The sequence below is a fragment of the Shewanella sp. DAU305 genome (assembly GCF_026802235.1).
Taxonomy (GTDB): Bacteria; Pseudomonadota; Gammaproteobacteria; order Enterobacterales; family Shewanellaceae; genus Shewanella; species Shewanella baltica.
The window spans coordinates 4,496,095-4,726,780 of the sequence record NZ_CP113808.1 but is presented as its reverse complement, the minus strand read 5'-3'; the positions used below and the strand labels follow the sequence as shown (position 1 = coordinate 4,726,780).

Below are 230,686 nucleotides of genomic sequence, written 5' to 3'. Positions count from 1 at the left end.
TTACCCACACCAGATTGACCAGCAAATACGCTGACTTTATCTTTGAGTATGTCTTTGATGGTATCGATACCATCACCTAACTTGCTGCTGACTTTATAAACTGGATAGCCAATATCTTTATAGCGCTGCAGCGCTTCATCGATTGCCTGCGCTTCATCGGGATTGAGCAAGTCAATTTTATTCAAAATGATGATAGGCGGAATATCGGTATCTTCAGCGGCCACTAAATAACGGTCGATGATCTGGGTGGTAAAGCTGGGTAATACTGAGGACACAATTAAAATCTGGTCGATATTCGAGGCGATGATTTTCACGCCATCGTATAAATCTGGGCGTGTGAGTGATGAGCGACGTGGATGAACGGCTTCAACAATACCTGCGATGCCGCTATTGGCTTGGCTCTCAATGGCTAAGCGTACGATCACTTTATCGCCAGTCACTAAACTGGTGACGGCACGGCGAATATTACAGCGCACAACTTGGCCGCTTTCGGTTTCTATGTCGGCATGTTGGCCAAAACGAGAAATCACAGTACCGGGCTGTTCTTGCCCCAGTGAACTATCCTGTAACTCTGGCGTATTTTTTTCGCCACTGTCACGATTGAGTCGCTTCTCGTGATTAGCACGCATACGGCGTAATTGACCTTGGCTTAGGGGTTTCTTTTTACTCACTGATTCGTCTTCGTCAATTAGGTGATTTTTTGTGTCGGAAAAAAGCAGTATGATACACGCTCTTGAATAAAAAAGCCTGAATTTAGGCTAACTGACATGATAAGGCTGATTTATGACGGCAGATGTAAATAATCTCATTTGGATCGATTTGGAAATGACAGGGTTAGAGCCCGACGTCGACAGGATCATTGAAATTGCCACTTTAGTGACAGATCAAGAACTCAATATTATCGGACAAGGTCCGGTTATCGCGATTCATCAATCGGATGACGTGCTAGCTGCTATGGATGATTGGAATCAAAAGCACCATGGTGAGTCAGGGTTGATTGACCGCGTTCGTGCTAGCCAAGAAACCGAAGCGCAAGCCGTGGCTAAGACGATTGCCTTCTTAGAACAGTATGTTCCTAAGGGCGCTTCTCCAATGTGTGGTAACAGTATTGGCCAAGATAGACGCTTCTTAAATCGTTATATGCGCGAGCTGGAAGATTATTTCCACTACCGCAATGTGGATGTCAGTACGATTAAAGAGCTAGTGAAGCGTTGGAGCCCAGAAACTATGGCGGGCTTTAAGAAGCAAAACACTCACCAAGCACTGCAGGATATCCAAGAGTCGATCGCTGAATTGCAGTATTATCGCAGCAAAGTATTTAAAATTTGACCGATCAGTAGATAAATATGCAAGAAGGGGTTGCAGCCGCATGAATTTTTCATATAATGCGGCCTCAACTTTTTGATGCGAACAGAGATGTGCGGTCATTTAGATTGAAGGCGACATTAGGTCAGTTGATAAAGGTTGATAGACGATACCTTCGTCAATGTTGAAGACAAATGTAGCAGCAATACGAAAGGCGACATTAGCTCAGTTGATAAAGGTTGATAGACGATACCTTTGTTAATGTTGAAGGCAAATGTAGCAGCGATACAAAAGGCGACATTAGCTCAGTTGGTAGAGCGATACCTTGCCAAGGTATAGGTCATCGGTTCGAACCCGATATGTCGCTCCAAATTAAAATTTAGTGATTTGCCAAATCATTAATACAGATTATGCGACATTAGCTCAGTTGGTAGAGCGATACCTTGCCAAGGTATAGGTCATCGGTTCGAACCCGATATGTCGCTCCAAATTAAAACTTAGTGATTTACCAAATCATCAATACAGATTATGCGACATTAGCTCAGTTGGTAGAGCGATACCTTGCCAAGGTATAGGTCATCGGTTCGAACCCGATATGTCGCTCCAAATTAAAACTTAGTGATTTACCAAATCATTAATACAGATTATGCGACATTAGCTCAGTTGGTAGAGCGATACCTTGCCAAGGTATAGGTCATCGGTTCGAACCCGATATGTCGCTCCAATTTCCTAAATATTCCACTATCACATTACTCAATTGACATTAGCTCAGTTGTGGTTTTGATATGGCGATACCTTTGTGATTGTTAAATTAGTCAAGGTATAGGTCATCGGTTCGAACCGCTCTTGATCAAAATCATGTCGCTCCAATTTTCTAAATATTCCACTATCACATTACTCAATTGACATTAGCTCAGTTGTGATTTTTGATATGGCGATATCTTTGTGATTGTTAAATTAGTCAAGGTATAGGTCATCGGTTCGAACCGCTCTTGAGCAAAATCATGTCGCTCCAATTTCCTAAATATTCCACTATCACATGACTCAATTGACATTAGCTCAGTTGTGATTCTGATATGGCGATACCTTTCTTTTTCAAGGTATAGCTCATCTATTCCTTTCTTGATTAACTACTATCCACTGCAAACCCTCTATCTTTGATTCATCATGCACAACCAAAGACTTACTCCAACCTTTTAGACTAAGTGTTTTGAGATCTCTTTTGGCTTTTCTCTCTTATACAAAACAGTGTGATAGGATTTAGATGCGTGATCTGTAGCGTGTTTCTTCAAGTTTTCCTAAATTAGATAGCTTCGCGAAAGTTAAATTATGACCTTGTTCAAATATTCGTAACGCTTTTACTCACATAATGAAGCTAGACAAAATTAATAGCGCCAAGTAGTTGGCCTGACAGTGGAGTGCATTATATGCGTATTCAACAATTACGTGATCTACTTGAGTATGTGGCAAATTGCCGCTTAGATATGGCGCAACTCTATGGCCGACTCAACAATCAAGCTGACTCGGCTCGTGTGAAAATGATGCTGGATTATTTTGAGTCACATCAAAAAACCATGGCAGAGAAACTGCGCGATTATATAGAAGAAGCGCCACATCGTATTCTCGATACTTGGTACAAAGACTTCACCTTTGAAGACTTTACCAAGCGTTGCCAAGATACTATGTTGCCCGCGAACATGAATGAAGACGATGTGCTCAACTTGCACTTAGACTTAGAAAATCGTCTGATTGGTTTGTTAGAAAAAACGGTTAACTCAACCACTGCCGAAGATGCGCGTAATGCGTTAGCCAACTTGATCCGAGTAGAAAAAACTCAGCAACAACGTTTGGTCCACAGCACGATTCGGATGGACGATATCTAAACCGTCATCGCTTCTCCATTCCCAAAGCCAGCCTAGTGCTGGCTTTTGTCTTTGTGTCATCTATTTATTGACGACTTTTGCGCTACTTTGCTCCATTTGGGCGGGTATCTGCGCCTGAACTGATTTACGTCATAATTTCCCGCTCCGATTCTTGCTACTTTCTTGATCTATTGGCTGATTTTTTTATCGGCCTTGCTCAATGCTGCCAAGACTCCTATGGTGAGGTAACTCATTGTGGAATGAAGTCGTTGGCGTCTAAGGAGATCCTTCATGGCACAAGATCTATCGCAATTTCCCAAGGCCTTATTTACCCAAGCACAAGTTCGCCAAGCTGAACTGAGTGCTGTGTCGCAGGGAGCCTCTAGCCTCTATGAATTGGTCGAGCGTGCTGGCGCGGCGGCTTTTGAATGTTTAACAAAACATAACCTCAATGCCTCTTCTGTATTTATCCTCGCTGGCAGCGGTAACAATGGTGCCGATGCCTTAGTGTGCGCCCGTCTAGCCCGTGCCAGTGGTATGGCCGTTTCAGTGATGATGACGTCAGCGGCAGGCACGCCTGAGTGTCAGCAAGCATTGGCCCATTATCTTAAAGACGGCGGAGAGTTACTGCCGAAAGCCGTTGCGCCCATTCTTGCGGCCAATATCATCGTCGATGGTTTACTCGGCACAGGTGTGCGAGATGCGGTGCGCGACGATATGGCTGAGTATATTTGCGCCATCAATGACAATGCTGCTTGGGTATTGAGCCTTGATTTACCGTCTGGAGTGATTGCCGATACCGGCGCTGTGGCGGGTGTTGCTGTGATGGCGGATGTCACCTTGTGTTTTGGTGGCTGGAAGCAAGGTTTGTTAACGGGTAAGGCGCGGCATTACAGCGGCGAACTTGAATTTGCCGCTTTAGGATTAACACCTTTCTTCGCTGAAGCGAGTGCACAAAGAGTCGGAAAAGAGACGCTTAAAGATTACTTTGCCGCCAGAGCGCGCGATAGCCATAAAGGCCAGTCGGGTAAGGTCACTGTTATCGGTGGTGATATGGGCATGGCTGGCGCCGTGCGACTGGCCAGTGAGGCATGTCTGCGTGCCGGTGCTGGGTTAGTCACAGTGATCAGTCGACCTGAGCATCAATTGACTGTGAATGTTTCCCGTCCTGAATTGATGTTCTGGGGTTGTGATTTAGTCGATATGGAAGTGTATCTGCGTCTTGGTTGGGCGCAGGTTATCGTGCTTGGCCCTGGTTTAGGTAAGCATGACTGGGGCTATAACTTGTTTAAAGCCGTGGGCTTAAGCGATAAACCCTGTGTTTTAGATGCCGATGCCTTAAATCTATTGAGCAATGAACCGCGCCAGCAAACCAATTGGGTGCTAACACCGCATCCGGGTGAGGCTGCGCGTTTACTCGGCTGCTCTGTGGCAGAAATTGAGCAGGATAGGTTTGCGGCTGTAAGGGCGATACAGCAAAAGTACAGCGGTGTTGTACTGCTAAAAGGCGCGGGAACGGTCATTTTTGATGGCAAACAAATGGTTGTTGCACCTGTCGGTAATCCTGGGCTTGCCAGTGGTGGGTGTGGCGATGTGTTATCTGGTATTATAGGCGCGCTCATGGCTCAAGGAATGGATAACATGCAGGCGACTGTGCTGGGTGTTGTTGTACATGGTTGCGCTGCCGATCTTGCGGCAATACAGGGAGAACGTGGCATGTTAGCGAGCGATTTAATGCCTTTTATTCGCCAATTAGTGAATAGTGATTTACTCTAGGCGGTATGTGAGACTCAAGCGGGGCTGGACTTTGTTCTGTGCCCTGTGCCTTTTTAGGGTTGAGTCGCTTCTCCATTAATAACAGCAGTGATATAAGCGGATATGACAGAGTTAACTTTTTTCTTAGACAACGAAGACGACACTATTGCGGTTGGGCAAAAATTAGCCCGCCATGTCCAAGCGCCTTTGACTCTGTATCTTACGGGTGATTTAGGCGCCGGTAAAACGACGCTGAGTCGCGGCTTAATTCAAGGTTTGGGCCATAAAGGGGCAGTTAAAAGCCCGACTTACACTTTAGTTGAACCATATGAGCTAGAGGGTGTCGAAGTTTATCATTTTGATTTGTATCGTTTAAACGATCCAGAAGAACTCGAGTTTATGGGTATTCGTGATTACTTCACGGATAAGAGTCTGTGCATTGTTGAATGGCCAGATAAGGGAGAGGGTTTATTGCCCGATGCCGATGTCCATATGCATTTAAGTTATCAAAATAGTGGGCGTGAAATACGCATAGAGGCCTTGTCAGAGCCAGGTGAAAAGTTATTAAAAGCGATAAAATAAAAACTAAAATGATAAAAAATAACCCTTATTTTCAAATTATTATTCTTTCGTTATGTTCTTTTTTATCTGTGGCGGCCCATGCGGCTAATCAGTTAGAAAGCGTACGCATTTGGGCTGCGCCTGAGTCGACTCGAATCGTGTTTGACTTAAGCGAAGCGCCTGATTACACCTATTTCTCTTTAGATGGCCCTAATCGCTTAGTGGTGGATTTAAAAAAGTCCGCCACTAAAGTTACGCTTAAAAATCTTGAAAACAACAGTAAGTTAGTCAAGGGCGTGCGAGTCAGTAAGTCGCCGACTAAGGGTGATTTGCGTTTAGTAATCGATTTGGTGAAACCACTGAATGCGAGCTTGTTCTCGTTACCTGTTACTGCGCCCTATGGCAATCGTCTCGTCGTTGATTTAGAAGATAAAACCTTAACAACCGCAACCGCAGTCGTCTCATCCACACCCGTTAAAACCGTTACCCAAGCGGCGCAATCATCCCGCGATATCGTCATTGCTATCGATGCGGGTCATGGCGGTGACGATCCCGGCTCCATTGGCCCTTCTGGCGTTTATGAAAAAAAGGTTGCCCTAGAAATCGCCAGACGTGTTTCGAGTAAAATTAATGATACGCCCGGCATGCGCGCTGTGATGATCCGCACCGGCGATTATTTTGTGAATTTGAATAAGCGCTCTGAGTTGGCCCGTAACAGTAAGGCCGATCTGCTGATTTCTATCCATGCCGATGCTTTTACTTCCCCGAACCCGCGCGGAGCCTCTGTGTGGGTATTATCCATGCGTCGCGCAAACAGTGAAATTGGCCGTTGGTTAGAGCAAAAAGAAAAGCATTCTGAGTTACTTGGCGGCGCGGGTGAGATTATCCAAAACACGGATAATGAACAGTATTTAGCCATGACGCTGCTGGATATGTCGATGAATAGTTCGATGGCCATTGGTCATTCAGTCGCTGGCGATATTCTTAAGGATTTAGGCGGCGTGACTGATTTACATAAGAGTCGCCCCGAGTCGGCGAGTTTAGCTGTGCTGAAATCACCGGATATTCCTTCAATCTTGGTGGAAACGGGATTTATCTCGAATCCTAAAGAAGAGCGTTTGCTGTCGAGTAGTCGTCATCAAGAAAACATCGCTAATGCTATCTACAAGGGTGTGAGTCGTTACTATCACAATAATCCGCCGGCGGATACCTTGCTTGCCCAGCGAGGCGGCGCAAGCTCTAGCAGTGCTAAATCGACTAAAGAGAGAACGCCAACCGCTTATGTGGGAAGTTCAACGGCATCGAACGTCAAACATAAAGTCAGTCGTGGCGAGTCTTTATCGGCCATCGCGCAGCGTTACCGTGTGCCTATGTCTAGCATCAAACAAGCGAATGGGATGAAGTCCGATGTGGTGCAGTTAGGGCAAACGTTAGTCATACCCCAGAGTTAAATAGGAAAGCATGATGGGCATTCAGATCCTGCCACCGCAATTAGCCAACCAAATTGCGGCGGGGGAAGTGGTTGAGAGACCCGCTTCCGTAGTCAAAGAATTGGTCGAGAATAGTCTCGACGCAGGAGCGAGCCGAGTCGATATTGAAATCGACAAAGGCGGTAGTAAGCTGATTAAAATTCGCGATAACGGCTCTGGCATACCCAAAGATGAACTCGCGCTGGCCTTATCGCGCCATGCGACCTCAAAGTTACACACCTTAGACGATCTTGAAGCGATCCTCAGTTTTGGTTTTCGCGGTGAAGCGCTAGCCAGTATCAGCTCTGTCTCACGCTTAACCTTAACCTCGCGCACTGCTGAGCAAACCGAAGCATGGCAAGCCCATGCCGAAGGTGCCGACATGGCGGTTAAAATCATGCCCGCCGCGCATCCTGTTGGTTCGACGATTGAGGTGGTGGATTTATTCTTCAATACGCCAGCTCGCAGACGCTTTTTAAAGAGCGATAAAACCGAATTTACCCATATCGATGAATGGTTAAAGCGCATTGCATTAGTGCGCGGTGATATCCATTTCACACTGACCCATAACGGCAAGATGGTACGCAATTATCGTCCCGCCATGAATGAAGCCCAGTATATACAGCGTTTGACTCAAGTAAGTGGCCGTCCCTTTGCCGAGCAAGCGCTTAAGATTGAATGCCAACACGATGATTTGCGCCTAAGTGGCTATTTGCAGTCACCTTGGTCGCCCGTTATCAGCGATACCCATTACTTTTATGTCAACGGACGCTTAATCCGTGACCGCTTAGTCAATCACGCGGTGCGCCAGGCTTTTGCCCAAAAAGCGGAACTGGAGCAACCCGGCTATGTGTTGATGTTGGATATCGATCCCCATCAAGTGGATGTTAACGTGCATCCTGCTAAGCATGAGGTGCGATTCCATCAGAGTCGCTATGTGCATGATTATATTCTGCAAGCATTGCAATCGGCGCTGGAAGAAGCAGGGGAACTCAACTTCGTTCACTCTAGTTCCTTGGATGAAGTTGAAGATGTGTTTGTGGATGCCCCGACAAACGCCACTGAAATCTCAGCCCCTTTTGTACTTGGTGCTGATTCAGCTCAAGTTAATGTGCCAGCTGATACACTTGAGTCTGCTCAACCGTTAGCTGCCTCTGCCGTTCAAGTAAAATCTGCCGGCGCAGGACGAGAAGGCGCCAGTTTTGGCACTCAAACGAATGCCTTTGGCAGCATGGCCACGCCAAGGGACAATAGTCGCGGCAGTTATTCTGCTGGTGAATCTCGGCAACGTACTGAATTACCGTCAAAGGCGGCAATTGCAAGTTATGGTGCTTTACTGCAAACACCTTCTTACAGTGTAAAAGATCAAGATTATCAGCCATCTCTGCCTATGCCTGCTATTTTAGATAGTCAATATTGGGTAATGGCGACGGCGGATAAACTGAGTCTATTGCCAATAAAATCAGTAGCATTGGCGACGCGCTGCCAAGAGATTGAGGCTAAGCTAGCGACCGGATTAATTGGCCAGCCTTTATTGATGCCAGTGTCTGTCGCGGCCGATGCAGATTGGCAGGCTGTGCTCGATGAACATGACACGCTGATCCGCCAGTTAGGTTTAGAACTAACAATTCGTTACCAGCAGTTGATTATTAAAAAAGTGCCCCCATATATCAGAGAGAGCCAGTTAGCAAAAGTGATCCCTGAGTGGTTACAATCGCTGCGTTTTGAAACACCTGCGCCAAGCGCATTGGCATTTTGGTTGGCAAAACACAGTTTAACGGGATTCGTTTCGGCAGCAGAAATCTGGGCAGCATTTTCGCAGTTAGCTGAAGAGAAAAAACAGCTTATTGCCAACAAAGCAATATTATTACCTTGGCAATCGTGGCTAGAAGAGCAAGCAAGTGAATAAAGAATTACAGCCTAAAGTGATATTTTTGATGGGGCCAACGGCCTCAGGCAAAACTGCTTTAGCATTAGAATTGGCCGAAAAGCATAACTGTGAAATCATTTCGGTCGATTCAGCATTAATTTATCGCGGTATGGACATTGGCAGTGCCAAGCCTTCAGCCGACGAACTGGCCCGTGGGCCACATCGATTGATCGACATTCGCGATCCTAGCGAAAGTTATTCGGCAGCCGACTTTAGAGCCGATGCGATAACCGAGATAGAACAGATTATCAGTATGGGCAAAACGCCAGTATTAGTTGGCGGAACCATGATGTATTTCAAAGCGTTACTCGAAGGTTTGTCACCTTTGCCTAGTGCGGACGAGGCCATTAGAGCCGAAATCCAAGCTGAGGCGGATGAAAAGGGATGGGAAGCACTGCATGACCAATTAAGGGAGATAGATCCCGTGTCGGCAGAAAGAATTCATCCTAATGATCCACAAAGACTTTCAAGAGCGCTGGAAGTCTATAGAATAAGCAGCAAGAGTATGACTGAGCTGACTCAGACCAAGTCTGCTCCCTTGCCCTATGACGTAGTGCAGTTTGCTATTGCACCGCGTGAGCGCAAAGTGTTACATGACTTAATTGCGCAACGTTTTGCGATTATGCTCAAACAGGGCTTTCTTGAGGAAGTCACAGAGCTGAAAGCCCGTGGAGACCTGCATTTAGACTTGCCTTCAATGCGTTGTGTGGGTTATCGACAGTGCTGGCAATATCTCGATGGTGAGTTTGACTATGATACTATGGTCGAAAAAGCGGTTGCTGCTACTAGGCAATTGGCTAAGCGTCAATTAACATGGTTGCGCAGTTGGCCAGAGTTGAATTGGCTCGAAAGTGGTGCTGAGGGGAATTTAGTTACACTTATGCGTCAATGCCGCTAGCTTATTAGCCCTTGCTGTATAATACTAAAACTAAACAAAAAACTATCACTGATATCGATTTATTTTATATAAATTAAAAAGGAAATAATAAAATGGCTAAGGGGCAATCTTTACAAGACCCATTTTTGAACGCATTGCGTCGCGAGCGCGTTCCTGTATCAATTTACTTGGTGAACGGCATTAAACTCCAAGGACAGGTAGAGTCGTTTGACCAATTTGTCATTCTGTTGAAAAACACAGTGAGCCAAATGGTTTATAAACACGCTATTTCTACTGTCGTGCCAGCACGCCCATTCAACGTCACTGGTCACCAAAATGCCCAAGGCGGATATGGTGCTCAAGATGATACGCCTAGTGGCGAATAAGCTATATCTAAGGAGTTTACTTCTTGTTTGATCGTTATGAGGCGGGAGAAACTGCGGTTCTTGTCCATATCGACTTTTCCGATGAGGAACGCCGAGAAGATTTAGTCGAGCTGCAGCTATTAGTGGAATCAGCTGGAGCCCGATCAGTCGGGGTGATTACTGGAAGTCGACGTTCGCCGGATCGCAAATTTTTTGTGGGTTCTGGTAAAGCTGAAGAGTTAGCTGCATTAGTGGCGGCGACCGAAGCCAATGTGGTGATTTTTAATCATGCATTGAGTCCAGCCCAAGAGCGTAATCTAGAACAAGTGTGTCATTGTCGAGTACTCGACCGTACGACGCTTATTCTCGATATTTTTGCCCAAAGAGCGCGTACTCACGAAGGTAAGTTGCAGGTGGAGCTAGCGCAATTGCGCCATATGTCGACTCGCCTGATCCGTGGTTGGACGCATCTTGAAAGGCAAAAGGGCGGTATTGGTTTACGTGGTCCAGGGGAAACCCAGCTCGAAACCGATAGACGTTTGCTCAGAGGACGGATTAAAAATATCAACAAGCGCTTAGAGCGAGTTGATAAACAACGTGAACAGAGTCGACGTGCACGTAAGCGCAGTGATTTGTCGACAGTGTCATTAGTCGGCTACACAAACGCGGGTAAATCAACGCTGTTTAATGCCCTAACATCATCCGATGTTTATGCTGCAGATCAGTTGTTTGCCACACTCGATCCCACGCTAAGAAAGTTAGATTTACCCGATGGTGCCGTGATATTAGCGGATACTGTAGGGTTTATTCGTCATTTGCCCCATGATCTCGTTGCTGCATTTAAGGCAACCTTACAAGAGACAAGGCAAGCTGAGTTACTACTGCATATCGTTGATTGTGCAGATGAAAACATGGCGGATAACTTTGATCAGGTTCAATCTGTACTGAAAGACATCGAAGCCGATGAAGTCATGCAACTCGTGGTGTGTAACAAAATCGATTTACTCGAGGATGTAACCCCAAGAATTGAATATAACGACATAGGCAAACCCGTTCGAGTTTGGGTTTCGGCACAGAAGCGTTTGGGATTTGATTTGCTGTTGAAAGCCATCACTGAGCTAATCGGTGAGGTGATTAAAGAGCTAACACTTAGAATTCCGGCAACTGCTGGACATTATCTTGGCCAGTTTTATCGACTGGATGCGATACAGCAGAAAGAGTACGACGATCTGGGGAACTGTATTTTGTCTGTTCGTTTATCGGACGCCGATTGGCGCCGATTAGCTAAACAGAGTCAGGGTGAGTTAGAAACCTTCATCTACGAAGATTCGATAGATGAGGCTGTTTGTTAATAATCTAATTTATTTCATCCACTTATGGAGTGCTAAATGGCTTGGAACGAGCCCGGTAACAAGGGTAATGATCCTTGGGGAAATAAAGGTGGTAACGACAAAGGACCACCGGACCTTGACGAGGTTTTTCGTAATCTTTCAAAGCGCTTTGGCGGCAAAGGAAACGGCTCAGGCCAATCTTTTAGCTCGTTTAGCCTAATCATCATTCTTTCTGTTGCTGTAGTTGTTTGGGGACTTTCGGGTTTTTATACAATTAAAGAAGCTGAGCGTGGTGTGGCACTGCGATTTGGTAAACACGCTGGCGAAATTGGCCCTGGACTTCATTGGAAAGCCACATTTATCGACCAAATTTATCCCGTCGACATTCAATCGGTTCGCTCTATTCCTGCGTCTGGTAGCATGCTGACATCCGATGAAAACGTCGTGAAAGTTGAGCTTGATGTTCAGTATCGTATTTTAGATGCTTACTCATATCTATTTAGTGCCGTCGATGCGAACGCCAGCTTGCGTGAAGCGACTGACAGTGCACTGCGTTATGTCATTGGACATAACAAGATGGATGATATTCTGACTACCGGCCGTGATGCTATTCGTCGCGATACGTGGAAAGAGTTAGAGCGCATTCTTGAACCGTACAAATTGGGTCTTGCTGTTGTTGACGTCAACTTCTTACCGGCGCGTCCGCCTGAAGAAGTGAAAGACGCCTTCGATGACGCGATTTCTGCCCAAGAAGATGAACAACGTTTTATTCGTGAAGCTGAAGCCTATGCCCGTGAAATTGAACCAAAAGCTCGTGGTGAAGTTGAACGTATGGCACAACAAGCGAATGCTTATAAAGAGCGTGAAGTCTTAGAAGCTCGCGGTAAAGTGGCTCGTTTTGAGCTGTTATTACCTGAGTACCAAGCCGCGCCTGACGTGACTCGCAAGCGTTTGTATCTCGATACAATGCAGCAAGTGATGACAGATACGAATAAAGTGCTGATTGATGCCAAGAACAACGGCAACTTAATGTACCTACCGCTAGATAAGTTAATTCAGCAGAAGCCTGCGACAACTGAGCTGGAAGCTAAGCCACAGCAAAATGTCAATTCTTCATCTGTATCAACGACTCGCGCGAATGAGCCTTTGAGTGGACGTCCATCCCGCGATGATCGTACTCGCCAAGGGAGGGAGTAATCCATGGGTAGATTAAGCGTTATTCTTATCGCCGTACTCTTAGGTATTGGTTTGTCATCTTTAATGGTGGTGAATGAAGGCGAACGCGCAATTGTGGCGCGTTTCGGGGAAATTTTAAAAGACAACGTTGACGGTAATCGAGTCACCCGCGTCTACGGTCCAGGTCTGCACATTAAAGTGCCTGTGATCGATAAAGTAAAATTACTCGATGCCCGTATTCAAACACTCGATGGTGCTGCTGATCGTTTTGTGACTTCAGAGAAGAAAGACCTTATGGTCGATTCCTATGTGAAGTGGCGTATTGCAGATTTCGAAAAATATTACCTGTCCACAAACGGTGGTATTAAGTCGAATGCTGAATCGCTATTACAACGTAAGATCAACAACGATTTACGTACTGAGTTTGGTCGTCGCACTATCAGAGAGATTGTCTCTGGTAAGCGTGATGAATTGCAAAATGACGCGTTAGAAAACGCCTCAGAAAGCGCCAAAGACTTAGGTATTGAAGTTGTCGATGTGCGTGTAAAGCAAATCAATTTACCTGCTAACGTCAGTAACAGTATTTACCAACGTATGCGTGCCGAGCGTCAAGCTGTGGCAAAAGAGCATAGAGCACAAGGTAAAGAGCAATCTGAAATCATTCGTGCAACGATTGATGCCAATGTAACAGTGAAGATTGCTGAAGCTGAGCGTAAAGCCTTAACCATACGTGGTGAAGGTGATGCATTAGCGGCGAAGATATATTCTGATGCTTACAGCAAAGATGCTGAGTTCTTCGGCTTTGTTCGTAGCTTAGAAGCCTATCGTGCCAGCTTCTCAGGCAAGTCCGATATCATGGTGTTAGAGCCTGATAGCGAGTTCTTCAAGTATATGAAGAGCACTGCACCTAAGAAGTAATACGTTAAAAGTATTGATCTAATAGGCCCTGTTACCCAGGGCCTATTTTTTTATCTAATGATTGCTAACTTAGGTAAAGAAAACGGCGGTCGTATTCATATTAGCGATGCATGCTTTATGCCGATGTCACAGACAAGATGCTCAAAATATGATCCAAATGGATTAAAACGGGTTAATAGTTGGGGATTTTTTAGACTTTTTTTAAAAAACACGCAATCTCCCTAACTTACTTGCGTGTTTTCACTATGATCTGCTTCTAATTTTTAGCTATAATGAGCCCCGCTTCAAACTTCGATTTTTGACCCTAGTGATGACTAAGGGCCGAAAGTCTTTGAAATATAAAAATTCCAACACCCTCTGGGAGATAAGTGGATGAGCAATGCGCCAGTCGATACCGGACGTCGCAGATTCCTGACAGCCGCAACCGCCGTAGTAGGTGGTGCTGGTGCCGTCGCTGTAGCGGTTCCTTTCATCAAGTCATGGAATCCGAGTGCCAAAGCGAAAGCTGCAGGTGCACCGGTCGAAGTAAATATCAGTAAAGTAGAGCCAGGTCAGCTGATCCGTGTTGAGTGGCGTGGAAAACCTGTATGGGTTGTCCGTCGCACAGATGCTGTGATCAATGAACTGCCAACACATGATGATAAGTTAAGAGATCCAGCTTCTGCCGAAATGCAGCAGCCTGATTATGCAACAAATCCTTTGCGCTCAATTAAGCCAGAGTATTTTATTGCTGTCGGTATTTGTACCCACCTCGGATGTTCACCTACTTATTTGCCAGATTCATTTGGTGAGCAAGTTGAAGGTGTCACTTCTGGTTTCTTCTGTCCATGTCATGGCTCTAAGTTCGATATGGCTGGTCGCGTGTTCCAAGGCGTACCTGCTCCATTGAACCTAGTTATCCCTCCACATCAATACGTTGATGATGGCACCGTGATTATCGGTGTAGATAAAGGAGTGGCGTAATGGTTAAGAATTTAATTAATTGGATTGATGCTCGTATCCCAATGACGGCGACTTATAACCGTCACGTGGGTCAGTATGCTACGCCAACTAACTTTAACTTTTGGTACTTTTTCGGTTCACTAGCGATGTTGGTATTGGTTAACCAATTACTGACGGGTATCTGGTTGACGATGAACTATGTACCAACAGCAGAAGGCGCATTCGCTTCTGTTGAGTACATCATGCGTGACGTTGAATACGGTTGGTTGCTGCGTTATATGCACTCTACCGGTGCTTCAGCGTTCTTCGTAGTGATCTATCTGCACATGTTCCGTGGTTTGATTTACGGTTCATATCAGAAGCCTAGAGAACTACTGTGGTTGTTCGGTATGTTGATATTCCTCGTGTTGATGGCTGAAGCCTTTATGGGCTACTTGCTACCATGGGGTCAAATGTCATACTGGGGCGCTCAGGTAATTATTTCTCTGTTTGGTGCTATTCCTGTTATTGGTGACGATTTAACCCTGTGGATCCGTGGCGATTACGTGATCTCTGGTGCAACATTGAACCGATTCTTCGCACTGCACGTGATCGCACTGCCGTTAGTATTAGTGGTACTCGTGTTCTTACACTTAATTGCGCTACACGAAGTGGGTTCAAACAACCCTGACGGTATCGAGATTAAGAAGAACAAAGACGAGAATGGCTGGCCAGTTGATGGTATTCCATTCCACCCATACTACACAGTTAAAGACATCATGGGCGTTGCAGGCTTCCTGATTGTGTTTTGTTATGTGTTGTTCTTCATTCCTGAAGGCGGTGGTTACTTCCTTGAGAAGCCAAACTTTGAAGCGGCTAACCCGATGAAGACACCTGAACACATTGCACCTGTATGGTACTTCACACCTTTCTACGCCATTTTACGTGCTATTCCTGATAAATTAGCAGGCGTAATAATGATGGGGCTATCGATTGCTGTACTGTTCGTATTGCCTTGGTTAGATCGTTGTAAAGTTAAATCAGTTCGCTACCGTAGCACGCTGCACAAGTTGAACATTGCTCAATTCGCAATTTCTTTCATAGTGTTAGGTTACTTAGGTGTAGTTCCTGCTACGCCGACGCTGACGATAGTTGCACAGGTGTTTACTTTTACTTACTTTGGTTTCTTTGTGGCGCTGTGGGTATACAGCAAGAATGAAAAAACTAAACCTGTTCCAGCGAGGTTGACACACTAATGAAAAAATTACTGATTGCATTAGTCACCTTGTTGCCGACGCTGGCTATGGCCGCAAGCGGGCATAAAATACATTTAGAAGACGCTAATGTTGACCTGCATGATAAAGCTTCTTTAGAGCGTGGTGTGGACCTGTTCCAACATTATTGTTCTGGTTGCCATAGCACTCAGTATCAGCGTTATGAACGTGTCGCTACTGATCTCGGTATCTCTATTGATGACATGCGTAACAAGTATATGTTCACCGATGCCAAAATTGGTGAGCTTATGCAAAACGCGATTCCGCATAAAGATGCTGCTAAATGGTTTGGTGCTACACCGCCTGATTTAACATTAGTTGCACGCGTTCGTGGCGAAGATTGGGTTTATTCCTATCTAAAAGGCTTCTATAAAGATCCTAGTCGCCCATTTGGTGTGAATAACACAGTGTTCCCATCTGTTGGTATGCCACATGTACTCGAAGAGTTGCAAGGCACACCAGTTAAACAAGAAGATGGCACTATTGTGGTGACTGGCGGTAAATTAAATGCGGAAGAATATGATCAAGCGGTTCGTGATCTCACGGGTTTCTTAGTCTATTCGGCTGAACCTGTTAAGCTAGAGCGTCAAGCTATGGGTTGGTGGGTACTCGGATTCCTGTTTATATTCTTTATTGTGGCCTACCTCTTGAAGAAAGAGTATTGGAAAGATGTACACTAGGCACCAATAACGGGTAAAATGTAATATCCGCATAGTGTAAACGGGGGGCTTAGCCCCTCGTTTACTTTTGTTTTATTTCGATTCTGGAGGGTATCAATGGCTGTTGCTGCCAACAAACGCTCTATCATGACACTGTTTTCAGGTGCTGATGATCTGTATAGCCATCAAGTACGTATCGTGTTAGCTGAGAAAGGGGTTACTGTTGATGTTTTACAGGTCGACCCTAACGAAATGCCTGAGGATTTGCTCGAAGTAAATCCATATAACTCAGTGCCAACTTTGGTAGACCGTGAACTCGTTTTATACGAATCACGCATTATCATGGAATATTTGGATGAGCGTTTTCCTCATCCGCCTTTGATGCCAGTTTATCCAGTGTCTCGCGGCCAAAGCCGTTTGATGATGCACCGCATAGATACAGACTGGTATTCGCTAGTTGACCGTATCCGTAAGGGTGATCGTGTTGAAGCCGCTCGTAAAGAGTTGACTGAAAGCCTGATTGCAATTGCGCCTATCTTCGGTGAAGTGCCTTACTTCATGAGCGAAGAATTTGGTCTAGCGGATTGCTACCTTGGCCCATTGTTATGGCGCTTACCTGTATTAGGTATTGAGCTAGATAGCCGTGTAGCTAAAGATATCAAAGCGTACATGACACGTATTTTTGAGCGTGAATCGTTTAAAGCTTCTTTGACTGAAGCTGAACGCGAAATGCGCATGGGTATGTAATGAAGCCTTTGACTCCAAATCGTCCTTATTTACTAAGGGCTTACTATGATTGGTTGATGGATAACCAATTGACTCCTCACGTTGTGGTTGATGCCTTTATCGAAGGTACTCAAGTACCGCAGCAATACGTGAAGGATGGCCAGATAGTGTTGAATATCGCTGCTGGCGCAGTGGGCAATTTGCAAATTAGCAATGAGTGTGTGGAGTTCAATGCGCGTTTTGGTGGTGTTCCTCAGCAGGTGATGTTGCCAATGGCGTCAATTGTCGCTATTTATGCCCGTGAAAATGGGGCTGGCACTGTCTTCGATATAGAAGATGCTTATTTGCTTGACGATGAAGTCGATTCATCTTTATCGGTTGTTGAAACAAACGATAAAGCGCCTGAACCGACGGATGAACCACCTAAGCGTCGCAGCCATTTAACCGTCGTAAAATAACGACCGCTAAATCGCTGTGGTGAAATGCCCAAGTTGTTTTAAAACTGAGCCAGTCCAATGACTGGCTTTTTTGTCGCTGTATTTTATCGCCGTAATTGGCTAAACCTTGAGGATAAGGTGTGGTAGCATTTGCGCCCGCATTCATCCGTCGGATATGCGTTCTACTCTTACCCATTTAGGCCAATGGATCTTGTATGTTGCTAATGATCGATAATTACGACTCTTTTACCTTTAACTTAGTGCAGTATTTTCAGCAGCTAGGGCAAGAGATAGTGGTTAAACGTAATGACGAAATTAGCATCGCCGAAATCGAGGCACTTGCGCCTACTCATCTGGTGATTTCACCCGGCCCTTGCACTCCCAACGAGGCGGGGATTTCCCTTGCGGCGATTGAACATTTTGCCACGCGCATGCCGATCCTAGGTGTGTGTTTAGGGCATCAGGCGATGGCGCAGGTTTTTGGTGCCAATGTGGTGCGTGCCGAGCGGGTAATGCACGGCAAGGTCAGCGCCATTGCGCATACTGGGCAGCGGTTATTTGAGGGATTAAATCAGCCCTTAACGGTCACACGCTATCATTCGTTATTGGTGGATGCTGTGCCTGAAGGTTTTGTTCTCGATGCTTGGTTTGATGATCCGATCCACGGCCGTGAAATCATGGCCATGAGTCATCAAGATTTACCCTTGTATGGGGTGCAATTTCATCCCGAATCGATTCTTACCGAGCAAGGTCTCGAACTATTAGCCAATTTTTTAGCGCAATCGACTATGCCAGTATAATTTCCTCGCCCTGAAAACTCCTCGTCCTAAAAACTCTCCGCACTATATTCGTACTATCAATTTCTGTTACAAGATTTATCCTTTTTTTAAGCAAGTTTAGCGATTAACTATGCTATAACTTCGGCAAAACTACGCGAATAGGCAAAACCAGCAGATCAACTAGATTGGGTCATGTAGCCATTGCGATAACAATAAAAGGAAGGACAAATGAGAAGCGTAATGCGAAATTTGGGTTTAAGTGCGTTAGCGGTTGCCGTGTTGGCAGGTTGCGCAGCGACATCGACTGAAACAGCACCTCCTGCATCATCCCCGCAAGCATTCCAAGTTCCCTTAGCCCAACCGCCACAGGTTTCACAGGCGCTTACGCTTAATCAAATTATGGCAAATCCCGATTGGATGGGGGTTTTCGCTAAGGAGGCTTACTGGAGCGACGATAGCCAAAGCGTGCTGTTTGCACGCCAAGCGAGTGCTTCACCTCTGCGCAGTTATTATCAGCAAGGCATCAATGACAGTCGCGCCGTCGAGCTAGCGCTTGATAAATTACACGCGGCAGATCAGCAGTTTGGCGTGTTTGATCGCACTAAGTCCCACAAGGCTTATCTGTATCAGGGCAACATTTTTGTTAAGCAATTAAGCACAGGTAAAATCAGCCAACTGACTCGTCAGCGCAGTGCCATCGATGGCGTGCGTTATCTCAATAATGGCGATATCGCCTATTGGCAGGGCGACAATGTTTTCCAAATTCATCAAGACTCAGGCTTAGTCGAGCAACTTGCTGAAATTAAAATGGCGAAAGCCCCAGAAGGTGTAAAAGAGCCAACGTCTTACCTTGCCAAGCAACAGCACAGATTGATTAAGTATGTGGCGCTGCAGCAAGAGAATGCTAAAGCCAAAGCACAGTACAAAGATGAATTGCAAAAAAGCGACCCGACGCTCGCCGCCAGCACTTGGTATTTAGGCGATAGCGAAGTGGTGTCAGAGCTTAGCCTGTCACCGGATGGCCGCTATATTTTACTCGCCTTGACCGACAAGAATTACACCGGTAGTAGCGAACACGACATCATGCCTAACTACTTAGGCAGCGACGGGTATATCGACCCTGTACCCGTACGTGCACGTGTGGCTGAAGATACGCCACCAGGACAGCGCTTTGTAGTGCTTGATTTAAACCAGCATAAACAAGTCGATATCACTATCGAGGGCCTGACTGGTTTTGATGAAGATGTGCTTGCCAAAGTGAAAGCTGAGAATGCTAAAGCGAAAGGCGAAACTTACCAAAGCACTAAAGCGCCACGCAAGATTCAGCTAATTCAGGATTGGGGCTGGACCCAGAGCGCGATTCAGTGGCATGAATCGGAAGATAAATTAGCCCTGATGCTAGAAGCCACCGATAACAAAGATCGCTGGATCGCCAGTGTCGATTTAACTAAGGGTAAATTAACCACCGAACATCGTTTGCATGACGACGCTTGGGTGAATTACGACTATAACCAATTCGGTTGGTTGCCGGGGACGGATTCTCTGTACTATTTGTCGGAAGAATCAGGTTATTCACAGCTCTATGTGAAAGGACTCGGTGAAAAGCCGCGCGCCTTAACCCAAGGTAAGTTTGTAGTGAGCGACATCCAGCTGTCACCGGACGCGAATTATATCTACTACAAAGCTAACCAAACTCACCCTGGCATTTATAACGTTCACCGGGTGAACTTAGCCACAGGCAAAAATGAGCAGTTAACGCAGTGGGATGGCAACTTAGATTACAGCCTAAGTCCTGATGGCACTCAGCTACTACTCAATGCTTCACGCCGTACTCAGCCAAATGAGCTTTATGTTCAACCTATTGGCGGTGAGTTAAAGCAACTGACGTCTTACACCAGCGATGCCTTTAAAAACTATCCATGGCAAGCGCCAGAAGTGGTCGCTGTACCTTCAAGCCATGGTGCCGGCAAGGTGTACGCCCGCGTCTATTTGCCACAAGGCTATGATAAATCCCGCGCCGAGAAATACCCTGCGGTGATTTTCAACCACGGCGCTGGTTATCTGCAAAATGCTGACTATGGCTTTAGCGGTTACTTCCGCGAGTTTATGTTCCACAACCTGCTGACTCAGCAAGGTTATGTGGTGATGGATATGGATTACCGTGGCTCTAAAGGTTATGGCCGAGATTGGCGCACCGCGATTTATCGCAATATGGGTCATCCAGAAGTGGAAGACTTAAAGGATGGCGTTAGCTGGATGGGAACCAATACGAATGTTGATACGGAGCGTGTCGGGACTTATGGTGGTTCCTACGGCGGATTCTTAACCTTTATGTCATTGTTCACTGCACCTGACCTGTTCCAAGCAGGAGCCGCACTGCGTCCTGTGGCGGACTGGGCACATTATAATGCGCCTTATACCTCCAACATCTTAAATACGCCTGATGTTGATCCTATCGCCTATGAGCGCAGCTCTCCGATTGAGTATGCCCAAGGATTAACGAAACCACTGCTTATTATGAGTGGCGTTATGGACGACAACGTTTTCTTCCAAGACAGCGTGCGTATGGTGCAGCATTTGATCGAACTGGAAAAACCGACCTTTGAAACGGCGATTTATCCTGTCGAGCCCCATGGTTTCCGTCAGCCATCAAGCTGGTTAGACGAATACCGCCGTATCTATAAGCTATTTGAACAAGAACTCAAATAACCCAGCTCTACTTCCTGAAAAGGCCTCTTTGTGAGGCCTTTTTATTGGGCGACTGAGTAGGAAATATCCGATATAACACTATGTTTGTGTTCTGCGACTTTGCGTTATTGCTAAGATTAAGTGTATGTGCTGAAATTGTAATGATTTTGAGAGTTTGATTGTTTTGACGTCACTCGGGCATTAGCGATATAGGAAAGATTTATAGTGGCGATTTCGGTTGCGGGCGGTGTAAGACCCGGCAAAATTATAGAGATAGAGCACAGACTCTATCAGCAATTGATCCTCGGAAAGCATAAAGCGAGCCCGACTCTTTTGGATGACCTCGACCTTGAATTAGAGGCCGATGCGAATAAGTTAGATGTTGAGCGCGAAGCGATTTTAGCGCGTTTAATGAAACAAATTAAAGCCAAAGAAGTGTTTGAAGCCGTGTCGAGCCAGCTGCATGAAACGGTCAATAACGCCATCGAGCATCAACTCGCGTCCCCCGAACTGGTTCTGGCTAAGTCAGAGATCAATGAATCGCAAATTCTGTTGCTGGAATTACTGCTGGCAAAAAATCTTGATGCGACGCGATTAAGACCGCTGATCAGTAACTTAAGTTGGCTATGCCGCGACTTAACCAATATGGTCAATAGCCCGTCTTTTCGTGCCCGCCGGCCTCAGAGCTCAGATGTGCGAGTCACTGATATCAAATTGGTGATGAATTACATCGGCATCGAAAACCTGCGAACGATTATCCCTTACTTTTGCCTGCGCAATTGGCTGCCGAGCGCCAATGCTAAGTTGTTGTGGACTACCCGTAAATTATGGCGCTACAGCATAGTCAGTGGCATAGCCGCCAATGCGTTGGCTCAGCTTCATAATACTGACTCAGCCTTAGTTTATAGTAGTGCCTTGCTCAATCAATTAGGCACCTCGGTTGTGCTGAGTTTGAGTGCCCGCTTATTCGATCAAACCTGGGGAGCGTGGATAAGGGAAGCCAGCAGCAGCCGTGATAAGGAAGTGTATGATGCGGTGATTGCCACTGAGTTTCCGGCCAAAGCGGTGTTTGAACAAGTGTTAAGCCATGGTCATAAACTGAACTGGCAGCTATTAGAGTTACTTAAGTTTGAAGCGAGCCCTTTGACTGGGTTATTGAAGGAGTTAGACCTGACCTTAAGCTATCGAGAATTGTCACCGCAGGCCGCATTAGTCGCGCGGGCAAACTGTTATGCTAAGGTGGTGTTGCTCGAAGAAATGCGTCAAATCGATCCCCAAGAAAAGCGTTTATTGTTCGATTATTACGAGTTAACTGAGCAAGAAGTGCTGCGCTTAAAAGCACAGAATTATAGGAAGTTAGATCTGCTGTAGTCCACGACCTGCGACTTGAGCGTCGGGATGGCGGCGTTTAAGTAGAGGAAGGGATATGCCAAGCTGGCAAGCATCTGTACTGAATACTATTTTATCTTATGTCGCTAGGCCATCCATCAGTCGCGGCAAGGCCAAAGTCCCCCTAGCGCAAGTGCGTAAAAAGTTGCTTGATCTCGATAAACGTTGGCTTCCTTGGCCGGATAAGTTAGTCAGTGCCACCATCCCTTTGCAACACTCTAGCTTGCTGCACTATGTGCTTCTCAATCAACAAACTCGCCTTGGCAATCTGTTTTATATCCGTGGCGGAGGCTTTTGTTTTAAAACGCCCCACGCCCACGCAAGATTGATCGCGGATATCAGCCAACGTTGTCAATTGGATGCCTATATTCCTGATTATCGTCTCGCACCTGAGCATCCTTTTCCTGCACCATTTGATGATGTGCTTGAAGCCTATAAGCAATTAATCGCGCTTAAGGGCGCTGAGAATGTGATCCTCATGGGCGACTCTGCTGGCGGCAATTTAGCCCTGAGTTTGTTGCTGGAATTAAAGCGTTTAGCCCTGCCATTACCGACGGCCTGTATCTTGTTATCGCCCGCGTTGGATTTAGCACTAACCGGAGATACTGAGCTGATACTCGCGGCTGACGATCCCTTCTTCACCATCGAAGCTTTGCTGCGTTTACGTGGCGCTTATCTTGGAGGGGCCGACCCCATGTCAGCAAAAGTATCACCCTTGCAGGGGGACTTGGCAGATCTGCCGCCTATCTTAGTGATTGCGGGTACGCGGGAGCTGTTATTGCAGGATTCTGAGCGCTTAGTCGCTCAAGTCAAAGCCAGCGGTGGCGATATAACGGGCTGTTTTTACCCTAACATGCCCCATGTGTTTCCCTTGTTCAATTTATTGCCTGAAGCCCTTGAAGTGAGGTCGAAAATTAGCCATTTTGTGCTTTCACACTTGATTCGTTAAAATGGTGTAGTTATTCACATTCAGTGAATAGCTAGCAAAATGAGGGGTAAATAACTTTTTTTCTGACTAATTATGCTGAAAGCCACGGGCATAACCGCTTGTATAGTTCTTAAACTGCAATCTTTATGCACTTTGGGTGGAAGTGCGAGGATTGATGTTTGTGAAAAACTGGTATTTTGATCACATTTTCGCTAATAATGGTTATTAATAGACACAAGCAATCCCAGTATCACTAACTCTAGATAAAGATACCTATGGGACTCTGACGGTGCAAGGCGCCGTTAAACAAACACAAAGGACGAAGAAGAATGAGTGTTGATATGAAGTTAGACCGTGCCCAGTTTGACGCAGTGATGGTGCCTAATTATGCGCCTGCTGCTGTGATCCCTGTTCGTGGCGAAGGAAGCCGAGTTTGGGACCAAGAGGGGAACGAGTTTATCGATTTTGCTGGCGGCATTGCGGTAAATTGCTTAGGTCACTGTCATCCTGCCCTTGTGAATGCCCTTAAAACACAAGGCGAAAAATTGTGGCATCTGTCTAACGTAATGACGAACGAGCCTGCCTTAGAATTAGCGACTAAATTAGTTAACAGCACGTTTGCCGACAAAGTGTATTTTGCCAACTCTGGCGCCGAAGCCAACGAAGCCGCATTGAAACTTGCCCGTCGTTACGCCTTAGAAAAGCACGGCGTTGAAAAAGACGAAATCATAGCATTCGATAAAGCCTTCCACGGCCGTACCTTCTTCACCGTGAGCGTCGGTGGACAAGCTGCCTATTCCGATGGTTTTGGTCCTAAGCCACAGAGCATTACTCACCTGCCATTTAACGATGTTGCTGCATTAGAAGCTGCAGTAACGGACAGAACCTGTGCCATCATGCTTGAGCCGCTGCAAGGCGAGGGCGGTATTATTGATGCCGATCCTGCATTCCTAAAAGCTGTGCGTGAATTGGCTAACAAGCACAATGCGCTAGTGATTTTTGATGAAGTGCAAACGGGTGTGGGTCGTACTGGCGAACTGTACGCTTACATGGGTACCGAAATCGTGCCTGACATTTTAACCACAGCTAAAGCACTCGGCGGTGGTTTCCCTATCGCAGCTATGCTGACAACGGCTGAGATTGCTGAACATCTAAAAGTGGGCACTCACGGTTCTACCTATGGCGGTAACCCATTAGCCTGCGCTATCGGTAATGCTGTGTTAGACGTAGTGAACACCCCTGAAGTGTTAGACGGCGTTAAACATCGCGAGCAGTTATTGCGCGATGGTTTGAACAAAATTAATGAAAAATATCATGTATTTTCAGAAGTACGCGGTAAAGGTTTGCTGTTAGGGGCAGTTCTTAATGAACAATACCAAGGCCGTTCACGCGACTTCTTGGTGGCCTCTGTCGCTGAAGGCTTAATGAGCCTGATGGCGGGTGCTAACGTGGTACGTTTTGCTCCTTCTCTGGTGATCCCTGAGGCAGATATTGCTGAAGGTCTAGCTCGTTTTGAACGTGCTGTGGCGAGCATTGCTGCCGCCTAAATGACCAAAGGAGTGCTGAATTTATTCGCACTCCTTTTTTGTCAGGGAATACTTACGTGCATCATTACCTGTCTTTTTGAAGAGAGGTGCCTTGATGCACGGCAAGCCAAAGTGAGGAGACACTAAGATGTTAATCATACGTCCTATTCAGGCTGGCGATTTTGAAGCCTTATATCAAATTGCCGAAGAGTCTGGTCATGGTTTTACGTCATTACCCGTGAATGCCGATTTGCTCAGACATAAAATTGCGCGAGCAGAAGCCTCATTCGTCAAAACCGTCGATGCGCCCTTCGATGAAGGTTATCTGATGGTGCTGGAAGATACCGACACCCGTGAAGTGGTGGGGACGTGCGCTATCGAAGCAGCCGTGGGAATGGAAGATGCTTTCTACCATTATCGACTCGGTACCGAAGTATATCATTCCGAACAAATTGACGTGCGTAACGAGGTCGAAACCCTCACCCTTTGCCATGATTACACTGGCGCCGCCGAAATGTGCACCCTGTTTTTGCGTGAAGCGTATCGCAAGGGCAACAATGGCCGCATGTTATCCCGCAGTCGCTTTCTATTTTTGGCTCAACATGCAAAGCGTTTTGGCGAAACTGTAATTGCCGAAATGCGCGGTGTGAGCGATGCCGATGGTCATTCACCTTTCTATGGCTGGCTGCAAAAACACTTTTTAGGCATTGATTTTATTCAGGCAGATTATCTTTCTGGTTTGGGTAAAAAGGCATTTATGGCCGAAATGATGCCACGAAATCCGGTATACGTTTGTCTATTGCCGGAAGAAGCGCAGAAAGTGATTGGCGAAGTGCATACCAATACCCGCCCCGCATTAAGTCTGCTGCAGGCCGAAGGCTTTCGATGCCGCGGTTATGTGGATATTTTTGATGGTGGTCCAACGGTTGAGTGTCGTTTATCGGACATTCGCGGCGTGCGTGAAAGCCGTTTATTAACCGTCGATATTGGTGACATGGTCGAAGCCGACACTCAATTTATTATCTCAAATACTCAATTAGCCAATTATCGAGCGACGTCTGCCGCACTGGCTGTGGACGACAAATCCGAACACATCATTATCAGCCCTGAGCTGGCAGCGGGTTTGTTACTCGCAAAAGGCGATCAAATCCGTATTTTGGCAATGTAGGAATAACAAATGACACATTATATTCAAGGTCAGTGGCATGCTGGCAAAGGTCATGACGTGGCCTCAATTAACCCAGCCAATGCTCAAACTATTTGGACAGGTAAAACGGCTACAGCAGAACAAGTTAACGCCGCCGTTGATGCCGCGCGCGCCGCGCAGTTTGATTGGTTTATGTTAGGTTTCGATGCACGCTTAGCCATAGTCGAAGCGTATCGCAGCCAACTTGAAGCCAACAAAGCGGAATTGGCTGAAACGATTGCCCAAGAAACGGGTAAACCTCAGTGGGAAACGGCGACCGAAGTTGGCGCCATGATAGGCAAAATTGCACTATCAGCCGCGGCTTACAATAATCGTACGGGCACTGAAGCTAACGATACACCAGCGGGACGCGCGGTTATCCGTCACAAACCCCACGGTGTTGTGGCGGTGTTCGGTCCTTACAATTTCCCCGGTCATTTGCCGAACGGTCACATAGTGCCTGCGCTGCTGGCGGGGAATACTGTGATTTTTAAACCTTCTGAATTGACGCCTAAAGTTGCCGAGTTGATGGTTAGCCTATGGGATAAAGCGGGTCTGCCTGCTGGCGTGCTCAACTTAGTCCAAGGTGAAGTGGATACGGGTAAAGCATTGGCTTCTCACCCGCAGCTCGATGGTCTGTTCTTTACTGGCAGCTCACGCACAGGTCATTTTTTACATCAACAATATGCCGGTCATCCGGGCAAGATCTTAGCACTTGAGATGGGGGGCAATAACCCACTGATCATTAAAGGTGTGCAGGATATCAAAGCTGCCGTGCACGATATTTTGCAGTCGGCTTATATCTCCTCTGGCCAACGTTGTACTTGTGCGCGCCGTCTATATGTAGAGCAAGGCGAGCAGGGCGATGCCTTGATTGCCATGTTAGCCGCTGCGGTCAAACAGATTAAAGTTGGCCCTTGGAACGCGCAGCCACAACCTTTTATGGGCTCAATGATTTCTGAAACAGCCGCCAAAGGTATGGTTGCGGCGCAGACGAATCTGCAGAACTTAGGCGGCGTATCGTTAGTCGAGTTAACCCATCTAGAAGCAGGTACAGGTTTGGTCTCTCCAGGCCTTATCGATGTGACGGCAATTGATGTCTTGCCGGATGAAGAATACTTCGGACCTCTGCTACAGCTGGTGCGTTATAGCGATTTCGATCAAGCGATTAAACTGGCTAACCAAACGCGTTATGGTTTGTCTGCGGGTTTACTGGCCGATAGCCGTGAAGATTATGACTATTTCCTCGCGCGCATTCGTGCTGGGATTGTTAACTGGAACAAACAAATCACTGGCGCATCGGGCGCGGCACCTTTTGGTGGCGTAGGTGCATCGGGTAATCACAGAGCGAGCGCTTTCTATGCCGCCGATTACTGTGCTTATCCTGTCGCTTCGGTCGAGGCCGATGCAGTGAGCTTACCTGCGACATTAAGCCCAGGTTTGAGCTTGTAAGCGGGTAGATATTTGACTTTTATCTGGTAAAGAGTACGTGGTAAAGAGGAGGAAGGACGAATGTTCTTCCTTTTTAATAACAAGCAGTAACGTAACTTGAGCTTCTACTGTGGGTATGTGTGACGCTGCAACAGTGGCATTTAGGTCGTTACATTTAGTGTTCGCGGCAAAATAACAGCAATAACCGCAGCACAATAAAAGGAGTTTTTATGCATACCGACATCAACGCGTTATTTGCCGCCCTGTGGCAAGACTATATTCAAATGACCCCTTCTGCGGCAAAAGTGCACGCGCTGCTGGGCCATGGTAAGCCAATCATCAACGATCATATTGCCTTGCGTACTTTCAACATCGCTAAGGTGAATTTGGATGTGCTCGCTAAGCATTTCACTTCGTTAGGTTATGTACCTTGCGGTGATTATAAGTTTGAACAGAAAAAACTGATCGCTAAGCATTTTGAACACCCAGATTCGACTCAGCCTAAAGTGTTTATCTCTGAGCTGTTAGTTGAAGAATTTAGCCCTGCGCTACAAGAGACCATTCAAGGCTTAATCGCCCAAGTGGATGTAGCGGCGACAACGGCGGACAACTTTATTTACTCGGGTCGCCATTGGTCTTTAGATTCTAAAACCTATCAGGATTTATTAACTGAGAGCGAATATGCGGCTTGGGTAGCGGCTTTTGGCTATCGCGCTAACCATTTCACTGTGTCTATCAATCACCTCGACGGTTTTGAAACTTTAGAGTCAGTGAATGATGCCCTGAAGCAAGCGGGTTTTGTGCTCAATGGTTCAGGTGGCGAGATCAAAGGTTCGCCAGAAGTGTTATTAGAGCAATCGTCGACTATGGCCGATAAGATTGGCCTTGAATTCACCGATGCGACAGTGGAAATCCCAAGTTGTTTCTATGAGTTTGCACTGCGTTATCCTATGGCCAATGGTGAGCTGTATACTGGTTTTGTGGCTGCGTCTGCCGACAAGATTTTTGAAAGTACGAACGTGAATAAGGCTTAACGTGAGTAAAGCCTAGCGTCATCAGACATTAAGCATAAAAAACGCCATCAATTCGATGGCGTTTTTTTATGAGTATTTTAAAGAGAGCATTTAACGCTGAGCATGTTAAGCGAGACTAACTGAAGGTCAGTTCGATCTTCAGTCCACCTAAGCGAGTGCTGTGGCTAAACTTAAGCTCAATCTCATACTGTTCGGCAATTTCCTTCACTATCGACAAGCCTAAGCCGTGACCCATGACAGACTCATCTAATCGAGTGCCTCTTTGAGTGAGTTTATCGAGTTCATCATCGGCAACCCCTGGACCATCATCATCGATACAAAGGCAGAGACGCTCCTGTTGGCGTGATAGCTGAATACTGACTCGGCTCTGGGCCCATTTAAAGGCGTTGTCCAGCAGATTGCCTAGGAGCTCCATGCCATCTTCCCTGTGGATCGGCAGCCTGAGAATATTAGGGTCGAGTTCGAAATCACATTCGATGGTTTTATTACGGTGAACCTTGTTTAAGGTGTTGGCTAGGCTGTGTAAATCCCTTGGGATCACCAATTGCGCCGCAGGAAGCATATCGCCTGTGATCCTTGCCGCCGCCAGTTTGCGCTCGACCATCTTGTGGATAGAATCCAGCTGTTGCTGCAAGGCAATGGCGGTTTCGGGATCTTTAAGACCAAGGGCTTCGACCTGTTGCTGCATCACGGCCAGCGGGGTTTTAAGCCCATGGCTTAAGTTACCTAAGTTATTGCGGCTACGCTCAATTTGCTTGGCGGTGTACTCAAGTAACTCGTTGTAAGTCTTAGCGAGTGGTTGTACTTCTGGGGGAATATTATTTAGCTCCAGCGCGTTAATCTCGCCTTCTCTTAGCCGAGAAAGCGCGTGCTGAATATGCTTAACTGGCTTAAAAGATTGGCGCAGGATCAGGAAGATCCCCGCGATCATCGCAACTAACATCGCCAGATTAATCCCAAGCTTAGTGCCATAGACTTCGCTAAATACGCGTCTACCGATACTTAAGTCTTGGGCGACGGTTAAGGTGGCGCTGACATTGGCACTACTCGAATTTAGCCCCAGTGATAACAGCTGCATATCGTTATTTTTTGGCCCTTTAGCTTGCCAGACACGGGTTTTATTTGGCGCGAGTGGCTCGATATCTAACTGCATATCCCACAGGGAGCGCGAGCGAATGACTTCATTGGGCAGGTTAAGCTGGAAATAGCGGCCTGAATAGGCGGGCTTATAGAAACTGGAAAGCTGGCTTTGATCTATGCTGATGTCCCCATCGTGGATATGGGTTGCCAACATAATATGTTCGAGATCTTCTTCTAAGCGATTGATAATAGAGTCATGGAAGGCCTGACGCAGCATGGACTCAAATAATATGAGCCCAATGACTGTGCCTATTACCAGTAAGCCCGTTAACCATAAACTGAGCTTAGTGCGGATCGAGATCATTCAATAATGCCGTGGAAGATATAGCCTTGGCCGCGACGGGTTTCGATAGCGGTTTTGCCTAATTTTTTACGTAAGTGGGTCACATAAACTTCGACCACATTACTCTCTTTTTCATCGTCAAACTGATACAGCTTATCGGTGAGCTGTGTCTTAGATAACAGCTTCTTAGGCGACATCAGGAAGATCTTCAATAATCTGAATTCCATCGCCGTCAGTTCAAACAATTGGTCTGCCACTTTCACCGTTTGCTCGGCTTCGTCTAAGATCACGCCGCCATAGCTCAATTGCTTGCTAGAAGTGTTTAAACGGCCATGGGCACGGTGGATAAGGGCTTGAATACGGGCCAATAATTCCTGTGCGTGGAAAGGTTTACCTAAGTAATCGTCGGCGCCAGCATTAAAGCCTTCGACTTTTTCATGCCATTGGCTGCGTGCGGTCAGCATGATGACTGGAGTGCTGATCCCTTGATTACGCCAGCCTTCGAGTAGTTCGAGGCCGTTGCCATCGGGCAAGCCGATATCTAAGATCACGCAATCGTATTGGGTTTCTTTGATCAGATAATCGGCTTCAAGCGCTTTGTCTGTAATATCGGTCACATAGCCAGCGAGTTTGAGTTGTTTCTCCAGCTCGGTGACTAGCATTGGGTTATCTTCAACGAGTAACAGTTTCATGTTTTCGACATTCGCTCGGTAATGCTATTGAGTGATCGGCTTGGCCATTGGTTGCATCAATACTGAGATTGACGATTTGGCCACGCTGAACTTTGATTTGCAAATCATAGCGCCATTTATGATCTTCTTGATAGAGATGAGCATCAATTAGTTCACCTTGGCAAAACTGATTAACTACGGCGAGTGTACCGTTTAAGGACAGTATTTGCCCAGAGTTGACGAGTGCCTTGGCTTGATAGTGTTCTAATTCAATAGGTTCGGCATTCAATTGCATTGGATGCGCCAGCGTGAACAGGCTGAAAAAACAGATTAAAAACAGCCGTTTCATTTGAGCTCTCCAATAAAAAATGGCCTAGAATTTATTCTAGGCCACTTTAATAAGGCAGGCTTAAATCAAGCTGAAGACTAACTTAACGGGTACCGTATACCACGATGGTCTTACCATGAGCTTGGATCAAATTCTGTTCTTCTAACATCTTCAAGATACGGCCCACAGTTTCCCGTGAACAGCCAACGATTTGGCCTATCTCTTGACGAGTGATCTTAATCTGCATGCCATCAGGATGCGTCATAGCATCAGGCTGTTTCGCCAGATGTAACAGCGTTTGGGCAATGCGGCCAGCCACGTCTAAGAATGCGAGGTTACCCACTTTCTGGCTGGTGCTTTGAAGGCGATAGGCCATTTGCGCAGACAGCTTCATCAGAATTTCAGGGTTAACTTGAATTAACTGTCTGAATTTCTTATATGAAATCTCAGCGATTTCACAAGCTTGCTTAGCGCGAACCCATGCAGTACGTTCGGCTTGTTCTTCAAACAAACCTAGTTCACCGATAAAGTCACCTTGATTCAGATAAGAAAGGATCATCTCCTTACCTTCTTCATCTTTAATCAATACCGCTACAGAACCTTTTACTATGTAATAAAGAGTATCTGAATCTTCACCAGCATGAATAAGAGTGCTCTTTGCAGGGTACTTATGAATGTGACAGTGTGATAAAAACCATTCCAAAGTTGGATCAGGTTTTGGCTTACCAATCAGAGCCATGTTGGTGTTCCTCGATTGATTAAAACGAAAGTAAGAGTATTCTAAATAAGCATTTTACGTCAATTAAACTAACAAAAACTTGATGGAAGTCTTACTTTAGAATAAGTGAATAAATGCAATTAACCATCTAAAATTAGAGCTTATTTTGCTACTTTAGTGATTTAAGTCAACTAAATCGGCGTGAAACTCGCTGGATTCACTTAACTCTGTCGAGTTAATCACATCTTACCAGTCTAATTAAGCCGTTTTATTATAGATTATGGATAAAACTGGCCCCTAAATTACAGTATAAGATGTTTCACTTTTTAAATTCGGCGCTTATTTGCTTCAACTTCCCCCCATTATCCTGAGGTTTGTGTGTATTTAGGCTCGACTTATGGGGTTAATTCTGGCTAACTTTGAGGGCAGTCGCTTTTAAGAGAGGTAAGCAAGTGAAATACAGATTATGGGTTTTAGGTGCAGGTTTAAGCTTAACGATTGGGCTGAGCTCTGCGGCGCACGCATTTTCTATCCCGCAGCCTGCTGCCGAACTCGCGGCCAGTAAGTTTGTGCACATTCAGGTGACGGCAGAGCAAGGCGACGCCGATGCCCAATTTTTGCTGGGATTAATGTACCTTTCTGGGCGTTTTGTGGTGCAAGAAGTGCCCTCTGGTTTGCACTGGATTTCACTTGCCGCCGAGCAGCAACATGAAAAAGCGCAGCAAACCTTAGCCGACCTGTCTTTTGAAGGCCAATTGATCAAGCGTGACTTATCCGTGGCCGAGCATTGGTATCGAGCCTTGAGTGAGCAGGGAAGTCGTTGGGCACAATTCCGTTTAGGCTTTATTTATGCCTCTGGCGGCGATGGCGTGCAACGCAACTGTGGTAAAGCGGTCGAGCAATTTTCCCAAGTGGGTGATGATGTTGCCTTAGGTAATGTGGCGTGGATTTTAGCGACTTGCCCAGAAGCTGAGTATCGCGATGGCAATAAAGCGGTCGAGTTATCCTTAAAGTTGCTCAAAGTGAATGAAAACGACCCGACAAATTTAGATAATCTGGCTGCGGCTTATGCCGAAGTCGGCGATTTTGGTGCGGCAATTTCGACGCAGCAAAAAGCAATTGAAGCGTTAAAGATGAGCGCCGAAATGACCAAGACAGATGAATTTATGCAGCGCTTACAAACCTACGAGCAAAAGCGTGCGTATCGCGAAACCTTACGTTTACTCGAATAAGGCATTGGTTATTGGATGGTTTAATTTAGCTCTATTGGTTTATTCACGTGTTAATTGATGCATAGATTTATAAGTTGAAAATAAAGCCTGAGTTAATACTCGGGCTTTTTTATTTTTAACTCACGCTAACCGAGCGTCCAAGAATGTAGGATGTGATATTCCACACCCGTGCTTGTGTTTTTTGAATGGTATAAATGCAAATGTTCGGGCGTTAACGTTAGCGTATTCATGTCCTTGAGTTGCAATAAAGCCGCTTCATCTAGCGTCCATTGTTTTGCTTTTCTAAATAAACTGATGTGCGGGCAAAAGTGGTGTTCACTGCTATGCAATTGCAGGCGGCCTGCGATTGCTTGCGTCTGCTTAGCTAATTGCGCTAATGGCGGCTCAACGTCATCGCCTTTCAAGCAACAAACTTGGGCATTGGGCCATAAGTCGAGCTGGTTAAGTTGAACGCTGAATCTAGGCTTAGCTAAGCAGTCAATCGCATCAAGGAGGGCGATGCGTTGCTCGTCGTCAACTTGCCCTAAAAAGCAGAGCGTTAAATGCATATTACTGACGCTAACCGCTTTCGCCTCAGGATTAAGGTGGCAGAACAGTCGCTGTTGTAAATCACTCAGCCTTGCCCTTTGTGCAGCGGTAGGCGCGAAGCCGAGAAATAGCCTTTGTTGCATCTGATTATTGTCCTTTGTGGCGTTCAACACGGATTATCTCTGGGAACACTTTGACGTTTAGCGTCTTTGAGCGTTAATCTAGTTGTTGAATTTATCGGCTAATTTGCGACTCAAGCAGACGTTTAATTTACTGTGAGCCTATACTCAATATACGTCGATAATACCTTAAATGGATTTTTAGGTAAGGAAGTCACTTTTCATGTTAGTAGGTTTAGCAAATCCACTCCAACAGGCCTTGGTGAGTATTTTTAGTGAGTCTCCGCTAGAAACCTTAGAGCAAAATGTTGACCGAGCACTTGAGACCATCACATTGCAGCTGCATTGTGACGGGGTATTTGTATTAACCGGCAGCCAGTCTCTGGATCGTTTACGCACGCGTAATTTGTATCTAAAACCCCAATTTGCCAAAGGCCAACAAACGCGAGTCTGGCCCTTGGCACGCATGCCATTTTTTCGCTCCCTTGTCCGCACCCCGCGACTATTAAATCTGCCCGATGTGAATACCTTGCCCGCCGATGCGCAGGCCGAGCGTGCCCTATTAAGGGACTGGGACGTGAAGAGTCTATTGGTATTGCCACCTGTGGTATTTGGCGAAACGCGTATTGCGCTGGGCGCAGTCAATTGCTCCGAGTGTTGCGAATGGAGCGAAGAGTTTATAAGTGAGTTTAACCATGCCGCTGTGATGATTGGCTCGGCGATGGAACTGACGCGTATCGCTCTGAGCATGCTCGCCAGTGAGCATAAATACTGTGAAGTCTTCAATCAGTTACCCTTAGCCTGCGCCTTGTTAGATAAATATAATCAATTGACTATGCTCAATAAAGTCGCCCTGCAAACGCTGCCAATCCAACATGGTTATGATTTATTCGACATGGTGCGTGAGGAAGAACACGCCATGTTAACTGATACCTTGCATGTGGTACGTGAAGGCGTGCTTGGTCAGGCTTGGTGTGAATTACCCTTAAAATCTATCCATCAACTGGCTTGGTTGAAACTCAGTTTTAGCCAGATCAGTGGCGATAAAGATACCTTAGTCATGATTGCCGAAGATGTCAGCGAGAAGTATCGCCTAGCCGATGAGCTGTCGTTCCATGCCAATTATGATGCGCTCACAGGATTGCCCAATCGGTTGCATTTCGAAGCCCTATTAGAAAACCTGCTGCACGCCCACGACGATATGCCTATTTGTGTGGCGTTTCTCGATTTAGACCAATTCCAAGTCATCAACAATATCAGTGGCCATCAGGCGGGCGATAAGCTGCTTTGCCAAGTGGCCTTACGCTTAAAACAGCTCGTGCGTAAGGGCGATATCGTCGCCCGTTTAGGGGGTGATGAGTTTGGTATCTTGATGCATTACTGCAATGTGGACTCGGCAAAACAAATAGCTAAACGTATCTGTACCCAATTGGCGAATCATGAATTTATTTGGGAAGGTCGCAGCCACAATGTCAGTGTCAGCATGGGGATTGCTAAACTCGATAAAAAAGCCGCCGACATTTATACCGTGATGAGTCAGGCCGATGCTGCTTGTCGCTTGGCGAAGGATCAAGGCCGTAATGGCTGGCATTTATACAGTGCGAGCGATCCTAAAATGAACCGTCTTTATACCGAGATGATGGCGTCGGTGGACATAGTCGGCGCACTGGCGTTAAACCAATTTGAGCTTTATTTTCAAAGCATAGTGCCATTAAACCGTGAGGAGTCAGGTCTGCATTTAGAGATCTTACTGCGCATGGTGCAGGCCAACGGCACTATCGTGTCTCCTGCCATCTTCTTGCCCGCCGCCGAGCGATATAACTTAGCTTCTAAGGTCGACTTGTGGGTGATCGATAACTTGCTCAAGTGGGGCGGTTGCCATTTAGATATCTGGCAGCAGTTGGACCTCGTGTCGGTGAATTTGTCGGCGACTTCTTTGGGTGACTTTGAGTTTATGAACTGGCTAGAAATGCGTTTGATGGCCGAACCTGAGCTGGTGGACAAGCTTTGCATCGAGATCACTGAAACCGCGGCCGTGAGTCAGCTCGAACAAGCGACAAAGTTACTCGATATACTGCGCCCTCTCAATTGCAAGTTAGCCCTCGATGACTTTGGGGCGGGTTTTTCTAGCTTCGCCTACCTTAAGCGCCTTAATGTGGACTTTGTGAAGGTGGATGGCCAGTTTGTGGTGAACATCTGCGAAGACAGTGCGGATCAGGCGATCGTTAAATCGATTTGCCAACTCGGCCAAGATATGGGTTTTGATGTGGTTGCCGAATTTGTCGAATCCCAAGATATTGGCCGGAAACTGCAAACCCTTGGCGTCGACTATGCCCAAGGTTACGCCATCAATAAACCGATACGGTTAGCTGAATTACAGTCTGGACTCAGTCAGCCTTGGCTCGAAAAACGTGAGACCTTTGCGGCCTATCCCCAACTCTAGTGTTTGGTACACTTATCTACTGAGCCGGATTATGTTGCAGTGAAATGGTACTCACCGTCGATTGTTAGTACACTGACGGCCTGTGTTGGCCGCTGATGTCTTTTTCTTGAACTCTCTACCTATTCATAGCTTATTAGCACCGCTGCGTGCGGCTTTTTCTCGTCACGCTCAAGTGATCCTCGAGGCACCGACTGGTGCGGGTAAATCTACCGCGTTACCTTTGGCTATGCTGGATTGGCCAGAAATCAGCGGACGCATTTTAATGCTCGAACCGCGGCGTGTCGCTGCGCGCAGTGTGGCGCACTATATTGCCCATTGTCGCCAGCAAAAGGTGGGGCAAGAAGTGGGCTATCGCGTGCGCGGTGAAGCTAAAGTCAGCGCCAATACCCGCTTAGAGATTGTCACCGAAGGCATACTCACGCGGATGATCCAGCAAGATCCCGAATTAACTGGGATTGGAATGATCATCTTCGATGAGATCCATGAACGCCACCTCACTACCGATTTAGGCCTTGCCTTAGCGCTCGAAGTGCAAGCCTCACTGCGGGACGATTTAAAGATATTGGCCATGTCGGCAACCTTATCTGGCCTTGCATTAGGCGAACTGATGCCAGAGGCCGTGACCTTGCACAGTGAAGGCCGCAGTTTTCCCGTTGAGGTTGAATATCGCCCTGTGCCGACGCAGCAGCATTGGATCGATCATCTTGGCCGCTGCGTACTCGATCTGGTCTCTGCCAGTAGTGCCAACGTTGATAAAACGGCTAGCAATAACGCCGTGCTCGTCTTCTTACCGGGAAAAGGCGAAATCTCACGACTGCAGCAGTTTCTGCGTGAGCGCTTAGCCCAAGATGCCTTTCTGATTTGCCCCCTTTATGGTGAGCTTTCAGGTGCAGAGCAAGATAGCGCGATTGCGGCAACTACGGACGGCAGGCGCAAAATCGTGCTAGCGACTAACGTGGCGGAATCGAGCTTAACTATTGAAGAAATAGGGTTTGTCATCGACAGCGGCTATAAACGTCAGGCCAGTTTCAACCCTAAAACTGGCGTCACTCGTTTAGGCTTAAAACGTATTAGCCAAGCCTCGGCGACTCAGCGCAGTGGCCGCGCCGGACGTTTATCTGCGGGTGTTTGTGTTCGCCTGTGGAGCCAAGAAGAACATGGCCGCATGCTCAGGGCCGATGAACCTGAGATCAGCCAAGCGGATCTGGTGGCTATGGCCCACGATTGTGCTTATTGGGGCGCAAAATCCTTCAGCGATTTGATGTTGTTAACGCCGCCACCGAGTGTGAATGAGACGCTGGCGTGGCAATTACTGCAGCGCTTAGGCATGGTCGATGGCCAAAATAAACTGACTCCCCACGGAAAAGCGGCCTATGAGCTAGGGTGTCACCCAAGGCTTGCCCATATGCTATTGGGCGCGAAAAGCTTAAGTGTGAAAAGCTTAGGCGCAAACAATGTTAATGAGCAAACTGGGCAATTGGGCAGTTTGGCCTGTTTGCTGTCGGGGATTTTAGAAGCGCGCGGTTTGCCTAAAAAGGGCGCCGATATCATGAATTACTTGCACTTTGCCTGTCAGGGGCAAGCGGGACAGCAGGCAAAACAGTGGCAGAAAAAGCTCGGTTTAACTGCTGACTTAGCGAAGGTCGCGACCCATGCTCACCACAGTGATGTGGGATTATTGTTGGCACTGGCGTATCCAGATCGCATCGCCAAAGCCCGAGGCGTTGAGGGTTATCAATTAGCCAATGGGACTGGCGTGGTGTTAGCAGCCGAAGATGCCTTGTCGCAAACGCCTTGGATGGTGGTGGCGGATTTCCAAGAAACTGAAGGCAGAAACGCTGGGCGGATTTACTTGGCGAGTCAGCTTCAGCCGAGCTTGTTCGATAGCGAGTTAAAAGACTTGCTGGAAATCCACGAGATCTGTGGCTGGGATGAAGGCAAAGGCCGAGTGATTGCCGAGCGCCAATACAAGGTCGGACAAATTTTAGTGAAAACCGAGACCATTGCTAAGCCTGAGCGCAAGCAAATTGTCGCGGCCTTACTAGCTTATATTCGCCAGCAAGGATTACAAATTCTCAATTGGAACGCTAACTTAGAGCAGTTTCAATACAGGCTTAAACTCGCGACTGAGTTCGATGCGGGCAGTGACTGGCCCAAGGTCGATGATGGGGCGTTATTAGCGAGCCTAGAAACTTGGCTGGCGCCTTACCTCGAAAATGTGAATAATCTGCCGCAATTAGTTAAGCTCGATTGCTTTGGTTTTGTGGCAAACTGTTTGAGCTGGCAGCAGAAACAGCGGCTGGAGGAGTTATTGCCAACCTCTTGGCCGTTAGTTACCGGTACCTCTGCGCCAATCGTATACGATGAATCTGGGCGTGCGCTGCTGCGGGTGCGTCTGCAAGAAACCTTTGGCATGGCGCAGAGCCCTATGCTGGCGCAGGGCAAGCTAAAGGTGACGATGGAATTACTTTCTCCCGCTCAACGTCCATTGGCTTTAACGGCGGATTTAGCCAGTTTCTGGCAGGGACCTTATGTGGAAGTGAAAAAGGAAATGCGTGGCCGATATCCAAAACATCTGTGGCCGGACGATCCTGTGAATACACTACCAACAAAATTTACCAAGAAGAAAACCTTGGGTTTAGCTCAGCCATAGCAGTGACACTGGTTTTTTAATCGGGTGAAAACACGCCTTGATTCGCACCACGCTTGCTATCGTGGCTGATGTCTTTAAATGCATGAATGATGAAGTAGATATGACGACTAAGACGACAAAAAAAACACCCGCTTCCCGTAGGGCCAACAATGGCCGCGGTTTCTTTCGACGAGTTTGGTCAATCACTTGGAAATTAGCCTTAGCCGGATTAGCGGTAGTGACTTTCTACAGTATTTATCTCGATCAAATTATTGCGCAAAAATTTGAAGGTCAAAAATGGCACTTGCCCGCGCAGGTGTTCAGCCGTTCTATGGCGCTGTATCCCGGCGCGGCGGTCAGCCATCCGCAAATGATGGCTGAGCTTAAGTTGCTCGGCTATCGCAAAGTCGCTAACCCACGCCAAGTGGGAGAGTTTTCGGCATCGAGCACTCGTATCGAATTGTGGCGTCGACCGTTCTTGCATCCTGAAGGCGATCAAGTCGAACAAAGAGTCATGATAAGCTTCGACGGTAATGGCGTTAGTTCAGTCACCCGAGTGTCGGACAAACGCCAGCTTGCCGTATTCCATCTTGAGCCTGTGTTGCTCGATCGCATTATTACTGGCGACGGCGAAGACAGGTTGTTTGTGCCGACCGAAGAAATGCCTAAGTCGATTGTGCAGGCGTTACTGCTGGTGGAAGACCGTAGCTTTTACGAACATCATGGAGTGAATCCTTTCGCGATTGCGCGCGCCGCGTTTGTGAACATCAGCGCCGGTCGCACTGTGCAAGGCGGCTCGACGTTAACCCAGCAGTTAGCGAAAAACTTTTTCCTATCCAGTGAGCGTTCATTACTCCGTAAAGTGCGCGAAGCCTTGATGGCAGTGATTATCGATTTTCGTTACAGCAAGGACGAAATCCTCGAAGCCTATCTTAACGAAGTGTATATGGGGCAGGATAAATCCCGCGCCGTTCATGGTATGGGTTTGGCCTCACGTTTCTATTTCGGCCGTCCTATCAGTGAGTTGACTATCGCTCAGCAGGCATTTTTAGTGGCGACGATTAAGGGGCCGTCTTACTACAATCCATGGCGATATCCGGAGCGCATTCAAGAGCGTCGCGATCTGGTACTGCGTTTACTCATGGATGCGGGCGATTTAACCACGGCCGAGTATAAGGCGGCGGTAGAGTCACCTCTGGCGATCCGTAATCTGAATAAACCCGCACATCAAAAACTGCCTTCTTTCTTCGCCCTAGTAAAACAGGAGGTGAACGAGCGTTATGGTGATGCGTTACTGAAGCAATCTGGGGTAAAAATTTATACCACGCTCGATCCTATGGCCCAAGAAGCGGCAGAAAAAGCGGTCACTCAAACCCTTAAGAGTTTAGATAAGAGTAATAAGTCATTACAGGTGGGCATGGTAGTGACCGACAAATACACGGGTGGTATCGCGGCTATGGTCGGTGATAAAACCCCAGGATTTGACGGCTTTAACCGCGCAGTTGAAATTCGTCGCCCGATTGGCTCGTTAATTAAGCCTTTTGTGTACGCCACGGCATTGGCACCTAATAGCCAATTTACCTTAGCTACTCCCCTTAAAGATCAGCCTATTACCTTAAAAAATGAACAAGGTAAGACATGGTCACCGCAAAATTTCGATAAGAAGTTCAGCGGTCAAGTGCCTTTGTTAACGGCGCTGAAAAAGTCGATGAACGTCCCGACTGTGAATCTTGGGATTGCGGTGGGCGTGGATGCGGTTGCGACAACCTTAGCTAAGTCGGGTTGGCAGGAACCGTTAAACGAGTATCCTTCTATGTTACTCGGTGCCGTCAATGGTTCGCCATTAATGGTGGCGCAGGTGTACCAAACCTTAGCCGATAGCGGGGTTTACCGTAAATTAACCACAGTGACGGCTGTGTTGGATGCTGATAAAAATCCATTGCCCGTGACGCGATTGCCTAAAGAGCAGGCCATCTCACCCGATACTGACTTTTTGATCCAGTACGCTATGCAGCAAGTGGTTAATACGGGCACAGCGACGCGCTTAGGCAATGCCTTCCCAGGCGTTGGGCTGGCGGGGAAAACAGGTACAAGTAACGATAGCCGCGACTCTTGGTTTGCGGGCTTTGATGAGCGTAACGTCGCCGCTATTTGGGTGGGGCGTGATGATAACGGCAAAACCAGCTTGTATGGCAGCAGTGGCGCCATGGCCGTGTATCTTGCCTTCTTGAAAGAACGTCCACCTATTAGTCTGCGCTCTATCCCAGTGAATGGCGTCGTGAAGGGCTTTTTTGACCGAGATACCGGAGTGGCCAAAGAATCGGATTGCAGCAATGTTGATGCGCTTCCGGCATTAACCGCAACTTATCGTCCGGTGAATAATTGCGGCGAGCCTTTGCAATGGTGGCAGAAAATACTCGGCCAATAGGCTCGAGAATCGACCAATCACGCATTTGTGCGTTGAATATAAAATCTTAAGTAGTAGAACCTATGCGAATGGAAATGGCGTTATCGAGAGTACACGCGTGACGCCATCTTCCCTTAGCCTAGGTCGTTAACCCAAAGTGAGAAATAACATGTTTAAAACCGCTGCCGCCGTGCATATTTTAGTGAAACACAAAGAGCAGGCTGAGGATATCGTTAAGCAGCTGAATAATGGCGCTAATTTTGCGGTACTCGCCAAGCGTTTTTCATCTTGCCCTTCGGCCAAAAAAGGCGGTGATTTAGGCGAGTTTAAAAAAGGCCAAATGGTGCCACAGTTTGATAAAGTGGCATTTTCGGGCGAGTTATTAGTGCCGCACATAGTCAAAACTAAGTTTGGCTGGCATGTGGTTAAGGTATTGTATCGGTTATGACCTAACTTTAGAATGCACTCCTTTTTTTACAGGGGGAGTGTTATGCGTCAGGCATACAGCTATGTGCGGCTGTCTTCAAAGAAGCAGATTCAAGGATATGGTCAAGAGCGTCAATGGGAAGCTATTCAGATGTCTGCGCTAGCCCATGGCTGGGATCTCAGTGACAAGACTTTTTCAGACCTTGGTGTCAGTGGCTGGAAAGGCGCGAATATTGAAACGGGTGCTCTCAGTCAATTTCTAAAATGCGTTGAAGACGGGTATGTTGAAAAGGGCAGTGTCCTTATTGTTGAAAACGTAGACCGTCTCTCGCGAGCAGGAGTTAATCGCGCTGTCACCCTCTTAATGCAGCTACTAGATAGTGGAATTAGCATTTTCACATTCACAGATAACAAGTTGTATGAACCCAATTCTCCCAATCCTCTTATGGATTTGATGGGATGGGCATTGAGCGCGCAACGTGCTTTTGAGGAGTCTGAGCGTAAGAGCCAAATGATTCTTAATGCAAAAGCAAAAGCAAGAGAGGAAGCTCGTACATCAGGTAAAATTATAACTAGGCGCTGCCCTAGCTGGATGCAAGTAAATGCAAATAAGACCGTGTTTGAGCTGCTTCCTGAGCGTGTAGATACAGTTAGAAAGATCTTTGCCTTATACATAAACGGCTATGGTACACCTCGTATTGGCCGTTTGTTGACGGAAGAAGGTCGAAAGCCTCTAGTTGGTAGGGCTTGGTATCCCAGAAGCTTGTCTAGAATCCTCCAATATCGTGCAGTGCTTGGTGAATATCAACCAACACTCAATGGTAAGGCTGAGGGGGAACCTATAAAGGATTATTACCCAGCAATCATAACTGAAGACCAATTTAATGAGGCTCAAGCCATCCTACATGAAGGTGGAGCTGGTCAAGGTCGCAGAGGGGAAGATATGCGTAATTATTACGCTGGCCTGCTACGTTGCTCCTGTGGTGAAGGGATGCACATTGTTAGCTCTAAGGTAAAGGGAAAGCGATATTATCAAATGCGTTGCCTGCAATATCGAATAAGCTGTTTTGGTGGTTCATGGAACTTCAATAAGTTTGCTTCATTTACTTTGTTCGCGCTTAGACGTTTGCCCCTACTTGAACTCATGGGCAGTAGAGATAACGGAAATATCAAACAACTTAATGACAAGGTTATTCAGCTTTCTAGCCGTCTTGAGGACTCTCGTAAGCAGTTGGAGAACACTATCAATGCAATCGCAGAGCTTGGTCTAAATGAACTACTGCAAAATAAATATAAACAACTCACAAGTTTAATTGCAGAAACTGATAGCCAATTACATGCCGCTAAATCTGCTCTTGAGTTGTCACATGGTCAGGTCGCTATTCAGAAAGAAGATACCCAGATGTTGACTGGACGGCTGCTTGAATTGCTGGCAAACACTAAAGATGTTGATAGCCGTATAAAGTTGAATCAGGTGCTTCGTCGTTATTTAAGCAAAATTGAGTTGGAAGCTGATAAAACAAATGAGCTTCGGTATATCCGTATCTATAGGAAAGACGGTGATCTGTTGGTTACTGCTGAGTGTAGTCATAGACTCAACAATGCTCTGTTTTATGGTTCTGATGGCACGACAGAAGCTATGGAGTTGGTACGTGAATAAATGTATGTTCGTGTTATCAAAACCCTAGTAGGGGGGAATGCTTGGGGTATTAAGATGATCTTACGATTGCTACGTGTGGTGACTTGTACTAAAAATGTGTGCTTGAAATGTTCGTTTTTTATACGCCACATGGTCATTCAAATAGTCCCTTAGTAACGTATCGCTGCATCGTTAAAGATAATAATGACCATTAAGTAAAGGTGTCTGAGCTAACAAAACAGGCCTTTTTTAGAAGTGTCACGATTAGGGAATACAGCCTTTTATCCTCTGCAGGCCTTGGTGTGCCTAAAAACCTTAATGTATAGAGACCACCTAGCGTCCCTGCTGGTCACCGCGACCACTTAAAGTCCTTAGGACTCACCTTAACGAATTAACCAGCACAAGTAATAACTAGGAAGGAATATTCCATTCGGAACGATAAGCCCACCAGCACATTTTCGCTAGGTAGGCTCTATGGGACTTCGTAATGGGGGATAACAATTACAGGAACAAATAAATAAGGTTCGTTAAGGTGTGCCCTTAAAGAGGCGATGTGATTGCTCCTTAAAACCCATCATCACTAACTCTTCGATATGTTTCGTTTTCATCCCAGACGGTTTTAACGGTTACCCCGAGGGCTAATTCTTTACTGACGGACTTCAATGCAGCCCTAAAGTCTTCAGCTCCGTGCGTATCAATCATATCCATGATCTGCTTTTTAATCATTGCCTTGCGAGCGGTCTCAGTCATTGGGGACTTTTCTTTAATGCCCTGAGAGGCAGCAGCTAGCTTCGTAATAATAGGGTAATTATCTTTATCGAAAGTATCGTCTAGTACATCTTGATAACGCTTCTTCAGTGCCCTTTTAAGCTTTTTAGCAGCCTTACTGAAGTCTTTCTCCCATTCAGCTCTTGAAGGCAGCCCAGCTTCAATACAGGCGTTTAAAGCTCGCTGTATACTTAGACCATGGGTATCGCTACAGCTATAAGCTTTAGCTATGTCCCTTTTGCTCTGTACTACAATGTTCTCGCCCTCAGCTAAATGACGCTTGAACTTGTTTTGATATTCCTCTGAAATATGTAGTCGTGTTCCATGCCCTACATTCATAGTTAATGAAGCCATGAAAGCATCAAACTCAGAGTAACCTCGGTGGACTTTCGCGGGTACAGTGATCTTTCTAGCCTTTGGATTAGCTAAATATTGCTGGCAAGCCATGGTGCGATGAAACCCATCTACTACATATAAGCTACCGTGTAGCTCAAAGACCTCTAAAGGGGTGTGCACATCTTCACCATGTTTCAGGCTCATCAAAACATTTTCAATCTGCATCTTTCTAAAAGACTCTGAGGCTTCTCGGTCAGAATCTTTGTGAACTAAGTTTGGCTGTCTATTTTGAAATCTATCGTCAAGAATTAATTGGCTAGGGTCAATCTGTTCGATGCTGGTGGTCTTGTTCAATTAATCAATCTCTTTCTCTAAGGCCGCTAAAGCCCTTTGCACGGTTGATAGTGATACACCCACTTCCTTGGCTATTTTCCTTAATGAAACACCTTGTGAGCGTAATTCAGCGATCTGCTGGTGGTTAGTTTCATTAGTAGGCCTACCTTTGTATTTACCAGCAGACTTAGCCTTCTCAATGCCTTCTTGACGCCTTTCCTGAATCATTGCTAACTCAAACTGAGCAACAGCCCCAAGCATGTTAAGCATTAACTCAGACATATGGTCACTGCCACCAGCATTGAAGCTAAGGCCTTCCTTATGGAACTTGACGCTAACACCATTCTCATTCCATTCATTGACCAATTGTTTCAAGTCAACCAAGTTACGAGCTAGACGGTCAATGCTATGGACATGGATAGTGTCACCATCACGAGCATAGTCTTTAAGCTGAGTTAGGGCAGGACGTATGGTAGAGCCACCACTGCATTTATCAGTGAAGGTTTTATTAAAAGGGATGCTCGCATTGGCAAGCTGACGGTCAGTGTTCTGGTCTACAGAAGAGACTCGAAGGTAAGCGATGTGTGCCACGAGGTGTATCCGTTTGGTTCTAAGAGGTCACGGAGAGTAGTATACCTATTATTGAAATTCAACCCTAATGGGTACTGTTCGATCACAGTTTGACCATACCTGTATGGGTATACCTAATGAGATCACCAAAGTTCTCTGTAATTTTGGGGTTTAAAATTATTTGGATTAATTATGTTTATAGGTACCTTGTATCACCCTAAAGGCAGACGCTTGATTTCATTTTAGCTTTTAACTATCCATTCAATTGTAGATTTTGCTCGTAATTTAATAGATGGATACATCAAGCTCGCGGCAATGGAAGAAAATACGCCAACAACAAAGCTGACCAGTAAACTAAGAAACTGAGTTGAAGCCTCTTCTGCAGTGACATCATCAAGGGCTTTTTTGAGGTTTTTAATTTCTTCACTTTGGAGCGTCTTAATGGTATCTAAATTGCCCTTCAGTTCTTTAAAGGATTCCCCGTCACTGTCCATCTTTGCCTTCAAGTCAATCCAAGCTTCGTATTGAGCATCAATTTCCCTAGTCGTCAAATTAATCAGAGCAACTGTTTCTGTGATTGCGGAACGTATATCTTTGAGGGGTAGTGATTCAATGTCATTAATCATTAAATTCATTTTTTCCGAGTGCTCTTGCAGCTTAATTAAACTGTGTGGCGTACGAGCAATTAACATTAGATTAGTATTGGTGACGTTCTCCATCCCCATTGTGGTAACCGCCGCTCGATAGCCTAGTAAACCAAAAATTACTATGATAGCTAAGACAAAAACCTTTACCCTTTTCTGAATAATTACTTTGCTTTCATAAGTGATTGTTAGATTGTCCATTACACGATCCTGATCGGTGGTTAACTTGTTATAATGCTGCTACTTTACCACAATAACGGCGATTTACTAATCTAATGGTTTTATGTAAGTCATTGTATCTTAGTTGATTATTTTGAACGGATGGCTAGGTGAGGCTTGTGGTGTCTCTCTTTGCATAGACTAATAGACGAGTAATTTAGCTTCGGGCTGGCCTACAAAGTAGGGATTTTAGTAATTAAGTTCTTATTGATAGTTAACTAAAGTGCTGTATCGCACTTAATACTGCAGGATGAAGCCCTTATGTAGTGCGTCTTAGTCGCACGTCATTTTCGGCTAATCAAATGGATTGGAATATTAAGGAGCGATGAGCATGACCTTTAGTTTTAATACCGAAGATGCGAGCCAAGTTTGCGTGGGGGCATTTGCGCTGGCGGTGCCCGTGGCGTTTTCAGAGGAAGCCTGGCATCTCGGCGAAACCTTGCCTGTGCTCAATCTCGCCATGCTCTTTAGTTTATCGTTGTTATTTCTAGGGGTTTTTACTTATCACAGTGTGTTCCAGCAAAATATTAGTGCCCGAGTCCCTGTGTTTATTTTCCGCATCGTGGTGGCGTATTTGCTCACCGCGCTGGTGGTTTTCCTCGTCTTGCTGTGCCTCGATAAAGTGCCATTTTTTGAAGATCCGCTGACCTCGATAAAACGGATTATCGTCATCACTATGCCAGCCTCTATGGGCGCCATTGTTGTGGATAGCTTCGATAAGGAATGATGCACCTTAGCCAAACCTCATGACTTTTGTCACTGGTGGATTAGGGTTATTTTGCGCATACTCATTCCCATACTCTGACTTTGATTGATGTCTAGAGTCGAAATAAGCCTGAGTTTTTAGCCTGATAACGATAACGCCAATAGATAAAGGAAATGACTATGAATACCGGAGCCCTCGCTTTACTTATCCCGATACTCGCCATTGTTGGCGGATATGTGGTGGCGATTATGAAAATCCGCGACAAGCAAGGTGTGTCGAGCCGTGAGCAAGAGGCCGAAAATCAAGCCTTGCGGTCCGAGTTAGCTACCTTGCGTCAGCGTGTCGAAGTGCTAGAACAGCTGGTCACTGACGATAGTTTTCAATTGAAGCGTGAATTTAAACAAGTCTAACTATTTGTTCCTTGTCCAATGGAAGGCGCTAGCCTGTTAACCTAAGTTAATACCCTTGTAATTTGTTTGGCTTTACAAATGTGGGCATGGTGTTACTTTGTACATCTTCCGTGGGATCAAGTCATCGGGTGAGTTAAATACCTAATTTAAGGTAGACTCGTGATAATTTTGTTATCCATCCCTGTATTGAGTTATTACAAATAGAGTTTATATGTTTCTAGCGCCTTATTTTTCCGAGCAAAATCAAGCCATTTCCGTATCCGCACAACAAGCCAGCGACTTCGCGAAGAAAATTGCGCAGGACTTTAATCCCATACACAATGTGGGCGCAAAACGCTTTTGCGTGCCGGGAGATTTACTGTTTGCCATAGTATTGACTCAATATGGTCTGAGTCAGAGCATGAAATTTAGCTTTGCGGGTATGGTGGGCGCGAGTGTCGAACTGCAATTCCCGGAACAAGTGAGCGAGAGTTTTTCAATTCGCGATGGCCGCGAAAAAACCTATCTTAATGTGAGCCGTCAAGGCGATGTAAGTTGTTGCGATGCGCAGACAGAATCCTTTATTCGTCAATATGTTGCTTTCTCTGGGCATAATTTTATCGATATCCTTATCCCTTTGATGAAACAACATCAAGTGATGATCAACCCAGACCGACCTTTAGTGATTTACGAAAGCATGTCGTTTGACTTAACCACCCTCGATTTTGTGCAAGTGACCTTATCACTCGTTGGCCAAGATTTAAAAATCGACGGTAAACGTGGCGATGTGACACTGCACTTTGAATTACACAGTGGCGATACTTTAGTCGGCACAGGTATCAAAACCTTAGTCATGAGTGGCTTACGTCCTTATGACGAGGCGCTCGCGCAGCAAATGTGCGCCACCTATGAAGGCAGTAAAACTGATTATTGATTGACGGAACAATCACATGGCGTTTTTGTCTGCAGATAAAGCGCCATTCAATCCTTGATAGCGCGATGAAATGCGAGGGGATTAATGACCGTTGATTGAAAGTTGAGAGACGATTTGTGAGACGTTTTCTGCCCCGTTGCGTATTTCTCCCATCACCAAAGTTACCTCGGCTAGCTGTTGTTTCCCTTCCTGTGCGATACCTTCAACTTCGTTCATCATGTCTGTTGCACTTGTGGTGAGCTGGGTATTTTTAGTGACGACGGCGGCAATTTCACTGGTTGATTTACTGGTTCTGGAAGCGAGCTGCCTCACTTCATCGGCGACAACCGCAAAACCTCGGCCTTGTTCACCCGCACGCGCGGCCTCAATCGCGGCATTTAATGCCAGCAAATTGGTTTGATCGGCAATCGAGCTAATCGTCGCGACTATGGCTTGAATACTTTGGGATTGCTCATTCAGTTGAGTAATCGCTTGAGTCGTTTTATGGGTTTGCTCAGCAATAGCATTGGAGGTATTGACGGTCGCATTAAGCAACTTAACGCCTTGTTCCGCTTGCTCAACGGTGCGTTGCGATGTGGTGAGCGCAATATTTGCGGCTTCACGCACAGCGTGGCTTTGCTCGATCCGCTTGCTGATATCACTGGCGAACTTAACAACTTTAACGACCTTTCCATGCTCATCCATAATGGGATTGTAAGCCGCCTCCAGCCAAATTGAGTCGCCATAGGCATTTTTGCGCTCAAATAGCCCTTTGCTATAGCGACCTTGCTTAAGCTCGTCCCAAAAGTGTGGATTTTGTCGATAAAATTCATCGAAACAGAAAATTCTATGATGCTTACCCAAGATCTGTTCTTTGCTGTATCCCATTGTTTTTAAAAAGTTGGCATTTGCCTTCAGGATAGTGCCATCTGGGGTAAATTCAATAATAGCTTGGGAGCGATTTAGGGCATCAAAGATGGCGGATTGATCGTCAAGCTGTTGCTTATATTGGGTAATTTCAGAAGCCGTTTTCATTATCTTCACGACTTTCCCCGCCTGTTTTACAGGAAAGTAAGTCGCTCTTAGCCAGATTTCTTGGCCATTTTTATTCACTCGCGCGAAATGTCCCTCCTGCGGATGACCGGCTTTTAAATTGCTCCAAAATTGTTGGTAGGCAGGAGAATTAGCATAGGTCGCTGAGCAAAACAGCTTATGGTGTTGGCCAACAACTTCATTAAGTGAATAACCGACTACTTTTAAAAACAAGGCATTCGCATCGAGCACTTTTCCTTCAGGCGTAAATTCTACCGTGGCAATACTTTGCTTAATGGCGTCGATGACCGACTCCGCTTCTTGGCGCTTGTTTTCGCTCACTTCTAGGCTTTTACGTAATGAAGAATTGAACACTGAGATACTCCTGATGAGCTTAACTGACTCAAAAACCGCTGGTCTTTATTGAAAGCTCGATATAACGAGCTGGATATACAGATAAATATAGCTGTGATTTTAATATGTGGTTTATTTCTATGAAACACGTGATCGGGATCTATATACCTAAATTGAGCAAAAGAAGATCACTTTTCTTTGGTTTTAGCTCGACTAGGCTTTGGTTTTAGCCCGACCAGACGTAGCGGCAGAGCGGATAACGAATTTTAGCATGCTATTCGAGTAATCTAGGTTGAATGAATGCCATAGAAAAAGCTGCCAAAGGGCAGCTTCTTAAGCGTTATCTATGCTCGGCGGTTAGCTTAGTTTTTCAATCTTAGCGGGTAGGCCTTGTCTTGCCGAGGCGCCACTTGCCCAGTCTACCAGCGGATAGCGGCCGTGACGACTGGGATCGAACAGATTTAAGTCGTTCATGTTGATCCCGACTCGGATCAGCGGATTGGCGACGATTTTAATCTCGTCAATCACAGTGTCACGCGCGCCGAGTTCTTTATGGCCATAACCGTGTTCGATAGCGATGCAGTCTGGGTGCACTCCGGCAACACATTCCACTAAAGCGATCACGCTGCCGTTAGGCGTGCTGATTTTTACCGTGTCGCCCGTGCTGATCCCAAGGCGAGTGGCGGTTTTCTCGTTCAGTCGCACCGGATTATTAGGGTGTACTTGGCGTAAACGATCCGAGCCAATACTCATAGAACTCATGGTATGGGATTTGTAGCTGCTGATCAGCAATGGCCACTGTGACTTATCAAACGCCTTATCGAGCGGCGTACCATCGGCCAAGGAGGGTTGATATAAGCGCGGACAACCACTCATAAATTCCCCTGTGAGACTGTTGCGACGACTGCCGACGTCGGGATTCCACAGCATCATAGGTTTAGGCCAGACTTTACTCGGATTCCCCGCGTCATCGCGTGCGCCGCGCATTTCTTCAAAACGGCCGCCACGAGCAAATAAGTAACTGACTTTTTTGACTTCATCTGGCTTGAGTCTAGCGTTGAGCTCACTTTGAATGCGGCTTACACCGCTAAGATACATGTCCTCGGCGTTGATATCGGCGACGGCTTTACCCAAATAGGCCACGTTGGCGGCGCCGTAAAGTGAGTAATCCGCTGCGCGCGTTAACGGATGTAGGCTGCCATCGGCGGCCTTAACGGCATTTTCGCCAAAGCCGGGTAATTGCAGCTTCATCGCAACTTGGCTCAAGAAAGACTCCATGCACACCACGTCACCACTGGCCATTTTCGCGACTCTTGGCTCGACAATCGGCCAACGACCTGTGGCAACTTTGGTTAGCGTGCCTTGCCATGCTGAGGTCCAGCCCCAAGACTCGTACGTTAAGGTGTCGGGCACTATGTAGTCCGACAGCGCCGAGGTTTCGTTGATGAAGCTGTCGATGCTGATAAACAGCGGCAGCACCTTAGGATCTTTCAGTTGTTCACCAATAGCTTCCCCTAAACCCGCTTGACCATAAATCGGATTACCCATGTGGTTAATCCATGCTTTGAGTCGATAGGGATAACCGTGCACCGCCGCGGTTAAATGTTCGCCCAATAAGGGCGATGAAATCGGAAACCAAGGCTCCTTAGCAGGATAAGGCGGTTCGCCCGCTTCGACTTTACGGCGATACTCTGAGGTTTTCTCGTAGGGGAATTTAGATCGCGATAGGAAAACGCCCTTAGGTTCAACCATGCCGTCAAACTCCTGCAGATTATACCTTGGGCCTTTACCAAATGCCGGGAATGAACCGCCGGAAGCTAATGCGCCACCCTTCAGATTGATGTTACCTATCATAGCGTTGAGCATCATGATTGCCCACGCGCTATAAAAACCATTGGCGCTCATTGTGCCGCCGTGGGAGATCACCGCAGCCTTAGTGCCATGGCTGGTAAATTTATCCGCGAGGGCAATAATCTGCGCTTCGCTAATATCGCACTCCTTGGCATAGTGTGCCATTTCAAAGCTGTGCGCCGCTTCACTTAACAATTGGAAACTAGATTTAACCGCAATCATTCCCTTAGGTGTGTCGACGTTTTGGTTAACGTCGAGCTTGGCTTTTTGACTTTGGCTAGCAAAAACTACCTCGCCACTCGTTGCATCGACAACCAACTGCGAGTCCTGCTCTCCATAGGCTTTGCCTTCGAAGGGCAAGCCAAGATCGCTGGCAAAAAGATACTGGCCATATCTTGGATGGGTGGGCTCGCTGATTATCAAGAAGCCTGCATTACTAAAGCCACGGTAACCTGATGCTTTTGCGGCATCGACATTGGGCGCACTCAAAAACTCGGCGGCATAGCGCTGGTTATCGATAATCCAGCGCAACATGCCCATGGCGAGGGCCGAGTCGGTGGCGGGGCGGATCGGCAGCCAAGTGTTGTTGCCCGCACAAGGTAGATTCGAGGTATTGGGCAGCATGGGCGACACCACCACATAACTGAAATTGCTGTTATTGACTCGCGCGTTAGCCAGTTGTCTCGCTTGGCGTTTAAAGGGATTGCCCGATTGCTGCGGCGAGGTGCCGATAAAGAGTAAAAATTCACTATGATCCCAATCGGGTTTTAAGTGAGCGTATTTTTTCAAATCATCCAATAAAGCGCCTGCACCAGCGCGGTAGGTAAACCCGCAATAAGCACCGTGGTTGGCAAAGTTACGTGTGCCAAAGCTGTTGAAGGTAAAACGTTTGATAATGGCATCGCGGCCTTCATCGGAGGCGTTCGAGACCAGCAACTGATTAGCCTTAGGGCCGTATTCTGGATTATTGGCATCGAGCGGCGTGGCGATATCTCGAATCGCCCTTAAGCCTTCAACTTGGCCTTCGCCAAATAAATCACCGCCTTCGACGACTTCATTCAGCAACTGCTCAAAGCTAATGCTCTGCCATTGGCCACTGCCGCGCTTACCCACGCGCTTAAGACATTGGGTAACACGATGCGGGCTATCCAATTGTTCTAGCATGGCATTACCACGAGCGCAGGCGGTGGAACGCCCCTGTAGACCTTGTTCTTGAAAGGCGCTTAGCCCGACAAATGCAGTTTTGATTGGCGTATCGAAATCGATATGTTCGCGCGATGACAACGGGTGATAAGGGTTGCCGCTGATGCGGATGATCTTATCGGTTTTTTGATCGATACGAGCGCGCACGCCGCATTTGGTCCAGCAACCTAAGCACATAGTATTGGCGACGCGCTGATCGTCATTGCTGATCAGCTGACCTGACTGTAAATCGACTTTGTATTCAGGCGCTAAGGAATTGCCATGCAGCGGATCTTGGGTCGGTTTCCCTGACGTGCCATTGACGACACCTTTGCCCATTTGCGCTAACGTATGGCTATAACCCGCGGCAAATAATCCCACACCACCCGTGACAGCGGCCCCTTTGATAAAACGACGTTTACTCTTATCCATGATGGACTCCTTCATTCTGTAAACTAATTGGGTGCTCAGCGAGCAAGCTTTGCCGCAGGCGTGTGGCGAATAAGTTCGGAGACCAGCGCCATTAATGCCAGCCAAAGACCGAAGGTGCCGGCTATGCCTAATAGCCCTTCGGGTCCCCAAGGCAGTTGATAGAGGTAAGTCCCTGCGCCGTATTTAGGATCGGTTTGCGCTTGGATGAGCACTATCCAGCGAAATCCCCACGCGAGATGAATGGCCGTGAGGCTGACGACTAACATTGCCACATTGGGTAAGTGACGAATGGCGAGCATCAGTGCCAGCACGGCGAGTGTGACCAGTACCCAAATCGCAGCCAGTTGCCAACTTGGGCTGGTTTCAAGCAATAACGCGGCTTCAGGGGCCGAGCCCTTATCGAATAACGCCCAGCCGATAAGGCACAGGGCGAATAGACCAAAGCTGGCTCTTACCCAGAGTAATAGGCCGTCTTGGGTGCGCTGTTGGTAGCCCTTTAATAGTCGATTCAACACAGCCAAAGTGCCGCAGGCAGCGAGCAGGGCGCTCATCGCCATCAAAGGTGGTAGCCAATAGGTATGCCACAGTGGCCGCGCCTTAATGGCCATGGTTTCCATGCCAGTGTAGAGGGCAATACTGCAGGCACTCAGGGCCGTGATAATCGCGATCGGCTTGATGAATTTGTCACTGTTCCAATCACCGAATCTCAGTAATTGGCCTATTTTATTCAGCCAATCTGAGTCTTGATTTGCGGTGTGCTTAGGCAGATATTGACGCAGTAGCAGCCAAGCAAATACTGCGCTGGTGCCCGAGAATACGGGCAATAAAAAGGCGCCATACCACATCCACGAATCGGGGCGAACTTGCGCATAAAAATGCCAAGCCCGCAGTGGTTGGTGTAAATCGGCGAGTAAGGCGATAGGGGCGACTATGCCTGCGGTTAACATTAAACAGGCGCAGAGTTTCAGCAGTCTGTCATCGGGTTTCGCGTGACTAAACAAGTGTATTGTCGCCACCCACACACTGGCATAGGCCAGACCCATCATAAAAAAGTATTGCACCGCCCAAGGTAGCCAAGTAATGGCGATATCTGGGGTAAAGATTTCTTTAATGACCATGGTGGATCTCCTCGCCAGTATCGGTAAGTAAGGTTCTAACTGGGGCTTGGCCGCTAATCTTGTCCTCAAAAGCGCTGCTCATGCCGATGTAGAACACCCGTGGCGCAGTGTTGGCCGTTGGTTTGAGCACCTTGATATCGGTTTTGTTGGCGGCGAGCAGTTGGCTTATCTGGCTGTTGGGATTATTCAGATCGCCAATCACACGGGCTTCTCCTACGCAGGTTTCGACACAGGCGGGGAGTAATCCCGCATCTAACCTATGGGCGCAGAAGGTACATTTGTCGGCGGTATTAGTATCGTGGTTGATAAAGCGCGCATCATAGGGGCAGGCTTGCACGCAGTAGCCACAGCCAACGCACCATTCATTATTGACGACCACTATGCCGTCTTTGCGCTGGAAGGTCGCGCCCGTAGGACAAACGGGAATACAGGGCGGGTTTTCGCAGTGATTACAAAGTCTTGGTAGCATCAAAAAGGCGGGCGGAGTGGTATCTTCCTGCTGCGAGACTTCATACTGCTGCACTGTGGTGCGAAATTGCCCGAGGGGCGGTTGATTCTCGATAGTGCAAGCGACGGTGCAGGCTTGGCAGCCCACGCAGCGACGTAGATCGATCACCATGCCGTAACGTTTACCCACTTGGCCTTCGCTGGCACTGTGTACTTGAGGGCTGCGCTTATCATCCTGTGCATACACTTGCACCACAGGGATCAGTGCGGCGCCAACACTGACGCTGGCCATTTTGCCGAGAAACTGACGTTTACTCTTGTCCATACAGATTTCCTTCACTCTTGAAGATGGCGAATAAACTGGCTCATAGACCTAGCGTTAAGGTTTATGGCGAGGTTTACAGGCATTCTGTAAAAGGCGAGGCGGCATAACTATAGTGGTTTTCCACATATCAGGCGTGGGTTTGATCTAGCGCAACAAATATCCGTTAGAATAGCCTTCAAAATGATAGGGTTTTATTTCTTACGGCTTTTAAACTTCAGTTTGGCCTGCTTCCAATTTGAATTTGATCTGCTTTTAACTGGATTTGAGCTTGAGTTGAGCTTGAGTTGAGCTTGAGTTGAATTTGAGTGATTGGGGATAAAGGATTGCACTTCACGTTATTTAGGATGATGAAAACAGTGTTTAGCTCAGCGATGTCGCTCAAGCGGCCATTATCGATTCAAGGGACTGTGCCTAAGATGACACCTCGAATAATTTTCAGGATGGCACTAGCCGTGGCGTTAGCGTGCTTGCTCGCTTCCGCAAACGTGTTTGCCGCCGAGCCGCAGAATCAAAGCGCGCCTTCGGATGTAATGGACGCTGAGGTTGTTGCGCCAGTCGCTACCGAAGAACCCGGTTATCAAGTGGTCGATGTGGGTGTGTTAGCCATCCGCGGCTATAAGGCGACCATCAACCGCTGGCAGCCGTTAATGGGTTGGCTTGAAACCCAAATTCCCAACAGTTACTTTAGGTTACATCCTCTCACCCTCGATGAGCTCGCTAAGGGCGTTGAAACCCAAGGGTTCGATTTTGTGATCACCAACCCTGGGCAATCCGTGATGCTGGCGCGGCAATATTCCCTCACTTGGTTGGCGACCCTGCGCAGTCCGTTAAATAATGGTGCGGCGATGCAAGTGGGTTCGGCGCTGGTGGTGCGCGCCGATTCACCCTATCACACCTTAAGTGATCTCAAGGGATGTCGGCTCGGGATAGTGTCGAAAAATGCCTTCGGCGGTTACTTGACCTTAGTGTACGAAGCGCAGCTAAAGGGCATAGATTTGCCTCGCTTTGTGGGTGAGATCATTCCGCTGGGGTTCCCGCTAGATAATTTGTTATATCAGTTAGATGATCAAAAAAGTGGTAATGATGCGGCGAAAGACAATCGACTGGATGCGGCTGTAGTGCCTGTGTGTCAGCTTGAGCTGATGCAGGCAGAAGGGCTGATTAATATCGGCCATTATCGGGTGCTCGATAACCAAACTCCGGTGGGATTTCATTGCCAAGTCTCGACTCGTCTTTATCCCAACTGGTCCATGGCGAAGACCAATCGCGCCTCGCAATCTCTAGCTAAAAGCGTGACCCAAGCGCTGCTGGCACTGCCCGAAGATCACCTCGCCGCTAAGTCTTCCGATTCTGCGGGTTGGACCACGGCCGTGAGTCAGTTGGCGATCGATCAACTGCTCAAAGATCTCGACATGCATCCCTTACAAACACCTTGGTGGCAAAGGGCGTGGCAGTGGGTCAAGTTACATCAACAATGGGCTTGGTTTGTGCTGGCGATTCTGGTGCTGCTCAATGCGTACCATTTCTGGTTGGAGTATCGTTTTAGCCGTCGCGGCCGGGAGTTAATTAACACTCAGCGCCAGCTCACTGAAAACCGCGCGTTACTGGAACATGCCCAGCGCATTGCGATTGCTGGCGAACTTGGCGCGAGTCTCTCCCACGAACTGAATCAACCTTTGGCGGCGATTGGCCATTATTGTCATGGCGCCGAAGTGCGATTACAGCGGGGTACTAGCCCTGAGGAACTGCAATCGGTATTGATGCTGATCCAGCAGGAAGTCACGCGAGCCGACAGTATTATCAGCCGTTTACGCAACCTGTTGAAGAAACGGCCTGTATCGAAACAAGCTTTGTACTTGCATGAGTTGGTCAATGAGACTGTGCCGCTGCTCGCCTATGAGTTTGAACAACATCAAATCAATCTTGCCGTGAATGTGAGCGGCGAGCCCTATTTACAGTCCCTCGATGAAGTCGGCATGCAGCAGTTGCTGCTTAACCTGTTGAAAAACGCCGCCGATGCCTGTGTTCAGCGGTTAGAGCTTGAACCCAGTGGCACAGAACAGATCATCACGCAAAAGCCATACACGCCGACGATCGATATCGATCTTCGCTATCAAGAACGCACACTTTTGCTGACTGTCACAGATAATGGCACGGGTTTAACCGAAGCTGCCAGTCTGCTGATGCAAGCCTTTTATTCCACTAAATCAGAGGGATTAGGTTTAGGCTTAGTGATTTGCCGCGATATTGCCGAGAGCCATGGCGGGACCTTTAGTCTAGAAAGCGCTATGGGCGGCGGTTGCCAAGCGCAGGTGGCTATACCGCGTAAACCTGAACCTAATGGAGCTCAATAATGAGTCTTGCCTTACCTGTGTATTTAATCGATGACGATGACTCAGTGCGTCGTTCTTTGCGTTTTATGCTCGAAAGTTATGGCCTCAAGATCACTGACTTTGATAGTGCCGAAGCCTTTTTTACTACCGTGGACTTAACCCTGCCGGGTTGTGCGCTGGTCGATGTGCGTATGCCGGGCTTGAGCGGTCCGCAGTTGCATCTCGAATTAGTCGCCAAAAATAGTCCGTTAGCTGTGATTTATCTCACCGGCCATGGCGATGTGCCTATGGCAGTAGAAGCGCTCAAACTCGGTGCGGTGGATTTTTTCCAAAAGCCCGCCGATGGCGCTAAGTTAGCCGAAGCGGTACTCAAAGCGTTGGAACATGCTAAAACGCATTATCAAGACAATCAGTATCTTGAGACTTATCAAGCGCTCACGCCAAGGGAGCGGGAGATACTCAACCTGATTGCCCAAGGGTTGAAGAACCAAGAGATCGCCGATAGCCTCTGTATTGCCATGCGCACGGTCGAGATCCACCGCGCCAATTTGATGAAAGGCATGCAAGTGGGATCGCTGGCGGAAATGATGCTGATTTATAGCCGGATCGCCGATCGCCTGCGCCTTGAAGATAACCGCTAAAATTTACCTTTTACTGCGCTAATTGCCGCTTTGTTAGCCGCCTATTTTGGCTAAGTTGTCGTATCATTGGCGGTTAGTATTGGCTTTGCTAGTAGCTTAGTTCTGGGCGTAAAGAAGAGCTTAGTTCTGGGCCCAATTCTGGGCGTAAAGATTGTGAGCTGTGGCATTAGTGCAGCGCCGCTTAATTGCCAATACACCGCGATTGCCTTATTTTAGGGGCACTATTTTTAGGTCATGATTTTAAAATCACTTTTTACAGTGCTTTTTTAAGGTCTGTGGCCCTCTTGGATTGTTTTCTCTTCATCCTGTAGAAGGCTTCTGCAGCTTAGATAAGACTCTCCCGTTTGCATAAGGAATGAAATGGCAAGCTTGATTCGTATTGTGCTGATTGATACGCACCTTCCGGGCGTTGTGGAACTCGCCCTCAATGGCCATACCAACATTTGTGGTACTAACGCCTCGGGTAAGACGACATTACAACGTCTAGTCCCTGTTTTTTATGGCGAATACCCAAGCCGCGTGGTGCCTTCGACCCGCGACAGTTTCGAGCGTTGGTACTTGCCACACGATTCAAGCTACATCATTTACGAATATCAAAAGGCCGATGGCTTACTGTACCAAGCCGTGCTGGCCTCTGCAGGCGATGGTAAGGGCGTTAACTATCGTTTTATCGCCAAAGGTTTTGAGCTAAGCGATTATATTAAATCGCAAAATGGCGACACTATTCTGTGCCACACCATGGCGGAATTAGGCCGTGATTTAAAACGTGCCGGCATCGCTACCACTAACTTGCTCAACACCCGCGAATATCGCGCCATTATTCAAAACGATCGCACCCTATTAAGCACGGGCAGCAACCGCAGCGAACTGCGCGGCTATGCACGCCAATTTGCCCTGTGTGAGGGCGAGCATTCCCTGCGCCACATCGAAAAACTCGCCAAAGCGGTGCACTCCAAAGAAGGCAAGATGGAGACGGTCAAATCCATGATCGCCGCTATTTTGGAGGAAGACGGGGTTAATCCGCCCAGCTCACGCTTAAATCCACAGCGCGTTGAGGCGTGGATCCGTGAAAGCCAACTTATCCAAGGGTTTGAAGTCATTCGCCCTGAGTTTGAAAAACTCGAGCAAGAATTTAACCAACTGCTCAGCGCCGAACTGCGCTTATCAAGCTTGTCCCGTGGTTATCGTAACGATGAAACCTTAGAAGCCGATCGCCAAGATATTCAGCAAACCTTATCTAAAGAGCTGAATTTAAAACTCAGATTGCTCGACGATGAATGGAAAGAGCAGCGCGATGAGCTCAACCTCGATTTATCGGCCGCCAAGGGCGATGTGGCCAAGTGCGAGTATGAACTCGATGCCATTGAAGATCAGCACAGCGCCTTTTTAGATGCCAACATAGAGCAAGCTAAGGCCGATCTTGAGATGCTGCCAAACTGGCGCACCGATGTTGAAAACTTAAGTGAACGCCATAAGCTGCAAACCGAGAAGCACCAAGATATCGAGGCGGCCTACAATGCCCGTCGCAGTAAGATTGGCGAGCAGTTAAACCGCGAGCTAGAAGGTTTGCATGCCGACCAAGATAAGCAGCGCGAAGCCCGCGATAAGCAACGCGAAGTCGCGCGCACCGATATCGACGCCTTAGAGTTGCAATGGCGCAACCAAATGGATGCGGGCAAGGCCAGCTTTAGCGAGCAGGAATACCAATTTAAACTCACTGCCGCCGAGCTTAAATTACGTGTCGATGGCGTGACTTACACCGAAGAAGAAAAGCTGAGCCTAGCGATTTTCGACGAACGTATTCACCGCGCCGATGAAGAACAAGAAAGCTGCAATGCCAAGGTTGAGCGCTTAAGCAGCGATGAGCGCAAGCTCAGAGCCAAACGTGACCAAGCCAACGAAGCCTTGCGTATCGCCACCTTAAGGGTGAATGAGCGTCAAACTGCGCTGGATGAACTGCACCACATGCTGTTCCCGCAATCCCACACCCTATTGGAGTTTCTGCGTAAGGAAGCCCAAGGTTGGGAGCAAAGTCTAGGTAAAGTGATTGCGCCTGAACTACTGCATCGCACTGATTTACATCCCAGTTTAGTTAGCGAGTCGAGCGAAGCTTTCTTTGGCGTACATTTAGATCTTAAAGCGATCGATGTGCCTGAATATGCCGCCTCCGAGCAAGAGCTGCGGATTCGGTTAAGCAAAGCCGAAGAAGCCCACACTAGCGCCCAAGAAATGCAGGCCGAGGCCGAATCTCAGCTAGTTGCCATTAATGGCGAGTTGGATAATCTCAGCCGTGAACTCACTTTTGCCCGCACAGCGTATAAAAATAGCCGTGACGATCTGCGTCGTCTGTTCGATGAAAAGCGCAGTGAGCAAGATAAAATCAACAAAGCATTGAGCGAGCGCAAAGCCCATGCAGGACAAAGATTGACTCAGCTGGATGGCGAGCTGAAACAGCTTAAACATCAGCACGAACTCTGGCTCGAAGAGCAAAAAGAGCAAGCGCTCGAAGCGCGCATGGAAAAACAAGCCTATTGGCAGGAAGTCATCGGCGCGCTCGACAATCAACTCGGCCAAATTAAAGCGACCATTGAAGGCCGCCGCGAAAGCGCCAAAATTGAGCAGAAAGCCTGCGAGACCTGGTACAAAAACGAGCTTAAATCCCGCGGTGTGGATGAGGAGAATATCCTCAAACTCAAGCAACAAATTCGCGAGTTAGAAACCAAAATCAGCCACGCTGAGCAGCGTCGCAGCGATGTACTGCGCTTTGACGATTGGTATCAACACACTTGGCTGATGCGCAAACCTAAACTGCAAACTCAGCTTAGCGATGTGAAGCGCGCGGTCTCGGAAATCGATCAACAGCTTAAGGCGAAAACTCAAGATGTTAAGACTCGCCGTCAACAACTCGAAACCGAGCGTAAAGCGTCCGATGCGGCGCAGGTTGAAGCCTCCGAAAACTTAACTAAATTACGTGCAGTAATGCGTAAACTCGCCGAGCTTAAGTTGCCGACCAATAACGAAGAAGCCCAAGGCAGCCTAGGCGAGCGTCTGCGCCAAGGTGAAGACTTGCTGCTGAAACGCGATTACCTAATGGGGTCAGTGAAGCAATATGTGGAGCATTTCGACTCAGTGATCGCCAGCAAGTCAGGTTCTGGCCTTGCCGAAACATGGGAGCGTGCCCGCGAAGAATCGAGCTTTATCAACGACAAAGGCATTCGTCTGCTGGATTACCGCAAGTTAGTGCCACAGCTTGAGCAATTGCTGAACGTGATAGTGCCGCAATCGATTACTGCGCTGCGTGAGCAAGGACGGATTTTTGGTGTCGACTTAACCGCTTTCTACGATGTATTAGCAGATATCGACCGTCGCATCGCGTCCCAAAGTGCACGTATAACCCGCGAAGTAGGCGAAGAGTTATTCCTCGAAGGCGTGTCTGAATCGGCGGTACGTATTCGCTCGCGCATCAGCGAGTTAGAGTTCTGGCCTGAGCTTGAACAGTTCGTCAAAGCCTTTAAACATTGGAAAGCCGATGGTTTTAATGGCTTGCCCGATGAGGATTACACCAACAGCATGCGCCGCGCCTTAGACATTATCGGCCGTGCCGCGTTAACGGGGGGCATCTCTAAGTTGCTGGAAATCGAGCTGCGCCTTAAAGAAGGTAACAGCGATCTGATTATCCGCACCGACAGACAGCTTAACGAATCCTCAAGCCACGGTATGGCGTATCTAATTTTGTGTAAGTTCCTGCTGGCATTCACGCGTTTGTTGCGTGGCCGTGCCGATGTGACCATTCACTGGCCAATTGATGAGCTGGGCACTTTGCACCATACCAACGTGAAGAAGATTTTCGACGCCTGCGAAAACAACAACATTTGTGTGCTGGGCGCCTTCCCGAACCCAGAGTCTGAGGTGCTGAACTTGTTCGCCAATCGTTACATTATCAACAAACAAACCAAGAAGTTGCAGGTGGTAAAACCAAAGGTGAACCCAATTGCAGACATGTTGAATAAGCGTTTGTCGAAGGAGGCCATCTAATCATGCTTGAATTAAAACAAACCAAGATGTTGCAGCTGGTAAAACCTAAGGCTAACGTGAAAAGCGCAATTGCCGACATGTTGAATAAGCGTTTGTCGAAGGAGGCCATCTAATGAGTGATGCAACTCAAACCGTATTAGTTGGCACTGGCGCTTTGATTGAGCTGTTACTCAAGGGCGAGTTTATTTGCCGCACCACCAATGAAGAAGGCTGGCGCGCCCTTAAAAATAGTAGCACCCGCGAGCGGGTCGAAGGCTATTTAAACCAGATTAACCGTACCGTGGCGTCCGCCGCCGAAGGTGATGTGTTCTTCTGCGGTTATTTGCAGCTCGGCGATAGCGAGCGCAAAGTGATTTCATCGCAGTTTAAAGATATCTGTCAGGCATTGATCCCGCTGGTGGAATGGCTGGTATTAGTGCAAGAGGCCAGTGGTCAAGATGCGCCACTGAGCGAAGGCGCGCCCGTGCGTTTAACTGAGCTGCAAAGTCGCATCGAAGACACGCCGGCGTTTCGTGAGCAGTTAGCCAAACTCAGCCAATATCGTCTATTTGGCTCGACCAGTACCAACAGCGATGCGCAAATCAAGTTAGTCTTCAAACGCTTAGTCGAACTCGGCTATTTAGTGCGCCCCAATGCGGAGAAGCAAATCTATATCGCCACGGGCAAGCTGGATTATCTGTATGAAGTCATTCGGTTTATTGACGAAACCGAAGGCCTAAGCCTAGAAGCGCAGGCGGAAACGGCGACTCAGCGGGACTTAATCTAATGTTGGCACGATTAAACCTAGGTAAAAGCTGCGACCAAGGAGGCCGTGATGAGCAGTAACTTACATCAGGCGGGGGTTAAGCTGCTCAAGCAGTTAGGTCGCCATGCTGACATCATTATGGACGCCTATTTAGCGGGTTCTCTTAACGAGGATGCCCACGATCCAAGCGTGGTTGAAAAGCTTAAACAGGCCGGCATTTTGTGGCGGCCAGAGCCAGATCAAGAGCTGCGCCTTAAGCGTTCTGTGCGTGCCTTGCTCGAAGAAGGTTTAAGTGACGAGCGTAATCGCCAAATCGACTCTAACGTCGGCTCGGCCTTAGCGACCATTAAAACCTTGGCCGACCATTACAAAGAGGCGCGTCACAGCTCAGATTACAGCGCTGCTGAAGCCTATTTGTCGGATTTGAGCGAGCATGTTTATAGCTTTGCCGACAGTCTGCGTTATTCGATTCGTGTGCTCTGGGGCCGGATCAATAACGAGTTCGGTTATGTCGGTACGATCAACGCAAAGATCCGTGAAAATGAATTAGCCCAAAGCCAAGTCTCTGAATTGCTTAATGGCTTAGAGATGTTCCAGTTTAGTGAGCTTGGCGAAATCGCCGGCGATATCCGAGAGCTGCGCAAACTCTTAGTGACGACTTTGCAAGAAACCATGAGCGACTGCGCCCAGGAACTGAGCGTAGTGCAGGGGCGTTTACTCGAACTCTTAGGCCGCTTCAGACAAATCCGTGGGCGTACCCGTTTGCTTAAGGGCTGGTTACTCTACACTGACTTGCATCCGGATTATCGGCCTGCGGACCATGTGTCCCACAAGGAAATTCCGAGCCTATTCAATCGCGCCGAAATCTTGCTCGCGCCTGCTTCAGTAGACGTGCACAACGCCAGCCAAGAGTTAGAGTTGATGGGCATAGTCGCGCACATTAAAGCCATTAGTCGTCATCCCGTGATTGAAGCGGTGCGTGAGCGAGATGCGTCCGTGTCCCTCACCCAAAGTGAAGACTTCGATGTGCCGGATAATCCGCTCAAACAGGCGGTGGATGAGTATTTTGTCGATGTTATTGAGTCTGGCCTGCGTCAATCCGCGCTGGAATATCTGGTGGATAAGGCATTGCCTTGGGAAGCCGAAAGCTGGATTTATCAAGTCATTGGCGGTTATGAAGGCCTACCCGATGAACACAAAGCTTACTTTGAGCTTGAGCCTTTGGGTGAGCCGCATCCCATCTATAGCGGTAACTTTATCATTCGCGATGTTGAGTTATGGCTAGCCTAGGTCAGCAACAACTGCAGCTGTTGGAGAAGGCTTTTATTAAGCGTTCTCCCAAGGTTAAGCTCACGGCTAACTGGCGCGCGATTTACCGCGAGTTAGAAGTGGGCGAGTTAGATGAGTCTGAAAAATATTTGTGCTTCGCACCCAAAGACTTTGATCTGTTAAGGCAAGGCGTGTTGGCGCTAATGGGACTTGATCTCAGGGATCTGGATTTCAATGTCGATCGCATGGCGATGTCCGCCAAAAGTCATAATGAGAAGCTCGCTAAGATCCGCCCAGAAGCCGAGTATGTGTTACTCAAGTTTCTGGGCTTTCAATCGCCACCTGTTGCAATCTCCGCTTTATCCTCGCTGCGTATTCCTTTGGAGGAAGCACAAAAGCATTGCCGTGAACTTCATGTCGCAGCCATCTTAGTGGTTGAAAACTTGGATGTGTTTGATGTTATCCATCAAGCGCGTTTACCTGAGGATCTAACGAACCTCATGGTTATTTACCGCGGTAGCGGTCATCATTCACCGATTGGTGTGCGGCATTTTTTGCAAGCTATGGCAGGCGAGCTGCCGATTATCGCCTTTACCGACTTAGATCCTGCAGGGCTGCAAATCGCCCATACCTTAATGGGGGTGACCCATTGCCTTGTGCCGCAACTTGCGCTGACGGCTGCTGCCGAGTTGTTGGCCATTGGGCAAATTAATTCAACCAATGATTTCGACAAGCAAGCGAAACAGACCAAATATCTTCAGCATGCCGATTTAAAGCGTTGGCAAGAATTAGCTTTTTGGTTAACTCAACACAGTATTAGCATCAAACAGCAACACCTGCTAGCTCACGGGCTTGAACTAGTGTTAGTGCCATATATTTAGCCATCACGCATTCCATCTCTCTGGTTTAGTGCAATTATCTAGTTTTAAATTCTTTTATAAGTTTAATTTTAGTCATTAAGACTGAGGTTGATTTTCTAGTTGTTTTTAATATGTTTATATTGTGGTTTATTGGTTTTCATTCTGTTTAAATATACGGTTTTAAATAAGTCTTTAGTCTGCTCATTGATTGAGCATGATTATTATTTGTCATTTAAAATCAATCTATTACTAATTTTCCGTGATGCGGTTAGCTTAATTTAAGATGAAAAAGTGAAATTTATTCATTGAATTAACGGCTAGCATGTTTCACTATCCCCTGCCTAAGCCAAAAATGGATTGGCAATTGTGCTCATCATGGAAGATGAATAACAAAAAAACTACATTTCTGGGGAAACCACAAGCATGATGAAATCACTTTCGACGCGGATCTTTATAGGTCTGTTTGCGGGTCTTATTTTCGGCACAATAGTGCAGTACTTCTTAAACGATATCGGCTTCTTCTCGGACAATTTGGTCGAGCTTGCCGGCGGCGTTGGCACTATGTTCGTCAATATGATCATGATGCTAGTCGTGCCATTAGTGTTTGTGAGTATTGTTTGTGGTGTCTGTGAGCTGCAAGATCTTAAAAGCTTTGGCCGTTTAGGCGGTAAGACCTTTGGTTTTTATATCATCAATACCTTTGTCGCGATCGCGACGGCATTATTAGTCGTGCTGTTACTCGACCCTGGTAAAGGCGTCGATATGAGCAGCACAGACGGCCTGGCGATTACTGCAACTGAGCTGCCAAGTTTGATGGCACTGGTGATTGACATAGTCCCGCGTAACCCTGTGGCGGCCTTTATATCGGGCAATATGCTGCAAGTGATCTTTATGGCTTTAATGCTTGGTGGCGTGATTAAGTCACTCGGTGAGCATGTCGCTGGCGCAGTGCATGGTTTTCAAACCGCGAATAAAATCATGATGAAGCTGATTTCTGTGGTCATGAGCCTAGCGCCCTACGGTGTGTTTGCCTTGATGTTCAAGCTCGGCGCGACCTTAGATGCTGGCGTGTTTATGAGCGTAGTTGAGTACATGGTGCTGATCCTCGCGCTGCTACTAGTGTGGATTTTTGTGGTTTACCCAATGGCGGTGGGTATATTCACCCCGATTTCGGCCAAAACCTTCCGCGAGAAGACCCAAGAGCAAGTGCTGTTTTCACTGTCGACCGCAAGCTCGAATGCGACGATTCCTGTGACTATGCGTACCTTAACCGAAAAGTTAGGTGTGAATCGCGCGGTAGCAGGCTTTGGGGTGCCGCTCGGCGCTACAATGAACATGGGCGGCGTGGCGATTTACATCACTATCGCGATTTTCTTTGTCGCTAACGCCTTTGGTATGCCAATCACCTCTGATCAATTGCCTTCGCTGCTATTTAGTATATTCCTGCTCTCTGTCGGTGCAGGTGGTGTGCCTGGCGGCGGCATGGTGATGATAGGCGTGTTAATCCATCAAATGGGTTTACCGATAGAAGCCTTCGCCATAGTCGCGGCGTTAGACCGCATTATCGATATGGTGCTGACCTCTTGTAACGTGGTAGGTGATGCTGCGGTATTGACCATAGTGGACCAAACTGAAAAAGTGCATCAGGTCGAGCTAGCCAAGAGCTAATCTAGACGTAATGTCATATACACATAAATGCAAAAAGCCACTGTCATCAGTGGCTTTTTGTTTTTACGATTTGATTAAATGCTGATTGAGGTGACTACTTGGCACAATCTTGTTTCAGTCTGACCACTGCATCGGCAAAGCCTACGGCAACTAGGTCTGCACTAGTGTATTTGCTAGAGCGAAAAGATACTGCTTCAAGGTGTATTTGTTGAGCCTGCAGTTCACCTAAACTTGCCCATAGATCTGGGTTGGCAGCGCCCCCACTACTAAAATTCATCAGTGAGCCAGTACCATGCAATTTCAGCTTAGTCTGTTCGCCACTGGTAATGATGAGTACGCTAGGATCACCATTAAATGCAAAGGACTCCGACATAGTGACATTAATGCTAGGTTGCAGATCGCCAACGGAGCAGGCCAAGGTTAATTTGAGATTTTTATCGATAAAATCGATGCTATGACTCTTCAGTGGTATTCCTTCTGCGTTTAGAGTTGAGGCCAAATCTTCCTTGGCATGGGCGTAGCCAATATGGCTGACGAGCATGAGAGCCAGTAACTGTGTTTTCACTTTACTACCTTGCGATTACAGGGATGGTTATTTACGGATAGATGCATTGGTGACAAGTTTGTCAAAAAGGTGGCGATTATAGATTTTTTTGACGCCTTTGGGTAAGTATTTTTAATGGATTTAAACCGTATGACTGATATCTAAATATTTAATGCAACAAGTTGAAAAATAGATATTACAAATCGCTGCATTAAGATTTAAATGAGTGCAGATTAATGAGTCAACAAGGTGAAATTAAGTTGATGTGTGTGGAATAACTAGTGTTAGTGGATTGCCTTAATTTTTTGGGTTTTGTCATTAAAAATGCCACTCAAAAGAGTGGCATTTTTAATTTAGTAGAAGCGAATAAACTTTATATTTGCCCAGGTTTTACTTTTAAACTTTCCACAGTGTTAAAACCGTTAACGTTTAACTTATTCAGCGTGAAGCGACTACTTACCAGCGCGGGTCATTTTATCTAAATAGCCCATGGCAAAGGCTGATAACACAAAAGTGATGTGGATTAATAGGTACCACATGATTTTATCGTTATCGATATTCTTCACATCCATAAAGATTTTCAGCAGGTGTATAGATGAAATAGCCACAATAGAAGCGGCGACTTTGTTTTTTAATGAGCCAGAATCTAACTTACCGAGCCAACTGAGCTTCTCACTGTCTTCGCCCACATCTAATTGTGACACGAAGTTTTCATAGCCAGAAAACATCACCATCACGATAAGGCCACCCACTAGGGTGATATCAATCAGGGATAGGGTGACCAGCACCAGATCCACTTCGGTTATCTCAAAAATGATCGGCAGAATATGGAAGATCTCTTGGAAGAATTTAATGCCTAAACCGATTAGGACTAGGCTTAATCCCAAGTAAATCGGCGCCATAATCCAGCGAGATGCATACATCAATTTTTCAAATATTTGTTCCATATTCCATTTAACCCTTAATCTAAAAATGCGGTAAAAAATCGAGTTGCCAATGACTAAAGCAGTAACATAGCGCATTTTAGGCGCGCGATAGCCCTAGGGTAAAGCGTGAGTTATATGCTGTTATTGTGTTTTCGTCACCATTGTAGTCATCTAAACCCTATTTTGGGTATTAGCTGCGCTACAGGGATTAACTTACTTATGCCTTTGATATGTTTGATTGTCGCTTTTTTCAAGCTTATACCAAAGTAAATTCAGCAACAGGGGGCCACGTTTTTACACTTTCTAGGACTTTGCTGAAAGAGGTGACATTTGTCATCGTCTATTGCTGACAACACACACTGCCGTGTTGGATTGTTAGCGTAGATAATTAAGTCATCTAAACAAGGAGGCTTAATCATGCAACACACATCATTGGATCAACAGTTAATCGAATACCGTCAACAACGTGCTTTGGCTATGCCCTTATCTGGCATGATAGTGTGGATCTTGCTGTTTGTATTAAGTTTTATGTTATCGCCTTCGCAGTTGGTGATGGCGGTATTTATCGGAACGGGTTCAATCGTCTATTTAGCCATGGGCATTTCTCGGCTAACCGGTGAGAACATGTCGTTCAAGAAAAAGTATGAGCGTAATTGGTTTGATAACGTATTTTTGGCCGCAGTGGGCATGAGTTTCCTGACCTTTGCTATCAGCATTCCATTCTTTATGGAAAATTATCTGGCATTGCCTTTTGCCCTTGCGGTGCAGACCGGATTAATGTGGTTGGTTTATGGGGTTGTTGCGGCGCAAAAGGTAGCGATTGTGCATGCAATAGTGCGCACTTTGGCTTGTACGACGGCTTTCATGCTTTGGCCTGAGTTGAGCTTTCAAATCCAGCCTTTGATTGTAGTGTGTTGTTATGGGTTCTCTATCCCAGTAATGGAACGCCGTTGGAAGATTCAGCAAAATCTTTGTGTTGCGAGTTAGTTTTGCGGCCTTACTGCCGAGATGAATCAAAGTCGTGGGCTTCATCCCATACCTGATTATGTAGATGATTAGTTATAACGGCCTTACGACCGAGGTGAATTAAAGTCGTGGGGCTTCACCCCACACCCGACCAAGGAGGACTGCTCGTCCTATCCTCCTTGGATTCTCCAAGACGCCCCTAACGGAGTTGAAAACCCCTTGGGCATTTAGCGTCCTTATGCTACCGCGTCAGACGCTCGTCCCTGATTCGACTGACGCTATCTCGGCATATATGGACCCATCCGGTTTGCAAGACATTCGATAGCGATTTTGAGAAGAGTTCATTGCACCCATATATTCGGCCTGTTATTGAGGTATGCCTCTGGCCCTGATGGATATCTGCTTCTACTGTCCTTATCATCCTTGCGGCTTCATTATCATCCTTGCGGCTTCATTATGAGCCTATGCCGAGCTAAGGTTTTCAGTAGATCAGTCTGACTGTCTCATCATCAATTCAAGTGTCTTAGCAACTTGCTGGTTGGTTAATTATTAACGTTTATTGAATCTATTCAGCACTATACTGGAAGTCGATATTCTTCGTCATGCGCCGCGATAACCCATGCCATTCTCGCGAGTTTATTGGCGACGGCTACACAGGCTCGGTTAAAACCTCGGCGTTCTGCTAACTGGATTGCCCAGCAACTAAATTTATCCTGTTTATGACAACTGTGCTGTAACACAGCTCTGGCGCCGTGGATGAACAGGGTACGTAAGTAAGCATTTCCCCGCTTGCTTATTCCAAGGAGGTTATCTTTACCTCCACTGCTGTGTTGCTTGGGAACCAAGCCACACCAAGCTGAAAAGTGTCTACCATTACTGAAATCTTTACCATCACCTGCGGCGGCATAAAAGGCGGTAGCGGTGACTGGACCAATACCTGGGATAGTTTCTAAACGCTGGCAAATCACATTGTTCTTAGTTTCAGTGAGCACTTGAACGTCACAACCCTTAAGCCGTTTTTCTATATCACTAAACTCTTCATATAACTGATAAAAAATGGCCCGACCTTTGGTGGTTAGCGCATTGGTTTCATCCGCTAAAATATCTGGGAACTGTACTTTAAAAGCCGATTTACTCTTGGCTATCACGATGCCGTATTCCGCTAACATCCCTCTGACTTGATTGATTAAGGCGGTTGATTGTTTAGTTAATCGTTCGCGCATGCGGTGGAGCAGTTGCACATCTTGCTGCTCAACGCTTTTGGGTTTTACAAACCGCATACTGGGTCGCTGCGCAGCTTCAGCGATGGCTAAGGCATCGTTGTAGTCATTTTTATTACCTTGCCGAAAAGGCACCACAAATTGAGGTGCGATTAGCTTGACGTTATGGCCCAACAGCTCAAATTCTCTGGCCCAATAATTTGCCCCACTACAGGCTTCCATCACAATCAGACACGGCTCAATTTGAGCAAGAAAGGGAAGTAAGTCCTTGCGTCTAAGCATTTTCTTTTTGATTAACTTGCCTGCTTTATCGACACCAACAGCATGAAAAACAGACTTTGCGATATCTAAACCAATTGTAGTAATCTTCATAAGTGGACCCGTCCTCTTTCTGATGAGTTTTAGCGACTACATCGTGGCCCATTGCGAGGCCGATTAAAAGTGGATGGGTCCATTCCATTATCCATGGCGAGACTCACGCAACGAACGCAAATGCCCTGCGGCAACTCCGAGGGGAGGGTAAACTTCTGTGATCTCGGTGTTGGCCGTTAATCCCAAAAGAGTTATGCCTGTCCCATCTTTCAACCTAAGATACTGTTTAGAAAGCTAAAGAGATAATCTCAACATCCACAACTCGTAATCTATCTTCCATAGCTTTTGCGTATTGAGATTATAAATCTTCTATTATTTGACATTTTGAACTATTTATATCATCGATAAATTTTTTGTATTTGCCCGTTTTTATATTGCCATTGCTAAAATAAAGTACTTTTACTAGCTGTTTGTTTGTGTATTTCTTAAGCGGGCTTGAGAAACTTGCTTTCTTAATATAATCATATGCTAGGTAATTATTAGGCTTAAAGTTTGATTCATAATTATTTATACTAGAAAAATGTCTTTCACTAAAATATTTTGTTGATTTAAAGCTTGAGCCATTAATTATAGAAGAACATTTTTTAAAACTGTCGTAAGATGCAGTGTCATATCCAATTCTGTTTAACACAATACCTTTCCAGAAATGTATTAAAGAACTGGCTAATGTTAATATTTCATCATTGGCATAGTTAGATACTTTATTCTCAAGATATGCTAAATGATGTTGCATTTTTGATATATTATTAACTTTAAATATTCTATCTATATATGCCATGTAAACATATAGTCGAGTCTCATTAAAAGTGTCGTCTTTAACTTCTAATGCATTGAATTTATGAAAATAAAATAAAAACAGTTCCTCGTTTTGTATGTTTTCTATTACAAGTTCAATATAAATTTTTAATAGTAGATTTTCATTTATACATTCAGATTCATCTAATAAAAATAATAGAATATCTTTGTTGAAGTTTTGAGTTAGCGCAGCTTCATATAATAAGTTATAAGATTTAGAGTTTGATTTAAGTAAAACTTCACGAATATAATCGAAAACTTTAATGAAATGTTCTCGTTCAACCCTGTTGAATGAATAGTTTAGAAATGCACACAATGTTAATTGGCTAAATCCTAGCCCGAATTCATTTTCATTATTTTCAAAAGTTAACTTGTTGTTTATAATATAATTAATTATATCTGTACATGTTTCACTTGAGTCATTTTTCAGTTTGGCTAAGCTAAATTGTAAAATAAATGATTCTGACTTTCCTGTATATTCAAAAGCTTTATCTAATGCTGCCTTAGCTTTGTCAAACTCTCCAGTTTTTATATGAATTTCATGTGTAAAATATAAAGAAGCAAAACAATATGATTTATTTTCTTTACTATCTTTTTCTGACTGAGACAAAGATGCAGAGATAAAAAGACGATCCCAAAGCTCTAATGAAATCTGATTATCTTCCTCTATTCTTGCTAAGTTAATCATAGCGTTATGACTTGAGAAGTTATCATCACAATCTATTATTGATCTTAAATTTTTTTGACCTTCCTCTACTTCTCCTATAAGTATTTTACTTATTCCTGATATACAGATACCACGATTTTTATAAAGCTCAGTTTTAAAGTTGTATGATAAACATTGTATCGCACTTTTATGCTCACCTAGTTTATAGTGGCTGAATCCTAAAAAGTAAGTAATAACGTCAAAATCATCTGAACTATCTTCTTTTTCAAGTAACAGCTTACATATATCTACAGTTTCTCTATATTTTCCTAGATCAAATTCGAGTAAAGCTTGAGAAAGTGTCAAGCTTCGATTATTAATACTATCTCTAACATTAATCAACCAATCTAAATTCAAAGTTAGTTTAATTATTTTATTTTTAAAATCTGGTTTATCTTTAAAGCTAGAATCCGTAATGCCATAAAGATAAAGTTTTTTTTGTAACTCATCATTTATTTTTTCAAAATCGTCATCATACATAGAAATTAAAACGTTTATAACTTCAATGTTATCAATAACAAGTGCTCTAATATGATCAACCGGTGCAACATCAAAGCTGTTTAAATATTTATTTTTTATTATATTATCTATATCAATAGTTCTAATGTTGCCATTTTCAATCAGAAACAATTCTATTTCTGAGCATATGTCAAATGTCAATCTAGGATTTCCATTTACCCAAGAGAATACATGATTAGAAATCTCATCAGAAAGTAACAAGCCACTCTTATCTAAAAATGACAAATATTCTTCTCTAGTAAAATCATCTAAATATATCTTTTCTCCAATATTAAATGGTGACTTGTTTCTATCTTTTATGAGTTCTATAGGGTCTATAACACCAGATAGTACATAGGTCAGGCGTTCAAACTCACTGAAATTTGTTCTAGAAAAGTAATTGCTTCTAATTTGTGCGAATATGTTATCAGAGTAATCCGATGTTTTAAGTGCATCTATTTCATCTAATATTATAATTAAGTCACCATCAAAACTTTTTAATAATACTCTTAAAGACCTCATGTATTCTTTATGTGGTGGGAGTTTGCTATTTCTGATTATATCTATTTCACCTCCTATAATTGAAAATTTTTCACTATTAGGTTCTATGATACAATCAATAATATTTTGATAGCACTCACGTTCTTTTTTAAAAACGTTAGACATATCAACGTAAGCAAAAAGTCTTCTTGAGTTTTCCAGTTGTCTTTTAGCATTAAATAATAGATTTGTTTTACCCATTTGTCTTGCAACAAGAACATATCCTGGTCGTTGCATATCGCCGATAATACTTTCAAGTTGTTTATCTGCTTTTCGATTTACATATAGATTCTGCGGAATCGTTGTGTACCTTTTTAATATTCTAGTCATGAGCAACAACCTCTCCTAATACTTTACAAATAGCATTATTCACAGTTTCTAAGTTAACATTATCAAGAATGATAATTTCTTTTATAATTGACTTCAATAGTCTTGGTGAGTTTCTTGATTTTTCAAGAACCAAATATTTTTCGTTCTCGATATTTAAACATAAATTTATACATAATATATAAAATAAGTTTTCTAGTTCAGTATCCCATGAGTCACAATTTAAAAAATAAAAAAACTCTTTAGCCTTAGATAAGTTACTTAGTAAATCTGAAGGTGAGACAATTGTAGATACAGAAAATTTTAATGTGTTTTCTTCATATTTATTTGCTACATGATTGACCAATTGCATTAGGCTATTAGCGACTTCCCTTAATAGCTCACTAGATTCAATACTTAATTCATCAATAACTATGGTAAGTTTTTTTATATTTAGATGCTTAATTAGATTGCAAATATCTTTTATTATGTTTCCTTTTCTTTCGAATTCGTCCAAATCGAATTTTTCGCAAATAGAATAAAATATTTCATCCAATACATCACTTTTATTTAATACTGTTATTGCACTAAAATCTACATAGCAGTATTGGATTTCATGCATTATTAAGTTTCTCATTAAAAGGGCTGTCTTGCCAGAACCAGAAGCACCAGATAACCAAACATTATTTAATAATATTGATTTTGTAAAATTTATATCTTCATTTCTTTCTAAGTAGAACTGTTCACTTTTCAATGAGTATCTATAAAATAAAACTTCTTGTGGGTTGTTTTTTTTCCTATTTAAATTTAAATATTCTGAAATTACACTGTTCTTTTCACAAATGTCTCGAAATGAAATGCAATACAGTGATGCCCCACCTTGTTGTATTAATAATATTCCAATACTTTGCCCATTTACAAGAAGTGGTGAACCAGACATGCCTTTATAATTAGTAATGTTTGTCGACTGTTTTATTTCAAAAGAAATATTATCTGATTTTATATTATCGTAGTTTTCAGTGATTTCTGTATCTATTGTACAATGCTTTCGTCCTTTTTCTTTAGGGTAACCACATGAACTTACTGGCCTTCCTTTTAAACAATACATGTCATTGACTTGTATATAACTACTAAAAGCATGTTCTACAACTTCTAAGATAGCTACATCTAAATCTTCATCTTTATCAATTAAATGTAATGACAATGCATTTTCTGCATCGGCATCATCACTAGTTAAATAACAACTGTAATTAACCATGCTTTCTATTACATGCCATGCGGTGATTACAATTTTTTCACTAATAGAGAAACATGTTCCTCTTTTTTCTCTTCCTTGCCCATCATTGCTAATTAGAATATATATTGAATCTAATTTGTGTGTTCTGTTTATATGTATATTGTTCATAGATATACTTCTTTAACATCGAGCAATAATTCTGTGCTACTGTAATTGTAAATGGCGTCAACGAAGTTCTGATTTATATGTTTTATTTTTTCATTAATTATTATTTTTGAATTAGGGGATAATTTAGAAATTAGTGCAATAGTTTCTAAGTCGGGATGTTTAAACTTGCTTCCGTCCGTACTTATTAGAAATGTATTGCACTTTACTCTTTTAAGGAAATCAATATTTATATTTTTATTACTACCATGATGAGACAGTTTTATGGCGTCTACTTCAATGATATCAATTCCATGAAAGTCTAGCCAAGCTGTAATAACTTCGGTGTGACAATCTCCCATTGATAATAATTTTTTTTCATCGCATTCAAGCAAAAGTGCAATACTTGTTTCATTATTTAAGGAGGTATCTCGTTGGTAATTGTAATTAGATAGTGATTCAATATCATGGTAATAATCATCAGAAATATTTTCAACATATATATCTTTCAGTTGTGATATATAGCTTTCGAAAGCTAGAGAGTGACTTTTATTTATTATTTTTCTCTTGATTCCTTCTTCTTCAAGTGTATCTATCCACTCAAACTTTAGACGTTGTAATGACTCTAAAGTAGGGCTTAGTACACTGATCAAAAAGTCTCCTATTTTTAATTTCTCATCCATTGCATTGTGTATTGCTTCAGGATTTATATTAATATTTTTACATTTTAATATATAGGATAAAGATGTTGCTTCAGATGTACCAATTTTTATTTCACTATCTATTGTGGTAAATTTTTCATGGAGAGATTCAAATTTATCATCATCTGGATAATTAAAATCATTAGATTCAAATCCAAGTATTTGCTCGGCCCCGTTGTAGAACATTTTCCCTATTTGAGGACTGTCCTGATCTTCAATCAGTTTGATCACACCATTTATATGGTCACTGTCAATATGTGTCACTACAATCGCATCTAATTGAGTCTTGCTTTGAATCACATTTTTCCAAACGGAGTATGAAGAAGCTGTGCCACCATCAATGAGTATCGAAGAGTTTTCGCTTTCTACAAGGATACAATCCCCATTACCAGCATGATTTAGTGTAACTTTCATACAGAGCCTAGTTAGGATAAAAATAAACTATACCATTACTTTTTTAATTTTTGTATTTAATTCAATACTTTGTTAATTAGCATAGATCCGAATCGATCTGTCATGTTTCCAGAATTCAGATAATAACTGCGACACTCTCATTGAGGTGTAGAAGAAACCTATTGCGAAAAAGGTGATACGCTTTATCTCGCCAAAGTAAAGAGTATCACCATGAATTATCAAATATAAGACATGCATAACTCTTTCAGGATTAACTGCCGACACCTAGACTATAGAAGTTCACCTTTCCCTGCGAAGTTGCTGAAGGGCGTTGAAGAAAATCGCGTGACGCAGACAGGACGTCTGCGTAGCTTTCGGGGGGAAGGGACGCCCCATCGGAAGCGTTAGCGATTTTTGAATAAGCACGAAGCTAGTCTCTAATGCATGTAACTTCGCTAGGGTCGCCGGGGGATTTCCAAAAGGGGAATAGGCGTTTTTTCCCTTTTGGTCGGGTGTGGGGGGAAGCCCCACGACTTTCTCGGCCGTAAGGCCGTATAAAAACTAAAAAAGCCACTGTAATCAGTGGCTTTTTTTAGTTTAAGCATTAACAACGCAAGAATTACACTTCTGGATTGGGCTCTTCACTGTAATCAATACCGTGATAGCTCAGGCAAGCGTCGACTTCATTGCTGCTGCCTAGGATGACGGCAACACGCTGGTGAATATGCGTTGGAGTAATGTCTAAAATAGTTTCGTAACCCGTTGAGGCTTTACCGCCAGCTTGTTCGACTAAGAAGGCCATTGGATTGGCTTCGTACATCAAGCGCAGTTTGTACGGTTTTTTAGGATCTTTATTGTCGGTTGGGTAGGTGAAAATACCGCCACGTGATAGCACGCGGTGTACGTCGCCGACCATGGCCGCAATCCAGCGCATGTTGAATGATTTTTCGCGTGGGCCAATTTTACCGAGCAGTAAATCGGCAATATAGGTTTGCATTGGCGCTTCCCAAAAACGTTGGTTCGACATGTTAATGGCAAACTCTTGGGTCTCTGGGCTAATGCTCATGGCGGCGTTAGTCAGTAAAAACTCATTGGTTTCTGGGTGCAAAGTAAAGAGTTGCACACCTTGGCCAGTGGTTAATGCCAGCATGGTCGATGGGCCATAAAGTACATAACCTGCGGCTAATTGCGCACGGCCAGATTGTAAAAAGCTGGTTTCAGTCAACTCGCCAGCAGGGGCGGGCAGGATAGAGAAAATCGTGCCGACTAACGAGTTGATATCAATATTAGATGAGCCATCTAGTGGATCGAAACACACTAGATATTGGCCATTTTGGCTGACTTTAACCACATGATCTTCTTCTTCCGATGCCAAACCGCGCACTGTACCGTCAGCTTTTAATGCATCTTTGAGCATGTCGTTGGTGATGATATCCAGTTTTTTCTGGGTTTCACCTTGGACGTTTTCTTGCTCAGTCGCGCCTAACACGCCTGCAAGCGCACCGTGGCGAACGGCATGGCTAATGGCTTTTGAGGTGTCGGCTAAGGTTAAAATCAGGTGGGAAAGGGAGTCGTTCACTGCCTGTGAGGTCAGGTGCTGGGCCAGAGTCTGCATGTTATGTCCTTTAGAGGTTCAACAATGAGGTCAATTTCGTTATTTGCCGCGAATGATAACCCAGTTAGTCGACAATTTCAGCGATGTTGCAGATGCTTTTAGCGAATATTAAGGCTTTTAGGGATTATTTGGACTGAGCCTACGAGATGCTCCTAATTTGTATCTGTATATTGCATGCTATTTCTATTTGGGGTTTGCCTCTGGCACAATGTCGGCTTGTTTTTAATCGCTGACATCTTAGGCGATTATACTTCCAAGGAATAATAATGATTAAAAATAGGTTAACTTGGTTCCCTGCGTGCTCACTTAAGGTGCGCGCCGTTCCCCTACTGATAGCGAGCCAAATGGCCATGATTTCGACAGCTATGATTTCAACAACCACCCCAGCTTTGGCAATGGAAGGCGGCAAACTGCCATTGACGATTGAGCGAATGAATGCCTCGCCCGCCTTAGCAGGCACCAGTCCCCGTGGTTTAAAATTGTCACCCGATGGGCTGCGCGTCACCTATCTTGCTGGCCGTAAAGACAATCAAAGTTTTTATGATCTCTGGCAGATGGATGTCAAAAGCGGTGAGTCGAGCCTGCTATTAAATGCCGATAAACTTGCGACAAATGAATTATCCGATGAAGAAAAAGCCCGCCGCGAGCGCCAACGTATTTATGGTGAAGGCATTATGGAGTACTTCTGGGCCGATGATAGCCAAGCGCTATTAATTCCGGCCTCTGGCAATCTGTATTATTTTTCCCTCGTCGATAATAGCGTGACCCAATTGCCGATTGGCGAAGGGTTTGCTACAGATGCACGCTTATCGCCCAAGGGGCATTTTGTGTCTTTCGTGCGGGATCAAAATTTGTATGTGTTAGATCTGGCGACGAAAAAACTCCAAGCTATGACGACCGATGGCGGCGGGGCAATTAAAAATGCCATGGCCGAGTTTGTCGCTCAAGAAGAAATGGATCGCATGACCGGTTACTGGTGGGCGCCCGATGAATCGGCTATCGCCTTCACCCGTATCGACGAATCTGCGGTCGAGCAAGTGACGCGCAATGAGATCTATGCCGATGGCATTAAACTTACCGAGCAGCGTTACCCAGCCGCAGGTAAAAACAACGTCGACATCGCATTAGGTGTGGTCACGCTAAAAGATAAGGCCATCAATTGGGTGAGCCTGCGCGAAGAGAATAGCAAAGACAAGAGCAAAGACATTTACCTGCCGCGTGTCGATTGGTTGCCCGATAGCAAACACTTGTCGTTCCAGTGGCAGAGCCGCGATCAACATCAGCTCGATTTGCAGTTAGTGGCGTTAGATGCACTGACTAAGCCAAAAACCTTAGTGAAAGAACGCAGTGATGCTTGGGTAAACCTCAATAACGATCTGCATTTCTTAAAACAGCAGTCTGCCTTTATTTGGGCGTCTGAGCGTGACGGCTTTAATCATCTATATCTTTTTGACTTAAAAGGCAAACTCAAAACGCAATTGACTAAGGGCGAGTGGGCTGTCGATGAGTTGGAATACATAGATGAAACCGCAGGCTGGGTGTATTTCACCGGCCGTAAAGACACGCCAATTGAAAAACAGCTTTATCGCGTGCCTTTAGCGGGCGGCAAGGTTGAGCGCGTGAGCAAGCAAGCGGGGATGCACAATCCTGTTTTCGCCGATAATCAGAGCGTATATCTGGATTATTTCAACAGCTTATCTCAGCCACCGCAAATCAGTTTACACGGTGACGAGGGCCAGCAACTGGCTTGGGTCGAGCAAAATGCGGTTAAGCAAGGTCATCCTTTATATGATTATGCGGGACTATGGCAAATCCCTGAATTTGGTGAACTGAAAGCCGAAGATGGCCAAGTGCTGCAAACCCGCTTATTCAAACCCGTTCCCTTCGATGCAAGCAAGAAATACCCTGTCGTAGTGCGAGTTTACGGTGGGCCGCACGCCCAGTTAGTGACTAATAGTTGGAGCGAGCAGGACTACTTTACCCAGTATCTGGTGCAACAAGGGTATGTGGTATTCCAGTTGGATAACCGCGGCAGCGCCCACAGAGGCACTCAGTTCGAGCAGGTGATTTACCGTCATTTGGGCGAAGCTGAAGTGAATGATCAAAAAGTGGGGGTGGATTATTTACGGAGTCTGCCCTTTGTCGATGCCGATAATGTGGCGATTTACGGCCACAGCTACGGTGGTTATATGGCCTTGATGAGTTTATTTAAGGCGCCGGATTACTTTAAAGCCGCGATTTCGGGCGCACCTGTGACCGATTGGCGCTTGTATGACACCCATTATACTGAGCGTTACTTAGGTCACCCCGAAGGTAATGAAAAGGGTTATGAAGCCAGCAGCGTGTTTCCTTACGTGAAAAACTATCAAGCAGGTCTGTTGATGTATCACGGCATGGCTGACGATAACGTCTTGTTTGAAAACAGCACTCGGGTTTATAAAGCGTTGCAGGATGAAGGTAAATTATTCCAGATGATCGATTATCCGGGATCTAAACATTCGATGCGTGGCGAGAAAGTGCGTAATCACTTATACCGCTCATTAGCGGATTTCCTCGATAGACAGCTGAAAAGCGCTAAGTAACAGGCATAAAAAAACCAGATCCTAGGATCTGGTTTTTTGTGAATTGATGCTTATCGAATCAATCCTGTTGCTAATGCGAGTGTCGCTTAGCGGGCAATTAGCCTTCTAAGTTACCGCAAAAGCGATAGCCTTCACCGTGAATAGTCGCGATGATTTCTGGCGTATCTGGCAAGCTTTCGAAATGCTTACGGATACGACGGATAGTCACGTCTACAGTACGATCGTGTGGCTTAAGTTCACGGCCAGTCATTTTCATCAGTAGATCGGCACGAGTCAAAATTTTGCCTGGGTTTTCAACAAAGTGCAGCATAGCGCGGAATTCGCTACGTGGCAGTTTGTAAGATTCACCCTGTGGGCTCACTAATGAACGGCTGTTGATCTCTAAGCTCCAATCGTTGAAGCGATAGTATTCTACTGAGCTCTTTTCTTCGACTTCGGCACCAGCGCTGTTGACGCGAGTCAGAAGGTTACGAGCACGAATCGTCAATTCACGTGGGTTGAACGGCTTGGTAATATAATCGTCCGCGCCAATTTCAAGTCCAAGGATTTTGTCGACTTCGTTGTCACGACCTGTCAGGAAGATCAGACCGATGTTGTTGATTTCACGTAGTTCACGTGCCAACAACAGGCCATTCTTACCTGGCAAGTTAATGTCCATAACGACCAAGTTAATTTTGTTTTCCTGCATAGCCTTATGCATTTCTGCGCCATCATTGGCCTCAGTTACCACATACCCTTCTGCCTCGAAAATACTTCTCAGCGTGTTACGGGTAACGGCTTCATCTTCAACGATCAGAATGTGCGGATTTTGCATATTATTTACCTAAATTTTAATCAGTTTATACTAACCAATAAGAGCAACTTACTTCGGGCTCTTATATTCATAAAAGCGTTGATACTTCCTTGAACTGCTTTGTGCTCAAAAGGAAAATCTTTACGGTGACATCTATATCTGGATGTAGATTAAGTGCACGTTTAAGTGTAATACGAGAAAACGTAATCAGTACCAACTTCGATAAGCAATAGTTAGAATAAGTTCCTTAACTATTGTTTTTTTTAAATGTTTAAAAGACAAATCAAATGTAGAACACATTTTAAACAGATGCCCGGTCAGTTCACGTTACTTAAAGCGATATATGTAACAAACTTTATTGAACGATAAGCATCTTGCTCAATCTGTTTCAACTCACCAGTACGTACATTGTACTCGTTTTAGTCATTTGTTAACAAATGAAATGTTAACAAATTTTAGGTGAGTCGAGGTTTTTACCATGATATTTACTTTAGCTATTGATTAGTATAACTAATGTATTTGCCATTCCTGTGAGCCAGTTCACGCCTCTTTGGATTTTACAATCACTCTGCTACACTAGCCTGGGTTCATTTTTCGATTAGACTACCAATGGACAATACGACTCAAGATTTGTGGCAATGTTACCAAGCGCCGTTATTTTTGCTGACTCAAGCATTATCCTGTGATTTTTCCTTTGCTGTTATTACCGCTCATAATCCCGCTTCAAAGCTGCTTTCTCCCAGTCAAAACCGTTTACTCGATCGCCAACTTCTCCGTGAAATTGAATTACTCGGCAGTCCCTATCGTGCTTTAGTGGGCGCGGCGCCGGATTTATCCCACATGGAAAAAAGCTGGGCCGTGTTTATCGATAGAACGATGGCGCTGCAATTGGGGAAGAAATTTAATCAATACGTGATTTATGTGGTCGAACAAGGGGATGTGAGCTTAGTGCCTTGCACCTTGGCCGGACATGATGAAGTGTGTTTAGGCAAATTTAGTGATTATGTGCAGCTGGTATACGAGTTACCCGATTTAAGCACTTAGTTGTTTTCAAAAGATTTTATTTAAATTATTCATTTGTTATGAAATTAGCATTGACTTCATTAGGGGTTTATTGCTACTTTTTTCGTCCCTTTCCATAGGAAAGGAACAGAAGAGGAGCGTTAACTAGGTAGTCGGTCAGAGGAGCACAAACTCCAGCGATGACTGATGAGGGAGATTAACGCCGAGGCATAGATATGGTTGCTGCATGTTTATGTCGGTCGCTCAGGCTGAATCCTGACGATTGTCACCTGTAATTGGTGGAGAGCTTCTGGTGACGATTGCTGTTTCCCTTCTTTTGGGGTGCGTTATCATTGAGCACCAGGCTCTTCGAACGAAGTTAGTTCGGAGTGTGATCATGTTAGTTAATCAATATTTTATTCAATCTGCGTTTATTTCTTGCCCTACGTGTTTCACGGAGGTGCGCTAATGTCCCTCGTTGTCGCAAAATTTGGTGGCACCTCAGTCGCCGACTATAACGCTATGAATCGCTGTGCCGACATAGTGTTAGCTAATCCTCATTGCCGTTTAGTCGTGGTCAGCGCATCGAGTGGCGTGACCAATCTGTTAGTTGAATTGACGCAAGAATCCATCAACGACGATGGTCGATTACAGCGATTAAAACAAATTGCCCAAATTCAATATGCGATTTTAGATAAGCTCGGTCGTCCTAACGATGTGGCCGCCGCATTAGATAAATTATTGAGTCGCATGTCAGTATTGAGTGACGCGCTCGCATCACAACGCAGCAAAGCGACCATGGATGAGTTGTTGTCCCTCGGTGAGCAATGTTCTTCGGCGTTGTTTTCAGCAGTCATCCGCGAGAAAGGTGTTAACTCTAGTGCCTTCGATGTGCGTCGAGTATTACGTACCGACAGCCATTTTGGCCGCGCGGAACCCCAGGTTGAGCAGATTGCGACTTTAGCTCGTGATTATCTACATCCACTGTTAGCGGAACAAGTGATTGTCACACAAGGCTTTATCGGTGCCGATGAAGCAGGTAAAACGACAACATTAGGCCGCGGTGGTAGTGATTATTCTGCAGCTCTGTTAGCCGAAGCGTTACGCGCCTCAGCGGTCGAGATTTGGACCGATGTAGCGGGGATTTATACAACCGATCCGCGTCTTGCGCCCAATGCTTTTCCGATTGCCGAGATCAGCTTTAATGAAGCCGCCGAGATGGCGACCTTTGGTGCCAAGGTATTGCATCCTGCGACTATTCTTCCTGCCGTTCGTCAGCAAATTCAAGTGTTTGTGGGTTCAAGTAAAGAGCCTGAAAAGGGCGGGACTTGGATCCGCCATCAAGTGGAAGATGCACCCGTATTTCGCGCTGTGGCTTTGCGCCGCGACCAAACCCTGTTAAATCTTCACAGTTTGCAAATGTTGCATGCACAGGGCTTTTTAGCGGAAACCTTTGCGACATTAGCGCGACATAAGATCAGTGTGGATTTAATTACCACCTCAGAAGTGAACGTGTCTCTAACCCTCGATAAAACCGGTTCAGATTCTAGCGGTCAAGGTCTGTTGAGTGAGGCATTGTTGCAAGAATTATCACAGCATTGCCGGGTGCGTGTCGAAGATGGATTAGCCTTAGTGGCGATTATCGGTAACCGCATTGCGACCACGCCGGGTATTTGTCGCCGTGTGTTTGAAGTGTTAGAACCACACAATGTGCGGATGATTTGCCAAGGCGCCAGCCCACATAACCTGTGTGTGTTAGTGGCAGAATCGGAAGCGGCGCAAGTGGTGAAATCGCTGCATCAAAATCTGTTCGAAGGCGCTTAATATGCTGCCGACAACATCGTCTCTGCAAATTGGCGAGCTTGCCGCAGGGCAAGCGCTTACCTTGCCTATTTACCATTTTAAGCCGAGCGACGATAAGGCGACTGGTCCCAAAGTGTATATTCAGGCCAATGTCCACGGCGCTGAAGTGCAAGGTAATGCGGTGATTTATCAGTTGATGAAGCAGCTTGAACTCTGTGACATCCGCGGTGAAATCACCTTAGTGCCGCTTGCCAATCCCCTTGGGATCAACCAAAAAAGTGGTGAGTTTACCCTCGGCCGATTTGACCCTATTACGGGGGCGAACTGGAATCGTGAGTATTTGAATCATGCTATCGATTTGCCGACTTGGTATAGCGAACATGCCAAGCTGAGTGATAGCGAGCTGATCCAAGCTTATCGCAGTACTTTGGTTGAAGCTTGTCAGCAAAAGTTGCGTCACGAATGGGGCATTACTACTGGCCATAGGCTTGCGGTTAATCTGCAGATTATGGCCCACGGCGCGGATATAGTGCTCGATCTGCATACGGGGCCTAAATCCTGTAAGCATTTGTATTGTCCCGAATATGACTTAGCTGCCGCGCAGTTTTTGTCGATCCCTTATACGCTTGTTATCCCCAACACCTTTGGTGGTGCCATGGATGAGGCGGCGTTTTGTCCTTGGTGGCAATTAAGTAATTTTGCAAAAGCGCAGGGGCGAGATTTAGCCGTTGCTGTGTCAGCGTTAACCATGGAGTTGGCGAGCCAAGAGCGCGTCTGTCTTGAGGATGCGTTGGTTGATGCCCAAGGCATTTTGGCGTATTTAAGTCACCGCGGCGTGATCGCTGAAACCGTTGCGCCCGCTAAAATGCAGCGCTTTGGTTGTTACCTTAAAGACTATAAAAAGTATCACGCGCCAAGTTCAGGGTTAGTGGAATACCTCGCGCCTGTGGGTGAACCACTGGTTGCTGGACAGCCCCTAGTGAATTTACTTCGAATGGATTTATACGGTACGGCGGATGAGCTAAAGATGGTCAGTTTGCCCCAGGACTGCGTGCCGATTTTGCACTTTGCTTCGGCGTCTGTGCACCAAGGGACAGAGCTTTATAAAGTCATGACTAATGTGTTTGAGTTGCCGACGACATAATCGCCCGCTTAGAGCATAAGCATTAGCTCATAACATTCAGCTTATAAGAATGAGCGAAAACAACGCCAATCCTAATCGATTGGCGTTGTTGTTTTTAAGGTGGCTATAACCACTTAAATCGATAAAACAGTGCCATCTGTAGGGCGACGAGTGAGATTAATATGCCGCAGAAGGTGGCGAAGGCCCAAGTGTTGTCGGCGCCCGGTATGCCGCCAATATTGACCCCGAGTAAGCCGGTTAAAAAGCCTAATGGTAAGAAAATTGCCGACACTAAGGATAAGAAATATAAGCGTTTATTGAGCTGTTCCGATTGTTGGCTGAGTAATTCTTCCTGAGTCACATTCGCCCTATCGCGCAGGGCATCGAGATCTTCAATGGTGCGGATAAGCTTATCGTTTGTTTCCCTGAGTTTAAGTCGCTCCGAATCGTTAAACAGACTAACTTGCTCGGAAATCATTTTTGAAAAGGCTTCACGCTGGGGCGCTAAATAGCGGCGAATGGCGACAGTTTGGCGGCGCAGTTCAGCGATATCGGTGCGTAAGTCTTTTACATTGCCCGAGACAACGAGCTCTTCTAAATCAGAGAGTTGTTCTTCTAACTTATCGATGAACTCGACTTTACGGTTAGTGAGTCGCTCGCAGACAGCGACGATAAAGTCGCCCGTAGTTGCAGGCCCATTGCCCTCAAGGATCAGCTCGGCGACATCTTTAACCGACTGTAACTCGCGGTCGCAGGTGGATATGATCCGCTGTTTATCGGCATAAATACGCACGGCCACCATGTCTTCGGGAGCTGAATTGGGGTTGAGGTTGACGCCGCGTAACGCGAGCAATATGCCTTCGCCGGCGATAACGGCGCGGGGGCGAGTATCTTGGGCGAGTAGGGCATCACTCTCGACCTTCGGCAGGCCGCTATTGAGTATCCAGTGGCGCGCCTTTTTATTGCGATAGCGAAGGTGCAACCAGAGTAGACCATCCTGCGGATCCCATTTTTCGATCTGTTCCAAGCTTAAGGTGGAACCCGCTTGGGCGCCGCTTAGCACTAAACTGTAGATAAATCCTTCGTGCATATCGCATTCCATATAACTTTCAAAATCATACAAACAAGCTAACTGATTTTGCCGTGAAAATGAAGTGAGTACTCGTGCTTAACGGCATGGCAACGCGCTTTATACTGCGTTTAAGGCTTTCGACAGAGCACCACTATGCCTTCAAGCCTTCGCCTTGGCTAAAGCGCGTTGAACTCCGGCTGAATGAACAGATATTTTGTACGATTGGTATTAAATCGGCTGTGCTGCGTGGGGCGAGCAACTTCGGCAAGGATAGGTTAAAATTAGCGTTAGTAGGCTTAGAGCAAAGAGACAATAAAATGGAATACGAATTTCGGCGTAACAGTTTAACCGGCACTTTTCTGGCCAGCTTTAGCATGGATCATGAAGTGCTGGGGCAATGGTTTACAGAAGAATTGGGGCCTGAGTTAGCCAAAATTCAGCAAGTGTTAGACATGATTAAAGAAATTCAAACCGATAAACGAGGTGCATGGCGTCTCGTCGGTAATGATTTCACCTTAGAGTTAGAGCGTGAGCAGGCGCGGGTATTTGCGAATACGTTAGGTTTCGAGCAAGAGTATGAATTAGAAGAGGCTATGTCACTTTATGATGCTGAGTCAGAAGCTTATTGTGGCCTTGAGGATTTTGAGCTGGCGCTATTGAGTTGGCAGCAATTTATTGAGAAAGGTTTGTAATCATTTATTTAATCTCTATTTGATAAAAACATAAAGGCAATCATGGGATTGCCTTTATTGTTTGCGCTATACCAAGCTCATTTTCGTATCTTTAATGATTCAGGTAGCGCACCGCCATTTCGGTTCTCGATTTAGCATTGGCTTTACGCAGTAGGTTTTTCACGTGCACTTTAACTGTGCCTTCACTAATGTGTAAATGCTCTGAAATCATGCGATTACTTAAGCCTTCCGCCAGTTGCTGTAGAATTTGCAACTCCCTTGGGGTCAGGCTCGAAATCCATTCTTGTTCATCGGTCGCATCTTTAAGTTCGTAAAGATATTCCTCGACTTCATCGCTGATCACCCTGTGGCCAAGCATGGCATTTTTGAGTTTTTCGAGCAGTAAATCTGGCTCAGTATCTTTGAGCAAATAGCCGTCGGCTCCAGCGCGAAGTAAACGGATAACATCCTGTTTTGCATCGGAAACGGTGAGAATTACTATGCGTGAGGTAACACCTTCTTGGCGCATGGCGTTGAGGGTATCTAGGCCTGTCATGCCTTTCATATTCAGATCGAGCAATATGATGTCGGGTTCATCGGTGACCACTGCGGTTAATGCGTCTAAACCACTACCGGCTTCGCCAAATAGGCTGAAGTCAGGATCTGAAGCGATGAGTTGGCAGATGCCTTTGCGCAAGAGGGGATGGTCATCGACCACCAGTACTGAATAAGGTTTACCCATTTGAAGGCTCCTGTTGAGATGGGAAAATAAGCGTCACTCTAGTGCCACTTGACCCCTTGCTGTGCTGCACAAGGTTTAGTGGGCTGTTAGGTTTGAGTGCGTCGTCTTGTGCATTGCATCCTTGCTCAGTCGTGGTTGCCATAGCAGGTTTAAATCTCTTTAAATCATTGTCGCTGAACACGACTTTACCTGAAAGCTTACTGGCTCGTTCATGCATTATACCTATGCCAAAATGTTGATCTCGTTCTTTTAAATGTCCAATACCTATGCCGTTATCACAAACATCAATATTGACCATACCCTCGTCATCCTTATAGCAATGGATGTTAATGAGGCTGGCCTCAGCGTGTTTGATGGCGTTTAACGTCGCTTCTCGCGTGATCTGCAGTATGTGAATGTGTTGCTTTGCCTCTAGCCATTGTGGCGCAAGTTTATAGTCTAAGGTTATCTTTATATTCGTCTTTGTCCTGAGTTGCTCAAGCATAGCTTCTAAAGCACTTTTTAGATCAGGTTCTTTAATTGTGAGCCTAAAGGTGGATAGTAACTCCCTGAGCTGCACGTAGGCAGTGCTTACACCTTCGTTGATTTCGGTTAACTGCGCCTCAACGATTGGGCTGCGGCAACTGCAATCTAAGTTTTTGCGTAATAAGCTAATTTGGATTTTCAGGAAAGAGAGCACTTGACCTAAAGAGTCATGCAGCTCCCGGGCAATCACGCCACGTTCCTCCATTAGCGCCAGTTGCTGTCTTTGCTCTGTGGCATTGTGGATCACGATTGAGCGGGTCAGCATAATTGCGAAATTGTTAAACAAGGCGATATTGGGTGTTTGGTCGGCAATTAACTCTAAATAGCCTAAATTAGCCTGCTCAAATTGCAGTGGGAAACGGGTGCTCTCTTGAGTCATATCTGGCCAGCCACCATCGGCCTCAATCACTTCAAGCTCTTGCTCTGGGTATTGAATGATGAGTCTTAGGTAGTCGAGTGATTCATAGCCTTTTAACTGATTCAGCGCCGCCTTGAGAGCCTTGTAATCGAGTTTATTTGCGTTTAATGTCAGTAGGTTATCATATAAGAATGTCAGCTCGTTGTTGGCCCTTGTCAGCGCTAAGGTTTTTTCTGCTACCTGCGATTCTAGGTTGCCATAAAGCGTCGCGAGTTCCTTAGCCGTTTTTTGTAGGGCATGGGTCAGCGCTGTGAGTTCAATATATTCGGTCTCGGGCATTTCAATTTCAAAATTACCTTTAGAAATGGTATTCGCCGACTCCATCAGTTTTTGCAGCGGGATCACCACTTTCTTCTTTGTAAAACGCACGGCCACAAAAGCGATAATGAGCATGACACCTAAGCCTAATATTTGGCTGGCGGCAAGGAGCCTGAGTTTAAAGGCGGCGTAGTGCTCCATCTCAAGCACCAGTAAATCAATGGTATCAACAAAGTCCTTCAGTGAGGCGACATAATCGCGGGAGTTTTCTTGTTCTATGTAGTGTTTCATCACCAGCCATTTATCGATGACAAGCTGATATTGAGCGGCAATTTCTGGCGGACTAAACCAACTTTCCGAGGGCTTTAATGTGTCGGAATAGAGCGTATTTTCGAATTCGGTAATTTTATCCTGTGCGGCCTCACTGCCTGAGTTGGCGTAAAACATTAACCGATAGCTTTGCATCCTCAGCGACCCTGAGGCATTAATCGCCTTGGCGTCGCCTAAGCTGTAGGACAAATTGATGATAGCAAAAGTCGATAAACTACTAGAGAGCAGAATAAGTACTAACATTAATCCTAAGATTTTTGAGGTTAGACTACCTCGTTTCATTAATCCGCTGTTCATTTTGATGGCCGCTGTTATGGCACTTTGCAGTGGTTTTTACATTAGAAAATAATGTAATACATTAACAAAAGTATAGAAATGTGAACAACAACACCTTTACATTTTGATCTAGCGCAAACTTCAACCTAGATACCCCCTAAGAGGTATATTTTTAGCAGGGTTAAATCACTAAGTTTGACCATGGAGATGTCGTGATTTACAACAATAATGCAACACGGAGATGAGATGATGAAGAAGATGACAGGTAAGTCCTTTGCACTGAGTGCACTGGTTGCCGCCAGCTTCATGGCAGCGGGCGCAATGGCGAGTGATAAAACAGAGCCTCGCAACGAAGTTTATAAAGACAAATTTGCTAATCAATACGCTAGCTGGCATGACACAGATAAAAGCACTGAGAATACCGATGTGTTAGCCTCGGACCCGAGCTTAGTCGTGCTGTGGGCAGGTTATGGTTTTGCGAAAGATTACAACGCACCACGTGGCCACATGTATGCCATTACGGATGTGCGTAACACTCTGCGAACTGGCGCACCAGCCAACGCGGAAGATGGTCCAATGCCTATGGCTTGTTGGAGCTGTAAGAGCCCTGATGTACCTCGCTTAATTGAAGAGCAAGGTGAAGATGGTTACTTCAAAGGCAAATGGGCAAAAGGTGGCCCAGAAGTGGTGAACACCATAGGCTGCGGCGACTGCCATGAGAAAGGCACGCCTAAACTGCGTATCTCTCGCCCCTTTGCTGAACGTGGTATGGAAGCATTAGGTACACCGTTTGCCAAAGCGTCTAAAAAAGACAAGCAATCTATGGTCTGCGGTCAGTGTCACGTTGAATACTATTTCGAGAAAAAAGAAGGCAGAAAAGGTTTCGTTAAATTCCCTTGGGATATGGGCACAACCGTTGAGCAAATGGAAACCTATTACGACGGTATTGAGTTCTCCGACTGGACGCATGCGCTGTCTAAAACCCCTATGTTAAAAGCGCAGCACCCTGGTTATGAAACTTGGAAACTCGGTGTTCATGGTAAGAACGATGTGAGCTGTGTTGATTGTCACATGCCAAAAGTGACTAACGACAAAGGCCGTAAGTACACAGATCATAAAGTGGGTAACCCATTTGATCGTTTTGAAGAAACCTGCGCGACGTGCCACAGCCAAAGTAAAGAGTTCTTAGTCGGCCTGACCAACGAACGTAAAGCTAAAGTGAAAGAGCTAAAAGGCCGCGCCGAAGCGCAACTAGTGAAAGCGCACTTTGAAGCTGCAGCCGCTTGGAAAGCCGGTGCAACTGAAGCGGAAATGAAGCCAATTCTAACCGATATCCGTCATTCACAATGGCGTTGGGACTATGCGATTGCTTCACACGGCGCTGCTGCGCATGCCCCTGAAGAAGTCTTACGTATCCTAGGCACAGCGGTAGATAAAGCGGCAGATGCGCGGGTTAAATTAGCGCAACTGTTAGCGAAAAAAGGCATCACAGATCCTATCGCGATCCCTGATATTTCTACTAAAGCCAAGGCACAAGCCGCTTTAGGTATGGACATGGAAAAAATGAATGCAGAGAAAGAAGCATTTAAGAAAGACATGTTACCTAAGTGGGATGAAGAAGCGAAAAAACGCGAAGCCACTTATAAATAGTGTTTAACAAATTGTTTTTAACCTGAGCTAACCCCTCATGTAAGCAAAAGCCCTCGCTGACTCAGCGAGGGCTTTTTTATGGGAGTGAATGTCAACGTCATGCCTGAACCAAGGGCTGTTTACTTCATTAGAGCCAAGGAGTGAATTGCTATTTTATCAGTTTTAATAATGCCCTAAAGCGCTCGCCTTGGGCTTGATGTTGTAATTCAAATAATAGCGATTCCACGTTAGTTAATAAGGCGTCTCTGGTCGTCATCATCTGAATACCCAGTTGTTTATTATCGGCACTGCGTGACGAGACGCCATCTGCCACGAGATGCACCGAATATTGCTGTTCTATAAGGTCACAACAGGTTTGATAAACACACACATGGGTTTCAATGCCCGCCAGTATGACGTGTTTACGATTTGTCTTAGTGAGTGCCTGCGCAAACTCTTCACAGTGCCAACCGCTAAAATGTTGCTTGGCAATGGGGGAGCCGGTTTTCTCCAGCAAGGTTTGAAGCCCTGGACTGGTTGCTCCGAGTTTATCGGGTAGCTGTTCTAACCACAGTATGGGTATTTCAAATAATTGTGCACCTTGGATTAAGGTCTGTAGTTGTTGGTGCAGCTTGTCACTGTTATCCATGATTTGTGCAAGTTTTCCCTGCACATCGACGATAACGAGAACACATTCTTCGGGTTTTAACATCGGGCCTTCCTTCTGCGCTTGATGATTGTCTTAGTGATGATCTTCGCTTTTGTCTAAGAGCTTGTGCTGTGATGCTCAGATTTCATCTCGATTTACGCTTCCCCCAGTAGACCCCAATTTAACCTTGTTACCAATAGGCCTAAGGTCGAATAGCTGTTGCACTTAAACTGCTCACTAAAAGAGTGCGTTGCACTTGTTTGTGCTCGATCATGGTGCATTTTTAACCTTTGAAAATAACCTTGTTTAGTTAAAATTTAAAATAATCAGTAAGTTAAATTGTTGGCCTGATGATTGAATTACCTTTGATACAAGTTAATAACAATCGCGTTTTTTTGGAGGTCAGGATGAAACTAGTCAGCGCTATCATCAAGCCATTTAAGTTGGATGATGTCCGTGAAGCTATCGCCGGAATAGGTATTGAAGGCATGACGGTGACCGAAGTTAAAGGTTTTGGCCGTCAAAAAGGGCACACAGAGCTGTATCGTGGCGCCGAGTATCAGGTGGATTTTTTGCCAAAAGTAAAACTAGAAATTGCCACTAAGGCTGAAAATCTCGACATGTTGATTGAGGCCATTACCACTGCGGCCCATACGGGGAAAATTGGCGACGGTAAGATCTTCGTCGTCGACTTAGAACAAGCTATCCGTATCCGTACGGGTGAACTCGATACAGAAGCGCTATAAGGGGCTGACAATGGAAGAATTAACAAAATTAGGCGGCACAGTCACTGAACTACGCTTTGCACTCGATACCTTTTACTTTTTGATTTCTGGTGCGTTAGTTATGTGGATGGCGGCGGGATTCGCCATGTTAGAAGCGGGTTTAGTTCGCTCTAAAAACACCACGGAAATTTTAACTAAGAACGTTGTGTTGTACGCGATTGCCTGTGTGATGTATCTGCTGGTTGGCTACAACATCATGTATGTGGATAACACTGAAGGGGGTTGGTTGCCATCGATTGGTACCTTAATCGGTTCTCAATCATCAGATGCGAGCCATGCATTAGAATCTGACTTCTTCTTCCAAGTGGTGTTTGTGGCAACGGCGATGTCAATTGTCTCTGGCGCTGTGGCGGAACGGATGAAGTTATGGGCTTTCCTGTTCTTCTCTGTGGTGATGACAGCGGTTATCTATCCAGTAGAAGGGTATTGGACTTGGGGCCAAGGTTTTATCTCTAAACTGGGCTTTGTGGACTTTGCGGGTAGCGGTATTGTGCACATGACAGGTGCGACGGCTGCGATTGCGGGTGTGTTATTGCTCGGTGCACGTAAGGGTAAATATGGCCCTAACGGTCAAGTGAATCCTATCCCTGGCTCTAACTTGCCAATGGCAACCTTAGGTATGTTTATTCTGTGGATGGGCTGGTTTGGCTTCAACGGTGGCTCGCAATTAATGGTATCGGATGCGGCGAATGCGAGCTCAGTGGCAAAAGTGTTTGTTAATACCAATACTGCGGCGGCGTTCGGTGCTATCTCTGCGCTTATCGTATGTAAGATGATTTGGGGTAAAGCGGATTTAACCATGATACTCAACGGTATTCTGGCGGGTTTAGTGGCGATTACGGCAGATCCTCTTTCACCTTCACTGTTAATGGCGGGTGTGATTGGTTTAGTTGCGGGCGGCGTGGTGGTGTTCTCTATTGTGGGCTTAGATCGCATTAAGATCGACGATCCTGTGGGCGCGATTTCAGTACACGGCGTGGCGGGTTTCCTTGGGTTAATGTGTGTGCCATTATCCAACGCTGATGCGACTATTACTGGGCAGTTGACCGGTGCAGCCTTCATCTTTACTTGGGTATTCTGTTCATCCTTTGTGGTTTGGTATGCGATTAAGAAAACCATGGGGATCCGTGTGACTGAGGAAGAAGAATACAATGGTATGGATGCGTCTGATTGTGGTATCGATGCTTACCCAGAGTTTGTTACGGTTAAAAATGCTGGTTAAGTAAACTGGCGAATGAATGGTGATTCAACTTGATGCCTAGCGTGGATCGAGGGATAGTAAAGCAGAGCTTAGGCTCTGCTTTTTTATGGGGCTTGGTCATGGGTTAAGCTCAAGGCGGTTTAGAGTGGGGCTTAAGCAGGCTGCCGTGCATTACCTTACAGCATGATTTACCTACACTATTTACCTACAGTATTTACTGCATCAACAGAGGGGTGAACTATGAGCTTACATGCCACAGCTGTCGGTCAATTTACGCGACTCAGCCTTATCGTTATTGCTGGCTTGATATCAGTATCTGCCTTAGCAGGGGAAATCATAGTTAACCGCTCGAGTGAGCCTGTCGATGCCTTTGCTGTGCGTGATCAAGTGCTCAAGGATTTTGAGTGGCAGGAGTCGCTGCGTCGCCAGCAGCAGATCCAAATTCTGCAGGCTTTACCCTTAGGTTGTATTACTGTGATGAAGCCCTATCGCTATTTCACCTGTGGGGAACATAACTATCGGCCATACCATTACCAGCAGCGCGAATTATACATAGAGGTTGATCGACCTTCGCAGTAACTAACGTGCTAAATCACTTGCCGTTATTTTTTAACGATAGCGATTGTCATTTTTTGTAACCATTTTATGTCGTCTTTTTCGCCATTTGTAATAAGCTCAAATAGGAGCTAATGGTGTGGGAGGACATATGTCAAAACTATTCCGAGCCGTATACCTGAGTGCCATCATGGGCGCTGCACTCAGTCAGTTGTTCGCCTGTAGCTCGACGACCATCGAGCCTGATCCCTCTGATCTTGAGTCGCTACTTGCCGATTCACTGTTTTCCCCTATCGTCGATATTCCTTCAGTTGCGGATATTTTTTATTTGCCGCCAGAGGTGGTGACAGACGTAAAGCGTAGCTATGACAAATACACTTTTTCCCATAATAACGCCATGTTAGCCAACGAATGGTTAGCCAGTTATATCAATGCCAGCCAAACCAATAGCGCTAAAATTGATTTTCGCTACCAAGATAACCTGACCCAAATTGCCCGTGAAACCTACGCCCAAAGGGCAGGGAATTGCATGTCCTTAGTGGTCATGACTTCTGCGTTGGCGGATATATTGAATGTGGGCGCTGAGTATCAAGATATCGCTATTGAACCCGTATGGGACAAGCAAGGGGATTTCTATTTAATCAATGGTCATGTGAACTTACGCTTACTTCCGCCCGAGAATTTACATTCAGTCTATGTGTCATCCGCAGCAATCTTAGTGGACTTTATGCCTGAGCGCGCCCTACGAGGGTATGGTAAGACCCGAGTGAATAAGCAAACCTTGATCAGCATGTTTTACAATAACATGGCGGCAGAATCTTTAGTGAATGGCGATTTAGATAGGGCCTATGCCCTCATCAAAGCGGGTTTAAATGTCGGTCAGTTTGTCCCCTCACTCAATACGCTCGCCATTATTTATCGGCATAAAGGGGATGAGAAACGGGCCGAACAAGTGTATCGCTATGCGCTTAAGTTTGAGGCGAAAAATTTAACTACGCTTTATAACTTAGCTTTGATTTTAGGGGATCAGGGCCGGCTTGATGAATGGGCTGAAATCAATAAAGTGCTTGAATTAGCAAGGATACGTAATCCTTATTATTACTATGATATGGCGCAGCAAGCCTTCGATGAACATCAATACGACGAGGCTTTAGCATGGTATCAAAGGGCGTTGGCCAAAGCTGATTATCGGCATGAATTCTTCTTCGGTTTATCAAAAACCTATTGGGCGCTGGGGGATGAAAAGCGTGCCAAACTGAATATGGAAAAAGCGCTGGCTTTGAGCCGTGATGATTCAGAGCGTCATCGCTATCAAAACAAGTTACAAGTCATGCTGCACCATTAGTATTGGCCTGCTCTAGCATCCAGTTCTCTTGCGTAGAGAGCTGGATCAATTGCACTCATTCAAGCGTTTAGTCGTTAATACCTTAGCTGACAGGCATGGATAGCTCACTCGCCGCAAGCATTCCCCGCTTGCTTTTTATCCGCCATATTCGATTTTGTTCATTAAGGCTGTGAGTTAGTCAGCATATTTGAATTTTGATTTTTTTAAAATATATTAAAACAATAAGTTATATTTGATTTTTTGAAATGGAGACAACTTGGTTGCATTGGCGCTTGAGACTCGATAAATTGAACTCAGTATTGCAGTTGAGATCCCTTATCGCAGCGATAGAAATAGCCTAAAACACCAGAGTTGGAGCAGTAAAATTATGTATTACCAAAATGATGACGTTCGCATTAAAGAAGTAAAAGAGTTACTTCCTCCTATCGCGATTCTAGAACGATTTCCTGCTTCCGAAAAAGCCTCTGCGACTGTGTTTAATGCGCGAAATAGTATCCACAATATTCTGGCTAAGTCTGATGATCGCCTGTTAGTGGTAATTGGACCTTGTTCTATCCACGATCCCAAAGCGGCGTTGGAATATGGTCAGCGTCTGGTTGCGCTGCGTGAGCGTTATAAGGGTCAACTCGAAATCGTGATGCGAGTGTATTTTGAAAAGCCAAGAACCACAGTGGGTTGGAAGGGGCTTATCAACGATCCTTACATGGATAACAGCTTTAAACTCAACGATGGTTTACGCACTGCGCGTAAGTTATTGGTGGATTTGAACGACAGCGGCATGCCAACCGCGGGTGAGTTTCTTGATATGATCACCCCACAATATATGGCAGATTTAATGTGCTGGGGAGCCATTGGTGCCCGTACTACTGAATCACAAGTGCACAGAGAGTTAGCCTCGGGTCTTTCTTGTCCGGTCGGTTTTAAAAATGGGACCGATGGCACCATTAAAGTCGCTATCGATGCGATAGGTGCTGCGAATGCACCGCACCATTTTTTATCTGTGACTAAGTTGGGTCATTCGGCGATCGTTTCGACGAAAGGGAATCCTGATTGCCACATTATTTTACGTGGCGGCCGCGAGCCTAATTACAGTGCGCCGCATGTCGCTGAAATTAGCCAACAGTTATTAAAAGCTGAACTTGCCGACAACATCATGATCGACTTTAGCCACGCCAATAGTAGTAAACAGTATCAACGACAGTTAGTGGTTGCCGAAGATGTGGCTGGCCAAGTGGCGACGGGCAATACTGCTATTTTTGGTGTTATGGTAGAAAGCCATTTAGTGGAAGGTCGTCAGGATTTAATTGAAGGTCAAGAGTTGTGTTATGGCCAGAGTATTACCGATGCGTGTATCGGTTGGGATGATACCGAGCGCCTGTTGGCCATTCTGAATCAGAGTATTATCGAACGCCGTCAGGTTTAATTGTCTGCTCGTGCGAACATAAAACGCAACGATACCTGAGTTAGTCGTTAACGATTGCGGCTAAAGTAAAAACAAAGGCGCTATCCCGGCGCCTTTGTTTTATCTATTTATTGCTTATTTCAACAATGTATTCATTTGCTTTGGCTAAGCTACCAAAGGCGGCAATAAGGTTGTCTCTACCTTTATCTTGTATCTCTGGATTGCCTGATTCGATCATCATCCACACCCAAGTTTGGATCAGTGGTAATGGCGGGTATTGAACTTTAGCGGAATCCAACATAAAGCTTCCTTTGATCTTATTTAATTTGTTTGTCTTAATGTTCTCGCTAGAGCTTGGGCGTATGAATCGCAAAATCTAGCGCGTAGAGGTTAACAAATTCTATCGATTTGTATAACCGCCTCCATGGCATTTTGGGCAAAACTGCAAAAATAATCAACAGCAGTAAGGTTGAGCTAAGCCTTCCCCCCATAGCCAACTTGTCTTCTGTTATACGGCGCAGAGGTCAAGTCAAACGCAAGCTATGGGTACTTATGTCAGCACAGAAATCAGTATAAATTCATTTCTTGTGAATATGCCAGTGTAATGCGTAAGTATGACGTTTTAGCTTTTAATAGGATCAGAATAGCAACGGATTGTGTCGTGAATAAGTCTATTTGTCTGTCAGGAAAATCTGATTGATTTTATTCAAGCTTTGCTCGTTTCGTTTAGCTTATGTCTGGTTTGTACTGTTACAATTGGCATAACTCATTCAAGGTTATCTCCTATGCGCCCAACGTTATATTTTGAAGGTCCAGTCGATAAATTAAACTGGCATGTCATGAAGCTGCTTTGGCCTTACTTATTGGAATATAAAGGCCGTATTGCGCTGGCGATGTCATGCCTCATCATCGCTAAGCTGACCAGCGTCGCTTTGCCTTTTATTTTGAAGCATTTGGTCGACACCTTAGATGCCGATAAAACCGCGCAAGCCCTCAGTGTGCCCGTGGGATTAGTGTTGGCCTATGGTGCGATTCGTTTACTGACGGCGATTACGGGGGAGATCCGCGATACCTTGTTTGGTCGGGTGACTGAGCGGGCGATCCGCCGTTTAGGCTTAGCAGTATTCGACCATTTACACCGACTTGATCTCGATTTTCATCTAGAGCGCAAAACTGGCGGTCTATCCCGTGATATTGAGCGCGGCACCAGTGGCGTGAGTTTCCTCATGCGGTTTATGGTGTTCAACATAGTGCCGACCTTGCTCGAAATTGTCATGGTGATTGGCATTTTCTTCTATAACTACGGGATTGCGTTTGCGGCAATCACCTTTCTTGCAGTGTTGGCCTACATTATTTTCTCTGTGGTCGCGACCGAATGGCGCACTGAGTACGTACGTGATGCCGCCAAGGCTGACTCTTTATCAAATACGCGGGCGATTGATAGTTTGCTGAACTACGAAACCGTTAAGTATTTCAATAATGAGAAGTATGAGTCGCAGCGCTACGATCAAGCGCTCGAACAGTGGGAAGTCGCTAAACGTAAAAACCGTTTATCTTTGTTTGCGCTTAATGGTGGGCAAGCTGTGATTATCGCCCTGGCGATGACAGCAATGATGGCGCTGGCGGCTTACCGCGTCACCTATGGCGATATGACCTTAGGTGATTTTGTGTTGATTAATGCGTTTATGATGCAGCTCTTTTTACCCCTTAACTTTTTAGGTTTCGTGTATCGCGAAATTCGCGGCGCCTTAGCCAATATTGAGCGTATGTTTAGCCTGCTCGATAAACATCCCATGATAGTTGATTCACCCCAAGCACTCGATTTTCAGCCCACCAAGGGCGAGCTGGTATTTGAAAATGTGAATTTCAGCTACGACGAGCGGCAAATTCTGCGGGACGTGAGTTTTAAGGTTGCAGCGGGAAAAAAAGTGGCCGTAGTCGGCGATAGTGGTGCTGGTAAGTCGACGCTGATTAAACTGCTGTTTCGATTTTACGATGTGGACCAAGGTGCGATTAAAATCGATGGACAAGATATCCGTCATCTTACGCAAGATGCGTTGCGACGGGCCATCGCTATCGTGCCGCAAGATACCGTGCTGTTTAACGATTCATTAGTTGAGAACATACGTTATGGTCGCCCGGGCGCGACGGATGAAGAGGTGCGCAACGCGATTAAACTGGCGCACTTAGAGCAATTTATTGCATCGCTTGCCCTTGGTTGGGATACAAAGGTGGGTGAGCGCGGCTTAAAACTCTCTGGCGGAGAAAAACAGCGGGTCGCAATAGCGAGGGCCATTTTGAAGGGCTCACCCGTGCTGGTGTTTGATGAGGCGACATCCTCGCTCGATAGTCGCTCCGAGCAAGCGATTTTGTCGGCACTGCGGGAAGTCGCTAAAGGGCATACCAGCCTTGTGGTGGCTCACCGATTGTCCACTATTGTTGATGCTGACCAAATCGTCGTCTTGAGCCAAGGTGAAATTGTTGAGCAAGGCAATCACCAAACTTTACTGTTAGCGAATGGTCTATATGCCAAATTATGGCGGATACAAAATGAGCAACAACATACTCCTCTGAGCAGTTAATAGCGCAATACAGTTCAGTCTTTATTCAGCTTTGGCTCTCTATACTCAAATGCCAACACATCAATCGGAAGAGATCTGGCATGGAAAATATTGCACTGAGAGTTAACATTGAAGGCAAAGAAGAAAAAGTCGCCACTGATTGGGATGCCATCATGGCGACATTGAAAAAACGTGGTGTTGATTATGATTCGCTGCAACGTATTCATGCTGAATTGAATGCGGGCCTACTGGTGACGACTCGGTGCCTTACTTTGGCTAAGGTCAATCCAGAGATGGTACTTGCGGGTGTGATCCGCGATATGAACGTGCCGACAAGTGACTATATGATGAGCATGCGCTAGAGATAGAGATGAGTATGCGTTAGAAAGCACGCGTTAGATGAGATTGTGGGAGGATAGAGGTCAACTTCTATTCTCGATGCTCAAGGAAGAGTGATTTTGCTCTATAGCTACTCTAGATAAATTCGACTCTCGATAAATATTACCGAATTAAGCTACGCCGTTCAGCTTACCAGCTTTCCAACCTTCGCATAAAAGATTCAATTTAGGCGCTGACTCATCGATCAAGGTGAGTCGAATGATCTGTCCTTCACGAAAACACACAAGCTCGCCTTCGATCTCAGTTAGGCGATTACAGCTCTTACAGCTCGTGCTTACAGTTTTACTGGGGGGCAGTTGGCTTACGAAGCTAGATTTCAAAGTGTTTCCTTAAGTTCTATTGTGGGTAAGGTATTTGAATAACGCCTCACCTCACGAATCTTACCTCTTTTGTGATGCGCATTCAAATATACCTTATGTAAAAACCATATAGACAAAAGTTGTACTGGCTAATAACCGCAAGGGTTCGCGGCTATTTATCCATGTGCGAATAGAATTTGTCGAGTGAGATGGATAAGCCGCTATCGAGCACAATTCGTACATGTGAAGGCTTGAGCTGTCTTGGCTCTGTCACACCGCAAGAGTGCGCAATCAGCCCTAAGTCATGGTGTAAATTATGATTATAGCTAGCGACCCGCGTCGATTTATCCTTAGGATTTAGCCCTTGTTGTAGTTTTGGATTGTGCGTCGTGATACCCGTTGGGCAGGTATCTTTATTACACTGCAAGGCTTGAATACAACCGAGGGCGAACATGTTGCCACGGGCCGATGCGATAAAGTCGGCGCCTAATGCCAAAGCCCAAGCGACTCTGGATGGGACGATAAGTTTGCCCGAGGCGATGACTTTGATACGTTTACGCAAGCCTCGTTGGATCAAGATATTGACTAGGATAGGTAAGCTTTCTTTCAGTGGTAATCCTACATAATCCATTAATGGTTGCGGCGCTGCGCCTGTGCCACCATCGGCGCTGTCTAAGGTGAAAAAGTCGGGAGCTGAGTCTTCGCCGCGGCGTTCAATTTCATCACATAAATCTTCCAGCCACTGCACATCGCCGAGTACGGCTTTAATGCCGGTAGGTTTACCTGTGACTTCACGAACTCGCTCAACCATATCTAAAATATCGTTTACTGACTTAAATTCGATGTGGCCATTGGGGCTGATTGAGTCGTGTCCCTCTGGAATACCGCGAATATGGGCAATCTCAGCGGTCACTTTAATACCGGGTAAAATGCCACCCTTGCCTGGTTTTGCGCCTTGGCTCATTTTGATTTCGAACATTTTGACTTCAGGATGAATCGCTATCGCTTTCAGTTTTTCATCGTCTAAATGTCCTTGTTCATTGCGAACGCCGTATTTGGCTGTTCCAATTTGAAAGACGAGATCGCAGCCACCTTTGAGATGATAAGGGCTCAAGCCGCCTTCACCCGTGTTAAGCCAGCAACCCGCTTGCGCTGCGCCATGGGAAAGGGCGGTGATGGCTGGACGAGATAGGGCGCCAAAACTCATGGCTGAAATATGGCAAATGGCTTGAGTTGTATAGGGCTGACGACAGTGAGTGCCAATCGTCAGCGGGTGAATAGGAGTGATATCTTCATCTTGGGTTGGGAAGGCGGTATTCATAAACATGATAGTACCAACTGTATCCAAGGGACGAGTCGAACCAAAGGCTATGGTTCTATCGACATTTTTGGCGGCGCGGTACACCCAGCTGCGTTCTGCACGGTTGAAGGGCAATTCTTCCCTGTCTTGGGCGAAAAAGTATTGTCTGAAAAACTCACCTTGTTTTTCGAACAGATATCGAAAACGACCAATCACGGGGTAGTTATGCCTTACCGCTTGTTTGGTCTGCATTTTATCTGCGATATACATGTAAATAACCGCGAGTACTGCGAGTCCTATAACGATCAAAAACAGTCCTGAAAACAGATCGAGTCCCCACATAAACCAATTGAGTTCACTCATGTTATTTATCCTTATTCTTGTCCGTAACGGGTGGCGATCAAGCTTGCGGGTTGGCCATCATTAAGAGAGAGTAAAAACAGCTGACTGTAGTCCTCTTCGCCGATCGTTTGGATCTCAGGTCCACCCAGGGCTTTGATGATCAATGGCACTGTGTTTGAATGCCCAACGATGAGCGTATTGCCTTGTACTGCATGCACTTGTTCGACAATCTGCTGAATATGTTCTTCGATAGGTTTAGCTGCTTCGACTATCGTCACGGGCAAATGGCGAGCCTCGGCGATGGGCGTGAGTGTTTGCTGTGTTCGCAGGTATTGAGTCGCGATGAGTTGCGACAACGGCGTGCGGCTCAAGGCGGTGATCAGTGACGTTGCGCGCATTTCTCCCTTGGGTGATAACTGTGGGTCATTGGTTGGCGTTTCGGCTTTTTCGGCATGCCTGACTAAAATGATCAGCCTGTTTTCCGCGTGGGCTTGGCTAATCGGTGCGAGGCTGAGGCAAGTTAAGATAATAAGACCAGTGAGCAAACTAAGGCGTTTTATATTAATGCCCATATAGTGCTCAGTAGTGCGCTTAAGCATTCGTGTAAACACGTGAAAGCTGAAATGACTCAAACTGCGGCCTGCTGTCATGGTGTAACATCCTTTTCTATTGGCTTATCTCTAAGCTCGACGATAGTAATAATCTGCATGCGGGTTGATGGCGCTTTATGCAATTTATAAAGAATGAACCCACTCAATTTATGCGGGCCTTATCATGGCCTTGTGGTCACGATGGTACTTCAATTCTAAAAATTACTAAAGCTGGTCAAATTTTGGTCGATAATAAAGTCGACCCGAATTGAATGGATAGTCATCATGGAAATCAATAAACCCTCTCAAGTGCAAAGTACCCCTATGCCGCAGAAAAAATATGCTGAAAATACGGCGCCTAAGAGTACCGAAGTGAGTGATTCGAAGGACGCGAAAACCACCGAAGTGACCTCGAAACAAACCGCGCAGCAAACGAGTAAGCAGCTGATGAATCAAGCAATTCTATCGGCACAGCAAGATGTGAATATCAAGTCAGGCGATCAGTCTATGACCTTGCTTTATCGCGCTGCGATAGAGTCTATTAATAAAGAGTTAGCGCCTACTATGGGCGAGAACGCGATTCAAACCGCTTACGATAATGGCGTAGATACGTCGCCAGAAGCGACTGCAGATCGTATCGTGAGTTTTGCGACGCAGTTTTTTAGCATTCACCAGCAACAAAATTCGGGTATGAGTCTAAGCGATCAACTCGATAGCTTTATGGGGATTATTGGTGGTGCAATTGATAACGGCTTTAAAGAAGCGAAAGATATTCTGTCTGGTCTTAAAGTATTGCAGGGTGATATTGCCGATGGCGTCGATAAAACCTACGGTTTAGTGCAAGAGGGGTTACAGGCCTTTAGGGATAGCTTTAACAAGAAGACAGATGAGACACAATCGAGTGCCAGTTAACGCTCTGTTGTTTTCGGTTCTATCGTCATAAGCCCCTTATCATAAGGGGTTTTTGTTATGCGGAAAAAAGTCTATGCTGGAAGCCTATTTAACGTTTCGCTTGAGGGCAAGTTATGTGGACTAGGGGACAAGTTATAGAACGTATTGATTGGAGCGATAAGTTATTTTCATTGCGCATCGCCGCCGAGTTAGCCCCATTTATTCCTGGTCAGTTTATCAAGTTAAGTCAAATGCAAGATGATAAGCGTGTGGCCAGAGCTTACTCCTTAGTAAATTCCCCCGATAAACCCTATGCCGAAGTGCTCGCCGTTGCGGTAGAGGACGGTCTGTTATCGCCGCAATTACACAACCTTGTCATAGGCGATGAAATTGAAATCACTTCAACCGCGACCGGTTTCATGACCTTAGCGGAAATTCCTAAGGGTGAACTCCAAGGCAAGCACTTATGGTTTTTGGCCACAGGTACAGCGGTAGGGCCGTTTTTGTCTATGCTCGACACCCATGAACCTTGGGAGCGTTTTGAAAAAGTGGTGCTTGTATATGGTGTGCGCGAGGCGCAGGATTTGGCGTACCTTGATAAGCTGCGTGAGTTAGAACGCACATACCCAGCACAGTTTATATTAGTTTTGAGTGTGACCCGTGAACCCTTGGCCGATGCGTTGCAGTGTCGTATTCCCGAGGGCATAGTCTCGGGTGAAATCGAACAAAAGGCAGGATTAACCTTAAGTGCTGCTGATTCCCAAGTCATGATTTGCGGCAATCCCGGAATGATTAATGGTGCCCAAAGCGCCTTACTCGATAAGGGATTAGTGAAGAACTTACGTCGTGCTCCGGGACAAATTACCGTAGAGAAATATTGGTGATCCCATTTTATATAGGCGGTGAGAGCAAACTGTTCTCACCCCTTAATAGCCTTAGCGTTTAATGCAAATAAAAGGAAATTTTTTGATGAAGTTGTTAAGTTCTCAAGCTTCACCCTATGCCCGTTGTGTTAGAGCCTTAATCCAGTATTTAGGGATTAACAATATTGAAGAGCTGCTAGTCAATCCCTTTGAAAACAGCGCTGAATTACTCGATGCTAACCCGTTAGGACAGATCCCTTGTCTTATCACTAACGATGGCGTGGCACTATTCGATAGCGAAGTGATTATGCGTTACCTAGATGCTGAGCTTGGCGATCGTAAGATGTTTGGCATCTCAAGTAATAACTGGGTGTTGGAGTGTCAGTATTCCTTGATAAAAGGCTTAATCGATAGCGCGGTAAAATTGCGCCAAGAGCAGATGCGTGAAGATGAAGGTGTGAGATCGGCTTTTTGGACGGCCCGTTTTGAACAAGCATTGCTGCGTGGTCTTATGCAGGTTGAACTGCAAACCGTGATCACCCAAACCACGATTCAGGCACCGCAATTAGCCTTGATTTGCTTGCTTGATTATGTGGACTTTAGACATCCAGAGTTAGATTGGCGCAAGGTTGCCCCAGCTACGGCACTTTGGTTTAGTGAGATGCGTGATCTACCCGCATTTATTCAAACACGTCCCCAGTAATTGGATGAAGATGCTCAGCCGTCGGTTGCGCGTCTTCCCTTTGGTCTATCACGGCGGTTTTGTTCTCCAAAAGCGCCGAATAAATCCCGCGTGACCCCGTATTCAACTCTGCGATCATTCCCTATTTGACGTCTATCTTCATGGTGTTGATAGCGGCATTGGCAGTGGGTCATAGTGCATTCTTCCATAGGGATTTCCGGCGCATCCTTCGATAAAAAACGTTTTCCAGAGAATGTTTCAACCTGCTTACAGCAACTGCCGTCATTCACTATGCTTACACTGTGAAAATGATGGGCTTGTGATGCATGCGGCTTAGTCCCGTCGGCGTGTTGATTGACAGCTTTAGCATAGTGTTTATGCCGCTTGTGGCCAGTGTTGAGTTTAAATAAGCCAAATAGCGCCACTGCGACTACGCCTAGCAGCAAAACAGTTAACATAACGCCTCCTGAAAGCATTTTAAGCAAATTAAGGTTCAGTTTAGTTTGATTTGAGATAATCACCAGTTTTGAGTTTAAACTCATTAAAAACAAAAAGTTAAATAGACTATTGCCCTCCACTTATCTATCTATTACTCTTGCGCAACTGATAAGCATTATCATTAATGCAGCCATGTTCACACTCGCTGAACACGTCATCACTTTGGGGAGAAATCGGTAATGAAATGGGTAACTTGCGCAGCAGTAGTTGGGTTAATGTCGGTTGGGCATTCGGCGAATGCTGATGATAAATTAACAGTTTATTCTTATCGCCAAGCCTTCTTGGTGGAGCCTATCCTGACGCGTTTCACCGAAGAAACCGGCATAGGTGTGAATTTGGTCTTTGCAAAAGACGGCATTGCCGAGCGTCTCGCCCGTGAAGGTCGTTTATCCCCTGCAGATCTGGTGCTGACCTCTGATTTCTCACGTCTGGTTGAATTAGTCGATAAAGATCTGACTTCACCGGTTAAAAATGCCCAACTCGAAAGCAATATACCTGCCCAGTATCGCGATCCTGACGGCCTGTGGTACGCCCTGACCATGCGAGTGCGAAATCTCTATACGGCGAAAGATCGTTTAGGGCCGCAGCAAATCACCTATGAAGAACTCGCCGACCCTAAATACAAAGGCAAAATCTGTACACGCAGCGGTAAGCATCCATACAACATAGCGTTAGTCGCATCTATGATTGCCCACCACGGTGAAGCTGAGGCGAAAACTTGGTTGGCAGGCGTGAAGAGTAACTTAGCGCGCAAGCCACAGGGTAATGACAGAGCCCAAGTGAAAGCGGTAAAAGAAGGCTTATGTGATATCGCCATCGGCAACAGCTATTATTACGGCAACATGATGCAAGACCCAGAGCAAAAAAGCTGGGCTGAAGCGGTGACGATTAACTTCCCGAACCAAGCCGATCGCGGTGCCCATGTGAACGTGTCTGGTATGGTACTAGCTCGTCATGCACCGAATAAAGCCAATGCGATCAAATTGATGGAATTCTTATCTGCCGATGTGGCTCAAAAGGCTTATGCTGATGTGAATATGGAATATCCAGTGAAAGCCGATGTGGCACCTTCAACCTTAGTGGCTTCATGGGGCGAGTTTAAGTCGGATCAATTGCCTATTTTCAAACTGGCCGAATATCACCAAGCGGCGGTTAAGTTATTAGATGAAGTGCAGTTTGATCTCTAGCATTTTGCTTTAAGTGCGAGTGATAAATTGCAGATTAGGTTATCAGCGCCATTGATTGGCGCTGTGACTTTTTAAGGATTGACATGATTTTAGGATTAGCCAGAAGCTGGTCGCTTGCTGGTTATGCGGTCGCCACCATACTGGTGTTGCCACTGGTTGCGCTGATATTGCAGGCTTTGCAGCCTGACGAAGCCGTGTTTGGCCACCTGATGGCAACGGTTCTGCCGACTTATATCATCAACAGTTTATTGTTGATCTTTTGGGTGAGTTTGGGCGCGTTATTACTCGCGTTACCCTGTGCTTGGTTGATGGCTCGCTGTGAATTTGTCGGCAGACGTTATTTGCAATGGGCGCTATTACTGCCCCTCGCTATGCCGGGATATATTGTTGCCTACGTTTATACCGATTTGCTCGATTATGCGGGGCCAGTGCAGCGCAGCTTGAGAACGATTTTTAGCTGGAGTTCACCGCAGGATTATTTCTTCCCCGATATTCGCACCTTAGGCGGCGCGGCGTGCATGTTGTCGCTGGTGTTATTTCCCTATATTTATCTCTTGGCGCGTACCGCCTTTATGGAGCAATCCTTAAGTTTGGCCCATGCTTCGCGCATTATGGGCTGTTCACCCTGGCAGAGTTTTTGGCGGCTTTCATTGCCTATGGCAAGGCCAGCTCTCGCGGTTGGCGTGGCCTTGGTGGCGATGGAAACCGCCGCCGATTTTGCGACGGTTAACTATTTTGCCGTGCCAACCTTAACCACGGCCGTATACGACACTTGGTTGGGCTATGGCAATCTGACCGCCGCCGCTAAGTTGTCGGCGATTATCTTGCTGGTGGTGTTTAGCTTGATTGGATTTGAGCGTTTCGCCCGTCGCAAACAGCAGCTATTCCAAAAGCAATCGCGCATCCAAGCCAGTGATTTGTATCGACTCTCGACAGTGCAAACCGCAGTTGCACTGAGCTTTTGTGCCACTCTGCTGCTATTAGCCTTTTTGTTGCCCTTTGGGATTCTATTGTCCTATGCCATTGGTTATTTTGAACAAAGCTGGGATGAGAGCTTTTGGCAGTTAAGCCTTAACAGTCTCAGCCTTGCGCTGATCACTAGCTTCATCTGTTGCTTAATCGCTTTGCTGCTCATGTTTGTACGCCGGATAAGCCCAAGAGCCAGTGATACCTTGCCCTCACGTTTAGCCTCGACGGGTTATGCCTTGCCCGGCACTGTGCTCGCTATCGGCGTATTAGTGCCGCTCACTATGCTCGATTTTGCGATTAACGATCTGGCGGATCTGCTTGGTTTAGAAGGCCCTGGGCTTATTTTGACGGGCAGCGTAGTGGCATTGATTTTTGCCTTTTGCGTACGTTTTGTGGCGATTGCGATTGGCAGCGTTGAAAGTAGCTATAAACGCATTTCGCCATCGCTGGACATGGTGAGCCTGACTATGGGCCAAGGTCCACGGCAGTTACTGCAAAAAGTGCATTTACCTCTACTTGGTAAGGGATTGTTTGCGGGCGCGTTATTGGTGTTTATCGAAAGCATGAAGGAACTGCCCGCGGCGTTATTGCTGCGGCCTATCGGTTTTGAAAACCTCGCAACCTATGTTTTCCAGTTTGTGTCCGATGAAAAACTCGAGCACGGCGCCTTAGCCGCTATTGTCATTGTACTGGTGGGCTTAGTGCCGCTGATTTATTTAAACCGTTCATTGGAGCAACACAGCTGATGGCAAACACGCTCAAACTTATGCAAGTTCATAGCGATTATCAGGGCCAGCAAGTACTCAAAGGCTTGAGCTTGGCCCTCGACCAAGGGGAAATCCTTGCGTTGTTAGGTCCTAGCGGTTGCGGCAAGACCACACTGTTGCGGGCGGTTGCGGGCTTACAGGCAATTAGCCAAGGTGAAATCCAGATCAATGGCCGCGTTGTGAGTGGCGATAGCCAGTTTGTGCCTAGCGAACAGCGCGGTATCGGCATGATTTTTCAAGACTATGCGCTTTTCCCCCATTTAACTGTGGCGGAGAATATCCTTTTTGGCGTGGCTAAATTGTCGGCCGCCGAGCGTCAGGCACGGTTGGATGACATGCTAACCTTAGTCAAACTGGAAGGCTTAGCTCAGCGTTATCCCCATGAGTTATCTGGCGGTCAGCAGCAGCGCGTCTCGATTGCGCGGGCACTTGCCTATGAGCCGCAGTTATTACTGCTCGATGAGCCTTTTTCTAATATCGATGCCCAAGTGCGCTACGAGATGATGGCGGAAATTCGCAGCATTTTAAAACAGCGTAATGTTAGCGCGGTGTTTGTCACCCACAGTAAGGATGAAGCCTTTGTATTTGCTGATACTTTGGCGATTTTTAATCAAGGCATTATAGTGCAGTATGGCAGCGCCGAAGCCTTGTATGCCGCGCCAAACAGCCGTTATGTGGCGGACTTTTTAGGTAGCGGTAATTACTTACCCGCCGCAGTGCTCGATGGACACAGAGTTGCCACTCCTATCGGTCATTTAACCAGCCTTACGCCATTAGGGTTGCCGAGCGAGTTCAGCGGTACGGTATTCTTGCGCCCGCAGCAATTGACGCTCAGCGCCGATGAGCAAGGTGTGGGCACGATCACAGAGCGGCGTTTCTTAGGCGCTTTTTGTCATTACTGGGTCAAAATTGAAGCCGCTTCTCACGCTTATTATGTCGAAGTGCGAAGCCAAATGATGCAGCTCACTATCGGCCAAAAAGTCGGGGTCACGACAGAGCCGCACTCGCTGGTACTATTTGAATCTTAGACATATTGATATTGTGCAGAGCAAATCTAAGCGGTCAGGTATTAATGCCACGGCGATAAGCTATCACCAACTAAAGTACGACATTTTTGCTTACGTTTAACTTAGGCCTATGCGGTATTGGTTGGTGATATTTTAGACCATCCTTGTTACCTTAATTTCTCCAGAGTGGGAGGAATTATGATAAAAACAATAAAATCAATTTGTACCTTAGTGACAGTGGCGACGGCAATATCGTCTTCAGGAGTGATGGCCATGGATAGGATCACGGGTAAAGCCTTTGCGACGCGCTCAGAAGTGTATGCCACCCATGGAATGGCGGCGACCAGTCAACCACTCGCCACGCAAGTCGCTATTGATATACTCAAGCAGGGCGGCAGCGCGGTCGATGCGGCGATTGCCGCCAATGCCATGCTAGGGTTAGTCGAACCAACGGGTTCGGGTGTCGGTGGTGACTTGTTTGCCATCGTCTGGAGCGCGAAAGATCAACGTCTCTATGGTCTTAACGCTTCGGGCCGCAGTCCAAAATCCTTAAGTTTAGAAAAGCTTAAATCCCTCGGCTTAGACTATTTACCGCCGCTTGGACCCTTGCCTGTTTCTGTGCCCGGCGCTGTGGATGGCTGGTATGAACTGCATAATAAGTTCGGCAAATTAGCGATGGCCGATAATCTTGCGCCCGCAATCCATTACGCCCGTGATGGTTTCCCTGTGTCCGAACTCATCGCCTATTACCTTGAGGGGAGTGGTAAAAAACTCGCTAAATTTCCCGGTTTTAAAGAAACCTATATGCCTAATGGCAAGATGCCTGCGGTGGGCGAAATCTTTAAAAACCCAGCGCTTGCTAATACCTATGAGAAAATTGCCAAGGGCGGCCGCGATGCTTTCTATAAAGGTGATATCGCCAAAAGTATCGATAAGTACATGAAATCCCAAGGTGGCTATTTAAGTTATGATGACTTAGCCAGCCATACTAGCGACTGGATAGAGCCGGTTTCGGTGAACTACCGTGGTTACGATGTATGGGAACTGCCGCCCAATGGTCAAGGTATTGCGGCGCTGCAAATCCTAAAAACCATGGAGCCCTTTAATATTGCCGCCATGGGCTTTAATAGCCCTGAATATGTGCATTTATTTGTCGAAGCGAAAAAACTCGCCTTTGCCGACAGGGCTAAGTTTTATGCCGACATGGCCTTTAATAAAGTGCCGGTTAACGAGTTGATTTCGCAGCAATACAATTATGATCGCGCTAAGTTAATCGATCCCAATAAAGCGGCCAAGAGTGTCGATGCGGGTAATCCTGCGTTGCAACATGGCGATACTGTGTACCTGACCACCGCCGACAAAGACGGCAACATGGTGTCACTCATTCAAAGTAACTACCGTGGTATGGGCTCGGGCATGACGCCGCCTGATCTCGGTTTTGTGTTGCAAGACCGTGGGCAAATGTTTGATTTAACTGAGGGGCGTTTTAATACCTACGCACCGGGCAAGCGTCCATTTCATACTATCATTCCCGCTTTTGTGACCAAAGACGGTAAACCTTGGCTTAGCTTTGGGGTGATGGGCGGCGCGACTCAACCACAAATGCACGCACAGATTTTAATGAACCTGATTGATTTTAAAATGAACTTGCAAGAAGCGGGCGATGCCCCCAGAATTTTGCATATGGGTTCAACCGAGCCCACCGGCGAAGTGATGAATGATGGCGGCTACGTCAGTCTGGAATCGGGCTTCCCTGTGGAAACACGCCGCGAGCTTATCAAGAAAGGTCATGTGCTGCGTGACGGCCTTGGCGATTTTGGCGGCTATCAAGCTATTGGATTTAATGCTGAAACGGGCGTGTATCGTGCGGCTTCTGAGAGCCGTAAAGATGGTCATGCCGCCGGTTATTAACTTCAGCGCCATGCTAAGGTAAGCTTGAGGCAGAGTAAGCTTTGCTTCATGTATTCGATTAAACTGATTGACGAGACTTTTACAGTCTCGTCATTTTTACATTTAGGGATCTTGGGCGCGATAACGCTGCTTAATGAGCATTATCATGATAAACCAGAACAAACTGTGCGTTAGTTAATGTCATTTTCAGGTAAAGTTGCGGATAATATTGCCGAAAATGAATTTAGAAAAAGGGTGATAACCAAATGGATATACAAAATATGCCGCGTGAACAGTTGGGTGTGTGTGCAGAGGGGAACTTACACAGTGTCTATTTGATGTTTAATGCCAATGACAATGTAGAGTCACAATTACGTCCCTGTCTTGCCAACGTTGCGCAGTATATTTATGAGCTGACAGATCAGTATTCTGACAGTGCATTCAATGGTTTTGTAGGGATTGGCGCTAACTATTGGGATAGCCTTTATCCTAATGCGCGTCCTGAAATGCTTAAGCCTTTCCCTGCGATGCAAGTCGGCAGCCGCGAAGCGCCAGCAATTGAATATGATTTGTTCGTGCATATCCGCTGCGACCGTTACGATATTCTGCATTTAGTCGCCAATGAAATCAGCCAAATGTTTGAAGACTTAGTGGAACTAGTCGATGAAGAACGGGGCTTTAGATTTATGGATAGCCGCGATTTAACCGGCTTTGTCGATGGCACCGAAAACCCTAAGGGGCGTCACCGTCAAGAAGTCGCTCTGGTTGGTGATGAAGATCCTGAGTTTAGGGGCGGCAGCTATATTCACGTGCAAAAGTATGCCCATAACTTGAGTAAATGGCATAGATTACCGGTTAAAAAACAAGAAGATATTATCGGCCGTACTAAGCAAGATAATATCGAGTATGAGTCAGAAGATAAGCCACTGACCAGCCATATCAAGCGGGTGAATCTTAAAGATGCGAATGGTCAGTCGATGGAGATCCTGCGCCAGAGCATGCCCTATGGTTCGCTTAAGGAGCAGGGATTGATGTTTATCTCTAACTGCCGTACGCCGGAGCATTTTGAAAAGATGCTGCATAGCATGATGTTTGGTGATGGCGAAGGTAACCATGATCACTTGATGCATTTTACCAAGGCGATGACAGGCTCATCCTTCTTTGCCCCCGCATTGGATTTTATGCTGCAATTCGACGAATAAGCTTTCGATTTCTGAGCAGATTCAGCATCAATTAACACGCACTTACGCTAACGCCTAAGTGCGTTTTTTATGCTAATGCGCAGGGAGCCATTTTTTGATATCGAGTTGCCATTGCTGGGCAGTGAAATCGATAAAGGCGCGCACCAGATTTTGCTGATAACTGCGAGACAAGTACACAGCCCACAGGGTTTGGCCTGGCGTCGTAAAGTCGGGTAACACTTCTTTGAGCTGGCCGCTGGCAAGGTATTGATTGGCTAAGTCGCAGGGCAAGCGCACTATGCCATGTCCCCGCAGCGCCGCACTCACCAATACGCCCATGTCGTTAGCTTTAAGATTGCCTGTGACTTTTACATGCTCGGCTTGCAGCTCTTTCAGGAAAGGCCAATTTTGTTGCGCCGAGTGTATCAGGCAGTTGTGAGCCAGCAGATCGATGGGCTCGACAAGTGGTGTGTTGCTATCAAGGTAGCTCGGCGCAGCGCAGATCACGGCATCTATGGTCATTAAGCGGCGGGCAATCAAATTCTCATCGGGCTGCTCGGTATAGCGCAGTGCTACATCGACTCGCTCATCCACCAATTGGGCAAAACTGTCTGACATCACCAGCTGAATGCTGACCTTAGGGTGAATTTTAATAAAGCGATCGACAACATCAAACAGGCTGTGCTGCCCAAGGCCAATCGGTGTGGCGATACGAATACTGCCCACCAGTTCACTGTTATGGCTGTGGGCGCGGCTTTCCATGGCGGCGACTTCACTTAAGATCCGCTGGCAAAATTGCAGCGCTTCTTCGCCTTGCAAAGTCAGGCTGACGCTGCGGGTGGTACGGTGTAGTAAGCGTAAACTCAACCACTGCTCCACTTCTTGAATATGGCGGGACACCTGCAGGCGGCTGAGGTCTAAATGCTCGGCAGCTTTGGTAAAGCTGCCGCAGTTTGCCACTTCGACGAAACTGCGTATTGCGGCAATTTTATCCATATTAGTACCTCAAACTGAAACAATCATGCTCATTTATTGATGTTTATCACGGGAACCACTGCAAGTAAACTGGCTTCAATGTAAATCATCAGAGAGAGTTAACGAAATGAAAATCGCAATTTTAGGTGCAACAGGTTGGATTGGTGGTTCGATTTTAAAAGAAGCATTGAGCCGTGGGCACCAAGTAACAGCGCTAGTGCGTGATCCGAGCAAGTTATCCGCTACTGATGTGGCTGTGCATGCTGTGGATTTAGAGCAGCCATTAGTTGCGCAAACCTTTGCTGGCGTAGATGTTGTCATTGCCTCTGTTGGTGGCCGCGCACAACAAAATCATGGCCTAGTGGCGAGTACAGTTCAGCATTTACTGAATGTGCTGCCTAACTCTAAGGTGCCACGTTTATTGTGGGTTGGTGGTGCAGGGAGCTTAGAAGTGGCACCGGGCGTGACTCTGGTTTCTAGCCCAGATTTCCCCGCTGCATATAAAGATGAGGCGTTAGCTCAGGGTGAAGCTTTGCAGGTATTCCGTGCGGCGCAAACTGCAATCAATTGGACCTTTGTGAGCCCAGCCGCTGAGATTTATCCTGGTGAGAGTGAAGGCCCATATCGCCTTGGTGGCGACAGCTTCTTTACCGATGCCAATGGTCGCAGCCGCATTTCTGTTACAGATTACGCTAAAGCCATGTTAGATGAAGCCGAACAGGGCACTCACGTAAATCAGCGCATCAGTGTGGCTTACTGACCTTAGCGTATAAACATCGGTGAGCGAGAGATTGGCTTAAATGTGTAACGTAATCGGGACAATGGCCAAATAATCAGCGCAAGATTGGACAGAAATGCGTACAGATGAAATAGAACAGGTCAGCAAGCTGACCTGTTTTTTTATTCTGCGTAATTGAATAAAGATTTGATGGTTTCTAAGGTATCGGCGATATCTTGGATGCTCGATGGACAAATAAAGATAGTGTCATCACCAGCAATTGTGCCCAAAATGCCTTCTGGTTTACCGATAGAATCCAATAAACGGGCAATCAGCTGCGCGGCACCAGGACTAGTTCGCACGACAATCATTGCTTGGTTATGATCGACGTCGAGTACCAAATTCTTCAGCGGGCTACCCGCGGTGGGTACGCCTAATTCGGCCGGCAAGCAATACACCATCTCTTGCTTAGCGTTGCGAGTCCGCACTGCGCCGAACTTGCTGAGCATGCGTGATACTTTTGATTGGTTAATATTACCAAAGCCTTCAGCTTGCAAGGCGGTGACGATTTCACTTTGAGAGCCAAAGCGCTCTTCTTTTAAAATCGACTTAAAAATTCTAACAAGGTCATCCTGATTCTTGGTCGTTTGCATAATATTATTATTCGTTATTCAAAAAAACAGGCCCATTTTGAATATTTTTAGAAAAATTGTCAACAAATAACCAGATTGGTTGAATAAAAATTCACTAATCCCCTGTGGTTAAGCGTTTGCTGGGGGCTTAAAAATACCAATTTGAGTAATTGTTCTACATTGCTTCTAACTTATTCCGGAATTCTTTTGTCCCACGACTAAGGGATAATTGAAATTGTTGTGACATTCCAGTAATGTGACGCCAACGTAAATTAGATCCATGTCACACATATCCGAGAAATAACGGAGATAACTATGAAAGTTGCTGTACTTGGTGCTGCTGGTGGTATCGGCCAGGCTCTTGCCCTACTGTTAAAAACTCAACTGCCTGCGGGTTCACATTTGTCTCTATATGATATCGCACCGGTTACTCCGGGTGTTGCGGTTGACTTGAGCCACATCCCTACTGCTGTTGAAATCAAAGGTTTTGCTGGTGAAGATCCAACGCCTGCCCTAGTGGGTGCTGACGTTGTTCTAATTTCTGCTGGTGTTGCGCGTAAGCCTGGTATGGATCGTTCAGATCTGTTCAATATCAATGCTGGTATCGTTCGCAACCTGATCGAAAAAGTAGCGGCAACTTGCCCTACGGCTTTGGTTGGCATTATCACTAACCCAGTCAACACTACTGTCGCTATCGCTGCAGAAGTGATGAAGAAAGCGGGTGTTTACGATAAGAACCGTCTGTTCGGTATCACGACATTAGACGTGATCCGCTCTGAAACTTTCATCGCCGAATTAAAAGGCCTGAATGTTGCTGACGTTAAAGTCAATGTGATCGGCGGCCATAGCGGCGTGACCATTCTGCCATTACTGTCTCAAGTTGAAGGCGTGACTTTCACTGACGAAGAAGTGGCAAGTCTGACTACTCGCATCCAAAACGCGGGTACAGAAGTGGTTGAAGCTAAAGCCGGTGGCGGAAGCGCGACTCTGTCTATGGGTCAAGCGGCTTGCCGTTTCGGTCTGTCTTTGGTTCGTGGTCTGCAAGGCGAAGCTAACATCGTTGAATGCGCCTATGTTGACGGCGGCAGCGAGCACGCAGAGTTCTTCGCACAACCTGTGCTGTTAGGCAAAAACGGTATTGAAAAAGTACTGCCTTACGGTGAAGTGAGTGCATTCGAAGCTAACGCTCGTGATTCTATGTTAGATACGCTGAAAGGCGATATCAAACTAGGCGTTGATTTCGTTAAATAATCTTTCGGATAATCTTTTTAGATTATGACGAATTAAAAAACGGAGCCATTGAGCTCCGTTTTTTTATGCCTGCGTTTTACACTTTCTAAAGCTCATTCAGCGGCGTTTGGTGGGAATTTGGCAGTTATCGTCGCAGCGGGCTTTGCCCGTCAGTAAATAGGAGATGCGGTATCTGTGTTTAGCAAAGCGCAGGTAAGTCCAATCGGCGACAGTTTTAATCACGGGCAGGCGTAACAGTTGGATCCAAGCGCGCGTCCCTGTCAGTGCCCACGCTTTACACGTGACATCTAACCCGAGTAACACTTCGCCCGTTGCGGTTTCACCGTGAAGAATAGTATTGGCGTAGTCTCTATCGATATGGCTGAAACGCTCGCTAAAGTCGGATGCATTTAAATCCTCAAGCGCAATCAAGTTGTTGGGATCGCGCGCTTTCAGTTGACGCATTTCGGCGCTACATAATGGGCAGTTACCATCATAAAAAATCCGCAGTTCCATCGGGTCCACCTCTGATGACTTGATCACAATACTTGGTCTAAGCTCTTGGCTTGTGCACTTAAGCTTGGTTTCTTATAGCCTATACGCAGAATAAAGGGTTTTAGATCGCAGCTGATTTTAGATCAACGCTGATTTTAAATTGAATCCGCGCCTCATTTGGCTTTTTGTTAGGTTAAATTCAAATGAGTGCAGTAACATCTTGGTTATTCATCAGTTTAACTTGATTGCTGATTTTTAAGTGAACAAGGTAAAGCCTGACAAATAACCGACTCAAAAGGATAGGTATGACATCTCCCATCATAATCACAGGCGTGGGTAAACGCATAGGTTACGCCTTAGCCAAACATTTTCTCGCCCAAGGTCAGCAGGTGATTGGTACTTATCGCAGCCATTACGATAGCATCGATGAGCTGAACGCTTTAGGCGCGACTCTGTATCCCTGCGATTTTTATGACGATGCCCAAGTGCAAGCCTTAATTGATGAGTTAACTCAACTGCCTCAAATTCGCGCCATTATTCACAATGCTTCGGACTGGCTACCTGATCCTGTTCTTACAAAGAATGAGCCTTTAAAGAGTACCACTTTTACACCGAGCCAAGTGCTGCAGCGGATGATGCAAGTGCATGTGAGCGTGCCCTATCAGTTGAACTTAGCCTTAGAGGCGCAGCTACGAGCTGGTGCTGGCGATGAAATCGGCGGCAGTGATGTGATTCATATTACCGATTACGTGGCAGAGAAGGGCAGTCAGAAGCACATAGCCTATGCCGCCAGTAAAGCCGCGCTGCACAATATGACGCTATCCTTTGCCGCTAAATTTGCGCCCGAGGTGAAAGTGAATTCGATTGCGCCGGCGATGATCCTATTTAATACGGGTGATGACGCCGCCTATCAGCAAAAAACCTTAGCCAAAGCGCTGTTGCCGAAAGAGGCGGGGAATGAGGAGATTATCGAACTCGTGGACTACCTGCTTAATAGCCGCTACGTCACAGGTCGTTGCCATAATGTCGACGGCGGTCGCCAGTTAAAATAGTTATTTGATTTTTCGAGCAACAGCTAATGGCTTAAAACGTCAGTACGCGACTTGGGGTGATGATGAATGGCAAAGGCACATCCCAATGCTCGCAGGGTAAACTCACCACTTGCTGGCAGTCGTGGGCGTAACCCATAGGCAAAGGTTTACCTTTAAGCTGCCAGTTTGCCAGCGTCCTATCGTAATAACCGCCGCCCATGCCCATGCGATTCCCCATTAAATCAAACGCCACCAAGGGCGTGATAACCACATCTAGCTCAGTTACTGGGATAATGGCACGCACATCTAACTTAGGTTCTAAGATACCGAATTGATTCGCTTGCATAGGTGTGTCAGCACTGTAATGCAGGAATAACAGTTGCCCAGCATTGAAGGGATGCAACCTTGGCAGATAGGTGTGAATGCCCAATTGCCACAGCGCAGCGATCAGCGGCGGCGTGGCGAGTTCGCCATCGTGGGTGAGATACAGCGCCACATGTTGCGCATTTTGGGCCTGCAATGCATCGAGCATTCGTTGACTGGCGCTTAAGCTTGCTTGGATTTGCTCGGTTTCTGAAAGAGATTTGCGGGCGGTGCGAATGCTTTTGCGTAACTGATTGCGGTTTTCTTGCGTATGAATGGCGATAACTGCCGCATGGCTTGCGACATCAGTCATTTCACCAACAGTAGCAACCTCTACGGCAAGGTGCGCCGTGTCGCTTTGGGTATTCAAATGAGAAAGTTTGGAGGATGTAGACATAAATTAAGATGCTCCCCAGAATGCCGCTACCGGTGTAGCCCTTGAACCGTAGGTTCAAGGCGGGTAAATGATTACCTCCTAAGGCTTCTCGGTACAAGCCGAGCATGCACAATGTCAGTAAAGCATTCACCCTGAGATAAAAATTATCGGCACAGGGACATTACCAGTTGGCATGCATCCCAGGGAGCAAAACGGTATTGAATCGCTAAAGCATTGGTTTATGTAGATAATCCAGTTTAGCCATTCACTGTGCGTCAGTCGGTTTAACTCAAATGGTGTTAAATCACCAAGGCGCACAGTTTAAATCTATTTAGTTGAACGCTCAACTAAGGCATTTTCGAGGGTAGACTGCAGCAAGCTGATCCTGTCGTCCATCTGTTGCATATAATGCTTATTTTTTTGCTTTTCTTGGAACAACTCGTGTCCAATATTCAGCGCCGCCATAATGGCAATTTCTTCGCGGCTTAGGCTATTGGTTCGGGTTTTTAACGCTGTGAGTTGTTGTTCAACTCCCAACGCTACCGTACGTAAGGCATCCTCTTGACCTTTCGGGCAAGCGATAGAGTAGGTGCGCCCAAGTAGGGTAATTTCAACAGCACTGTTACTCATGTCGCGGGTGATCCTTTCGTTAGCCTCTTAGGGCGGACTATATAGGGCTGATATTAAAAGTGCAAGGTAAGCCGCAAATGGATTGGTCTTTGGCGGTTTTGTTTGCTGTTTGTGTGAGCAGTTGGATAATTTTTTATCAGGGTGTGGCCGATTTCGCCATTATTGGGATTCAGTATTGGTTCAAGTCTTTATCTCTGCTAGCATTGCTGCTGGAAAAATCTTATTGGGATCTGACATGGCAACCCCTCCTTCGTTACGTATCGACAGCTTAAAACTCGCCTTAGATGCGGCTGAAATCGGCCAACATCCGGTAGAAGTTCACGGTGCTTTAGTCGGTTTAATTTGCGGTGGTGTAGCGCAAACTGGCGACACTTGGATCAAGCCTTTATTTGACTTGATGAACGATGGTCAACCTTTGCCAGCGCAGTTGCACCAATTAGTGTGTGATTTGTTTAATGATTCTGTCGCGCGTTTAGTGGATTTTGAATTTGGTTTCATGCCGCTGTTGCCCGAAGAAGAAGAGCCGCTCAGCCAACGAGTTGAAGCCTTGTCCCTTTGGACCCAAAGCTTTTTGACTGGCATGGCAATTATTCAGCCGAAACTGAATCAAGCCTCGGCAGAAGTGCGTGAAGTGATCAAAGATTTGGCAGAAATTGCCCAAGTGGAATTTGATGTTGCCGACGATGAAGAATCTGAAGCTGCTTACACTGAACTACTCGAGTTTGTGCGCATTGCCGCCATTATGTGTTATTCGGAGTTTGGTCCTGAGATCCCGCTTGGCGAGACTGACGATACTGCGGTGGTGCATTAATTTACCGCGATTGTTTAGCGCTTAGATTTAATGCTTAATAAATTAACGCAGTAGTGGCTTCATTTGATATCAAAGGCGGGCAAACCTGCCTTTGAATCCATAGCACTGGTGTTTTTGAGTGCATAGCACTGATGTTTAATGGCATTAGTGAAATGCCAAAGCTTGAATGAGATCCCCATGACGGCCACAAATCACATGGATACTTCAGTTCAACACGTCGACATCGCGATTGTAGGCGGTGCGATGGCGGGGGCGACGCTCGCGTTGGCTCTCACGCGTTTTTCTTTATCCGCAGCTAGGCCGCTTTCTATCGCCTTAATCGAGGCGCACCTTCCCGATAAACAACACCCCGGATTCGATGCTCGCTCCATCGCTATCGCTCATGGTTCTATTTTCGAATTATCCCGTTTAGGCCTCTGGCCAAAGCTCGCCCATTTAGGCACGGCGATTGAAAATATCCATGTATCGGATCGCGGCCACTTTGGCATGACAGAACTCAATGCCGCGCAGTTTCATTTAGAGGCCTTAGGCCAAGTGGTCGAGCTTGAGCGTGTCGGCCAAGTGTTGTTTAACGAGTTGAATAAGAGCGAGGTAAAACTCTATTGCCCCGCCAAGCTTGCCCAAGTGGAACCCGCCGTTGAAGGCCACACCTTAGTGCTCGACACGGGCGAGCGCCTTCAAGCCAAACTCGTGGTCGCCGCCGATGGTCTGCAATCCAAAGTGCGCAGCAGTTTTGCTTTGCCCGTGACCCAAGTGGCCTTCGAGCAAACCGCGATTATTGCCAATATTCAAACCGACAAGCCGCATCAACATTTGGCCTATGAGCGCTTTACCCAAACAGGTCCCTTAGCGTTGTTGCCTATGGCTGATAGCCAAGGTCAACCTCGCTTATCACTTGTGTGGGCGCTCGATGATGCGCGGGCTAAACAGATGCAAACCGCGCCGAAAGCGGAATTTTTAGCGGCGCTGCAGCAGGCCTTTGGTTATCGTGCGGGCACGTTTATCGATGTCAGCGCGCGCCATGCGTATCCGCTTAATTTGTCGTATATGCCAAGGCCAATCCATCACAGATGTGTATTTATCGGCAATGCGGCGCAGACGCTGCATCCAATTGCGGGGCAAGGATTTAACTTAGGTCTGAGGGATGTGGTGAGCTTACTTGAGGTGCTCAAAAAGGCGCTAGTGCAGGGTGATGATATCGGCTCCGCCGCCGTGACCCATGCTTATCTCAATGCCCGCGAGCACGACAGAAACAGCACTATCCGCAATATCGAATTTTTAGTCCGTGGCTTTTCAAACCAATACTGGCCGATGGCGCTGGGTCGTAACTTAGGCTTGCGCTTATTATCTTGGTTTCCGCCACTTAAAACCCCCGTTGCTCAAAAGGCGATGGGCTGGAAATAACTCGCTTTTCATTACTGGTATCGCAACGCGAAAAGGATGTACCCATGTTAAGTTCACAAGCCTATGACATCGCCATTGTGGGTGGCGGCATGGTGGGACTCGCCACCGCGATTGGATTGGCGCAGGCCAATCTTAATGTCGTCGTTATCGATGCGGGTCACACGGATGCCGTTGTCGGCGAGCCGCGTTTACGGGTGAGCGCCATCAATAAGGCGAGTCAGCGCTTGTTAGAAACCTTAGGTGCATGGACTTATTTAGACACTTCCCGCGCCACGCCTTATCAAAAAATGGCGGTGTGGGATAAAGACGGTTTCGGCAAAATTGCCTTTGACGCCAACAGCATCAGCGAAACCAGTCTCGGCGCGATTATCGAAAACGATGCCATTAGCTTTGCGCTGGCGAAACGCGTCGGTGAGTTTGACAATATCACCCATATCGAAAATCAACGCTTAGAACGCATTGCCTTTGGTGAGCGCGAAGCTTGGTTAACCCTCGCCAATGGCGCCGATTCTGAAATAGAAAGTGTGAGTGCTGCCTTGGTGATCGCCGCCGATGGCGCCAACTCTTGGGTGCGTGAGCAATGCAAGATCCCACTGACATTTTGGGATTACGGCCACCACGCAATCGTCGCGACGATCCGCACCGAAATGCCGCACCTTGCCACCGCCCGCCAAGTGTTTTTAAAGGACGGCCCGTTAGCATTTTTACCCCTGTATGAAGACAATCTCTGCTCCATCGTCTGGTCGGTGCCGCCCGAGCGCGCCAATGAATTATTGGCGATGGACAAAGTGCAATTCGAGCGCAATTTAACCGCGGCTTTCGACGGTCGTTTGGGGATTTGCCAGTTGGAAAGCGAGCGCCAAGCTTTCCCATTACGGATGCGCTACGCCCGCCATTTTGCCCGCCACCGTTTAGTGTTGGCAGGCGATGCCGCCCATACTATCCATCCGCTGGCTGGCCAAGGGGTTAACCTCGGCTTTTTAGATGCGGCCAGCATCATCGAAGTCATCAGCGAATTACAGCAAGCGGGTAAAGATATCGGCGATTATGCCCAGCTGCGCGCGCTGGAACGTTGGCGTAAAGCCGATGCGATGGAGATGATCGCGGCGATGGAAGGCTTTAAGCGCTTATTCGAAGGGACGAATCCGCTGAAAAAAGCGATCCGCGATCTGGGCTTAAATCTGGTTGATAATGTCGCTGGGCTGAAAACAGTGTTCATACAACAGGCCATGGGCAATAAGTCGGCGCTGCCTAAGTTATGTCGTTAGCCTCGGTTGCGCTAATGTGATCAGAATTGCCGCTAATATCAGCACATTGACTACAAGCTGCGCAAATCTGGTCTTCGCATGTAAAAAAATTACATGTTAAAGATGAGAAAATCTAATGGCACTGACTTCGGATTAGAAAAATCTCCTGTATACAAATTTGTGACGCAAGGTATAATTTCGCCGCATTTTAGACCCTAGTATTTATAACAATCACGATAAATATCTGATTAGTTCAGAGCCAATCAGGCGTTTCAATTCAAGACGCATTGATGCAGAAAGGGTCAATTCCTTTCAAGCCAATGCAACGCAGAAGTGAAATGTGTGAGTTGCTCCCGAAGGGCGGCCAATGGTAAACATTGGCAAATCGCTGCAATAGCCAGATATTTAACCGGATTGATATTACCCTACACTAGGCAGAGACCTGAAAAAGGCCGCAAAAAAGGGATAACAATGGCTAACAAAACTATTCTGTTTAACAAGCACTTAGAATCAAACGCTAAGATGGTCGACTTCCACGGTTGGGACATGCCTCTCAACTATGGTTCACAAATCGAAGAACACAATGCCGTGCGTCAAGACGCGGGTATGTTCGACGTTTCCCACATGACTGTGGTTGATGTGATTGGTAACGACGCTTGTGCATTTCTGCGTAAGTTGCTGGCAAACGATGTGGCTAAGCTTAAAGTTCCAGGTAAAGCCTTATACGGCGGCATGTTAGACGAAAATGCTGGCGTCATCGACGACCTCATCACTTACTACCTCACTGACACTAACTACCGCGTGGTAGTGAACTCAGCGACCCGCGAAAAAGATCTCGCTTGGATCGCCAAGCAATCCCAAGGTTTTGATGTCACTGTGACTGAACGTCCTGAGCTGGCGATGATTGCCGTTCAAGGTCCTAATGCTAAAGCGAAAGCCGCAGCCGTGTTCAGTGCCGAGCAAAACACCGCCATCGAAGGCATGAAACCTTTCTTCGGTAAGCAAGCCGGTTCTCTGTTTATTGCGACTACGGGTTACACAGGCGAAGCGGGCTACGAAATTATCGTCCCAGAAGACGAAGCAGAGGCCATGTGGCAAGCATTGTTAGCTCAAGGTGTTAAACCTTGTGGTCTCGGTGCCCGTGACACACTGCGTCTCGAAGCCGGTATGAATCTTTACGGCTTAGACATGGACGAAACCATCAACCCATTGGCCGCCAACATGGGCTGGACCATCGCATGGGAACCAAGCGACCGTGACTTTATCGGCCGTAAAGCCCTCGAAACACTTCGCGATGCCGGAACCGACAAACTTGTTGGTCTAGTGATGGAAGAAAAGGGCGTGTTACGCCATGATATGCCAGTATTTTTCACCGACTCAGCCGGTGTTGAGCACCAAGGCGTGATTACCAGCGGTACTTTCTCGCCAACATTGGGCTATTCTATTGCGATGGCGCGTGTTCCTAACTCGATTGGGGATACGGCGGAAGTCGAAATGCGTAAAAAACGTGTGGCTGTTAGAGTAGTAGCGCCAAACTTTGTGCGCAACGGTAAACAAGCATTTTAAAAAAACGGAACAAGGAACAAGAACAATGAGCAATATTCCGACAGAACTGAAATACGCCTCTTCACACGAATGGATCCGCAAGGAAGAAGACGGCAGCTACACAGTAGGTATCACTGAGCACGCCCAAGAGCTGTTGGGTGACATGGTTTTCGTTGAACTCCCAGAAGTTGGCGACACTGTAACTGCGGGTGAAGACTGTGCTGTAGCTGAATCAGTAAAAGCGGCGTCTGATATTTATGCCCCTATTTCTGGCGAAGTGATTGCCGTGAACGAAGCGCTGGAAGATTCTCCAGAACTCGTTAACAGCAGCGCTTACGGCGAAGGCTGGTTCTTCCGCGTAATGCCTTCTGACGAATCAGAAGTCGACGCCCTGCTGGATGCCGAAGGCTACCAAGCTGTAATCGACGAAGATTAATCGTCGACGCTAACGAAGCCCTGAGGGGCTTCGTTTGTTTTAGCGCAAGATTGACATAACAACAGTCCGTTAATCAGTACCCTACAGTTCTGAATTTCGGCAAATCTGGAACAAGGTTTATCATGACCAAGCAAACCCTTACTCAGTTAGAACAGCACGATTTATTCTTACGTCGTCATATCGGCCCAGATAGCAACCAACAGCAAGCTATGCTGAATTTTGTTGGTGCTGAGTCACTGGAAGATCTGACCGCGCAAATCGTGCCTGAGTCGATCCGTTTAAGCCAAGACCTGAGCATTGGTGATTCCTGCGGCGAAGCCGAAGGCATTGCCTACATTCGTGGTTTAGCGGACCAAAACCAAGTATTTAAGAGCTACATAGGTATGGGTTACTACGGCACTCAAGTGCCAAACGTGATCCTGCGTAACGTATTTGAAAACCCAGGTTGGTACACGGCTTACACGCCATATCAGCCAGAAATCGCCCAAGGCCGTTTAGAAGCCATTCTAAACTTCCAACAAGTGTCGATGGACTTAACGGGTTTAGATTTGGCTTCTGCTTCTTTACTAGATGAAGCAACCGCTGCTGCCGAAGCGATGGCGCTGGCAAAGCGTGTTTCTAAAGCGAAAAAAGCCAATATCTTCTTCGTTGCCGATGATGTGTTCCCGCAAACCTTAGACGTAGTGAAAACCCGCGCTGAGTGTTTTGGTTTTGAAGTGGTAGTTGGCCCTGCAAGCGAAGCCGTTAACTACGAGCTGTTTGGTGCTTTGTTCCAATATACCAACCGTTTCGGTCAAATCACTGACTTCACTGAATTATTCGCAACTCTGCGTGCGAAGAATGTGATTGTGACTGTGGCCGCCGACATTATGTCCTTGGTATTACTGAAATCACCGGGCTCTATGGGCGCCGATGTGGTATTTGGTAGTGCGCAGCGTTTCGGCGTACCAATGGGCTTTGGTGGTCCACACGCGGCCTTCTTCGTTGCCCGTGACGAACACAAACGTTCTATGCCTGGCCGTATCATTGGTGTGTCAAAAGACGCCCGTGGTAACCGCGCACTGCGTATGGCGATGCAAACTCGCGAGCAACATATCCGCCGCGAAAAAGCCAACTCAAACATTTGTACTGCACAAATTTTGTTAGCGAACATGGCATCTTTCTACGCCGTATTCCACGGCCCAGATGGCCTGAAAACTATCGCATCACGCATTAACCGTTTTGCCGATATTTTAGCGGCTGGTTTACAAGCGAAGGGCGTGAGCTTAGTCAACAGCACTTGGTTTGATACTATCAGCATCAAAGGCTTAGATGTTGCTGCTGTTAATGCACGCGCACTGGCTGCTGAAATGAACCTACGTTTCGATGCCGACGGCACTGTGGGCGTGAGCTTAGACGAAACCACATTGCGCACAGATATCGACGCGCTGTTTGATGTGATCTTAGGCGCTGGCCATGGTTTAGATGTTGCCGCATTAGACGCGCAAATCGTGAGCCAAGGTAGCCAATCGATTCCTGCTGCACTCGTGCGCCAAGATGCGATTTTAAGCCACCCAACCTTCAATCGCTATCAAAGCGAAACCGAGATGATGCGTTATATCAAACGTCTCGAAAGCAAAGACTTAGCACTTAACTACTCAATGATTTCATTGGGTTCATGCACCATGAAGTTAAACGCAGCGGTTGAAATGCTCCCTGTGAGCTGGCCTGAATTTGCCAACATGCACCCATTCAGCCCACTGGATCAAGCCAAAGGCTACACCCAGTTGATTGAAGAGCTGTCGACTTGGTTAGTGAACATCACAGGCTACGACGCTGTGTGCATCCAGCCAAACTCAGGCGCTCAAGGTGAATACGCTGGCCTGTTAGCCATCAAGAAATACCATGAGTCACGTGGCGATGCGCACAGAAACATCTGTTTGATCCCGCAATCTGCCCACGGTACTAACCCTGCATCGGCGCAATTAGCCGGTATGCAAGTGATAGTTACTGCCTGTGACAAGCAAGGTAACGTCGATTTAGACGATTTGAAGACCAAAGCCGCCGAAGTGGCTGGAAACCTGTCTTGCATCATGATCACTTACCCATCGACCCACGGTGTGTATGAAGAATCTATCCGCGAAATCTGCGACATAGTGCATCAGCACGGCGGTCAAGTGTACTTAGACGGCGCCAATATGAACGCGCAGGTCGGCTTAACGTCTCCTGGCTTTATTGGTGCCGACGTATCACACCTTAACTTGCATAAAACCTTCGCTATTCCACACGGCGGCGGTGGCCCAGGTATGGGCCCAATCGGCGTGAAATCGCACTTAGCTCCATTTGTTGCGGGCCACGTTGTGGTTAAACCGGGCCGTGAAAGTGATCACAATGGTGCAGTATCAGCTGCACCTTACGGCAGTGCAGGCATTCTGCCCATCAGTTGGATGTACATTAAGCTGTTAGGTTCACAAGGCCTGAAAAAGTCGACCCAAACTGCGCTGTTAAACGCTAACTACGTGATGAAGAAGCTGTCTGAACACTACCCAGTATTGTTCCGTGGCCGTAACGATCGCGTGGCGCACGAATGTATTATCGATCTACGCCCACTGAAAGAAGCCTCAGGCGTGACCGAAATGGATATCGCTAAGCGTTTGAATGACTACGGTTTCCACGCGCCAACCATGAGCTTCCCTGTTGCGGGAACCCTGATGATTGAGCCGACGGAATCTGAGTCTAAGGTGGAACTCGATCGTTTCATCGACGCTATGGTGTCAATCCGCGCCGAAATTGCCAAAGTAGAATCAGGTGAATGGCCAGTGGATAACAACCCGCTGCACAACGCACCGCACACTATGGCCGATATCATGGACCCAGAGTTCGATACGCGTCCATATAGCCGCGAAGTGGCCGTGTTCCCAAGTGCAGCTGTACGCACTAACAAGTTCTGGCCAACTGTAAACCGTATTGATGACGTATACGGCGACCGTAACTTGATGTGTAGTTGTGCGCCATTATCAGACTACGAGTAATTAATAATGGCTACTTGGCCTAGATAATTCGGCGTCAGCCAACACTTTTCGCTACTCATTGACACCAGTCAACTCCGTGGCGAAAAGCATCGGCCTCCTTGCCTTATCGTCGGCAGTAACGCCATTATTATTCTTCGGTTTCAGTGAATTTGAAGCATAAAAAAGCGACCGAAAGGTCGCTTTTTTATTGCCTGCCGCAGGCTTTCTCATGCTCACGTATTAGATAAACAGATTATTAGGGTGTTGCAATGTATCTTTTATATACTCGATAACATTTTTAGCTTTAAAGTATTCCGCGATATCAAGACAGTTGATTGCTTTTTTCTTAGAGTCAATGCCTAGTGGAAGGACGTAAACTTTCCTCCAATCTCCACCGTGCTCAATCATCAGTTTAAACAGGTTAACTTCGTCGTTTTCTGCTGCAAGCATTAATGGGGTATAATTCATTCCGTTTATTGAATGTGCTTTATTAACGTTAGCTCCATTTTTGATCAATATCCTAGCGATCTGTCTGAGTTTTGAGGGGGTTGTAGGATATCTCTCCATCATGATTTCATACACGATTTTGAATATTTTATTCTCTCTGCTCGAAAGACTCTCTTGGCGGACTATTTCTTTTCTATTTTCAAAGCCTGCATACATTGGTTGTAAACGATGTATGTTTTCCTCGGTTATATGTCTATTAAAGTATTCTACGCCCGCATGTCTATTTTTAACTTGGTTAATTAGACCAAGGACATAGTAGAGGGGCGTAATCCAATCTAGGCCACCACGCAAATCAATATTAATTTTGTCATTCATCGACAGAATTTTTTTTACAATATTTGGATTTCCTGTTGCAACAGCGGCAAAAAGGGGGAAATTAATTTTTCTTATGGTGACAGCATTAATGATCTGTTCTGAATGAGACTTCTTGGAGATTAGCTCGAAAATGCGGTTGTCCATTGAAGATGTAGGGTCAGTAAAATCCATCTGTGCTAAAGACATCAGTAGTGGTGAGTCATTTACTTCAGATAAAACGTTAACACTAGCACCTTCGTCAAGGAGTTGGACTACATCTTCGACTTTGTTCTTCATGCAAGCGTAAATTAGTGGTGTTGTTTTCCTTTGGATCTCACCCTCCATGCCAATGGTTATCTGTTTCTTGGTTAGTTGGTTTATTAACGTATCTTCCACTTCGAAAATCATACCAACCAGAAAAGGATAATCAGGATATGTTACTCCTGGATAAGCTAGTTCATGAGTAAACTGTTGTGTGAATTTATACCTTAAATCTTCGATTTCGTTACCAGAAAAAAGCTCGATTTTATTTTTCCCTTCAACCTCTGTTTTTGCAGGAAGATCATCTAAACCAAATAAAATTGCTGTCGATTTTAGCTTGTTTATAAATATCTTATCGGGTCTTTTTTGATATGCCGCAACTAATAATGCTTCTTTGATAACGATCTGGATTTGATATTTAGAATGTCCCCTGTAGAGTAATTTTTCGAATGCTAATTTGTATTCGTTATTCGCTGCTTCCAGTTGCCCATCAAGCGTTAAATGGTGAGCATTAAATTGGTGGAATGTGTAATCAAGCGCGAGACAGTTATCGAATTTGGATAGCTTCTCCTTCAGGCAGCCAAGAAGGTGGGACATCTGCAATTTATCATTATCAGTTTTTATAAATTTCATTGTGTTTTTAAACACTTCACAAATTTGTTCAATATGACGTTTTACACATAGGAAATTATGCGCATTTTTACTGTGTTCCATTTTGAAAATATTGCTTATCTCGCCAAAACTCATCATTTCACGATTTGATTTTGGGGTGAAGTGAGCATTGAATCTTGAGCAGATGATGCCCCACTTTATTGCCTGCCACTCATCCTGTGTAAGATCTGCTCCTGATGAGTATTGCTCTAATGTTTTTATGTATTTTAAAGATGGAAACTCTTTTCCTTTAAGCCAAAGTGACGCGCGATCCCTCGCTTCTTTGGTTGTCATTAGTGACAGCAATCGGTTTGCAGCGTCTTGATCATATAAAACCAAATCTACGTTATCAGGTAAGCATATAGGTTGGTGATAATTATCTTTTTCCCAGAAGCTAAATAAAATTAAAGTGTTGAAAAAATTAGTTTTTTCAAAGATACAATTAGCTTGGTCAACTGACAGACCATCTAGTGGATGTTGATCAATCCATTGAAAATATCGTTTAAATAGGCTTTCTAAGAATATTGATACTCTTGCCCAAATCTCATCGCCAAAAATTAAGCGTATGGGAGAAGTGACAGTAAGTTCTTTAAGATCTTCAAACTCACCAATATGGATATCTACTTTCTTACAGCTATCATCTAGTTTTCGAGCATATTGGGGTGATAGATAAGACTTCGTGTCAAAAGCGTTAGCTAATTCTCTCAGTAGTGCCTGCGCTGTTGGATACGGAGTAGAGCGAGAATTTTCAACAAGTTTCATTTTTGATAATCCTTTCGATGTCCTTTCTAAGGTTTTTATATGCACGGCAATCACTTGGAGTTACGGGTACTGTAATGCGTTTACCTGATTTTGAAAATAAGCGACTATGTTTTTTGCCTTTAGAAAATACCCAATGATGTTTTTTTATGACCCACGTAATGTAATTTTGAATATCTTTATCGTTGCTAATGCGCTTCATGTAGCTTTCCTTTTAAAGGGGAGAGTGCGCTCTCCCCTGAGGTTTGTTAATCCTGCTTACTGACCATTTTTCTCTGCTGCACGTTGAGCACGTCCAACAAAATGATCTTTAGGAATTTGGCCCCCTTGTTTTTTGGCATTAGCACTTTGGATACGTGCTGCATCGTCTTTGGTCATAGGTGTTTTTTGATTAGACATAGGATTTCCTTTCTGTCTGTTAAGTGGAGATTCGATATTAAGAAATGAATGTCTCTAGGTAAGCAGGGTGATTGGAGAGAAAATTTTTGATTGATTTGTTTGAGACTCAGCTACTCCTTAAACCGTATTGATAGGAGTCAACTCCGCGCGAAAGCTTTCAATCCGCCTTGCATTAGCTTCGCCAGCAACGCAATTATGGTGTAGTTGGCTTCAGCGAATTTGAAGCATTAAAAAGCGACCGAAAGGTCGCTTTTTTTATGTCTTAAAAGTTCTATGACCTAGTCCCAATGATTAAGGACTGGCATTCCTGTGACACGCCACCCCCTTTATTTCACAAGAAGCATCCCTGAGGGCTCGACGGCGGCATCTGCTGCATATGGATATGCGAATGCCGCGATCATATGGATGTGAATGAGCGGCCATGCCGCCAACGGTCACTTACATGCAAGTGCTTAATTTAGCTAGCCCTTGAGTCTATCTGCACTAAAAGTGGCCTGTTGGTGCTTGGTAAGATAGCTCTCAGTTTAGAAGGCCACTGGTACAACAATGCCTGTTTTGGTGTAACCATTGAGTGAAGAGTTATGCCTGTTCTGACTCTTATGCATGAACCAACTTGTCAATACTCATGTGCGATGCCCTGTGTTTTATTGGCAACAGGCAAGTGACTAGAAGCTAACTCGATATTGTGGAATTTCTAAACAAAATGCTTGCCGCAATATGGATGATTTGTTATTACTGGCGCATGAACAAAATATACGTAAGCGCAATTAACACCACCACTACCACCACGAGAATTCTCGGGGGGTAGTTTTTTGCGTCTTTAAAAAAACCCTCTGAGCGACATCGCCAGAGGGTTTTTTTATACCTTGGTTTTGTATTTCGCTCAGATTTAACTCAAGTTTTACTCAGATTTAGCTCGGGAGAGAATGATGAAAACACATCGCGAAATTGCAGAACAACTTGACCTGTTTCACTCTGAACCACAGGCGCCAGGTATGATTTTTTGGCACCCGAATGGCTGGGCATTATTCCGAGATATTCAAGAGCACATAAGGCGCGTGTATCGCCGAAATGGTTTTGAGGAGGTGAACACGCCTGTTTTTATGAAGAAGGAGTTATGGCAAACGTCTGGGCATATGGACATGTTTGCAGATAACATGTTTTTCGGTGGTGGGAAGGAAAACATCGATGAATATGTGTTAAAACCTATGTCTTGTCCTGCCCATATTTTGCTGTTTAAGCGCGGAGTACATAGCCATAGAGATTTGCCTCTGCGGCTATTTGAGTTTGGCTTGGTGCACCGTAATGAATCCTCTGGCTCGTTAAATGGTTGCCTGCGCGCACGCCAGTTCACTCAGGATGATGCCCATGTTTTTTGCTGTTGGTCTCAGGCAGAGGAGGAGATACGTGGTTTTCTCCAGCGTGCAAAGCAGGTTTATGCTGATTACGGCTACCATAATTTAGACGTAAAAATATCGACTAAACCTGAGAAGGCATTAGGCAGCGATGAGCAATGGTGCCGAGCACAAAAGCTATTGGATTCAGCCTGTCAGATTGAGGGCTTTGATGCCGAGTATCAAGCGGGTGAAGGGGCTTTCTATGGTCCTAAAATTGAACTGTCACTGACAGATTCTATGGGAAGACGCTGGCAGTGTGGCACTATCCAGTTTGATTTTAATTTGTCTGAAAGATTCGATGTTCACTACATCAATGAACAAGGGGAATGCGAACGGCCAGTGATTATGCACCAAGCTATGTATGGATCTATCGAGCGTTGGCTAGGGATTCTCTTGGAAGTCTCACAGGGTAACCTGCCGGATTGGTTGCATCCCGTGCCTGTTGCTATTGCCTCAGTGAATGAGTCAAACAGTCAATTTGTCCGCCAGCTAGCCACATTATGTTTAGCACGAGACATGCGAGTGTTGGTTGATATCAGTCAAAACTCAGTTGCCCGCAAAATGAAACGCTTTCACAAGCAAAAAGTGCCTTACATCTTAACGGTTGGGGATAAGGAAGAAGCCGAGAAGTGTGTGTCAGTTAAGTGCCGCAAAGATGGTGTTATGACTCACATCCCTCTTGCTGAATTAGCTGACTATCTTGCGGATAAACTAGTTCTAAAACAATAACATAATGGGGGTGGTGTTTGCTATTTAAGGCTAGCTAGGGTTCCCACGGCTAGCCTTTACTCATTTTATGATCCCGCTCTTTGCGCTAAGGCTTAACGATAAAAGGCTTCAACTGTGCCTTTTACTGTGAGCAAAAGAGGTTGGCCGCGACGGTCTAAGGATTTGCTTGGTACTTTTACCCAACCTTCACTGATGCAATATTCTTCGACATCAAAACGCTCTTTGCCGTTGAGCTTAATACCGATATCGTGCTCGAAAATTTCTGCCACATGGTGTGGGCTGCGTGGGTTAACGGAAAGGCGATCCGGTAAAGCAGGTAATGATGTTGTGTCGGTCATGGTCGTGATCTGTCGTTGTCTATAGTGAAAAAGCGTGCGCTATTGTAGGCAATCCCAGCGCAACGCTCAAGACTTTAACTGTGACTGATTACGCGCCTTGCGTTACAAGGTTAGGTTGTCCTGTTAGGGCACAGCTGTTAGGGCATTGCAGTTAGGACACTGCTGTTAGGGCAAGACTGCACCGCAGCAGGAAAAGGCTTTCAGCACTCGGCCGTTTTCTCTGCCCATGACTGAGCGCAAATAAACCTTGGCTAATGTGTCGGCATTAATTGCACTAAAACCGGGAAAATAGTCCTGATAGCTCGCTAACGACTCGCTTAATACCGTTGGGCTGACAATGTTTATTCGCTGCTGCGCAGGTAATTCGCCCGCGACGGCGGTAACAAAATGCTCAAGTGCGCCGTTTATGGTGGCGGCGCTAACGCCATCTTTTACTGGGACATCGACGATAATGCCACTGGTCAGTGTAAAACTCCCCCCAGCGTTGAGGTATTGGCTACCTATTTGCACTAACTGTATCTGCCCCAATAACTTACTTTGGAACCCTGTGTACCAGTCTGCTTGGGTCATAGCGTTGAAGGGTTTAAACACGACATCACCCATGGCTGAAATCATTGCATCGACTTTACCGATTTTTTCTAACCCTTGATGGAGTGAATGTTCATCCCGAATGTCTATCAGGACATCCCCCGTTGTTCGCCCTACCTGAATCACTTCATGCTGAGTTGAATGAAATAAGCGGACTATCGCTTGTCCGATTGTGCCTGATGCACCCACTACGACTATTTTCATGACATGCTCCTAAATTGAATGCGAATTGAGGATAGTCTGGTTAATTAAATAGAAAAAGCGCATATAATCACCACATTGTTTCGTTAATGGATTTAATTGATGAATCTCACCCATCTGCAGTCATTTATGCTGGTTGCCAAAATGCACAGTTTTAGCGCTGCGTCTGAACAACTCGGGGCTTCTAAAGGTTTAGTATCGCGCCATGTTAAATCCCTTGAAGATGAAATGGGTTGTCAATTACTCCACCGAACTACTCGGCGAGTATCAATGACCGAAGCAGGGCAAGCGTTATTTGGTAAAGCCTGCGAAATCGAGAGGCTGGCCAATGAAGCTGGGCGTTTAGTGCAGGATTTAACGCAGGACTCCTGCGGCACTTTAAAATTCACCGCTCCAACGGAACTGGGCAAAAAATTGCTGAGTCCTATGCTGCTCCAGTTTATTGCTGCGTATCCTCAAGTGAAACTCGAACTGTGTTTTGAGCAGAATATTCAAGATGTTGAGTTCGGCAAGTTTGATCTCGCCTTAAGAACAAGCATTGCGCACAGCGATAATCTGGTCGCCAGATATCTTGGCAGAATTCGCCATGTCTTAGTGGTTGCGCCCGCGCATCCCGCCGCCGCAGAGGTGCGTCACCCTGATGATTTACGCCATTATCGTCTATTGTCTTCGGGTGAAACTCAGTGGGTGTTTGAACCGCTCGCTGGGGACAGTCTCACGCTCACTTTTGAGCCTACACTGTGTAGTTCAAACTATGCCACTACACATTTGCTTACTTTGAGTGGTACAGGTATCGCTAGCCTGCCTTATTATTTGGTAGAGGAGGATATCGCTCAGCATAAACTCACTTTGCTCGTTCCCCAATGGCAATGCTATCCACATGAGTTGTATATGGTTTATGCCAAGCAGAGCCATTACCCAAAGAAGCTGCGTGATTTACAACATAAGCTACAAACTTGGTGCGAAACTCACTCAAAATATGTGGGTTAATGAGTTAAAGCGTCATCACAGTAAATCTTATCCGGCAGAGGGCAGAGCTTTTAGAATAAAGTGAGGCAGAGTACACTGCCGCGCATTGAATTTTGTATTTGAATCTAAAGTTGAGCAGGCATTTACCTTTATCCATGCAGGCATAATAGAGCGGCGATTGTAGTGGCACACTAATTTTGGCCACCTAAATAGAGGTGATATTATTACCTCGTAGATGACTTTAGGTGAACACATGAGATCGACAACCAGAAAAACATTTAGTGCTGAATTCAAACTTGAAGCAGCCCAATTAGTCCTCGATAAAAACCATAGCATCATCGAAGCTGCAAAGGCGATGAACGTAGGTAAGTCCACTATGGATAAATGGGTGAGACAGTTAAAACTAGAACGCCAGGGTGGCACACCAAAAGCATCTCCGATTACCCCTGAACAAATTGAAATCCGTGAGCTGAAGAAGCAAATAGCTCGTCTTGAGGAGCACAATCTCATCCTAAAAAAGGCTACCGCTCTCTTGATGTCAGACTCGATGAACAATTTACGCTAATCAGCGCACTCAAGCAGAGCCACTCTATTCTCACAATTTGTAATGCATTCAAAGTGCATCGAAGTAGCTATAAGTATTGGCTAAAAAGAAAAGAACATATTGATGCAGACTTTACTATTTTATGCAGTGAAGTGAAGGCCGCACATCGTATTAGTCATGGCTCTGCCGGTGCGCGAACGATAGCGCAATTAGTGACTAACAAAGGGATTGGTCTCAGTCGTTATCGAGCCCGTAATCTAATGAAAAAGCTTAGGTTATTAAGCTGTCAGCAGCCTAAGCATTCTTATCGGAAAGCGACACAAGAGCATGTTGCAATCCCCAATACGCTTAATCGACAGTTTGCAGTAACTCAACCAGATCAAGTGTGGTGTGGCGACGTGACGTATGTTTGGGTCGGTAATCGCTGGGCCTATCTAGCCGTTGTTCTTGACTTATTTTCCCGCAAACCTGTTGGATGGGCCTTGTCATTATCACCAGATAGTGCGCTGACCTGTAAAGCTTTGAAAATGGCATTTGAGTTAAGGGGTAAGCCTGAGAATGTGATATATCACAGCGATCAAGGTTCGCATTACACAAGCTTGAAATTCAGACAATTAATATGGCGTCTTCAAATTGAGCAAAGTATGAGTCGCCGCGGGAATTGTTGGGATAACGCCCCAATGGAGCGTTTCTTTAGAAGTTTGAAATCTGAGTGGATACCCGCCAGTGGTTATGGGAATTTTACAGAAGCAGATAAAGAGATCACAAATTACATCACTGGATATTACAGTGAGACCAGACCCCATCAATATAATGGTGGGTTAACGCCAAATGAGTCAGAACGTTTATATTGGAATGACTCTAAAACCGTGGCCAATTTTACTTGACCACTACAGAAGAACCAAGCGGTATGAACGACGACATTAGTATCTCGCTGCCCTCGCTGATCCATCGAATTGGGCGGGAGGCGGTTAAACAAGCTCAAGCGATTGCAACCCTATATGATTGCGAGCTTAAGCGTGTGAGGCGTTCAAGGAATTGGTGCATAGTTGGCGCGGCGATTAAGATCCAATCCTGCAGTGCGCATTTACAAAGTGAGCCATTGCTGGCGCAGCAGTTAATCGCTAAAGATGGCCAGTTTGGCTATCTTATCAAAAAGTTGGAGTCAGCCTTGCTGCAACATACGGACAAGCTAGAGCCCTTAGACGCTAAGTTGATTCGGCTTATCACAGACAATCCCGCGATCACTTTAGTTGAGTTGATGCAACTGACCCAATGCACTATCACAGAGGCCAGATTGGCACGTTTTCAAGCCGACTCTTGGTAGTTTGCTTGCTTCGCGTTCTCGCTATGCGCCTCTATTGCTGGGTTGCTTTTTCTAACACTTTTATTTGATTTTCGATTTGCTCGGCTTCAGCGGTCAGCATTGAGTAGGATCGAATATCGCCTTTTCTCTGTGCAAGCATCGCTTCTTCAAGCTTTGCATTGTATTGCTGAGTTAACTTTTTTAAGGGATTTTTCTTAAAGATTGAAAACATGGCCACTTCTACTAAGTTGAGTATTTGGGTTATATACGTAGGTAACGGGATTTAAGTTTTACTTTTTTAAATTAAAAGCAGCGCCTCCAACTCTTAATCCACAATCCACAATCCACAATCCACAATCCACAATCCACAATCCACAATCCACAATCCACAGCCATCGGCCTCAGCAAGGCTGAGACCTTATCTTACATTTTCAGCAAACTAATGGGTTGCTATGTCTTATTTAACTTGCAACCCATTGAAAATAAGCTTAAATCTTAAACTGGCCGACGAGTTTACCGAGGTTAATCCCTTCTTGCGATACGGTTTGGCTAACTCTGGCAGCATCTTCACTGGAATGAAGTAACTCATTCACAATCTCTTGGATGGCGAACACGTTGCGGTTGATTTCTTCGGTCACAGAGCTTTGTTCCGTAGCCGCCGTTGCAATTTGGGTGCTCATGTCGTTGATTGCCGTGACCGCCGATGTCACAGAGCCAAGGCTTTCGGAGATTGCGCGAGAAGAGTCTACCGAGCGTACGCAGCTTTGCTGACTTTCTTCCATCGTTTTCACCGCTAGCGCCACAAGCTTGTGCAGTTCTGATAGCATCTCGTTGATTTCTAGCGTGCTTGATTGCGTTCGGCTCGCTAAGTTGCGCACTTCATCGGCCACCACGGCAAAGCCTCGGCCCTGTTCTCCGGCGCGAGCGGCTTCGATGGCGGCATTTAATGCTAATAGGTTAGTTTGCTCGGCGATGCCGCCAATAACAGATAGCACGTTATTGATTTTCTTCGACTGTTCGCTCAAGGATTGAATATTGCCAGCCGCATTGTTGATTTGCGCCATGAGCGCGGATATTTCTTCTAAAGAAGCATCGACGCAACGCTGGGCATTGGCCACATCGCCTGTTGCGGCATGGGTCGCTTCGGCCACTTGCGTGGTATTTTGCGCTACTTCGCTGGCGGTGGCTGACATTTCAGTAATAGCGGTAACCACTTGATCGGTTTCATTGTTATGGCTAATGAGTTGGCTCGACATCACTTTGGTTTGATCGTGAATCGCGTTGGCGGCGCCTTTAACTTTAGCGGTCGCGTTTGCCACATCGCCTATGATGGTTTGGAGTTTATCGACAAACAGGTTAAAGGATCGACCTAGTTGTGCAATTTCATCTTCACCTTTCACTGTGAGGCGTTTAGTTAAATCGCCTTCGCCTTTGGCGATATCGTTTAAGTTGTCCGCCATATTTTTAATCGGTGCCACCATGCGTTGGGCGGTGGCGAGAATAACGACGGCTGTAATCGCAGCGAGTAACAGTGCAATTAACAGAATGGCATAGGACTTATCGATCATTTGCTCAGTGACCGTTGCACGATAGTCCTCAACGACAGCGTCGATATCATCGATATAAGCGCCCGTGCCTAGCATCCAATCTGTGCCAGGGATCATCATGGAGTAACCGATTTTCTCAATTTGCTCATTTGTATTGGGTTTTTGGAAATAGAACGAGAAGTTACCGTCGCCCTTTTTAGCTGCATCGAGTAAACCAACAATGATTTTTGTGCCGCGGGGATCTGTCATATCAATTTTATTTTGCCCTTCGAGGTTGGGCATGACGGCATGGAATAGGTTTTTGCCTTGGGAGTCGTAGATAAAGAAGTAGCCTGAACTGCCAAAACGGATATCACGAAGCGCTTGGTTCACATTGCCATTTTCTTTTAAAGACAACTGATATTGCACTATGCCAGCGGCAATTTCGGTGGCTTCTTTTATTTGGGTTTTACGTTCACCGATAAGCTTAGTTCTAAACGTTGTGACTTCATCGGCAAGGGCGCTTTGTTCGACGTAGTAAGAAACTGTCATGAGTATGCACAGGGTCAAGATTAACGGGAACAGCGATAACAGCAGTAATTTGTTACGTAAACTGAAATTAGACATGCTTGATGACTCCGTGATGAACATCCTTTTATTGCAGGGCAGTATAGCTAATTTCCCATATTCTTAAGTGCTTAAGTTAACAAAAATATAATGTAAATGACAAAAAGCACGCTTTTTTCTTATGCCTTATGGGTTGGGTATACCTTAAGTTGAGTCACTTTGGTTGATCTTAATCAAGGCCCTATGTGGAAAATGCGTTCACTATATTAGTTAAACTTGATACAAATGGCGGCTAGACTTTCGCGAACCTTGAGCAGGTATCTAAACTTGCAGCGGGTCGGCAGCAAAGTGACATGGCGGCGAAGGGTAAGGGCGGAACAGTGACGAATGAAAAGTTGATTTTAACGCTGAAAATCTGCATTAGTGTGGGTATTTGTCTTATTGCGCTGGGTATTTATCTGCATAATTTTAATGACACCGTTGAAGCGATGGGCGTGCAGGGGATTATTCTCAGTGCTATGTGTGTCGCCTTTGGCATGGCGTTGTCATTACCGACTAAGATGTATTTAACCTTTATGTTGGTTAAGCGAGAGACTGAAAAACATCAATAATTTATTCTTGTACTTGGTTTTACTCTACGATCAATTGGCTTACTTGGCCTTCCTGTTATTCAATCTCAGCTCAAACTCAAACCTGCTATTCAACCCACTAAGCTAAGCCGCAAATGCCCCGATTGTGGTTTTTAACATAATTAACCCAAGACTAATGGGCCAAAAACACCGATAATTCCCCCTTAATGACTCATTACCAATGACGCGACTTGGTCGATGGGCTGCTACAGACTCGCATATTTAGTGGAAATCATATTCAATGGAAATCAAAGTTAATTTTCTCGACAATCTTAGACTTGAAGCCAAGTTTGATGATTTTACCGTGACCGCCGATCAACCGATCCGCTACAAAGGTGATGGTTCTGCTCCTAGTCCGTTTGATTATTTCTTAGCGTCGTCAGCCCTGTGTGCGGCCTATTTCGTGAAGGTGTATTGCAAAGCCCGCGATATTCCAACGGATAACATCAGACTGTCGCAGAACAATATTGTCGATCCCGAAGATCGCTACAACCAGATTTTCCAAATTCAGGTTGAATTGCCAGAAGATATTTCCGATAAAGATCGCGAAGGTATTTTGCGTTCAATTGACCGTTGTACCGTTAAAAAAGTGGTGCAAACGGGCCCAGAATTTAAGATTGAAACCGTTGAAAACTTAGACGCAGACGCCAATGCTATGCTGATGGGCCAGCCTAATGGCGCATCGAGCACCTTTATTCTGGGTAAAGATCTGCCGCTGGAGCAGACCATTGCCAATATGACGGGAATGCTCGCCGAGCTTGGGATGAAGATTGAGATCTCATCATGGCGTAACATAGTGCCGAACGTGTGGTCACTGCATATTCGTGACGCCGCTTCGCCAATGTGTTTTACCAATGGTAAAGGCGCGACCAAAGAAAGTGCGCTGTGTTCAGCGCTCGGCGAGTTTATTGAGCGTTTAAATAACAACTTTTTCTATAATGATCAATTCTTTGGGACTGAAATCGCTAATAGCGAATTTGTGCATTATCCCAATGAAAAGTGGTTTGCATTAGAAGAAGACGATGCGCTACCAGCGGGTATTCTCGATGACTATTGTTTAGAGATTTATAACCCAGATGACGAGCTGTGCGGTTCGCACTTGATTGATACCAACTCAGGTAATGTTAAGCGCGGCATTTGTGCGATTCCTTACACCCGTAAATCTGACGGTGAAACGGTTTACTTCCCATCGAACCTGATTGAAAACCTGTTTTTAAGTAACGGTATGAGCGCGGGCAATAACCTGCAAGAAGCGCATGTGCAGTGCTTGTCAGAGATTTTTGAGCGTGCCGTTAAACGTCAAATCATTGAGCAAGAAATTGTTCTGCCAGATGTGCCAATGTCTGTACTAGAAAAGTACCCAAGCATCCTCGCGGGCATTAACGGCTTAGAAGAGCAAGGTTTCCCAGTTGTAGTCAAAGACGCTTCACTCGGCGGTCAATTCCCTGTGATGTGCGTGACCCTAATGAACCCGAAAACTGGCGGCGTGTTTGCCTCATTTGGCGCGCACCCAAGCTTTGAAGTGGCATTAGAGCGTAGCTTAACTGAGCTGTTGCAAGGCCGCAGTTTCGAAGGCTTAAACGATGTACCAAAACCGACCTTTAATAGCATGGCGGTCAGCGAGCCAGAAAATTTTGTTGAGCACTTTATTGATTCAACAGGGGTAATTTCATGGCGTTTCTTTAGCAGCAAATTCGATTATGAATTCTGTGAATGGGATTTCTCTGGCAGCAGCGAAGAAGAGGCCAGCGGTTTGTTCGGCATCTTAGAAGAGTTAGGTAAAGAGGTGTATATCGCTGAGTTTACTGATTTAGGTGCGTCGGCATGCCGTATTTTAGTACCTGATTACTCTGAGATTTATCCAGTTGATGACTTGATTTGGGATAATACCAATAAGGCGCTGGCATACCGTGAAGATATCCTAAATCTGCATTCGTTAAGCACTAAGCAATTGGCTAATTTGGTCAACCGTTTAGAAGAAAGCCAACTCGATAACTACACAGATATCCGCACCTTAATCGGCATTGTATTCGATGAAAATACCGTTTGGGGTCAGCTCACGATTATCGAGCTTAAGATCCTGATTTATTTGGCACTCGGTGCGCACGAAGATGCGATTGAGTTGGTTGGTGAGTTCCTGCAGTTTAACGACAATACCGTTAAACGCGGCCTGTTCTACCAAGCCATGAATGCTGTATTGGAAGTGACCTTAGATGACGAGTTAGAACTTGATGATTTTATCCATAATTTCAACCGCATGTTCGGTAAAGAAGTGATGGACAATGTCGTTGGCTCAGTCACAGGTAAAGTGCGTTTTTATGGCCTGACTAAGACCAGCATGCAGCTCGAAGGCATTGAGCCACATCTAAGATTGATTGAAAGCTATAAAAAGCTGCATCAAGCCCGTAAAGCTGCGAAAGACGCGAATTAATTCTGTTATTTGGCATTAGCTTAATGTGTTTAAAAGCGAACCTTAGGGTTCGCTTTTTTGTTGGCTGCCTTTTGATGCGTGCTTCTTATGAGCACTTGTGACTATCACTTATTAAGGGCGCTTGTTATTGCTATGTGTGCTTTGAAATGTTTAACCCGCTCAGGCTGTATTTGATATAACTCGATTTTTACCGTTACGTTTCGCTTGATACAGGGCCGCATCGGCCCGCTTAAGCGTGTCTTCATAGGAGGTATCCAATGCTTCTATGCTGGCAACCCCGATACTTACGGTGGCAAACAAGCCATTAACCGCATGTTGTTGCAGTGCCGAGTAAAAACAATCGCAGAGGTATTCAGCAAATTTAACTGCCTGAGACTGCTCTACACCGGGCAGGGCAATCACAAATTCATCCCCACCAAAACGATACGCGCTATCGGTTTTTCTAAATTGAGTGCGACAGGTTTCAGCAACGGCGATGATAATTTTATCGCCAGCATGGTGGCCTAACTGGTCATTGATAGACTTTAAGTGGTCTAAATCGAGGATCAAGATTGAAGTGGGCGTACGGTGGCGCTGAAAAGTGTCGAATTGAACGGTTAAGTCGCGTTCTAATCGGCGGCGATTATATAATCCTGTGAGCTGATCGGTATCGCTGAGCTGACGCAGCTGCAGTTCAAGCTCATGTCGCTGTGAGATATTACTGGCGACCCAGAGCACCACAGGCTCATCATTGACTAGAAAATCTAGCGCTTGAATTCGTCCCTCAAACCAAATGGGTTGATCTGGGCCCGCGTCGGGTAAGCCTTTGACATCTTTATTACTGAGTTCATATTCTTCAATCAGTAATGCTCGGCTAGCTAAGGCTTGTTCGATAATGCCTAAGAAGTAATTTGTTTTATCGGGGTTTAATACATCAGCAATGTACAAACCGACTAAGCCACTGCCATCGTGGTAATAACGCCCATCTTTACCGCCGAATACAGCCACGTACCGACCACTTTTTGACAATATTAAGGCAGGATCTGGCAGTGCATCGAGGATTAACGCCATCTGTTCAATATTGATCATCAATTAAGATCCCTGTGGAAAATCACTTAACTTTATGTCTGCGTGTCCAAGTCATCATTACGAGCCGCTCTTTGGAGCTTTAGCCGCCAATGAATCCCGCTAACTCATAATAATCTAGCCGCTTTTGGTGGGAACAACAAACCATAACGACACGCCGTACAATTTATTTGTCGTCACGATTTTGCCAAGTCGCCAGCGCGATTGATGCCACAAGCCATAACTCTCTCTTTCCTATTGTAACGAGTCAAAAGTGATATGTTGAACTTTAGCGTGTGTGCTTATGTTCAAAAAGCTCAATTATGGCGCTTAGTGGGCAGATGATTTTCGAGTAGACTTAGAAGCTCAATTGCGGTTTTAATTTTATCCAGGGATTTATCATGCACACTGCCGATGATTTTATTGAACATTTAGCGCTAGAACAGCATGTTGAGGGCGGCTATTACCGCTTATCCTATCGTTCTGAAACGCCGTTTGATCAGACTCGGGCATTATGGAGCAGCATCTATTTTTTACTGCGCACGGGTGAAATTTCCCACTTTCACCGCCTAATCGCCGATGAAATGTGGTACTTCCATGCAGGACAATCACTCACTATTTATATGATTGACCCTGATGGCGTGTTAACCACAGCGCAATTGGGACTCGATTTAGCGGCGGGCGAGCGACCACAATTTTTGGTGCCTAAGGGCTGTATTTTTGGCTCGGCGATGAATCAACCCGGCTTTTCGCTCGTGGGCTGTATGGTGTCCCCCGGTTTTACTTTCGATGATTTCGAGTTATTTAGCCAAAAAACGTTACTAGCTCATTTTCCGCAGCACAGCGAAATCATCAAGCGTCTGAGCCGATAGTGGTATAAAAAAAGCGCGTTCATTAGTGCGTGAATTAACCCATTAATGAGTGAGAGTTCGATTCGGTCGAAATAACATCATTCGGCTAAATCAATGCTACTCAGTGTCGTTAAATTTGGCTCAATAGTAAGATATCCCCGCGACAAGGCTTGTCTATTGGCGTTTAACCACGTAAAACAGGCTTTTTGGCGTACCTCTATGTACCAAGTGTTAGGAGTAATTGAATTTGGAACACTTAGTGTGGGAGCTCGATCCTGTATTAATCTCGTTTATGGGACTAAAAATACATTGGTATGGAGTCTTGTTTGCTGTTGCTATCACTGCCGGTTTTCAGGTGATGAAGCGGATTTATATTAAGGAAAACCTCGATGTCGAGTCCCTTGATAATCTACTGATTTATTGTGTGGTTGGCATCATAGTGGGCGCGCGTTTAGCCCATTGTATTTTTTACGATCCGGCTTATTACTTTGCCCATCCGCTGAAGATTTTGGCGATTTGGGAAGGTGGACTCGCCAGCCACGGTGGGGGTTTAGGGGCGATTCTGGCGCTGTATTATTACCAACGCAAAGTGAAGCTGCCATTCCTGTTTTTGTTGGATAGACTCGCGATCGCCACCGCCATTTTTGGCTTTTTTGTGCGTATGGCGAACTTTGCCAACTCAGAGATTTTAGGCGATCCAACGACAAAACCCTGGGGCATTATATTTGCCCGTGTTGATATGTTGCCAAGGCATCCGGCGCAGCTTTATGAGGCTTTTGCCTATTTGGCTATCTTTGTCGTGCTTTATGCTCTGTATCAATTTACGCAGATTAAACAACGGCATGGCGCAATTTTTGGCTTGTTCCTAGTGTCGGTATTTAGTGCGCGAATTGCGATTGAATCGATTAAAGTCAGCCAAGCGGCATACTCTGAGTCAGTGCTAAGTGCGGGACAACTTCTCAGCTTACCGTTTTTAGCCGTTGGCATAGTCTTGTTGTTTCTGGCGTATCGAAAGAAAGCCGTTTAAGTCAGAATATCAAACGGTTTAAAAAGGCTTTCTATCTAGATAGAAAGCCTTTTTTATGAAGGAATTAATCATCAAGGATGACGTTAGGCTGTCTTCACTATATTGCTCACTTGCACCATGGCATCCCGTGCGGAGCGGCTCACTCCCGAGAGTTGGAAGAAGCCATGGATGACCCCAAGATAGCGGCGGCAGTGGGCATTCACGCCAGCCTCTAATAGATGCCTAAATAGCTGTTCTCCTTCATCGACGAGCGGATCAAATTCTGCTGTGATGATATGGGTTTCGGGCAGTCCCGCTAGGTCAGCGCTTCGCAGTGGACTGGCTTCGGCATCGGTTCTGGGGTGCCAATCTAAATACAGATCAAATCCAGTGAGTAAGGTGTCGCGGGTGATGATGTATTTCTCGCCATTGTCGCTATAGCTTTGGCTTTTAGCGGTGGCATCGAGCATTGGATAGATAAGTACTTGCTTTTGTGGCAACCATTGCCCTTTGGCTTTTAAACGTAGGCAAGTGACTAGAGCTAAATGGCCGCCGGCGCTGTCGCCCATCAGGGTAATCTTGTCCTTATCGCCACCCCATTGTTGGCAATGCTGATAAATAACTTCGGCGGCATGGCAGGCATCGTCGTGGGCGGCGGGGTAAACATGTTCTGGGGCGAGACGATAGCGAACGGCAATCACCAGTGCGCCAGCATCATTAGCGAGTTTACGCAGTTGTTGATTGTGGGTTTCAACGCCGCCACTAACAAAACAGCCGCCATGGTAATAAATGACAACGGGTAAATCCTGTGCCGCCGAAGGTTTGAACAGGGTCAAGTCTGCGCCATCGATGGAAACTGCGCGCACCTCGAACACGTCTTCCGCTTCACCTGCGAGTACCGTGCTGGCGATATAACCTTGCCTACGTTGCTCAATGGTTTGCTCTCGCACCGATGGGCAACCCGCCGCGATAAACTCGCTAACCAATTGTTTAATTCCATCTTCTAAATAGAGTTGGCTCATTTAATCTTCCCTCATTTTTCAGTGTGCTTAGCAGTTCTGCAATGGGCTGAGTTTATCGGCAGTTTAATTGAAATGGTAGCCGCAGTGATGAGAAGTAATAGTGGATTAGCAGCATTGACATAATTTCTGCCGAGTCACAATTTTGCTCAATTTGTCTTTGCTCAATTTGTCTTTGCTCGGTTTGTTGTGCGCACTCCGATTCTGTGCTCATTGATTAGATGCTTGTTAGCCTAAATTCACATACTGTGATGAGTCCTGTTTTTAGCCTGCCATCAACTCAGTAATGAATACGGTTGCAGTCGGCATATTTTCATTAATACAGATTGAGTTGTATGGTGACTTGTAAGAAAATTACCAACTCAATTGACCATTAGGCTGGATGCGCTTAAATTTCCGCCTGATTGTGTGTTAGTTAGCACTAGGTTGTCTATTTGTGAAAGTTGCTTTCAGTCTCTTGGCTAAAATATAGGTTGCCAAGATACCGTTTGAGCGACACATTGAGCCAGTGCTCACATCGTTATCCGTACTCTATTTGCAGGAATTCTCCGTGGCTAAAGCACCCAAAACATTGCAACAACGCATGAGCATAGTTGCCCTCACTTGGCCGATTTTTGTCGAGACCTTGCTGCAATCACTGCTTGGGATCAGCGACATTTTTATGCTCAGCCACTATTCCGATAACGCGGTTGCAGCGGTGGGACTCACGACTCAGCTGATGTTCTTCATGATGGTCATGTCCATGATGGTGAGCACAGGTGCGAGCATTTTGATTAGCCAGAACAATGGCGCAGGCCAGTCGCAACAGGCTGTCGATATCGGGGTGGCAAGTGTCGCATTAAGTTTAGGGCTCGCCTTGATCATGGGCGCCTCTATGTTCTTCGGCGCCAAGGGGATTATCGGCCTGTTTGCGCTTGAACACGATGTGGCGGGCTTTGGATATGACTACTTAGTGATTTGCGGCAGCTTGAGTATAGGCTTGGTCATGAACATCGCTTTTGCCGCGATTCTAAGGAGTTACGGCTTTACCCGCTCGGCCATGTTAGTCACCTCAAGCACAGGCTTGATGAACGTTATCGGTAACTATATTGCCCTGTATTCTCCCTTTGACTTGCCTGTTTATGGGGTAACAGGGGTGGCAATTTCCACCGTCACCAGCCAGATCATCGGCGCTGTGATCATGCTGATGGTGATCCGCTATAAAAAGATCCCGCTGCCACTGCAACGGCTTAAATTATTACCGCGCAGCACCTATTGGAGTGTGATGCGTATCGGTCTACTCAATGCCGGTGAGATGTTGTCTTACAATGTGGCGCAGATGACCATCATCTATTTTATCAGTCAAATGGGGACTTTATCGCTCACGGCTTATACCTATGGCCTAAACATCAGCCGGTTTATTTATTGTTTTGCGGTGGCGCTCGGGCAGGCAACGCAAATTCAGACCGGATACTATGTCGGCAAACAATGGTTCGATGAAATCACTGCGAGAGTGCAACGCTACTGTCTGGTGGGTTTTGTCACTTCGCTGGTCATAGTGTTAGTCTTCTACTGGCAGCGATTCACTATCGTTGGCTGGCTTAGTGAGAACGAGGAAGTCATCCAACTGACGGCGTTATTACTGGCAGGTTCTATCGCGCTTGAAACGGGGCGGGTGTTTAATCTGGTGATTATTTCGGCATTAAAAGGGGCGGGTGATGTGGCGTTCCCCGTGCGGGTTGGCCTCTTTAGCATGTGGGGGATTGGCGTGCTATTGGCATGGTTCTTTGGCCTTCATTTAGGCTATGGCGTACTCGCCGCTTGGCTGGCCGTTGCCGCAGATGAATGGATACGCGGCCTGATTATGGTGTATCGCTGGCGCTCGTGCCGTTGGCAACGTTTTACTCGCATACCCGCTGCGACTGCAGTGTAGTTTTGGTGAGGTGAATTGGAAGCGCAGCAAACATAGGCTGCGCTTTTTGTTTGATAAGCTTAACTTTGCTGCTTCAACAAGGTACGACATAGCTTGATAAAGTCCGATGACGTGACGATACCGAGCACCTTTTTATCGGCATCGACGACGGGTAAGCAGCCGAGTTTGTTTTCGATAAAATATTCCACCACCACAGTTAAAGGCTCGTCGGCAGTAAGATGCTGAAAGTCTTGGTCCATCACGGTTGTGATCGGCGTGTATCGTTCCTTGCGCTCGAGCGCGCCTTGGCCGTACTTATTCAACATAGTCATCACGCTGGCGATCATCTTTTTATGGGTGAGTACGCCAACGAGGGTGCCATCAATTTCAGAAATCACGGGTAAGTGGCGTACGCCACGGGTTTGCATCAGATGGTGGGCATCTTTCAAACTGGCGCCATCGCTGATGCAGATGACTTGATCACTCATAATATCGCTGACTTTCATTGTTAAATTCCTTTTCTTGCCATTCTTAGGCGTGCATTTAACACGCTGCGTTAGCCTGCACCGATGTTAGCAGCTTCCTTGTTCACTGCGCCAGTCCTGCATAAATAAAGTACGCCATTCAGTATAAGTGTTTGAATTGATAGAAATCATAAAAGGCTGACAAAGATGTCACAAATGTGTAACAGTGATGTCTCACAATCGGGGTCTCATTAGACCTCATACCAGTGAAGCCTTATCTAACAAGGAATAATAATAATGAATCGTACCGTAACTCGTCGTGACTTTTTGGCTATGTCGGCCAAAGGTGTTGGCGTTGCTGTGATCTCTTACGGCTTGATGGGCTGTAGCGATAGTAATGATGATAATTCTGTACCCGCGCAATTTTTACATGGGATTGCCAGTGGCGATCCTGCGATTGATGCTGTGATCCTTTGGACCCGTGTCACGCCTGAATCTGAGGGCGATGTAAAAGTGAGTTGGCAAGTGGCAAGCGATGCGGCCTTTGCTCAATTAGTGACCACGGGTGAGATGGTCACTAATGCAAGCCGTGACTACACGGTTAAGATTGATGCCCGCGGCTTACGTGCTGGCCAAAACTACTTTTACCGCTTTATGACAGGTGACAAAACCTCAGCCGTGGGTAAAACCCGCACGCTGCCTGAGGGCGATGTGAGTTCTGTCAAACTGGCGGTGATGTCCTGTGCGAACTTTCCAGCCGGATACTTTAACGTATATGAATTAGCGGCGGCGCAGGATGACTTAGATGCTGTGGTGCATTTAGGCGATTACATCTATGAATATGCCCGTGGCGGTTATGCCAGTGAGCATGCTGCAGAGCTTGGCCGTGAAGTATTGCCGGCCACTGAGTTGCTGACATTGGGCGATTATCGCACCCGTTATGGCCAGTATCATACCGATGCGAGTCTGCAAAAGTTACACGCGAAAGTGCCTTTTATCACGGTATGGGATGACCACGAAGTGGCCAACGATACTTGGCGTGATGGCGCTGAGAATCATAATGAAGGCGAAGGCGATTTTGCCGTCCGCAAAGAAGCGGCACTGCAAGCTTATTTCGAATGGTTGCCTATTCGCCCATGGCGCGAAGGGAACCATGAAGAGATTTACCGCAGCTTCAGTTACGGCAATCTTGTCGACCTGCACATGCTCGATACCCGTGTATTGGCCCGAGATAAACAGCTCGATTATGCTGATTATATGGATCCCACAACGGGTTCGTTTGCGGGCGAGCGTTTCCTTGCCGATGTGACTTCGACCACTCGCACTATGCTGGGTCTGACGCAATTGTTATGGCTGCAGGGCACTTTGCTGCAAGCAACGGGCAAGTGGCAGGTGTTAGGGCAACAGATTTTGATGGGCAAGATGTCATTGCCAGCGGCGATTGCGACTCAGCAGATGAGCATTCCCCAATATGCCATGTTAGGCGCGTTAGCTAAGCTAGCGGCGCGTGCGGCGGCAAATGACCCGACGCTGACCGCCCAAGAGTTGCAATATCTTCAGGCTAATCAAGCCTTATTAACCCCAGAAGTTATCGCACTGCTGCAATTACCTGCCATTCCATACAACTTAGATGCTTGGGACGGTTACGCCTACGAGCGTGAGGTGATTTTAGGTACGGCTAAATCGAAAAACCTCAATCTAGTCGTGATCGCGGGTGATACCCATAATGCCTGGGCTAACGAGCTTAAAGATGTGAATGGCGATACCGTTGGGGTGGAGTTTGCGACCAGCTCAGTGTCTTCACCAGGTCTTGAGTATTATTTGAATCTGCCAGCTGAGCAGATCCCTGCGACTGAGGCGGCGATCGTCGAGTTAGTGCCAGATCTTAAGTACGCTAACTTAAGAGATCGCGGCTTTATGACGCTCACTTTCACCGCTGATGAGGTGCGCAGCGACTGGCATTATGTGGATACCATTCTGTCGAAGGATTTCCAAGCGGCAACGGCACGTGGCTATAGCGCCAAGGCAAAAGTGGGCGAGCATGTGATTACGCCTATCGTTTAACGCAGGTATTTATTCGCTGTTTTTAGGCCACCTTAGAGTGGCCTTTTTGTTGCTTTTTGCCTAAAAAGGCAAAATAAATGTCTGTTGTCACGCAAGTTCTTACTATTACTGCAGCACATCGCATTTTTTTGGTATAAAATTCGCTCCCAAAATTCGGCGGCTGCCTACACTTGCTAAGGCAAAGCTGTTTTAGTGTTTTGGGAACCTTTACCCGCCGAACAGACCTTACAGGGGTCATAAGCTTTTGCTTTAACGACCTAAGAATAAAATCAATGTGATGGGGACTGTGTCATGTCAGAAAAGTATTTTGTTACCGCGCAGCAATTGCTGGAAGATTCATTTTTATTAGCTTCGCAAGTGTATGAGAGTGGCTTTCGTCCGCAGTTTATCGTGGGTATTTGGCGTGGCGGCGCTCCAATCGGGATCGCGGTACAGGAATTTTTCGACTTTAAACAAGTAGAAACCGATCACATTGCTGTGCGTACTTCTTCCTATTATGGGATTGGCACCGATAAGCAAAGCAAAGAAATCAAAGTTCACGGTCTGCATTACATCGTTGAAAATGCGAACGCTAGCGACGGTTTATTGATTGTGGATGACGTGTTTGACTCTGGCCGCAGTATCCATGCATTAAAAGAAAAACTCGGTCAGTTGATGCGCCTGAATATGCCAACTGATATCCGTATCGCTTGCCCTTATTACAAGCCAAAAAATACCGCCGTGCCATTAAAGCCTGACTATTACATCCATGCCTCTGAAGACTGGTTAGTGTTCCCGCATGAAGTCACAGGTTTAACGCCGGAAGAAATTGCCGAAGGCAAGGGCGATTTAAAGAATATCCAGCACCTGTTTAAATAGCTTGCTCGCGGCGAAATATAGACTATTTTCGCAATAAAAAATGCGTTAACGATTAATCGTTAACGCATTTTTTGTTTTCTATATCGACGACTTATAAATCCATACAGTTAGCATAGTAAGTCACAGTGGCGGGCCAGTCGGAGAAAACCCCAATCACACCGACATCTTTAGCTAACACATCGAGTAATTCAAAGGTATCGCCTTCGTTATCTATGGCTTCGGTAATGCTTTGATAATAAAAGCCGCCACCATTTTTTAATAATCCAGAACGTTCCAGCGACCAAGTGATGATCTTAAGCCCAGCGCCTTTGGCGGCCTTAGCGTATTCCGAAGGGATGATCTTTTTGTCCGCATCTAAGGCGACTAAAACCCAGAGTGGCGGCGCGATAATTTCGACGCCTTTGGTTTTCAAATCTGCCATTGATGGTGACCAAGTGGCAGAGTTTTGCGGATCGAAAGCGCTGTTATAATCGTATCTGTCATCGAGAAATACGGCTTGTTTCGCAAACTCAGGTGCGTTGGCGACCCAATATTTGATGTCATCTAAGATAAATGATTGAGGGAATACTTGCGAAGCATCGACGCCAGCCGCCGTGTATTCATCTAACATTTTTTGTGCGTAATCCTGCTGAGTAAAACCATCGAATGGCATAGATACGCTGGCGGCTTTGAGTTCTGGCGTCATCTTCACGCCAGCTTTTTTAAACATTTCAATACTTTCAGCATGGGTCATCAAGGTGCCATTGCCAGCGTAGAGATCGGTGCGCCAGCTTGGAGTGCCATTGATGAATTCGGCCGCAGTGGTCGCTTTCGGATTGCTGCCTTCCATTTTACCCTTGAGGGTTTTAAATTCGGCGAGGGTGATATCGCTGGTGCAACAGGTCGCCGATGCGCTGACGCCATTGGCTGCATCGGCTGGAGTGAATGGGCTCGAACATTTATTAGCCAGTTCAGGCACGGCTAAAATGTTGGTCGTGCTGGCAAGATCGCACTGTGAGTGGCGGCACACTAAGGCTTTATCGGCGGTGAAGGTGACATCACATTCAACTATGCCAGCGCCCGAATCGATAGCTGCTTGGTAGGATTCCTTTGTATGCTCAGGGAATTGCATTGGTGCTCCACGGTGACCGATGGAAAACTCGCTGCGATAAAAATTGTCAGTGGTGCATTGTTCTAAGCGGGTTTTAAGTGTGCTGTCTTGCATTTGACGCACGAGGAATAAAGGTCTTTCTCCCACTTGAGCTGGAACAGGTTTGCTGGCCGGTGGCGTGACTTCTGTGTTGTTATCGTCACTATTGCAACCAGCTAATAAAGCGCTGGTGGCAATTAACAGACCGAGTGAGAGCGACGAAAGAGGGCGTAGTTTCATCAGATTTACCTATGAGTAATGATGTAAATTATTAATATTAATCAGAAACTCTAAAGTGTTAATGTGACTAAAAAAGCCTATTTTTATGACATAAACAAGAATATATACCGTTTGCACGACGATTATCTAAAGCACGCTAGCTCGCGATAAACAGCCATCAATAGAGGGTGAGCGGGATATATGCGCAGTGTTGTTTTAGACTTGAGAATTGACTCCACTGGGCGAGTCGATGAAACTGGCATGAATATTTTCATCTGGGCGATCTTTCTGGGCCGAAATCAAGTACACTGCGCTCCTTTTGTTTTATGATGAGCGTTTGGTTCGCTTGATAAGACAAACGTGACAAGCATCATTTAGGAAATAGAGCAGAATGAGCAAGGGCAAAAAATACGATTTTCGCGTGACACAGGGCGACAAAGGTTGGAAAACTGAAATCACTCGTCGCATGACATCAACTAAAACGGTTGTGTCTAAGAGCCATGATGGTTTTGCGACCGAAGCTGAAGCGCAAGCTTGGGGCTTGACTGAATTACAAGTGTTTTTAGGTACGTTAACTGAGCGCAACAAACGTCGTTCAGAGAAACAAGCTAAAGCAAAATTAGCCGCAGCATTAGCGGCTGAAGCGGCAACTGATGCCGAAGATCTTGATGAAGATGATTTCGACGAAGAGTAACACTCACTCGTTTAGTATTGTCTTATCAAGCTAGTGTGACTGTTAGGGCGCGCATGACGCGTTCTGAAACGTCACTCTGGCTATGAATAACAAAAGGCGGATCTTAGGATCCGCCTTTTGTGTTTTTGTCGCTCAACCTCTTTGAGCTTATCAACTCATTTTTTCCTGTTCACTCCGCACGTTTTGGTCAATTGAGAGCCGTTATTGCTATAGTCTTGTTTTTAGAGAGTTTCAGCGCTATTGCGTATTCTATACCATTAATAAATAACGATAATTATTATCGTTTGGTTTACTTGGATTCAGGTCTGTGCTCATATGTAGAGAATTCGAACACACGTTTAATTTTATTAAGGTAAGGGAACTCCTATGAAACTACTTCAATCCAGTTTATTGCTGTGTTTGTCGGCTTCGGCAACCATGAGTTATGGCCAAGCCTTAGATGGAGAGGCGTTACGCTTGTTACAGGCGTCGCTAAAGGATTCAACTTTGGATGCACAAGCTCAGTTAACCAATACTAAGCGGGCATTGGCGTTAGATTTGAGCCATCAATATGCGCAGCTTGCGCCTATCTTACAGACTGAAATAAACCAGTATCAGTTGGCCGTAAATGCCGATGACATTCTGTCTCAGCATAGGCTCAATGATAATGTGATCACCAAAGCCGATGCGTCGATTCGCCGAGTGAAGGGCTTAAGTGCCAAAGCAGATTCTCTGGTGCAAGTGCGTCTAGCAGATGAAACCATGTTAACCCCATGGCAGCAAGGTGAGTCTCCTTTATTTGCCTATGAGCCCGATGGTGACGAGAGTCAGTGGGATTATATTGAAGCCTTTGATATTCATGGGCAAGTTCATCAATTAGACGTGTATAACCTACCGCAGCAGCCGGTATTTGTGGTCGGTATCGATAGTAAAAAAGCCTTTGTGGCTGGCTTAGAGGTGATGCGGGCGACATTTGCCGAAGCACAATCGGCGAAAAAAAATGGTGCGCTACTGAGCCGTGCGCAAACACAGGCGGTGGCAGACAAGCCTATTTCCACCACAGTGATCAAACAAATATCCTTGAAGGATGATCATGAGCCGTGGATTTCTGGTCGTGCCGAGATTTACGGCATAGTGACAGGGATTGACCCGAGCCGTGAAGAACCTGTGCTCGATATCGTCGAAATGCCCTATTTAGATTATGCGGATACGACCTATTACCCGAATCAAATCATCATCCATTGGGAGCGTTATCGTTGGGCGGCTGCGGACATGATCCTAATGGAGCATGACGATGGCACTAACTATAAAGTGTTGGCCACTAAGTTGTTGGAAGCGGCGGAGCAGATCTTAAAGTCGATCCCCGATCCTGAAGCTCAGGGTTATGCGCTGATCCCGCAAATCACCAATGGTATTTTAAGTGTGATGCCGGATGCTTGGTTCACCAATGACGATGACTTTGTCGACGTGTATTACACCTTACAGGAAGGGGTTGAATACCCTAACTTGAACGGGGCTAACGGTAATGCGATGACGAGCTTTGCGCCATTAGTCATCCAACCAAGACCCTGATGAATCATAGCGGCTAAATGCAATGGCTGGAATGTAAAAGCGGATCCTAAGATCCGCTTTTTTGTTTTTATCACTTAACGTTAGGCTAAGCCATTCACCTTAAGCTTTTAGCTTGAAACTACCTTGCATAATCGCCCAGTGGCCTGGGAAGCTACAGAAGAATTGGTAGGCTTCAGTAGCGCTCATGCCAGCAGTGCTAAAGGTGATAGACGTTGATTCGCCGCCGCCCACTAATGGCGTGTGAGCGATAACGCGAGTATCACCTGCTTTGACATAGGCAGCATCAGGACCGGCACTCATACCTTCGGTCGCTACGGCTGACATATCGGCTGCCTTAGTTAATACCCAGTTGTGGCCCATAGCTGCTTTTGGCAAAGTGCCTGAGTGGGTTAAGGTTAAGGTCACTTCTTTACAGCTTGCAGGTACAGACAGCTCTTTAGTGTCAAATTGCATTGCATCAGTGGCGGCAATTTTCAGTTCACATTCGTTGGCACTCGCTTGGCTAGCGAATAATAATCCTAGGCCGATTAGGCTAGTGCTGGTCACGTTACGTAAAGCTGTGCTTTTTGCTTTCATCTGGTACTTCCTTATTTGAACAAGGGTAGCCGAGTCCTTTTGACTCGGACATGCGCCTGCCAGCATAAGCAATCTTTATTAAATGGGAATGAAATCAGCGTGTAAATTATGTATATGCAACTTTCGTTTGAGTGCTTCATTCTCAGTGACTGCAAAATTCTGTAACGGCAAAATCGCTAGCGGTAAACATAGACGAGCGAGTACTTAGCTGGAACCAACTAAATACTCGCGGATTATCATTAATGGCTTTGATTTATAACTTTGATTTATAAATGATAATTTAGAAAGTCTGACTCCGGGCGTCTAACTCAAAGTCGCTTACTTTTTTTAGTACGAAAGCTCCTGTCGATAGGGGATAGCACGCTGTGCGCCTTGGCGAGTCACAGTAATGGCACTGGCCGCATTAGCAAATCCAACGGCGGCGGCAATCGACATGCCTTCGCTCAAGCCGACGACTAGGGCGCCGTTGAAGGTATCTCCTGCAGCGACTGTGTCTATGGCTTGCACTTCAAGTGCAGGCACTAGCCCTGTAAAACCTGGGCTGCTGATATATGCGCCGCGACTGCCTAAAGTGATCACCACAATCCCTACACCTTGCTGGTGGAGGAGCTGCGCAGCCATTTGGGCATCATCGAGATGATTTATTTCAACCCCTGTTAAGGCTTCTGCTTCTGTCTCATTAGGCGTAATTATATCTACCCACTTGAGGCAATCTTGCCCAAGTGCCGTCGCTGGAGCGGGATTTAATACCGTCGTCACACCAAGATTTTTGGCCATTTGTAATGCTTTTGCCACTGTGGCTGCAGGGGTTTCTAATTGTGCTAATAAGTACTGAGCATTAGCAAACAGAGCATAGTGATGTTCTAAATCATCGGGTGAAAGAGTGGCGTTGGCACCCGCAGCAACACCAATGGTATTTTCACCGTTGTCACCGATAAAAATCATCGCGGTACCGGTACTCTGCTCCGCTATTTGGCTAATTCCTTCTGTACTTATGCCATCTTTAATCCAGCTTTGACGCATATCATCGCCGATACTGTCTTGGCCGAGGTGGCAGATAAAGTCAGTGCGGGAGCCAGGTTTGGCTAAACGCGCGCAGGCGACGGCTTGGTTGGCACCTTTGCCGCCCAGTTCGAGGCGATAATCTCGGCTCATTAAGGTTTTCCCTGCAGCGGGCAGGTACTCAAATTTCATCACATGGTCGGCATTTGCACTGCCGATAACGAGTATCTGGCTCATAGAAAACTCACTGTTACTTTCATCTGCGATTGAGATAAGTTGGATCATAGACACGTAAACTGTCTACCAGTAAATCGACAAAACCTAGTCTGTCGAGCCCAAATAGCACAGTCGCATTGGCGGGTTTGCCTGTGAGTTGATAGCGATCAACCACTGTCATGCCTAAGGTCAACTCGCTTTGGGTTTCAATCCCGACCCAGCAATCTTGTGCCTCAAATAGTTCAGGTTTGAGCAACCAAGCGATAGTACAGGGGTCGTGCAATGGCGCGCCAATAAAGCCCCATTTAGGATCTCTGTGGTAAATCATAAAGAAATCCAATAACTCGGCGACGCACTGAGCAATTGGATTTGGGATGGCGCGAATCCGTTCTATATCTTCATCCATGATTTGCGCTTGATGGGTCACATCGAGCCCGCACATAGTGATGGGAATGCCTGACTTAAAGACAATATCGGCGGCTTCGGGATCGACAAAAATATTAAACTCGGCAGCTGGGGTCCAATTACCGACACCCGCGGCGCCGCCCATCAGTACAATGCGCTCGATTTTAGGGTGCAGCTCGCTATGACTCGCCAGTAAAAGGGCGATGTTAGTCAGCGGCCCTGTGGGCACTAAAGTCACTGGCTGTGTGCTTTGGCGGATTTGCTGCGCCATCAGTTCAACGGCCGTTATGGCTTGTGGGCTGAAGCTAGGTTCAGGCAATGCTGGGCCATCGAGGCCAGTCTCGCCGTGAACATTGTCAGCGATAATCAGTTGACGTGTTAGCGGCTTAGTGGCACCGCCCGCGACTGGGATATCACCACGGTTTAACAGGGTTAAGATCCGCAGTGCGTTGTTGAGGGTTTTATCTGGGGTTTGATTGCCTGCGCTAGTCGTGACGGCAAGGGGAACAAGGTCTGGGTGAGCTAAGGCTAAGATCAGCGCGATAGCATCGTCATGGCCGGGATCGCAATCAAGAATGATGTGACGAGTCATACTGTTACTCCTTTAAACAGCGGTACTGGATGCTTAGAATAGCATGCCATAAGTTAGGCGCTAGCATGTGGAGGGTACTTGCAGAGCAAACTGTGAGCGTTTTCGTCTTTTTATTAACAAGCTGCTAGAATTCTGCCCGTTTTTGACACTAGGCGATGTTAGGTAAATCCATTCTCGCTCTGTCCGCTGCACAACATTGAATGACATATCCAAGCAAATACAAGGAAATAAGTAATGCTCACTCATCGAATCACTTGGCCTAAGGCTTTACTCGCGGGCATGGTTGCCATGCAGATCTCTGGCTGCAGCGATCCTCAACCTATGGCCATTATTGAAAGCAATAACGAGTCATTGCTGCAGTTCGATAACGGTAAACTCATCCAATTTAAGGAAAAACCGAGTCCGCAGTATCGCCATATTCCCTGTGATTTACCCGCGGTAAATACCGTTGTAGCAAATGATATGGCAGTGGCTGCCATCACCCAAAATGGCGATGTGATCACTTGGGGAAACAGTTTTAGCGGCGGCGATAGCCGCGAAGTTGCTGCGGAGCTTAAACACGTTAAACAAGTCGTGCCTGTAAAGGAAGGTTTTGCCGCCCTGCGTGAAGATGGCACTGTGGTGTACTGGGGACGTGCTGGGAAACTGAGCCTCGACAAAGCCCTTCAAAGCCGTATGACAAACATCACTAAACTCTATGCTAACCGTGAGGCGGTAGCCGCACTCGATGCCAGTGGAAAAGTGCACACTTGGGGTTATGGGCCCGAAGGCGGCAATAGCCAACATGTGCAGGATAAACTGGTGGATATAGTTGATATCTTTGCCGAAGGACGAAGTTTTACGGCACTTAAGAAAGACGGCAGCACTGTGATTTGGGGGCAAATTGAACGTTCAACCAATATGAAAAAGCTGCTGCCGCAGTTAATGGATGTTGTGCGTGTTGAGTATACCCAAGGGACCTATGCCGCTTTGAAAAAGGATGGCAGTGTCGTGACTTGGGGGCAGAGTAGCGATATTTACCCTATTCGCAGTGCGCTACAGGATGTCGTGAGTATTATGTCAAATAGCTGTGCTTTTGCAATCTTAAGTCCAGCGGGAGAGGCGCACTTTTGGGGCAATGAAACGAACTGCGGTATCGATTGGCTCAAACAAACGGATATTAAAGGCGTTAACAGTATTGTCAGTGTCGGCACGGGATTTCTGTTGCTGCGTGACAATGCCGTACCGCAAATCCTCGTCGATGACAGTGACTACGCCTATCTATATGGTTTTCACTATGCCCAAGAGATCCTCAATCGATATTGGCAGGAGGGAAGCAAAATCACCATAGGTTCAGCATCATTTGTATTCACCCGTCCTGACGGCAAAGTCGTGCCAGTAGGCTATAGGGCTAACCTAGAAAATGTCGAGAAGCTCATAGAACGCATCCCGCGATTAACTTGGTTAGCGAGGGCGGGTGAGGGTTATGTCGGGATCAGTGAAAAGGGGGAATGGGTCTCTTGGTCGATGAATAACGAGATGTTCGCCAAATCTCCGCTGCAGCCAGCCGATTCGTTGGTGATTAAGCCGCTGGATTTTACCCCTGTTACCCAATGCGAAACGCCAGAACAAAGACAGGTGATTCTGAGTCAGGAAAGGCCTAAACCTGAAGTAAAAATGTGGCTGTTTAGCGAATAGCACTAACCTCTTTTACCATCACGGCGCAGATAAACGGAGTATTTCTCTGTTATTTACGCCGTGATAGTGATTATTTCTTTCAAAGTGGCAGTTAATCTAGGCTTTTGACTGTTTTCAATCTGGGTTATTCGCTAGAATGCTGGGTGTTTTCTGTTCAATTTCATGATGTCGTATTAATTAGTATTAGTTATAAGTGCGATACAAGGATGATAAGTATGAAATTAGCATTGTGTTCACCTATTGGATTATTTCAAGGTGCCAGTGTGTTGTTACTCTGCAGCTTAATTGGCTCAGAGCCAGTTCAAGCCACATTAGCTATGCCCCGGAGCGAAAGCGGCGCTGCTCATACCCATGTATTGCCCGTATTTGGTCAGCAATTAGGGTTCAATCTGCCTGCGGGCTGGAAACAGGCTTATCATGAGGAGCAAGCAGGCATGTTTATGGCAGAGTTTGTGCCAGAGCAGGAAGCATTAACCCAGTGGAGTACGCTATTTTGCGTGCAGGGTTTTAAGGATATGGCCGAGAGTATTAGCCCTGAGCGTTTTTTAGATGCGATGGCCGAGACCTATAAATCGACCTGTGATGGCGAGGTGGTGTACCAGAAGTTAGGCGACACTGAAGTCGATGGACACGCTGGATTTAAGGCTATTCTAGGCTGTACAGCCATGCCCAATATGCACGGTGTGACGCCACTGAATCCCAAAGCCTATGCTTCAACTCCTCAAGGGGAAATTGGCTACTATACGGTTGTCAGTGGCAATAAAGATTTGTATCTGTTGCATAAGTCGATGCGAGGTGCCGTTTTTTCTGCCGATAAACCGCCATTGCAGGCGGATAATAGCCAAGATTTTATCTTCGCTTTAGTCCCATTCTCCTTGAAGTAGGCTGTAGACGCTCGCTTGAGTTTGATGGACTTTCATCCGTATAGACGTCTATAATGCGCGCGCTCAGGCTCTATAATGTGCTGAGCCTTAAGGGGCGATAGCAGTCTTTATTGATGGCTGTACCCTATGAATCAAATTTTTAGTCAACCTTCTGAGGTGCTTGCGTGCGAAAGCCGCGAGATAATCGGGAAGCCAGTGGAATTCTGGCACTGCCCCCGCAACGGTAAAAGGTGAGAGAAGACCGCGTTTGATTGGTGAGTTCAAGACCGAACCCGATAGTCAGAATGTAAAAGGTCAGTCTCGCGTTAATCCAATTTTTAAGGGATTAACATAGCCTAAGTCCGGAGACCGGCCCTAAAGGTGTTTTTGAGATTTCGGTGGGCAGATCTCAAAATGCGATAGTCACTGTCAGTATCTTTTACTGAATGAACAGTATCGTGGCGCTAATGCCCCGTTTTCCTTGCAGGAGTTAAAGGTAAAATGGGAACAAATCCAACCAAAATCGCGCTACTTATCGGTAGCCTTTGCAGTTTTTCCGTTATCGCGCCCGCTATGGCGGCAGGCGATACCAGCACAGCTAAAGTCGACGAGCATCTTGTCGTGATCGGCCGCTCTGACAATACCCCGTTAAATATTGCCTCGAATGTGAATGTGATTGACGCTGCGGCGATTGAAATGAGCGGTGCCACTAGCGTGACTGAGGTTTTACGCGGTCAAAGCGGTATTCAAATTTCGGATAATAACATCGGTACTAGCTTTGCGATGCGTGGCTTTAGCGCCAGCACTGCTGTGAATAACACGCTGATTTTACTTGATGGTCGTCGCCTCAATAATATCGATATCGCTGCTCCTAGTCTTAATGCCATACCGCTTAACCAAGTCGAGCGCATCGAAATTTTATCGGGTAGTGCGGGTGTGCTTTATGGCGACCAAGCGGTAGGCGGCGTGATCAATATTGTCACTAAATCCCCTGAAAATACTGGTGGTAGCGTGCAGTTATCCGGCGGCAGCTTTGATACCTATGAAGGTCGTGGTGATGTGTCTGGCGCGATCAACAAGGATTGGCGTTACTTTTTCACTGGTAGCTATAACCAAGGTGACAACTACCGCAAGCATAATGCCAATGAAACAGGGTCGATTTTAGGTCGCATTCAATATAAAACGGCCACAGACTCCTTCTTTGTTGAAACTAGCTACTACGACAACGATCGTGAAAATCCGGGCTCGCTGACTGAAAAGCAATTTAAAGATAACCCACGTTACTCTGGTAACGATAAGCAATATTCCCATGAAATGACTACGGCGGCGCGCACGGGTTACCAGCATCAGCTCAATCAAAACTGGGCGCTGGCGGCGGATTTAGATTACAGCGATACCTTAGTGTCATCATTGAACTGGGGACAGAGCCGTAACACACGCTCACTGTTGATGTTTAGTCCTAAAGCGTTAGCGAACTACAGTACGCGTCAAGGTGAGCTAAACCTAGTCACAGGTTTAGACATCAGCCGTGGTAAGGCTGATTTTGACACTATGGCGCGTAGTAATGTACAGCAAATGCAAAGCGCCTATCTACAAGCCACAGTGCCTTTAAGCCATACCTTAAGCTACGTTGTGGGTGGTCGTTATGCGCGGGTGACCGACGAGTTAGTCGATGGTAATGTCTATCCTAATGGCATGGATTTAGACGAAAATGCCCACGCATTTGAACTGGGTTTAAATTACCGTCCAACTGCTGAGCACAGACTTTATGTTCGCGCTGATGATAACTTCCGTTTTGCCAAAGTGGATGAGCAAGCTTATACATCGCCTGGTGTACTTGGCTTAAAGCCGCAGACGGGTCGCTCCTATGAAGCGGGTTGGGATTGGACTCTTGCTAGCCAAACCCTACGAGTGAGCTTATACCGTCTCGATTTAGAAGATGAAATTGTGTATGACTCAAGCGCCACTAAACCTATTGGTGGTAATTTCGATGGCGCAAATGTCAATGCTGACGCTTCACGTCGTTATGGCGCAAGTGCCGATTGGGATTGGCAGGTGACTAAAGCAGTACAACTAGGGCTTGAGTATAACTATATCGATGCCGAATTTACCGACGGTAATAATGATGGCAAGGAGCTGTCTTGGGTGGCAAAACACACGGGGCGCGGATATGTCAGTATGGATTTTGCTGAGCATTTCCAAGTCTTTGCCGAAGCTATCTACACGGGTGATCGCTTTGTGGAAGGTGATAACGGTAATGAAGGCGATAAGCTGGCCAGTTACGTGCTCGGTAATTTAGCCTTGAACTACAACCGTGATGCTTGGCTTGCCAGCCTGCGTATCGATAACCTATTTGATAAAGACTATGTTAGTGCAGGCTATTACGGTGGCCTTTGGGGTGATAGTTATTACTCTGGCCGAGGTCGAGATATTCGTTTAACCCTTGGTTATCGTTTTTAATATCTGACTAAATGAGCGAATTTAGCAGCCTTTAACTCAATATAAAGGCTGCTTTTTTTTGCTATTATTTACTCTTAAATTGTTTATCTTGTTCTTCTTTATTTAGCGGTTTAATACCAAGATAATATTCATAGCTATTTTTATCGCTGTTATCGACAGTCGTCTCATTTTTGCTATTAATTTCTTTCGATGTACTCTCTTCTTTATTTGCATACATAGTTAATTTAGGCTTAGTCTGTTTAGACTTCGTCTCCTGTGCAGCAGACACATTCGCTATACTCTTAATGTCCTCATTATCAGTAGCGGATTTATCTTCTACCTTGCCAAATTTATAGTTAAAAATAGCATTGGTTTCTACTGTTTCAATGGTTGATTTCTTCATGGTTTTGTATATTGCGACAATACCATGTTTACCTAGAGTGACTTCAGGGTGAATTTTCTTACCAGTACCAACCTTAGTGCCATCGACATACCAGTCTGCATCAACGTTACTCGTAAGGGTTATGACCGTGGACTTAAGGCCCAGTTTTTCATTGAGTAATGATTCAATTTTATTGTTATATGACGGCTTAAACGTCATATTAACTTTGTAATGTAGCTCACCATTCATATTCATACTTGCGTTAATAACTTTGTATGATAGTAGTACACTTTTATCACTGAGGAATGGATCTGAATTAATCGTGTTTTTAACAGTATACTTTTCAGTATCTTTTAAACACTCATTTATAGATTGGAATTTTGAGCAGGTCATTGAGCTTTCTAGGTCAACGGACTTAACACTATCAGAACTAGATAGTTCAGTAACAATTCGATTAACAATTTCTTTTTTCAATGTAAAAAGCTGCGCACTTTTTTCTGCACGCTGACTATTTATAACTTCGTATTGTTTTAGTATATCTTGATAGTTCTCTTTGTTTTTAATTTTGTCATCTACTGATTTTTTTTCAAGTGAATCAATTTTTTTTACTAAGGTTTCGATTCCTTTGAAATAATTTATTGGGTCACTTTCTGTTAAAATAGCATTGGGTAATGCCAATATTGCCTTATTATAATTTTCTTTTTCATTTTCAATGTTTATTAATAGTGAATCATAATCATATTCACTTTTCTTATGATTAGATAAGCGATCATTAATAGAGATTAGCAAGTTATCAATTTCAAACTTTTGCTCGATTTGGTTTACTGTTTGGTTTTCGGTTGCAGTTATCAACTCTATGGCATACGAGTTACTTGCACACAAGCACAACAAAGCAATGGTAAATTTACTGTATCTCACGTTTCTCTCCGATATTTTATCTGAAACAGTCAAAACGGCTTACTATTTCGGTGCTTTGAGCAAAAAACTCGACATTTTAACCATAATACTTAAGTTGATTTTTCTTTTCAAATGGATTGTTTGTTTGTTAATTTTGATAAAGCTAGGCTTCACTTGATATCAGATTGTGCTTTAATTGTAAAGCGCTGATTATTTTACCTTCTATTGGCAAGATTCACATGATTTTGGTGCTAAATATATTCATTACAGAAGAAGTGTTGCTTAACTTATACTGTGGCATCTGGCAGATAAGTGGTAATGAGACCTAAAAAGTTTACGATTCAGCGGGAATATTTTGTTTTAATTCCTATTTTTGAATTGGTAATGCAATGCGAATAAGAATTGTTGGGCGTTGCTTACCTTCGTTGTATATACTAAATTTGCTTCGTCATTAGATGCTACATACAGGGTAGTCATTTTTTTATTATTTTCGTTAGACTAATGTGATACTTAGTACTGAAATTCTTTTAATTTTTGGTATGATATCAAGAGTAACCGAATCATCTTATTGTTAATAAACAGGTGTAAAGTGTCTTATGACTGATCTTGAGCAACAGGTTTTTACTCAAGTTAGAGCTATCATAGCGAACGAAGAGCAAGTGATTGGCCGCAGAGGGATTTTAATTCCACTCAAAAAAGCGATCCTTGCTGAAGGCGACATTCGTAACGTGATCGACATTATCTCGAGCGATCCCGCATTGGCGGCGCACATGCTAATGCGCAGTAATTCCGCACAGGCAGCTGTAGTGGAAAATCATAAAACTCGCTCGTTGAAAGAAGCTTTGATCCGCTTAGGTCAAGTGAATATCTATCGTTATGCCTTTACGTTTTATCTGAAAGAACGCCTCGATGAGCTACCGCAGCCCTATAAAAAGTTAGTCCAAGGTTATTGGAAATTGACTGAAGATATTGCAACTGATGCGGTGGACAGTTTAGCGGAGATGGAAGGTGTCGAGGTTGATGCAGATGAAGTGCAAACCTTGGCCCTGTTCAGTGTGTTCGGCCAAATTATCGCGCTCACGGCATTTGCTTATTTAAATGCTAATGCCGAACAATCATTCCCTTTAAGCGTGATTAAGTCATTGATTGATAATCAACAGCAGACTTTGACCATAGAATCATTCGAAGCGTTAGATTTAGATCAGGACTTACGCCAAGAGTTTATGATTGCCCATAATTTGCGTCAGACCCGCAATTCGAATTCCCCCGGTTTAATCCTGCGCCGTGTATTGTCTATGCGTGGTCTGTTGATGAATCCGCTGTAATATTTCGATGCATTAAATCGCTGTTTGATCCTATGAAATAGTCATTTGATTCATTAAAAAAGCCTGCATTCGCAGGCTTTTTACTCGATTTCACCCGCATTAATTAGTCTTCTGCTGGCGAGATAAACCTTCACTCGCCACCAGTTGTAACCAATTTTGGATCAAGGCTGAGTTGGCGCTATGGCGGCGATAGGCACCAAACAGAGGGCGTTTTAAACCTTCTTGCCCGAGCTTCACTGTGGTAAGGCTTAGGCCATGCCCTTCATTTATCGACCAATTTGGCAGCGCGGCTATACCGTCTTTACAGGCGATGCGTTGCAGTAACATCATGGTTAAATCACAGGTTTTTTGCTCACCCGCTTCTATGCCTGCGGGCTCTAAAAAGTGGCGATAGATGTCTAAACGCGTCAGTGGTACGGGATAGCTGATGATCGGTAAATGCGCTAATTGCTTAGGGGTGACATAGGCTTCTTTCGCTAAAGGATGATCCTTAGCAACCACTAACTTTACTTCAAAATCAAACAAATGCTGATAAGCGAGTGAATGCCCAGGCACAGGATCTGAGGTCAGCACTATATCCAGTTCACCCATTTCCAAGGCATTGAGCGAGTCGAACAAGTGACGGCTCGACAGATCTAACTCCGCTTGGGGATAGTCTTGCCTAAATTGCTCCATCACAGGCATTAACCAGCGAAAACAGCTGTGGCACTCAATACCTACCCGCAACTGATTGGTTTCGGTTTCAAGGCCATTCTTAAGATCTGTCTCGGTTTCTAACACCTTAGGCAAAATCTCTTCCGCGAGATGAAGCAGGCGTGCACCTTCTTGGGTGAATGACAGCGGCTTACTCTTACGCACAAAAATGGGCGAGTTAATCCTTTGCTCCAGCTCCTTAATCTGGTGGGAGAGGGCGGATTGAGTGACAAAACGTTTTTTGGCTGCGCCCGCCAAACTGCCACTTTCCTTCAGGGCCATTAAGGTTCGCAGATGTCTTAGTTCGATCATGTTCACTCCAGGTGAAATTCGCTCATGTTGTGCTTGAAATCAATTCGGTTGCTGGAATAGAGACTAACACAATAAACTTCTAGACGTCCAGACGCCTATTGTTATTTATCAAGGCGGAAATGCTGAAAAGTACCAAGAGAACACAATCTGGTGGGTGCAAGTGCCGAATATGGCTTATCTCAAATAAAGGAAGATAGGGTATGCAATTAAATAGTCTTGGGTTTCCCCGTATCGGGCGTCGTCGTGAATTGAAATTTGCCTTAGAAAAATACTGGCGTGGTGAGATCACTCAAGCTGAACTGCGTGAAGTGGCGAGCGAACTGCGCCGTACCCATTGGCAGTGGCAAGTTGCTGCTGGCATCGAGCAAGTGCCTGTGGGGGATTTTGCCTTTTACGATCAAGTATTAACCCTGAGTGCGACCTTAAATGCTATCCCTGAGCGTCATCGTGGTGAAGGCGCAATCGATCTCGATACCTTATTCCGTGTTGCACGCGGCAGAGCGCCAACGGGCCAAGATGCGCCAGCTTCTGAAATGACCAAGTATTTCAATACTAACTATCACTATCTGGTGCCAGAGCTGACGCAAAACCAAGAGTTTTCGATTGCTTACGAGCAGTTTTTTGATGAAGTCAGCGAAGCGCAAGCGCTAGGCTATAAAGCCAAACCTGTTCTACTCGGCCCAGTCAGTTACTTGCACCTTGCTAAAACTGTGGGTCAAGAGTTCGATAAGTTAAGTTTATTACCTAATTTATTAACGGCTTATGCTGACATTTTGGCCCGTTTCGCCGCCCAAGGTGTGGAATGGGTACAGTTAGATGAGCCTGTGTTGGCATTAGAGTTAGACCTGCATTGGCAAGCGGCGATGACTAAGACTTATCAAGCATTAAGCACTGCTAACGTTAAGGTTCTCTTAGCGAGTTATTATGGCGGTATTGCGCATCATCAAGCCCTCGTATCTGCCTTGCCTGTTGCTGGTTTGCACTTAGATTTAGTTACTGCGCCAGATCAGCTGACTGTGTTTGCAAATGCGTTGCGCTGTGAGCAAATTTTGTCGGCGGGTGTGGTCAATGGCCGTAACGTGTGGGCGGCAGAGATCGATTTGATTGCCGAGCGTATTGGCGCTGTGGCGGGTGATTTAGGCGATCGTTTGTGGATTGGCACATCATGTTCATTACTGCATAGCCCAGTTGATTTAGATGTTGAAGTCAAACTATTACCTGTGCTGCGTAAGCAGTTAGCCTTTGCTAAGCAAAAACTGTTGGAATTGAGCAAAGTTCGCCAATTATTGTTGGCGCCTAGCTCGGATGAAGCACAGAAAATCAGTGCTTTTTGTATCGCTCGTCGCCAAGCAAAAGCGCTGGCTGCAGATAAGCAAGTAGTTGATCGCGTTGCGGCATTAACCGCTGCAGATTATGAGCGTGCCAATGATTTCAGTGTGCGCCAAAGCGTGCAGCAGCAAAAATACCATTTACCTCTGTTACCCACCACGACCATAGGTTCGTTCCCACAAACACCCGCTATCCGTGGACTACGCAGCCGCTGGCGCAAGGGTGAGCTTAACGATGCTCAGTATAATGAGCAGTTACAGCAAGTGACCCGCGATACTATCGAACGCCAACTAAAACTGGGTATCGACGTACTCGTGCACGGTGAAGCCGAACGTAACGACATGGTGGAGTACTTTGGCGAGCAGTTAGCCGGCGTTGGTTTTAGTAAAAATGGCTGGGTGCAAAGCTATGGCTCACGATGTGTTAAGCCACCCTTGATTTACGGCGATGTGAGTCGTCCAAAAGCCATGACAGTCGAGTGGGCTGAGTTTGCCCAGAGTCTCACCGACAAGCCCGTAAAAGGCATGTTGACGGGGCCAGTGACGATTTTGCACTGGTCATTCGCCCGTGAAGATATCAGCCGCGATGCGATTGCGACACAACTGGCGCTGGCTATTCGTGATGAAGTGGTTGATTTACAAAATGCGGGGATTGGCATTATTCAAATCGATGAACCTGCCTTCCGTGAAGGTCTGCCATTGAAGCAAAGTGAATGGCAAACCTATTTAGATTGGGCGGTGAATGCCTTTAAACTCAGCGCTGCTGGCGTGACTGATGAGACTCAAATCCACACCCACATGTGTTACAGCGAGTTTAACGACACGATTGGCGCGATTGCTGCCATGGATGCCGATGTGATCACTATCGAGACTTCGCGTTCACGGATGGAGTTACTCAACGCCTTTGAAGATTTTGAATACCCAAATGAAATCGGCCCCGGTGTATATGACATTCATTCACCAAACACCCCAAGTGTGGAGGCCATGGTGCACTTAATCGAGAAAGCCGCGCAGAAAGTACCCGTGCGTCAACTGTGGGTCAACCCAGATTGTGGCCTAAAAACCCGAACTTGGGATGAAGTCGAACCTGCATTGAAAAACATGGTCGATGCTACCCGCGAACTGCGTCGCCGCCTTGGCTAATATCACTGCTTGAGTGTGATGTTTTTTTAACTGAGCTTATTGAGCTTACGGAGTAAAAAGACAACGGATGCTTATGCATCCGTTGTCTTTTATCACTTGCGAATAAGGGAAACGCGAAGGTCAGTTGGTAATGTTTAATATCAAGGTTCAATAGACGTGCTGAGCTAATAATGACTCTTGCTTTATGATTATTAATCAGTGGTATAGGCATTGATTGTATAAGGCGCCTTAAGCATCTCGCGGTAAACCCTTTTCAACAATACGCACCATGCGTTCGGTTTTACGGCGCGCTTTTTGTTGCTCAGTTGCAGCGGTGTCGGCAAGGCGCGATTGCTGAGCATTGAGCGCCCATTCGATATGTTCACGCACTATCTCATCGATATCTTCGTTGTCATTGCGAGCGTTAAGCGCGGCAATAATGCTTGGGCTTGCGGGGGCGTTACCCAGCGCGACTGCGATATTACGTAGCCAGCGTTTATGGCCAATTCGGCGAATGGCGCTGCCTTCGGTTTGCTTTAGAAATTCGGCCTCGCTCCAAGCAAAAAGGCTGAGAAGGTCGGGCTGTTTTAACTGGGGACGAATATGGAAGTCGGTTTCGGCTGTGAGTGGCGCTTGGCGATTGATGGGGCACACGAGCTGACAATCATCGCAGCCATAGATGCGATTGCCCATAAGTGGCCTAAATTCTTCAGGAATAGCGCCTTGCAGCTCGATGGTGAGATAGGAAATACAGCGTCTGCCATCAACCACATAAGGTTCTACGATTGCACCTGTTGGGCAGGAGGTGATGCAGGCGACGCAACTGTTACAGCCTTCTTGGATTGGAATATCCACAGGCAGAGGCAAATTGATCAGTAGCTCACCTAAAAAGAACCAACTACCCGCCTCATGGTTGAGTATGAGTGAGTGTTTACCTGTCCAACCTATACCGGCTTTTTCGGCTAATGGGCGCTCGAGTACTGGCGCTGAGTCGACGAAGGGACGGAAATCGGCGGCATCGAAACCGAGCGCAACTAACTCTGCACTGATTTGATCTCCCAGTTTTTTAAGCCGAGCGCGGATCAACTTGTGGTAGTCGCGGCCCCCTGCATAACGGGAGATATAACCTAAGTTGGGATCGGTGAGATTAGTGGCAAAGCCTGCTTCGGGTGGTAAATAGTCCATCCGTACGGATATCACTCGCACTGTGCCCGGATGCAATTCTTGCGGGCGAGCGCGCATCATCCCGTGGGTGGCCATATACGCCATTTCGCCATGAAACCCTTTGTCTAGCCATGCTTGGAGTTTGGCTTCTTCGGCCGTTAAATCAGTATCGCAAATGCCAACTTGTGCAAATCCGAGTGCTTTTCCCCACGTTTTTATTTGCAGCGCAAGCCGCGACAGTGTGCTGGCATAGGATTGGTTGGGGATTTGATTGGCTAAAGTCGACATGGATTCATTGCAGTGAGGCTCTTGGCTAGGTGGCAATATGATAGCAAGTTTTCACTTGTTACGGACGAGTTTACTCAGTGAGCATGAATGAGAGGCTATTTTCTTTGGGCATATGTTTATTTGCAGCAGGGATTGAGTCTATGATTAGGTTTAATGTTTCCCGTTTGGTATCCGTATGCTGAGTGCGTTTCCCCTTAGGGCGTGTTTTCTTGCGATGAGCTTATTAGGCCTGATGCCTAATCTTGTTTTTGCGGTGCCTGACAAGTTGAAATTGGTGACAGAAGCTTGGCCTCCCATGAGTTACGAGCAAGATGGTGTTCCCCAAGGTTTTGCGGTGGACTTAGTCAATACCCTGCAATCGAGACTGGGCCAGAGTGAAAAAATTGATGTGTTACCTTGGGCACGGGCGTATTCGATTGCTAATACCTCGGCGAATGTCCTACTTTTTGCGACGTCTATTAATGACGAGCGTGAAGATCATTTCGATTTTATCGGCCCGATTGCAACCAGCAAAATTGCTTTGTATGCGAGGGTGGCAGATCCCATTGCACTCGATCAACTTGCGGAACTTCAATCTAAAGATATTGTGGGAGTTTATCGAGAATCTGCTGGGGCGCAGCTGTTACAACAAGCGGGCGTGGATAATTTGCTGGTGGCGAGTTTTCCGCAGCAATCGGCGAAGCAATTACTGTTCTCTCGAATTCGTTTCTGGTGCCAAGCGGATCTTGCGGTTAAGCAGATACTTGAAGAAGTGGGCGCAAGTGAGGCAGATATACGCCAAGTGTATGTCGTATCTGAGATTCATCTGTATTTAGCCTTTTCTAAAGGGACGTCGGCGGCTACGGTCACGAGTTGGCAAACAGAGCTTGAGAAAATGAAAGACTCAGGGGAGTTTAGTCGTTTATATCAGACATGGTTTGGTGCTTTACCGCCGCCATTACAGCATCAAGTGTTTTGGCATAAAGCTGTTTAACTCTCGCACGTAGCCTCATTTTGGGCAGCTTTAACACAATTCCTTCCCGCATTTTTAGCCTCATAAAGGGCATCGTCGGCACGTTTCAGTAGGCTGGCAAAGTCTTTGTCTTGATAAGTATTTTCAGTATTTGGTTGCGGCGCTAAGGTTGCGACTCCTGCGCTAACGGTCAATTTGAGTTCAGTGGGTAAATCCTCTGCGCCTAGGCGGCTAATATGAGCTTGCAACTGATGGGCAAGTTCACAAGCACGTTCAGCATCCGTGTTGGGTAAGAGAATTAAAAACTCTTCACCACCGATACGGCCAATAAGATCTTTATTACCCGTTAGGGCTTTACCTGCGCTTGCGATCGTCAGTAAGGCGCGATCGCCCAGTTCATGGCCGAAGTTATCGTTAATTTTCTTGAAGTGGTCCGCATCAAAGATAATCACCGAAAAAGGGCTTTGTTGTTTTAAGGCTTGCTGAAAATATTGCGCGGCTTGGGCATAAATATGCCGACGATTAGGGAGTTTGGTGAGGTAATCTGTGAGGGCGATGACCTGCAGTTGACGATTTCTCTGTACTTGTTTATACGCGAATATCGACACTATTGTCAGGATAAAGCCCGTCAATAATAAAATAATGTGTTGTAATGATTTATTCTTCTCGAGTAGCGCGAGTTCTTGTTCTTTAAGGTTTTGGTTTTCAATCAAACGTTGATTTTCAGATTCAATCCTAGTGGTATCAAACTTCACTTTTAATTCTGTGGTTTGATGTGAGAAGGAGTTGTCGTCGATCTTTTTGGTGAGGGCGACAAATTCCAGCAATGCGCCATAGGCCGCAGGTAAATTATTCATGGCCGCATAGACGTCACTTTTTAGCTGTAATAGTTGGGTGAGTCCCCGATCATTTTGCAGGGTTCGAAAGGCTTTTTCCCCTTGTTCGAGTTCGGTAAGCGCTTCTTTATAACGTGCTTGTTGAAACTTGATATTGCCCATAAAGAGCTTCATAAAGCTATAAGCGGCATGATCTTTTTCGTTAATCACAGCTGCGGCTTCAGTTAAATATTTTTCCGCTTCATTAAGACGATGGAGTTTGATTAAGCTAAAGGCAATATCCGTCGCCATAGTGGCGGCCACTTTTTCCAGCTGATGTTCCTTAAAGTATTGGTAGCTTAGCAAGAAGTGATCAATAGCTTGTTGATGTTCACCTAGTTCATCTAAGGCCAGGCCTATCTCTGAGGTGACATTCATTGCCTGTTCTTGGTTATTGTTCTTTAAATAAACTGCTTTAAGTTTAGTGTAATAACGGATCGCACTTTGGGGATCGCCATAACGTCTAAAGCTGGTGGCCATATCGGCAAGATTGATGTTAGCCCAGCCGGTTAAATTCAGTGACTCGTAGAGATCTTGCGCTGTTATCAGATCGTCTAATGCGGCAGAAAAATCGCCAATATAGGAATACAGGGCGCCGCGAAGGCTACGTGAGTCGGCAATGAGTTTAAGATCTTCATGCTCATATGCACGCTTAACGCTGAGGTTATAACCTTCCATCGCGCTATCTACATCACCATTTAACTGCAAAAACCAAGAATGACAAAGCATGAGGTCGGTAATGAAATGCGGAGAGGCCGTTGGTGGAATATTTGTTAGTGTTTGACTCGTATTCTTAACTGCCAGTGCTATGTCGGTATCCGTTTCGGCACTTTGATCCCAGCATTTAAGTAGCTGCAGCTTTTCATTGCGGGCGACATCATCGGTTGCAATCAGTTTACTCAATAACGCAAGATCGCTGTTAATTGCTTCGCGGGTCATGGGTTCACCGCTCTCAAATTTTTCAAATATTTTATCAACCTGAGTTTTTTCTTCTGCCATAGCCTGACTGAGCGGCAGTAGAAGCAGCCAAAAGGTAAGTGATAAAGATATAAGTGGACGTAGCAAAAAAGGTTTCCTGTTCGCATTGAAATCAATAGCTAATAATGAGCTTAGCATAACTTGTTTGTTCATTTTGAATATAGATGCATAGCAATTTTGCATTCAGCTAGCTATCAAGGTATAAACTTCGCCTTGGAAATCATCCTAAAAAGGAATCACCCTTGAAAAAATTACTTTGTGCTGCCCTACTCATGATGAGCGGCACTAGCTGGGCGGGCTCAGATTTAGAAACGTCGGGCGATGTATTGCACTTATTGCTCCCCGCAACAGCAATGGGCGCGACGTTATTTTATGAAGACGGTTACGACGGTAGCTGGCAGTTAATTCAGGCGGCAGTATCGAGTCGATTAATTGTTGAAGGCCTAAAATATGGTGTGAGTAAAGACAGACCCGACGGTAGTGGCGACGATTCGTTCCCATCGGGTCATACTTCAGATAGCTTTATGGCGGCGACGTTTATTCAGCAGCGTTATGGCTGGCAATATGGTTTACCCGCCTATGTCGCTGCATCGTATGTTGGCTATACCCGAGTGGCGAGCGATCAACATTACCTAGAGGATGTGTTAGCGGGTGCTGCAATTGGCGCGCTAGCGGGTTGGTATTTTACTCAGCCCTATGAAGGTATTACTGTCACACCGATAGCAGGTAACGGCGTTTATGGTTTGTATGTGAGTGGTCAGTTTTAAGTCTATTTTTTGAATGAATGTTAATCGAGATTTTTTATGAGTGAATTATCAGCTGTTTACCGTGAAACTGCCGAGCAGATTTCTTACAATGTCGCTAATAAAGTGCTGCCAATGGCAAAACTACCTGACGGATTATTAGCCGCATATCAAAGCCTGTGCGCCGAACTGTTGGAAGACAGAGAGGGCAAATTTAGCCAAGCTTGGGCATCCTTGCCAGCTAGCGCGCGTAATCTCATGGAACAAGCTGCATTCCATGGTTTTTATATTGCGAATGCTTGGTTGCAGTTGAGTCGTGTTGCCCAAGAGATTTCTGAGCAGGCCGATACCGATGGTGAGATCCAAGAGCAAGAATATAACGGTATCTTTACCCGTTTAGCCGATGAGTCGCTCAAAGAAAGTCTACGTAAGTTGAAAAAAGCACGTATCGATCGCTCTATGCTCAATAGCTTTAAACAGGTGATGGCGCCTTAGTTTTTATTGAAATAAGCGCTGAGTCTGAAAATCAAAAAGCCCGTCACTTTGCAGTGACGGGCTTTTTGTTGGCACAAACGCTTAGCTAAAGCTGCTTTGCCACGACTCAAGTCGCGGCAACGCTATGCTTAGAACGAAGTGCGTTTGTAGCGGCGATATTCTGGACTCCAGAAATTGCCTTCAATTGACTGTTGTAAGATTTCATCGCTCATTGGTAGCGTTAACCCTTGTTCAACTGCAACTTTACCCACAGCGAAAGCGATGTGTTTACTGACCGCGTGGATATCTTCGAGTTTAGGTAACAATGGGCCGCTACCGTCGATTGCCAGTGGCGAGCATTCCGCAAGTGCGCGGCTTGATGCCATTAACATGGCATCGGAAACGTGGCGGGCACCAGAGGCTAAAACACCTAAGCCAATACCTGGGAAGATAAAGCTGTTATTACACTGGGCAATCTCAAAGGTTTCACCATCGACTACTACTGGCTCGAACGGGCTACCCGTGGCGACTAATGCTTGACCTGAAGTCCAATGCAAAATGTCTTTTGGCGTCGCTTCAACACGGCTGGTTGGGTTAGACAGTGGGAAAATAATCGGGCGGGCACAATGGCTGTGCATAGCGCGAATAATTTCTTCGGTGAATAGACCTGGTACGCCAGACACGCCAATCAGCACGGTCGGTTTAGTGTTGTTAACCACATCCAATAACGAAATATTGTCGCTGAAATTACTCCAGTTTTGGATATTGGTGCATTTCTGCGCCAATTTTTGCTGGAATGGCAACAGGTTAGGCATGTTGTCTAGCAATAAGCCCCAACGGTCAACCATGCACACTTGAGTGCGAGCTTGCTCGTCGCTGATCCCTTCGGACACCATTTGCGCCACGATAGCTTCGGCGATACCGCAACCCGCGCTACCCGCACCAAGAAAGGCAATACGTTGTTGATTTAATTCAGTACCTGCAGCTTTACAAGCGGCCAGCAATGAACCGACGGCAACGGCAGCGGTACCTTGAATATCATCGTTAAAGCAGCAATAGCGATCTTTATAACGCTCTAAGATCGGCATGGCGTTCTTTTGGGCGAAGTCTTCGAATTGGATCAAAGTGTCTGGCCAACGCACATGTACAGCTTGCATAAAGGCTTCGATAAACTCGGCGTATTCTTCGCCACCGATGCGCGGATGGCGCCAGCCCATATACATAGGATCTTCTAATAACTGCGGATTATCTGTGCCTACGTCTAATGTAATAGGCAGAGTATAAGCCGGACTGATGCCACCACAGCTAGTGTAGAGTGACAACTTACCGATAGGGATCCCCATGCCGCCAATACCTTGATCGCCAAGACCTAAAATACGTTCACCATCGGTAACAACGATGATTTTAACTTTTTGGCGAGTCGAGTTATTGAGAATGTCATCGATCCTATCTTTGTTCGGATAAGAGATAAACAAACCACGGTTGCGGCGGTAGTTTTTCGAGAAACGTTCACAAGCCAAACCTACCGTCGGCGTATAGATGATAGGCATCATCTCGCTGATATTATTTTGCACTAAACGATAAAATAAGGTCTCGTTAGTGTCTTGGATATTACGTAGGTAAATATGCTTGTCTAAGTCGTTGTTGAAACTTCTAAATTGATCGTAGGCGCGGGAAGCCTGCTCCTCAATTGTTTCAATGGCATAGGGAACTAAGCCTTCGAGGTTAAAGAAAATACGCTCTTCTTCAGAAAATGCACTGCCCTTGTTAATCAGCGGGGCTTCAAGAATGGCAGGTCCTGCAAACGGAAGATAGAGGGGGCGTTTATTATCGTCCATGGGTAACCTTTTGAGTTATTGTTTAAGTGGTCAATACGTGCTGTAAGTCACGTAAGGTTATCATGAAATGTGATCTTTGTTGTCCGTGGAACGAGGTATTTGTGGTTTTTTTTGCAGCAGTAAAAAAGTCAGCTGTTTTAAACAGGATTTATGAGGTACTTCAGATGGAATTGTTATGCTGTTGTTTATGCCTAAGCAACTTTAGGCATAGCTTAAATTGGATATAAAAAAACGCAGCCTAAGCTGCGTTTGATGTGACAAACTTATGTTTTGCGTTATTCACCGCGATACTTAAGTGATAAGCCGCGAATAAAGTTACGCAGGATTTGATCGCCACACTCTTTAAAATTCTTATGATCCGGATTGCGGAACAGCGCGCTCAGTTCTGATTTTGACATTTGCACTTCGGCTAGAGCCAAGGCTGCAACTATGTCTTCTTCACGCATTTCGAGGGCCACTCTGAGTTTTTTGAAGATTAAGTTATTGTTTAAACGCGATACTGGCGCTGGGATTTCTGCACCTTCACGTAGGCCACGCTTTTCGATGATAAGGCCGTCTAGGAACTGACATAAAGTGGTGTCATTACAGGCTTTGTAACCTTCTTCCTCTTCTTTGTGCAGTAGAGCAATGATCTCTTCTGTCGGCACTTCTCTTCCAGCTTTGGCAAAAATTTTAATCATTTTGGCATTGTTGAAATCAAACACGAAGCGCAAACGGCGCAAAATATCATTATTAATCATGGTCATCTCTTGGCGCGGCTGCGCTGTCTGGTTTAAGAGGCGGTATTATATACCCAAACCGCCTCAAAAGCAGAATTTAGCCGGAATTTAACGCAGCGTAGCGAATGCTATTTATGACTCTGGCATAAATAGCTGTCATGACATCTAAGCAATCAACCTTTAATGACGTTGTACCAATAGAGAAACAGTGCCGCGAAAATCAGCAGATAACTTATGCCAAACCAAGAGAGTAGCTTCATCTTAGTGCCATACCTATCGGCTTCGGGGAGCTGTTTGCTGGTCATTAAGCGGTAGTTTAACCAAGCAAAAATGACTGTGGTCATAAAGGCCAAGATCATCACAAACTCAAGTAGCGGTAACAGTGCGCCTTTAAAGAAGAGGATCAGCAATAAGCCAAAGGCACTGATGGCGAGCATGATCCCTGTGAGGCGTTTGTCTGAACTGGCCTTTGAGGTGAGTAATTGCCAGCCCATATCTAAGGTGCGGCTGTAGCCATCGATAACGGTTACTGTGGTACTAAAAATACAGAGAAAAGCCACAACACCAATAAGATAACGACTCTCGCCGCCCATCACTTGGCTGTAAAGGTTGATCAATTGATTAGCAAATTGCGCGCCTGAATCAGAAAAGTGCTCACCACTGCCGTGCATCACTAAGGCGCCCAAGGACAGAAACACGATCGCGAGGATCGCGGTGATGATGTAGCCTAAGTTAAAGTCGAGCAGCGCCTGCGCTTTCGTGACCGTCTGGCTTTTTTGTTTTTCGAGCAACCAGAGGGAATTCCAAGCGCTGACTTCAATCGGTGCCGGCATCCAGCCCATCATGGCGACCAGAAATCCCACATGGGCCCATTGCCAAGGTGAGGGAGAAACAAAATTGCTCGCTAATGGCTGAGCATGATCCCAAGCTAAGGCCACTGCAATTAAGGTCGTTAGCGTTAAGGCGAACATGATGATCTTAGTGAGTCTATCGAGTAGTTGATAATGGCCTAAGATCAGCAAAGCCAATGAACTCAGCAATACCAGCAGGGCTAACCAATCGATGGGAAGCGGAATAAATTGGGTCAACATGGCGGCGGTGAGCATGCAAACACCCGCAGTGCTAGCGACGGCGGCAATCACATTCAGTCCAGTAAATAGCAGCAAATAACCTCGGCCCTGTTTGAGGTAGCCGTGCAGTAAACTCTCCCCTGTGGCGGCGGTGTAACGTGCGCCAGCGGCAAAGAAGGGATACTTAAGTAAATTTACCCCTAAAATGACCCAAGCCAGTTGCCAGCCAAATTCGGCGCCGGCCCGAGTCGAGGCAACTAAATGCGATGCACCAATCGCCGCTGCGGCCATAAGCACACCGGGCCCCATAGCTTTAATGCCAAGCGTCAGGTGTGCCATCCAAGAGGATGAAGGGGAGGTTGTCGAGGATTCAGTCATGTCGTTATTAAAAGTACCTGTTGAAAATTAATCTGGGGAATCGAACAAGCCCTTATGTTAAGGCTGCGCTCATGCTAAAGCTGTGCTAACGCTAAGTGAGTGGCTCAACATTAAAGGGAAAGTGATTGAACTGAAAGTCGTTTTATTCAATTTATCTATTTAATTTTTGGCTGAGCAAGGCTTCAATTCGTTTTAGGCTTGCTGCCATCTCGACTACGTTTTGTAATAACGCATCATCAGGTTGTACAGATGGACTCGCTGGATGTGGGCGCTGAGTAAGACGCTCTTTTTGTTCTAATACGCGGGTTCTAAATTGAGGCGCATCAACTATGCCGACTAAGCTTATCAAGGCGCCTGCGCCCGATTGCCCTGCGGTTTCTACCGTGAGTTTATGCAGACCAAATAGGCGCATAATTGGGCCTTGGATCAATGCCATATCGGTAATTTTGTCCAAAGGCACTGTATTTTCGGTACGAGTTAATATTCCGCGGCGCACAATCAACTTATTACTGGTGAGCTCGGCACTCATATTGCGAATATAGCGGCGAGTTCCCCACAGCCCGATTGGAAACCAAAGCAATAACAAGGGAATGCCGACTATGCTGAGGCTGAAATAGGCGGCCCCTGAAAGCAACCAATACAAACCTAGATTGGACTCAAACTCTGCTTGATGAATGATCTTGTCTTCCATGTATCTTCCTTAAATTCTGATATTCAAGCATCACGATTTGTCACGTGAGTGGAATGTTCTAGTGCCTAGACCTTTTTGATTCTCGCAGAAGGAAAGCATATTGTCTCAACATGTAACAAAAGTTTAACTTTCATTGTGATCCCATTGACTTTGGTTTGTAACTCATTACCTTGTGTATTGTTAATTTATGGTTTTCTAATGGTTAATATAATTTTAATAAAATAGATAAAACAAGGGATATGTATGAACAGACCTCAGATTCTACCCAGTGCTTGTGCCATCGCGATTGCTTTAGCATTTGCGCCAACAGTAGCCCATGCAGCCGATAAAGGCGCAGAAAAAGTTGAACGTATTGAAGTAACGGGTTCTCGTATTAAACGTACTGATATCGAAGGCCCTTCCCCGATCCAATCGATCAGCAAAGACGACATTGCTAATATGGGGTTCGATAACCTACAGCAATTGCTCGAACGTATGCCTGCGAACGGCGCTGGTGCGTTTTCTACCCGTGGTAATAGCCAAGATTCAACCGCTAACGGTGGCGCGTCTATCAGTTTGCGTGGTTTAGGTCCTGATGCGACCTTAGTGTTAATTAATGGCCGCCGGGTTGCTGCGAGTGCTTTTGCTGAAGGTATTACTAATTCTTTCGTTGATATCAATAATATCCCTGTTTCAGCGATCGAACGTATCGACATACTCAAGGACGGTGCATCGGCTATTTATGGTTCTGATGCGATTGCCGGTGTGGTCAACATTATCCTGAAGAAAGACATTGAGGGTATTGAAGTCAATCTCGGCTACGGTGATGCTTCAGGTACGGGTTACGATGAAACCACTGCGAACATGGTTTGGGGGATGAAGTCTGATAAGGGCAGTGCCTCCGTTATTCTCGATTATTTTAAAAATGGTACCTTAGCTGCGACTGATTTAGGCCGTTTCGGCAGTGCAGATCAGACTCCTTATGGCGGTGAGGATTTCCGTTCTTCCCGTGGTTTTCCTGGTTATTTTTATGTTGATGGGGTGAAAACCATAGATCCAGCCTGCCCACCTGATCGGGCGACGCCAAGCGGCAGCTGTGTATTTGATTATGGGCCATATAACCTTGTTATTCCTTCTGCAGAACGAGTGGGAGCTATTGGGCAATTCGAATATCATTTCAATGATGATTTAACTGCTTTCCTTGAATTAGCTGCCCAGCACAACACGTCGGAAGCGGGCGGTGCACCAACACCTCTTGATGAGGATGCAGGCTTAACCGTACCAGGAACTCACCCAAATAACCCTTGGGGGAAAGATATTGAAATTGGTCGCTTCCGCACCGTTGATGCGGGTGCGCGTCGTTGGGATATCGAGTCTGATACTCTTCGTTTAGTCGCAGGTTTGCGTGGCGTAGTTAAAGATTGGGACTGGGAAGCTTCGGTGCAAAAAGGTCGCAGTGAGTCCACTCAAACGGGGGATCGCAGCCAAGGTTGGGTCAGAACCGATTATTTACAACGTGAAATCGATGCGGGTCGCTATAATCCTTTCGGTGGCACCATGAACTCCCAAGATGTCATTGATGACATTACCACTAGTTTAGTGCGCCAAGGTTTGTCAAACATGACTTCCTATGCAGCTAACATTTCAGGTCAAGCATTTACCCTTGCTGGTCGCGATATTATGATGGCGGCTGGAGCTGAATATCGTGAAGAAGATGTCAGCGATGTGCCCGATGAACAGTTCCAACGTGGATTGATTTTTGGTACTGAAGCAGTCTCTGCGGCGGCATCACGTGAGCAATATGCAGCTTATGTTGAATTATCTATTCCGGTAACGGATAACTTCGAGCTACAACTTGCTGGTCGTTATGATCACTATAGTGATTTTGGTTCAACGACTAACCCTAAAGTTGCCTTCCAATGGGGAGTGACTGACGAGATAACGGCGCGTGCTTCTTGGTCTACGGGTTTCCGTGCACCTTCTTTAGCACAAATAGGTCTTGGTCCATCGCGTGAAAGTAGTTTCTTCATTGATACTTACCGCTGCGCTGCTGATAGTGTTGATTGTGAAGCTTTAGATTACAACACTGAATTTGAAGGCAACTCGGAGCTGGATGCTGAGGAATCCGAAACTTGGAACGTCGGTATGATTTGGGCGCCAAGCCAGAAATTCGATGTTGGTTTTGATATCTATAGCATTACACAAGATAACAAAATCGATAAACAGCCGTTAGGCGATATCTATACCGCAAATTGTAATGATCAAAACAGCACTGTATGTGAGCGTTTAGCTCCACAGGTGGGTCAGACTTTAGGTCCAATCAGTATCATCCATTCAAGCTTTATCAACCTAAGCTCACAAGATGTGCAAGGGATGGATGTTTCGAGTCATTATGGCGTTGAGTTGGATAGCTATGGTGATCTGAAATTTGGACTTGAGTACAGTTATTTACATAGTTTCGAAAAAGATGGCCTAGATTACACCGGTGAGTACAAGTTCCCTCAACATCGCTGGTTACTTACTACTAACTGGACTATGGATAACTTTGCCGCCAACATTAATCTGAGTTATATCGGCGAGTTTGAAGATACACCAGATATCAATTTTGATGGCGTCCTCGACTTCGAAAGCAACAAGTCTCGTATGGTTGATGCTCAAATCTTAGTCGACATGTCAGGTACTTATCGCTTCAATGAAATGTTCAAACTGACATTGGGTGTAAACAACGTATTTGACGAAGAGCCACCATTTGCGATCGGTGACGGTGATACCGACCTTTACGGCTATGTTATTTCAGTACATAACCCTATGGGTCGCTACATCTACACTAAACTCACTATGAACTTCTAATATTAAGCCTACGTGCTTTATATCAAAGTGTAGTGAAATCGAAACGGCGCATTAAGCGCCGTTTTTTATGGGCAGATTTGCACTAACGCAAACTCAGTGTATCTTCGTTAGGACACGAATTAACCGGACTAAAAGGACGTTGCAATGATCACTTTATATGGCACACCGCGCAGTCGCGCATTACGAGTTGCTTGGGTGTTGGAAGAGTTGGGCGTTGATTGGGATTTTTCCTTTGTGGATATGACCAAAGGTGCGCATCGCAGCGCGGCATTTTTAGCGATAAACCCCTGCGGTAAACTGCCTGTGCTAACTGATGATGAGCTAGTGTTATCCGAATCTGCGGCGATTTGCCTTTATCTAGCAGAAAAGTATGGCGGGGGTAAGTTGTTGCCACCCGCGGGGAGTAACGCATCGGGTTTGCACCATCAATGGGTGAGCTTCATCATTACTGAGCTTGAGCAGCCGCTTTGGACTTTGGGTAAGCATAAGTTTGCTTTACCGGAGGAGCAGCGTCATCCGCAGATCATGCCTTGTGCGGTATGGGAGTTTGATAAGGCGGCGGCATTGGCCGAAGCCATGTTGCCTGAAAGTGATTTTTTGCTCGGTGATGACGTTTCGGTGGCGGATATTTTATTGGCCCATACCTTAATGTGGGGCACATTGTTTGAACAAGCCATTCCACCTAAACTCGCCGCTTATCGCGATAGGTTGTCTGCGCTGCCGTCGCGTCAATCGGCTTTGCAGAAGATGGATGCTGTGGTGGCTGCTAAGGGTTAATCAGGCAGAGTAGCTGATTATTTTAGCCTTGAATGATTCAGGTGCATTCCCACCATTATCTGAAAATCATTATGAGAATATAAAAAGGGCAGATAGTGATATCTGCCCTTGCTGTTAATGCGAGTACTAAGCTTCTGGATTTACACGCTTATAGCTGAGTCGCGGCCCATTTAGCACGGCTTTCACGGCTTTCGCTCATTTTGGTCGGTTCACGGAAGGCTTTATAGGCTTCCACGTCCAGTGCGACTAAGCTGACGTCGACTTCTAGGACCAGTTTGCACTCTTTCTTGATGCGCCAAGCTGCCGTGTTATACAGCTCAGTAAAAGGCAATGAACTTAAAAATTCGGGATTGTATTGAGTGTAAGTGGCTTGAGTGGGGTAAACCACGAAAGCTAAATGACGCTTAGGTTCTTTTTTAAATAATTCTTCAATGCCATCGCAGGTGTTAAGTACTTGCATCTCAATGATGTCATCAATATCGAGCAGTTTTTTTTGCGCCAGCTCAGGTGCCGCTTGTTCGCCACTTTCCCAGGCTAATACATCGGCTTCGCTATGGTTAGTTAGCGTGCCAACTTGAGCCGCACTTAAGCTCAATGATTGGCGTAAGTAGCTCATTTCGATGGCATTCAAGCCAATGTTTTTAGACATAATCGTGTTCTCAATGCAGTGAAAGTAAAATTAGTATTTAATCTTTAGCCAGATTTCTTCAACCCATTCCCAGAACGACTCCCAATAGATATCGGTAAAGCCGCCGTTTTTCCAGAAATGTACTTGGCCATCTTGGTCGATACAGTAAAAGGCATCGCCTTGCTGACAAATGGCAATCATGTCCCTTGGCATGCCGATAGACCAAGCATAACAAGTAACTTCAGGCAGATAGGTGTGTGAGTAGGGATCCGATGCTGTTACTGGCTCTATCGTGCCGTAAATCACATCACTGGCATACAGCAGGTATTCTTTTAGCTCCCGCGGCAAAGAGATCAGGATTTGCTCTTCGACTTCGACGAGCTGCTCAAATGTGGGTAATTCGAGTGGTACAGGAACAGTCTCACTGCGTTCTTGGAGTTGCTCAATGATGTCGTGCATGGCGTTTCCTGCTGATAGGGCTATGGCGCGGGATTATATACCCAAACAACCTGAAGATGCAGGATTCAGCGAGAATTTAACGCACTTTAGGCAAGGCGGCTATTTGCAGACCTAGCGGGCTAAGTTAAAAATAGTCAACACTGCATAAAGTGCGTTAAAGCTCGCCAGGAAGGAGTGCCTAGGGCACTTCACTTCCGTGTTGCATCAATTCAAAAGGTGGCCGACATTCTGTCATTGATGCGCCTTGAATTGAAGCACCCTAGGCACTCTGAAACTCGTATCTTCAGGTTGCTTGGGTATCGACTTAAAAAGACGTTCGATGCGAGAGAGTGCTTTTTTCAGCTTATTTTTAATATGGTTTTTCAGGCGCAGTACAATATAAAAAAGCGCTGGCACCTTTGCGGGAGACCAGCGCAACAGTGGAAGCGGTTGCGGGTTAAGCGACTGAGACTCTTAATAAACTGGCTTCATCGACCCGTTTATAGTTAAGCCATGCTTTGTGGTACAGCTTGTGTGATTCTTGGCGTAATTTGGCAATCTGCGCGAGTTCAAACTCACTGAGTAACCTTTGCTGTTTACGGGCATTGGCTTCAATCGTCTGCACTTTTTCATATACCTTGTGCTCTGGGCCGTTTTTGATATCGGCGATATCCTGAAGATGCAATTGCACCTCGGCAATCATACCCGATTGGGGTAAACGTACCAGCAAGTTGAGATCGCGATAGCCAGATGCTTTGGGTTCGGCAAAGCGGTTTTTTTGCTTCACCACTTGGGTCTGCTCATTCAAAGCTTGGTAAGCCTGCATGAGATCTTGAATGCTGTCGGTCACGATACTTGCCCTTGCCAGGTCGGTAATTTGGCTGGCGTCACCGTTAAATTTTGTCGCCACTTTATCGGCGGCTCTTTGATAACTCTTTACCGGAGGAATAATCACTTGCGTCTGTGAATGATGGGCAATTCGGGTAAGCAACTGAGCCAGCTCAGCCTGAGCATCATAGGCTTGGTGATGGAGAACAGATAAGTCATTCGAGGCTTGACGAGGCGCATCGAAGGTCTGACTGCTGAGTGCATATAGACCATGTAGGTCATGGCTTGATGCCTGTCTTGCACTGTAATTACCACGTTCTGCTTTACTGTCACTGATGTCGAGAGGATTTGCTACACCAGCGCGGCTCGATAATAAGAGTAGAAAAATAAAAAAGGTACGAAATAACTTAGTCATGCGGCCTACTTCCTTATGGGTGAGTTATTCAGGTCACGCATCCACCATAGGCTTCTATTGCTTAATTAAAGCTGAACCAACCATGAAGACTTGTTCATCTTGCGCATGGGTTCACATTCATAACTCAGTGGTTTAAGGAAATAAAAATGGCGCCACCTGTAACAGTGAGCGCCATTGTTGTTGCTCAGCTTATGCAGCCGAGCGGCGATTTAAATCTGGCTTACCAAATTTTTACGCGTTTTTCTGGTGCGATATACATAGCATCACCGGGTTTCACATCATATGTGGTGTAGAACTCAGGCATGTTAGACAGAGCACCCAGAGCACGGAATTCCGCAGGTGAGTGTGGATCGGTCGCTACGCGGTTACGCATCGCTTCTTCTTTGGCTTTCGCGCGCCAAATTTGAGTGAAACCGATGAAGAAACGTTGATCGCCCGTTAAGCCATCGATGACCGGCGCTTCTTGACCATTGAGTGATTTCTTATAGGCGCGGTATGCGATAGTCACACCTGATAAGTCACCAATGTTCTCACCTAGCGTTAAACCACCGTTGACGTGCAAATCGTCAAACACAAAGTAACCGTCGTATTGTGCAATCAGCGCTTGGCCGCGGGCAGAGAACTCTTTCAAGTCTTGCTCTGTCCACCAGTCACGCATGTTGCCTTCGCCATCGAACTTAGCACCTTGGTCGTCGAAACCATGGCCCATTTCGTGACCGATAACGGCACCAATACCACCGTAGTTGACTGCATCATCAGCCGCCAAATTGAAGAATGGCGGTTGCAGAATGGCCGCAGGGAAGACGATTTCGTTCATGGTTGGGTTGTAGTAAGCATTAACCGTTTGTGGGGTCATGTGCCATTCGTCTTTGTCGATTGGCGCGCCCAGTTTGGCTAATGACTTAGCATGTTCAACTTCGCTGGCACGAATAGCGTTACCGATTAAGTCGTCAGCCTTGATGCTCAGCTTGCTGTAATCTTCCCACTTGTTCGGGTAACCGATTTTCGGGTTGAATTTTGCTAACTTATCCGCCGCAGCCACTTTAGTGCTGTCGCTCATCCAGGTTAAATCTTTGATGCTCTCGCCGTAAGCGCCACGAAGATTTTCCACCAGTGCCTGCATACGGTCTTTGGCTTCAGGCGTGAAGTGACGTTTAACGTACACTTTGCCGACAACTTCACCCAGCATGCCGTTAACAGAGGCTACGCCACGCTTCCAACGCGGTTCTTGCTCTTCTTGACCGTTTAAGGTTTTAGAGAAGAAATCGAAGTTTTCGTTGTCCAGCGCTTCACTCAAATAGTTCGCCGCATGCGTCAGTACTTGCCATTGCATGTAGGTTTTCCAAGTGGCTAAATCGGTCGTTTTTAAAACCTCGTTCAGACCTTGGATATAGCTAGGCTGGTTAATGATGATGTCGGTTTGCTTGTCTGCGCCAAGCGCTGTTAAGTAGACAGTCCAATCGATATCCGGTGCCAGTGTTGGCAGATCTTTCACTTGATATAGATTGTAAGTTTTAGTGCTGTCGCGGTTTTCAACCACATCCCAATGCTTAGAGGCAATGGCCGTTTCTAGGGCAAGAATAGACTCAGCGCTGGCTTTAGGATTAGCAAGACCCGCAAGAGTAAACATCTTTTCTATGTGGGCTAGGTAAGCCTTACGGATATTAACGAAGCGTTCTGACTCGTTAAAGTAGTAGTCTTTTTCTGGTAGGCTTAGGCCATATTGATAGAGATGAGTCGCGTAACGGCTAGAGTTTTTCGCATCGATATCGATATAAAATGCCATAGGTGTACCCGCACCAGCGATTTGGCTGTGGGCGAAGTACTTCACCAATTCATTCTTATCTTTTAAGGCGTTAATAGCATCGAACTCACCTTGGATTGGTGTCACGCCCAGTTTGTTGAGCGTGTCAGTATCCATAAATGATCGATATAAATCGGCCACTTTTTGCTCGTCTGTGCCAGTGGCCAGATTGGGCGTTGCTGCCACTTCTTCGATAATGGCTTTTACGTCGTCACGTGATTTTTCACGTAAATCGTAGAAAGCGCCAATGCTAGTGCGATCGGCTGGGATCTCAGTGTTTTTCAGCCAAGTGCCGTTAACATATTTGTAGAAATCGTCCTGTGGGCGAACCGCTTTATCAAAATTAGCGAATTCAATACCAGAGCCCAGTACCTGAGTCACAGCAACTGCGGTGGCTGTTTTAGCGGTTTCAGGTGCTTTAACTTCGGCTGGCTTGTCATTACAGGCAGTCAGGCCTGCGATAAGTGAGGCACACAGTCCCCCAATGAGTACTTTTCTCATGTCGTTTCCTTCGAGTTTATTATTGTGCCCATTATTGGGGCTGTTATTTTTTGCAAAATGGGATTGCTTCAGGCGCAATGAACTATGTTAATGCCTTACTAGGAATCTAAACAAGGTCATTACAGTTTTTATCGCGGATTTATCTTGAGTCATATGTAACTAAAGGTTACCAGTTACAGTCTTAAGCTCATTAGCGGCAAAGTTACCGTATGCAAGCCTTTTCAGGTAAGCGAGCACTTAGCTTTCGCTTTTTTACCCGCGATCAAATTAGCTGCCGGATCGGCTTTGCGGGGTTACCTGCGACCACGGTTTTGGCAGCTACATTTTTTGTAACTACGGCGCCAGCGCCTATGATGGCGTCATCACCAATAATGACGCCTGGCATTATGATAGCGCCGCCACCAATCCATACCCGTTTACCGACCTTAATTGCTTTAGCGGTTTCTAAACCTGAGCAACGCAGCTCGGCATCGAGTGGGTGACTCGAGGTATAAAACTGTGCATTGGGGCCGACCATAGTCTGCTCACCAATAGAAATAGGCGCATTATCCTGCAAGGTGACATTCACATTGATAAACACTTTGTCAGCAAGGGATAGGTTGGCGCCATAACTGATAAAAATCGGCGTGGATATCGTTGCGGCTGGTGATTTATGGGGAATGAGCTGCTGACAGAGTTGGCTGTACTCTGGGGTATCGTGGTCAATTATTTGATTTAATTGTCGATTCAGCCGTTGCTGTTGAGCTCGTAAACTTAATAGTTCGCTGGCAAGGCAATCATATTCTTGGCCTGTGATCATCTTTTGGAATTCAGTCATGTCATCTTTCCCTAGGGTGACTGTCGTAAATGCGTAAGGGCTAAATAGAAACACATCGCTTGCTGAGCAGCAATTCTTTGCCCTTTGAAGTGGTCGGCCTCATAATATGGCAGTTTTCTTTATTGAAGTTGAGTATTAACGTGCGTTTAGACAAATTTATCTGTGAGAGTACCCCACTGACTCGCTCATTAGCGAAAAAAGCCCTGCATCGCGGTGACATCACTTGCGATGGCATAGTCGTCAAAGACTCGGGCTTTAAAGTGACTGAAGGTATGCGTGTTTGTCTCCAAGGCGAGCCTATTGCCTTAGTGGGCGTACGTTATTTAATGCTCAACAAACCGGTCGACACCATTTGTTCAACGATTGATGAAACCTATCCATCGGTATTGAGCTTAGTGGATGTGCCCAAGCCTGAAACCTTGCACATTGCTGGTCGTTTAGATGCCGATACCACAGGGCTAGTGCTGATCACGACCGACGGCCAGTGGTCGCATAAAATCACTTCACCGAAGAAAGAATGCGGTAAACGCTATTTAGTGCAACTCGCCGAACCTGTGGATGCTGGCTTGATTGCAATATTTGCCGCTGGTGTTGAATTGCGCGGTGAAGATGGCTTAACTAAGCCTGCATTGCTGGAGATTATTGAGCCGCAATTAGTGCGACTCACCATCACTGAAGGTAAGTACCATCAAGTGAAACGTATGTTTGCTGCGGTGGGCAACCACGTGCAAGGATTGCACCGTGAAAGTGTAGGCCAAATTGAATTAGATCCCGCCTTAGCGCTGGGTGAATGGCGATATTTGACGCCTGAAGAGATAGCTTCAGTCTAACGAGTTTAATATAAAAAAATGCCGCCTGAGTTTGATTTGTGGCGGCATTTTTTATTTGTGCTAACTAGCTTTTATTATTACTGTTTCTTTAAAATCAGATTACCGCTGATGGTATTCATCTTCACGTTTGCTGCGCCAGAGCCTGTTTGAAATGACAACTCGGCGCGTGGCACGTATTTCTGCTTTTTAGGTTCATCTTGGGTTAAGGTATTTTTGATCTTGCCACCTGGACCACCGTCTACGTCAAAGCTGGCATCCGGCATATCGGCAAAAGTCACTATGATATCTCCACTCACACTTTCTAAATTGGCTCTGTTGAAGTTTTTCGCCAGTGACACTTTTGAGTCACCGCTGACGGTTCTGAGTAGGATTTCCTTAGCGAGACTAAAGTTAGCATTCACTTCGCCAGAAACTTGTTCAACCGTGACTTTTTCGGCCTGAGTTTGACTTTTTAAGTCACCACTTACGAGGCGATAGTTCATTTCCCCTTTACTGTCAGTGTCTTGAATCGTGCCTGATACTGTCTCTAATTTCACTTTACCATCAAGTGCTTGAGTGATGATGTCGCCTGAGACTGTGTGCAACTCAGGTTTACCACTAAGGTTGTTAGCTTTGATATCGCCACTGACGGTATTCAAATCGAGTTCACCTTGGGCTTCGGCGACTTGCAGATTTGCTGAAATAGTATCTGCACTGAGTTTTACTGTCTTTGGCACTTTAATGGTGAGCTGCGAGCCTTTGTCATTACTGCCATTGTAGTGGCGGGGCATTTTGTCTTCGATATTCAGACTGTTTCCCTGTTGCTCGAACACAAAGCCTTCGCTCAATTCATCGAGTGTACCTGTGACGCTGACTTCACTCTTATCCCAGGTTTGAATCGTCACATCGCCGCGCTGGACTTTGATCTGCAATTGGGTGTCGCTGCTAATATTAAGCTGTTTATCAACACTTTGCGCTGCGAACACATTGCCCATCAAACCTAAATAGAGTGTCGAAACCAATAGACTGGCTTTAGTGAGATTGAGGTTACTCATAGGGTGTTTCCTTGTGTCGAGTTTCTAATGGGTAGTTTTTGGCCCTGTTGCAATAGGTCGAGCTCACGTTGCTGCACCCAAAGCCAGAGTTGCCAAAGTTGTTTATCGGTTGGATTTGCTTGTAGAGCTTGGTAAATCTGGGTTGCCGCGCGTCTTAGTTCCGCCAAACCTTGCTCAACGGGCGCGCTGAAACTACTGGTCTGCCAAGCTAGCGCATTCGTTGTCTGCTCTAGGTTATCCACTTGCGCTTGGTGCGATGCCGCGATTTGGGTTAACAGTAACTGTAAGGCCGCATCCCCTTGTTGCTCTGGCATAGCTGAGTTTTGGGCAAGCTCTGTCTGCTGCGTGGTTAATGGATTGAAAGAGGGTAACTGGGTATACCCCAATGCCACCAGAAGGATAAAGGAGGCGGCTATTGCCCACTGTCGACCGTGCTGGGATTGACGCGTTTGCGACATAAGCGGTTTGTCCATGCGCTTTTCAATGCCCTGCCACAGATCATGGCTGGGCGACATTTCTTTGGGGGCGCTATCGATCAGTTGCTCAAGCTGTTGTTCACGGGAAAGCGGCGTTAATGTCATTACAGCATCTCCTGTAGTAGTTGCTTAGCTCTATGGTATTGGGTCTTGCTAGTACCGACCGCAATGCCAAGTAAGTCAGCGATTTCATCGTGTTGATAACCTTCGATGGCGCAGAGTACGAACACTATGCGAGCCCGCTGCGGCAGTTTGAAAATCAACTTGTCTAATCCGCTATAACTTTCATCTGAACTCATAGGTTCAGTTTCATTTTCAAGTGGGATAAATCGTGCCCAAAATGATTGTTGTTTACGAATACTGCTCAAGGCTTGATTGACACAAATACTGTGTAACCAAGTCGAAAACTGACTCTCACCTCGAAATTGCGGCAACTTCTGCCACACTAAAATAAAGCATTCTTGGGTAATGTCTTCCGCTATGGTTTTATGACCACAAAGGCGCAGTGATAGGGCATAGATACGTTGGTGATGGCTTTGATACAGCAGTTTAAATGCGGCTCTGTTGCCTTGGCTGGCTAAGGTGGCTAGTTCAAAGTCAGACATTGCGCTATTGAGTGGGAGTATCCCTGCTGTCACTGTCATTCCCTGCCATAATTATTAAGTGTTGTAGTTTTGACGCACTGAATGCAGCAAAAGGTTTGGAGTCGTAAAAAATATATTTTATTAAGATTCATTATTCAGCGTAACATTTTTGTAATCTGTAGTAGAATCCGCGCGAAATTTACAGTTAAGCTGATGAAGTTATTCATTTTATACCAGTTGGTATGGTGACATTTATATCAGCATTGAGACAGTATATTTAACAAGATTAACACGCATTACTTTGTAAACTATGCCGACAGTATCTTGATGAACTAAGCTAAAAATAATGAGGTGCTCACGGTATGGGAGCTTAAATCCACAAATTGTCAGAGTATTTGATATGAACTTTTCATGTATTGCTACACTTGCGCTGTTAAAGGCTTAATTTGCAGCTATCTTTTTAAGATAGATTATTTATTCGGGGACTTTCTATGCTAATCCGCTCAAAGTTGTTACTCAGCGCAGCTGTGTCTATCTCGGCATTAGTTGCCATGTTTGGATTACAACTCCATTCAAATTCGGTTAAGTCGGAGCTCTCCCATGCCGTTCAAAATGTGCTTGAGTTAGAGCGCGATGTCTTAATTCTGCGTAAAAACGAAAAGGATTTCTTCGCGCGTAAGGATTTAAAATATGCCGAGCTACATAAGCAAAGCCACATGGCAATCGACAGTATTGTCCCAGAATTAGAGAAAGTCTTTAAAGAATACGGTGTGTCCAAGGCATCGCTTGAAAGTTTTGATAGTAATTTAAATCAGTATCAAGCTGCTTTTTCTGAAGTGGTGCAGCTACAGCAGGAAATTGGCTTAACGCCTAAAACAGGTTTGTACGGCACATTGCGTACGGCGGTGCACAATGTTGAAACGCTGCTGAAGCAATACAATCAGCTCGAACTCGAAGTGGCTATGCTGCAACTGAGACGTAACGAAAAAGATTTTATGCTGCGCCGTGAGCTAAGCTATGTTGAAACCTTCGATGTCAACATTGGCAAGTTTAATGACAAGCTACGTTCATCGAGCTTAGATGCCGATACCCAAAATAAAATTGCAGAGCTTATTACTCAGTATCAGAAAGATTTTAAAAGCTTAACCAATAAAGAGCAGCAACTCGGTTTGACCGAGAAAGATGGCACTATGGCGCGTCTTGTCGCGGCCAACCTACAAATTGAAAGCAGCGCGAATGACTTACATAACCTAGCGCTTAAGGCGATTGATGATGCTGAGAGCAGCAGCGTTAATGTAGGTATTGCTGTGTTTATCTTTATCACGTTGCTGCTATCTTTCATCACCTATCTGATTATCCGCAGTATTATCGCCCCGGTTGAGCGTATCACGCAGATCATTGCTCGTATCGAAGTGAGTAAAGATCTGACCTTGAGATGCGATGCATCAACGCAAGACGAACTTGGCGAAATTGCGCAGCATTTCAATAGTATGGTGAGTAGCTTCCAGCAATTGATTGAGCAAGTGATTGAGTCGGTCGCGACAATTAACACCTCCTGTAAGCGCGTATCTGAAAATGCCATGCTTGCCTCTGAAGGCGTTGGCCAACAGCTCAATGAGACCGATATGGTTGCAACGGCGATAACAGAAATGGGCGCAACCATTGACGAAATTGCTAAAACTACAGAGTTAGCGGCGTTGAAAGCGGGTAAGACGCATGATAATGCGCAAAGCGGTCAATTAGAAGTTGAGCAAACGATTCATAAAATTCAGTCGCTTGCTGAGCAGCTCAATAGCTCTGCTGCGGTCATCGGTGAATTGGAGCGTGACAGTGAGACTATTGGTAGTGTGTTAGATGTGATCCGCGGCATTGCTGAGCAAACTAACCTTTTAGCCTTGAATGCCGCGATTGAAGCGGCGCGAGCGGGTGAACAGGGCCGTGGTTTTGCCGTGGTTGCCGATGAAGTGCGTAACTTAGCGATGCGGACTCAATCGTCAACCCAAGAGATTGCGAACATTATTCAGACCTTACAGACGCGTACTCGCTCGATTGTGCAATTGATGGAATCGAGTCAAAAACAAGGTGTTGAGAGTGCGGAGCAAGCGGCGAGTGCCGGTGCGTTACTCAAGCTTATTAATACTGATGTGCGTAACATCATGGACATGAGTACTCAAATTGCCGCGGCGATTGAAGAGCAAAGCATGGTGGCGGCAGAAGTGAATAAGAACGTGGTGGTGATCCGGGATATCGCCGAAGAATCCTCCCATGCGGCAGATGCCAATGCGTCGGCATCGGATGAGCTGAAAGCGCAGGCTGAATTTTTATTCCGTGCGGTCAGTAATTTTAAAATCTAATGAGTAGAAGCCCATTTTAATCTGATGAGCAAAAGCTAACTTAGAAAATACACTAACAAAAACGCACTCCGAGGAGTGCGTTTTTATGTGTGAGTGATTAGCTCTGCAAGCTTAGTGATTCGTTAAAACAGCACACTGTGCATTGGAACCACTCAGATTAGTCAGAACGTTCAGTGACTATGATGAGTGACAGAACTATTAGTGACGGAACATAGCAGAAATAGACTCTTCGTTGCTTACGCGACGAATTGCCTCAGCCAGTACCGCAGACATAGTTAACTGCGTCACTTTAGCCACTTTTAACATTTCTGGGCTTAAAGGAACAGTGTCAGTCACAATCACTTCATCAATCACTGAGTTAGCGATATTTTCAGCCGCTTTGCCAGAGAACACTGGGTGAGTTGCGTAAGCAAATACGCGGTTCGCACCATGTTCTTTTAAGGCTTCAGCCGCTTTACACAGAGTGCCGCCTGTGTCGATCATATCGTCAACGATAATGCAGTCACGACCTTGAACATCACCAATGATGTGCATAACTTGAGCAACGTTTGCTTGTGGGCGACGTTTATCAATGATCGCTAAATCAGAATCATCCAACAGTTTTGCTACTGCGCGAGCGCGAACAACACCACCGATGTCTGGAGAAACAACGACTGGATTATCTAAGTTCTTCGCTAACATATCTTCTAGCAGCACTGGGCTACCAAATACGTTATCAACAGGAACGTCGAAGAAACCTTGGATTTGCTCAGCGTGCAGGTCACAGGTCAGAACGCGGTCAACACCCACGCTAGACAGGAAATCGGCAACGACTTTTGCAGTAATAGGTACACGGGCGCTACGAACGCGACGGTCTTGACGAGCATAACCAAAGTAAGGAATAACGGCTGTGATACGGCCAGCAGATGCACGGCGCAGCGCGTCAACCATCACGATGAGTTCCATCAGGTTGTCGTTTGTCGGCGCGCAAGTGGATTGGATGATGAACACATCTGCACCACGTACATTTTCGTTAATTTGGACACTGATTTCACCATCGCTGAAACGACCAACCACTGCGTCTCCGAGTTTGCAAAATAGACGATCGGCTATCTTTTTAGCGAGACTGGGGGTGGCGTTCCCAGCAAAGAGCTTGATGTCGGGCACTGTATGAACCTCAGGCGTTTGCTTTATATTTTAGTGGCTAGAGTAACGACGATATAGGGACGGGAGGAACCCGAGGCGTTATCGTTAAGTGGTTACTCTAGAAGAAAGTAGTTTAAGGGTGACTGAGTCGCGTGATGAGCGGCGAAAGATTCATCCCTTGTGCAACAAATCCTTGCATTTCAGACGGTAATTTCGCCAAGGCTGCGAGAGCTTGTTGCTGTTGTGTGAATTCCCCGAACACGCATGCGCCTGTTCCTGTCATTCTCGACGGCGCATATTCTAGCAGCCAGCCTAATGCCTTGGCAACTTGAGGGTATTTAGAAACGACTAGTTTTTGACAATCATTTGCCCAAGGTTGGCTCATTAAGGTATCTATGGCCAGTTTCGGGGTATCACGCGGTAAAAGTGGATCTTGGAATACGTCGGCGGTGGAAACATGGGCATCGGGTGTTATGACTAAGTACCAAGGCTCACTCGGATTTACTGCTTGTAAGCGTTCACCCACACCTTCGGCAAAAGCGGCGAAACCATGAATAAAAACAGGAATATCGGCACCCAATTTAAGGCCGATTTTAGCCAATTCTTCGGTCGATAATTGGGTGTGCCATAACTTGTTCAATGCCACTAATGTGGTCGCTGCATCGGACGAGCCGCCGCCTAAACCGCCGCCCATGGGCAGGCGTTTATCCAGCCAGATCTCTGCGCCACCGTTAAAGCCCGTGGTTTGCTGTAATGATTTTGCGGCTCGCAGAATTAAGTTATCGCTGTCAGCGACAACGCCCGACATATTGGAGTGCAAAATCAGTTCAGGGGTTTCAGTGACCTTAAAATCGAGCATGTCGCAGCAATCGATAAACTGAAACAAGGTTTGCAGTTCGTGGTAACCGTCGGCGCGGCGGCCATTAATGTGTAAAAACAAGTTGAGCTTGGCTGGCGCAGGCCAATTGCGGGAAATTGCAGCGGGCATGTTAAGGTTGTTCTCCGACTAAGATCGCGGGCTTGCCAAGAGCTTGCCATTGATTCAGTTGTAGTTTGAGTTGTAAATCACCACGTTCAAGCTTTAATTGATGGGGCACACTGGCGCCGCTCTGGGATTGCCAACTTAAAAATGCGACCTGCCAAGGTGGCGGGGTTTGAGTATTGGTTAGCTGTTTAGGCTTGCCTTGGCTATCGCTTTCTATGACCTGATCATTGGGGCCAACTTGGCCTGTGATCCACAAAGGTAAATCGGCTAAGGGGATGGACCAACCGCTGACACGCTCGAGTAAACGTTGGGCATTATCGTCGCGAAAATCTTTGCCATCGATATGCAAATGGGCCGAGTTCGGGGTTGAGTTAAGCGTCAACACAGTCGTACCCAGCATAGTGGTGAGTGTCAGTTCGTCGCGATCTTCACTGTGGCGCCAGTAGATATTAGCGCTGAGCTTATCGTCGGATGTTTTTATCGCCAGTTTACCCTGTAATTCCCAAGCGGTTGCTTGGCGCGCATCCGTGACTGTGATTGGGCTTAGGTCAGTCATCGGCGGCAAGGTTTCACACCCCGCCAGCAAGAGTAGGGCGCTTAAGGTAAAACAAGAGAAAATGGTTTTTGTGAGGCGCTTCAAATTATTCATCTATGACTGATATACCAAAGTCCTTATGATACGAGGGCTTGGAAAGAATACCAATGCCAAACGTAAAATTTCCATCGGCGGTCACTTAGATTTGCTCCCTTGGGACAAATTTTGCCTTACCTATTATTGATAGAAAATTTAGGTAAGAAGTTAGACCTTTATTCGGTTTTGTTAAGCGTATTCTGTTTTTAGTTGGGCCAATTCAGTAGAATGCCCTTATTAAGAGAGTCGCCAAGAATCTAGAAAGAGTCAGATGAGCCTTGTAGCAATCGGTATTAACCATAAAACAGCCACGGTAGACCTGCGTGAGAAAGTTGCCTTCTCTCCGGACAAAATTCATGACGCTATGAAGAGTCTGGCCAGTCGTACACGCTCAGGTGAAGCCGTTATTGTCTCGACCTGTAATCGCACTGAGTTGTATTGCAACAACGGCGATGAGGCCGACATTATTGCGTGGCTTGAAGAATATCACGGCCTTGATCATAAGGACGTCGCCCCTTGTCTCTATAATTATCATGGTCAAGATGCCGTCAGGCATTTGATGCGTGTGGCTTCTGGGCTCGATTCGTTGATCTTGGGTGAGCCGCAAATTCTCGGTCAAGTTAAGCAAGCGTTTGTTAAGGCCAAAGAGGCTGGAACGGTTGCGCTAACCATAGATAGACTCTTTCAGAATACTTTTTCAGTCGCTAAGAAAGTCCGCACCGACACTGAAATTGGCGCCGCTGCAGTGTCTGTCGCATTTGCGGCTGTTAGCATGGCGAAACATATTTTCTCATCGATATCGACCACTAAAGTACTGTTGATTGGCGCAGGTGAAACTATAGAACTGGTTGCGAAGCATCTTAAAGACAACGGCGTGGCTTCAATGGTCGTAGCAAATCGGACGTTAGAACGTGCCCAAGGCATGTGTGAGGAGTTTGGCGCAACAGCAATTACACTGGCGCAGATACCAGATTATCTCCCAAAAGCCGATATCGTGATATCCTCTACCGCCAGCCCTCTGCCTATCCTAGGTAAAGGCATGGTCGAAAAAGCGCTAAAGCAGCGTCGCCATCAACCTATGTTATTGGTTGATATAGCAGTTCCCCGGGATATTGAGCCGGAAGTCGCCGATTTGGATGACGCGTTTCTGTATACAGTGGACGACCTGCATAGCATTATTGAACAGAATATGGCTTCTCGAAAAGAAGCCGCCGAGCAAGCTGAAGTAATTACTGAAGAACAATCTTTCTTATTTATGGATTGGATCCGTTCTTTAGAGTCGGTCGACAGTATTCGCGAGTATCGCAGCCAGAGCATGGCGGTAAAAGATGAGTTAGTAGAACGTGCCCTGAATAAACTAGCCCAGGGCTCAGACACTGAGCAGATATTGATTGAACTAGCCAATCGCCTGACTAACAAACTTATCCACGCACCGACACAGGCCCTCACGGCAGCGAGTCGTCAGGGCGATTTGAATACTCTCGGTCAGTTAAGATCAGCGCTTGGATTAGATAAACACTAAGGTTAGCGAGTTAAATGAAGGAATCCGTTATCCGCAAGCTGGAAGGCTTGCTCGAGCGCAATGAAGAAGTCATGGCTTTGCTGGGTGATGCTAGCGTCATTTCTGATCAAGACAGGTTTCGTGCGTTATCGAAAGAATATGCCCAGTTAGAAGACGTTGTTGCTGGCTTTAAAGCCTATCAGCAAGCGCAGGCTGATCTCGATTCTGCCAAAGAAATGCTGGAAGAAGACGATGCAGAAATGCGCGAAATGGCGCAGGAAGAGATGAAAGCCGCTAAGGCCAAACTCGAGCATCTTGAAGATGAACTGCAAATTCTTTTACTGCCAAAAGATCCCGACGACGATAAAAACGCCTTCGTTGAGATCCGCGCAGGTGCAGGCGGTGATGAAGCCGCGATTTTCGCGGGCGATTTGTTCCGTATGTACAGCCGTTATGCTGAAGCGAATCGCTGGCAGATCGAAATCATGAGCTGTAACGAAGGTGAACATGGTGGCTTTAAAGAAGTGATCATGAAGGTGAGCGGTGAAGGCGTATACGGCAAACTTAAGTTTGAATCCGGCGGTCACCGCGTACAACGTGTGCCAGAAACCGAATCCCAAGGTCGTGTGCATACTTCTGCGGTGACTGTGGTTGTACTGCATGAAGTGCCTGAAGCGGAAGCGATTTCAATCAATCCTGCCGATCTGAAAGTCGATACTTTCCGTTCATCGGGTGCGGGTGGTCAGCACGTTAACAAAACTGATTCTGCCATTCGTATTACCCACATTCCAACAGGGATAGTGGTGGAATGCCAAGATCAACGCTCGCAACATAAGAACCGTGCCCAAGCCATGAGTGTTCTGGCCGCACGTATTCAAGCTGTTGAAGACGAAAAACGCCGTAGCGCCGAAGAATCGACCCGTCGTAGTCTGGTTGCCAGTGGTGATCGCTCCGAACGTGTACGTACTTACAACTTCCCGCAAGGCCGCGTGAGCGAACATCGCATCAACTTGACTTTATATCGCTTGAACGAAGTGATGGAAGGCGATCTCGATGCCATTTTATTGCCTCTGATGCAAGAGCATCAAGCTGACCAGTTAGCCGCACTGGCTGACGAGCAGGGGTAGTTTTGTCAGATCAATCTAGCATAGCCGAAGCCCTGCAATGGGCTTATGTGCAGTTAGCATCAACCTCTGAATCCGCTCATTTGGATGCAGAGGTTTTGTTGTTATATTGCCTCAATAAAAGCCGCAGCTATTTATACACTTGGCCTGAAAAATCCCTGACGGTTGAGCAGTGGAAACGCTTCCAGCAAATGGTGCAGAAACGCCAAAAGGGCGTGCCTGTGGCACATATTGTCGGTGAGCGCGAATTTTGGTCGCTGCCTTTTATCGTCAACGACACGACTTTGATCCCGCGTCCCGACACGGAAATTTTAGTCGAAACCGCCTTGAACATGCCGCTTTCTACCTACGCTAAAGTGCTCGACTTAGGAACAGGCACTGGGGCAATTGCGCTGGCGTTGGCGTCTGAGCGTGAGTCTTGGCAAATCACGGCGGTCGATAAAGTCGATGATGCCGTGGCTTTGGCTATCGCGAACCGTGAGAACTTAAAGCTGCCGCAGGTCGATATTCTTCAAAGTGATTGGTTTAGCGCGGTAAAGTCGCGTGACTTTGACTTAATCGTCTCAAATCCGCCTTATATTGATGAGACTGACGAACACTTGCATCAAGGTGATGTGCGTTTCGAGCCCCAAAGCGCGTTAACCGCCGCCGAGGAAGGCTTTGCCGATCTGTATTATATTGCCAACACTGCCCGAGATTACTTAAAGCCTAACGGCTATATCCTGCTCGAGCATGGCTTCGAACAGGCGGTAAGACTCAGAGCTAAGCTTATCGAACTGGGCTACGAGAATGTCGCCACAGTGCGAGACTTTGGCAGCAATGACAGATGTACTATGGGTAAATGGGCGGAATAACGCGCTGCTTTAAGTGAAGATATTTATCCAGTTATACCGATTTAACGAACGCCATTGGTTATCGCCAATGGCGTTTTTGTTTTCTAAAGAGTCACCTTAAACTGATATTAAGGTGACAATCGTGAACCTCAAACATCACAACACTTTTACCATAAAGAATTTACTGCCGGTTTCTGGGTAGGCTTGTTGTATCCATTGTACGCGATAGCCGTGGCGCTCATAGAAGGGCTTAGCTTGAAAATCTAAGGTATCGAGCAGGGCAAATTGGCAGCCGCGCGCTTTTGCTTGGCTTTCTGCTTCTAATAGCAAGCGCGTGCCGATTTTTTGGTGTCTTAGGGTGCCATCGACCCACAGATACTCAATTAACAACCAATTGCCGAAGGTTTTGCCGCTTATTCCCGCTAACAGTTTACCTTCGGTATCTTGTAATTTGAGGCCGAGATTTTTACGGCTAAGCCCTTGCCATTGGGCTTGGTTAAACTCGACAATTTTTTGTTTTACGGCATCGGCGAACTCGGTTGATTCGTCGTTAATTAAGCTTAAATTCATCGTGACTTCTCGTTTGATTTTTTATGATGTTAGCTCTGGCTATCTAGGCTGATAGGCATTGGTATGCCGTCACGGATTAGGGTAAACTAGCGCCTTTGTCACTGACCATAAGTATCGTAATGGAAACTTTTTACAGTCTATATCCTGCGGTTAAACATCTGCATTTTACCTTTATCGCGTTAAGCGTGTTGCTGCTTACCGTGCGCTTTGTTCTGCATCTGCGCCAATCGGCTTTGATGGAGAAGAAACTGCTCAAGATAGCGCCCCATGTTATCGACACTTTCTTATTGCTGTCGGGTTTAACCCTGTGTTTTATGATCCAACAATTTCCTTTTGTGGATCCTTGGATGACCGAAAAAATCGGTGCTGTAGTTGCTTACATTGTCCTAGGTGCGATTGCCATAAAGGCAAACAGAAACAAGTTGTTCAAAGTATTTGCTTACTTAGGCGCGATAGGCTGGCTGGTTTATGCTGCTAAATTGGCTCATTTTAAACAAGCGGTATTATTGGGTTAATGGGTAACTACACTCTGCAAGATGGCATTTCATTGCCCGAGTCGGCATTGGATGTAGGTGCGCACCTTGGATTTTCTAAACTAGAAGCCGCTAAATGGGCTTGGTTTGAAATGGCGGGAGCCGTATTAAGTCATTACTTGGTTGACCAACAACAGCGTTTTAATGCGCTGTTGCATTGGTTTTACGAGGATTTAGGCTTTTGTGTCCGTGATAACTACTTCAGTACAGAGGCGGCGGATTTAGGCACTTGCTTGATTAGCCGCCAAGGGAATAGCACTACGCTGGCAACTGTCTTGATGTTACTGGCGAAGCAGTTAGATCTTGAGCTTGAACCGATATTGCTACCTGGTAATACTGTGCTGCGTTGCAAGATTGCCGGTGAAGTGAGTTATCTGGATCCTTTGACAGGCAAGAAGCTCAACCGTCACCAGTTGCATGTGTTAGTGCGCGGCGAGTTAGGCAATGCGGCCGAGCTTAAGGCGAGTTACTTAAAGCCAGCAACGGTGAAAAAACTGCTGACGCGTATGCTGCATGAGCTAAAAGCGGGTTGTATAGTGTCGCATCAATTTGAGGCGGCGATGGAATGTTGCAGTCTGCTGTTGCAATGGCATAGCGATGATGTGCACCTCAATCGTGAGCGAGCCTTTATCGCCCAGCAGCTGGGTTGTATCAATGTGGCAGCTGCTGATTTGCAGCATTTTGTCGATAACAGCCCCCACGATCCCGTGATCGAAATCGTGAAGATGCAGCTCAAAGAATTAAACGAGCATGCCGAGATTTACCATTAAAGCAGAGCCTTTCGGGGCTCTTCTTATTTATCAACTATTCAATCCAATCAGCAAAATAATAATACTGGGCAGATGGAAGTTTGACCCAGGGACTTAAAGGTTAAGTCTCTAATAAAAATAAAATAATAACTGTATTAACAGGGAGAAATTAGCATGACAAGCACGGCTTTAGTGACGAACGATGCCACGGCGTTAGGGATACTCGCGACAATTCTAGGTTTTGTATTTTATACCAGTAGCAGTAGTCATCCTTTTTGGCAGAAGTTTTATCGTTTTATTCCCGCCCTTTTGTTGTGCTATTTCTTGCCATCATTATTGAATACCTTTGGGGTGATCGACGGTAATACCTCACAACTGTATTTTGTGGCGTCACGTTATTTACTGCCAGCGTGTTTAGTCTTATTAATTTTAAGCGTTGATTTAAAAGCTATTTTAAGTTTAGGGCCGAAAGCCTTAATCATGTTTTTAACCGGCACTGTCGGTATCGTCATCGGTGGCCCGATTGCCTTGCTGTTAGTGTCGATCATCGAGCCCTCTTTAATTGGAGTTGATGGTCCTGATGCGGTATGGCGCGGCATGACGACCTTAGCCGGAAGCTGGATTGGTGGCGGCGCAAACCAAGCCGCGATGAAAGAAATCTATGCGGTAGGTGGCAATATTTTCTCTGTGATGGTGACAGTCGATGTGATTGTCGCCAATATCTGGATGGCCGTATTGCTGTTTATGGCCTCAAAGGCGAAAGAGATTGATGCGAGAACGGGGGCCGATACCTCAGCAATTGAAGCGTTAAAAGAAAAAGTTGAAAAGTATCACGCTGAAAATGCACGCATTCCTAATCTGCGCGATCTTATACTGATTGTCGCCGTTGGCTTTGGGATCACAGGTATCGCCCACATGGCCGCCGATTTCCTTGGGCCATTTTTTGAAGCGAACTACCCTTGGACCGAAGATTACAGCTTAACTTCTAAGTTTTTCTGGTTAGTGGTGATAGTCACAACCATTGGTTTGGCGATGTCCTTCAGCCCAGTACGCCATTTAGAGGCTGCGGGGGCATCGAAAGTGGCGTCGGCCTTCCTTTACATCTTAGTGGCGACGATTGGTCTGCATATGGATGTGAGTAAAGTGCTCGACACGCCTTTGTACTTTTTAATCGGTATTGTGTGGATGATAGTGCATGCTGGCTTTATGTTATTGGTGGCTAAGTTGATAAAAGCGCCGCTGTTTTACATGGCCGTGGGTAGTCAAGCAAATGTCGGCGGTGCGGCATCTGCCCCTGTTGTTGCTGCGGCATTTCACCCCGCTTTAGCGCCTGTTGGTGTGTTGTTAGCCGTATTTGGTTATGCGTTAGGGACTTACATGGCGTGGCTCTGTGGTCAACTTTTACAGCTAGTTGCAGCATAGCGGCCTTAGCCCTATATTCAGTTCATCGCTGGGAAAGGTTCCAGCATTTTAGAGAGAAGTTGCGATGAGTAATAAAATCATAAACCTAGGTTCAATCGAGATTGCTAACGATAAACCTTTCGTGTTGTTTGGTGGCATGAACGTGCTTGAGTCTCGCGATCTCGCTATGTCGATTGCTGAAACCTACGCCGAAGTGACCCAAAAACTGGGTATTCCTTATGTGTTTAAGGCGTCCTTTGATAAGGCGAATCGCTCTTCAATCAACTCTTACCGTGGCCCAGGTATGGAAGAAGGTTTGAAGATTTTTGAAGAAATCAAAAAGACCTTTAACTTACCTTTGATCACTGACGTGCATGAAGTGCACCAGTGTGCACCTGTTGCTGAAGTGGTTGATATCATTCAGTTGCCAGCATTCTTGGCCCGTCAGACAGATCTGGTTGTCGCTATGGCAAAAACCGGCGCTATCATCAACGTGAAAAAACCACAGTTTTTAGCGCCGCACGAAATGCGCCACATCATCACTAAGTTTAACGAAGCGGGTAATGACGAGATCATCCTATGTGAACGTGGTTCAAGCTTTGGTTATAACAACTTAGTCGTTGATATGTTGGGCATGGATGAGATGAAGCAATCTGGCTACCCAGTGATTTTCGATGCGACCCATGCACTGCAACGCCCTGGTGGTCGTGCCGATTCTGCTGGCGGACGTCGTGCACAGGCGACCGAATTAGCGCGCAGCGGTATGGCGCTAGGTTTAGCGGGTCTATTCATTGAAGCCCATCCCGATCCAGATAACGCTAAGTGCGACGGCCCATGTGCCTTACCTTTGCATCAGTTAGAAAATTATCTGAAGCAAATGAAAGCGATTGACGATTTGGTTAAATCCTTCGATCCCATCGATACCAGCAAGTAATCGCAAGCTAAGACTTAATGAATTAGTGATTTAATCCCAAAGCCTCGACTCGTTCGGGGCTTTTGTTTTTCAGCTGAAATAATCCGATGGCCATAACCCTGTAGCTATCTGAAACATTAATGTTTTATGATGAGGTTTGCCTTGCTCTCGTCTTTATTGCCGACTCATTCTTTACGGAATACCTTCATGTGGATCTTATTAACTTTGCTGGCGGCATTTATGCAGGCTTGGCGTAATGCATTTCAAAGCCAGCTGAGTAAAGAGGTGAGTGTCGCGGGCGTTACCTTAGCGCGTTTTATTTGGGCAGGGCCCATTGCCGCCGTGTATCTGGCGGGTTTATATCTTTGGCAGGATGTCGGAGTCCCCGATTTTAGCGGCCGTTTTATCGGTTTTATCTTAGGCGCCTCGGCGATGCAAATCCTAGCGACGGGTTTGATGGTGAAACTGTTTAAGCTGCAGAACTTTGCCATTGGGGCAGGGCTGGCTAAGAGTGAAGCTGTGGTTGCGGCGATATTAGGCACAGTGTTTTTTGGGACTCATTTGTCGCCATTAGGTTGGTCGGGTGTATTGCTGGGCGGTGTGGCTATTTTTTTGATGAGTACCAAGCAAGGCCTGCGAAGTCTGTCGCTCAATACGGTATTGATTGGTTTAGCCTGTGGTACTTCGTTTGCGCTGACATCGCTTTGGGTGCGGGAGGCGAGTTTGTGTTTGAATATCGGCTTCCCCTATAGCGCCGCTTGGGTGCTGTTATTCGTGATTAGTCTACAGACCTTAGTGTTAGTCAGTTATCTGTTACTTAAGGATAAATCCACACTGGCCGCGTTATGGCAGCGACCTAAGCTAACCTTACTAACTAGTACCGCCAGTTGTTTAGGTTCTATCGGCTGGTTTAGTGCTATGTCGCTGCAGGCAGTGCCTTATGTAAAAACCTTAGGTCAAGTTGAAGTCTTCTTTATGATCTTAATTGCCACCTTTTGGTTGAAGGAAAAAGTGAAGATAAAAGATATGCTTGGATTAATCCTTATTGCTATGGCCGCCATTTTAGTGATGTGGGAATAGATTAAAACTCATTGATGTCATTCTGATTTTTTATACTAGAATAAAATTCGATTTAGCCTGTTTATATCAAGCTGACATGAACTGAGATACAAACATATACACGTCTTGCAGCTTAGATTTTGATACCATTTTTAACCGAGTGCTGTGCGAGTTAAGGAACTAAACAGAGAACTATGCGAAGAAAAATAGCAAAATTAAATCTGCCATTGTGGCAATGGCTGGCAGTGATATTGTTTCCCATTGGGGTTGCTGTGGTCGCAAGTTATCTCTCTGCACAGTATTTTGTGGAAGATAAAGTCAAAGGTGTGGGGGGGATTTATGTAGGCCACATAGATACGTTGATCTCACATGCCGATGAAATCAGCCATTATGCATTGGCGCTGAAGGACACTGAGTGCCAAGAATTACACAACTATATGTTGTTCCAGCCTTACTTTCGCTCAGCTTTAATATTTGATTCACAACGTGTTTATTGTTCATCTAAAACAGGTGATATCGACGTTCCTTTAGGCATAGTCAGTACCACTGAAAATCTTGAAATACCTAACCAGTTTATTATTGGCGGCACGCCTTTTATGCCTGAGGTGCCTGCGATAGTAGCATCAAACTGGGAGCCGATATCTAAGCACGGCGCTGCTGTGATTATTGAAGGGCAATATTTATTAGACTCCTTTGTACAGCCCAATGTGTTTCCCAGCGCAGTGATCAATGTCGCTTTATCTATAAATGGTAAAACGATTCCTGAGTCACCCGAATTTAAACAAAATGAGGTGATGACGCTCGATTCTGATAAGCACAATTTTTCAGTGTTATTAGCAATGTCACCTGCCTTTTTCTGGCATTTCTTTTGGATATTTTTGGCCATTTCTTTGCCCGTTAGCATAGTCTTGATTACGGGGACTATTCTATTTGTGCTCTATTCAAGGGTTACTCGCCATTCCCTTGCCGATGACATTCGCAGTGGGATAGAGAACGAAGAGTTTTTCTTAGTTTATCAGCCAGTGATTTGTGCCGAGGACGGCAAGGCAAAAGGCGTTGAGGCATTAGTGCGTTGGCAGCACCCACAAATGGGCTTAGTGCGGCCTGATTTGTTTATTCCCATTGCCGAAGAGGGCAAGTTAATTGTCCCATTGACCAACTATATTTTTGAGCGGGCATTAAAAGATTTTGCTGATATGAAGGTCGAACCGGGCTTTAGAATTGCGTTTAACGTGGCGCCAGAACACTTTACGCAGGATGATATTGAGTCGAAATTTATTCATCTGCGGGATTCCCTGGAGCGTATTGGCGTTAAGCCGTTGATTGAAATCACCGAACGGCAATTATTAACGCCGGATATTTGCCAGCGCATTGAAAGCTTACGCCAGTTGGGGATTCTAGTGGCCATCGATGATTTTGGTACTGGGCAAACCACTTTATCCCTGCTGCAAACGATGCCGTTAGACTATCTGAAAATTGATAAATGTTTTATCGATACCATAGGACAAGATTCCGTCACTTCCCATGTGCTTGATACTATTATTGAACTTTCCCATAAGATGAATTATGTCGTGGTGGCAGAAGGGGTTGAGACGCAGGAGCAGGCGGATTATTTAACCAGTCGCCAAGTGCATTTTCTGCAAGGGTATCTCTTTGCTAAGCCGATGAAACTCGCCGATTTAAAGCTATGGTTAGTCGAGCATTTTAAACGTTAGCATCATAAAATCAGTCAGCAATAAGGGCACCTAGGTGCCCTTATTGCTGTTCAAGCGTTATAGCTAAAAGTGCGTGTTAAAGGCTTTGGTTTAAGCCTCTGGTTGAAAGCTTAGCGTTAAAGTCTCTTTTTAAAGTTTCTGGTTAACAGCTCTGGCTAGAGGCCCATTCAAAGGCTGTAGCCAGTTTCTTCGTGTTCCGATAAATCTAAGCCGTTAACTTCTTGTTCTGTGCTGACACGAAGGCCGCCAAGTAGCTTACGGATGATCACGAACAGTAACCAAGTGACCACAGCTGTATAAGTGAATGTTGCCGCGACCCCGATAATCTGTACCCCAAGTTGGTCTATCATGGTTTCGTTCACGGCCGCAAAACCGTAGCCGCTAAAGACGCCTAATTGGGTCGAGCTAAACACGCCGGCCAAAAGAGTTCCGAGAATACCGCCAACCCCGTGTACGGGGAAAACGTCTAAGGAGTCATCGATCTTAAGTTTCTGTTTGATATAGACCGTTGAGTAAAAACACACGATCCCGCCGAGTAAACCAATCACTAAGGCGCCCGCTGGGCCAACATAACCAGACGCCGGAGTGATAGTGCCTAAGCCTGCTACCATGCCGGTGACTATGCCAAGGGCGCTGGGTTTACCAAACTTAATCCACTCAATTGCTGCCCAGGTCATCGCGCCCATAGAAGCGGCGAGATGAGTTGCTAAAATCGCCATGGCTGCGGTGCCATTGGCGCCGAGCGCGCTACCACCATTAAAACCGAACCAACCGACCCACAGCATGCCCGCACCAGTGACTGTCATGGTGAGGTTGTGCGGCATAATCGCTGAGTTTAAAAATCCCTTGCGCGGACCTAGCACTTTAGCGGCCACGAGCGCTGCAACCCCGGCGGTAATATGCACTACGGTTCCGCCCGCGAAATCGTACAGTCCTAGCTGTGCTAACCAGCCTCCGCCCCACACCCAGTGGGTGATCGGCGCATAAACCAATAATAACCAAGCCCCTGAAAAGATGAGCACGGCTGAAAATTTCATTCGCTCGGCAAAGCCACCGATGATCAGTGCCGGCGTGATGATGGCAAAGGTCATTTGAAATAGCATAAACAGGGGCTCAGGAATATCCCCACTGAGACTATCGCGGCCAATGCCTGACAGTAATGCTTTACCTAGGCCACCGATAAAACTATTGCCCGCATCGAAGGCGAGTGAATAACCTATGGCAAACCATAAAACTGAGACAAGGGCGGCGATAGAGAAGCACTGCATCAATATCGAGAGTACGTTTTTACTGCGTACTAAACCGCCGTAAAATAAGGCTAATCCGGGTAAGGTCATCAACAACACCAGCGCGGATGAGCTTAAGATCCACGCAGTATTCGCGGCGCTGAACTGACCCTCATCGGCGACAGCATTGGTCGCCAACATACTGAATAATATCAATAGATATTTAAAACTGAGTCTGAAGTTCGCTAGTATCATAGGGCATCCACTCCTTCTTCCGAAGTACGAATGCGCACGACTTGTTGGAGTTCGGTCACAAAGATTTTGCCATCGCCCACTTTGCCTGTATGGGCCGCGGCAATAATGGCTTCGATAATGGCTTCTTCTTGATCTGAGTGAATGGCGACTTCGAGCTTCATCTTAGGCAAAAAGTCCACTGCGTATTCGGCGCCACGATACAATTCTGTATGGCCCTTTTGGCGGCCAAAGCCGCGCACTTCAGTGACTGTCATGCCATGGACGTTGAGCTGAGTTAAGGCTTCACGTACATCGTCTAATTTGAACGGTTTAATGATTGCGGTGACCAGTTTCAATTTTCTCTCCAACAAACTTCAGACTCAATTTATTGGAATAAAGCAGGAATCAGGCCATATAAACAAAGCATTTATTATCATTGCGTTAACATTCAGTCGCACCGAAATAGCATCAAGGATTGATGCAAAACGGTGCAAAACAGAATCAAATCGCCCTGATTTGGTGCGTTTTATTGGTGCAAGATAAGTTCTGCTGGCAAGTATCTGTGCAGATAGTGCCGAGTGGATATAAAGCGAGGGGAGTCAGCATTTTAATACGCTGCATTAGTGCGGGAAATTAACGCGTGATTTACAGATTACTTTTATTAAACAGCAGATTAAGCTTAGGTTGACTAGGCAAGTTTTCATCGCTTAAACGGCTAACTGTTTGACTCGCGCCCAGAGCTCGGCATTGACTGGTGCACTTAAACCGTGCGCTTGTGCGCGCTCACAGATATAGCCGTTAATTTGGTCAATCTCGGTTCGCCTTTGATGCGCAATATCTTGGTGCATCGACGAGAAGTTCCCCGCAGTGAGACGGATCACTTGGTAGACCCTGTCGTGCAAAAATGATTGATCAAGCGACACGCCATCATGTGCGGCAACCATGACCAACTCATCGATAATACTATTTATCATTTCACTAAAATCTGGCTCAGCTAGTTTGCCATTGGGGCATTGATATAGCGCCGTAAGCGGATTGATGGCGGCATTGACTGCGAGTTTTTGCCACAGGCAAGGCACAATCGCATCGACCCATTCACTGCTCGGAATGGCAGCCAGCAAAGCGTTGCGATAATGCTTCGTCAGTTCAGCGCCAGCGAAATGCCCCAGCTGAGTCAGCCCTTGTCCGGTTTGCTTAATCTGCCAATGGGCTTGACGTAACACCCCTTGGGACGTTGTCCCTAGACTTAGCCCTCTGCCATTGGCTTGCGCATTAATCAGCGGTGCCAGCGCTAAATGAGGTCCCATGCCATTGTGTAATAACAAAATATGACATTGGCTAGGCAGTTGCTTGAGTAAGGGGGAGAGCGCATCGAGCACTTGATAGGCTTTAACGCAGACAATCACTAGACGGATATTGTCGAGCGCATCGGCAGTTAAGATAGGCACAGAATACGGGATAGCTTGTATCTGTTGATGGTCATCTGCAGACGCTAATGGGGTAAAACTCAGTACCTGCTGGCTAGATTCGAGGGCATTACGGCCGATAAAACCGACATTCATGCCCGCAACTGTCAATTGGCGACAGATCAGTTGCCCAACGGCACCTGCACCTAAAATGGCAATATCCACAGCATGAGTCATATTCGCAGCCTTAAGGTTTCTGTATCAGTGCCCATTTATAGCGTTCGAACTAATCTTCCCGCAACTGCGCCGCACGGAAGTATTTGCCATAGGCCCAATTACAAAAGTAGAACAGCGCTATGCCGGCAAAGTCGGCAATGACATCCGCCACAGAGGCGCTACGGTAGGGCAAACGCGATTGCACTAGCTCAATTAAAATGGCATAGCTTGCCAATGTGAGCGATAGCCAATACCACTTAGGTTTGAAAGCGAGGTAGGAGAGATAGGAGAGGCAAAAAAAGCTCCCAAGATGGCCTACCTTGTCGATATTCGGAATACTTTGCGAATAGGTTGGTCTGGAAAATACCAGATAACTGATCACGACAAAGGCTACGGCTAAAGCCAGCTTAAATAGGGTGTTTTTAGTTATCACAAATATGTTTGCATTAGCTTAGAGTGGGCCAATGATAGGAAAATCCACCACTAAAGTCATCCATGATTACGCTTTTATTCTAGGCTTTACCTTCAACTTAGGCCTGTGTGTGGGTAAACTAGCTGCATATTAATTTGATATGGGACATAAAAACTATGCCTTCAATGGATATTGTGTCAGAAGTGAATGAAGTTGAACTGCGTAATGCGGTTGATAATACTAAGCGTGAGCTGGCGACACGTTTCGATTTTCGCGGTAAAACGGCTGACGTGGAATATAAGGACCATGTGGTCACGTTAACCGCTGAAGATGACTTCCAATGCCAACAATTAGTGGACATTTTACGTATGCAACTGAGCAAACGTAATGTGGATCCGTCTTCGATGGAAGTCGATGAGAAAGCCATCCACAGCGGTAAAACCTTCTCCCTAAAAGTGAAGTTTAAAGAAGGTATCGAAACCTTGATCGCTAAAAAACTGGTCAAGCTAATTAAAGACAGCAAACTTAAAGTGCAAGCGTCTATTCAGGGCGAGAAAGTACGAGTTACAGGTAAAAAACGTGACGATTTACAAGCTGTCATGGCGTTGGCACGTGAGTCTGAGTTAGGCCAGCCCTTCCAATTTGATAACTTTAAAGATTAATCGAGCAAAATTGCTTTAACGTGATGCAGTATCGCGTTTGCCCTTTTGTCTTTAAATGTAAAAGCCCTCACATCAAGGTGTGAGGGCTTTTTTATATTGATGACATAAGTGCTATGAGACCTTAATCCGATTTTGCTGGTGCACTTTTTGACGAATCATCCATTAATGATGTGCTGGGGTGCGGCGCATACTTGTTGACTAAGATAACCAAAAACAACACAGGAAAACCAATAACACTGGCGGCGACAAAGAAGTTCACATAGCCAAATGCGTCGACATAAGCCCCCGAGAAGCCCGCGATAAATTTAGGGAACAGCAGCATAATCGAAGACAGTAAGGCATATTGCGTTGCACTGTAGCCGCTGCTGGTGAGACTCGATAGATAGGCGATAAAAGCCGCCGTGGCGATTCCGGCGCTAAAGTTGTCTACGGAAATGGCAAAGGTTAAAAAGGGTACGTTGTAGCCAATCACTGCCTGCCACGCGAATAACAGATTGGTTACTGCAACCAGCAAAGCGCCAAGGAAAAGGATCTTCATCGTGCCATAACGCGCTAACAAAACACCGCCGAAGGCTGCGCCGACTAAGGTCATGATCAGGCCATAGATTTTACTCAAATAGGCAATTTCTTCTTTAGTGAAGCCCATATCCACATAAAAGACGTTCGCCATAATGCCCATCACAATATCCGAGATCCGGTAGCAAGAAATCAGCAATAGGATGAGGATAGCGCTGCGGCCATAGCGTTTGAAAAAGTCGATAAAAGGCAAAATACTGGCCGTGTATATCCAAGACATGCCAGCGGCGATAACTCTTGGATAAGTGGCGCTTAAGCGTTGCTTTAAGGCTAATTCGGTTGCATCGGCGGCGCGGGTATCGACTTCTGGCTCACGGCTAAAAAGTGTGGTCAAAATCCCCACGGACATTAATCCCGCCATAATCAGGTAAGAGGTTTGCCAGGCGACTAAGTTATATGCTGTGTTACCGGGTTCGACCCAAGCCGCTATGGTGAGTGCACCTGCGGTCGCGATAATCATGGCGCTGCGGTAACCCACTTGATAGGCGGCGGCTAATGCGGCTTGCATCTTTTCTGGGGCGGATTCAATCCGAAAGGCATCAATAACAATATCTTGGGTGGCGGAAGCAAAGGCGACCATTAACGCGAATAGTGCCAAGCGTTCGAGATCCTTGAGCGGATCGCTGAACGACATACCTAAGATAGCCCCCACCAATAACAGCTGAGCGAATAGCATCCAGCTGCGGCGTCGTCCTAGAAAGCGAGTTAACAGTGGTAGCGAGAGTCGGTCGACTAAGGGCGACCAAGCCCATTTAAACGCATAGGCCAAGGCTATCCAGCTGAAATAACCGATTGAAGTGCGATCAACACCGGCTTCACGCAACCAAAAGGATAGCGTTGAAAATACCAGCATTAATGGTAGACCGGCGGAAAAACCCAGTAATAACAGGATCAAAACCCGCTTGTGATAATAGACACTGAGCGCATCGAGTGTACGTTGAATAAAACCTGTTGCGGACATAGGTATGAGTCTAAGTGTTTAATCCGCCTAGCTTACGGGTAAGGTGCCATAGGGTTCAAGGGCTAATGGCATTCCTTTTGTACAAGGCTCTTTTTTGGCGCATTTTGATGATTGAATATGGCTTAAGCGTTAATCTTCTGTTGCTAAGCGTTTGCAGCGGTTTTTATCGTCAGCATTAATTGTCGGCATTGATTGCCAGTATTAATACCTTAAGTAAAAGAGATCACAAAAATGAAGGGGGAGGAATGAATTGCGCGATAAAAAAAGGCCCTGATAACAGGGCCATTTTCTATCGATAGGAATGCTGAACTTAAGGTCTTATCCCGACGCATCCCTGCGGCACTCGGCCGCCTAAACTCAGATAGTCACAGCAATCATTCACTTGCTTACGCAGATATTGATTACCGCGGATCACACAGTCTGGCCACCTGTTAAAGCTGTGGAGCAAGTGCCAAAACACTTTTTCAGTTTCCGTTTGCGCTTCGCCAGTCGAATTCAATTGCTGCCATTCTTCTAACGTGTCCCATAAGTAAAGTTGCACTTCATGGAAGTCGAGTTCTTCACTCAAAAACGCTTTTCCATAAAAGGCGAGTTGGGGCGCTTTATTATCGATGAACTCAGTTGCCGTCATCGTTTGCCTCCTTTCTGTTTGCTATAACAGTATAGATGCAAAATTAGCGCTTTTGCTCGAAATTATTTTTGGATTACTGTTTAGGTAATAACTTAGCGGTTTTCAATACTATAGGTGTCACAGGGACGTCAGGCCAATTGAGCTTAGTGTTCGTGCCTGTCTCAACGACAGACATAGCTTCGAGGACAGTTTTACCTTCAATCACTTCACCAAATACGGCATAACCCCAACGGCGTTTGGATGGGTCGAGCTTAGTATTGTCGGCCACGTTGAAGTAGAACTGGCGTGTGGCTGAGTGCGGCTCGTTTTCCCGCGCCATGGCGATAGTGCCTATGCTGTTGGTGAGGCCATTTCCTGATTCGTTGACTATCGGCTTGCCGTCTGGCAACTCTTCATACTTAGGGGTGAGTCCACCGCCTTGTACCACAAAGTCACTGATCACACGGTGAAATATCGTGTTGTCGTATTCGCCTTTGACGACATAAGTTAAAAAGTTATCGACAGTGATCGGTGCGCGTGTCCTATCTAGCTCGACCACTATTTTGCCTAAGCTAGTGTCAAACTCGACTCTGGGATACAAGGTATCGGCCTGAATGTCGAGTGCGAGGCTATTGTGACTCATAAAGAGAAATAAGAGGGCTGATATCCAACGGAGCATATTGATTTCCTTATAATAAACTGACGCTGTTATTGTTGTAGAAACTGATTAAGCTCAGGATCATTAAGAATTTCACCTGTGAGTTGGCCGAGTAATTTATTCATATCCAGCTCTAAGGTCGCAAAATCGGGCGTTAAAGGGCCTTTTAAGGTGCCTTTTGCCTTGTAACGTTTAACCAGTTCTTGGGTTGAGTTTTTGGCTTGCACTGCGATTAACACACTGTGTTTTGCCTCATAACCAAAAGTCTTTTTAGTGACATCCATTTGCAATTCTTCTAATTGAATTTGCACTGAATTGGTTGCACTAGGATCGATTTGATAACCGGCTTGGCTAAAGCCGGCGCGGAATACTTCATCGAGCAGCAATTTAGGCGGTTCACTCGGGCCGACCAAACGTGTTTTTGTCCCTTCTTCAATAAAGCGCGCCACGTAATCGACGGTGCGTGTATCGACGGTTTCAAGAGAGATAGGAACACGTTGCGCGGTTTGTTGGCTGATATTGGGCACTTGGGGACTGAAAGCCATATGAGTCGGGTTTTGGCTGGCACAGCCCGCAAACAGCAGGGGAAAAGTCAAAGTCAGTAATAGCCGTTTCATGGGATCTCTCGTACAAGTAAAAGTGGCTACAGCATACCAGAAATCACTTTTGATGCCACAGAACACCTCGATTCAGTTGGAGTACAGCTTACAGTGATAACATCCAGTGTTCACTATGGGTTAGTTCATTTCATCTGGAGCAAAACATGTCAAAACTGTCGTTAATTTCGATTGTTGTGGGCCTGACAATGGCGTCAAGCATCATTAGCACCTATGCATTCGCGGGGGATTCTGCCCATATACTCGGCGGCAGTTTAGGCTACGGTACTCAAGAATTTGAAACCAACAGCGGTAAATATGATGCAGGTGATACCTTCACCAGTGACTTGTATTACCGTTATATGCTCAACGAGAATTTTGGTTTTGAAGCGGGGTATTTAATGGGGACGGGTGGAGTGGCGAGTGCACTTATTAGTGGTATCAGTGAAATCAAAGATTTACATTACCAAGGTATCAGAACCACTGCTTATGGCGAATATGCGTTGTCTCGTGGTAATAGTCTGTACGCCAAGCTCGGCGCCGCTTATACCAAAGTGAGTTATGAGATGGATAAGCAAGAGATGGATTCGGATGATGTAGGATTTTACGGCGCTGTAGGTTGGCAATATCGTTTTCGCTCTGGCTTTGGACTCAATCTTGAGTACCAATATGTGCCAATGAAAGAGTTAGAGCTGCAAGGGGTCAACTTTGGCGTGAGTTATCGATTCTAACTCGCAAATATTATCAATTAAGCGCCCTTGGCGCTTTTTTCGTTTTAGAACCTTGGATATTAAAGCTGTAAACAGAATACTCGCCCGCAACAAAGTGACAACATTTTAGCCTTGCACTCTTTTAATGCAAAGGGGGACAGGTTAGAGTAAAAATTCGATGTTTAGAATGAGAGAGCACAAATGCTCCCGCGTCCTTTCTGTAAGGCTTAGTCATGTTAACGATAGCAACGCAAATCGCCCCAGATAGCCTGATCAATCCCAAGGGCTTACCCCATTTCGGCCATTTTGATGGCATAGTTAAAACCTTAGGTTTAGTGGACTTTGCCTACTTCGATACTATGGATAAACCCGCTTCAGCGTGGGCCAAGCATTTCGATTATAAACAATTTCAGTTTGTCTCTTTGGTCACACCGCGTTATGTCCTAGGCATCGCGCTCGCCGATATTGCCTACGTCGGCAGTGCGTTTTGCTACTTATACGATATTAAAACCAACACACTCACTCAGCTTGATTGGCTAAAACCTTTGAGGTTTGGCTATCAGATGACACCATCACCCGCTGAGGGTAAAAGTCGTATTGGCCGTAAAGGAGCGCAGTTAAGTTTTGAGATCGTAGAGGGCGGTTGGCGGTTAATGATTGATACTAAAAATATTCAAGCCGATGTGACTTTGCACTCAGCTCCCTTAAGTTTGCCTATGGCCATGTGTAGTCCTACTGGATACAACGGCTGGACTTACACACAAAAGCATAATGGTTTGACGGTTAAAGGTAGTTTGACTGTAGCCCATGAACCGCAGCCGCTGAATCACGCTTTAGCTGGCTATGACTTTTCGGCGGGTTACATGCGCCGCGATACGAGTTGGCGCTGGGCGTCGATCAACGCGCGGATCCATGAGGGCATTATGGGGCTTAATTTAGCTGCGGGCGTCAATGAAACCGGCGCTACTGAAAATGTCTTTTGGATTAATGGTGAGCGTCATTTACTCGGACCAGTGCAGTTTGAATTTGATCGTCACGCCACGCTCGGCGCCGAAGTCTGGCGAGTTTACAGTCAAAATGGCCAAGTGGATCTACAATTTGCAGCGCGCAATTGTCGCAGTGAAAAGCGTAACTTGCTCTTGCTTAAGAGCAATTTTCGCCAATTCATCGGTCATTTCAGCGGCACGATTACCGATAATCAAGGGCGCAGTTACCAGTTGAATAATGTGCTGGGACTCGCCGAAGATCACTATGCCCGCTGGTAACCAAATGCGGGTCGTAAAACGCGACTAACCGACCACTGTTGTCTGTGTTGTGGCGTTTAATGCGGTTTATAAAATTCGCTCAGAATCGATATAAAAAACACTAAAAATAATCATAAAACAACAAGAAAACAGGACGACCTTATATGGATATCGCCTCGCTGATCCAGCACCCCGAAGTGTTACTGCTCGTGCTCGCGCCGTTGTTTTTCGTGTGTATTTTGCTGGAATGGTATTTTGGCGATAAAAAACAAAAGCTACCCTTGAGTGCACGTTATCGCGGCCAAGAAGTGCTGTGTAATTTCAGCCTCGCGGCAATGCATCAAGGTGCCGATCTGCTCACTGGCTTGTTGATCGCTAAGCTGTATCTGGCGATGTTTGGTTGGAAGTTATTCGATATTGAAATGGGCCCATTAAGCTTTATTGCCTTGATGGTTGCGCAGGACTTTTGTTATTACTGGTTCCACAGGGCGAGCCACAGAGTGCGCTGGATGTGGGCGGCTCACGTGGTGCACCATAGCTCTGAGAATATGAATTTTAGTACGGCTTTTCGTCAGAGTTTAATGTATCCATTGGCGGGAATGTGGGTATTTTGGTTACCGCTGGTGGTCATAGGTTTCGATCCAAACTGGGTGGTGTTTGTGGTATTACTCAATCTGGGATTACAATTTTTTGTGCATACCCAAGCGGTTAAATCACTCGGACCGCTGGAATGGGTCTTTAATACACCGTCACATCACAGGGTGCACCACGGTCGTAATCCCCAATATATAGATAAAAACTATGCGGGCGTGCTGATTATTTGGGACAAGCTGTTTGGCACTTTTGAGCCCGAAGTGGAGACAGTGATCTACGGTATCACTAAGCCTGTGAATAGTTTTAATCCCCTTAAAGTGACGTTTAGCGAATGGCGAGACATGTTTGCTGAGGTCACCGCGACAGGCTTGAGTGTTAAACAACGACTACGTATCTTGTTTGCTCCGCCTTCTAGCAGTTTAAAAAGCGAGGAATAACAATCCACTGCATTTTCCAAGTTAAATAGCGCAAATGGCTAATAGAGTCTTGAATTTAGCCTTGCTAGCCTATATTCCGTTTTTTGCCACTGTTTTGGTGTAAAAATGTACAATCCCATACTTTGGTGGTACTTTTTGGGATAAGGAATTTAACTTGGGAGGACGTATCATGATGGATGAACCTCGATTATCCGCGGAGGAGCTTGCTTGTTTTAGCGAACTTTTTTCGCCGACTCGTGTGGGCACTGCCTTGACTAACGATCCCCTGGTCAATCATGTGCTCACAGTCACAACTGAAGTGCCACAAGTTATCGCTTCGATTCTCGGTAAGGCAAAACTCACTCTATTAGCCGAAGTCGGGCCCTATAAACTCTGGTTTCCGCTACTGATGAAAGTGGATGACTTTGGACAGTTTCAACCCACTTTAGGCGTGCCTGAAGTGCTCGATGCTTCGGGAGTGGAGCGCAGTTGGCGGTTAACCCAAGCCGATGATGTATGGATATTCGACCACGATCAAGGTGAGCAATGGTCAGTTGCCTCGTTATCCAGTTCCGGCATGGCTATTCGCGCTAAATCGCAGCAGCAATTTAAGCAATTGTTAGGCAGTAAAGATCTGCAATTACAACTGCCTAATGGCGAGACTATGCGCGTCGATATAGAGCCTATTCGTAGCGAGAAAGGTCTGGCCTTCGTTAAGTTTCAGGCTGAAACCGAAGAGCGTGAAGCGTTACGTCAATTCTTATTTAGTCGTCACCGTAGCCAGCACGCTCAACTCTATCGAGACTTACGCTATACCCAAGCAACCTGAAGATACGAGTTTCAGAGCGCCTAGGCTGCTTCAATTCAAGGCGCATCAATGACAGAATGCGGCCACCTTTTGAATTGATGCAACACGGAAGTGAAGCAGCCTAGGCGCTCCGTTCCGGCGGGTTTTAACGCACTTTATGCTGCGTTGGTTATTTTTAACTTAGCCCGCTAGGTCTGCAAATAACCGCCTTGCCTAAAGTGCGTTAAACTCCCGCTGAATCCTGCATCTTCAGGTTTTTTGGGTATAGTACCCTGCATTGCAACAGTTTTCGGCCTTGTGTTAGTTGACCTGTTATCTAAAAATCTCAGTTCTGCAACTCGAATGTGAAATCCATGGATTAAAAAACTGCCATTGATGATTGCAGGGCTTTTCGCCGATTGTTACCTGCCAATCTGTCGCTCGATGCATTAGAATGACGTTGAATTCAACACATCAGAGCGAGCGGTATGCACGTACATATTTTAGGAATTTGTGGAACCTTCATGGGTGGTCTAGCGTTATTGGCTAGGGCAAAAGGGCACAGAGTGACGGGCTCGGATGCCAATGTCTATCCTCCAATGAGCACGCAACTAGAGGACCAAGGCATTGAGCTTATTCAAGGTTTTGATCCCAGCCAGCTGGGTGAAGCAGGGCATTATCCTGACTTAGTTGTCATTGGTAATGCCATGAGCCGTGGTAATCCTTGCGTGGAAGCCGTGTTGAACATTGGCATCCCTTATACCTCTGGCCCGCAGTTTTTAGCCGATCATATTTTGCCTGAGCGTTGGGTACTGGCAGTGTCTGGTACTCACGGTAAAACCTCGACTTCTAGTATGTTAGCTTGGATTTTAGATGATTGCGGTTATGAGCCTGGGTTCTTAATCGGTGGCGTACCGCAAAACTTTGGTGTGTCGGCGCGTTTAGGCAAGACGGCTTTTTTTGTGGTTGAGGCCGATGAATACGACAGTGCCTTCTTCGATAAACGTTCGAAATTCGTGCATTATCATCCACGTACCTTAGTGATCAACAATCTTGAGTTCGATCATGCCGATATTTTTGCCGATCTGGCCGCGATTCAAAAACAGTTTAATCATTTAGTTCGCACTGTACCTGGCGAAGGAAAGATCGTTTGGCCAGCCGATTCCCATGCCGTTAAGCAAACGATTGATATGGGTTGCTGGAGTGAGCAGGAAAACTATCATTTAGCTGAATCGATCAGCGGTTGGTATGGCAAAGCCTTAAGTGATGATTGCCATCGCTTTGAAGTGTTTTTTGATGGTGAGTCCCAAGGCATTCTCGAATGGGATTTGATTGGTCAGCACAATATTGAAAACGCCATGATGGCCATTGCTGCTGCGCGTCACGTGGGCGTTAAGCCGAGTGCTGCAATTGAAGCCTTAGCTAAGTTTATGCCACCTAAACGTCGACTCGAATTACTCGGAACCGTTAACGGTGTGAGCGTATACGACGACTTTGCCCACCATCCAACGGCGATTGCGACCACGTTAAAAGGCATGCGGGCTAAGGTCGGTCAGAGCAAGATTACTGTGGTACTCGAGCCGCGCTCAAACACCATGAAGAGCGGTGTCCATAAAGACACTTTAGCTTTCTCTATGATGCAAGCCGATGAAGCCTTTTTATATCAAGCCGATACCATCGACTGGAATATGAAAGAAGCCATGGAAGCGGCGGTGATCCCTGTGACTGTGTTGCATCAAATTGATGATGTGGTCGCCAAAGTGGCGGCAACGTCCAAAGCGGGTGACACCATAGTGGTGATGAGTAACGGTGGCTTTGGCGGGTTACATAAGAAGTTATTGGCCGCATTAGAGCTACGTTCAACTGCAGAGCAGGTTTAAGATGAGCTACACAAAGTCGACAAAGGCGATTAGCTTAGCTTGGACAGGTGCCTCGGGTGCACCTTATGGGCTTAAGTTACTCGAGTGTCTATTGGTATCGGGTTATCAAGTGTTTTTGATGATCTCCAGTGCCGCTCGGGTAGTATTAGCGACTGAACACGGTTTGCAGTTAAGCGCCAACAGCGACAAAGCCCATGCTCAGCTGTTGGCTTTGCTGCACGAAAAAGGCGTGATTATTACTGGCGAATTAGTGGTATTAGGCAAAGATGAGTGGTTTTCACCGCCCGCATCGGGCAGCGCCGCACCTAAACAAATGGTGATTTGCCCTTGCTCGACGGGGACGTTAGCGGCTGTAGCCACAGGAATGAGTAATAATTTACTCGAACGCGCCGCCGATGTGGTGATTAAAGAGCGCGGCCAACTTATCCTAGTGCCGAGGGAAACTCCTTTTAGCGCCATACACTTAGAGCATATGTTGAGTCTTTCTCGCCTCGGCGCGACCATTATGCCCGCTGCCCCCGGTTTTTATCACAATCCCAAATCGGTTGAAGATCTGGTAGACTTCATGGTCGCTCGAATTCTCGATCATTTGGGCGTTGACCATGCATTAACGAGTCGCTGGGGTTATGACAAACAGTCTAACCGCGACCTCGACAATTGAGACTTATATGAAACACACCACCGAAGTGATGATCTCTGCAGAAGAGATAAGCCAGAAATTGGATCAAATGGCCGAGCTAATCAATGCCCATTATGCCCACAGCGAACGTCTGCTGATGGTAGGCTTGTTAAAAGGCTCAGTGGTCTTTATGGCTGACCTGTGTCGCCGAATTAAAGGCCATGTTGAAATCGATTTTATGTCGGTTTCCAGTTATGGCAATGCTATGACCAGCTCACGGGATGTGAAAGTGCTGAAAGATGTGCAATCAGATATCGCCGGTCGCGATGTATTGATTGTGGAAGACTTGATTGACTCAGGTAACACCTTAAGCAAAGTGCGCGAGATGCTGTTACTGCGCGAGCCTAAGAGCCTTGCACTGTGCACCCTGCTGGATAAACCTGAACGTCGTGAAGTGGATGTGAAGGTCGATTTTATCGGTTTCACTATCCCTGATGAGTTTATCGTGGGTTATGGTATTGATTATGCAGAGCAATATCGCAATCTACCTTACATCGCGAAAGTCGTGCCACTCGATTAAGTGTCCGATACCGTTTAAAACTCCCGCAGCAGGCGGGAGTTTTGCTTTTTACGGTTATATAAAAAATAGTATAAATAATTGAACCATTAAAGATCGGTTTTTCAATCGATTAGCTAATTTTTTGCTTTAGTTCTGCAACCCATCATTGTAATTGTGTTTTTTAGCACCATCTTATTACTTTCTAATGTGTAAGGATCGGTACAAATATGGCGAATATTACCCATGCTCTGGTACTCGAAGGGCTTAAAAAAACCTATAAAGGCGGCGTCGAAGCGGTCAAAGGCATCAGCCTCACCGTCAATCAAGGGGACTTCTTTGCCTTGCTCGGCCCCAATGGTGCGGGTAAATCCACCACGATTGGTATTATCAGCTCCTTAGTGCAGAAGAGTTCAGGCACGGTCAAAGTCTTTGATTATGATATTGATAAACAGCTAGAACACGCCAAGCTCTGCATTGGTTTAGTGCCGCAAGAGTTTAACTTCAACCAGTTTGAAACTGTGCTGCAAATCGTGGTGAATCAAGCGGGTTACTATGGTGTGCCTAAGCCTGTTGCCCTTGAGCGTGCCAAAAAATACCTAAGCCAATTGGATTTGTGGGAAAAACGTAATAGTCAGTCGCGGGAATTATCTGGTGGCATGAAGCGACGGCTAATGATTGCTCGCGCCCTGATGCACGAACCTAAATTATTGATTTTAGATGAACCTACCGCAGGTGTGGATATTGAACTACGCCGCTCTATGTGGGAGTTTCTCAAACAAATTAATCAGCAGGGCGTGACGATCATCCTGACCACCCATTACCTCGAAGAAGCGGAAATGCTTTGCCGTAATATCGGCATTATTGATAAAGGTATTTTAGTGGAATGCACTAGCATGAAGGCGTTGCTGAGTAAGCTGAATATGGAGACGTTTATTCTTGATTTGCGTAGGGATACAGCTACTGCACCCGTACTCGATGGCATGACTTGCCGCTTAACCGACCCTCATACTTTAGAGGTGGATGTGGTGAAAGAGCATAATCTCAACGATGTCTTTAGCCAATTAAGTGCGGCCAATATAGAAGTGCTATCGATGCGCAACAAGTCTAATCGCTTAGAAGAACTCTTCGTCGAACTCGTGAAGAAAACTCAGGGAGCCTCTGCATGAACCAGCTCTACTTTATCGCCTTTAAAAGCATCTTAAGCAAAGAAATCAATCGTTTTACGCGAATTTGGATCCAGACTTTAGTGCCACCTGCGATTACCATGACCTTGTATTTTTTGATTTTTGGTAACTTAGTCGGCAGCCGAATTGGAGAGATGGGCGGCGTATCTTATATGGAGTTTATCGCCCCTGGTTTGATCATGATGTCGGTGATCACTAACTCTTACTCGAACGTGGCGAGCTCATTCTACAGTGCTAAGTTTCAACGCAATTTAGAAGAGCTGATGGTGGCTCCTGTGCCCCATTATGTGTTGATTGCTGGCTATGTTGGTGGCGGTGTGGCGCGCGGTTTGTGTGTTGGCCTAATAGTGACGCTTGTGGCCATGTTCTTCGTCGACATTAGCTTGCATCATGCCGGTTTAGTGGTAATGACAGTGTTTTTAACCTCAGTGCTATTCTCCTTAGGTGGCTTGATTAACGCTGTTTTTGCTAAAAGTTTTGATGATATCAGTATCATCCCCACTTTTGTGCTTACCCCATTAACTTACCTCGGCGGCGTATTTTACTCCCTTTCACTCTTGCCCCCTTTCTGGCAAGGCGTGTCGGCACTCAACCCTGTTGTCTATATGATCAACGTGTTCCGCTATGGCTTTTTAGGCTTCGCCGATATCAGCGTGCCATTGTCAATCGCCATTATGATCGGTTTCTGTGTCGCCCTGTGGACCTTAGCGTATTACTTAGTCTCGCGCGGAATAGGGTTACGTTCGTAACTGCTTAAAATTAAGATTGAGATTTGAAGGGCATAAATTTTAATGCCCTTTTTATACCAATCACATTAAATATCTAATCAGTTCAGAGCCTCACAGGCATCCCAATCCAAGGCGCATTGACGTAGAAATGGTTATTCCCTTTTAAGTCAATGCAACACCGGAGTGGGATGCCTGTGAGGCTCCCGAAGGGCGGGTTTCAACGCGCTTCATACTGCGTTCAAGGCTTTCGACAGAGCACCACTATGCCTTCAAGCCTCCGCCTTGTCTAAAGCGCGTTGAACTCCCGCTGAATGAACAGATATTTAATACGATTGGTATTATACGTAAATTTTGGTTTAGGCATTATTTTGCTTCATTTGTCATAGGAACTTGTTAAGGTAAATCTATAACTCGGCTCGTCGTTTTTAAGGGTAAAAGTATGAGAAATACTTTATATATGCTTGTTGTGAGTTGTTTATTTGGCTGTACTAATGCAAAAAACGAAACGGTAGCCACTGATAACCTCTCAGATAATAGTGCTAAGGTTGCAACTTCACCCGCACAAGATGTTGTATTAAATCCACTGCAAAAAGTAGCTCCAGTACCCAAAGGTGTTAATTCATCTACTGAGAAAAATAAATTGTATCGTTATCAATTTAATGGTCGTCAGTTTACTACCTCAACGGATCAGTTAGTGAAAGGAACCGTGGTTTACGATACGCAAATGTCTGTATTTGGAAAGCTAAAAGGTTCGTTAGTACTTGTTAGTCAGTTGCCATTATCAACATTCTCCCCTGGTTTTAGCATTGATAACATTGCCGAGAATACCTATCGACTGATCCCACTCGATAGCCGTATTTTATTGCTTGATGTGCTTAAACATCTGCAGGAGTTTGGTCAGGCTGAGTTGGAAGTTGATTATAGTCCAATGGATAGAACACCCATTATTTAGAGAGTGTTGGGCATCAGTACAGATAATAAAAAAGCCGCAAATTGCGGCTTTTTTAATTTTGGTTAATCTTATTATTTACGGCGGCGTAGTGCTGCCAAAGGTAACAAGATGAATGATAGCCAACCTAAACTACCACCTGAAGATTTACTCGGTGTTTCGACTGGAATGTCATTTACTTTTATTGACACAGTACTTACCACTTCGTCCATGCCATCATTTACTGTCAAGGCAAACGTGAGTGTTTCAGTTGCACTGACTTGCGGCGCAGTGAAGCTCAACGAAGCCGAATTTGCACTGGTTAATGTTACTGTATTTCCTGACGTTTGAGTCCAAGAGTAAGTGAGTACATCACTGGAGTCAGTATCAACTGCTATAGCGTTTATGCTAACTGCTTCACCTTCTTTAACTTCGGTTGCACTAGGGGTTAAATTAACGGTTGGAAGACTATTATTGTTTACGGTTATTGACACCGTACTTACAACATCGTCAGTACCATCATTCACGGTTAGTGTAAATTCTAATACCTCAGAGGAATCCAACAGTGGTGCGGTTACGCTTAATGATGCAGTGGTTTCACCTGTCAGTGTCGCTGCAGTACCTGAGGTTTGAGCCCAAGAGTAAGTAAGGGTATCACTAGTATCTGCATCAACTGCTGTTGCATTGATGCTTATTGATGCACCCTCTTTAACTTCTGTAGCGCTAGGAGTCAAAGTGACGATTGGACGATTATTATCATTTACTTTGATAGATACAGTGCTAACAACATCCGCTGTACCATCATTCACTGTTAGCATGAACTCTAAAACCTCATTGGCGTCAACACTTGGTGCATTGAAACTTAATGATGCTGTATTGGCTCCTGTCAGCGTAGCAGTCGTTCCTGAGGTTTGTGTCCAAGTATAAGTGAGGACATCATTAGCGTTAGCATCAATTGCTGTTGCATTAATGTTAACGGCATCTCCTTCTTTTACTTCTGATGCACTTGTAGCTAAAACTACATTAGGTACGCGGTTATCACATGCATTGAGATCGCCCGCCGTTTGTTCATTAAACACACTCGTTACAATATTTGAGAAGGTAGCGTTATCGACAATCCAACCAAATTCATTCGAGTTAGTATCTGAAACAATACGGAAGCGGAAACGAACTTCGTTACCATTTAATTTAGTACCGAAGTTCACTGTTTCATTCGCGCCTGGGAACGCCATGAAGCCAGTAAAGGCTTGACGTCCTGGAAGTAGATCTGCCAGTTCACCTGTATAGCCAGCGCCTTCAAATACACCACCTACTTGTGTTACATCCGCCCAATCGCCTCCATTGATACTGATTTCGACTACACCACCATCATAGTTTTCTTCAATTTCAAAGTATTGGAACCAGCTAATTTTAAAGTCGCCACCATAGCCAACAGTTACGGGCTTAGTTTCGTAAGCAACGTCTGAAGCGAAACCGTTGTTGGCAATACGAAGGTATTGAGTATCGACTGGGAAGTAGTCTGCATAGTCACTTTCAAGTTTCGCAGTGCCTTTGGCCATATCACCACCGCTGATGACGTGCTCTTTAAAATCGACTAACCCTGCCTGATTCTCCATATCACTTACAGACATATTGCTAATAGGCGCTTTATCTTTGAAGTCCATGTTTACTGTAGTAGTAAAGCTATACTCATCAGCCTCAGTTCCTTCATCTAAGGCTGGGAACGTCAGTTTTAATACTACGCTATCTGCAGTTGCAGCCTCATTGAGCGTCAGTTCAATAGGAATACTTGTCGCCTCAGCAAATAAGTCTAGAGAGCCAAACATGACTTTGCCATCATTTGCAAAGGTAATGTTCTGGCCACTTGTAACCTCAACCTTACCTTCGAGTCCTTCAAACGCTTTGCTGCCTCGGTTAGTTATTGTGAAGCTAACTGTCCCGGTCTCACCTTTATCAAGAATGCCATCTTTACTGCAATAACCTACTGTCAAGCCTTCGTAATCGGCATTGACTGTGTGATTGTTAACCCCAAAAGTAGATAGTTCTGCTTTATATGATTCTACAACACCTTGATGTTTGGCATCGTAGCGAGCGGGTGATACAGCACCAAGACCCATACCGCGACGAGCAAAGGCTTTTACAAACAGCTCATAGTCTTTCGGTTCATTTGCGTAGGCTGCGGCAAGTAAGGCGTCACGAGCCTCGGTATAAGTTGGCGCAATTGGTGTCATCTTATAAGCGGCAACGAGGTAGTTCATCATCATACTTCGAGCTTCGGCAAAGCTATAACGTTCGTCGTTGATTAAAGATACATAACAGTCCCAAAGCATTGCGGCCCAAGGTTCACCCGCATCATGGACTTCAGCATTACCATTAACATCAGCTCCAGTTCCTTTTCCAAGTTCAACATTACCGAAGGTTAGTGGGTTGACTTCCATATCAGTACTATAAGGGTAGTTACGTATGCCGTTAAAGAAGGATGCAACATAAGTAATTGCAGCATAAGGTTTCTGGAATAACTCGTTGCCAGGGATCAGTGCATCATCTTCTTCAGAAATCACTAACAATGCATGGAAATCTCCCCAACCTTCGCCCATCGAACGGCCTTGTTGGTTGATTAGACCTGATGAGTTACCTACTAAACGGTTACTGATGTAGTGTCCCCATTCGTGGGCAACAATCGCATTATCCCAAGAGCTATCTTTAAATGGCTTAGTATTGAACATGGTGACAGTGACGGGTTTAGCTGCATCGAGTTGCGCATAAATCAGTGCACCATCATTTTTTGATAAACCAATACTTGGGACTTTAACTGTATCGTCACTGCCACCCATTGGTGCCGGTTCAACAGTGCCGGAGTTATTCGCAATGAGAACACCAATAGCGCCTGCTTGCTGAGCAAACTTAGCTTTAACGGTAAATCCACAAACACCACGATCGATAATGGCAATTTTTCCTGCTAAATCAGCTGCATTTGTCGGTGCAGTGCAACCATCGTTAACAGGAGCTACTCCATCAACCAAACGAACTACATCGGCACTGATTTCAAATTGACCTTGTCCAAAGCTGGCGCGCTGTGTTGAATCGAGCAAACCTATAGCAGCATCAGAAGTCACTGTAACGCCATAGTCTTCACCGTTCACGGCATCTTTGCTATCCCAGAGATACATTTGCATTCTAGGTGATCGGCCATCAGCTGGTGTACTCATGTTGGCATTATTAAAGCCTGAGTTGTCTTGAACTTCAGCCCTAATCGCATCACCTTCTTCGCCGCCACGACCATAGTTTTGAGCTTGAGCGTTACCCGCTGCTTCATCAAAACCGTGATCATAAAACAAATCATGTAGATAGTTGTTCATGTAGAACAAGTTAACGATCGATGCCTTACGGTTATTAACTGAGCTTTCAGCTTGAGTTGTATTGTATTTGTAGTCGAAGGTTTTATCGCTGGTGATCTCAGCTGTAAAGTCGCCGTTGGTAAAGCCATCTGGAGCAAGGGCGTCCACGTAAGCAAATACGTTATTACCAGAGGTTGTTGTAGCCTCTTCTGCTAACCAAGGGTCCATTGTGCTGATAGGGCCTGAAGTGATAGTAACCATAGGAGCATCTAAATATTCAGTCGCATCGACTTGGTCTTTGCTCTCAGCTGGGACAACATTACCATGAGGCCCATCCCATGGAATACCTTGTTCGTCAGCGTATATACGGTAATTGAATGCAGCTTCCTGTGCGGTAAGATTATGTTTAAATAAAACTTTGTTATCTACATCACTAATGACAAAAGAATAGAATTCAGAATCCACACTTTCATTGTCGGCGACTTCAATTTCGACATAATGCGCAGGAACAAGTGAGCCCTTTAATTCAAAAAATACCGGTTTAGCTCTAGGTTCCCCCTTAAGCATTTTTGAACTATTAGACGCGGCTACATTAAAGGACTGATATTTACCAATCTTAGACGTCGCACTGATGCTCACATCGGCAACGCCCATTGCTCTTGATGCAACTTGTACTGCATTTGCGGGGTCATTAAAATCTGTTTTTATGCCTTTCAATTCAGTGACATTGGCAGTGCTCGCGGGTAGTAAGCTGCCAGAAGTTGCGACTAAATTAAATTCACGATTCATTAAAACATTGAAACTGCTGTTAAATACTTCAACACCTTGATATTCCTGCTGATATTTTGCAATCATAGCTCCGCGGCCAGTATCGTGTAGGCTTGCTAATATTGGCTTTAAACTAGTGTTCTTGCTTGTTGATAATCCAGTTACTTGATTGAGGTAATAATCCGCAGCAAAAGTGAGTTTGTACTTAGCATCTAAGGCACCCATATCTGGGGTTCTTTGACCAGATTTTGCCCATTGAAAAGTCGCAGTGCCAGTTTGGACATCATACTGGTCTTTCATACCGCTGACTGAGTTAGCGGCTTGAGTTTGTTGATTGTTAGTGAGGTTATTTGAGATTTGGTTGATACTGAGTGTATTGTTGTCTGCATTGGCGGCAGCTGAAAGCAGCGCCGCTGATATGGCGATCGATAGTTTTGTCTTCACAACTTCTTCCTTGTCAATTAATGCTTTCAGCACTATAGGGAACGTGCATTTAGCTTGATTGTTATAGTTATGCTGCAATCTTTGATTTTAGCAATGAAGTTGTAACACAGTTTTATCACTCAGTTAACACTTTCGGTTGAAAAAAGACCTATGTCACATTTTATGGGTCGGCACATTATTTATGGTGGATTTACTGTTTTTCCTGTTTAAGGCTTAACCGCTCTGACTATTGGGTTTTGTAGGCTGATTAAGGTTTCTGTTGACTGGATTTCATCAATCGATTGAATGCGATTGATGAGTACGTGCTGTAAACCATCGATGGACTGGCACATTACCTTTACGAAAATACTGTAGTTGCCTGTGGTGTAATAGGCTTCGACGACTTCTTCGAGGGCGTTGAGTTTGGCTATGGCGGCGGGGTAATCACCAGCACTTTTAAGATTGATACCGATAAAACAGCAGACGTCATAACCTAAGGCTTTAGGGTTTACTGTGATCTGCGCGCCTGTGATGATCCCCGCTTGCTTCATTTTTTCTACCCGAACATGGATAGTGCCAGCGCTAACGCTAAAGCGTTTAGCGAGTTCGGCAAAGGGCGTGCGGGCATCCTGCATTAGGGCTTCGAGGATATGATTATCGAGTTGATCGCGCTGAAATGCGGTATCCATAAATAAACTCTCTATAACGTAATGAATTGTCATAAAGTTACGTTTTTTTATGTGGAATTGCTACCGATTTTGCCCGTCTTAGTTGATTTTAGTGATCATTGTTCGCCCAAAGGCTCACAAAAAGGCACTTCTGCGCTAAAAGTCATACTGACACCCGTGTAAGGATGTTTGATGGTGAGCTCTGCCGCATGCAGTAATAGGCGTGGTGCTAAGGATTTGGCTAGTGGATCGGCATAAAAACCATCACCTAAGATCGGATGACCCAGCGCCATCATATGCACGCGCAATTGGTGTGAGCGGCCAGTGATTGGCGTGAGTTTCACCAGCGTCGAGCGTTTGGCACGACTTATTACTTGGTAGTGAGTCAACGACGGTTTGCCCACAAGATGATCGACTTTCTGTTTTGGGCGATTCGGCCAGTCGCAGATCAGCGGATAATCAATACTACCCGTATCATTTTTGACATGGCCAGCGACCCTTGCAAAGTAGGTCTTGCTGGTTTCTCTATCGTGGAATTGACGTTTTAATTCACGTTCAGCGCTACGAATAAGGGCGACAACGATCACGCCTGAGGTCGCCATATCGAGGCGGTGAACGATTTGGCTATGGGGATGTTCAGCTTTTACCCGAGCATAGACACTGTCGTAATGGGCGGGGGAGCGACCGGGCACAGACAACAATCCCGAAGGTTTGTTTATGACGATAATGTCTTTATCTTGATAAAGAATATCGAGCCAAGGAGTTGTCGGTGGTTGGTAAATAAAATCAGTCATAATGAGGCCTATTCGTCAATGCGCCGCAAAGATACTCTGCTAGGCTTGAGGGTGCAAGTGCGACGCCCAAAGATTGCCTGTGGCATGAACCTTTCTGAGATAACTAAAGCGTCGAAGTAAAGCGTATTAGTTGATGATTTGCTGATAGAGCTGGATTTAAGTTCTTGCTATAATTACGCTCTTTTTTGTTAACGACCCTGTTGAGCCTTTGAAGCCATGAGCCAGCCAGAGATATACACTCCCGAGAATCTTTCTCACGTCCATAACCGCCTTGAGTTATTGGCGCCTGCAAAAAATGCTGACTACGGTATAGAAGCCATACGCCATGGTGCCGATGCGGTATACATAGGGGGGCCCGCATTCGGTGCGCGGGCAACGGCTGGTAACAGTGTTGAAGATATCGCGCGCCTGTGTACTTATGCTCATCAATATCATGCTCAGGTATTCGTCGCCCTCAATACCATTTTGATGGATAACGAACTGGCCGACGCCGAAAAACTCATTTGGCAATTGTACGAAGCCGGTGCCGATGCGCTGATTGTGCAGGACATGGGTGTATTGCAACTCAATTTGCCGCCGATTGCCCTGCATGCCAGTACACAAATGGATAATCGCAGCCCAGAAAAAGTGGCGTTCTTAGAGCAAGTTGGTTTTTCTCAGGTGGTGCTCGCCCGCGAATTAGGCTTGAGCCAAATCCGTGATGTGGCCGCGCATACTAATATGCAGCTCGAATTCTTTATCCACGGAGCTCTGTGTGTGGCTTACAGTGGTTTGTGTAACTTGAGTCATTCCTTTAGTAACCGCAGTGCTAACCGCGGTGAATGCTCGCAAATGTGTCGTCTGCCGGGTAATCTTAAAACCCGTCAAGGCGACGTGTTAGCGCAGAACGAACATTTATTGTCTTTAAAAGACAATAACCAAACTGAAAACCTTGAAGCGCTCATCGATGCGGGCATTCGCTCGTTTAAGATTGAAGGTCGCTTAAAAGATTTAAGTTACGTTAAAAACGTCACCGCACATTATCGCCAAAAGCTGGATGCGATTATGGCGCGTCGTCCTGAGTTTAAGGCTTCGTCCCACGGCCGCTGTGAACATTCCTTTATCCCCGATCCTGAAAAGACCTTTAACCGTGGCAGCACAGATTACTTTGTTAACGAACGTAGCCAAGGGATTAAAGATTTCCGCTCGCCAAAATACATAGGCGAAGAAGTCGGTAAAGTGGTCAGCATAGGCAAAGACTTTATCCAAGTGAGCTCAACCCATGAGTTTAATAACGGCGATGGCTTAGCGTTCTTCCCTGCGAATTTTGCCATGGCAAAACAATCGGATGACAAGTTGCAAGGACTGCGGGTTAACCGCGCCGAAGGCTTAAAACTGCATATATTGCAGGTGCCGCGAGATTTAAAAGTCGGCATGACTTTATACCGTAACCATAACCAAGCCTTCGAAGCACTGTTATCGAAAGAATCTTCTAAGCGGATTATCGGCGTCGATTTACGTTTGAGCGACACTCAAGACGGACTGGCGCTGACCTTGACCGATATCTATGGCCTAAGCGCCACAGTCAATTTAGTGGTCGAGAAGACGCCTGCGACAGATGTCGACAAGACCTTACAAAATACCCGCACTCAGCTGGCTAAGCTCGGTAGCACCGACTTTGTTGCCCGCAGTATCAGTATCGATACGGCGCAAGCCTGGTTCTTGCCAGTGTCTGTGCTCAATGGCCTGCGTCGTGATGGCGTGGCCGCCTTAGAGGCTGCACGTATACAAGGTTATGTGCGTCCACTGCCGTGGAAACATAATCAAGATGCAGTGTATCCCGTCAAGCATTTGAGTTACTTAGGTAACGTAGCCAACGAAAAGGCCAAGGATTTTTATCAACGTCACGGCGTGATTGAGATCCAAGATACCTATGAGAAAAACGGCGTCACTGAAGACGTGCCATTGATGATCACTAAGCATTGTCTGCGGTTTAACTTCAATCTGTGTCCGAAGGAAGTACCAGGCATCAAGGCCGATCCTATGGTGCTTGAAATCGGTAACGATGTGCTCAAGTTGGTATTCGACTGTCCTAAATGCGAAATGATGGTGGTCGGTGAAAACCGTCAAGTGCGAGGCCAGAAACACCTTTAACACTTGTCATTAGGAGCATTGCCCAGTGCAATGCTCCTAACACCCATTCAGCTAGCATCTGTGCACCTACATCTGCCTACCTATCATTGATGTTGTTCTCACCATAGCTACTCCCATATTTTCATCAAAGCCCGATATTGCACATGCGACGATCAGCGGATATCTTATTGAAAATAATATTAATAATAAGGGATATTAAAATGGGATTGTTAGACGGTTTACTCGGTAATGCTTCTGAGGTTGATTTACAGGAATTGGCCGAGGAATTAAGGCCTATCATGGGCATTCAAGAAGAATTAAAACTCGCCTACAAAGTGATCC

At 46.0% G+C, this 230,686-nt stretch carries 197 protein-coding genes, 4 tRNA genes, 1 other RNA gene, 2 pseudogenes and 2 riboswitches (2 of these 206 running past the window's edge); of the genes and pseudogenes, 123 read left to right on the top strand and 81 right to left on the bottom strand.

What is annotated here, in order from left to right:
* Nucleotides 1-671: the 5' portion of a small ribosomal subunit biogenesis GTPase RsgA gene (rsgA, locus tag OX890_RS20095; protein ID WP_006080042.1), read on the bottom strand. Its footprint begins 394 nt before the window's first position; 671 of the gene's 1,065 nt are visible here — the first part of the coding sequence; its start codon is at nt 669-671; its stop codon lies beyond the left edge, outside the window.
* Between the two features lie 112 nt (nt 672-783).
* Here rsgA and orn point away from each other — a divergent pair, with 112 nt between their 5' ends.
* From orn to OX890_RS19955, 28 genes are all read left to right on the top strand, one after another.
* A complete protein-coding gene (gene orn / locus OX890_RS20090) occupies nt 784-1,329 on the top strand; it encodes an oligoribonuclease (protein ID WP_006080044.1) in 546 nt (181 codons plus the stop codon).
* Between the two features lie 270 nt (nt 1,330-1,599).
* Nucleotides 1,600-1,675, top strand: a tRNA-Gly gene (locus OX890_RS20085).
* 42 nt (nt 1,676-1,717) lie between these two features.
* Nucleotides 1,718-1,793, top strand: a tRNA-Gly gene (locus OX890_RS20080).
* A gap of 42 nt (nt 1,794-1,835) precedes the next feature.
* Nucleotides 1,836-1,911, top strand: a tRNA-Gly gene (locus tag OX890_RS20075).
* Nucleotides 1,912-1,953: 42 nt separating this feature from the next.
* Nucleotides 1,954-2,029, top strand: a tRNA-Gly gene (locus tag OX890_RS20070).
* 703 nt (nt 2,030-2,732) lie between these two features.
* A complete protein-coding gene (locus tag OX890_RS20065) occupies nt 2,733-3,188 on the top strand; it encodes a hypothetical protein (protein ID WP_006080046.1) in 456 nt (151 codons plus the stop codon).
* A gap of 270 nt (nt 3,189-3,458) precedes the next feature.
* Nucleotides 3,459-4,943 carry an NAD(P)H-hydrate dehydratase gene (locus OX890_RS20060; RefSeq protein ID WP_126492794.1) on the top strand — a complete coding sequence of 495 codons (1,485 nt, stop codon included), beginning with the start codon at nt 3,459-3,461 and terminating at the stop codon, nt 4,941-4,943.
* A 102-nt stretch (nt 4,944-5,045) separates the two neighbouring features.
* Nucleotides 5,046-5,504, top strand: coding sequence for a tRNA (adenosine(37)-N6)-threonylcarbamoyltransferase complex ATPase subunit type 1 TsaE (gene tsaE, locus OX890_RS20055; protein WP_006084210.1), 459 nt, complete (start codon nt 5,046-5,048; stop codon nt 5,502-5,504).
* 8 nt (nt 5,505-5,512) lie between these two features.
* Nucleotides 5,513-6,934, top strand: coding sequence for an N-acetylmuramoyl-L-alanine amidase (locus OX890_RS20050; protein WP_126492793.1), 1,422 nt, complete (start codon nt 5,513-5,515; stop codon nt 6,932-6,934).
* 13 nt (nt 6,935-6,947) lie between these two features.
* Nucleotides 6,948-8,861 carry a DNA mismatch repair endonuclease MutL gene (gene mutL, locus OX890_RS20045; RefSeq protein WP_126493538.1) on the top strand — a complete coding sequence of 638 codons (1,914 nt, stop codon included), beginning with the start codon at nt 6,948-6,950 and terminating at the stop codon, nt 8,859-8,861.
* Nucleotides 8,854-9,780 (top strand): tRNA (adenosine(37)-N6)-dimethylallyltransferase MiaA, encoded by a 927-nt coding sequence (gene miaA / locus OX890_RS20040; RefSeq protein WP_126492792.1) that lies wholly within the window; start codon nt 8,854-8,856, stop codon nt 9,778-9,780. The genes mutL and miaA overlap by 8 nt, the downstream gene beginning before the upstream one ends.
* 92 nt (nt 9,781-9,872) lie before the next feature.
* Entirely contained in the window at nt 9,873-10,145 is a 273-nt protein-coding gene (gene hfq / locus OX890_RS20035; protein WP_006080054.1) for an RNA chaperone Hfq, read from the top strand.
* A gap of 23 nt (nt 10,146-10,168) precedes the next feature.
* Nucleotides 10,169-11,476 carry a ribosome rescue GTPase HflX gene (hflX, locus tag OX890_RS20030; RefSeq protein ID WP_006080055.1) on the top strand — a complete coding sequence of 436 codons (1,308 nt, stop codon included), beginning with the start codon at nt 10,169-10,171 and terminating at the stop codon, nt 11,474-11,476.
* Between the two features lie 36 nt (nt 11,477-11,512).
* The gene (hflK, locus tag OX890_RS20025; protein WP_268649814.1) at nt 11,513-12,652 is read left to right on the top strand and encodes an FtsH protease activity modulator HflK; all 1,140 of its coding nucleotides are present in this window, start codon (nt 11,513-11,515) and stop codon (nt 12,650-12,652) included.
* 3 nt (nt 12,653-12,655) lie between these two features.
* Nucleotides 12,656-13,549 (top strand): protease modulator HflC, encoded by an 894-nt coding sequence (hflC, locus tag OX890_RS20020; RefSeq protein ID WP_006080058.1) that lies wholly within the window; start codon nt 12,656-12,658, stop codon nt 13,547-13,549.
* 372 nt (nt 13,550-13,921) lie between these two features.
* Nucleotides 13,922-14,512: a ubiquinol-cytochrome c reductase iron-sulfur subunit gene (petA, locus tag OX890_RS20015; protein ID WP_006080059.1), complete on the top strand. Its 591-nt coding sequence runs from the start codon at nt 13,922-13,924 to the stop codon at nt 14,510-14,512.
* A complete protein-coding gene (locus tag OX890_RS20010; protein ID WP_006080061.1) occupies nt 14,512-15,726 on the top strand; it encodes a cytochrome b in 1,215 nt (404 codons plus the stop codon). Before petA ends, OX890_RS20010 begins: the two co-directional genes overlap by 1 nt.
* Complete coding sequence (locus tag OX890_RS20005) at nt 15,726-16,424, top strand: cytochrome c1 (RefSeq protein ID WP_126492791.1); 699 nt, start codon at nt 15,726-15,728, stop codon at nt 16,422-16,424. The genes OX890_RS20010 and OX890_RS20005 overlap by 1 nt, the downstream gene beginning before the upstream one ends.
* 96 nt (nt 16,425-16,520) lie before the next feature.
* Complete coding sequence (sspA, locus tag OX890_RS20000) at nt 16,521-17,150, top strand: stringent starvation protein SspA (RefSeq protein WP_006080065.1); 630 nt, start codon at nt 16,521-16,523, stop codon at nt 17,148-17,150.
* On the top strand, nt 17,150-17,587 hold the full coding sequence (locus OX890_RS19995) for a ClpXP protease specificity-enhancing factor (protein ID WP_106651680.1): 438 nt from the start codon (nt 17,150-17,152) through the stop codon (nt 17,585-17,587). The genes sspA and OX890_RS19995 overlap by 1 nt, the downstream gene beginning before the upstream one ends.
* A 194-nt stretch (nt 17,588-17,781) precedes the next feature.
* On the top strand, nt 17,782-18,366 hold the full coding sequence (locus OX890_RS19990) for an anthranilate synthase component II (RefSeq protein WP_126492790.1): 585 nt from the start codon (nt 17,782-17,784) through the stop codon (nt 18,364-18,366).
* A gap of 207 nt (nt 18,367-18,573) precedes the next feature.
* The gene (locus tag OX890_RS19985; RefSeq protein WP_268649813.1) at nt 18,574-21,054 is read left to right on the top strand and encodes a S9 family peptidase; all 2,481 of its coding nucleotides are present in this window, start codon (nt 18,574-18,576) and stop codon (nt 21,052-21,054) included.
* Between the two features lie 204 nt (nt 21,055-21,258).
* Nucleotides 21,259-22,404, top strand: coding sequence for an HDOD domain-containing protein (locus OX890_RS19980; RefSeq protein WP_268649812.1), 1,146 nt, complete (start codon nt 21,259-21,261; stop codon nt 22,402-22,404).
* A 55-nt stretch (nt 22,405-22,459) separates the two neighbouring features.
* Nucleotides 22,460-23,371: an alpha/beta hydrolase gene (locus OX890_RS19975; RefSeq protein WP_126492787.1), complete on the top strand. Its 912-nt coding sequence runs from the start codon at nt 22,460-22,462 to the stop codon at nt 23,369-23,371.
* 308 nt (nt 23,372-23,679) lie between these two features.
* Entirely contained in the window at nt 23,680-24,897 is a 1,218-nt protein-coding gene (locus OX890_RS19970) for an aspartate aminotransferase family protein (RefSeq protein ID WP_006080073.1), read from the top strand.
* 127 nt (nt 24,898-25,024) lie between these two features.
* Complete coding sequence (gene astA / locus OX890_RS19965) at nt 25,025-26,044, top strand: arginine N-succinyltransferase (protein ID WP_012197665.1); 1,020 nt, start codon at nt 25,025-25,027, stop codon at nt 26,042-26,044.
* A 9-nt stretch (nt 26,045-26,053) separates the two neighbouring features.
* The gene (gene astD, locus OX890_RS19960) at nt 26,054-27,514 is read left to right on the top strand and encodes a succinylglutamate-semialdehyde dehydrogenase (RefSeq protein ID WP_268649811.1); all 1,461 of its coding nucleotides are present in this window, start codon (nt 26,054-26,056) and stop codon (nt 27,512-27,514) included.
* 209 nt (nt 27,515-27,723) lie between these two features.
* Entirely contained in the window at nt 27,724-28,527 is an 804-nt protein-coding gene (locus tag OX890_RS19955; protein ID WP_268649810.1) for a DUF1338 domain-containing protein, read from the top strand.
* 115 nt (nt 28,528-28,642) lie between these two features.
* On the opposite strand, the gene OX890_RS19950 is transcribed toward OX890_RS19955, so the two are convergent.
* The 4 genes from OX890_RS19950 to crp all read right to left on the bottom strand — a co-directional run bounded on the left by OX890_RS19950 (nt 28,643) and on the right by crp (nt 31,688).
* Nucleotides 28,643-29,971, bottom strand: coding sequence for an ATP-binding protein (locus tag OX890_RS19950; RefSeq protein WP_126492784.1), 1,329 nt, complete (start codon nt 29,969-29,971; stop codon nt 28,643-28,645).
* Nucleotides 29,968-30,642 carry a response regulator transcription factor gene (locus tag OX890_RS19945; RefSeq protein ID WP_006080080.1) on the bottom strand — a complete coding sequence of 225 codons (675 nt, stop codon included), beginning with the start codon at nt 30,640-30,642 and terminating at the stop codon, nt 29,968-29,970. Before OX890_RS19945 ends, OX890_RS19950 begins: the two co-directional genes overlap by 4 nt.
* Nucleotides 30,623-30,970, bottom strand: coding sequence for a PepSY domain-containing protein (locus tag OX890_RS19940; protein ID WP_006080081.1), 348 nt, complete (start codon nt 30,968-30,970; stop codon nt 30,623-30,625). Before OX890_RS19940 ends, OX890_RS19945 begins: the two co-directional genes overlap by 20 nt.
* 82 nt (nt 30,971-31,052) lie before the next feature.
* The gene (gene crp / locus OX890_RS19935) at nt 31,053-31,688 is read right to left on the bottom strand and encodes a cAMP-activated global transcriptional regulator CRP (protein ID WP_006080082.1); all 636 of its coding nucleotides are present in this window, start codon (nt 31,686-31,688) and stop codon (nt 31,053-31,055) included.
* Between the two features lie 431 nt (nt 31,689-32,119).
* On the opposite strand from crp, the gene OX890_RS19930 reads away from it, so the two are divergent.
* On the top strand, nt 32,120-32,899 hold the full coding sequence (locus tag OX890_RS19930) for a tetratricopeptide repeat protein (protein WP_006080084.1): 780 nt from the start codon (nt 32,120-32,122) through the stop codon (nt 32,897-32,899).
* A gap of 125 nt (nt 32,900-33,024) precedes the next feature.
* Here OX890_RS19930 and thpR read toward each other — a convergent pair whose 3' ends face one another.
* Nucleotides 33,025-33,570 carry an RNA 2',3'-cyclic phosphodiesterase gene (thpR, locus tag OX890_RS19925; RefSeq protein ID WP_126492783.1) on the bottom strand — a complete coding sequence of 182 codons (546 nt, stop codon included), beginning with the start codon at nt 33,568-33,570 and terminating at the stop codon, nt 33,025-33,027.
* Nucleotides 33,571-33,769: 199 nt separating this feature from the next.
* Between thpR and OX890_RS19920 the strand changes: the two genes are divergently transcribed.
* The 5 genes from OX890_RS19920 (at nt 33,770) to OX890_RS19900 (ending at nt 43,114) form a co-directional block, all read left to right on the top strand.
* On the top strand, nt 33,770-35,989 hold the full coding sequence (locus OX890_RS19920) for a putative bifunctional diguanylate cyclase/phosphodiesterase (protein WP_268649809.1): 2,220 nt from the start codon (nt 33,770-33,772) through the stop codon (nt 35,987-35,989).
* A gap of 82 nt (nt 35,990-36,071) precedes the next feature.
* A complete protein-coding gene (gene hrpB / locus OX890_RS19915; RefSeq protein WP_268649808.1) occupies nt 36,072-38,642 on the top strand; it encodes an ATP-dependent helicase HrpB in 2,571 nt (856 codons plus the stop codon).
* An 82-nt stretch (nt 38,643-38,724) separates the two neighbouring features.
* Nucleotides 38,725-41,049 carry a penicillin-binding protein 1B gene (gene mrcB, locus OX890_RS19910; RefSeq protein ID WP_172599617.1) on the top strand — a complete coding sequence of 775 codons (2,325 nt, stop codon included), beginning with the start codon at nt 38,725-38,727 and terminating at the stop codon, nt 41,047-41,049.
* 148 nt (nt 41,050-41,197) lie between these two features.
* Nucleotides 41,198-41,476 carry a peptidylprolyl isomerase gene (locus OX890_RS19905; RefSeq protein WP_268649807.1) on the top strand — a complete coding sequence of 93 codons (279 nt, stop codon included), beginning with the start codon at nt 41,198-41,200 and terminating at the stop codon, nt 41,474-41,476.
* A 42-nt stretch (nt 41,477-41,518) separates the two neighbouring features.
* Nucleotides 41,519-43,114, top strand: coding sequence for a recombinase family protein (locus tag OX890_RS19900; protein WP_268649806.1), 1,596 nt, complete (start codon nt 41,519-41,521; stop codon nt 43,112-43,114).
* A gap of 543 nt (nt 43,115-43,657) precedes the next feature.
* Here OX890_RS19900 and OX890_RS19895 read toward each other — a convergent pair.
* The 3 genes from OX890_RS19895 to OX890_RS19885 all read right to left on the bottom strand — a co-directional run bounded on the left by OX890_RS19895 (nt 43,658) and on the right by OX890_RS19885 (nt 45,945).
* On the bottom strand, nt 43,658-44,551 hold the full coding sequence (locus OX890_RS19895; RefSeq protein ID WP_126491143.1) for a hypothetical protein: 894 nt from the start codon (nt 44,549-44,551) through the stop codon (nt 43,658-43,660).
* Nucleotides 44,552-45,121, bottom strand: coding sequence for a recombinase family protein (locus OX890_RS19890; RefSeq protein ID WP_268649805.1), 570 nt, complete (start codon nt 45,119-45,121; stop codon nt 44,552-44,554).
* 221 nt (nt 45,122-45,342) lie between these two features.
* Nucleotides 45,343-45,945 carry a hypothetical protein gene (locus OX890_RS19885; RefSeq protein ID WP_268649804.1) on the bottom strand — a complete coding sequence of 201 codons (603 nt, stop codon included), beginning with the start codon at nt 45,943-45,945 and terminating at the stop codon, nt 45,343-45,345.
* Nucleotides 45,946-46,294: 349 nt separating this feature from the next.
* Here OX890_RS19885 and OX890_RS19880 point away from each other — a divergent pair, with 349 nt between their 5' ends.
* The 3 genes from OX890_RS19880 (at nt 46,295) to OX890_RS19870 (ending at nt 47,992) form a co-directional block, all read left to right on the top strand.
* A complete protein-coding gene (locus OX890_RS19880) occupies nt 46,295-46,690 on the top strand; it encodes a DUF2391 family protein (protein ID WP_006080091.1) in 396 nt (131 codons plus the stop codon).
* A gap of 158 nt (nt 46,691-46,848) precedes the next feature.
* Nucleotides 46,849-47,079: a hypothetical protein gene (locus OX890_RS19875; protein ID WP_107403628.1), complete on the top strand. Its 231-nt coding sequence runs from the start codon at nt 46,849-46,851 to the stop codon at nt 47,077-47,079.
* Nucleotides 47,080-47,290: 211 nt separating this feature from the next.
* Nucleotides 47,291-47,992, top strand: coding sequence for a DUF3581 domain-containing protein (locus OX890_RS19870; protein ID WP_268649803.1), 702 nt, complete (start codon nt 47,291-47,293; stop codon nt 47,990-47,992).
* Between the two features lie 81 nt (nt 47,993-48,073).
* Here OX890_RS19870 and OX890_RS21170 read toward each other — a convergent pair whose 3' ends face one another.
* From OX890_RS21170 to dsrO, 4 genes are all read right to left on the bottom strand, one after another.
* A complete protein-coding gene (locus OX890_RS21170; protein WP_310473094.1) occupies nt 48,074-49,378 on the bottom strand; it encodes a methyl-accepting chemotaxis protein in 1,305 nt (434 codons plus the stop codon).
* Between the two features lie 336 nt (nt 49,379-49,714).
* A complete protein-coding gene (locus OX890_RS19855; RefSeq protein WP_268649802.1) occupies nt 49,715-52,822 on the bottom strand; it encodes a tetrathionate reductase subunit A in 3,108 nt (1,035 codons plus the stop codon).
* A 35-nt stretch (nt 52,823-52,857) separates the two neighbouring features.
* Nucleotides 52,858-53,940, bottom strand: coding sequence for an NrfD/PsrC family molybdoenzyme membrane anchor subunit (nrfD, locus tag OX890_RS19850; RefSeq protein WP_268649801.1), 1,083 nt, complete (start codon nt 53,938-53,940; stop codon nt 52,858-52,860).
* Nucleotides 53,930-54,712 (bottom strand): sulfate reduction electron transfer complex DsrMKJOP subunit DsrO, encoded by a 783-nt coding sequence (gene dsrO, locus OX890_RS19845; protein WP_107403638.1) that lies wholly within the window; start codon nt 54,710-54,712, stop codon nt 53,930-53,932. The genes nrfD and dsrO overlap by 11 nt, the downstream gene beginning before the upstream one ends.
* A 416-nt stretch (nt 54,713-55,128) precedes the next feature.
* Between dsrO and OX890_RS19840 the strand changes: the two genes are divergently transcribed.
* The 7 genes from OX890_RS19840 to OX890_RS19810 all read left to right on the top strand — a co-directional run bounded on the left by OX890_RS19840 (nt 55,129) and on the right by OX890_RS19810 (nt 66,263).
* A complete protein-coding gene (locus OX890_RS19840; RefSeq protein WP_268650632.1) occupies nt 55,129-57,066 on the top strand; it encodes a sensor histidine kinase in 1,938 nt (645 codons plus the stop codon).
* Nucleotides 57,066-57,686 carry a response regulator transcription factor gene (locus OX890_RS19835; RefSeq protein WP_268649800.1) on the top strand — a complete coding sequence of 207 codons (621 nt, stop codon included), beginning with the start codon at nt 57,066-57,068 and terminating at the stop codon, nt 57,684-57,686. Before OX890_RS19840 ends, OX890_RS19835 begins: the two co-directional genes overlap by 1 nt.
* Nucleotides 57,687-58,046: 360 nt before the next feature.
* Nucleotides 58,047-61,721 carry an ATP-binding protein gene (locus OX890_RS19830; protein WP_268649799.1) on the top strand — a complete coding sequence of 1,225 codons (3,675 nt, stop codon included), beginning with the start codon at nt 58,047-58,049 and terminating at the stop codon, nt 61,719-61,721.
* A gap of 112 nt (nt 61,722-61,833) precedes the next feature.
* Entirely contained in the window at nt 61,834-62,487 is a 654-nt protein-coding gene (locus tag OX890_RS19825) for a hypothetical protein (RefSeq protein ID WP_071939957.1), read from the top strand.
* A gap of 48 nt (nt 62,488-62,535) precedes the next feature.
* A complete protein-coding gene (locus OX890_RS19820; protein ID WP_268649798.1) occupies nt 62,536-63,756 on the top strand; it encodes a phosphoenolpyruvate carboxylase in 1,221 nt (406 codons plus the stop codon).
* Nucleotides 63,744-64,616, top strand: coding sequence for a DUF7281 domain-containing protein (locus OX890_RS19815; protein WP_268649797.1), 873 nt, complete (start codon nt 63,744-63,746; stop codon nt 64,614-64,616). Before OX890_RS19820 ends, OX890_RS19815 begins: the two co-directional genes overlap by 13 nt.
* Nucleotides 64,617-65,018: 402 nt before the next feature.
* Nucleotides 65,019-66,263, top strand: a complete 1,245-nt coding sequence (locus OX890_RS19810) for a dicarboxylate/amino acid:cation symporter (RefSeq protein ID WP_268649796.1) — start codon at nt 65,019-65,021, stop codon at nt 66,261-66,263.
* Nucleotides 66,264-66,357: 94 nt separating this feature from the next.
* Here the strand turns inward: OX890_RS19810 and OX890_RS19805 are convergent, their stop codons facing one another.
* Nucleotides 66,358-66,828, bottom strand: coding sequence for a hypothetical protein (locus tag OX890_RS19805; RefSeq protein WP_268649795.1), 471 nt, complete (start codon nt 66,826-66,828; stop codon nt 66,358-66,360).
* Between the two features lie 431 nt (nt 66,829-67,259).
* Nucleotides 67,260-67,754 carry a TIGR00645 family protein gene (locus OX890_RS19800; RefSeq protein WP_006084177.1) on the bottom strand — a complete coding sequence of 165 codons (495 nt, stop codon included), beginning with the start codon at nt 67,752-67,754 and terminating at the stop codon, nt 67,260-67,262.
* Nucleotides 67,755-68,150: 396 nt separating this feature from the next.
* Here OX890_RS19800 and OX890_RS19795 point away from each other — a divergent pair, with 396 nt between their 5' ends.
* Complete coding sequence (locus OX890_RS19795; protein WP_268649794.1) at nt 68,151-68,720, top strand: DUF7010 family protein; 570 nt, start codon at nt 68,151-68,153, stop codon at nt 68,718-68,720.
* Between the two features lie 554 nt (nt 68,721-69,274).
* Here the strand turns inward: OX890_RS19795 and OX890_RS19790 are convergent.
* The 5 genes from OX890_RS19790 to OX890_RS19770 all read right to left on the bottom strand — a co-directional run bounded on the left by OX890_RS19790 (nt 69,275) and on the right by OX890_RS19770 (nt 77,226).
* The gene (locus OX890_RS19790) at nt 69,275-70,291 is read right to left on the bottom strand and encodes an IS110-like element ISSba19 family transposase (RefSeq protein ID WP_268649793.1); all 1,017 of its coding nucleotides are present in this window, start codon (nt 70,289-70,291) and stop codon (nt 69,275-69,277) included.
* A gap of 298 nt (nt 70,292-70,589) precedes the next feature.
* Nucleotides 70,590-73,160, bottom strand: coding sequence for an AAA-like domain-containing protein (locus OX890_RS19785; protein ID WP_268649792.1), 2,571 nt, complete (start codon nt 73,158-73,160; stop codon nt 70,590-70,592).
* A complete protein-coding gene (locus OX890_RS19780) occupies nt 73,153-74,541 on the bottom strand; it encodes a serine protease (RefSeq protein WP_268649791.1) in 1,389 nt (462 codons plus the stop codon). The genes OX890_RS19785 and OX890_RS19780 overlap by 8 nt, the downstream gene beginning before the upstream one ends.
* Nucleotides 74,538-75,632, bottom strand: a complete 1,095-nt coding sequence (locus OX890_RS19775) for a ComEC/Rec2 family competence protein (RefSeq protein ID WP_268649790.1) — start codon at nt 75,630-75,632, stop codon at nt 74,538-74,540. The genes OX890_RS19780 and OX890_RS19775 overlap by 4 nt, the downstream gene beginning before the upstream one ends.
* Nucleotides 75,633-76,230: 598 nt before the next feature.
* Nucleotides 76,231-77,226: a class 1 fructose-bisphosphatase gene (locus OX890_RS19770; protein ID WP_268649789.1), complete on the bottom strand. Its 996-nt coding sequence runs from the start codon at nt 77,224-77,226 to the stop codon at nt 76,231-76,233.
* A 266-nt stretch (nt 77,227-77,492) separates the two neighbouring features.
* On the opposite strand from OX890_RS19770, the gene OX890_RS19765 reads away from it, so the two are divergent.
* Entirely contained in the window at nt 77,493-79,808 is a 2,316-nt protein-coding gene (locus tag OX890_RS19765) for a S9 family peptidase (protein ID WP_268649788.1), read from the top strand.
* 97 nt (nt 79,809-79,905) lie between these two features.
* Here the strand turns inward: OX890_RS19765 and arcA are convergent, their stop codons facing one another.
* Nucleotides 79,906-80,622 (bottom strand): two-component system response regulator ArcA, encoded by a 717-nt coding sequence (gene arcA, locus OX890_RS19760; RefSeq protein ID WP_006080127.1) that lies wholly within the window; start codon nt 80,620-80,622, stop codon nt 79,906-79,908.
* A 588-nt stretch (nt 80,623-81,210) separates the two neighbouring features.
* Here arcA and OX890_RS19755 point away from each other — a divergent pair.
* From OX890_RS19755 to OX890_RS19745, 3 genes are all read left to right on the top strand, one after another.
* Nucleotides 81,211-81,645 (top strand): DUF3293 domain-containing protein, encoded by a 435-nt coding sequence (locus OX890_RS19755; protein ID WP_268649787.1) that lies wholly within the window; start codon nt 81,211-81,213, stop codon nt 81,643-81,645.
* A 101-nt stretch (nt 81,646-81,746) separates the two neighbouring features.
* Nucleotides 81,747-81,921, top strand: a riboswitch (Lysine riboswitch).
* Nucleotides 81,922-82,071: 150 nt separating this feature from the next.
* A complete protein-coding gene (lysC, locus tag OX890_RS19750; RefSeq protein WP_268649786.1) occupies nt 82,072-83,427 on the top strand; it encodes a lysine-sensitive aspartokinase 3 in 1,356 nt (451 codons plus the stop codon).
* Between the two features lies 1 nt (nt 83,428).
* Nucleotides 83,429-84,550: a succinylglutamate desuccinylase/aspartoacylase family protein gene (locus OX890_RS19745; protein ID WP_268649785.1), complete on the top strand. Its 1,122-nt coding sequence runs from the start codon at nt 83,429-83,431 to the stop codon at nt 84,548-84,550.
* A gap of 103 nt (nt 84,551-84,653) precedes the next feature.
* Here the strand turns inward: OX890_RS19745 and OX890_RS19740 are convergent, their stop codons facing one another.
* Nucleotides 84,654-85,619 carry a zinc transporter ZntB gene (locus OX890_RS19740; protein WP_012588585.1) on the bottom strand — a complete coding sequence of 322 codons (966 nt, stop codon included), beginning with the start codon at nt 85,617-85,619 and terminating at the stop codon, nt 84,654-84,656.
* A gap of 86 nt (nt 85,620-85,705) precedes the next feature.
* Between OX890_RS19740 and OX890_RS21225 the strand changes: the two are divergent.
* Nucleotides 85,706-85,831 (top strand): annotated as a pseudogene (locus OX890_RS21225) (YacL family protein); the annotation flags it as partial.
* An 87-nt stretch (nt 85,832-85,918) separates the two neighbouring features.
* Complete coding sequence (locus OX890_RS19735) at nt 85,919-86,293, top strand: YacL family protein (protein ID WP_268650631.1); 375 nt, start codon at nt 85,919-85,921, stop codon at nt 86,291-86,293.
* 91 nt (nt 86,294-86,384) lie between these two features.
* Here OX890_RS19735 and OX890_RS19730 read toward each other — a convergent pair whose 3' ends face one another.
* Complete coding sequence (locus tag OX890_RS19730; protein WP_173247473.1) at nt 86,385-87,014, bottom strand: response regulator; 630 nt, start codon at nt 87,012-87,014, stop codon at nt 86,385-86,387.
* Nucleotides 87,007-88,842, bottom strand: a complete 1,836-nt coding sequence (gene narQ / locus OX890_RS19725) for a nitrate/nitrite two-component system sensor histidine kinase NarQ (protein WP_268649784.1) — start codon at nt 88,840-88,842, stop codon at nt 87,007-87,009. Before narQ ends, OX890_RS19730 begins: the two co-directional genes overlap by 8 nt.
* Nucleotides 88,843-89,067: 225 nt before the next feature.
* On the opposite strand from narQ, the gene nrfA reads away from it, so the two are divergent.
* On the top strand, nt 89,068-90,471 hold the full coding sequence (nrfA, locus tag OX890_RS19720; RefSeq protein WP_006084160.1) for an ammonia-forming nitrite reductase cytochrome c552 subunit: 1,404 nt from the start codon (nt 89,068-89,070) through the stop codon (nt 90,469-90,471).
* Nucleotides 90,472-90,619: 148 nt separating this feature from the next.
* On the opposite strand, the gene OX890_RS19715 is transcribed toward nrfA, so the two are convergent.
* Nucleotides 90,620-91,162, bottom strand: a complete 543-nt coding sequence (locus OX890_RS19715) for a hydrolase (RefSeq protein ID WP_268649783.1) — start codon at nt 91,160-91,162, stop codon at nt 90,620-90,622.
* Between the two features lie 344 nt (nt 91,163-91,506).
* Between OX890_RS19715 and OX890_RS19710 the strand changes: the two genes are divergently transcribed.
* From OX890_RS19710 to aroG, 5 genes are all read left to right on the top strand, one after another.
* Nucleotides 91,507-91,845, top strand: coding sequence for a P-II family nitrogen regulator (locus OX890_RS19710; RefSeq protein ID WP_006080143.1), 339 nt, complete (start codon nt 91,507-91,509; stop codon nt 91,843-91,845).
* Between the two features lie 10 nt (nt 91,846-91,855).
* The gene (locus OX890_RS19705) at nt 91,856-93,106 is read left to right on the top strand and encodes an ammonium transporter (RefSeq protein WP_259511113.1); all 1,251 of its coding nucleotides are present in this window, start codon (nt 91,856-91,858) and stop codon (nt 93,104-93,106) included.
* A gap of 219 nt (nt 93,107-93,325) precedes the next feature.
* Nucleotides 93,326-93,664, top strand: coding sequence for a hypothetical protein (locus tag OX890_RS19700; RefSeq protein WP_268649782.1), 339 nt, complete (start codon nt 93,326-93,328; stop codon nt 93,662-93,664).
* A 127-nt stretch (nt 93,665-93,791) separates the two neighbouring features.
* A complete protein-coding gene (locus OX890_RS19695) occupies nt 93,792-94,985 on the top strand; it encodes a tetratricopeptide repeat protein (RefSeq protein ID WP_012197656.1) in 1,194 nt (397 codons plus the stop codon).
* 367 nt (nt 94,986-95,352) lie between these two features.
* Nucleotides 95,353-96,408, top strand: a complete 1,056-nt coding sequence (aroG, locus tag OX890_RS19690) for a 3-deoxy-7-phosphoheptulonate synthase AroG (protein WP_126492763.1) — start codon at nt 95,353-95,355, stop codon at nt 96,406-96,408.
* Nucleotides 96,409-96,511: 103 nt separating this feature from the next.
* Here the strand turns inward: aroG and OX890_RS19685 are convergent, their stop codons facing one another.
* Entirely contained in the window at nt 96,512-96,688 is a 177-nt protein-coding gene (locus tag OX890_RS19685) for a hypothetical protein (RefSeq protein WP_006080150.1), read from the bottom strand.
* A gap of 484 nt (nt 96,689-97,172) precedes the next feature.
* Here OX890_RS19685 and OX890_RS19680 point away from each other — a divergent pair, with 484 nt between their 5' ends.
* Complete coding sequence (locus OX890_RS19680; protein WP_126492762.1) at nt 97,173-98,969, top strand: ABCB family ABC transporter ATP-binding protein/permease; 1,797 nt, start codon at nt 97,173-97,175, stop codon at nt 98,967-98,969.
* 80 nt (nt 98,970-99,049) lie between these two features.
* Entirely contained in the window at nt 99,050-99,310 is a 261-nt protein-coding gene (locus OX890_RS19675) for a hypothetical protein (protein WP_006080152.1), read from the top strand.
* Between the two features lie 147 nt (nt 99,311-99,457).
* Here the strand turns inward: OX890_RS19675 and OX890_RS19670 are convergent, their stop codons facing one another.
* From OX890_RS19670 to OX890_RS19660, 3 genes are all read right to left on the bottom strand, one after another.
* Nucleotides 99,458-99,667, bottom strand: a complete 210-nt coding sequence (locus tag OX890_RS19670) for a hypothetical protein (RefSeq protein WP_006080153.1) — start codon at nt 99,665-99,667, stop codon at nt 99,458-99,460.
* A gap of 151 nt (nt 99,668-99,818) precedes the next feature.
* Nucleotides 99,819-101,309: an FMN-binding glutamate synthase family protein gene (locus OX890_RS19665; protein WP_268649781.1), complete on the bottom strand. Its 1,491-nt coding sequence runs from the start codon at nt 101,307-101,309 to the stop codon at nt 99,819-99,821.
* A gap of 11 nt (nt 101,310-101,320) precedes the next feature.
* Nucleotides 101,321-101,938, bottom strand: coding sequence for a histidine phosphatase family protein (locus OX890_RS19660; RefSeq protein ID WP_126492760.1), 618 nt, complete (start codon nt 101,936-101,938; stop codon nt 101,321-101,323).
* A gap of 225 nt (nt 101,939-102,163) precedes the next feature.
* Here OX890_RS19660 and OX890_RS19655 point away from each other — a divergent pair, with 225 nt between their 5' ends.
* The 3 genes from OX890_RS19655 to OX890_RS19645 all read left to right on the top strand — a co-directional run bounded on the left by OX890_RS19655 (nt 102,164) and on the right by OX890_RS19645 (nt 104,335).
* Nucleotides 102,164-102,790, top strand: a complete 627-nt coding sequence (locus OX890_RS19655; RefSeq protein ID WP_126492759.1) for a DUF5610 domain-containing protein — start codon at nt 102,164-102,166, stop codon at nt 102,788-102,790.
* Between the two features lie 113 nt (nt 102,791-102,903).
* A complete protein-coding gene (locus OX890_RS19650; RefSeq protein ID WP_006080159.1) occupies nt 102,904-103,653 on the top strand; it encodes a ferredoxin--NADP reductase in 750 nt (249 codons plus the stop codon).
* A gap of 85 nt (nt 103,654-103,738) precedes the next feature.
* Nucleotides 103,739-104,335: a glutathione S-transferase N-terminal domain-containing protein gene (locus OX890_RS19645; RefSeq protein WP_011845907.1), complete on the top strand. Its 597-nt coding sequence runs from the start codon at nt 103,739-103,741 to the stop codon at nt 104,333-104,335.
* A gap of 14 nt (nt 104,336-104,349) precedes the next feature.
* Here the strand turns inward: OX890_RS19645 and OX890_RS19640 are convergent, their stop codons facing one another.
* The gene (locus tag OX890_RS19640; protein ID WP_014620586.1) at nt 104,350-104,772 is read right to left on the bottom strand and encodes a hypothetical protein; all 423 of its coding nucleotides are present in this window, start codon (nt 104,770-104,772) and stop codon (nt 104,350-104,352) included.
* Between the two features lie 219 nt (nt 104,773-104,991).
* Between OX890_RS19640 and OX890_RS19635 the strand changes: the two genes are divergently transcribed.
* The 5 genes from OX890_RS19635 to OX890_RS19615 all read left to right on the top strand — a co-directional run bounded on the left by OX890_RS19635 (nt 104,992) and on the right by OX890_RS19615 (nt 111,834).
* Nucleotides 104,992-105,999 (top strand): Fe(3+) ABC transporter substrate-binding protein, encoded by a 1,008-nt coding sequence (locus OX890_RS19635; protein ID WP_268649780.1) that lies wholly within the window; start codon nt 104,992-104,994, stop codon nt 105,997-105,999.
* A gap of 83 nt (nt 106,000-106,082) precedes the next feature.
* Nucleotides 106,083-107,714 (top strand): ABC transporter permease, encoded by a 1,632-nt coding sequence (locus OX890_RS19630; RefSeq protein ID WP_268649779.1) that lies wholly within the window; start codon nt 106,083-106,085, stop codon nt 107,712-107,714.
* Nucleotides 107,714-108,763, top strand: a complete 1,050-nt coding sequence (locus OX890_RS19625) for an ABC transporter ATP-binding protein (RefSeq protein ID WP_226058218.1) — start codon at nt 107,714-107,716, stop codon at nt 108,761-108,763. Before OX890_RS19630 ends, OX890_RS19625 begins: the two co-directional genes overlap by 1 nt.
* A 177-nt stretch (nt 108,764-108,940) precedes the next feature.
* Nucleotides 108,941-110,653 carry a gamma-glutamyltransferase gene (ggt, locus tag OX890_RS19620; protein WP_268649778.1) on the top strand — a complete coding sequence of 571 codons (1,713 nt, stop codon included), beginning with the start codon at nt 108,941-108,943 and terminating at the stop codon, nt 110,651-110,653.
* 245 nt (nt 110,654-110,898) lie between these two features.
* Nucleotides 110,899-111,834: a Dyp-type peroxidase gene (locus OX890_RS19615; RefSeq protein ID WP_011845757.1), complete on the top strand. Its 936-nt coding sequence runs from the start codon at nt 110,899-110,901 to the stop codon at nt 111,832-111,834.
* 72 nt (nt 111,835-111,906) lie between these two features.
* Here the strand turns inward: OX890_RS19615 and OX890_RS19610 are convergent, their stop codons facing one another.
* Nucleotides 111,907-112,809, bottom strand: coding sequence for a LysR family transcriptional regulator (locus OX890_RS19610; protein ID WP_006080171.1), 903 nt, complete (start codon nt 112,807-112,809; stop codon nt 111,907-111,909).
* A gap of 106 nt (nt 112,810-112,915) precedes the next feature.
* Between OX890_RS19610 and OX890_RS19605 the strand changes: the two genes are divergently transcribed.
* Nucleotides 112,916-113,548: an NAD(P)-dependent oxidoreductase gene (locus OX890_RS19605; RefSeq protein WP_268649777.1), complete on the top strand. Its 633-nt coding sequence runs from the start codon at nt 112,916-112,918 to the stop codon at nt 113,546-113,548.
* 140 nt (nt 113,549-113,688) lie between these two features.
* On the opposite strand, the gene argR is transcribed toward OX890_RS19605, so the two are convergent.
* A complete protein-coding gene (argR, locus tag OX890_RS19600) occupies nt 113,689-114,159 on the bottom strand; it encodes a transcriptional regulator ArgR (RefSeq protein WP_006080175.1) in 471 nt (156 codons plus the stop codon).
* Between the two features lie 294 nt (nt 114,160-114,453).
* Here argR and mdh point away from each other — a divergent pair, with 294 nt between their 5' ends.
* Nucleotides 114,454-115,389 (top strand): malate dehydrogenase, encoded by a 936-nt coding sequence (mdh, locus tag OX890_RS19595; protein ID WP_011845758.1) that lies wholly within the window; start codon nt 114,454-114,456, stop codon nt 115,387-115,389.
* A gap of 96 nt (nt 115,390-115,485) precedes the next feature.
* On the opposite strand, the gene OX890_RS19590 is transcribed toward mdh, so the two are convergent.
* A complete protein-coding gene (locus OX890_RS19590; RefSeq protein ID WP_107403709.1) occupies nt 115,486-115,884 on the bottom strand; it encodes a thiol-disulfide oxidoreductase DCC family protein in 399 nt (132 codons plus the stop codon).
* A gap of 284 nt (nt 115,885-116,168) precedes the next feature.
* On the opposite strand from OX890_RS19590, the gene folM reads away from it, so the two are divergent.
* On the top strand, nt 116,169-116,915 hold the full coding sequence (gene folM / locus OX890_RS19585) for a dihydromonapterin reductase (RefSeq protein WP_268649776.1): 747 nt from the start codon (nt 116,169-116,171) through the stop codon (nt 116,913-116,915).
* 31 nt (nt 116,916-116,946) lie between these two features.
* Here the strand turns inward: folM and OX890_RS19580 are convergent, their stop codons facing one another.
* The 3 genes from OX890_RS19580 to OX890_RS19570 all read right to left on the bottom strand — a co-directional run bounded on the left by OX890_RS19580 (nt 116,947) and on the right by OX890_RS19570 (nt 118,263).
* Complete coding sequence (locus OX890_RS19580; protein ID WP_126492750.1) at nt 116,947-117,654, bottom strand: 5-formyltetrahydrofolate cyclo-ligase; 708 nt, start codon at nt 117,652-117,654, stop codon at nt 116,947-116,949.
* Between the two features lie 8 nt (nt 117,655-117,662).
* Nucleotides 117,663-117,843, bottom strand: a non-coding RNA gene (gene ssrS / locus OX890_RS19575) — 6S RNA.
* Between the two features lie 117 nt (nt 117,844-117,960).
* Complete coding sequence (locus OX890_RS19570) at nt 117,961-118,263, bottom strand: cell division protein ZapA (RefSeq protein WP_006080182.1); 303 nt, start codon at nt 118,261-118,263, stop codon at nt 117,961-117,963.
* Between the two features lie 235 nt (nt 118,264-118,498).
* Here OX890_RS19570 and OX890_RS19565 point away from each other — a divergent pair, with 235 nt between their 5' ends.
* The 6 genes from OX890_RS19565 to gcvP all read left to right on the top strand — a co-directional run bounded on the left by OX890_RS19565 (nt 118,499) and on the right by gcvP (nt 126,717).
* Nucleotides 118,499-119,074 carry a UPF0149 family protein gene (locus OX890_RS19565; RefSeq protein WP_006080183.1) on the top strand — a complete coding sequence of 192 codons (576 nt, stop codon included), beginning with the start codon at nt 118,499-118,501 and terminating at the stop codon, nt 119,072-119,074.
* Nucleotides 119,075-119,251: 177 nt separating this feature from the next.
* Complete coding sequence (ubiH, locus tag OX890_RS19560; protein ID WP_268649775.1) at nt 119,252-120,478, top strand: 2-octaprenyl-6-methoxyphenyl hydroxylase; 1,227 nt, start codon at nt 119,252-119,254, stop codon at nt 120,476-120,478.
* A 44-nt stretch (nt 120,479-120,522) separates the two neighbouring features.
* Nucleotides 120,523-121,746: an FAD-dependent monooxygenase gene (locus tag OX890_RS19555; RefSeq protein ID WP_268649774.1), complete on the top strand. Its 1,224-nt coding sequence runs from the start codon at nt 120,523-120,525 to the stop codon at nt 121,744-121,746.
* A gap of 450 nt (nt 121,747-122,196) precedes the next feature.
* Complete coding sequence (gcvT, locus tag OX890_RS19550) at nt 122,197-123,291, top strand: glycine cleavage system aminomethyltransferase GcvT (protein WP_126492747.1); 1,095 nt, start codon at nt 122,197-122,199, stop codon at nt 123,289-123,291.
* 25 nt (nt 123,292-123,316) lie between these two features.
* Entirely contained in the window at nt 123,317-123,706 is a 390-nt protein-coding gene (gcvH, locus tag OX890_RS19545) for a glycine cleavage system protein GcvH (protein ID WP_006080188.1), read from the top strand.
* Nucleotides 123,707-123,828: 122 nt separating this feature from the next.
* Nucleotides 123,829-126,717, top strand: a complete 2,889-nt coding sequence (gcvP, locus tag OX890_RS19540) for an aminomethyl-transferring glycine dehydrogenase (protein ID WP_268649773.1) — start codon at nt 123,829-123,831, stop codon at nt 126,715-126,717.
* Nucleotides 126,718-126,936: 219 nt separating this feature from the next.
* Here gcvP and OX890_RS19535 read toward each other — a convergent pair whose 3' ends face one another.
* Genes OX890_RS19535 through OX890_RS19525 form a run of 3 tightly spaced genes read right to left on the bottom strand, consistent with a single transcriptional unit; the run spans nt 126,937 to nt 129,567 of the window.
* Entirely contained in the window at nt 126,937-129,171 is a 2,235-nt protein-coding gene (locus tag OX890_RS19535) for a hypothetical protein (protein WP_268649772.1), read from the bottom strand.
* A complete protein-coding gene (locus tag OX890_RS19530) occupies nt 129,158-129,370 on the bottom strand; it encodes a hypothetical protein (RefSeq protein WP_126492744.1) in 213 nt (70 codons plus the stop codon). Before OX890_RS19530 ends, OX890_RS19535 begins: the two co-directional genes overlap by 14 nt.
* Before the next feature lie 56 nt (nt 129,371-129,426).
* Entirely contained in the window at nt 129,427-129,567 is a 141-nt protein-coding gene (locus OX890_RS19525; protein ID WP_126492743.1) for a hypothetical protein, read from the bottom strand.
* A 908-nt stretch (nt 129,568-130,475) separates the two neighbouring features.
* On the opposite strand from OX890_RS19525, the pseudogene thrS reads away from it, so the two are divergent.
* Nucleotides 130,476-131,693, top strand: a pseudogene (gene thrS, locus OX890_RS19520) (threonine--tRNA ligase); the annotation flags it as partial.
* A 92-nt stretch (nt 131,694-131,785) separates the two neighbouring features.
* Here the strand turns inward: thrS and OX890_RS19515 are convergent.
* On the bottom strand, nt 131,786-132,031 hold the full coding sequence (locus OX890_RS19515; RefSeq protein WP_006080205.1) for a DUF3297 family protein: 246 nt from the start codon (nt 132,029-132,031) through the stop codon (nt 131,786-131,788).
* A 165-nt stretch (nt 132,032-132,196) separates the two neighbouring features.
* On the bottom strand, nt 132,197-132,823 hold the full coding sequence (locus OX890_RS19510; RefSeq protein ID WP_126492741.1) for a short chain dehydrogenase: 627 nt from the start codon (nt 132,821-132,823) through the stop codon (nt 132,197-132,199).
* Nucleotides 132,824-132,922: 99 nt separating this feature from the next.
* Between OX890_RS19510 and OX890_RS19505 the strand changes: the two genes are divergently transcribed.
* The 3 genes from OX890_RS19505 (at nt 132,923) to OX890_RS19495 (ending at nt 135,660) form a co-directional block, all read left to right on the top strand.
* Entirely contained in the window at nt 132,923-133,810 is an 888-nt protein-coding gene (locus OX890_RS19505) for a LysR family transcriptional regulator (RefSeq protein WP_126492740.1), read from the top strand.
* 232 nt (nt 133,811-134,042) lie between these two features.
* Nucleotides 134,043-135,220 (top strand): IS3-like element ISSba5 family transposase gene (locus OX890_RS19500; RefSeq protein WP_268649739.1). Its coding sequence is split into 2 segments (ribosomal slippage): nt 134,043-134,301 and nt 134,301-135,220, totalling 1,179 coding nucleotides; the frame shifts between segments, so codons are not numbered across the junction.
* A 23-nt stretch (nt 135,221-135,243) separates the two neighbouring features.
* Entirely contained in the window at nt 135,244-135,660 is a 417-nt protein-coding gene (locus tag OX890_RS19495) for a ribosome recycling factor family protein (RefSeq protein WP_126492739.1), read from the top strand.
* A 31-nt stretch (nt 135,661-135,691) separates the two neighbouring features.
* Here OX890_RS19495 and OX890_RS19490 read toward each other — a convergent pair whose 3' ends face one another.
* Both OX890_RS19490 and OX890_RS19485 read right to left on the bottom strand, forming a co-directional pair.
* On the bottom strand, nt 135,692-135,871 hold the full coding sequence (locus OX890_RS19490) for a DUF6435 family protein (RefSeq protein WP_126492738.1): 180 nt from the start codon (nt 135,869-135,871) through the stop codon (nt 135,692-135,694).
* Nucleotides 135,872-136,127: 256 nt separating this feature from the next.
* On the bottom strand, nt 136,128-137,792 hold the full coding sequence (locus OX890_RS19485) for a methyl-accepting chemotaxis protein (protein ID WP_126492737.1): 1,665 nt from the start codon (nt 137,790-137,792) through the stop codon (nt 136,128-136,130).
* A 320-nt stretch (nt 137,793-138,112) separates the two neighbouring features.
* Between OX890_RS19485 and OX890_RS19480 the strand changes: the two genes are divergently transcribed.
* Nucleotides 138,113-138,343 (top strand): hypothetical protein, encoded by a 231-nt coding sequence (locus tag OX890_RS19480; protein ID WP_006080209.1) that lies wholly within the window; start codon nt 138,113-138,115, stop codon nt 138,341-138,343.
* 259 nt (nt 138,344-138,602) lie between these two features.
* The gene (locus tag OX890_RS19475; protein WP_126492736.1) at nt 138,603-140,792 is read left to right on the top strand and encodes an OsmC domain/YcaO domain-containing protein; all 2,190 of its coding nucleotides are present in this window, start codon (nt 138,603-138,605) and stop codon (nt 140,790-140,792) included.
* A 159-nt stretch (nt 140,793-140,951) separates the two neighbouring features.
* Here the strand turns inward: OX890_RS19475 and OX890_RS19470 are convergent, their stop codons facing one another.
* On the bottom strand, nt 140,952-141,860 hold the full coding sequence (locus OX890_RS19470) for a GGDEF domain-containing protein (protein WP_006080211.1): 909 nt from the start codon (nt 141,858-141,860) through the stop codon (nt 140,952-140,954).
* Between the two features lie 377 nt (nt 141,861-142,237).
* Here OX890_RS19470 and OX890_RS19465 point away from each other — a divergent pair, with 377 nt between their 5' ends.
* Together OX890_RS19465 and lgt are read left to right on the top strand one after the other, a co-directional pair.
* A complete protein-coding gene (locus tag OX890_RS19465; protein ID WP_126492735.1) occupies nt 142,238-142,708 on the top strand; it encodes a cupin domain-containing protein in 471 nt (156 codons plus the stop codon).
* A 226-nt stretch (nt 142,709-142,934) separates the two neighbouring features.
* A complete protein-coding gene (gene lgt, locus OX890_RS19460; RefSeq protein WP_063881653.1) occupies nt 142,935-143,714 on the top strand; it encodes a prolipoprotein diacylglyceryl transferase in 780 nt (259 codons plus the stop codon).
* A gap of 83 nt (nt 143,715-143,797) precedes the next feature.
* On the opposite strand, the gene OX890_RS19455 is transcribed toward lgt, so the two are convergent.
* Entirely contained in the window at nt 143,798-144,715 is a 918-nt protein-coding gene (locus tag OX890_RS19455) for an alpha/beta hydrolase (protein ID WP_259563358.1), read from the bottom strand.
* Between the two features lie 547 nt (nt 144,716-145,262).
* Here OX890_RS19455 and OX890_RS19450 point away from each other — a divergent pair.
* Nucleotides 145,263-146,624, top strand: a complete 1,362-nt coding sequence (locus OX890_RS19450) for an MATE family efflux transporter (RefSeq protein WP_259520636.1) — start codon at nt 145,263-145,265, stop codon at nt 146,622-146,624.
* A gap of 59 nt (nt 146,625-146,683) precedes the next feature.
* Here OX890_RS19450 and OX890_RS19445 read toward each other — a convergent pair whose 3' ends face one another.
* The gene (locus OX890_RS19445) at nt 146,684-147,109 is read right to left on the bottom strand and encodes a CBS domain-containing protein (protein WP_011845794.1); all 426 of its coding nucleotides are present in this window, start codon (nt 147,107-147,109) and stop codon (nt 146,684-146,686) included.
* A gap of 255 nt (nt 147,110-147,364) precedes the next feature.
* On the opposite strand from OX890_RS19445, the gene OX890_RS19440 reads away from it, so the two are divergent.
* On the top strand, nt 147,365-149,131 hold the full coding sequence (locus OX890_RS19440) for an alkaline phosphatase D family protein (protein ID WP_115333899.1): 1,767 nt from the start codon (nt 147,365-147,367) through the stop codon (nt 149,129-149,131).
* A gap of 291 nt (nt 149,132-149,422) precedes the next feature.
* Nucleotides 149,423-149,989 (top strand): phosphoribosyltransferase, encoded by a 567-nt coding sequence (locus OX890_RS19435; RefSeq protein WP_006080219.1) that lies wholly within the window; start codon nt 149,423-149,425, stop codon nt 149,987-149,989.
* 91 nt (nt 149,990-150,080) lie between these two features.
* Here the strand turns inward: OX890_RS19435 and OX890_RS19430 are convergent, their stop codons facing one another.
* Nucleotides 150,081-151,358, bottom strand: coding sequence for a glycerophosphodiester phosphodiesterase family protein (locus OX890_RS19430; protein ID WP_268649771.1), 1,278 nt, complete (start codon nt 151,356-151,358; stop codon nt 150,081-150,083).
* A 370-nt stretch (nt 151,359-151,728) separates the two neighbouring features.
* Between OX890_RS19430 and OX890_RS19425 the strand changes: the two genes are divergently transcribed.
* The gene (locus OX890_RS19425; protein ID WP_006080221.1) at nt 151,729-152,031 is read left to right on the top strand and encodes a DUF3622 domain-containing protein; all 303 of its coding nucleotides are present in this window, start codon (nt 151,729-151,731) and stop codon (nt 152,029-152,031) included.
* Nucleotides 152,032-152,397: 366 nt separating this feature from the next.
* Nucleotides 152,398-153,582 carry a DUF3103 domain-containing protein gene (locus OX890_RS19420; protein WP_268649770.1) on the top strand — a complete coding sequence of 395 codons (1,185 nt, stop codon included), beginning with the start codon at nt 152,398-152,400 and terminating at the stop codon, nt 153,580-153,582.
* A 99-nt stretch (nt 153,583-153,681) separates the two neighbouring features.
* Here the strand turns inward: OX890_RS19420 and azu are convergent, their stop codons facing one another.
* The 3 genes from azu to rihA form a co-directional block, all read right to left on the bottom strand.
* Nucleotides 153,682-154,158 carry an azurin gene (azu, locus tag OX890_RS19415; RefSeq protein WP_006080224.1) on the bottom strand — a complete coding sequence of 159 codons (477 nt, stop codon included), beginning with the start codon at nt 154,156-154,158 and terminating at the stop codon, nt 153,682-153,684.
* Between the two features lie 327 nt (nt 154,159-154,485).
* Nucleotides 154,486-155,397 (bottom strand): ribokinase, encoded by a 912-nt coding sequence (gene rbsK, locus OX890_RS19410; RefSeq protein ID WP_268649769.1) that lies wholly within the window; start codon nt 155,395-155,397, stop codon nt 154,486-154,488.
* Nucleotides 155,398-155,416: 19 nt separating this feature from the next.
* A complete protein-coding gene (gene rihA / locus OX890_RS19405; protein WP_268649768.1) occupies nt 155,417-156,373 on the bottom strand; it encodes a pyrimidine-specific ribonucleoside hydrolase RihA in 957 nt (318 codons plus the stop codon).
* A gap of 234 nt (nt 156,374-156,607) precedes the next feature.
* Here rihA and OX890_RS19400 point away from each other — a divergent pair, with 234 nt between their 5' ends.
* From OX890_RS19400 to OX890_RS19390, 3 genes are all read left to right on the top strand, one after another.
* On the top strand, nt 156,608-158,050 hold the full coding sequence (locus tag OX890_RS19400; RefSeq protein WP_268649767.1) for a hypothetical protein: 1,443 nt from the start codon (nt 156,608-156,610) through the stop codon (nt 158,048-158,050).
* A 215-nt stretch (nt 158,051-158,265) separates the two neighbouring features.
* On the top strand, nt 158,266-158,934 hold the full coding sequence (locus OX890_RS19395; RefSeq protein WP_268649766.1) for a hypothetical protein: 669 nt from the start codon (nt 158,266-158,268) through the stop codon (nt 158,932-158,934).
* Nucleotides 158,935-159,071: 137 nt separating this feature from the next.
* Nucleotides 159,072-159,305, top strand: a riboswitch (cobalamin riboswitch).
* Between the two features lie 109 nt (nt 159,306-159,414).
* Nucleotides 159,415-161,373 carry a TonB-dependent receptor gene (locus OX890_RS19390; protein WP_268649765.1) on the top strand — a complete coding sequence of 653 codons (1,959 nt, stop codon included), beginning with the start codon at nt 159,415-159,417 and terminating at the stop codon, nt 161,371-161,373.
* A gap of 64 nt (nt 161,374-161,437) precedes the next feature.
* On the opposite strand, the gene OX890_RS19385 is transcribed toward OX890_RS19390, so the two are convergent.
* Nucleotides 161,438-162,652, bottom strand: coding sequence for a hypothetical protein (locus OX890_RS19385; protein ID WP_268649764.1), 1,215 nt, complete (start codon nt 162,650-162,652; stop codon nt 161,438-161,440).
* 575 nt (nt 162,653-163,227) lie between these two features.
* Here OX890_RS19385 and OX890_RS19380 point away from each other — a divergent pair.
* The gene (locus tag OX890_RS19380; protein WP_226058180.1) at nt 163,228-163,956 is read left to right on the top strand and encodes an HDOD domain-containing protein; all 729 of its coding nucleotides are present in this window, start codon (nt 163,228-163,230) and stop codon (nt 163,954-163,956) included.
* Nucleotides 163,957-164,055: 99 nt separating this feature from the next.
* On the opposite strand, the gene OX890_RS19375 is transcribed toward OX890_RS19380, so the two are convergent.
* Entirely contained in the window at nt 164,056-164,961 is a 906-nt protein-coding gene (locus OX890_RS19375) for a LysR family transcriptional regulator (RefSeq protein ID WP_006080231.1), read from the bottom strand.
* A gap of 200 nt (nt 164,962-165,161) precedes the next feature.
* On the opposite strand from OX890_RS19375, the gene metE reads away from it, so the two are divergent.
* Entirely contained in the window at nt 165,162-167,432 is a 2,271-nt protein-coding gene (gene metE / locus OX890_RS19370; RefSeq protein ID WP_268649763.1) for a 5-methyltetrahydropteroyltriglutamate--homocysteine S-methyltransferase, read from the top strand.
* 228 nt (nt 167,433-167,660) lie between these two features.
* Here metE and queG read toward each other — a convergent pair whose 3' ends face one another.
* Nucleotides 167,661-168,863 carry a tRNA epoxyqueuosine(34) reductase QueG gene (gene queG, locus OX890_RS19365; protein ID WP_259520611.1) on the bottom strand — a complete coding sequence of 401 codons (1,203 nt, stop codon included), beginning with the start codon at nt 168,861-168,863 and terminating at the stop codon, nt 167,661-167,663.
* A 175-nt stretch (nt 168,864-169,038) separates the two neighbouring features.
* Here queG and OX890_RS19360 point away from each other — a divergent pair, with 175 nt between their 5' ends.
* On the top strand, nt 169,039-169,836 hold the full coding sequence (locus OX890_RS19360; protein ID WP_268649762.1) for a substrate-binding periplasmic protein: 798 nt from the start codon (nt 169,039-169,041) through the stop codon (nt 169,834-169,836).
* Here the strand turns inward: OX890_RS19360 and OX890_RS19355 are convergent.
* Entirely contained in the window at nt 169,833-171,755 is a 1,923-nt protein-coding gene (locus OX890_RS19355; RefSeq protein WP_268649761.1) for a tetratricopeptide repeat-containing diguanylate cyclase, read from the bottom strand. The two genes, OX890_RS19360 and OX890_RS19355, sit on opposite strands and share 4 nt — an antisense overlap.
* A 155-nt stretch (nt 171,756-171,910) precedes the next feature.
* Between OX890_RS19355 and OX890_RS19350 the strand changes: the two genes are divergently transcribed.
* Together OX890_RS19350 and OX890_RS19345 are read left to right on the top strand one after the other, a co-directional pair.
* Entirely contained in the window at nt 171,911-172,435 is a 525-nt protein-coding gene (locus tag OX890_RS19350) for a phosphatase PAP2 family protein (protein ID WP_006080236.1), read from the top strand.
* Between the two features lie 36 nt (nt 172,436-172,471).
* On the top strand, nt 172,472-172,906 hold the full coding sequence (locus OX890_RS19345; protein ID WP_268649760.1) for a DUF3069 domain-containing protein: 435 nt from the start codon (nt 172,472-172,474) through the stop codon (nt 172,904-172,906).
* Nucleotides 172,907-173,034: 128 nt separating this feature from the next.
* On the opposite strand, the gene OX890_RS19340 is transcribed toward OX890_RS19345, so the two are convergent.
* The 4 genes from OX890_RS19340 to OX890_RS19325 all read right to left on the bottom strand — a co-directional run bounded on the left by OX890_RS19340 (nt 173,035) and on the right by OX890_RS19325 (nt 177,581).
* Nucleotides 173,035-174,723 (bottom strand): NAD-dependent malic enzyme, encoded by a 1,689-nt coding sequence (locus OX890_RS19340; RefSeq protein ID WP_006080238.1) that lies wholly within the window; start codon nt 174,721-174,723, stop codon nt 173,035-173,037.
* A gap of 275 nt (nt 174,724-174,998) precedes the next feature.
* Complete coding sequence (locus OX890_RS19335; RefSeq protein WP_006080239.1) at nt 174,999-175,463, bottom strand: DUF1456 family protein; 465 nt, start codon at nt 175,461-175,463, stop codon at nt 174,999-175,001.
* A 152-nt stretch (nt 175,464-175,615) separates the two neighbouring features.
* On the bottom strand, nt 175,616-176,890 hold the full coding sequence (locus tag OX890_RS19330) for an Nramp family divalent metal transporter (RefSeq protein WP_268649759.1): 1,275 nt from the start codon (nt 176,888-176,890) through the stop codon (nt 175,616-175,618).
* Between the two features lie 151 nt (nt 176,891-177,041).
* Nucleotides 177,042-177,581, bottom strand: a complete 540-nt coding sequence (locus OX890_RS19325; protein WP_259559053.1) for a PH domain-containing protein — start codon at nt 177,579-177,581, stop codon at nt 177,042-177,044.
* 243 nt (nt 177,582-177,824) lie between these two features.
* Between OX890_RS19325 and OX890_RS19320 the strand changes: the two genes are divergently transcribed.
* Together OX890_RS19320 and OX890_RS19315 are read left to right on the top strand one after the other, a co-directional pair.
* Complete coding sequence (locus tag OX890_RS19320; protein ID WP_012090164.1) at nt 177,825-180,410, top strand: TonB-dependent receptor; 2,586 nt, start codon at nt 177,825-177,827, stop codon at nt 180,408-180,410.
* A 144-nt stretch (nt 180,411-180,554) separates the two neighbouring features.
* The gene (locus OX890_RS19315) at nt 180,555-181,187 is read left to right on the top strand and encodes a glutathione S-transferase family protein (protein ID WP_268649758.1); all 633 of its coding nucleotides are present in this window, start codon (nt 180,555-180,557) and stop codon (nt 181,185-181,187) included.
* Nucleotides 181,188-181,335: 148 nt separating this feature from the next.
* Here OX890_RS19315 and OX890_RS19310 read toward each other — a convergent pair whose 3' ends face one another.
* The 5 genes from OX890_RS19310 to OX890_RS19290 form a co-directional block, all read right to left on the bottom strand.
* A complete protein-coding gene (locus tag OX890_RS19310; RefSeq protein WP_006084089.1) occupies nt 181,336-181,836 on the bottom strand; it encodes a DUF4447 family protein in 501 nt (166 codons plus the stop codon).
* A gap of 30 nt (nt 181,837-181,866) precedes the next feature.
* Nucleotides 181,867-182,274: an SMI1/KNR4 family protein gene (locus tag OX890_RS19305; protein ID WP_011845817.1), complete on the bottom strand. Its 408-nt coding sequence runs from the start codon at nt 182,272-182,274 to the stop codon at nt 181,867-181,869.
* A 436-nt stretch (nt 182,275-182,710) separates the two neighbouring features.
* A complete protein-coding gene (locus OX890_RS19300) occupies nt 182,711-183,496 on the bottom strand; it encodes a RelA/SpoT domain-containing protein (protein WP_268649757.1) in 786 nt (261 codons plus the stop codon).
* Nucleotides 183,497-183,716: 220 nt separating this feature from the next.
* Entirely contained in the window at nt 183,717-185,801 is a 2,085-nt protein-coding gene (locus OX890_RS19295) for a M13 family metallopeptidase (protein WP_268649756.1), read from the bottom strand.
* Nucleotides 185,802-186,063: 262 nt separating this feature from the next.
* A complete protein-coding gene (locus OX890_RS19290; RefSeq protein ID WP_268649755.1) occupies nt 186,064-186,618 on the bottom strand; it encodes a sugar O-acetyltransferase in 555 nt (184 codons plus the stop codon).
* A 77-nt stretch (nt 186,619-186,695) separates the two neighbouring features.
* Here OX890_RS19290 and rsuA point away from each other — a divergent pair, with 77 nt between their 5' ends.
* Complete coding sequence (gene rsuA, locus OX890_RS19285) at nt 186,696-187,448, top strand: 16S rRNA pseudouridine(516) synthase RsuA (protein ID WP_268650630.1); 753 nt, start codon at nt 186,696-186,698, stop codon at nt 187,446-187,448.
* 77 nt (nt 187,449-187,525) lie between these two features.
* Here the strand turns inward: rsuA and OX890_RS19280 are convergent, their stop codons facing one another.
* From OX890_RS19280 to OX890_RS19270, 3 genes are read right to left on the bottom strand one after another with little or no spacing between them, the layout of a single operon-like run.
* The gene (locus OX890_RS19280) at nt 187,526-188,482 is read right to left on the bottom strand and encodes a DUF4097 family beta strand repeat-containing protein (RefSeq protein WP_259483029.1); all 957 of its coding nucleotides are present in this window, start codon (nt 188,480-188,482) and stop codon (nt 187,526-187,528) included.
* On the bottom strand, nt 188,479-189,063 hold the full coding sequence (locus OX890_RS19275; RefSeq protein WP_259483031.1) for an anti-sigma factor: 585 nt from the start codon (nt 189,061-189,063) through the stop codon (nt 188,479-188,481). Before OX890_RS19275 ends, OX890_RS19280 begins: the two co-directional genes overlap by 4 nt.
* Complete coding sequence (locus tag OX890_RS19270) at nt 189,063-189,596, bottom strand: RNA polymerase sigma factor (RefSeq protein ID WP_268650628.1); 534 nt, start codon at nt 189,594-189,596, stop codon at nt 189,063-189,065. Before OX890_RS19270 ends, OX890_RS19275 begins: the two co-directional genes overlap by 1 nt.
* 437 nt (nt 189,597-190,033) lie before the next feature.
* Between OX890_RS19270 and OX890_RS19265 the strand changes: the two genes are divergently transcribed.
* Entirely contained in the window at nt 190,034-191,896 is a 1,863-nt protein-coding gene (locus OX890_RS19265; RefSeq protein WP_268649754.1) for a methyl-accepting chemotaxis protein, read from the top strand.
* Between the two features lie 198 nt (nt 191,897-192,094).
* On the opposite strand, the gene OX890_RS19260 is transcribed toward OX890_RS19265, so the two are convergent.
* The 3 genes from OX890_RS19260 to lolB form a co-directional block, all read right to left on the bottom strand.
* The gene (locus tag OX890_RS19260; RefSeq protein ID WP_006080255.1) at nt 192,095-193,042 is read right to left on the bottom strand and encodes a ribose-phosphate pyrophosphokinase; all 948 of its coding nucleotides are present in this window, start codon (nt 193,040-193,042) and stop codon (nt 192,095-192,097) included.
* Between the two features lie 112 nt (nt 193,043-193,154).
* Entirely contained in the window at nt 193,155-194,009 is an 855-nt protein-coding gene (gene ispE, locus OX890_RS19255) for a 4-(cytidine 5'-diphospho)-2-C-methyl-D-erythritol kinase (RefSeq protein WP_126492714.1), read from the bottom strand.
* Nucleotide 194,010: 1 nt separating this feature from the next.
* Nucleotides 194,011-194,655 (bottom strand): lipoprotein insertase outer membrane protein LolB, encoded by a 645-nt coding sequence (gene lolB, locus OX890_RS19250; protein WP_126492713.1) that lies wholly within the window; start codon nt 194,653-194,655, stop codon nt 194,011-194,013.
* Nucleotides 194,656-194,908: 253 nt separating this feature from the next.
* Between lolB and hemA the strand changes: the two genes are divergently transcribed.
* Genes hemA through prmC form a run of 3 tightly spaced genes read left to right on the top strand, consistent with a single transcriptional unit; the run spans nt 194,909 to nt 198,116 of the window.
* The gene (gene hemA / locus OX890_RS19245) at nt 194,909-196,159 is read left to right on the top strand and encodes a glutamyl-tRNA reductase (protein WP_126492712.1); all 1,251 of its coding nucleotides are present in this window, start codon (nt 194,909-194,911) and stop codon (nt 196,157-196,159) included.
* A 14-nt stretch (nt 196,160-196,173) separates the two neighbouring features.
* A complete protein-coding gene (prfA, locus tag OX890_RS19240) occupies nt 196,174-197,265 on the top strand; it encodes a peptide chain release factor 1 (RefSeq protein WP_012090152.1) in 1,092 nt (363 codons plus the stop codon).
* A gap of 2 nt (nt 197,266-197,267) precedes the next feature.
* On the top strand, nt 197,268-198,116 hold the full coding sequence (gene prmC, locus OX890_RS19235) for a peptide chain release factor N(5)-glutamine methyltransferase (RefSeq protein WP_006080260.1): 849 nt from the start codon (nt 197,268-197,270) through the stop codon (nt 198,114-198,116).
* Between the two features lie 135 nt (nt 198,117-198,251).
* On the opposite strand, the gene OX890_RS19230 is transcribed toward prmC, so the two are convergent.
* Nucleotides 198,252-198,665 (bottom strand): GNAT family N-acetyltransferase, encoded by a 414-nt coding sequence (locus OX890_RS19230; protein ID WP_115333919.1) that lies wholly within the window; start codon nt 198,663-198,665, stop codon nt 198,252-198,254.
* 119 nt (nt 198,666-198,784) lie between these two features.
* Between OX890_RS19230 and OX890_RS19225 the strand changes: the two genes are divergently transcribed.
* The 6 genes from OX890_RS19225 (at nt 198,785) to OX890_RS19200 (ending at nt 205,035) form a co-directional block, all read left to right on the top strand.
* Entirely contained in the window at nt 198,785-199,180 is a 396-nt protein-coding gene (locus OX890_RS19225; RefSeq protein WP_006080263.1) for a SirB2 family protein, read from the top strand.
* Nucleotides 199,180-199,968, top strand: a complete 789-nt coding sequence (locus tag OX890_RS19220) for a SirB1 family protein (RefSeq protein WP_115333920.1) — start codon at nt 199,180-199,182, stop codon at nt 199,966-199,968. Before OX890_RS19225 ends, OX890_RS19220 begins: the two co-directional genes overlap by 1 nt.
* A gap of 153 nt (nt 199,969-200,121) precedes the next feature.
* The gene (locus tag OX890_RS19215; RefSeq protein ID WP_126492711.1) at nt 200,122-201,369 is read left to right on the top strand and encodes a DUF819 family protein; all 1,248 of its coding nucleotides are present in this window, start codon (nt 200,122-200,124) and stop codon (nt 201,367-201,369) included.
* 64 nt (nt 201,370-201,433) lie between these two features.
* On the top strand, nt 201,434-202,282 hold the full coding sequence (kdsA, locus tag OX890_RS19210) for a 3-deoxy-8-phosphooctulonate synthase (RefSeq protein ID WP_071938555.1): 849 nt from the start codon (nt 201,434-201,436) through the stop codon (nt 202,280-202,282).
* A gap of 186 nt (nt 202,283-202,468) precedes the next feature.
* Nucleotides 202,469-203,341: a DMT family transporter gene (locus OX890_RS19205; RefSeq protein WP_126492710.1), complete on the top strand. Its 873-nt coding sequence runs from the start codon at nt 202,469-202,471 to the stop codon at nt 203,339-203,341.
* Nucleotides 203,342-203,514: 173 nt separating this feature from the next.
* Complete coding sequence (locus OX890_RS19200; RefSeq protein ID WP_126492709.1) at nt 203,515-205,035, top strand: EAL domain-containing protein; 1,521 nt, start codon at nt 203,515-203,517, stop codon at nt 205,033-205,035.
* A gap of 167 nt (nt 205,036-205,202) precedes the next feature.
* Here OX890_RS19200 and OX890_RS19195 read toward each other — a convergent pair whose 3' ends face one another.
* The 4 genes from OX890_RS19195 to OX890_RS19180 form a co-directional block, all read right to left on the bottom strand.
* Entirely contained in the window at nt 205,203-206,516 is a 1,314-nt protein-coding gene (locus tag OX890_RS19195; protein ID WP_115333923.1) for an ammonium transporter, read from the bottom strand.
* Entirely contained in the window at nt 206,513-206,851 is a 339-nt protein-coding gene (locus tag OX890_RS19190) for a P-II family nitrogen regulator (protein ID WP_126492708.1), read from the bottom strand. Before OX890_RS19190 ends, OX890_RS19195 begins: the two co-directional genes overlap by 4 nt.
* 351 nt (nt 206,852-207,202) lie before the next feature.
* Nucleotides 207,203-208,138 carry a ketopantoate reductase family protein gene (locus OX890_RS19185; protein ID WP_126492707.1) on the bottom strand — a complete coding sequence of 312 codons (936 nt, stop codon included), beginning with the start codon at nt 208,136-208,138 and terminating at the stop codon, nt 207,203-207,205.
* 49 nt (nt 208,139-208,187) lie between these two features.
* Nucleotides 208,188-208,550 carry a VanZ family protein gene (locus tag OX890_RS19180; protein ID WP_006080272.1) on the bottom strand — a complete coding sequence of 121 codons (363 nt, stop codon included), beginning with the start codon at nt 208,548-208,550 and terminating at the stop codon, nt 208,188-208,190.
* 155 nt (nt 208,551-208,705) lie between these two features.
* On the opposite strand from OX890_RS19180, the gene OX890_RS19175 reads away from it, so the two are divergent.
* Entirely contained in the window at nt 208,706-209,191 is a 486-nt protein-coding gene (locus OX890_RS19175; RefSeq protein ID WP_006080274.1) for a YajQ family cyclic di-GMP-binding protein, read from the top strand.
* Nucleotides 209,192-209,312: 121 nt separating this feature from the next.
* Here the strand turns inward: OX890_RS19175 and OX890_RS19170 are convergent, their stop codons facing one another.
* From OX890_RS19170 to OX890_RS19155, 4 genes are all read right to left on the bottom strand, one after another.
* Nucleotides 209,313-210,728 carry an AmpG family muropeptide MFS transporter gene (locus OX890_RS19170; RefSeq protein WP_268649753.1) on the bottom strand — a complete coding sequence of 472 codons (1,416 nt, stop codon included), beginning with the start codon at nt 210,726-210,728 and terminating at the stop codon, nt 209,313-209,315.
* A 310-nt stretch (nt 210,729-211,038) separates the two neighbouring features.
* The gene (locus OX890_RS19165) at nt 211,039-211,359 is read right to left on the bottom strand and encodes a hypothetical protein (RefSeq protein WP_006080276.1); all 321 of its coding nucleotides are present in this window, start codon (nt 211,357-211,359) and stop codon (nt 211,039-211,041) included.
* 73 nt (nt 211,360-211,432) lie between these two features.
* Nucleotides 211,433-212,017: a peptidylprolyl isomerase gene (locus tag OX890_RS19160; protein WP_126492705.1), complete on the bottom strand. Its 585-nt coding sequence runs from the start codon at nt 212,015-212,017 to the stop codon at nt 211,433-211,435.
* A 29-nt stretch (nt 212,018-212,046) separates the two neighbouring features.
* Nucleotides 212,047-212,613, bottom strand: a complete 567-nt coding sequence (locus tag OX890_RS19155; RefSeq protein WP_006080278.1) for a YajG family lipoprotein — start codon at nt 212,611-212,613, stop codon at nt 212,047-212,049.
* A gap of 146 nt (nt 212,614-212,759) precedes the next feature.
* Here OX890_RS19155 and OX890_RS19150 point away from each other — a divergent pair, with 146 nt between their 5' ends.
* The 10 genes from OX890_RS19150 (at nt 212,760) to OX890_RS19105 (ending at nt 222,265) form a co-directional block, all read left to right on the top strand.
* Nucleotides 212,760-213,323, top strand: a complete 564-nt coding sequence (locus OX890_RS19150) for a porin family protein (protein ID WP_268649752.1) — start codon at nt 212,760-212,762, stop codon at nt 213,321-213,323.
* 212 nt (nt 213,324-213,535) lie between these two features.
* Nucleotides 213,536-214,567: a DUF2804 domain-containing protein gene (locus OX890_RS19145; RefSeq protein ID WP_268649751.1), complete on the top strand. Its 1,032-nt coding sequence runs from the start codon at nt 213,536-213,538 to the stop codon at nt 214,565-214,567.
* Nucleotides 214,568-214,710: 143 nt separating this feature from the next.
* Nucleotides 214,711-215,577, top strand: a complete 867-nt coding sequence (locus OX890_RS19140) for a sterol desaturase family protein (RefSeq protein WP_268649750.1) — start codon at nt 214,711-214,713, stop codon at nt 215,575-215,577.
* Nucleotides 215,578-215,746: 169 nt separating this feature from the next.
* Complete coding sequence (locus OX890_RS19135; protein WP_063883553.1) at nt 215,747-216,385, top strand: hypothetical protein; 639 nt, start codon at nt 215,747-215,749, stop codon at nt 216,383-216,385.
* 446 nt (nt 216,386-216,831) lie between these two features.
* Nucleotides 216,832-218,223 carry a UDP-N-acetylmuramate:L-alanyl-gamma-D-glutamyl-meso-diaminopimelate ligase gene (gene mpl, locus OX890_RS19130; RefSeq protein ID WP_268649749.1) on the top strand — a complete coding sequence of 464 codons (1,392 nt, stop codon included), beginning with the start codon at nt 216,832-216,834 and terminating at the stop codon, nt 218,221-218,223.
* A gap of 1 nt (nt 218,224) precedes the next feature.
* Nucleotides 218,225-218,884: a flavin prenyltransferase UbiX gene (locus tag OX890_RS19125; protein ID WP_006080284.1), complete on the top strand. Its 660-nt coding sequence runs from the start codon at nt 218,225-218,227 to the stop codon at nt 218,882-218,884.
* Between the two features lie 7 nt (nt 218,885-218,891).
* Complete coding sequence (gene hpt / locus OX890_RS19120; RefSeq protein ID WP_011845844.1) at nt 218,892-219,422, top strand: hypoxanthine phosphoribosyltransferase; 531 nt, start codon at nt 218,892-218,894, stop codon at nt 219,420-219,422.
* A 206-nt stretch (nt 219,423-219,628) separates the two neighbouring features.
* Nucleotides 219,629-220,567, top strand: a complete 939-nt coding sequence (locus tag OX890_RS19115; RefSeq protein WP_268649748.1) for an ABC transporter ATP-binding protein — start codon at nt 219,629-219,631, stop codon at nt 220,565-220,567.
* A complete protein-coding gene (locus OX890_RS19110) occupies nt 220,564-221,334 on the top strand; it encodes an ABC transporter permease (protein WP_006080287.1) in 771 nt (256 codons plus the stop codon). The genes OX890_RS19115 and OX890_RS19110 overlap by 4 nt, the downstream gene beginning before the upstream one ends.
* 418 nt (nt 221,335-221,752) lie before the next feature.
* Nucleotides 221,753-222,265, top strand: coding sequence for a hypothetical protein (locus OX890_RS19105; RefSeq protein WP_126492701.1), 513 nt, complete (start codon nt 221,753-221,755; stop codon nt 222,263-222,265).
* Between the two features lie 71 nt (nt 222,266-222,336).
* On the opposite strand, the gene OX890_RS19100 is transcribed toward OX890_RS19105, so the two are convergent.
* From OX890_RS19100 to rluA, 3 genes are all read right to left on the bottom strand, one after another.
* Entirely contained in the window at nt 222,337-226,791 is a 4,455-nt protein-coding gene (locus tag OX890_RS19100) for a rhombosortase-dependent M36 family metallopeptidase (RefSeq protein WP_268649747.1), read from the bottom strand.
* Nucleotides 226,792-226,997: 206 nt separating this feature from the next.
* Nucleotides 226,998-227,459, bottom strand: a complete 462-nt coding sequence (asnC, locus tag OX890_RS19095; RefSeq protein WP_006080290.1) for a transcriptional regulator AsnC — start codon at nt 227,457-227,459, stop codon at nt 226,998-227,000.
* Between the two features lie 95 nt (nt 227,460-227,554).
* Nucleotides 227,555-228,232 (bottom strand): bifunctional tRNA pseudouridine(32) synthase/23S rRNA pseudouridine(746) synthase RluA, encoded by a 678-nt coding sequence (gene rluA, locus OX890_RS19090; RefSeq protein WP_268649746.1) that lies wholly within the window; start codon nt 228,230-228,232, stop codon nt 227,555-227,557.
* Between the two features lie 216 nt (nt 228,233-228,448).
* On the opposite strand from rluA, the gene OX890_RS19085 reads away from it, so the two are divergent.
* Together OX890_RS19085 and OX890_RS19080 are read left to right on the top strand one after the other, a co-directional pair.
* Nucleotides 228,449-230,365: a peptidase U32 family protein gene (locus OX890_RS19085; protein ID WP_126492699.1), complete on the top strand. Its 1,917-nt coding sequence runs from the start codon at nt 228,449-228,451 to the stop codon at nt 230,363-230,365.
* 200 nt (nt 230,366-230,565) lie between these two features.
* Nucleotides 230,566-230,686, top strand: the 5' end (the start) of a protein-coding gene (locus OX890_RS19080; protein WP_006084057.1) for a PH domain-containing protein. 254 nt of this gene lie beyond the right edge of the window; the window shows 121 of its 375 coding nt (coding positions 1-121); it begins with the start codon at nt 230,566-230,568; its stop codon lies beyond the right edge, outside the window.

What these genes read in the sequence shown, in the direction of transcription:
- orn (WP_006080044.1), top strand. Translation starts at nt 784, where the DNA reads ATGACGGCAGATGTAAATAATCTCATTTGGATCGATTTGGAAATGACA.
- OX890_RS20065 (WP_006080046.1), top strand. Translation starts at nt 2,733, where the DNA reads ATGCGTATTCAACAATTACGTGATCTACTTGAGTATGTGGCAAATTGC.
- OX890_RS20060 (WP_126492794.1), top strand. Translation starts at nt 3,459, where the DNA reads ATGGCACAAGATCTATCGCAATTTCCCAAGGCCTTATTTACCCAAGCA.
- tsaE (WP_006084210.1), top strand. Translation starts at nt 5,046, where the DNA reads ATGACAGAGTTAACTTTTTTCTTAGACAACGAAGACGACACTATTGCG.
- OX890_RS20050 (WP_126492793.1), top strand. Translation starts at nt 5,513, where the DNA reads ATGATAAAAAATAACCCTTATTTTCAAATTATTATTCTTTCGTTATGT.
- mutL (WP_126493538.1), top strand. Translation starts at nt 6,948, where the DNA reads ATGGGCATTCAGATCCTGCCACCGCAATTAGCCAACCAAATTGCGGCG.
- hfq (WP_006080054.1), top strand. Translation starts at nt 9,873, where the DNA reads ATGGCTAAGGGGCAATCTTTACAAGACCCATTTTTGAACGCATTGCGT.
- hflK (WP_268649814.1), top strand. Translation starts at nt 11,513, where the DNA reads ATGGCTTGGAACGAGCCCGGTAACAAGGGTAATGATCCTTGGGGAAAT.
- hflC (WP_006080058.1), top strand. Translation starts at nt 12,656, where the DNA reads ATGGGTAGATTAAGCGTTATTCTTATCGCCGTACTCTTAGGTATTGGT.
- petA (WP_006080059.1), top strand. Translation starts at nt 13,922, where the DNA reads ATGAGCAATGCGCCAGTCGATACCGGACGTCGCAGATTCCTGACAGCC.
- OX890_RS20010 (WP_006080061.1), top strand. Translation starts at nt 14,512, where the DNA reads ATGGTTAAGAATTTAATTAATTGGATTGATGCTCGTATCCCAATGACG.
- OX890_RS20005 (WP_126492791.1), top strand. Translation starts at nt 15,726, where the DNA reads ATGAAAAAATTACTGATTGCATTAGTCACCTTGTTGCCGACGCTGGCT.
- sspA (WP_006080065.1), top strand. Translation starts at nt 16,521, where the DNA reads ATGGCTGTTGCTGCCAACAAACGCTCTATCATGACACTGTTTTCAGGT.
- OX890_RS19995 (WP_106651680.1), top strand. Translation starts at nt 17,150, where the DNA reads ATGAAGCCTTTGACTCCAAATCGTCCTTATTTACTAAGGGCTTACTAT.
- OX890_RS19990 (WP_126492790.1), top strand. Translation starts at nt 17,782, where the DNA reads ATGTTGCTAATGATCGATAATTACGACTCTTTTACCTTTAACTTAGTG.
- OX890_RS19985 (WP_268649813.1), top strand. Translation starts at nt 18,574, where the DNA reads ATGAGAAGCGTAATGCGAAATTTGGGTTTAAGTGCGTTAGCGGTTGCC.
- OX890_RS19975 (WP_126492787.1), top strand. Translation starts at nt 22,460, where the DNA reads ATGCCAAGCTGGCAAGCATCTGTACTGAATACTATTTTATCTTATGTC.
- OX890_RS19970 (WP_006080073.1), top strand. Translation starts at nt 23,680, where the DNA reads ATGAGTGTTGATATGAAGTTAGACCGTGCCCAGTTTGACGCAGTGATG.
- astA (WP_012197665.1), top strand. Translation starts at nt 25,025, where the DNA reads ATGTTAATCATACGTCCTATTCAGGCTGGCGATTTTGAAGCCTTATAT.
- astD (WP_268649811.1), top strand. Translation starts at nt 26,054, where the DNA reads ATGACACATTATATTCAAGGTCAGTGGCATGCTGGCAAAGGTCATGAC.
- OX890_RS19955 (WP_268649810.1), top strand. Translation starts at nt 27,724, where the DNA reads ATGCATACCGACATCAACGCGTTATTTGCCGCCCTGTGGCAAGACTAT.
- OX890_RS19950 (WP_126492784.1), bottom strand. Translation starts at nt 29,971, where the DNA reads ATGATCTCGATCCGCACTAAGCTCAGTTTATGGTTAACGGGCTTACTG.
- OX890_RS19945 (WP_006080080.1), bottom strand. Translation starts at nt 30,642, where the DNA reads ATGAAACTGTTACTCGTTGAAGATAACCCAATGCTAGTCACCGAGCTG.
- OX890_RS19940 (WP_006080081.1), bottom strand. Translation starts at nt 30,970, where the DNA reads ATGAAACGGCTGTTTTTAATCTGTTTTTTCAGCCTGTTCACGCTGGCG.
- crp (WP_006080082.1), bottom strand. Translation starts at nt 31,688, where the DNA reads ATGGCTCTGATTGGTAAGCCAAAACCTGATCCAACTTTGGAATGGTTT.
- thpR (WP_126492783.1), bottom strand. Translation starts at nt 33,570, where the DNA reads ATGCAACAAAGGCTATTTCTCGGCTTCGCGCCTACCGCTGCACAAAGG.
- OX890_RS19920 (WP_268649809.1), top strand. Translation starts at nt 33,770, where the DNA reads ATGTTAGTAGGTTTAGCAAATCCACTCCAACAGGCCTTGGTGAGTATT.
- mrcB (WP_172599617.1), top strand. Translation starts at nt 38,725, where the DNA reads ATGAATGATGAAGTAGATATGACGACTAAGACGACAAAAAAAACACCC.
- OX890_RS19905 (WP_268649807.1), top strand. Translation starts at nt 41,198, where the DNA reads ATGTTTAAAACCGCTGCCGCCGTGCATATTTTAGTGAAACACAAAGAG.
- OX890_RS19900 (WP_268649806.1), top strand. Translation starts at nt 41,519, where the DNA reads ATGCGTCAGGCATACAGCTATGTGCGGCTGTCTTCAAAGAAGCAGATT.
- OX890_RS19885 (WP_268649804.1), bottom strand. Translation starts at nt 45,945, where the DNA reads ATGGACAATCTAACAATCACTTATGAAAGCAAAGTAATTATTCAGAAA.
- OX890_RS19880 (WP_006080091.1), top strand. Translation starts at nt 46,295, where the DNA reads ATGACCTTTAGTTTTAATACCGAAGATGCGAGCCAAGTTTGCGTGGGG.
- OX890_RS19875 (WP_107403628.1), top strand. Translation starts at nt 46,849, where the DNA reads ATGAATACCGGAGCCCTCGCTTTACTTATCCCGATACTCGCCATTGTT.
- OX890_RS19870 (WP_268649803.1), top strand. Translation starts at nt 47,291, where the DNA reads ATGTTTCTAGCGCCTTATTTTTCCGAGCAAAATCAAGCCATTTCCGTA.
- OX890_RS19855 (WP_268649802.1), bottom strand. Translation starts at nt 52,822, where the DNA reads ATGGATAAGAGTAAACGTCGTTTTATCAAAGGGGCCGCTGTCACGGGT.
- nrfD (WP_268649801.1), bottom strand. Translation starts at nt 53,940, where the DNA reads ATGGTCATTAAAGAAATCTTTACCCCAGATATCGCCATTACTTGGCTA.
- dsrO (WP_107403638.1), bottom strand. Translation starts at nt 54,712, where the DNA reads ATGGACAAGAGTAAACGTCAGTTTCTCGGCAAAATGGCCAGCGTCAGT.
- OX890_RS19840 (WP_268650632.1), top strand. Translation starts at nt 55,129, where the DNA reads ATGACACCTCGAATAATTTTCAGGATGGCACTAGCCGTGGCGTTAGCG.
- OX890_RS19835 (WP_268649800.1), top strand. Translation starts at nt 57,066, where the DNA reads ATGAGTCTTGCCTTACCTGTGTATTTAATCGATGACGATGACTCAGTG.
- OX890_RS19830 (WP_268649799.1), top strand. Translation starts at nt 58,047, where the DNA reads ATGGCAAGCTTGATTCGTATTGTGCTGATTGATACGCACCTTCCGGGC.
- OX890_RS19825 (WP_071939957.1), top strand. Translation starts at nt 61,834, where the DNA reads ATGAGTGATGCAACTCAAACCGTATTAGTTGGCACTGGCGCTTTGATT.
- OX890_RS19820 (WP_268649798.1), top strand. Translation starts at nt 62,536, where the DNA reads ATGAGCAGTAACTTACATCAGGCGGGGGTTAAGCTGCTCAAGCAGTTA.
- OX890_RS19815 (WP_268649797.1), top strand. Translation starts at nt 63,744, where the DNA reads ATGGCTAGCCTAGGTCAGCAACAACTGCAGCTGTTGGAGAAGGCTTTT.
- OX890_RS19810 (WP_268649796.1), top strand. Translation starts at nt 65,019, where the DNA reads ATGATGAAATCACTTTCGACGCGGATCTTTATAGGTCTGTTTGCGGGT.
- OX890_RS19800 (WP_006084177.1), bottom strand. Translation starts at nt 67,754, where the DNA reads ATGGAACAAATATTTGAAAAATTGATGTATGCATCTCGCTGGATTATG.
- OX890_RS19795 (WP_268649794.1), top strand. Translation starts at nt 68,151, where the DNA reads ATGCAACACACATCATTGGATCAACAGTTAATCGAATACCGTCAACAA.
- OX890_RS19790 (WP_268649793.1), bottom strand. Translation starts at nt 70,291, where the DNA reads ATGAAGATTACTACAATTGGTTTAGATATCGCAAAGTCTGTTTTTCAT.
- OX890_RS19785 (WP_268649792.1), bottom strand. Translation starts at nt 73,160, where the DNA reads ATGACTAGAATATTAAAAAGGTACACAACGATTCCGCAGAATCTATAT.
- OX890_RS19780 (WP_268649791.1), bottom strand. Translation starts at nt 74,541, where the DNA reads ATGAACAATATACATATAAACAGAACACACAAATTAGATTCAATATAT.
- OX890_RS19775 (WP_268649790.1), bottom strand. Translation starts at nt 75,632, where the DNA reads ATGAAAGTTACACTAAATCATGCTGGTAATGGGGATTGTATCCTTGTA.
- OX890_RS19770 (WP_268649789.1), bottom strand. Translation starts at nt 77,226, where the DNA reads ATGCAGACTCTGGCCCAGCACCTGACCTCACAGGCAGTGAACGACTCC.
- OX890_RS19765 (WP_268649788.1), top strand. Translation starts at nt 77,493, where the DNA reads ATGATTAAAAATAGGTTAACTTGGTTCCCTGCGTGCTCACTTAAGGTG.
- arcA (WP_006080127.1), bottom strand. Translation starts at nt 80,622, where the DNA reads ATGCAAAATCCGCACATTCTGATCGTTGAAGATGAAGCCGTTACCCGT.
- OX890_RS19755 (WP_268649787.1), top strand. Translation starts at nt 81,211, where the DNA reads ATGGACAATACGACTCAAGATTTGTGGCAATGTTACCAAGCGCCGTTA.
- lysC (WP_268649786.1), top strand. Translation starts at nt 82,072, where the DNA reads ATGTCCCTCGTTGTCGCAAAATTTGGTGGCACCTCAGTCGCCGACTAT.
- OX890_RS19745 (WP_268649785.1), top strand. Translation starts at nt 83,429, where the DNA reads ATGCTGCCGACAACATCGTCTCTGCAAATTGGCGAGCTTGCCGCAGGG.
- OX890_RS19740 (WP_012588585.1), bottom strand. Translation starts at nt 85,619, where the DNA reads ATGCACGAAGGATTTATCTACAGTTTAGTGCTAAGCGGCGCCCAAGCG.
- OX890_RS19735 (WP_268650631.1), top strand. Translation starts at nt 85,919, where the DNA reads ATGGAATACGAATTTCGGCGTAACAGTTTAACCGGCACTTTTCTGGCC.
- OX890_RS19730 (WP_173247473.1), bottom strand. Translation starts at nt 87,014, where the DNA reads ATGGGTAAACCTTATTCAGTACTGGTGGTCGATGACCATCCCCTCTTG.
- narQ (WP_268649784.1), bottom strand. Translation starts at nt 88,842, where the DNA reads ATGAACAGCGGATTAATGAAACGAGGTAGTCTAACCTCAAAAATCTTA.
- nrfA (WP_006084160.1), top strand. Translation starts at nt 89,068, where the DNA reads ATGATGAAGAAGATGACAGGTAAGTCCTTTGCACTGAGTGCACTGGTT.
- OX890_RS19715 (WP_268649783.1), bottom strand. Translation starts at nt 91,162, where the DNA reads ATGTTAAAACCCGAAGAATGTGTTCTCGTTATCGTCGATGTGCAGGGA.
- OX890_RS19710 (WP_006080143.1), top strand. Translation starts at nt 91,507, where the DNA reads ATGAAACTAGTCAGCGCTATCATCAAGCCATTTAAGTTGGATGATGTC.
- OX890_RS19705 (WP_259511113.1), top strand. Translation starts at nt 91,856, where the DNA reads ATGGAAGAATTAACAAAATTAGGCGGCACAGTCACTGAACTACGCTTT.
- OX890_RS19700 (WP_268649782.1), top strand. Translation starts at nt 93,326, where the DNA reads ATGAGCTTACATGCCACAGCTGTCGGTCAATTTACGCGACTCAGCCTT.
- OX890_RS19695 (WP_012197656.1), top strand. Translation starts at nt 93,792, where the DNA reads ATGTCAAAACTATTCCGAGCCGTATACCTGAGTGCCATCATGGGCGCT.
- aroG (WP_126492763.1), top strand. Translation starts at nt 95,353, where the DNA reads ATGTATTACCAAAATGATGACGTTCGCATTAAAGAAGTAAAAGAGTTA.
- OX890_RS19685 (WP_006080150.1), bottom strand. Translation starts at nt 96,688, where the DNA reads ATGTTGGATTCCGCTAAAGTTCAATACCCGCCATTACCACTGATCCAA.
- OX890_RS19680 (WP_126492762.1), top strand. Translation starts at nt 97,173, where the DNA reads ATGCGCCCAACGTTATATTTTGAAGGTCCAGTCGATAAATTAAACTGG.
- OX890_RS19675 (WP_006080152.1), top strand. Translation starts at nt 99,050, where the DNA reads ATGGAAAATATTGCACTGAGAGTTAACATTGAAGGCAAAGAAGAAAAA.
- OX890_RS19665 (WP_268649781.1), bottom strand. Translation starts at nt 101,309, where the DNA reads ATGAGTGAACTCAATTGGTTTATGTGGGGACTCGATCTGTTTTCAGGA.
- OX890_RS19660 (WP_126492760.1), bottom strand. Translation starts at nt 101,938, where the DNA reads ATGACAGCAGGCCGCAGTTTGAGTCATTTCAGCTTTCACGTGTTTACA.
- OX890_RS19655 (WP_126492759.1), top strand. Translation starts at nt 102,164, where the DNA reads ATGGAAATCAATAAACCCTCTCAAGTGCAAAGTACCCCTATGCCGCAG.
- OX890_RS19650 (WP_006080159.1), top strand. Translation starts at nt 102,904, where the DNA reads ATGTGGACTAGGGGACAAGTTATAGAACGTATTGATTGGAGCGATAAG.
- OX890_RS19645 (WP_011845907.1), top strand. Translation starts at nt 103,739, where the DNA reads ATGAAGTTGTTAAGTTCTCAAGCTTCACCCTATGCCCGTTGTGTTAGA.
- OX890_RS19640 (WP_014620586.1), bottom strand. Translation starts at nt 104,772, where the DNA reads ATGTTAACTGTTTTGCTGCTAGGCGTAGTCGCAGTGGCGCTATTTGGC.
- OX890_RS19635 (WP_268649780.1), top strand. Translation starts at nt 104,992, where the DNA reads ATGAAATGGGTAACTTGCGCAGCAGTAGTTGGGTTAATGTCGGTTGGG.
- OX890_RS19630 (WP_268649779.1), top strand. Translation starts at nt 106,083, where the DNA reads ATGATTTTAGGATTAGCCAGAAGCTGGTCGCTTGCTGGTTATGCGGTC.
- OX890_RS19625 (WP_226058218.1), top strand. Translation starts at nt 107,714, where the DNA reads ATGGCAAACACGCTCAAACTTATGCAAGTTCATAGCGATTATCAGGGC.
- ggt (WP_268649778.1), top strand. Translation starts at nt 108,941, where the DNA reads ATGATAAAAACAATAAAATCAATTTGTACCTTAGTGACAGTGGCGACG.
- OX890_RS19615 (WP_011845757.1), top strand. Translation starts at nt 110,899, where the DNA reads ATGGATATACAAAATATGCCGCGTGAACAGTTGGGTGTGTGTGCAGAG.
- OX890_RS19610 (WP_006080171.1), bottom strand. Translation starts at nt 112,809, where the DNA reads ATGGATAAAATTGCCGCAATACGCAGTTTCGTCGAAGTGGCAAACTGC.
- OX890_RS19605 (WP_268649777.1), top strand. Translation starts at nt 112,916, where the DNA reads ATGAAAATCGCAATTTTAGGTGCAACAGGTTGGATTGGTGGTTCGATT.
- argR (WP_006080175.1), bottom strand. Translation starts at nt 114,159, where the DNA reads ATGCAAACGACCAAGAATCAGGATGACCTTGTTAGAATTTTTAAGTCG.
- mdh (WP_011845758.1), top strand. Translation starts at nt 114,454, where the DNA reads ATGAAAGTTGCTGTACTTGGTGCTGCTGGTGGTATCGGCCAGGCTCTT.
- OX890_RS19590 (WP_107403709.1), bottom strand. Translation starts at nt 115,884, where the DNA reads ATGGAACTGCGGATTTTTTATGATGGTAACTGCCCATTATGTAGCGCC.
- folM (WP_268649776.1), top strand. Translation starts at nt 116,169, where the DNA reads ATGACATCTCCCATCATAATCACAGGCGTGGGTAAACGCATAGGTTAC.
- OX890_RS19580 (WP_126492750.1), bottom strand. Translation starts at nt 117,654, where the DNA reads ATGTCTACATCCTCCAAACTTTCTCATTTGAATACCCAAAGCGACACG.
- OX890_RS19570 (WP_006080182.1), bottom strand. Translation starts at nt 118,263, where the DNA reads ATGAGTAACAGTGCTGTTGAAATTACCCTACTTGGGCGCACCTACTCT.
- OX890_RS19565 (WP_006080183.1), top strand. Translation starts at nt 118,499, where the DNA reads ATGGCAACCCCTCCTTCGTTACGTATCGACAGCTTAAAACTCGCCTTA.
- ubiH (WP_268649775.1), top strand. Translation starts at nt 119,252, where the DNA reads ATGACGGCCACAAATCACATGGATACTTCAGTTCAACACGTCGACATC.
- OX890_RS19555 (WP_268649774.1), top strand. Translation starts at nt 120,523, where the DNA reads ATGTTAAGTTCACAAGCCTATGACATCGCCATTGTGGGTGGCGGCATG.
- gcvT (WP_126492747.1), top strand. Translation starts at nt 122,197, where the DNA reads ATGGCTAACAAAACTATTCTGTTTAACAAGCACTTAGAATCAAACGCT.
- gcvH (WP_006080188.1), top strand. Translation starts at nt 123,317, where the DNA reads ATGAGCAATATTCCGACAGAACTGAAATACGCCTCTTCACACGAATGG.
- gcvP (WP_268649773.1), top strand. Translation starts at nt 123,829, where the DNA reads ATGACCAAGCAAACCCTTACTCAGTTAGAACAGCACGATTTATTCTTA.
- OX890_RS19535 (WP_268649772.1), bottom strand. Translation starts at nt 129,171, where the DNA reads ATGAAACTTGTTGAAAATTCTCGCTCTACTCCGTATCCAACAGCGCAG.
- OX890_RS19530 (WP_126492744.1), bottom strand. Translation starts at nt 129,370, where the DNA reads ATGAAGCGCATTAGCAACGATAAAGATATTCAAAATTACATTACGTGG.
- OX890_RS19525 (WP_126492743.1), bottom strand. Translation starts at nt 129,567, where the DNA reads ATGTCTAATCAAAAAACACCTATGACCAAAGACGATGCAGCACGTATC.
- OX890_RS19515 (WP_006080205.1), bottom strand. Translation starts at nt 132,031, where the DNA reads ATGACCGACACAACATCATTACCTGCTTTACCGGATCGCCTTTCCGTT.
- OX890_RS19510 (WP_126492741.1), bottom strand. Translation starts at nt 132,823, where the DNA reads ATGAAAATAGTCGTAGTGGGTGCATCAGGCACAATCGGACAAGCGATA.
- OX890_RS19505 (WP_126492740.1), top strand. Translation starts at nt 132,923, where the DNA reads ATGAATCTCACCCATCTGCAGTCATTTATGCTGGTTGCCAAAATGCAC.
- OX890_RS19495 (WP_126492739.1), top strand. Translation starts at nt 135,244, where the DNA reads ATGAACGACGACATTAGTATCTCGCTGCCCTCGCTGATCCATCGAATT.
- OX890_RS19490 (WP_126492738.1), bottom strand. Translation starts at nt 135,871, where the DNA reads ATGTTTTCAATCTTTAAGAAAAATCCCTTAAAAAAGTTAACTCAGCAA.
- OX890_RS19485 (WP_126492737.1), bottom strand. Translation starts at nt 137,792, where the DNA reads ATGTCTAATTTCAGTTTACGTAACAAATTACTGCTGTTATCGCTGTTC.
- OX890_RS19475 (WP_126492736.1), top strand. Translation starts at nt 138,603, where the DNA reads ATGGAAATCAAAGTTAATTTTCTCGACAATCTTAGACTTGAAGCCAAG.
- OX890_RS19470 (WP_006080211.1), bottom strand. Translation starts at nt 141,860, where the DNA reads ATGATCAATATTGAACAGATGGCGTTAATCCTCGATGCACTGCCAGAT.
- OX890_RS19465 (WP_126492735.1), top strand. Translation starts at nt 142,238, where the DNA reads ATGCACACTGCCGATGATTTTATTGAACATTTAGCGCTAGAACAGCAT.
- OX890_RS19455 (WP_259563358.1), bottom strand. Translation starts at nt 144,715, where the DNA reads ATGAGCCAACTCTATTTAGAAGATGGAATTAAACAATTGGTTAGCGAG.
- OX890_RS19445 (WP_011845794.1), bottom strand. Translation starts at nt 147,109, where the DNA reads ATGAAAGTCAGCGATATTATGAGTGATCAAGTCATCTGCATCAGCGAT.
- OX890_RS19440 (WP_115333899.1), top strand. Translation starts at nt 147,365, where the DNA reads ATGAATCGTACCGTAACTCGTCGTGACTTTTTGGCTATGTCGGCCAAA.
- OX890_RS19435 (WP_006080219.1), top strand. Translation starts at nt 149,423, where the DNA reads ATGTCAGAAAAGTATTTTGTTACCGCGCAGCAATTGCTGGAAGATTCA.
- OX890_RS19430 (WP_268649771.1), bottom strand. Translation starts at nt 151,358, where the DNA reads ATGAAACTACGCCCTCTTTCGTCGCTCTCACTCGGTCTGTTAATTGCC.
- OX890_RS19425 (WP_006080221.1), top strand. Translation starts at nt 151,729, where the DNA reads ATGAGCAAGGGCAAAAAATACGATTTTCGCGTGACACAGGGCGACAAA.
- OX890_RS19420 (WP_268649770.1), top strand. Translation starts at nt 152,398, where the DNA reads ATGAAACTACTTCAATCCAGTTTATTGCTGTGTTTGTCGGCTTCGGCA.
- azu (WP_006080224.1), bottom strand. Translation starts at nt 154,158, where the DNA reads ATGAAAGCAAAAAGCACAGCTTTACGTAACGTGACCAGCACTAGCCTA.
- rbsK (WP_268649769.1), bottom strand. Translation starts at nt 155,397, where the DNA reads ATGAGCCAGATACTCGTTATCGGCAGTGCAAATGCCGACCATGTGATG.
- rihA (WP_268649768.1), bottom strand. Translation starts at nt 156,373, where the DNA reads ATGACTCGTCACATCATTCTTGATTGCGATCCCGGCCATGACGATGCT.
- OX890_RS19400 (WP_268649767.1), top strand. Translation starts at nt 156,608, where the DNA reads ATGCTCACTCATCGAATCACTTGGCCTAAGGCTTTACTCGCGGGCATG.
- OX890_RS19395 (WP_268649766.1), top strand. Translation starts at nt 158,266, where the DNA reads ATGAAATTAGCATTGTGTTCACCTATTGGATTATTTCAAGGTGCCAGT.
- OX890_RS19390 (WP_268649765.1), top strand. Translation starts at nt 159,415, where the DNA reads ATGGGAACAAATCCAACCAAAATCGCGCTACTTATCGGTAGCCTTTGC.
- OX890_RS19380 (WP_226058180.1), top strand. Translation starts at nt 163,228, where the DNA reads ATGACTGATCTTGAGCAACAGGTTTTTACTCAAGTTAGAGCTATCATA.
- OX890_RS19375 (WP_006080231.1), bottom strand. Translation starts at nt 164,961, where the DNA reads ATGATCGAACTAAGACATCTGCGAACCTTAATGGCCCTGAAGGAAAGT.
- metE (WP_268649763.1), top strand. Translation starts at nt 165,162, where the DNA reads ATGCAATTAAATAGTCTTGGGTTTCCCCGTATCGGGCGTCGTCGTGAA.
- queG (WP_259520611.1), bottom strand. Translation starts at nt 168,863, where the DNA reads ATGTCGACTTTAGCCAATCAAATCCCCAACCAATCCTATGCCAGCACA.
- OX890_RS19360 (WP_268649762.1), top strand. Translation starts at nt 169,039, where the DNA reads ATGCTGAGTGCGTTTCCCCTTAGGGCGTGTTTTCTTGCGATGAGCTTA.
- OX890_RS19345 (WP_268649760.1), top strand. Translation starts at nt 172,472, where the DNA reads ATGAGTGAATTATCAGCTGTTTACCGTGAAACTGCCGAGCAGATTTCT.
- OX890_RS19340 (WP_006080238.1), bottom strand. Translation starts at nt 174,723, where the DNA reads ATGGACGATAATAAACGCCCCCTCTATCTTCCGTTTGCAGGACCTGCC.
- OX890_RS19335 (WP_006080239.1), bottom strand. Translation starts at nt 175,463, where the DNA reads ATGATTAATAATGATATTTTGCGCCGTTTGCGCTTCGTGTTTGATTTC.
- OX890_RS19330 (WP_268649759.1), bottom strand. Translation starts at nt 176,890, where the DNA reads ATGACTGAATCCTCGACAACCTCCCCTTCATCCTCTTGGATGGCACAC.
- OX890_RS19325 (WP_259559053.1), bottom strand. Translation starts at nt 177,581, where the DNA reads ATGGAAGACAAGATCATTCATCAAGCAGAGTTTGAGTCCAATCTAGGT.
- OX890_RS19320 (WP_012090164.1), top strand. Translation starts at nt 177,825, where the DNA reads ATGAACAGACCTCAGATTCTACCCAGTGCTTGTGCCATCGCGATTGCT.
- OX890_RS19315 (WP_268649758.1), top strand. Translation starts at nt 180,555, where the DNA reads ATGATCACTTTATATGGCACACCGCGCAGTCGCGCATTACGAGTTGCT.
- OX890_RS19310 (WP_006084089.1), bottom strand. Translation starts at nt 181,836, where the DNA reads ATGTCTAAAAACATTGGCTTGAATGCCATCGAAATGAGCTACTTACGC.
- OX890_RS19305 (WP_011845817.1), bottom strand. Translation starts at nt 182,274, where the DNA reads ATGCACGACATCATTGAGCAACTCCAAGAACGCAGTGAGACTGTTCCT.
- OX890_RS19300 (WP_268649757.1), bottom strand. Translation starts at nt 183,496, where the DNA reads ATGACTAAGTTATTTCGTACCTTTTTTATTTTTCTACTCTTATTATCG.
- OX890_RS19295 (WP_268649756.1), bottom strand. Translation starts at nt 185,801, where the DNA reads ATGAGAAAAGTACTCATTGGGGGACTGTGTGCCTCACTTATCGCAGGC.
- OX890_RS19290 (WP_268649755.1), bottom strand. Translation starts at nt 186,618, where the DNA reads ATGACTGAATTCCAAAAGATGATCACAGGCCAAGAATATGATTGCCTT.
- OX890_RS19280 (WP_259483029.1), bottom strand. Translation starts at nt 188,482, where the DNA reads ATGAGTAACCTCAATCTCACTAAAGCCAGTCTATTGGTTTCGACACTC.
- OX890_RS19275 (WP_259483031.1), bottom strand. Translation starts at nt 189,063, where the DNA reads ATGACATTAACGCCGCTTTCCCGTGAACAACAGCTTGAGCAACTGATC.
- OX890_RS19265 (WP_268649754.1), top strand. Translation starts at nt 190,034, where the DNA reads ATGCTAATCCGCTCAAAGTTGTTACTCAGCGCAGCTGTGTCTATCTCG.
- ispE (WP_126492714.1), bottom strand. Translation starts at nt 194,009, where the DNA reads ATGCCCGCTGCAATTTCCCGCAATTGGCCTGCGCCAGCCAAGCTCAAC.
- lolB (WP_126492713.1), bottom strand. Translation starts at nt 194,655, where the DNA reads ATGAATAATTTGAAGCGCCTCACAAAAACCATTTTCTCTTGTTTTACC.
- hemA (WP_126492712.1), top strand. Translation starts at nt 194,909, where the DNA reads ATGAGCCTTGTAGCAATCGGTATTAACCATAAAACAGCCACGGTAGAC.
- prfA (WP_012090152.1), top strand. Translation starts at nt 196,174, where the DNA reads ATGAAGGAATCCGTTATCCGCAAGCTGGAAGGCTTGCTCGAGCGCAAT.
- OX890_RS19230 (WP_115333919.1), bottom strand. Translation starts at nt 198,665, where the DNA reads ATGAATTTAAGCTTAATTAACGACGAATCAACCGAGTTCGCCGATGCC.
- OX890_RS19225 (WP_006080263.1), top strand. Translation starts at nt 198,785, where the DNA reads ATGGAAACTTTTTACAGTCTATATCCTGCGGTTAAACATCTGCATTTT.
- OX890_RS19220 (WP_115333920.1), top strand. Translation starts at nt 199,180, where the DNA reads ATGGGTAACTACACTCTGCAAGATGGCATTTCATTGCCCGAGTCGGCA.
- OX890_RS19215 (WP_126492711.1), top strand. Translation starts at nt 200,122, where the DNA reads ATGACAAGCACGGCTTTAGTGACGAACGATGCCACGGCGTTAGGGATA.
- kdsA (WP_071938555.1), top strand. Translation starts at nt 201,434, where the DNA reads ATGAGTAATAAAATCATAAACCTAGGTTCAATCGAGATTGCTAACGAT.
- OX890_RS19205 (WP_126492710.1), top strand. Translation starts at nt 202,469, where the DNA reads ATGTGGATCTTATTAACTTTGCTGGCGGCATTTATGCAGGCTTGGCGT.
- OX890_RS19200 (WP_126492709.1), top strand. Translation starts at nt 203,515, where the DNA reads ATGCGAAGAAAAATAGCAAAATTAAATCTGCCATTGTGGCAATGGCTG.
- OX890_RS19195 (WP_115333923.1), bottom strand. Translation starts at nt 206,516, where the DNA reads ATGATACTAGCGAACTTCAGACTCAGTTTTAAATATCTATTGATATTA.
- OX890_RS19185 (WP_126492707.1), bottom strand. Translation starts at nt 208,138, where the DNA reads ATGACTCATGCTGTGGATATTGCCATTTTAGGTGCAGGTGCCGTTGGG.
- OX890_RS19175 (WP_006080274.1), top strand. Translation starts at nt 208,706, where the DNA reads ATGCCTTCAATGGATATTGTGTCAGAAGTGAATGAAGTTGAACTGCGT.
- OX890_RS19170 (WP_268649753.1), bottom strand. Translation starts at nt 210,728, where the DNA reads ATGTCCGCAACAGGTTTTATTCAACGTACACTCGATGCGCTCAGTGTC.
- OX890_RS19165 (WP_006080276.1), bottom strand. Translation starts at nt 211,359, where the DNA reads ATGACGGCAACTGAGTTCATCGATAATAAAGCGCCCCAACTCGCCTTT.
- OX890_RS19160 (WP_126492705.1), bottom strand. Translation starts at nt 212,017, where the DNA reads ATGCTCCGTTGGATATCAGCCCTCTTATTTCTCTTTATGAGTCACAAT.
- OX890_RS19155 (WP_006080278.1), bottom strand. Translation starts at nt 212,613, where the DNA reads ATGAAACGGCTATTACTGACTTTGACTTTTCCCCTGCTGTTTGCGGGC.
- OX890_RS19150 (WP_268649752.1), top strand. Translation starts at nt 212,760, where the DNA reads ATGTCAAAACTGTCGTTAATTTCGATTGTTGTGGGCCTGACAATGGCG.
- OX890_RS19145 (WP_268649751.1), top strand. Translation starts at nt 213,536, where the DNA reads ATGTTAACGATAGCAACGCAAATCGCCCCAGATAGCCTGATCAATCCC.
- OX890_RS19140 (WP_268649750.1), top strand. Translation starts at nt 214,711, where the DNA reads ATGGATATCGCCTCGCTGATCCAGCACCCCGAAGTGTTACTGCTCGTG.
- OX890_RS19135 (WP_063883553.1), top strand. Translation starts at nt 215,747, where the DNA reads ATGATGGATGAACCTCGATTATCCGCGGAGGAGCTTGCTTGTTTTAGC.
- mpl (WP_268649749.1), top strand. Translation starts at nt 216,832, where the DNA reads ATGCACGTACATATTTTAGGAATTTGTGGAACCTTCATGGGTGGTCTA.
- OX890_RS19125 (WP_006080284.1), top strand. Translation starts at nt 218,225, where the DNA reads ATGAGCTACACAAAGTCGACAAAGGCGATTAGCTTAGCTTGGACAGGT.
- hpt (WP_011845844.1), top strand. Translation starts at nt 218,892, where the DNA reads ATGAAACACACCACCGAAGTGATGATCTCTGCAGAAGAGATAAGCCAG.
- OX890_RS19115 (WP_268649748.1), top strand. Translation starts at nt 219,629, where the DNA reads ATGGCGAATATTACCCATGCTCTGGTACTCGAAGGGCTTAAAAAAACC.
- OX890_RS19110 (WP_006080287.1), top strand. Translation starts at nt 220,564, where the DNA reads ATGAACCAGCTCTACTTTATCGCCTTTAAAAGCATCTTAAGCAAAGAA.
- OX890_RS19105 (WP_126492701.1), top strand. Translation starts at nt 221,753, where the DNA reads ATGAGAAATACTTTATATATGCTTGTTGTGAGTTGTTTATTTGGCTGT.
- asnC (WP_006080290.1), bottom strand. Translation starts at nt 227,459, where the DNA reads ATGGATACCGCATTTCAGCGCGATCAACTCGATAATCATATCCTCGAA.
- rluA (WP_268649746.1), bottom strand. Translation starts at nt 228,232, where the DNA reads ATGACTGATTTTATTTACCAACCACCGACAACTCCTTGGCTCGATATT.
- OX890_RS19085 (WP_126492699.1), top strand. Translation starts at nt 228,449, where the DNA reads ATGAGCCAGCCAGAGATATACACTCCCGAGAATCTTTCTCACGTCCAT.